General features: G+C 68.2%; 224 protein-coding genes, 1 tRNA gene and 1 pseudogene (2 of these 226 cut by a window edge). 86 read left to right on the top strand and 140 right to left on the bottom strand.

From position 1 onward, the window contains the following. Both DTPSY_RS01860 and DTPSY_RS01855 read right to left on the bottom strand, forming a co-directional pair. Positions 1-6, bottom strand: partial view of an ABC transporter ATP-binding protein gene (locus DTPSY_RS01860; protein ID WP_012655437.1) — the beginning only. The gene continues 1,065 nt to the left of window position 1, outside the view; the window shows 6 of its 1,071 coding nt (coding positions 1-6); the start codon lies at positions 4-6; the stop codon falls past the left edge of the window. 1 nt (position 7) lies between these two features. Continuing rightward, positions 8-1,102, bottom strand: coding sequence for an ABC transporter ATP-binding protein (locus DTPSY_RS01855; protein ID WP_012655436.1), 1,095 nt, complete (start codon positions 1,100-1,102; stop codon positions 8-10). A gap of 195 nt (positions 1,103-1,297) precedes the next feature. Between DTPSY_RS01855 and DTPSY_RS01850 the strand changes: the two genes are divergently transcribed. The 3 genes from DTPSY_RS01850 to proC all read left to right on the top strand — a co-directional run bounded on the left by DTPSY_RS01850 (position 1,298) and on the right by proC (position 4,607). After that, positions 1,298-2,065: a DeoR/GlpR family DNA-binding transcription regulator gene (locus DTPSY_RS01850; RefSeq protein WP_041838933.1), complete on the top strand. Its 768-nt coding sequence runs from the start codon at positions 1,298-1,300 to the stop codon at positions 2,063-2,065. A 49-nt stretch (positions 2,066-2,114) separates the two neighbouring features. Next, positions 2,115-3,611 carry a glycerol kinase GlpK gene (gene glpK, locus DTPSY_RS01845; RefSeq protein ID WP_012655434.1) on the top strand — a complete coding sequence of 499 codons (1,497 nt, stop codon included), beginning with the start codon at positions 2,115-2,117 and terminating at the stop codon, positions 3,609-3,611. Between the two features lie 165 nt (positions 3,612-3,776). Beyond that, entirely contained in the window at positions 3,777-4,607 is an 831-nt protein-coding gene (proC, locus tag DTPSY_RS01840; protein ID WP_041838932.1) for a pyrroline-5-carboxylate reductase, read from the top strand. A gap of 55 nt (positions 4,608-4,662) precedes the next feature. On the opposite strand, the gene ubiA is transcribed toward proC, so the two are convergent. The 5 genes from ubiA to recG all read right to left on the bottom strand — a co-directional run bounded on the left by ubiA (position 4,663) and on the right by recG (position 11,105). After that, positions 4,663-5,535 (bottom strand): 4-hydroxybenzoate octaprenyltransferase, encoded by an 873-nt coding sequence (gene ubiA / locus DTPSY_RS01835; protein WP_011803842.1) that lies wholly within the window; start codon positions 5,533-5,535, stop codon positions 4,663-4,665. A 203-nt stretch (positions 5,536-5,738) separates the two neighbouring features. Next, entirely contained in the window at positions 5,739-7,277 is a 1,539-nt protein-coding gene (locus DTPSY_RS01830; protein WP_012655432.1) for a CYTH and CHAD domain-containing protein, read from the bottom strand. 26 nt (positions 7,278-7,303) lie between these two features. Next, positions 7,304-7,822: a Dps family protein gene (locus DTPSY_RS01825; protein ID WP_011803840.1), complete on the bottom strand. Its 519-nt coding sequence runs from the start codon at positions 7,820-7,822 to the stop codon at positions 7,304-7,306. 77 nt (positions 7,823-7,899) lie between these two features. Further along, the gene (locus tag DTPSY_RS01820) at positions 7,900-8,865 is read right to left on the bottom strand and encodes a LysR substrate-binding domain-containing protein (protein WP_012655431.1); all 966 of its coding nucleotides are present in this window, start codon (positions 8,863-8,865) and stop codon (positions 7,900-7,902) included. A gap of 68 nt (positions 8,866-8,933) precedes the next feature. Further along, a complete protein-coding gene (gene recG / locus DTPSY_RS01815) occupies positions 8,934-11,105 on the bottom strand; it encodes an ATP-dependent DNA helicase RecG (RefSeq protein ID WP_012655430.1) in 2,172 nt (723 codons plus the stop codon). A gap of 58 nt (positions 11,106-11,163) precedes the next feature. Between recG and DTPSY_RS01810 the strand changes: the two genes are divergently transcribed. From DTPSY_RS01810 to DTPSY_RS01800, 3 genes are all read left to right on the top strand, one after another. Further along, entirely contained in the window at positions 11,164-12,423 is a 1,260-nt protein-coding gene (locus DTPSY_RS01810; protein WP_012655429.1) for an HD-GYP domain-containing protein, read from the top strand. 103 nt (positions 12,424-12,526) lie between these two features. Next, the gene (gene queA, locus DTPSY_RS01805; protein ID WP_012655428.1) at positions 12,527-13,627 is read left to right on the top strand and encodes a tRNA preQ1(34) S-adenosylmethionine ribosyltransferase-isomerase QueA; all 1,101 of its coding nucleotides are present in this window, start codon (positions 12,527-12,529) and stop codon (positions 13,625-13,627) included. Further along, the gene (locus tag DTPSY_RS01800) at positions 13,624-14,511 is read left to right on the top strand and encodes a DMT family transporter (protein ID WP_012655427.1); all 888 of its coding nucleotides are present in this window, start codon (positions 13,624-13,626) and stop codon (positions 14,509-14,511) included. The genes queA and DTPSY_RS01800 overlap by 4 nt, the downstream gene beginning before the upstream one ends. Here DTPSY_RS01800 and DTPSY_RS01795 read toward each other — a convergent pair whose 3' ends face one another. From DTPSY_RS01795 to trpE, 8 genes are all read right to left on the bottom strand, one after another. Then, the gene (locus DTPSY_RS01795; protein ID WP_012655426.1) at positions 14,512-15,225 is read right to left on the bottom strand and encodes a uracil-DNA glycosylase; all 714 of its coding nucleotides are present in this window, start codon (positions 15,223-15,225) and stop codon (positions 14,512-14,514) included. Between the two features lie 54 nt (positions 15,226-15,279). Beyond that, a complete protein-coding gene (locus DTPSY_RS01790; RefSeq protein WP_012655425.1) occupies positions 15,280-17,952 on the bottom strand; it encodes a diguanylate cyclase in 2,673 nt (890 codons plus the stop codon). A gap of 138 nt (positions 17,953-18,090) precedes the next feature. After that, positions 18,091-18,891 carry an indole-3-glycerol phosphate synthase TrpC gene (gene trpC / locus DTPSY_RS01785; RefSeq protein WP_012655424.1) on the bottom strand — a complete coding sequence of 267 codons (801 nt, stop codon included), beginning with the start codon at positions 18,889-18,891 and terminating at the stop codon, positions 18,091-18,093. Between the two features lie 70 nt (positions 18,892-18,961). Then, positions 18,962-19,135 carry a hypothetical protein gene (locus tag DTPSY_RS18505; protein WP_012655423.1) on the bottom strand — a complete coding sequence of 58 codons (174 nt, stop codon included), beginning with the start codon at positions 19,133-19,135 and terminating at the stop codon, positions 18,962-18,964. Between the two features lie 10 nt (positions 19,136-19,145). Further along, complete coding sequence (gene trpD / locus DTPSY_RS01780) at positions 19,146-20,180, bottom strand: anthranilate phosphoribosyltransferase (RefSeq protein WP_011803832.1); 1,035 nt, start codon at positions 20,178-20,180, stop codon at positions 19,146-19,148. Between the two features lie 97 nt (positions 20,181-20,277). Further along, entirely contained in the window at positions 20,278-20,850 is a 573-nt protein-coding gene (locus DTPSY_RS01775) for an aminodeoxychorismate/anthranilate synthase component II (RefSeq protein ID WP_012655422.1), read from the bottom strand. Continuing rightward, positions 20,847-21,191, bottom strand: coding sequence for a chorismate mutase (locus tag DTPSY_RS01770; RefSeq protein ID WP_011803830.1), 345 nt, complete (start codon positions 21,189-21,191; stop codon positions 20,847-20,849). The genes DTPSY_RS01775 and DTPSY_RS01770 overlap by 4 nt, the downstream gene beginning before the upstream one ends. Continuing rightward, positions 21,188-22,687, bottom strand: coding sequence for an anthranilate synthase component I (trpE, locus tag DTPSY_RS01765; protein ID WP_012655421.1), 1,500 nt, complete (start codon positions 22,685-22,687; stop codon positions 21,188-21,190). Before trpE ends, DTPSY_RS01770 begins: the two co-directional genes overlap by 4 nt. Positions 22,688-23,043: 356 nt before the next feature. Between trpE and DTPSY_RS01760 the strand changes: the two genes are divergently transcribed. The 3 genes from DTPSY_RS01760 (at position 23,044) to DTPSY_RS01750 (ending at position 27,234) form a co-directional block, all read left to right on the top strand. Further along, positions 23,044-23,646, top strand: coding sequence for a chalcone isomerase family protein (locus DTPSY_RS01760; RefSeq protein WP_011803828.1), 603 nt, complete (start codon positions 23,044-23,046; stop codon positions 23,644-23,646). Positions 23,647-23,767: 121 nt separating this feature from the next. Beyond that, a complete protein-coding gene (locus tag DTPSY_RS01755) occupies positions 23,768-25,504 on the top strand; it encodes a methyl-accepting chemotaxis protein (RefSeq protein WP_012655420.1) in 1,737 nt (578 codons plus the stop codon). Positions 25,505-25,539: 35 nt separating this feature from the next. Next, positions 25,540-27,234 (top strand): methyl-accepting chemotaxis protein, encoded by a 1,695-nt coding sequence (locus DTPSY_RS01750; protein WP_012655419.1) that lies wholly within the window; start codon positions 25,540-25,542, stop codon positions 27,232-27,234. Positions 27,235-27,285: 51 nt separating this feature from the next. On the opposite strand, the gene gph is transcribed toward DTPSY_RS01750, so the two are convergent. Next, positions 27,286-28,011, bottom strand: a complete 726-nt coding sequence (gene gph, locus DTPSY_RS01745; protein ID WP_012655418.1) for a phosphoglycolate phosphatase — start codon at positions 28,009-28,011, stop codon at positions 27,286-27,288. Between the two features lie 166 nt (positions 28,012-28,177). On the opposite strand from gph, the gene DTPSY_RS01740 reads away from it, so the two are divergent. Next, positions 28,178-28,543 (top strand): hypothetical protein, encoded by a 366-nt coding sequence (locus DTPSY_RS01740; RefSeq protein ID WP_012655417.1) that lies wholly within the window; start codon positions 28,178-28,180, stop codon positions 28,541-28,543. 39 nt (positions 28,544-28,582) lie between these two features. On the opposite strand, the gene rpe is transcribed toward DTPSY_RS01740, so the two are convergent. Beyond that, positions 28,583-29,263: a ribulose-phosphate 3-epimerase gene (gene rpe / locus DTPSY_RS01735; RefSeq protein WP_011803824.1), complete on the bottom strand. Its 681-nt coding sequence runs from the start codon at positions 29,261-29,263 to the stop codon at positions 28,583-28,585. A gap of 121 nt (positions 29,264-29,384) precedes the next feature. Here rpe and apaG point away from each other — a divergent pair, with 121 nt between their 5' ends. The 7 genes and pseudogenes from apaG to DTPSY_RS01700 all read left to right on the top strand — a co-directional run bounded on the left by apaG (position 29,385) and on the right by DTPSY_RS01700 (position 36,462). Then, a complete protein-coding gene (gene apaG / locus DTPSY_RS01730) occupies positions 29,385-29,792 on the top strand; it encodes a Co2+/Mg2+ efflux protein ApaG (RefSeq protein WP_012655416.1) in 408 nt (135 codons plus the stop codon). After that, positions 29,789-31,771, top strand: coding sequence for a site-specific recombinase (locus DTPSY_RS01725; RefSeq protein WP_012655415.1), 1,983 nt, complete (start codon positions 29,789-29,791; stop codon positions 31,769-31,771). The genes apaG and DTPSY_RS01725 overlap by 4 nt, the downstream gene beginning before the upstream one ends. Positions 31,772-31,952: 181 nt before the next feature. After that, positions 31,953-33,218, top strand: a complete 1,266-nt coding sequence (locus DTPSY_RS01720) for a cation:proton antiporter (protein ID WP_012655414.1) — start codon at positions 31,953-31,955, stop codon at positions 33,216-33,218. Beyond that, a complete protein-coding gene (locus tag DTPSY_RS01715; protein WP_012655413.1) occupies positions 33,208-34,332 on the top strand; it encodes a YbdK family carboxylate-amine ligase in 1,125 nt (374 codons plus the stop codon). The genes DTPSY_RS01720 and DTPSY_RS01715 overlap by 11 nt, the downstream gene beginning before the upstream one ends. 15 nt (positions 34,333-34,347) lie before the next feature. After that, complete coding sequence (gene thiL / locus DTPSY_RS01710; RefSeq protein ID WP_012655412.1) at positions 34,348-35,322, top strand: thiamine-phosphate kinase; 975 nt, start codon at positions 34,348-34,350, stop codon at positions 35,320-35,322. Positions 35,323-35,385: 63 nt separating this feature from the next. Then, positions 35,386-35,916, top strand: coding sequence for a phosphatidylglycerophosphatase A family protein (locus tag DTPSY_RS01705; RefSeq protein WP_011803818.1), 531 nt, complete (start codon positions 35,386-35,388; stop codon positions 35,914-35,916). A 5-nt stretch (positions 35,917-35,921) separates the two neighbouring features. Then, positions 35,922-36,462, top strand: a pseudogene (locus DTPSY_RS01700) (CinA family protein). Positions 36,463-36,677: 215 nt separating this feature from the next. On the opposite strand, the gene DTPSY_RS01695 reads toward DTPSY_RS01700, so the two are convergent. From DTPSY_RS01695 to argS, 11 genes are all read right to left on the bottom strand, one after another. Beyond that, positions 36,678-37,508: a YecA/YgfB family protein gene (locus tag DTPSY_RS01695; RefSeq protein WP_011803816.1), complete on the bottom strand. Its 831-nt coding sequence runs from the start codon at positions 37,506-37,508 to the stop codon at positions 36,678-36,680. 481 nt (positions 37,509-37,989) lie between these two features. After that, positions 37,990-39,291, bottom strand: coding sequence for a UDP-N-acetylglucosamine 1-carboxyvinyltransferase (locus DTPSY_RS01690; protein ID WP_011803815.1), 1,302 nt, complete (start codon positions 39,289-39,291; stop codon positions 37,990-37,992). Then, positions 39,279-39,764 (bottom strand): putative toxin-antitoxin system toxin component, PIN family, encoded by a 486-nt coding sequence (locus DTPSY_RS01685; protein ID WP_012655410.1) that lies wholly within the window; start codon positions 39,762-39,764, stop codon positions 39,279-39,281. Before DTPSY_RS01685 ends, DTPSY_RS01690 begins: the two co-directional genes overlap by 13 nt. After that, complete coding sequence (locus tag DTPSY_RS01680) at positions 39,754-41,067, bottom strand: THUMP domain-containing class I SAM-dependent RNA methyltransferase (protein WP_012655409.1); 1,314 nt, start codon at positions 41,065-41,067, stop codon at positions 39,754-39,756. Before DTPSY_RS01680 ends, DTPSY_RS01685 begins: the two co-directional genes overlap by 11 nt. Beyond that, a complete protein-coding gene (locus tag DTPSY_RS01675; protein ID WP_012655408.1) occupies positions 41,064-41,507 on the bottom strand; it encodes an acyl-CoA thioesterase in 444 nt (147 codons plus the stop codon). Before DTPSY_RS01675 ends, DTPSY_RS01680 begins: the two co-directional genes overlap by 4 nt. Before the next feature lie 3 nt (positions 41,508-41,510). Further along, positions 41,511-43,088 carry an RNA polymerase factor sigma-54 gene (locus DTPSY_RS01670; protein WP_012655407.1) on the bottom strand — a complete coding sequence of 526 codons (1,578 nt, stop codon included), beginning with the start codon at positions 43,086-43,088 and terminating at the stop codon, positions 41,511-41,513. A 52-nt stretch (positions 43,089-43,140) separates the two neighbouring features. Further along, the gene (gene lptB, locus DTPSY_RS01665) at positions 43,141-43,893 is read right to left on the bottom strand and encodes an LPS export ABC transporter ATP-binding protein (RefSeq protein WP_012655406.1); all 753 of its coding nucleotides are present in this window, start codon (positions 43,891-43,893) and stop codon (positions 43,141-43,143) included. Positions 43,894-43,916: 23 nt separating this feature from the next. Continuing rightward, positions 43,917-44,576, bottom strand: coding sequence for a lipopolysaccharide transport periplasmic protein LptA (lptA, locus tag DTPSY_RS01660; RefSeq protein WP_041838776.1), 660 nt, complete (start codon positions 44,574-44,576; stop codon positions 43,917-43,919). Between the two features lie 173 nt (positions 44,577-44,749). Next, the gene (locus tag DTPSY_RS01655; RefSeq protein WP_011803808.1) at positions 44,750-45,400 is read right to left on the bottom strand and encodes a thiol:disulfide interchange protein DsbA/DsbL; all 651 of its coding nucleotides are present in this window, start codon (positions 45,398-45,400) and stop codon (positions 44,750-44,752) included. Positions 45,401-45,458: 58 nt separating this feature from the next. Beyond that, positions 45,459-46,085: an SPOR domain-containing protein gene (locus DTPSY_RS01650; RefSeq protein WP_012655404.1), complete on the bottom strand. Its 627-nt coding sequence runs from the start codon at positions 46,083-46,085 to the stop codon at positions 45,459-45,461. A 12-nt stretch (positions 46,086-46,097) separates the two neighbouring features. Then, entirely contained in the window at positions 46,098-47,801 is a 1,704-nt protein-coding gene (gene argS, locus DTPSY_RS01645; RefSeq protein WP_012655403.1) for an arginine--tRNA ligase, read from the bottom strand. Between the two features lie 125 nt (positions 47,802-47,926). On the opposite strand from argS, the gene DTPSY_RS01640 reads away from it, so the two are divergent. Next, positions 47,927-48,259 carry a PsiF family protein gene (locus DTPSY_RS01640; RefSeq protein ID WP_012655402.1) on the top strand — a complete coding sequence of 111 codons (333 nt, stop codon included), beginning with the start codon at positions 47,927-47,929 and terminating at the stop codon, positions 48,257-48,259. A 100-nt stretch (positions 48,260-48,359) separates the two neighbouring features. Here the strand turns inward: DTPSY_RS01640 and DTPSY_RS01635 are convergent, their stop codons facing one another. From DTPSY_RS01635 to DTPSY_RS01625, 3 genes are all read right to left on the bottom strand, one after another. Continuing rightward, positions 48,360-48,815 carry a DUF2214 family protein gene (locus tag DTPSY_RS01635; protein WP_012655401.1) on the bottom strand — a complete coding sequence of 152 codons (456 nt, stop codon included), beginning with the start codon at positions 48,813-48,815 and terminating at the stop codon, positions 48,360-48,362. A 39-nt stretch (positions 48,816-48,854) separates the two neighbouring features. Next, on the bottom strand, positions 48,855-49,439 hold the full coding sequence (locus tag DTPSY_RS01630) for a DUF3016 domain-containing protein (protein WP_012655400.1): 585 nt from the start codon (positions 49,437-49,439) through the stop codon (positions 48,855-48,857). A gap of 91 nt (positions 49,440-49,530) precedes the next feature. After that, positions 49,531-50,469, bottom strand: a complete 939-nt coding sequence (locus DTPSY_RS01625) for a LysR family transcriptional regulator (protein ID WP_012655399.1) — start codon at positions 50,467-50,469, stop codon at positions 49,531-49,533. A gap of 226 nt (positions 50,470-50,695) precedes the next feature. Here DTPSY_RS01625 and DTPSY_RS01620 point away from each other — a divergent pair, with 226 nt between their 5' ends. From DTPSY_RS01620 to DTPSY_RS01600, 5 genes are all read left to right on the top strand, one after another. Next, complete coding sequence (locus DTPSY_RS01620) at positions 50,696-52,897, top strand: malate synthase G (protein WP_012655398.1); 2,202 nt, start codon at positions 50,696-50,698, stop codon at positions 52,895-52,897. Between the two features lie 107 nt (positions 52,898-53,004). Then, positions 53,005-53,241 carry a cysteine-rich CWC family protein gene (locus DTPSY_RS01615; protein WP_012655397.1) on the top strand — a complete coding sequence of 79 codons (237 nt, stop codon included), beginning with the start codon at positions 53,005-53,007 and terminating at the stop codon, positions 53,239-53,241. A 23-nt stretch (positions 53,242-53,264) separates the two neighbouring features. Beyond that, positions 53,265-53,453, top strand: a complete 189-nt coding sequence (locus tag DTPSY_RS01610; protein WP_011803799.1) for a 4-oxalocrotonate tautomerase — start codon at positions 53,265-53,267, stop codon at positions 53,451-53,453. Between the two features lie 33 nt (positions 53,454-53,486). Beyond that, positions 53,487-54,254, top strand: a complete 768-nt coding sequence (locus tag DTPSY_RS01605; protein ID WP_012655396.1) for a class II glutamine amidotransferase — start codon at positions 53,487-53,489, stop codon at positions 54,252-54,254. A gap of 126 nt (positions 54,255-54,380) precedes the next feature. After that, positions 54,381-54,890: a DUF4142 domain-containing protein gene (locus DTPSY_RS01600; protein ID WP_012655395.1), complete on the top strand. Its 510-nt coding sequence runs from the start codon at positions 54,381-54,383 to the stop codon at positions 54,888-54,890. A 132-nt stretch (positions 54,891-55,022) separates the two neighbouring features. Here DTPSY_RS01600 and DTPSY_RS01595 read toward each other — a convergent pair whose 3' ends face one another. The 5 genes from DTPSY_RS01595 to DTPSY_RS01575 form a co-directional block, all read right to left on the bottom strand. Continuing rightward, positions 55,023-56,186, bottom strand: a complete 1,164-nt coding sequence (locus DTPSY_RS01595; protein ID WP_012655394.1) for a zinc-dependent alcohol dehydrogenase — start codon at positions 56,184-56,186, stop codon at positions 55,023-55,025. Positions 56,187-56,249: 63 nt separating this feature from the next. Continuing rightward, complete coding sequence (locus tag DTPSY_RS01590) at positions 56,250-56,711, bottom strand: hypothetical protein (RefSeq protein WP_012655393.1); 462 nt, start codon at positions 56,709-56,711, stop codon at positions 56,250-56,252. Between the two features lie 212 nt (positions 56,712-56,923). Further along, positions 56,924-57,253: a KGG domain-containing protein gene (locus DTPSY_RS01585; RefSeq protein WP_012655392.1), complete on the bottom strand. Its 330-nt coding sequence runs from the start codon at positions 57,251-57,253 to the stop codon at positions 56,924-56,926. A 168-nt stretch (positions 57,254-57,421) separates the two neighbouring features. Then, a tRNA-Arg gene (locus DTPSY_RS01580) sits at positions 57,422-57,497 on the bottom strand. A 54-nt stretch (positions 57,498-57,551) separates the two neighbouring features. Beyond that, complete coding sequence (locus DTPSY_RS01575; protein ID WP_012655391.1) at positions 57,552-58,172, bottom strand: TetR family transcriptional regulator; 621 nt, start codon at positions 58,170-58,172, stop codon at positions 57,552-57,554. A 171-nt stretch (positions 58,173-58,343) separates the two neighbouring features. Here DTPSY_RS01575 and DTPSY_RS01570 point away from each other — a divergent pair, with 171 nt between their 5' ends. The 4 genes from DTPSY_RS01570 to DTPSY_RS01555 all read left to right on the top strand — a co-directional run bounded on the left by DTPSY_RS01570 (position 58,344) and on the right by DTPSY_RS01555 (position 64,949). After that, complete coding sequence (locus DTPSY_RS01570) at positions 58,344-59,654, top strand: efflux RND transporter periplasmic adaptor subunit (RefSeq protein ID WP_012655390.1); 1,311 nt, start codon at positions 58,344-58,346, stop codon at positions 59,652-59,654. Between the two features lie 18 nt (positions 59,655-59,672). Then, entirely contained in the window at positions 59,673-62,819 is a 3,147-nt protein-coding gene (locus tag DTPSY_RS01565; protein ID WP_012655389.1) for an efflux RND transporter permease subunit, read from the top strand. Between the two features lie 24 nt (positions 62,820-62,843). Next, positions 62,844-64,289, top strand: a complete 1,446-nt coding sequence (locus DTPSY_RS01560; RefSeq protein WP_012655388.1) for an efflux transporter outer membrane subunit — start codon at positions 62,844-62,846, stop codon at positions 64,287-64,289. A 120-nt stretch (positions 64,290-64,409) separates the two neighbouring features. Further along, a complete protein-coding gene (locus DTPSY_RS01555) occupies positions 64,410-64,949 on the top strand; it encodes a c-type cytochrome (RefSeq protein ID WP_012655387.1) in 540 nt (179 codons plus the stop codon). Between the two features lie 76 nt (positions 64,950-65,025). Here the strand turns inward: DTPSY_RS01555 and DTPSY_RS01550 are convergent, their stop codons facing one another. The 3 genes from DTPSY_RS01550 to DTPSY_RS01540 all read right to left on the bottom strand — a co-directional run bounded on the left by DTPSY_RS01550 (position 65,026) and on the right by DTPSY_RS01540 (position 67,132). Continuing rightward, the gene (locus tag DTPSY_RS01550; RefSeq protein WP_012655386.1) at positions 65,026-65,565 is read right to left on the bottom strand and encodes a DUF2946 family protein; all 540 of its coding nucleotides are present in this window, start codon (positions 65,563-65,565) and stop codon (positions 65,026-65,028) included. A gap of 40 nt (positions 65,566-65,605) precedes the next feature. Next, positions 65,606-66,610 (bottom strand): YheT family hydrolase, encoded by a 1,005-nt coding sequence (locus DTPSY_RS01545; RefSeq protein ID WP_012655385.1) that lies wholly within the window; start codon positions 66,608-66,610, stop codon positions 65,606-65,608. Between the two features lie 72 nt (positions 66,611-66,682). After that, on the bottom strand, positions 66,683-67,132 hold the full coding sequence (locus DTPSY_RS01540; RefSeq protein ID WP_011803781.1) for a YybH family protein: 450 nt from the start codon (positions 67,130-67,132) through the stop codon (positions 66,683-66,685). 144 nt (positions 67,133-67,276) lie between these two features. On the opposite strand from DTPSY_RS01540, the gene DTPSY_RS01535 reads away from it, so the two are divergent. From DTPSY_RS01535 to DTPSY_RS01525, 3 genes are read left to right on the top strand one after another with little or no spacing between them, the layout of a single operon-like run. After that, the gene (locus DTPSY_RS01535; RefSeq protein WP_012655384.1) at positions 67,277-67,882 is read left to right on the top strand and encodes a LemA family protein; all 606 of its coding nucleotides are present in this window, start codon (positions 67,277-67,279) and stop codon (positions 67,880-67,882) included. A gap of 21 nt (positions 67,883-67,903) precedes the next feature. Next, the gene (locus tag DTPSY_RS01530) at positions 67,904-68,812 is read left to right on the top strand and encodes a TPM domain-containing protein (RefSeq protein WP_012655383.1); all 909 of its coding nucleotides are present in this window, start codon (positions 67,904-67,906) and stop codon (positions 68,810-68,812) included. A 25-nt stretch (positions 68,813-68,837) separates the two neighbouring features. After that, positions 68,838-69,389 (top strand): TPM domain-containing protein, encoded by a 552-nt coding sequence (locus DTPSY_RS01525; protein ID WP_012655382.1) that lies wholly within the window; start codon positions 68,838-68,840, stop codon positions 69,387-69,389. Positions 69,390-69,437: 48 nt separating this feature from the next. Here the strand turns inward: DTPSY_RS01525 and pdeM are convergent, their stop codons facing one another. The 13 genes from pdeM to DTPSY_RS01460 form a co-directional block, all read right to left on the bottom strand. Further along, on the bottom strand, positions 69,438-70,112 hold the full coding sequence (gene pdeM, locus DTPSY_RS01520; RefSeq protein WP_012655381.1) for a ligase-associated DNA damage response endonuclease PdeM: 675 nt from the start codon (positions 70,110-70,112) through the stop codon (positions 69,438-69,440). Between the two features lie 3 nt (positions 70,113-70,115). Continuing rightward, positions 70,116-73,028: a ligase-associated DNA damage response DEXH box helicase gene (locus tag DTPSY_RS01515; RefSeq protein WP_012655380.1), complete on the bottom strand. Its 2,913-nt coding sequence runs from the start codon at positions 73,026-73,028 to the stop codon at positions 70,116-70,118. A 91-nt stretch (positions 73,029-73,119) separates the two neighbouring features. Beyond that, on the bottom strand, positions 73,120-74,799 hold the full coding sequence (locus tag DTPSY_RS01510) for an ATP-dependent DNA ligase (RefSeq protein WP_012655379.1): 1,680 nt from the start codon (positions 74,797-74,799) through the stop codon (positions 73,120-73,122). Next, the gene (locus DTPSY_RS01505; protein WP_012655378.1) at positions 74,799-75,899 is read right to left on the bottom strand and encodes a ligase-associated DNA damage response exonuclease; all 1,101 of its coding nucleotides are present in this window, start codon (positions 75,897-75,899) and stop codon (positions 74,799-74,801) included. The genes DTPSY_RS01510 and DTPSY_RS01505 overlap by 1 nt, the downstream gene beginning before the upstream one ends. 130 nt (positions 75,900-76,029) lie before the next feature. After that, positions 76,030-76,446 carry a F0F1 ATP synthase subunit epsilon gene (locus DTPSY_RS01500; protein WP_011803773.1) on the bottom strand — a complete coding sequence of 139 codons (417 nt, stop codon included), beginning with the start codon at positions 76,444-76,446 and terminating at the stop codon, positions 76,030-76,032. A gap of 75 nt (positions 76,447-76,521) precedes the next feature. Then, positions 76,522-77,928, bottom strand: a complete 1,407-nt coding sequence (atpD, locus tag DTPSY_RS01495) for a F0F1 ATP synthase subunit beta (protein WP_012655377.1) — start codon at positions 77,926-77,928, stop codon at positions 76,522-76,524. 42 nt (positions 77,929-77,970) lie between these two features. Further along, entirely contained in the window at positions 77,971-78,837 is an 867-nt protein-coding gene (atpG, locus tag DTPSY_RS01490; protein ID WP_011803771.1) for a F0F1 ATP synthase subunit gamma, read from the bottom strand. 18 nt (positions 78,838-78,855) lie between these two features. After that, positions 78,856-80,415, bottom strand: coding sequence for a F0F1 ATP synthase subunit alpha (gene atpA / locus DTPSY_RS01485; protein WP_011803770.1), 1,560 nt, complete (start codon positions 80,413-80,415; stop codon positions 78,856-78,858). 45 nt (positions 80,416-80,460) lie between these two features. Next, positions 80,461-81,003, bottom strand: a complete 543-nt coding sequence (locus DTPSY_RS01480) for a F0F1 ATP synthase subunit delta (protein ID WP_011803769.1) — start codon at positions 81,001-81,003, stop codon at positions 80,461-80,463. 11 nt (positions 81,004-81,014) lie between these two features. Continuing rightward, the gene (locus DTPSY_RS01475; protein ID WP_012655376.1) at positions 81,015-81,485 is read right to left on the bottom strand and encodes a F0F1 ATP synthase subunit B; all 471 of its coding nucleotides are present in this window, start codon (positions 81,483-81,485) and stop codon (positions 81,015-81,017) included. Between the two features lie 35 nt (positions 81,486-81,520). Beyond that, entirely contained in the window at positions 81,521-81,769 is a 249-nt protein-coding gene (gene atpE / locus DTPSY_RS01470) for a F0F1 ATP synthase subunit C (RefSeq protein ID WP_011803767.1), read from the bottom strand. A gap of 51 nt (positions 81,770-81,820) precedes the next feature. Next, positions 81,821-82,684, bottom strand: coding sequence for a F0F1 ATP synthase subunit A (gene atpB / locus DTPSY_RS01465; RefSeq protein ID WP_012655375.1), 864 nt, complete (start codon positions 82,682-82,684; stop codon positions 81,821-81,823). 22 nt (positions 82,685-82,706) lie between these two features. After that, positions 82,707-83,195: an ATP synthase subunit I gene (locus tag DTPSY_RS01460; RefSeq protein ID WP_011803765.1), complete on the bottom strand. Its 489-nt coding sequence runs from the start codon at positions 83,193-83,195 to the stop codon at positions 82,707-82,709. A gap of 240 nt (positions 83,196-83,435) precedes the next feature. On the opposite strand from DTPSY_RS01460, the gene DTPSY_RS01455 reads away from it, so the two are divergent. The 3 genes from DTPSY_RS01455 to lipA are packed head-to-tail and all read left to right on the top strand — an operon-like array spanning position 83,436 to position 85,434. Then, on the top strand, positions 83,436-83,732 hold the full coding sequence (locus DTPSY_RS01455) for a YbeD family protein (RefSeq protein WP_012655374.1): 297 nt from the start codon (positions 83,436-83,438) through the stop codon (positions 83,730-83,732). Positions 83,733-83,743: 11 nt separating this feature from the next. Beyond that, positions 83,744-84,436 carry a lipoyl(octanoyl) transferase LipB gene (gene lipB, locus DTPSY_RS01450; protein ID WP_041838775.1) on the top strand — a complete coding sequence of 231 codons (693 nt, stop codon included), beginning with the start codon at positions 83,744-83,746 and terminating at the stop codon, positions 84,434-84,436. A gap of 17 nt (positions 84,437-84,453) precedes the next feature. Further along, complete coding sequence (lipA, locus tag DTPSY_RS01445) at positions 84,454-85,434, top strand: lipoyl synthase (RefSeq protein ID WP_011803762.1); 981 nt, start codon at positions 84,454-84,456, stop codon at positions 85,432-85,434. 71 nt (positions 85,435-85,505) lie between these two features. Here the strand turns inward: lipA and ptsP are convergent, their stop codons facing one another. Genes ptsP through DTPSY_RS01420 form a run of 5 tightly spaced genes read right to left on the bottom strand, consistent with a single transcriptional unit; the run spans position 85,506 to position 89,776 of the window. Further along, complete coding sequence (gene ptsP / locus DTPSY_RS01440; RefSeq protein WP_012655372.1) at positions 85,506-87,275, bottom strand: phosphoenolpyruvate--protein phosphotransferase; 1,770 nt, start codon at positions 87,273-87,275, stop codon at positions 85,506-85,508. Between the two features lie 18 nt (positions 87,276-87,293). After that, positions 87,294-87,563, bottom strand: coding sequence for an HPr family phosphocarrier protein (locus DTPSY_RS01435; RefSeq protein ID WP_012655371.1), 270 nt, complete (start codon positions 87,561-87,563; stop codon positions 87,294-87,296). Continuing rightward, positions 87,532-87,981, bottom strand: coding sequence for a PTS sugar transporter subunit IIA (locus tag DTPSY_RS01430; RefSeq protein WP_012655370.1), 450 nt, complete (start codon positions 87,979-87,981; stop codon positions 87,532-87,534). The genes DTPSY_RS01435 and DTPSY_RS01430 overlap by 32 nt, the downstream gene beginning before the upstream one ends. Further along, on the bottom strand, positions 87,978-89,216 hold the full coding sequence (locus DTPSY_RS01425) for an MFS transporter (protein ID WP_012655369.1): 1,239 nt from the start codon (positions 89,214-89,216) through the stop codon (positions 87,978-87,980). The genes DTPSY_RS01430 and DTPSY_RS01425 overlap by 4 nt, the downstream gene beginning before the upstream one ends. Further along, positions 89,213-89,776: a hypothetical protein gene (locus tag DTPSY_RS01420; RefSeq protein WP_012655368.1), complete on the bottom strand. Its 564-nt coding sequence runs from the start codon at positions 89,774-89,776 to the stop codon at positions 89,213-89,215. The genes DTPSY_RS01425 and DTPSY_RS01420 overlap by 4 nt, the downstream gene beginning before the upstream one ends. Positions 89,777-90,029: 253 nt before the next feature. Here DTPSY_RS01420 and DTPSY_RS01415 point away from each other — a divergent pair, with 253 nt between their 5' ends. Further along, positions 90,030-90,533, top strand: coding sequence for a TlpA disulfide reductase family protein (locus DTPSY_RS01415; protein WP_011803756.1), 504 nt, complete (start codon positions 90,030-90,032; stop codon positions 90,531-90,533). A 95-nt stretch (positions 90,534-90,628) separates the two neighbouring features. On the opposite strand, the gene DTPSY_RS01410 is transcribed toward DTPSY_RS01415, so the two are convergent. Beyond that, positions 90,629-91,090, bottom strand: a complete 462-nt coding sequence (locus tag DTPSY_RS01410; protein ID WP_012655367.1) for a c-type cytochrome — start codon at positions 91,088-91,090, stop codon at positions 90,629-90,631. Positions 91,091-91,270: 180 nt separating this feature from the next. On the opposite strand from DTPSY_RS01410, the gene DTPSY_RS01405 reads away from it, so the two are divergent. Both DTPSY_RS01405 and DTPSY_RS01400 read left to right on the top strand, forming a co-directional pair. Continuing rightward, entirely contained in the window at positions 91,271-91,939 is a 669-nt protein-coding gene (locus tag DTPSY_RS01405; RefSeq protein WP_012655366.1) for a cytochrome b/b6 domain-containing protein, read from the top strand. A 41-nt stretch (positions 91,940-91,980) separates the two neighbouring features. Continuing rightward, positions 91,981-92,496 (top strand): GNAT family N-acetyltransferase, encoded by a 516-nt coding sequence (locus DTPSY_RS01400; protein ID WP_012655365.1) that lies wholly within the window; start codon positions 91,981-91,983, stop codon positions 92,494-92,496. A 143-nt stretch (positions 92,497-92,639) separates the two neighbouring features. Here the strand turns inward: DTPSY_RS01400 and DTPSY_RS01395 are convergent, their stop codons facing one another. The 22 genes from DTPSY_RS01395 to DTPSY_RS01290 all read right to left on the bottom strand — a co-directional run bounded on the left by DTPSY_RS01395 (position 92,640) and on the right by DTPSY_RS01290 (position 108,457). Next, positions 92,640-93,146 (bottom strand): peroxiredoxin, encoded by a 507-nt coding sequence (locus tag DTPSY_RS01395; RefSeq protein ID WP_012655364.1) that lies wholly within the window; start codon positions 93,144-93,146, stop codon positions 92,640-92,642. Between the two features lie 114 nt (positions 93,147-93,260). Beyond that, on the bottom strand, positions 93,261-93,530 hold the full coding sequence (gene rpsQ / locus DTPSY_RS01390; RefSeq protein WP_011803751.1) for a 30S ribosomal protein S17: 270 nt from the start codon (positions 93,528-93,530) through the stop codon (positions 93,261-93,263). A gap of 9 nt (positions 93,531-93,539) precedes the next feature. After that, positions 93,540-93,737, bottom strand: coding sequence for a 50S ribosomal protein L29 (gene rpmC / locus DTPSY_RS01385; RefSeq protein WP_011803750.1), 198 nt, complete (start codon positions 93,735-93,737; stop codon positions 93,540-93,542). 12 nt (positions 93,738-93,749) lie between these two features. Beyond that, positions 93,750-94,166, bottom strand: coding sequence for a 50S ribosomal protein L16 (rplP, locus tag DTPSY_RS01380; RefSeq protein WP_011803749.1), 417 nt, complete (start codon positions 94,164-94,166; stop codon positions 93,750-93,752). Between the two features lie 2 nt (positions 94,167-94,168). Further along, complete coding sequence (rpsC, locus tag DTPSY_RS01375) at positions 94,169-95,035, bottom strand: 30S ribosomal protein S3 (protein ID WP_012655363.1); 867 nt, start codon at positions 95,033-95,035, stop codon at positions 94,169-94,171. Between the two features lie 16 nt (positions 95,036-95,051). After that, positions 95,052-95,384, bottom strand: coding sequence for a 50S ribosomal protein L22 (rplV, locus tag DTPSY_RS01370; RefSeq protein WP_011803747.1), 333 nt, complete (start codon positions 95,382-95,384; stop codon positions 95,052-95,054). Between the two features lie 9 nt (positions 95,385-95,393). Beyond that, the gene (gene rpsS, locus DTPSY_RS01365) at positions 95,394-95,672 is read right to left on the bottom strand and encodes a 30S ribosomal protein S19 (protein ID WP_011803746.1); all 279 of its coding nucleotides are present in this window, start codon (positions 95,670-95,672) and stop codon (positions 95,394-95,396) included. A gap of 10 nt (positions 95,673-95,682) precedes the next feature. Further along, positions 95,683-96,507, bottom strand: coding sequence for a 50S ribosomal protein L2 (gene rplB / locus DTPSY_RS01360; RefSeq protein WP_012655362.1), 825 nt, complete (start codon positions 96,505-96,507; stop codon positions 95,683-95,685). Positions 96,508-96,510: 3 nt separating this feature from the next. After that, the gene (gene rplW, locus DTPSY_RS01355; RefSeq protein WP_011803744.1) at positions 96,511-96,825 is read right to left on the bottom strand and encodes a 50S ribosomal protein L23; all 315 of its coding nucleotides are present in this window, start codon (positions 96,823-96,825) and stop codon (positions 96,511-96,513) included. Beyond that, a complete protein-coding gene (gene rplD, locus DTPSY_RS01350) occupies positions 96,822-97,442 on the bottom strand; it encodes a 50S ribosomal protein L4 (RefSeq protein WP_011803743.1) in 621 nt (206 codons plus the stop codon). The genes rplW and rplD overlap by 4 nt, the downstream gene beginning before the upstream one ends. Then, positions 97,442-98,116, bottom strand: coding sequence for a 50S ribosomal protein L3 (rplC, locus tag DTPSY_RS01345; RefSeq protein ID WP_011803742.1), 675 nt, complete (start codon positions 98,114-98,116; stop codon positions 97,442-97,444). The genes rplD and rplC overlap by 1 nt, the downstream gene beginning before the upstream one ends. Before the next feature lie 251 nt (positions 98,117-98,367). Further along, positions 98,368-98,679 (bottom strand): 30S ribosomal protein S10, encoded by a 312-nt coding sequence (gene rpsJ / locus DTPSY_RS01340; protein WP_003059431.1) that lies wholly within the window; start codon positions 98,677-98,679, stop codon positions 98,368-98,370. 27 nt (positions 98,680-98,706) lie between these two features. After that, complete coding sequence (tuf, locus tag DTPSY_RS01335) at positions 98,707-99,897, bottom strand: elongation factor Tu (RefSeq protein WP_012655361.1); 1,191 nt, start codon at positions 99,895-99,897, stop codon at positions 98,707-98,709. A gap of 184 nt (positions 99,898-100,081) precedes the next feature. Beyond that, a complete protein-coding gene (gene fusA / locus DTPSY_RS01330; protein ID WP_012655360.1) occupies positions 100,082-102,190 on the bottom strand; it encodes an elongation factor G in 2,109 nt (702 codons plus the stop codon). A 157-nt stretch (positions 102,191-102,347) separates the two neighbouring features. Continuing rightward, positions 102,348-102,821 carry a 30S ribosomal protein S7 gene (rpsG, locus tag DTPSY_RS01325; protein WP_011803739.1) on the bottom strand — a complete coding sequence of 158 codons (474 nt, stop codon included), beginning with the start codon at positions 102,819-102,821 and terminating at the stop codon, positions 102,348-102,350. A 170-nt stretch (positions 102,822-102,991) separates the two neighbouring features. Continuing rightward, a complete protein-coding gene (rpsL, locus tag DTPSY_RS01320; RefSeq protein WP_003059441.1) occupies positions 102,992-103,369 on the bottom strand; it encodes a 30S ribosomal protein S12 in 378 nt (125 codons plus the stop codon). A gap of 150 nt (positions 103,370-103,519) precedes the next feature. Continuing rightward, positions 103,520-104,683 carry a D-alanyl-D-alanine carboxypeptidase family protein gene (locus tag DTPSY_RS01315; protein WP_012655359.1) on the bottom strand — a complete coding sequence of 388 codons (1,164 nt, stop codon included), beginning with the start codon at positions 104,681-104,683 and terminating at the stop codon, positions 103,520-103,522. Positions 104,684-104,761: 78 nt separating this feature from the next. Continuing rightward, positions 104,762-105,409 (bottom strand): alpha/beta hydrolase, encoded by a 648-nt coding sequence (locus tag DTPSY_RS01310; RefSeq protein WP_012655358.1) that lies wholly within the window; start codon positions 105,407-105,409, stop codon positions 104,762-104,764. An 84-nt stretch (positions 105,410-105,493) separates the two neighbouring features. Further along, positions 105,494-105,835, bottom strand: coding sequence for a (2Fe-2S) ferredoxin domain-containing protein (locus tag DTPSY_RS01305; RefSeq protein ID WP_011803736.1), 342 nt, complete (start codon positions 105,833-105,835; stop codon positions 105,494-105,496). Positions 105,836-105,844: 9 nt separating this feature from the next. Then, entirely contained in the window at positions 105,845-106,942 is a 1,098-nt protein-coding gene (locus DTPSY_RS01300) for a VanZ family protein (RefSeq protein ID WP_012655357.1), read from the bottom strand. A 97-nt stretch (positions 106,943-107,039) separates the two neighbouring features. Then, positions 107,040-107,468, bottom strand: coding sequence for a CopD family protein (locus DTPSY_RS01295; RefSeq protein ID WP_011803734.1), 429 nt, complete (start codon positions 107,466-107,468; stop codon positions 107,040-107,042). A gap of 209 nt (positions 107,469-107,677) precedes the next feature. Further along, complete coding sequence (locus tag DTPSY_RS01290; RefSeq protein ID WP_238526556.1) at positions 107,678-108,457, bottom strand: lipoate--protein ligase family protein; 780 nt, start codon at positions 108,455-108,457, stop codon at positions 107,678-107,680. A 94-nt stretch (positions 108,458-108,551) separates the two neighbouring features. Between DTPSY_RS01290 and hemB the strand changes: the two genes are divergently transcribed. The 6 genes from hemB (at position 108,552) to DTPSY_RS01260 (ending at position 115,862) form a co-directional block, all read left to right on the top strand. Next, positions 108,552-109,559 carry a porphobilinogen synthase gene (gene hemB / locus DTPSY_RS01285; RefSeq protein WP_012655355.1) on the top strand — a complete coding sequence of 336 codons (1,008 nt, stop codon included), beginning with the start codon at positions 108,552-108,554 and terminating at the stop codon, positions 109,557-109,559. Positions 109,560-109,598: 39 nt separating this feature from the next. Further along, a complete protein-coding gene (locus DTPSY_RS01280; RefSeq protein WP_012655354.1) occupies positions 109,599-110,804 on the top strand; it encodes a magnesium transporter CorA family protein in 1,206 nt (401 codons plus the stop codon). Positions 110,805-110,908: 104 nt separating this feature from the next. Further along, entirely contained in the window at positions 110,909-111,424 is a 516-nt protein-coding gene (locus DTPSY_RS01275; RefSeq protein WP_012655353.1) for a MarR family winged helix-turn-helix transcriptional regulator, read from the top strand. A 58-nt stretch (positions 111,425-111,482) separates the two neighbouring features. Continuing rightward, complete coding sequence (locus DTPSY_RS01270) at positions 111,483-113,036, top strand: efflux transporter outer membrane subunit (RefSeq protein ID WP_012655352.1); 1,554 nt, start codon at positions 111,483-111,485, stop codon at positions 113,034-113,036. Between the two features lie 38 nt (positions 113,037-113,074). After that, complete coding sequence (locus tag DTPSY_RS01265; protein ID WP_012655351.1) at positions 113,075-114,283, top strand: HlyD family secretion protein; 1,209 nt, start codon at positions 113,075-113,077, stop codon at positions 114,281-114,283. Between the two features lie 10 nt (positions 114,284-114,293). Continuing rightward, positions 114,294-115,862 carry a DHA2 family efflux MFS transporter permease subunit gene (locus DTPSY_RS01260; RefSeq protein WP_012655350.1) on the top strand — a complete coding sequence of 523 codons (1,569 nt, stop codon included), beginning with the start codon at positions 114,294-114,296 and terminating at the stop codon, positions 115,860-115,862. A gap of 87 nt (positions 115,863-115,949) precedes the next feature. Here the strand turns inward: DTPSY_RS01260 and DTPSY_RS01255 are convergent, their stop codons facing one another. Then, on the bottom strand, positions 115,950-116,639 hold the full coding sequence (locus tag DTPSY_RS01255; RefSeq protein WP_011803726.1) for a dienelactone hydrolase family protein: 690 nt from the start codon (positions 116,637-116,639) through the stop codon (positions 115,950-115,952). 107 nt (positions 116,640-116,746) lie between these two features. On the opposite strand from DTPSY_RS01255, the gene DTPSY_RS01250 reads away from it, so the two are divergent. Then, the gene (locus DTPSY_RS01250) at positions 116,747-117,493 is read left to right on the top strand and encodes an SDR family oxidoreductase (protein WP_012655349.1); all 747 of its coding nucleotides are present in this window, start codon (positions 116,747-116,749) and stop codon (positions 117,491-117,493) included. Beyond that, a complete protein-coding gene (locus DTPSY_RS01245) occupies positions 117,493-118,131 on the top strand; it encodes a MarC family protein (protein WP_011803724.1) in 639 nt (212 codons plus the stop codon). Before DTPSY_RS01250 ends, DTPSY_RS01245 begins: the two co-directional genes overlap by 1 nt. Positions 118,132-118,134: 3 nt before the next feature. Here the strand turns inward: DTPSY_RS01245 and DTPSY_RS01240 are convergent, their stop codons facing one another. The 8 genes from DTPSY_RS01240 to DTPSY_RS01205 form a co-directional block, all read right to left on the bottom strand. Continuing rightward, positions 118,135-119,067 (bottom strand): GGDEF domain-containing protein, encoded by a 933-nt coding sequence (locus DTPSY_RS01240; protein WP_012655348.1) that lies wholly within the window; start codon positions 119,065-119,067, stop codon positions 118,135-118,137. Between the two features lie 182 nt (positions 119,068-119,249). Further along, positions 119,250-119,756, bottom strand: coding sequence for a hemerythrin domain-containing protein (locus DTPSY_RS01235; RefSeq protein WP_012655347.1), 507 nt, complete (start codon positions 119,754-119,756; stop codon positions 119,250-119,252). A gap of 147 nt (positions 119,757-119,903) precedes the next feature. Continuing rightward, entirely contained in the window at positions 119,904-120,482 is a 579-nt protein-coding gene (locus tag DTPSY_RS01230; RefSeq protein WP_012655346.1) for a hypothetical protein, read from the bottom strand. A gap of 76 nt (positions 120,483-120,558) precedes the next feature. Then, positions 120,559-120,774 (bottom strand): CsbD family protein, encoded by a 216-nt coding sequence (locus DTPSY_RS01225; RefSeq protein WP_011803720.1) that lies wholly within the window; start codon positions 120,772-120,774, stop codon positions 120,559-120,561. Positions 120,775-121,019: 245 nt separating this feature from the next. After that, on the bottom strand, positions 121,020-121,697 hold the full coding sequence (locus tag DTPSY_RS01220; protein ID WP_041838773.1) for an ABC-type transport auxiliary lipoprotein family protein: 678 nt from the start codon (positions 121,695-121,697) through the stop codon (positions 121,020-121,022). Positions 121,698-121,714: 17 nt separating this feature from the next. Further along, positions 121,715-122,692, bottom strand: a complete 978-nt coding sequence (locus DTPSY_RS01215) for an MlaD family protein (protein WP_012655343.1) — start codon at positions 122,690-122,692, stop codon at positions 121,715-121,717. After that, a complete protein-coding gene (locus tag DTPSY_RS01210) occupies positions 122,692-123,534 on the bottom strand; it encodes an ABC transporter ATP-binding protein (protein WP_012655342.1) in 843 nt (280 codons plus the stop codon). The genes DTPSY_RS01215 and DTPSY_RS01210 overlap by 1 nt, the downstream gene beginning before the upstream one ends. A gap of 2 nt (positions 123,535-123,536) precedes the next feature. Beyond that, entirely contained in the window at positions 123,537-124,655 is a 1,119-nt protein-coding gene (locus DTPSY_RS01205; RefSeq protein WP_012655341.1) for an MlaE family ABC transporter permease, read from the bottom strand. Between the two features lie 335 nt (positions 124,656-124,990). On the opposite strand from DTPSY_RS01205, the gene DTPSY_RS01200 reads away from it, so the two are divergent. From DTPSY_RS01200 to DTPSY_RS01170, 7 genes are all read left to right on the top strand, one after another. Continuing rightward, positions 124,991-126,685 (top strand): GMC family oxidoreductase, encoded by a 1,695-nt coding sequence (locus tag DTPSY_RS01200; protein WP_012655340.1) that lies wholly within the window; start codon positions 124,991-124,993, stop codon positions 126,683-126,685. A gap of 299 nt (positions 126,686-126,984) precedes the next feature. Then, the gene (locus DTPSY_RS01195; RefSeq protein ID WP_012655339.1) at positions 126,985-127,743 is read left to right on the top strand and encodes a sulfite exporter TauE/SafE family protein; all 759 of its coding nucleotides are present in this window, start codon (positions 126,985-126,987) and stop codon (positions 127,741-127,743) included. Between the two features lie 37 nt (positions 127,744-127,780). Continuing rightward, complete coding sequence (gene rocF / locus DTPSY_RS01190) at positions 127,781-128,701, top strand: arginase (protein WP_012655338.1); 921 nt, start codon at positions 127,781-127,783, stop codon at positions 128,699-128,701. Between the two features lie 165 nt (positions 128,702-128,866). Continuing rightward, entirely contained in the window at positions 128,867-129,628 is a 762-nt protein-coding gene (locus tag DTPSY_RS01185; RefSeq protein WP_012655337.1) for an ABC transporter substrate-binding protein, read from the top strand. 39 nt (positions 129,629-129,667) lie between these two features. Further along, positions 129,668-130,450: an amino acid ABC transporter permease gene (locus tag DTPSY_RS01180; protein ID WP_011803711.1), complete on the top strand. Its 783-nt coding sequence runs from the start codon at positions 129,668-129,670 to the stop codon at positions 130,448-130,450. Continuing rightward, positions 130,447-131,199 (top strand): amino acid ABC transporter ATP-binding protein, encoded by a 753-nt coding sequence (locus tag DTPSY_RS01175; RefSeq protein WP_011803710.1) that lies wholly within the window; start codon positions 130,447-130,449, stop codon positions 131,197-131,199. Before DTPSY_RS01180 ends, DTPSY_RS01175 begins: the two co-directional genes overlap by 4 nt. Before the next feature lie 132 nt (positions 131,200-131,331). Beyond that, positions 131,332-132,231, top strand: a complete 900-nt coding sequence (locus DTPSY_RS01170) for a DMT family transporter (protein ID WP_012655336.1) — start codon at positions 131,332-131,334, stop codon at positions 132,229-132,231. 16 nt (positions 132,232-132,247) lie between these two features. Here the strand turns inward: DTPSY_RS01170 and mrdA are convergent, their stop codons facing one another. The 4 genes from mrdA to DTPSY_RS01150 are packed head-to-tail and all read right to left on the bottom strand — an operon-like array spanning position 132,248 to position 136,724. Further along, positions 132,248-134,188 (bottom strand): penicillin-binding protein 2, encoded by a 1,941-nt coding sequence (gene mrdA / locus DTPSY_RS01165; protein WP_012655335.1) that lies wholly within the window; start codon positions 134,186-134,188, stop codon positions 132,248-132,250. Between the two features lie 27 nt (positions 134,189-134,215). After that, on the bottom strand, positions 134,216-134,737 hold the full coding sequence (gene mreD, locus DTPSY_RS01160) for a rod shape-determining protein MreD (RefSeq protein ID WP_012655334.1): 522 nt from the start codon (positions 134,735-134,737) through the stop codon (positions 134,216-134,218). Beyond that, entirely contained in the window at positions 134,734-135,651 is a 918-nt protein-coding gene (gene mreC / locus DTPSY_RS01155) for a rod shape-determining protein MreC (protein WP_012655333.1), read from the bottom strand. Before mreC ends, mreD begins: the two co-directional genes overlap by 4 nt. 29 nt (positions 135,652-135,680) lie before the next feature. Continuing rightward, the gene (locus DTPSY_RS01150; RefSeq protein ID WP_012655332.1) at positions 135,681-136,724 is read right to left on the bottom strand and encodes a rod shape-determining protein; all 1,044 of its coding nucleotides are present in this window, start codon (positions 136,722-136,724) and stop codon (positions 135,681-135,683) included. A gap of 205 nt (positions 136,725-136,929) precedes the next feature. Here DTPSY_RS01150 and gatC point away from each other — a divergent pair, with 205 nt between their 5' ends. The 3 genes from gatC to gatB are packed head-to-tail and all read left to right on the top strand — an operon-like array spanning position 136,930 to position 140,202. Continuing rightward, positions 136,930-137,229: an Asp-tRNA(Asn)/Glu-tRNA(Gln) amidotransferase subunit GatC gene (gene gatC / locus DTPSY_RS01145; protein ID WP_012655331.1), complete on the top strand. Its 300-nt coding sequence runs from the start codon at positions 136,930-136,932 to the stop codon at positions 137,227-137,229. A 10-nt stretch (positions 137,230-137,239) separates the two neighbouring features. Beyond that, entirely contained in the window at positions 137,240-138,742 is a 1,503-nt protein-coding gene (gene gatA / locus DTPSY_RS01140; protein ID WP_012655330.1) for an Asp-tRNA(Asn)/Glu-tRNA(Gln) amidotransferase subunit GatA, read from the top strand. A gap of 2 nt (positions 138,743-138,744) precedes the next feature. Further along, positions 138,745-140,202: an Asp-tRNA(Asn)/Glu-tRNA(Gln) amidotransferase subunit GatB gene (gene gatB, locus DTPSY_RS01135; RefSeq protein ID WP_012655329.1), complete on the top strand. Its 1,458-nt coding sequence runs from the start codon at positions 138,745-138,747 to the stop codon at positions 140,200-140,202. Positions 140,203-140,273: 71 nt separating this feature from the next. Here the strand turns inward: gatB and DTPSY_RS01130 are convergent, their stop codons facing one another. Next, entirely contained in the window at positions 140,274-140,957 is a 684-nt protein-coding gene (locus tag DTPSY_RS01130) for a hypothetical protein (RefSeq protein ID WP_049756442.1), read from the bottom strand. Positions 140,958-141,022: 65 nt separating this feature from the next. Then, positions 141,023-141,733: an orotate phosphoribosyltransferase gene (pyrE, locus tag DTPSY_RS01125; RefSeq protein WP_012655328.1), complete on the bottom strand. Its 711-nt coding sequence runs from the start codon at positions 141,731-141,733 to the stop codon at positions 141,023-141,025. A 10-nt stretch (positions 141,734-141,743) separates the two neighbouring features. On the opposite strand from pyrE, the gene DTPSY_RS01120 reads away from it, so the two are divergent. Then, on the top strand, positions 141,744-142,547 hold the full coding sequence (locus tag DTPSY_RS01120; RefSeq protein ID WP_012655327.1) for an exodeoxyribonuclease III: 804 nt from the start codon (positions 141,744-141,746) through the stop codon (positions 142,545-142,547). 104 nt (positions 142,548-142,651) lie between these two features. On the opposite strand, the gene DTPSY_RS01115 is transcribed toward DTPSY_RS01120, so the two are convergent. From DTPSY_RS01115 to DTPSY_RS01105, 3 genes are read right to left on the bottom strand one after another with little or no spacing between them, the layout of a single operon-like run. Beyond that, complete coding sequence (locus tag DTPSY_RS01115; protein ID WP_012655326.1) at positions 142,652-143,692, bottom strand: phosphotransferase; 1,041 nt, start codon at positions 143,690-143,692, stop codon at positions 142,652-142,654. Continuing rightward, positions 143,689-144,462: an SDR family NAD(P)-dependent oxidoreductase gene (locus DTPSY_RS01110; protein ID WP_012655325.1), complete on the bottom strand. Its 774-nt coding sequence runs from the start codon at positions 144,460-144,462 to the stop codon at positions 143,689-143,691. Before DTPSY_RS01110 ends, DTPSY_RS01115 begins: the two co-directional genes overlap by 4 nt. Next, complete coding sequence (locus DTPSY_RS01105; RefSeq protein ID WP_012655324.1) at positions 144,459-145,649, bottom strand: acyl-CoA dehydrogenase family protein; 1,191 nt, start codon at positions 145,647-145,649, stop codon at positions 144,459-144,461. The genes DTPSY_RS01110 and DTPSY_RS01105 overlap by 4 nt, the downstream gene beginning before the upstream one ends. Positions 145,650-145,770: 121 nt before the next feature. On the opposite strand from DTPSY_RS01105, the gene DTPSY_RS01100 reads away from it, so the two are divergent. The 4 genes from DTPSY_RS01100 (at position 145,771) to DTPSY_RS01085 (ending at position 149,263) form a co-directional block, all read left to right on the top strand. After that, the gene (locus DTPSY_RS01100) at positions 145,771-146,472 is read left to right on the top strand and encodes a GntR family transcriptional regulator (RefSeq protein ID WP_012655323.1); all 702 of its coding nucleotides are present in this window, start codon (positions 145,771-145,773) and stop codon (positions 146,470-146,472) included. Between the two features lie 191 nt (positions 146,473-146,663). Beyond that, positions 146,664-147,752, top strand: a complete 1,089-nt coding sequence (locus DTPSY_RS01095; RefSeq protein ID WP_012655322.1) for an IS5-like element ISDisp1 family transposase — start codon at positions 146,664-146,666, stop codon at positions 147,750-147,752. Between the two features lie 247 nt (positions 147,753-147,999). Next, complete coding sequence (locus DTPSY_RS01090; RefSeq protein ID WP_012655321.1) at positions 148,000-148,638, top strand: MBL fold metallo-hydrolase; 639 nt, start codon at positions 148,000-148,002, stop codon at positions 148,636-148,638. An 82-nt stretch (positions 148,639-148,720) separates the two neighbouring features. Beyond that, positions 148,721-149,263, top strand: a complete 543-nt coding sequence (locus DTPSY_RS01085) for a hypothetical protein (RefSeq protein ID WP_012655320.1) — start codon at positions 148,721-148,723, stop codon at positions 149,261-149,263. Between the two features lie 20 nt (positions 149,264-149,283). Here DTPSY_RS01085 and DTPSY_RS01080 read toward each other — a convergent pair whose 3' ends face one another. The 4 genes from DTPSY_RS01080 to DTPSY_RS01065 form a co-directional block, all read right to left on the bottom strand. Next, positions 149,284-150,159, bottom strand: a complete 876-nt coding sequence (locus DTPSY_RS01080; protein WP_094766861.1) for a M48 family metallopeptidase — start codon at positions 150,157-150,159, stop codon at positions 149,284-149,286. A gap of 84 nt (positions 150,160-150,243) precedes the next feature. Then, positions 150,244-150,579: a hypothetical protein gene (locus DTPSY_RS01075; protein WP_012655318.1), complete on the bottom strand. Its 336-nt coding sequence runs from the start codon at positions 150,577-150,579 to the stop codon at positions 150,244-150,246. A gap of 114 nt (positions 150,580-150,693) precedes the next feature. After that, positions 150,694-151,599, bottom strand: a complete 906-nt coding sequence (locus DTPSY_RS01070; RefSeq protein ID WP_012655317.1) for a DMT family transporter — start codon at positions 151,597-151,599, stop codon at positions 150,694-150,696. A gap of 98 nt (positions 151,600-151,697) precedes the next feature. Next, positions 151,698-152,399 (bottom strand): helix-turn-helix transcriptional regulator, encoded by a 702-nt coding sequence (locus DTPSY_RS01065; RefSeq protein WP_012655316.1) that lies wholly within the window; start codon positions 152,397-152,399, stop codon positions 151,698-151,700. Positions 152,400-152,460: 61 nt separating this feature from the next. Between DTPSY_RS01065 and DTPSY_RS01060 the strand changes: the two genes are divergently transcribed. From DTPSY_RS01060 to DTPSY_RS01040, 5 genes are all read left to right on the top strand, one after another. Then, positions 152,461-153,795 carry an AmpG family muropeptide MFS transporter gene (locus tag DTPSY_RS01060; protein WP_012655315.1) on the top strand — a complete coding sequence of 445 codons (1,335 nt, stop codon included), beginning with the start codon at positions 152,461-152,463 and terminating at the stop codon, positions 153,793-153,795. A gap of 120 nt (positions 153,796-153,915) precedes the next feature. Further along, a complete protein-coding gene (locus DTPSY_RS01055) occupies positions 153,916-154,632 on the top strand; it encodes a response regulator transcription factor (RefSeq protein ID WP_012655314.1) in 717 nt (238 codons plus the stop codon). Between the two features lie 27 nt (positions 154,633-154,659). Continuing rightward, a complete protein-coding gene (locus DTPSY_RS01050; RefSeq protein ID WP_012655313.1) occupies positions 154,660-155,886 on the top strand; it encodes an ATP-binding protein in 1,227 nt (408 codons plus the stop codon). 84 nt (positions 155,887-155,970) lie between these two features. After that, positions 155,971-156,534 (top strand): redoxin domain-containing protein, encoded by a 564-nt coding sequence (locus DTPSY_RS01045; RefSeq protein ID WP_012655312.1) that lies wholly within the window; start codon positions 155,971-155,973, stop codon positions 156,532-156,534. Further along, entirely contained in the window at positions 156,531-157,259 is a 729-nt protein-coding gene (locus DTPSY_RS01040) for an MOSC domain-containing protein (RefSeq protein ID WP_012655311.1), read from the top strand. The genes DTPSY_RS01045 and DTPSY_RS01040 overlap by 4 nt, the downstream gene beginning before the upstream one ends. Before the next feature lie 7 nt (positions 157,260-157,266). On the opposite strand, the gene DTPSY_RS01035 is transcribed toward DTPSY_RS01040, so the two are convergent. Next, the gene (locus tag DTPSY_RS01035; protein WP_012655310.1) at positions 157,267-158,535 is read right to left on the bottom strand and encodes a YbfB/YjiJ family MFS transporter; all 1,269 of its coding nucleotides are present in this window, start codon (positions 158,533-158,535) and stop codon (positions 157,267-157,269) included. A gap of 79 nt (positions 158,536-158,614) precedes the next feature. Between DTPSY_RS01035 and DTPSY_RS01030 the strand changes: the two genes are divergently transcribed. Together DTPSY_RS01030 and DTPSY_RS01025 are read left to right on the top strand one after the other, a co-directional pair. After that, positions 158,615-159,511, top strand: a complete 897-nt coding sequence (locus tag DTPSY_RS01030; RefSeq protein ID WP_012655309.1) for a LysR family transcriptional regulator — start codon at positions 158,615-158,617, stop codon at positions 159,509-159,511. Beyond that, positions 159,508-160,578: an NAD(P)H-dependent flavin oxidoreductase gene (locus tag DTPSY_RS01025; protein ID WP_012655308.1), complete on the top strand. Its 1,071-nt coding sequence runs from the start codon at positions 159,508-159,510 to the stop codon at positions 160,576-160,578. Before DTPSY_RS01030 ends, DTPSY_RS01025 begins: the two co-directional genes overlap by 4 nt. Positions 160,579-160,967: 389 nt before the next feature. Here the strand turns inward: DTPSY_RS01025 and DTPSY_RS01020 are convergent, their stop codons facing one another. Then, positions 160,968-162,302, bottom strand: coding sequence for an O-antigen ligase family protein (locus tag DTPSY_RS01020; RefSeq protein ID WP_012655307.1), 1,335 nt, complete (start codon positions 162,300-162,302; stop codon positions 160,968-160,970). Positions 162,303-162,338: 36 nt separating this feature from the next. Between DTPSY_RS01020 and DTPSY_RS01015 the strand changes: the two genes are divergently transcribed. Beyond that, a complete protein-coding gene (locus DTPSY_RS01015) occupies positions 162,339-163,097 on the top strand; it encodes a glycosyltransferase family 25 protein (RefSeq protein ID WP_012655306.1) in 759 nt (252 codons plus the stop codon). A gap of 18 nt (positions 163,098-163,115) precedes the next feature. Here the strand turns inward: DTPSY_RS01015 and DTPSY_RS01010 are convergent, their stop codons facing one another. Beyond that, positions 163,116-164,249, bottom strand: a complete 1,134-nt coding sequence (locus DTPSY_RS01010) for a glycosyltransferase (RefSeq protein WP_012655305.1) — start codon at positions 164,247-164,249, stop codon at positions 163,116-163,118. A gap of 69 nt (positions 164,250-164,318) precedes the next feature. Here DTPSY_RS01010 and DTPSY_RS01005 point away from each other — a divergent pair, with 69 nt between their 5' ends. Beyond that, positions 164,319-165,254 (top strand): glycosyltransferase family 32 protein, encoded by a 936-nt coding sequence (locus tag DTPSY_RS01005; RefSeq protein ID WP_012655304.1) that lies wholly within the window; start codon positions 164,319-164,321, stop codon positions 165,252-165,254. A gap of 45 nt (positions 165,255-165,299) precedes the next feature. Here DTPSY_RS01005 and DTPSY_RS01000 read toward each other — a convergent pair whose 3' ends face one another. From DTPSY_RS01000 to radA, 4 genes are all read right to left on the bottom strand, one after another. Then, entirely contained in the window at positions 165,300-165,506 is a 207-nt protein-coding gene (locus DTPSY_RS01000; protein ID WP_012655303.1) for a zinc-finger domain-containing protein, read from the bottom strand. 6 nt (positions 165,507-165,512) lie between these two features. Beyond that, complete coding sequence (locus DTPSY_RS00995) at positions 165,513-166,451, bottom strand: branched-chain amino acid transaminase (protein WP_012655302.1); 939 nt, start codon at positions 166,449-166,451, stop codon at positions 165,513-165,515. Positions 166,452-166,497: 46 nt separating this feature from the next. After that, a complete protein-coding gene (locus DTPSY_RS00990; protein ID WP_012655301.1) occupies positions 166,498-166,938 on the bottom strand; it encodes a hypothetical protein in 441 nt (146 codons plus the stop codon). Positions 166,939-167,007: 69 nt separating this feature from the next. Then, positions 167,008-168,390 (bottom strand): DNA repair protein RadA, encoded by a 1,383-nt coding sequence (gene radA, locus DTPSY_RS00985; RefSeq protein ID WP_011803649.1) that lies wholly within the window; start codon positions 168,388-168,390, stop codon positions 167,008-167,010. A gap of 109 nt (positions 168,391-168,499) precedes the next feature. Here radA and DTPSY_RS00980 point away from each other — a divergent pair, with 109 nt between their 5' ends. Together DTPSY_RS00980 and DTPSY_RS00975 are read left to right on the top strand one after the other, a co-directional pair. Then, entirely contained in the window at positions 168,500-168,682 is a 183-nt protein-coding gene (locus DTPSY_RS00980; protein WP_012655300.1) for a hypothetical protein, read from the top strand. A gap of 148 nt (positions 168,683-168,830) precedes the next feature. Then, on the top strand, positions 168,831-169,445 hold the full coding sequence (locus DTPSY_RS00975; protein WP_012655299.1) for a glutathione S-transferase family protein: 615 nt from the start codon (positions 168,831-168,833) through the stop codon (positions 169,443-169,445). A gap of 93 nt (positions 169,446-169,538) precedes the next feature. On the opposite strand, the gene DTPSY_RS00970 is transcribed toward DTPSY_RS00975, so the two are convergent. The 3 genes from DTPSY_RS00970 to alr all read right to left on the bottom strand — a co-directional run bounded on the left by DTPSY_RS00970 (position 169,539) and on the right by alr (position 172,734). Continuing rightward, positions 169,539-170,558 (bottom strand): cytochrome-c peroxidase, encoded by a 1,020-nt coding sequence (locus DTPSY_RS00970; protein WP_012655298.1) that lies wholly within the window; start codon positions 170,556-170,558, stop codon positions 169,539-169,541. Between the two features lie 236 nt (positions 170,559-170,794). Beyond that, positions 170,795-171,628, bottom strand: coding sequence for a hypothetical protein (locus DTPSY_RS00965; protein WP_012655297.1), 834 nt, complete (start codon positions 171,626-171,628; stop codon positions 170,795-170,797). Positions 171,629-171,636: 8 nt separating this feature from the next. Then, on the bottom strand, positions 171,637-172,734 hold the full coding sequence (gene alr, locus DTPSY_RS00960) for an alanine racemase (protein ID WP_012655296.1): 1,098 nt from the start codon (positions 172,732-172,734) through the stop codon (positions 171,637-171,639). A gap of 140 nt (positions 172,735-172,874) precedes the next feature. Here alr and lplT point away from each other — a divergent pair, with 140 nt between their 5' ends. From lplT to DTPSY_RS00945, 3 genes are all read left to right on the top strand, one after another. Further along, positions 172,875-174,152: a lysophospholipid transporter LplT gene (gene lplT / locus DTPSY_RS00955; RefSeq protein WP_011803644.1), complete on the top strand. Its 1,278-nt coding sequence runs from the start codon at positions 172,875-172,877 to the stop codon at positions 174,150-174,152. Between the two features lie 151 nt (positions 174,153-174,303). Continuing rightward, positions 174,304-175,245 carry a DMT family transporter gene (locus DTPSY_RS00950; RefSeq protein WP_012655295.1) on the top strand — a complete coding sequence of 314 codons (942 nt, stop codon included), beginning with the start codon at positions 174,304-174,306 and terminating at the stop codon, positions 175,243-175,245. Further along, entirely contained in the window at positions 175,242-175,727 is a 486-nt protein-coding gene (locus tag DTPSY_RS00945; RefSeq protein ID WP_012655294.1) for a glutathione peroxidase, read from the top strand. The genes DTPSY_RS00950 and DTPSY_RS00945 overlap by 4 nt, the downstream gene beginning before the upstream one ends. Before the next feature lie 266 nt (positions 175,728-175,993). On the opposite strand, the gene DTPSY_RS00940 is transcribed toward DTPSY_RS00945, so the two are convergent. The 11 genes from DTPSY_RS00940 to DTPSY_RS00890 all read right to left on the bottom strand — a co-directional run bounded on the left by DTPSY_RS00940 (position 175,994) and on the right by DTPSY_RS00890 (position 185,708). Beyond that, positions 175,994-176,722, bottom strand: coding sequence for a helix-turn-helix transcriptional regulator (locus DTPSY_RS00940; RefSeq protein WP_012655293.1), 729 nt, complete (start codon positions 176,720-176,722; stop codon positions 175,994-175,996). A gap of 77 nt (positions 176,723-176,799) precedes the next feature. Then, positions 176,800-177,270, bottom strand: coding sequence for a GyrI-like domain-containing protein (locus DTPSY_RS00935; protein WP_012655292.1), 471 nt, complete (start codon positions 177,268-177,270; stop codon positions 176,800-176,802). A 92-nt stretch (positions 177,271-177,362) separates the two neighbouring features. After that, positions 177,363-177,752 carry a VOC family protein gene (locus tag DTPSY_RS00930; RefSeq protein WP_012655291.1) on the bottom strand — a complete coding sequence of 130 codons (390 nt, stop codon included), beginning with the start codon at positions 177,750-177,752 and terminating at the stop codon, positions 177,363-177,365. 99 nt (positions 177,753-177,851) lie between these two features. Beyond that, complete coding sequence (locus tag DTPSY_RS00925; RefSeq protein ID WP_012655290.1) at positions 177,852-178,721, bottom strand: ProQ/FINO family protein; 870 nt, start codon at positions 178,719-178,721, stop codon at positions 177,852-177,854. A gap of 61 nt (positions 178,722-178,782) precedes the next feature. Continuing rightward, positions 178,783-180,021, bottom strand: coding sequence for a glycolate oxidase subunit GlcF (glcF, locus tag DTPSY_RS00920; RefSeq protein WP_012655289.1), 1,239 nt, complete (start codon positions 180,019-180,021; stop codon positions 178,783-178,785). Positions 180,022-180,046: 25 nt separating this feature from the next. After that, positions 180,047-180,844, bottom strand: coding sequence for a YoaK family protein (locus DTPSY_RS00915; RefSeq protein WP_012655288.1), 798 nt, complete (start codon positions 180,842-180,844; stop codon positions 180,047-180,049). A 2-nt stretch (positions 180,845-180,846) separates the two neighbouring features. Further along, positions 180,847-181,956, bottom strand: a complete 1,110-nt coding sequence (gene glcE, locus DTPSY_RS00910; RefSeq protein ID WP_012655287.1) for a glycolate oxidase subunit GlcE — start codon at positions 181,954-181,956, stop codon at positions 180,847-180,849. A 103-nt stretch (positions 181,957-182,059) separates the two neighbouring features. Continuing rightward, complete coding sequence (locus DTPSY_RS00905; RefSeq protein ID WP_012655286.1) at positions 182,060-183,010, bottom strand: SMP-30/gluconolactonase/LRE family protein; 951 nt, start codon at positions 183,008-183,010, stop codon at positions 182,060-182,062. Positions 183,011-183,149: 139 nt separating this feature from the next. Beyond that, entirely contained in the window at positions 183,150-184,571 is a 1,422-nt protein-coding gene (locus DTPSY_RS00900; protein ID WP_012655285.1) for an ammonium transporter, read from the bottom strand. A gap of 46 nt (positions 184,572-184,617) precedes the next feature. Next, positions 184,618-184,956: a P-II family nitrogen regulator gene (glnK, locus tag DTPSY_RS00895; RefSeq protein WP_011803632.1), complete on the bottom strand. Its 339-nt coding sequence runs from the start codon at positions 184,954-184,956 to the stop codon at positions 184,618-184,620. Positions 184,957-184,976: 20 nt separating this feature from the next. Continuing rightward, positions 184,977-185,708, bottom strand: coding sequence for a TorF family putative porin (locus tag DTPSY_RS00890; RefSeq protein ID WP_012655284.1), 732 nt, complete (start codon positions 185,706-185,708; stop codon positions 184,977-184,979). Between the two features lie 218 nt (positions 185,709-185,926). On the opposite strand from DTPSY_RS00890, the gene DTPSY_RS00885 reads away from it, so the two are divergent. Continuing rightward, positions 185,927-187,465 carry a YifB family Mg chelatase-like AAA ATPase gene (locus DTPSY_RS00885; RefSeq protein WP_012655283.1) on the top strand — a complete coding sequence of 513 codons (1,539 nt, stop codon included), beginning with the start codon at positions 185,927-185,929 and terminating at the stop codon, positions 187,463-187,465. A gap of 45 nt (positions 187,466-187,510) precedes the next feature. Then, positions 187,511-189,256, top strand: coding sequence for a methyl-accepting chemotaxis protein (locus DTPSY_RS00880; RefSeq protein ID WP_012655282.1), 1,746 nt, complete (start codon positions 187,511-187,513; stop codon positions 189,254-189,256). Between the two features lie 128 nt (positions 189,257-189,384). Here DTPSY_RS00880 and DTPSY_RS00875 read toward each other — a convergent pair whose 3' ends face one another. Continuing rightward, on the bottom strand, positions 189,385-190,194 hold the full coding sequence (locus tag DTPSY_RS00875; protein WP_012655281.1) for an SDR family NAD(P)-dependent oxidoreductase: 810 nt from the start codon (positions 190,192-190,194) through the stop codon (positions 189,385-189,387). Positions 190,195-190,303: 109 nt separating this feature from the next. On the opposite strand from DTPSY_RS00875, the gene DTPSY_RS00870 reads away from it, so the two are divergent. Next, positions 190,304-191,221: a LysR family transcriptional regulator gene (locus DTPSY_RS00870; RefSeq protein WP_012655280.1), complete on the top strand. Its 918-nt coding sequence runs from the start codon at positions 190,304-190,306 to the stop codon at positions 191,219-191,221. Positions 191,222-191,251: 30 nt separating this feature from the next. Here the strand turns inward: DTPSY_RS00870 and DTPSY_RS00865 are convergent, their stop codons facing one another. From DTPSY_RS00865 to DTPSY_RS00850, 4 genes are all read right to left on the bottom strand, one after another. After that, on the bottom strand, positions 191,252-192,031 hold the full coding sequence (locus DTPSY_RS00865; protein ID WP_012655279.1) for an ABC transporter ATP-binding protein: 780 nt from the start codon (positions 192,029-192,031) through the stop codon (positions 191,252-191,254). Continuing rightward, positions 192,028-192,780, bottom strand: a complete 753-nt coding sequence (locus DTPSY_RS00860; protein WP_012655278.1) for an ABC transporter ATP-binding protein — start codon at positions 192,778-192,780, stop codon at positions 192,028-192,030. Before DTPSY_RS00860 ends, DTPSY_RS00865 begins: the two co-directional genes overlap by 4 nt. Further along, a complete protein-coding gene (locus DTPSY_RS00855) occupies positions 192,777-194,684 on the bottom strand; it encodes an ABC transporter permease (protein ID WP_012655277.1) in 1,908 nt (635 codons plus the stop codon). Before DTPSY_RS00855 ends, DTPSY_RS00860 begins: the two co-directional genes overlap by 4 nt. Positions 194,685-194,816: 132 nt before the next feature. Further along, the gene (locus DTPSY_RS00850; RefSeq protein WP_012655276.1) at positions 194,817-196,004 is read right to left on the bottom strand and encodes an ABC transporter substrate-binding protein; all 1,188 of its coding nucleotides are present in this window, start codon (positions 196,002-196,004) and stop codon (positions 194,817-194,819) included. A gap of 259 nt (positions 196,005-196,263) precedes the next feature. On the opposite strand from DTPSY_RS00850, the gene DTPSY_RS00845 reads away from it, so the two are divergent. After that, entirely contained in the window at positions 196,264-197,037 is a 774-nt protein-coding gene (locus DTPSY_RS00845) for a ferredoxin--NADP reductase (protein WP_012655275.1), read from the top strand. Positions 197,038-197,207: 170 nt separating this feature from the next. Here the strand turns inward: DTPSY_RS00845 and DTPSY_RS00840 are convergent, their stop codons facing one another. Together DTPSY_RS00840 and DTPSY_RS00835 are read right to left on the bottom strand one after the other, a co-directional pair. Then, on the bottom strand, positions 197,208-198,050 hold the full coding sequence (locus tag DTPSY_RS00840; protein WP_012655274.1) for an outer membrane lipoprotein: 843 nt from the start codon (positions 198,048-198,050) through the stop codon (positions 197,208-197,210). A gap of 125 nt (positions 198,051-198,175) precedes the next feature. Beyond that, a complete protein-coding gene (locus DTPSY_RS00835) occupies positions 198,176-199,093 on the bottom strand; it encodes a YihY/virulence factor BrkB family protein (protein ID WP_012655273.1) in 918 nt (305 codons plus the stop codon). Between the two features lie 131 nt (positions 199,094-199,224). Here DTPSY_RS00835 and DTPSY_RS00830 point away from each other — a divergent pair, with 131 nt between their 5' ends. Next, on the top strand, positions 199,225-199,761 hold the full coding sequence (locus tag DTPSY_RS00830; RefSeq protein ID WP_012655272.1) for a shikimate kinase: 537 nt from the start codon (positions 199,225-199,227) through the stop codon (positions 199,759-199,761). Between the two features lie 68 nt (positions 199,762-199,829). Here the strand turns inward: DTPSY_RS00830 and mepK are convergent, their stop codons facing one another. From mepK to DTPSY_RS00810, 4 genes are all read right to left on the bottom strand, one after another. Then, positions 199,830-200,402 (bottom strand): peptidoglycan L,D-endopeptidase MepK, encoded by a 573-nt coding sequence (gene mepK, locus DTPSY_RS00825; protein ID WP_012655271.1) that lies wholly within the window; start codon positions 200,400-200,402, stop codon positions 199,830-199,832. 33 nt (positions 200,403-200,435) lie between these two features. After that, entirely contained in the window at positions 200,436-202,037 is a 1,602-nt protein-coding gene (locus DTPSY_RS00820) for a L,D-transpeptidase family protein (protein WP_012655270.1), read from the bottom strand. A 35-nt stretch (positions 202,038-202,072) separates the two neighbouring features. After that, positions 202,073-204,862: a methionine synthase gene (gene metH, locus DTPSY_RS00815; protein ID WP_012655269.1), complete on the bottom strand. Its 2,790-nt coding sequence runs from the start codon at positions 204,860-204,862 to the stop codon at positions 202,073-202,075. 318 nt (positions 204,863-205,180) lie between these two features. After that, a complete protein-coding gene (locus tag DTPSY_RS00810; protein ID WP_012655268.1) occupies positions 205,181-206,533 on the bottom strand; it encodes a sigma-54 interaction domain-containing protein in 1,353 nt (450 codons plus the stop codon). 203 nt (positions 206,534-206,736) lie between these two features. Between DTPSY_RS00810 and petA the strand changes: the two genes are divergently transcribed. Both petA and ccoG read left to right on the top strand, forming a co-directional pair. Further along, a complete protein-coding gene (gene petA, locus DTPSY_RS00805; RefSeq protein WP_012655267.1) occupies positions 206,737-207,351 on the top strand; it encodes a ubiquinol-cytochrome c reductase iron-sulfur subunit in 615 nt (204 codons plus the stop codon). Positions 207,352-207,395: 44 nt separating this feature from the next. Next, complete coding sequence (ccoG, locus tag DTPSY_RS00800) at positions 207,396-208,808, top strand: cytochrome c oxidase accessory protein CcoG (RefSeq protein ID WP_012655266.1); 1,413 nt, start codon at positions 207,396-207,398, stop codon at positions 208,806-208,808. Positions 208,809-208,893: 85 nt separating this feature from the next. On the opposite strand, the gene DTPSY_RS00795 is transcribed toward ccoG, so the two are convergent. From DTPSY_RS00795 to DTPSY_RS00780, 4 genes are read right to left on the bottom strand one after another with little or no spacing between them, the layout of a single operon-like run. After that, on the bottom strand, positions 208,894-209,886 hold the full coding sequence (locus DTPSY_RS00795; protein WP_012655265.1) for a tripartite tricarboxylate transporter substrate binding protein: 993 nt from the start codon (positions 209,884-209,886) through the stop codon (positions 208,894-208,896). Positions 209,887-209,912: 26 nt separating this feature from the next. Then, positions 209,913-210,836 carry a dioxygenase family protein gene (locus DTPSY_RS00790; protein WP_012655264.1) on the bottom strand — a complete coding sequence of 308 codons (924 nt, stop codon included), beginning with the start codon at positions 210,834-210,836 and terminating at the stop codon, positions 209,913-209,915. 46 nt (positions 210,837-210,882) lie between these two features. After that, complete coding sequence (gene catC, locus DTPSY_RS00785) at positions 210,883-211,179, bottom strand: muconolactone Delta-isomerase (protein ID WP_012655263.1); 297 nt, start codon at positions 211,177-211,179, stop codon at positions 210,883-210,885. Positions 211,180-211,207: 28 nt separating this feature from the next. After that, positions 211,208-212,410: a muconate cycloisomerase family protein gene (locus tag DTPSY_RS00780; protein ID WP_012655262.1), complete on the bottom strand. Its 1,203-nt coding sequence runs from the start codon at positions 212,408-212,410 to the stop codon at positions 211,208-211,210. A gap of 148 nt (positions 212,411-212,558) precedes the next feature. On the opposite strand from DTPSY_RS00780, the gene cynR reads away from it, so the two are divergent. Next, entirely contained in the window at positions 212,559-213,485 is a 927-nt protein-coding gene (cynR, locus tag DTPSY_RS00775; protein ID WP_012655261.1) for a transcriptional regulator CynR, read from the top strand. Between the two features lie 44 nt (positions 213,486-213,529). Here cynR and DTPSY_RS00770 read toward each other — a convergent pair whose 3' ends face one another. Beyond that, positions 213,530-214,018 carry a PACE efflux transporter gene (locus DTPSY_RS00770; protein WP_012655260.1) on the bottom strand — a complete coding sequence of 163 codons (489 nt, stop codon included), beginning with the start codon at positions 214,016-214,018 and terminating at the stop codon, positions 213,530-213,532. Positions 214,019-214,089: 71 nt separating this feature from the next. Here DTPSY_RS00770 and DTPSY_RS00765 point away from each other — a divergent pair, with 71 nt between their 5' ends. The 4 genes from DTPSY_RS00765 to DTPSY_RS00750 all read left to right on the top strand — a co-directional run bounded on the left by DTPSY_RS00765 (position 214,090) and on the right by DTPSY_RS00750 (position 218,775). Further along, positions 214,090-215,013 (top strand): LysR family transcriptional regulator, encoded by a 924-nt coding sequence (locus tag DTPSY_RS00765; RefSeq protein ID WP_012655259.1) that lies wholly within the window; start codon positions 214,090-214,092, stop codon positions 215,011-215,013. 29 nt (positions 215,014-215,042) lie between these two features. Then, positions 215,043-215,960 (top strand): PPK2 family polyphosphate kinase, encoded by a 918-nt coding sequence (locus DTPSY_RS00760; RefSeq protein ID WP_012655258.1) that lies wholly within the window; start codon positions 215,043-215,045, stop codon positions 215,958-215,960. A gap of 180 nt (positions 215,961-216,140) precedes the next feature. Continuing rightward, positions 216,141-217,445, top strand: a complete 1,305-nt coding sequence (locus tag DTPSY_RS00755; RefSeq protein WP_012655257.1) for a Glu/Leu/Phe/Val family dehydrogenase — start codon at positions 216,141-216,143, stop codon at positions 217,443-217,445. A 349-nt stretch (positions 217,446-217,794) separates the two neighbouring features. After that, positions 217,795-218,775, top strand: a complete 981-nt coding sequence (locus DTPSY_RS00750; RefSeq protein ID WP_012655256.1) for a porin — start codon at positions 217,795-217,797, stop codon at positions 218,773-218,775. Positions 218,776-218,782: 7 nt separating this feature from the next. On the opposite strand, the gene DTPSY_RS00745 is transcribed toward DTPSY_RS00750, so the two are convergent. Beyond that, positions 218,783-220,069 carry a CaiB/BaiF CoA transferase family protein gene (locus tag DTPSY_RS00745; protein ID WP_041838924.1) on the bottom strand — a complete coding sequence of 429 codons (1,287 nt, stop codon included), beginning with the start codon at positions 220,067-220,069 and terminating at the stop codon, positions 218,783-218,785. A 128-nt stretch (positions 220,070-220,197) separates the two neighbouring features. Between DTPSY_RS00745 and DTPSY_RS00740 the strand changes: the two genes are divergently transcribed. Beyond that, positions 220,198-221,111, top strand: partial view of a LysR substrate-binding domain-containing protein gene (locus DTPSY_RS00740; protein ID WP_041838923.1) — the 5' portion only. It continues 1 nt past the right edge of the window; only the first 914 of its 915 coding nucleotides appear in the window; its start codon is at positions 220,198-220,200; only part of the stop codon is in view: it crosses the right edge, with 2 bases visible at positions 221,110-221,111.

Raw genomic sequence — 221,111 nt, 5'->3', positions numbered from 1 at the left:
CGCCATGTCAGTGCCCTCCCTGCGCGCGTTCCGAGGCGCGCACGGGCGCCAGGGCCAGCGCGCCATCGGCGCCGAACACATAGGCCTGCGCCGGATCAAGGTACAGCGTGACGGCGCTGCCCAGTTCCAGATAGTGCACGCCCGTGACCTGCGCCACCAGCGCGCCCCAGGGCGTGGCGGCGTGCACGAAGGTGTCGGAGCCAGAGATCTCCGCCAGCTCCACCACGCCCTGCACCGCCACGTCGCCCGCGCGCTGGGCCAGCCGCAGGGCACTGGCGCGCAGGCCCACCGTGAGCGTGCCGCCCGCAGGGGCCTGCAGCGGATGGCGCAGGGCCAGCACGCTGCCGCCCGCCAGCTGCACGCCGCCGGGCACGGGCTGCGCGGGCAGCAGGTTCATGGGCGGATCGCTGAAGGCGCGTGCCACGCGCAGCGAGCGCGGCGCGTGGAACACCTCGGCCGTGGGGCCGTACTGCAGCAGCTCGCCCTCGTGCAGCACAGCGGTGTAGCCGCCCAGCAGCAGCGCCTCGCCCGGTTCGGTGGTGGCGTAGACCACGGTGGAGCCTCCGGCGGCGAACAGTTGCGACAGTTCCTCGCGCAACTCCTCGCGCAGCTTGTAGTCCAGGTTGACCAGGGGCTCGTCCAGCAGCATCAGCGGGGCGCCCTTGGCCAGTGCGCGCGCCAGCGCCACGCGCTGCTGCTGCCCGCCCGACAGCTCGGACGGCAGCCGATCGAGGAAAGGCGTGATGTGCAGCCGCTCGGCCAGTTCGCGCACGCGCGCGGCCACGTTCTTGTCGCCGCGCAGCTTGAGCGGCGAGGCGATGTTGTCCGCCACCGTGAGCGACGGGTAGTTGATGAACTGCTGGTACACCATGGCCACGTTGCGCTCACGCACGGGCACGCCGGTGACGTCCACGCCGTCCACACGCACGCGGCCCTCGGTGGGCCGGTCCAGCCCGGCCATGATGCGCATCAGGCTGGTCTTGCCCGCCTGCGTGGCCCCCAGCAGCACGGTCACGGCGTCGCTGTGCAGCCGCAGGCCCATGCCATGCAGCCACACCTGCGGGCCGACCCGCTTGGTGATGCCGTCCAAAATCAGCTCCATGCGCGCTCCTCGCCTCCCCTGTGGCAGCGGGGGTGCCAGGCGTCCGCACGCCTGCCACTCCCGACAAAATCTTCGTATTCATTCATTTTTGTTCTTTTGTGATCGAAACGAATCAAGGTTTACCCTTGTTCGATTCCTTTTTGTTCGTTTTAAAGTGCATCCCGCCCCACTGACATGCCCGCCCCAGCGCCGCCCGTGAACACCAACCCCCGCCAACTCCAGTTGCTCGATGAAGTACGCCTGCGCAAGTCGCTGAGCGTGGAGCAGTTGGCCGACATCCTGGGCGTGACGCTGCAGACCGTGCGCCGCGACGTACAGCGCCTGGCCGAACTGGGCCTGGTCAGCCGCTTTCATGGCGGGGTGCGCATGCCCAGCTCCACCGTGGAGAACCTGGCCTACACCCAGCGCGAGGCGCTGAACTCCACGGGCAAGGCGCGCATCGCGCGCGCCGTGGCCGCGCAGGTGCCCGACAACTGCTCGCTGATCCTGAACATCGGCACCACCACCGAAGCCATTGCCAAGGCGCTGCTGCACCACAAGGGCCTGCGCGTGCTGACCAACAACCTGAACGTGGCCGCCATCCTGTGCGCCAACCCCGACTGCGAAGTGATCGTGGCCGGGGGCGTGGTGCGCAAGCGCGACCGCGCCATCGTGGGCGAGGCGGCGGTGGACTTCATCCGCCAGTTCCGCGTGGACATCGCGCTCATCGGCATCTCCGGCATCGAGCCCGACGGCTCGCTGCGCGACTACGACATGCGCGAGGTGAAGGTCGCGCAGACCATCATCGAACACGCGCGCGAGGTCTGGCTGGCCGCCGACCACACCAAGTTCAACCGTCCGGCCATGGTGCAGCTGGCGCAGCTCGCGCAGATCGACCGGCTGTTCACCGACGCGCCGCCGCCCGAGCCCTTCCCGGCCCTGCTGCACGAGGCCGGCGTGCAATGCACCGTGGCTGCCGCATGAGAGGCCCTCCCGGCGACTGAACAGCGCCCCAACACGTTACGCTCCGCCCATGACCTACCTGCTCGCACTCGACCAAGGCACCTCCAGCTCCCGCAGCATCGTGTTCGACGAACGTGGCCGCATCGTGGCCCAGGCGCAGCGCGAGCTGCCGCAGATCTATCCCCGCCCCGGCTGGGTGGAACATGACCCGCGCGAGATCTGGCGCACGCAGCTCGCCACCGCGCAGGACGCGCTGCGCGAGGCGCGCATCACCGCGCAGGACGTGCGCGCCCTGGGCATCACCAACCAGCGCGAGACCACCGTGCTGTGGAACCGCCGCACCGGCCAGCCCGTGCACCACGCCATCGTCTGGCAGGACCGGCGCGCCGAGCCCGCCTGCGCGCAACTGCGCGAACAGGGCCATGCCGCCGCCATCCAGGCCAAGACGGGCCTGCTGATCGACGCCTATTTCTCCGGCACCAAGCTGCAATGGCTGCTGGACCATGTGCCCGGCGCGCGCGACGCGGCCGAGGCCGGCGAGCTGGCCTTCGGCACCGTGGACAGCTGGCTCATCTGGCAGCTCACCGGCGGCACGCGCCATGTCACCGACGTGAGCAACGCCAGCCGCACCATGCTGTTCAACGTGCACACCAACCAGTGGGACGATGAGCTGCTGCAGCTTTTGCGCATCCCGCGCGCGCTGATGCCCGAAGTGCTGCCATCGGCCAGCGACTTCGGCGCCACCGACGCGGCGCTGCTGGGCGGCCCGATCGCCATCGGCGGCGTGGCAGGCGACCAGCAAAGCGCGCTCTTCGGCCAGGCGTGCTTCACCGCCGGCATGGCCAAGAACACCTACGGCACGGGCTGTTTCATGCTCATGCACACCGGCAGCCGCTTTCAGAAAAGCGAGAACGGCCTGCTTACCACCAGCGCGGCGCAAGCCAGCCGATCGCCCGAGTACGCCATGGAAGGCAGCGTGTTCGTGGGCGGCGCCGTGGTGCAGTGGCTGCGCGACGGGCTGCGCGCCATCTCGGCCAGCTCCGAGGTGCAGGCGCTGGCCGAAAGCGTGCCCGACTCGGGCGGCGTGATGATGGTGCCTGCCTTCACCGGCCTGGGCGCGCCCTACTGGAAGCCCGACGCGCGCGGCACCATCACCGGCCTCACGCGCGGCACCACCATCGCGCACATCGCGCGCGCCGCGCTCGAATCCATTGCCTACCAGAGCGCCGCGCTGCTGGCCGCCATGAGCCGCGACGCCGTGGCCGCAGGCGGCGCCCCGGTGAGCGAGCTGCGCGTGGACGGCGGCGCCTGCGTGAACGACCTGCTGATGCAGTTCCAGGCCGACCTGCTGGGCATTCCCGTGGTGCGCCCCGCCGTGGTGGAGACCACCGCCCTGGGCGCCGCCTACCTGGCGGGCCTGGCGAGCGGCGTGTATGCCAGCACCGACGAGCTGTCTGCCCTGTGGCAGGCCGAGCGGCGCTTCACCCCCACCCTGCCGCGCAGCCAGGCCGAGGCGTTGATGGCGCGTTGGGAACACGCCGTCGCGCAGGCCGTGCTACCCGGTTGACGTAAAAACCATAGCTGCTGGCGCTTGCTGCAACCCATTTTCAGACACAAAACCCTCTGAATCCACTGCGTAGCAAGCGCGAGCAGCTCCTGTTTTTGAATCACTCTGAATGATGCTGGACGGCGCACAATGCCGCCTGACCCCATCGCTTCCCCGCCCAATCCCATGACAGCCAGCGCATCCCCCCTTCCCCCCATTGCCTTCATCGGCGGCGGCAACATGGCCAGCGCCATCATCGGCGGCCTGCTGCAGCGCGGCCTGCCGGCCGGCCAGATCGAGGTGGTCGAACCCTTCGAGCCCGCGCGCGCCGCGCTGCAGGACAAATTCGGCATCACCGCGCAGCCCGCGGCTGGCGATGCGCTCGCGCGCGCCGCGCTGGTCGTCTGGGCCGTCAAGCCCCAGACCTTCAAGGAAGCCGCCGCCGCCACCCGCGCCCACACCGCCACCGCCCTGCACCTGAGCGTGGCCGCCGGCATTCCCACGGACAGCATCGCGCGCTGGCTGGACACGCAGCACATCGTGCGCGCCATGCCCAACACCCCCGCGCTGGTGGGCAAGGGCATCACCGGCCTGTTCGCCCGCCCGCAAGTGGACCCGCAGGGCAAGGCGCTGGTGGAACGCGTGATCGCCACCACCGGCCAGTTTGTCTGGGTGGAGGCCGAGGAGCAGCTCGACGCGGTCACCGCGCTGTCGGGCTCCGGCCCGGCCTATGTGTTTCTGTTCCTCGAAGCCATGACCCAGGCCGGCGTGGACATGGGCCTGCCGCCCGCGCAGGCCTACCAGCTGGCCGTGGCCACGTTCCAGGGCGCATCGGAGCTGGCCGCGCGCTCGCCCGAGAGCGCCGAGGTACTGCGCCAGCGCGTGACCAGCAAGGGCGGCACCACGCACGCCGCCATCACACACTTGCAGGCTGCACAGGTGCCCGCGCACTTCATCGCCGCCATGCGCGCGGCAGAGGCCCGTGCCAAGGAACTGGCGGCCGAGTTCGGCGCCTGATTCATGCGTCAAAAATAGCTGCCAGCGCTTGACAGTCAAGCGCTGGCAGCTATCACTAGCGCAGCAAATACCCTAGCGCCACGCCGGCAAAGATCGCCGCGCCGATCCAGTGGCTCTTGCTGAAGGCGGTAAAGCACCCCTCGCGCGTGCGGTCCTTGATCAGCGTGAAGTGCCATGCCACCTGCGCCGCCGCCACGCCCAGCCCCAGCCACAGCGGCCAGCCCAGGCCGTAGGGCGCGAGCACCCACGCCGTGAGCCCCAGGCACAGCACGAAGAAGCCCATGATGGCCGCCACGTCGAAGCGCCCCAGCGTGATGGCCGAGGTCTTCATGCCGATCTTCAGATCGTCGTCGCGGTCCACCATGGCGTACTCGGTGTCGTAGGCCAGCACCAGGAACAGGTTGGCCAGCCACAGCACCCAGGCCGTGGCAGGCACCCGGCCCTGCACGGCCGCAAAGGCGATCACGATGCCGAAGTTGAACGCAATGCCCAGGAACGCCTGCGGCATGGCGAAGAACCGCTTGGTGAACGGGTACAGGATGGTGAACAGCACCGCGGGCACCGACCAGGCCACCGCCTCCCAGCGCGTGGTGAGCACCAGCACGAAAGCCACCAGCGTGAGCACCACGCCCACCAGCGCGGCCTCCCTCACGCCCAGCTGGCCGCTGGTGATGGGGCGCTGCGTGGTGCGCTTCACATGGCGGTCGAAGTCGCGGTCGGCAATGTCGTTGATGGTGCAACCGGCGCTGCGCATGAGCACCGTGCCGGCCACGAACACCGCCAGCAGGTGCCAGCCTGGAAAGCCGTCCGCCGCCACCCACAGCGCCGCCAGCGTGGGCCACACCAGCACCAGCCAGCCCGCGGGGCGGTTCCAGCGGATCAGGTCGAGGTACAGGGACAGGCGGGAGCGCGGGGCGACAGCGGACATGGAGGCAAGGGAAAAGACAGGTTGCGCGGGGCGCCACGGGGCGGACACGGACACCGAGGGCACAAAGGACACAAGGCCCGCGGACGACGCAGCACACGGGGGCGGGTGCCCGCCAGCGTGCGCCAAAGCCCGCTTTTATACGCCATGGCGGCCGGCGCGCCCACATGGTCGCACGGCACTGTCCGTGACCGGAAGACTGCCGTTCAACGGCGCGCGGCGTCCCGCAGGGGATCCCAGCCGCGCCCCAGCGCGGCCCCGCGCAGGAAGGCAACCACGGCGGCATCGCCCCCGCAGCCAGCCACCAGAGCGGCGGCCTGCGCCCAGTCGCGCTGCGCGCCCAGGCGCTCCTGCCACTGCTCGGCCGCGCCCCGGTGGCGGCCCATGCGACCGGGCAGCAGCGGCGCCAGCGACGTGCTGCCGTAGCGCAACCGCTTGGCGAGAATGCGGGCATGGTGCAGGCCTTCGTCATCGCCCGCCGTTTTGAGCGCCGCGCCCAGGCGCCGTACCAGCCGCTGGACGCGCTTGCGCACCCAGTGCCGCGCCGGCGCACCGGCCAGGGCATCGCTGGCACAGGCTTCCACGCCACACTCCCCCTGCGCGGCCAGCGCCCAGCCATGCAACCAGTCCTGCCAGGCCAGCAGCGCGGCGCCCACGGCGGGCCGATGGAGTGCGGCGCGCGTTTGCGCGCGGGCCTGGTCCGCGGCGGCATCCAGCGCGGCCTGCGCTGCCGCCCAGGCGGCGGCCTGCCGCGCGCCGCCCTGCGCGTAGTGCGCGGCCAACGCAGGCAGCGTCTGGGTGCGCGCCACATCCAGGTCGCGTAAATGTCCCAGGGACTGCAGCAGCGGCGCCAGCGCCGCGGCGGCGGGGGCCGGCCGCGCGGCGCAGGCCGGGGCGAAGAGGCGCGCCAGGCTGCGCAGCCGGCGCCAGCCCACGCGGGCCTGGTGCACCACCTCGGGCGCATCGCTGCCCTGCTGCAGCGCAAACAGGTTGGCGCAGAACTGGTGGAAAGGCTCCTGCAGCACGCGTTCGGCGACCTGCGCAACCGTCATGCCGCGCTTCAGCGCGGGCGGCTGGGCCTCCACGGCCGGGCTGGCCGGCGGGTGCAGCAGCGCGTAGCCGCGTGCGGCCTTGCTCGCGGCCAGCGGCAGCACCGGCACGTGCCGCGCGATGCGCCGCGCCAGCGCCAGCAGTGCCTCTGGGGGCCCCTGCAGCAACTCCAGCTCCAGTTCGCACAGCGGCGTGGCATGCGCCGCGCCGTCCACCGTGGCGGTCACGGCGCCCACGTCCAGCGCCACCTCCACCACGGCGCCGCCGCGCACCCGCACACGCCAGCGGGTGCGCACGAAGTCGGTGGTAAAGCACGGCTGCAGCGCGCCGGCCAGCACGCCATCGGGGTCCATGGCGGGCCAGGGCGTGCCCTCCAACCGGTGCAGCTCCAGCGCCGGGCCGGCCACGGGCATTTCCCACTCGCCGCGCTGGCTCAGCGCGGACGTGGTGTCGCCCGCGGTCTTGAGGGTCTGCAGCCAGCGGGCACCCGCACCCTCAGGCCCCTCGCGGCGCAGGCGCAGGGCGACGCGCTGGCGCAGCAGGTCCTGCGCAGGCGTGTCGTGGTAGAGGCTGACCAGGTGCTCACGCACCGGCGTGGCGCGTGCCAGCGCCGGCACGCGCATGAGGCGCGCCGCCAGCGCCGCCGCATCGCGCGGGGGCAGCGCCAGCTTGAGCTCTGTCTCGGTGGCGGACATGGCCCGGCCCGCGTGCGCAGCTGCGCTCAGTCCTCCAGCAGCGAGCGCAGCATCCAGGCCGTTTGCTCGTGCACCGTGAGGCGCTGGGTCAGCAGGTCGGCCGTGGGCTCGTCGCTGGCCTTGTCGGCCAGGGGAAACAGCTCGCGCGCAGTGCGGGCCACGGCCTCATGGCCTTCCACCAGGATGCGGATCATCTCGGTGGCCTTGGGCGGCTGGGCCGGCACGTCGGGCAGGCTGGTGAGCTGGCCGAACTGCGCGTAGGAGCCCGGCGCCACATGGCCCAGCGAGCGGATGCGCTCGGCCACCGGGTCCACGGCGTTCCACAGCTCGGTGTACTGCGCCATGAACATGGTGTGCAGCGTGTTGAACATCGGGCCCGTCACGTTCCAGTGGAAGTTGTGGGTCGTGAGGTACAGCGTGTAGGTGTCGGCCAGCAGGCGCGACAGGCCCTGCGCGATGGCGGCCCGGTCCTTGTCGCTGATGCCGATGTTGATGCGCGGTGCGCCGCTCTTGGTGCTGACGGATTTGCTGCTGGGCTTGGCCATGGTGCGTCCTTTCTGGGTGGTTGGGATGACTCTGCCATGACTGTACCAACTGCCGCGCCGCGCAGCATCGCCCTGCGTCAAGACAAGCGCGTGACGCCGGGCAACTCGCAGGCGTAGACAGCGTTGCGCAGCGCGGCGATGGCCTCGTAGCGCGTGAAGCTGCGCCTCCAGGCCAGCACCACGCGGCGCATGGGCGGCGGGCTGCCGTCGCTCTCCTTGATGGGCAGGTAGCGGATGTGCGTGTCGTCGCTCTTGCGCCGGCGTGCACCCGTGTGCAGCGCATCCCGCGGCACCGACAGGCGCGGCACCAGCGTCACGCCCATGCCGGCGGAGACCATGTGCTTGATGGTCTCCAGCGACGAGCCTTCGAACGTGCGGCGAATGCCTTCGGCATTGCTCGCGTAGCGCGCGAACTCAGGGCACACCTCCAGCACGTGGTCGCGAAAGCAGTGGCCCGCACCCAGCAGCAGCATGGTTTCGTTCTTGAGTTCCGACGCCGAGACAGCATCGCGCTCGGCCAGCGGGTGGCTGCTGGGCACGGCCGCCAGGAAGGGTTCGTCATACAGCGGCGCGATGGCCAGGCCGGTGTCGGGGAAGGGCTCGGCCATGATGGCGCAGTCGATCTCCCCGGTGCGCAGCATCTCCAGCAGCTTCACGGTGAAGTTCTCCTGCAGCATCAGCGGCATCTGCGGCGTGCGCGCGATGGCATGGCGCACCAGCTCGGGCAGCAGGTAGGGGCCGATGGTGTAGATCACGCCCAGCGTGAGGGCGCCGGCCAGCGGGTCCTTGCCGCGCTTGGCGATCTCCTTGATGGCGGCAGCCTGCTCCAGCACGCTCTGCGCCTGTCGCACGATTTCCTCGCCCAGCGGCGTGACGGAGACATCGCCCGCGCTGCGCTCGAAGAGCTTGACCTCCAGCTCGTCCTCGAGCTTCTTCACCGCTACCGACAGCGTGGGCTGCGAGACATAGCAGGCTTCGGCGGCGCGGCCGAAGTGTTTTTCACGCGCAACGGCGACGATGTATTTGAGTTCGGTAAGAGTCATGGCGAATCCGGCCGGCAGAATCGGCCATTGTGCAACGCCCGCCGCGCTATGCGGCCACGGGCGGCCCATCAGGCTTTGAGATAGTCCGATTTTCCGCCAAGCCAGCGCTGGATGTGGCGCTCGGCCAGCAGCGGGTGGCGATCCAGCATCTGCGGCGCCGTCTCGCGCGCCCATTCCAGCAGCAGCGTATCGGTGGCCAGGTCGGCAAAGCGCAGCAGTGCGTCGCCCGACTGGCGAGCGCCCAGGAACTCGCCGGGCCCGCGGATCTCCAGGTCGCGCCGCGCGATCTCGAAACCGTCGGTGGTCTCGGCCATGGCCTTCAGGCGGTCGCGCGCGGTCTCGCCCAGGCGGCCCGAATCGCCCGTGGAGTACAGCAGCACGCAGGCCGAAGCCGCCGCGCCGCGCCCCACGCGCCCGCGCAACTGGTGCAGCTGCGACAGGCCGAAGCGCTCTGCATGCTCGATGACCATGAGCGAGGCGTTGGGCACGTCCACGCCCACTTCGATCACGGTGGTGGACACCAGCACGCCCATCTGCCCGCCCTTGAACAGGTCCATCACGGCTTTCTTCTCGGCGGCGGGCATGCGCGAGTGCAGCAGGCCCACCATCACGGGCGCGCGCCCGTGCGCCGCGTCGCCCTGCAACGCCTCGCTCAACTCGGCGTGCGTGGCGGTGGCGTTGGACAGGTCCAGCGCCTCGCTCTCCTCGATCAGCGGGCACACCCAGTACACCTGCCGGCCCGCCGCCACCTGCGCACCGATGCGCTCGACCACCTCATCCTTGCGGCTGTCCGCGATCAGCTTGGTGACGATGGGCGTGCGCCCGGGCGGCAGCTCGTCGATGGTGGACACGTCCAGATCGGCGTAGTAACTCATGGCCAGCGTGCGCGGGATGGGCGTGGCACTCATCATCAGCAGGTGCGGCTCCATGCCGGCGTGCTGCAGCTTTTTGCGCAGCGCCAGGCGTTGTGCCACGCCGAAGCGGTGCTGCTCATCGATCACCGCCAGCGCCAGGTTCTTGAAACGCACCTGCTCCTGGATGACGGCGTGCGTGCCCACGACCAGCGCGGCCTCGCCGCTTTCGATGCGCGCGAGCATCTCGGCGCGCTCTTTCTTCTTCTGTCCGCCCACCAGCCACGCCACCTGGCGCCCGCGCGCGGCCAGCAGCGGCTGCAGCCAGCCGATGAGCTTGGCGAAGTGCTGCTCGGCCAGGATCTCGGTGGGCGCCATCAGCGCGCACTGCCAGCCCGCGTCCATGCACACCGTGGCGGCCAGCGCGGCCACCACGGTCTTGCCCGAGCCCACGTCGCCCTGCAGCAAACGGTGCATGGGCACCGGCCGGGCCAGATCGCGCGCGATCTCCTCACCCACGCGGCGCTGCGCGGCCGTCAGGCTGAAGGGCAACACGCCCAGCAATTGCTCGTGCAGCGGCGTGCTTCCCGCCTGCGCCTGCGGGCGCAGGGCCGGGGCACGCAGGCGGGCGCGCTCGCGCTTGGCGGTGAGTTGCGACAGCTGCTGCGCCAGCAGTTCCTCGGCCTTCAGGCGCTGCCACGCCGGGTGACTGTGGTCCTGCAGCGTGGCCAGCGCCACATCGGGCGCGGGGTGATGCAAAAAAAGGAGCGCCTCGCGCAGGCTCCATGGGCGCAGTAGGCCATTTTGGCCATTCCCCCGCACCCATGAGGGAACCGCGGGGGGCTCGAGCCCCGGCGGCAGCGTCTCGGGCAATTCCACGCGCGTGAGGGCGCTCGCCACGGCGCGGCGCAGGTACGCCTGAGGCAGCTGCGCCACCGTGGGATAGACGGGGGTCAGAGCCGCGGGCAAGTCCCCTTCGGCCTTGCGGAACGCCGGGTGCAGCATCTGGCGGCCCCAGAAGCCTCCCTTGATTTCGCCGCGCACGCGCAGGCGCGCGCCCACGGCCATGGTCTTCTGGTGCGAAGGGTAGAAGCTGAAGAAGCGCAGCTCGCAGCTGCCGGTGCCGTCCTCCACGGTCACCACCAGTTGCCGGCGCGGGCGCATCTGCACCTCGCTGGCGGTCACCGTGGCCTCGATCTGCACCGTGTCGCCATCGCGTGCGCTGCGGATCGGCGTGATGCGCGTCTCGTCCTCGTAGCGCAGGGGCAGGTGCAGGGCCAGGTCGATGTCGCGCACCAGCCCCAGCTTGACGAGGGCCTGCTGTGCGGGGCTGGGGGCGGGCTTCGCGGAGGACGAGGCGGAGGTGGAGGAACGTGTGGGTCTGGGCACGGCAAAAAGGCTACCATGCCCGCAGTTACCGCACGTTACCGTCTCGTCGTCTCCCGTCATGCTCAAGCGCATCGAAGTCAAGCATCTCACCCTGGGCATGTACCTGCATGAGTTCTGCGGCTCCTGGATGGAGCACCCCTTCTGGCGCTCGCGCTTTCTGCTGCAGGACCCGCAAGACCTGGCGCGCATCCGCGCCACGGACATCCACGAGGTCTGGATCGACACATCCAAGGGCCTGGACATCGCGCCCGGCACGGCCAGCGTGTCCCGCGCCGAAGCCGACGCGCAGCTGGACAGCGACTTCCAGCACCTGGAGGACCTGCCTGCCCAGCCCGCGCCGGCCCCGGCCGTGACGCCCCAGCCGGCAGGCATGGACCAGGAGCTGCGCCGGGCGGCGGCCATCTGCTCGCAGGCCAAGCAGGCCGTGGTCACGATGTTCGGCCAGGCACGCCTGGGCCGCGCCATCGATACCGCCGTGGCGCAGGAGATGGTCGACGAGATCACCGACTCGGTCACGCGCAACCCGGACGCGCTCATCAGCCTGGCACGGCTCAAGACGGCCGACGAGTACACCTACATGCACTCGGTCGCCGTGTCCGCGCTGATGGTGGCGCTGGCCCGGCAGATCGGCATGGACGATGGCGCCACGCGCATGGCCGGGCTGGCCGGGCTGCTGCACGACATCGGCAAGGCGGCCGTGCCGCTGGAAGTGCTCAACAAGCCCGGCAAGCTGACCGACGACGAGTTCACCGTGGTGCGCAGCCACCCCGTGGCCGGCTACGACCTGCTGCAGGGCACCGACCTGCCCGAGCCCGTGCTGGACGCGTGCCTGCACCACCACGAGAAGATGGACGGCACGGGCTACCCCCACCGCCTCACGGGCGAGCAGATCAGCACGCTGGCGCGCATGACTGCCATCTGCGACGTGTACGACGCCATCACGTCGGACCGGCCCTACAAGCGCGGCTGGGACCCCTCAGAGTCGCTGCGCCGCATGGCGGAATGGACCCGCGACCACTTTGACAGCCGGCTGTTCCAGGCCTTCGTCAAGACCATCGGCATCTACCCCGTGGGGTCGCTGGTGCGCCTCGCCTCGGGCCGCCTGGGTGTGGTGACCGAGCAGTCGCCGGGCAAGCTGATTGCGCCGCGCGTGAGGGTCTTCTACTCCACCCGATCCGATCTGCGCATCCCCCCCGAGGTGGTGGACCTGTCCGAGCCCGACTGCCGCGACAAGATCATCGCGCGCGAGGACCCGGCGCGCTGGCAGTTCCCCGACCTCGCGCAACTCTGGTCCGACCTGCCCAACCCTCGCTGGTAGCGCCCGAGGTGCACCAACGCGCTGCACGGCGGCGGCATCTTTGCGAGAATCGCGGGCTTGTCTTTCTGCCTTGGAACGGGCCCGTCCGGCCCTCAAGCCCCGCATGTCCTCTGCCTCCACCGCACCCCGCACCTTCACCCTGAGCGACTTCGACTTCGAGCTGCCCGAGCTGCTCATCGCCCAGCACCCGGCCCCCCAGCGCAGCGGCTCGCGCCTGCTGGACGGGCGCACCGCCCCGCCCACCGACCGCATCTTCCGCGAACTGCCCGACCTGCTGCAGCCGGGCGACCTGCTGGTGTTCAACGACACGCGCGTGGTCAAGGCCCGCGTGTTCGGCGAGAAGGCCAGCGGCGGCAAGCTGGAACTGCTGATCGAGCGCGTGCTCACCGGCAACGAGGTCGTGGCGCACATGAAGGTCAGCAAGAAGCCGCTGCCCGGCGCCACGCTCCACTTGGCCGGCGGCGCGGCCGCGGGCGGGTTCGACGCCACGCTGCTCGGCCGCTACCCGGATGCGGACGGCCCGCTGTTTCGCCTGGCCCTGCGCGGGCCCGCGGGCGAGAGCCCCTGGGAGCTCATGGAGCGCCACGGCCACCTGCCGCTGCCGCCCTACATCGAGCGCCAGCAGGCCGGCGGCAACGACCCCCATGCCGGCGAGGACAGCGAGCGCTACCAGACCGTATTCGCGCGTGCGCCCGGCGCGGTGGCCGCGCCCACGGCCGCGCTGCACTTCGACGATGCCGTACTGGCCCGCCTGGCCGAGCGCGGCATCGAGCGCGCGAGCGTCACGCTGCACGTGGGTGCGGGCACCTTCCAGCCCGTGAAGACAGAGAACCTGGCCGAACACCGCATGCACAGCGAGTGGTACGAGGTGCCGCTGGCCACGCTGGCGGCGCTGGAGCGCTGCCGCCAGCGGGGCGGCCGCGTGGTGGCCGTGGGCACGACCACGGTGCGCACGCTGGAATCCTGGGCCGCGAGCGGCCAGGCCGCGGGCGACACCAGCATCTTCATTACGCCGGGCTTCCAGTTCCAGGTGGTCGACCTGCTGCTCACCAACTTCCACCTGCCCAAGAGCACGCTGATGATGCTGGTGAGCGCCTTTGCGGGCTACGAGCACATCATGCAGCTGTACCGCCACGCGGTCGCGCAGCGCTACCGCTTCTTCAGCTACGGCGACTGCATGCTGCTGGAGCGCCCCCGCGCATGAGCGCCGGACCGGCCGGGCACAGCCCCCGCACCGCCCTGGCCGGCATCGCGCTCACGGTGGGCGCCTGCGCCTCGTTCGCGCTGCTGGACACCGCCACCAAGCTGGTGAGCGCCACCACGCCGCTGCTGCTGGCGCTGTGGCTGCGCTATGTGTTCCAGTCGCTGGTCACCAGCGCCTATGTGCTGCCACGCAGCGACTGGCGCCCGCCCCGCACGGACCACCCGCGCTATCAACTGTTGCGCGCGGTGTTGTTCGCGGCCACCAGCCTGTTCGGCATCTTCAGCATCCGCGCCATGCCGCTGGCGGAGTTCACCGCCATCGTGGCCGCCACGCCGCTGTGCGTGACGCTCGTGGCCGCGTTGTGGCTGCGCCAGCCGGTCAGCGCACTGCGCTGGCTGCTGGTGGCCACGGGGCTGGCCAGCGTGCTGCTGATCCTGCGCCCGGGCGGCCAGTCCTTCAGCGGGGTATTGGTGCTGCCGCTGGGCATGCTGGCCTGCGGCACGGGGTACCAGATCTTGAGCAGCCGCATGGCCGGGCAGGAGGCCCCCACGACCACGCAGTTCTATACCAGCTGGATTGCCGCCGGGCTGATGACGCTGGCGGCGCCCTTCGTGTGGACCGCCATCACCAGCGCCTGGGTATGGCTGGGGCTGGTGGTCATGGGACTGTCGAGCGCGCTGGGCCATCTGTTGCTGCTGCGGGCCTACGCCTGCGCAGCGCCCGCCACGATCGCGCCGTTCCTCTACACCCAGATCGCGTTTGCCATGCTGGCCGGCTGGGCGGTGTACGGCCACATGCCGGACCGCTGGTCGCTGCTGGGCATCTGCCTGATCGCCGCCAGTGGCGCTGCGAGCGCCTGGCTGACGGTGCGCGAGCGGCGCTGATCAGTACCCGTGCTGCTGGCGGAACGCCCGCGCCTGGCCGAAGTGGCCGTTGCCGATGAACGGCACGGGCGGGCGCAGCGCCGACAACGGCGAGGGATGGTTGGAGGTAAGCACCAGGTGCCCCCGGTCCCGCGGGATGAAGGCGCGCTTGGACTGCGCATGGCTGCCCCAGAGCATGAACACCACGGGGCGCGGCCCTTCGGCCACCTCGCGGATGACGGCATCGGTCAGCTGCTCCCAGCCCTTGCCCGCGTGGCTCGCGGCCTGGCCCTCTTCCACCGTGAGGCAGGTGTTGAGCAGCAGCACACCGTTCTGTGCCCACTTCACCAGGCTGCCGCCCGGGTTGGGAAACGGTGGGAAGGGTACGCCCATGTCGCGCTGCATTTCCTTGAAGATGTTCTGCAGCGAGGGCGGCAGGCGCACGCCCGGCGCCACCGAGAACGCGAGCCCCTCGGCCTGGCCACGGCCGTGGTACGGGTCCTGCCCCAGGATGACCACGCGCGTGTCCTCGGGGGCCGTGAGCTGCAGCGCCCGCAGCGGCTGCGGCGGGAAGATGGCGGCGCCGGCCTCCAGCCGCGCCTGCAGGAAGGCCAGCAACTGCCGGCCGCGCGCGCTGGCAAAGAACGTGTCGACCAGCGGCTGCCAGCCCGGCGCGACAGGCCAGTCGGCGGGGTCGGCGCTTTGCAGTTGCGTGGCGGCGGGAGTATTTAGCATCAAATCATGCTCCAAGGCTTATCCATTCTGCGCTACAAGCTATATTTACGATAGCTAATCCATTCCATCATGCACCCGGTTGCGGCCTGCCGCCTTGGCGCGGTACAGGTTCGCATCCGCGCGCGCCAGCAACTGTTCGGGGGTGTCTTCGGCGCCGGGCACCACACAGGCCACCCCGGCACTCACCGTGACCACGGGCGCAATCGGCGAGCCGCGGTGTTCCATCTGCCGCGCATGCACGGCCCGGCACAGCGCCTGCGCCTTGGCGCGCGCGCCGTCCAGGTCGCACTCGGGCAGCAGGCAGACGAACTCTTCACCGCCGTAGCGGGCCACGAGGTCGTGCGACCGCCCCAGGCCGCCGCGCAGCGCGGCGGCCACGGCGCGCAGGCAATCGTCGCCCTGCTGGTGGCCATACAGGTCGTTGAACTGCTTGAAATGGTCGATGTCCACCATCACCACGGACAGGGGCTGGCCGCTGCGCCGGCAGCGCCGCCATTCGGCCTTGAGGGTGCGGTCCAACTGGCGGCGATTCGCCAGGCCCGTCAGCCCGTCCATGAAGGCGAGCTTGCGCAGCAGTTCATGTTGCGCGCGCTGCTCGGTCACGTCCACGAAGGTGGCCATGCAATGGTCGCCAAAAGCCAGCCCGCCGATGGTCATCGTATGCAGCCTGCCGTCGCGGTCGGTGACGCGGTATTCCCTGTCCGCGATCTCGCCCCCCTGCGCGCCTGCCTGCGCCAGGTCTGCGTTCCACGCGGCGATGACCTGTTCGCGGTAGTGCGGATCGGGATAGGCCCGCGGCCACCACTGCCCCAGCGTGGGCACCTCGGCCTCGGTGTAGCCGAACAGGTCCATGAAGCGCCGGTTGCGAAAGTAGATCACGCCCGCGGCATCGATCATGCACAGCCCGATGGGCATTTCCTGCATCAGATGCCTGAGCAGGCGCTCGGTCTCCTGCAGCTGCAGCGCCTGCTGCTTGGCCAGCGTCACGTCATGGATATAGCCATGCCACAGCACGGCACCCGAGGCCGTGCGCGCGGGCCGCGCCTGGTCGCTGACCCAGCGCTCGCGCTCGCCCGGCACGAGCACACGGTATTCGGTGCGCCACAGCTCCAGGGTCTGCGCGGATGCCAGCACGCTCTCGCGCAGCGCCTGCAGGTCGTCGGGGTGGATGCGCGCGAAGACCTGCTCCGCGTCCACGCACAGGGCCTGCGGGGGAAGCCCGTAGATGTCCTGCACCCCGGGGCTGGCGTACGGGAAGTGGCTGCGCCCGTCGGGTTCGCGCTGGTACTGGTACAGCGCGCCGGGCACGTTCTCGGCCAGGCGGTCCAGCGTCTCTTGGTGCTGGCGCTGCGCGGTCACGTCCGTGTGGGTGCCGATGAGGCGGGTGGGTCGGCCGCTGGCGTCGCGCGAGGTCACCTGGCCGCGGTCCTGCACCCATTTGTAGCTGCCGTCCTTGCAGCGCATGCGGTGCACGTTTTCATAGACCACCGTTTCACCCGCCAGGTGGCGCGCCACGTCGGCGTGCACGCGCGCCAGATCGTCGGGATGCACGCGGCTTTCCCATTCCTGCAGGCTGTCGCCGATGTCGCCTTCTGCGTAGCCGAGCATGGTCTTCCATACCGGCGAGAAATACACCGTGCCCGCGGCCATGTCCCAGTCCCACACGCCCTGCTGGGTGGCGTGCAGCACCGCCTGCCAGCGGGCCTGCAGCGCGGCCTCCTGGGCGGCCAGCGCCTGCTCGCGGCGCCACAGCTGGCGGCGCCGGCGCTGCATGAAGCCCAGGCCCAGCCCAATGGCAACCCCCGTCAGCAGCCATGCCACACCCAGCGTCCAGGCGCGCGCGCGCCAGGCGGCGAACACCTGGCTCCAGTCCCGCGCGACGGCCGCAACCAACGGCTTGTCCATGTGCAGGTGCGCCGGAAAGATGGTGCGCAGCGCCACCAGCCGCTCGGCCGGGTCCGGCTCCATCGCGCCGACGAAGAGGCTTTCCATCCGCCCGCTATCCAGGTGCGCCTGAAAGAGCGTGCCGGGCTGCGCCAGCGTGGCGCCCAGCAGCCCCGCCCGTTCGGGCACGCGCAGGAAGCGCACGCCGTCGCCGTGCACCAGGGTGCTCTCCACGTCGGGGGCGTAGCGCACGGAATCCAGCAAGGTCTTGAACTCGTCGGGGTCCAGCGTCGCCGTGACCACGCCGCCGGGCAGCCCATCCTCCGCTGGCACGGGGCGCGACAACGTGATGGCCCAGATACCCAACACCGTGCGCATGGGCGCGCTGACGATCAGCGAGGGCTGCTCGCGGCTTGCCAGCCGGCGCGCCGACTGAAAGTAATCGCGGTAGGCAAAGTTCTCCCCGAGCAGTTCGGCGCGGCTGGAGGCGACCACCGTACCCTCGGCATCCAGCACGGTCAGCGTGCGCACGCCGGTCATGGCGTCGCTGAAGGCCCGCAGCCGCTCGTTGAATGGCAAGGCGCCTTCAGGGCGCGCGCGCCACTGCGCCAGGTTCGCAACAATATCCCCCAGCGCCTGGTTCACGGCATGCAGTTGGCGCTCCAGGTTCTCATGGACGATATGCACCTGGTGCGCGACCTGCTGGCGCTCGCGTTCCTCGGTGTCGCGCCGCTCCAGGCTCAGCACGACCGCGATCAGCGCCCCCAGCGCCAGCCACAGGCCCGCCAGCAACCACCACTCCCTGCGAAAACGCTCGGCCTGCGTATCCGGTCTCTCGCGCAAGGCAACTCCTCCATGCGGGCACGATAAGAATGGCCGGGTAACCGCCTCAGGCAAGGCTCATCGACGCGGCCCGATGACTTTCATGGGCCCAGTATGCCGCCACCGCCCCAACCCTGGGGGACGCCCGGCCTACGGCCGTCAGGCGAACAGCTGGGCCAGCGCCCGCCCCGGGTCGGGCGCGCGCATGAAGGCCTCGCCCACCAGGAACGCATTCACGCCGGCATCGCGCAGCGTGTGCACATCCACCGGCGCAAGGATGCCGGACTCGGCCACCAGCAGGCGGTCGGCAGGCACTTCCTTCTTCAGGTCCAGCGTGGTCTGCAGGCTGACCTCGAAGGTGCGCAGGTTGCGGTTGTTGATGCCCACGAGCGGCGTCTGCAGGCGCAGCGCGCGCTCCAGCTCGGCGCCGTCGTGCACCTCCACCAGCACGGCCATGTCCAGGCTGCGGGCGAACTGCTCCATCTCGGCCATCAGGCCATCCTCGAGGCAGGCGGCGATCAGCAGCACACAGTCGGCGCCCATGGCGCGCGACTCGTAGATCTGGTACGGATCGATCATGAAGTCCTTGCGCAGCACCGGCAGCGGGCAACTGGCGCGTGCCTGCTTCAGGTAATCGGGCTGGCCTTGAAAGAACTGGCGGTCGGTCAGCACCGACAGGCAGGCCGCGCTGACCTTGCCGTCGCCCTCGGCGTAGCTTTGCGCAATGTCGGCCGGGATGAAATCCTCGCGGATCACGCCCTTGCTGGGGCTGGCCTTCTTGATTTCGGCGATCACGCCGGCCTGGCCCTGGTCGATCTTGGCGCGCAGCGCGCCCACGAAGTCGCGCGTGAGCACGCGGCTCTCGGCGTCGCGGCGCATGTCGGTGAAGGACACGCGCTTTTGCGCGGCGGCCACTTCCTCGACCTTCACGTCGCAGATTTTCTTCAGGATGTCGGACATGCTTGCTTCCTTGCTCCCCGCAGGGAGCGTCAATGGTGACGGCGCGCACTGGCGCCAGCGCCCGTCCCGCTCATTCGTGCGGAGGTACCGGGCCCTTGTGGCCTTGCGTGGGCGGTGCCGGGCCGCGCACTACCTTCATGATGATGCGGTGCATCACGATGCCCACGACGATGAACAGCAGCGACACGCCCAGCACGATCCACGTCGCGGGGTCGTTCCAGATGGGAGCGTCCAGCAAGCTCATCGCCGTGCGCTCAGGCCGCGAGCTTCTGGGTGTAGGCGACCAGCTGCTGCAGCTTGGCCAGGGCCGCGCCGCTGGCCAGGGCCTGCTGGGCGCGGCGCAGGCCGTCTTCCAGCGAGTCGGCCACGTTGGCAGCATACAAGGCGGCACCGGCATTCAGGCAGACGATGTCGCGCGCCGGGCCTTCGTCGCCCTGCAGCACGCCCATCAGCATGGCCTTGGATTCGGTCGGGTTCTCCACGCGCAGCGCCCGCGTGCCTGCCATGCGCAGGCCGAAGTCCTCGGGGTGGATCTCGTACTCGCGCACCGCGCCGTCTTTCAATTCGCCCACCAGCGTGCCCGCGCCCAGGCTGATTTCGTCCAGCCCGTCACGGCCGTAGACCACCAGCGCGTGCTCGGCGCCCAGGCGTTGCAGCGCACGCACCTGGATGCCCACCAGGTCTTCGTGGAACACGCCCATGAGGATGTTGGGCGCACCTGCCGGGTTGGTCAGCGGCCCCAGGATGTTGAAAATGGTCCGCACGCCCAGCTCCTTGCGCACCGGCGCCACGTTCTTCATGGCGGGGTGGTGGTTGGGCGCGAACATGAAGCCGATGCCCACGTCGCCAATGCACTGCGCGATCTGCGCAGGCTGCAGGTTGATGTGCACGCCCAGCGCCTCCATGGCGTCGGCGCTGCCGCTTTTGCTGCTGACGCTGCGCCCGCCATGCTTGCTGACCTTGGCGCCCGCGGCGGCGATCACGAAGGTGGCGCAGGTGGAGATGTTGAAGGTGTTGGCGCCGTCGCCGCCCGTGCCCACGATGTCCACGAGGTGCTTGGTGTCGTGCACCTGCACCTTGTGGGAGAACTCGCGCATCACCTGCGCGGCGGCGGTGATCTCGCCGATGGTTTCCTTCTTCACGCGCAGGCCGGTGGTGATGGCCGCGGTCATGACGGGCGAGAGTTCGCCGCTCATGATCATGCGCATGAGGTGCAGCATCTCGTCGTGGAAGATCTCGCGGTGCTCGATGGTGCGCTGCAGCGCTTCCTGGGGGGTGATGGGGGTCATGGAAGTACCTCTATTTTGATAGCTGCGTGCGCTTGCTGTATATGCATTTCAAGCATTTTTCACACTGAAATCGTTTATAGGCAAGCGCTGGCAGCTCTTATTTTTGATCCAGGAAGTTCTTGAGCATCGCGTGGCCGTGCTCGGTGAGGATGCTCTCGGGGTGGAACTGCACGCCCTCGATGGCCAGCTCGCGGTGGCGGATTCCCATGATCTCGCCGTCGTCCGTCCAGGCCGTCACCTCCAGCACTTCGGGGCAGCTCGCGCGCTCGATGGACAGCGAGTGGTAGCGGTTCACCGTGAACTGCTTGGGCAGGCCGGCGAACACGCCCGTCTGCGTGGTGGTGATGACGCTGGTCTTGCCATGCATGAGTTGCTGCGCCCGGATGATCTTGCCGCCGAAGGCCGCGCCAATGCTCTGGTGGCCCAGGCACACGCCCAAGATGGGGAGCTTGCCGGCGAAGTGCTGGATCGCCGCCACCGAGATACCCGCCTCGGCCGGCGAGCATGGCCCGGGCGAGATCACCAGCCGGTCGGGCGCACGCGCGGCAATGCCCTCCAGCGTGATCTCGTCGTTGCGAAACACCTCGACTTCGGCGCCCAGTTCGCCGAAGTACTGCACGATGTTGTAGGTGAAGCTGTCGTAGTTGTCGACCATCAGCACGCGCGTCATGGCGTCACCTCCTGGCCCTTGCGGCCCTCTGCGCACAGGCGCGCGAATTCACGGTGTTCGTAGGCGATGTAGGCCTCCATCATGCTGCGGTAGATGGCCTCGATCACGTCGGGCTCGCCGCCCTCGGCCGCCGCACGCGCACGCACGCGCTGCACGATGGCCTCGATGCGCGCTTCGTCGCGCACCTGGTCTTCGCGCGGCTTGTTGAGGGCAGCCTGGGTCATGTAGCCGCCGCGCTCCACGAGCAGCGGCACCAGGATGTCGTCCAGCGCGTCGATGCGCGCGCGCACCTCGGCCATGCTGGCGCAGGGCTGGGTCTTGTCGATTGCACGGGTGGTCATTCCAGCCCCTCCTCCACCAATTCGGCCGCACGCAGCAGGGCGCGCGCCTTGTGTTCCGTTTCCTTCCATTCGAGCTCGGGCACCGAGTCGGCCACCACGCCGGCCGCCGCCTGCACGTAGAGCGTGCCGTCCTTGACGATGCCGGTGCGGATGGCGATGGCCACATCCATGTCGCCCGCATAGCTCAGGTAGCCGCAGGCGCCTCCGTAAAGGCCCCGCTTGCTGGGCTCCAACTGGTCGATCAGTTCCATGGCGTGCACCTTGGGCGCGCCGGTGAGCGTGCCGGCCGGGAAGGTGGCCTTGAGCACGTCCATGCTGGTCATGCCGTCGTTGAGGATGCCCTCCACGTTGCTCACGATGTGCATCACGTGGCTGTAGCGCTCGACCGCGAAGGCCTCGGTCACCTTCACGGTGCCGGTCTTGGCGATGCGGCCGATGTCGTTGCGCGCCAGGTCGATCAGCATCACGTGCTCGGCGCGTTCCTTGGGGTCGTTCACCAGCTCCACTTCGGTGGCCTTGTCGGCCTCGGGCGTGGCGCCGCGCGGGCGCGTGCCGGCCAGCGGGCGGATGGTGACCTTCTGCCCCTCAGGCGTGCTCTCCTGGCGCACCAGGATCTCTGGGCTGGAGCCCACCACCTGGAAATCGCCGAAGTTGTAGTAATACATGTACGGCGACGGGTTCAGCGAGCGCAGCGCGCGGTACAGCGACAGCGGCGATTCGGTGTAGCGCTTGTGGATGCGCTGGCCCACCTGCACCTGCATGAAGTCGCCCGCGGCGATGAGCTCCTTGGCGCGCTCCACGGCCGCCAAGTAGTCGGCCTTGGCAAAGCTGCGCTGTGCGGTGTGGCTCTCGGTGGGCCGCACCACGGGCGCGCTCACGGAATACTTGAGCTGGTCCTTCAGCTCCCGCAGGCGCTTCTTGCCCTTGGCATAGGCCTCGGGCTGGGCCGGGTCGGCGTAGACGATGAGATACAGCTTGCCCGAGAGGTTGTCGATGACCGCCAGCTCCTCGCACTGCAGCAGCAGGATGTCGGGGCAGCCCAGGGTGTCGGGCGGGCAGGTGGCCTCTAGCTTCTTCTCGATATAGCGCACCGCGTCGTAGCCGAAGTAGCCCGCCAGCCCGCCACAAAAGCGCGGCAGCCCCGGGCGCAGCGCCACCTTGAAGCGCTTTTGGTAGGCGGCAATGAAGTCCAGCGGGTTGCCCGGGTGCGTCTCCACCACTTGGCCGTCGGTCACCACCTCGGTGCGCGCCGCATCGCCGAAGCCGCTGGACCGCAGCAAGGTGCGCGCAGGCAGGCCGATGAAGCTGTAGCGCCCGAAGCGCTCGCCGCCGACGACCGACTCCAGCAAAAAGCTGTGCTTGCCGTCGCCCTTGCCATGGGCCAGCTTGAGGTACAGGGAGAGAGGGGTTTCCAGGTCCGCAAAGGCTTCCGCCATCAGCGGGATGCGGTTGTAGCCTTCGCTGGCCAGGCTTTTGAATTCCAGTTCAGTGATCACAAGAAGATTCCCAGCTCGTGCGGCGCGGTCGCTGGCTGCGCCAGTGCGCCGCAGGATCATTCAGAGGAGTCGGCCCCGTGCAGGACAGCACGTGTGGGGCCACGGGCGCACGCTGGGGAGGCGCCCAGGTGCAGTCAGGGGTTCAACGACGCAGGCTTGCGCCAGGGCCAGGCTCCCCGGTCGCTGCAACCTGTGATGAACGTGTGGTGAATGAACATGGACCCGCAGTGTAGCAAAGCACTTTGTCACCTGCGCGGTGGATGCTGCAGCGCATCCACGCGAAAACCCTATTGCCGACCGCCCCTCGATGGCGCAACATTTAGAAACGAACGATCGTTCTTTTTTGGAGTTGCGCAATGCCCTTCACCCGTCGTCGCACCCTGCAGTGGGGTGCTCTGGCCCTTCCCCTGTGCCTGGCGCTTCCGGCTCCCGCATCGACGGAGCCGACGACCGCAGCCGGCGTCAAGTTCGAGCCCACCCTCGACCTGGGCGGCAGCAAGCTGCAACTCAATGGCGCCGGAGTGCGCTACAAGGCCGTGTTCAAGGTGTATGCCGCAGGCCTGTACCTGGAGAAGAAGGCATCCACGCCTGCCGAGGTCTACGCGCTGCGCGGCCCCAAGCGCATCAGCGTGACCATGCTGCGCGACATCGACTCCACGGAACTCGGCAAGCTGTTCTCGCGCGGTATGGAAGACAACATGGACAAGGCCGCCTTTTCCAAGCTGATTCCGGGCGTGCTGCGCATGAGCCAGATCTTTTCAGAGCACAAGAAGCTCATGGCGGGCGAACAGTTCGTCGTGGACTGGCTGCCCGGCACGGGCACGCAGGTGACGGTGAAGGGCGTCCCGCAGGGCGAACCGTTCAAGGAGCCCGAATTCTTCAACGCATTGCTGGGCATCTGGCTCGGCAGCCAGCCCGCCGACTGGAAGCTCAAGGACGCCCTGCTGGGCAAGGAATAAGCCCATCGACCCACGCAGTGACGATGCGCAGAGAAAGCATGCCATTGCCCCCTTGATGGCGTTTTCAGCCATCCCCCCTTGGCGATACACTTTATTGCAATTGCGCAGCAAGGGGGCCTCTATGCATCTCAGCAACCTCAAGGTCGGCACGCGCCTGGCCTTGTCTTTCGGCTTGGTTCTGCTCATCACCGTGGTCATCGCGGCGGTAGGCATATGGCGTTTGCAGGAGTTGGCAAGCGTCACCCATCAGCTCACCAGCACGGACAACGAACGGCTGCGCGCCGCCAGCACATGGCGGCAGGCGATTGACCTGAACTGGGTGCGCACGCGCGCCGCCATCCTGGATGCGGACACCTCCCATCTCTCGAGCTGGCAAAGCGAGATTGCCAAGACCTCCGAAGAAGCATCCAAGGCGCAGGAGGTGGTGGAGCGGCTGGTGACCACCGACGAAGGACGCCGCTTGCTCGCCGACATCGCGAAGACGCGCGAAGCCTATCGCGGCCCGCGGGCTGAATTGCTCAAGCGCAAGGCTGCCGGCGAGAGTGTGGGTGAGTTGCTCGACAGCCAACTTAAGCCGTTGGCCGACGCTTACCTACAGTCCATCGTCGCCATGGAACAGCGCCAGCGCGCGCTGTACGAAAGCACCCGCGACAACGCTGCCAAGCAGGCCACGCTCAGTCGCGCCATCCTGATGGTCGTGACCGCAGTGGCGCTGCTGGTGGGCGCGGGCGCCGCGATCTTGTTGAGCCGCTCCGTGACCGGGCCCCTGCAGTTGGCCGTGCGCGGCGCAGGCTTGATCGCCGAAGGCGACCTCACCCAGTCCATCCAAGCCCACGGCCGCGACGAAGCCGCGGCGCTGCTGAAGGCACTGGGCCACATGCAGGGCAACCTCGCTCGCGTAGTGGCCGGCGTGCGCGCCAATGCGGAGAGCGTCGCGTCGGCCAGCGCGGAGATCTCGCAGGGCAACCACGACCTGTCCGGCCGCACCGAGAGCCAGGCCAGCGCCCTGGAAGAAACGGCCGCCTCCATGGAGCAGTTGGGCGCCACCGTGCGCCAGAACGCCGACAACGCCCGCCAGGCCAACCAACTCGCCATGAATGCCAGCACCGTCGCCGTGCAGGGCGGCGAGGTGGTCTCCGAGGTGGTGGACACCATGCGCGGCATCAATGAGTCCAGCCGCAAGATCGCCGACATCATCGGGGTGATCGATGGCATTGCCTTCCAGACCAACATCCTGGCGCTGAATGCCGCCGTGGAGGCCGCGCGTGCCGGTGAGCAAGGCCGCGGGTTTGCCGTGGTGGCCGGCGAGGTGCGCGCGCTGGCGCAGCGCTCGGCCGAGGCCGCCAAGGAGATCAAGCAGCTCATCACCGCCAGCGTGGAGCGCGTGGAGCAGGGCTCGCAGCTGGTGGACAAGGCCGGTGCCACCATGACCGAGGTGGTCACCGCCATTCGCCGCGTGACCGACATCATGGGAGAGATCAGCGCCGCCAGCAGCGAGCAAAGCGCGGGCGTGGCCCAGGTGGGCGAGGCCATCACCCAGATGGACCAGGCCACGCAGCAGAACGCCGCGCTGGTCGAGGAGATGGCCGCCGCCGCCAGCAGCCTCAGCGGCCAGGCCCGCGAGCTCGTCGAGGCCGTCGCCGTGTTCAAGCTGGCGAGCCATGGCCACGCACTCGCAACGCCCGCCGCCATCAGGACGCCCCAGCCATCCGCACCCGCCGTGACGCGGGCCGCGCCCCCCGCACGCCCGGCGTCCGCGCCTGTACAACCGGCGGCACGCCAGGCCCGCCCCGTCTCCGCCTCGCCAAAGGCTGCGCCGGCACCTTCCGCCGACGACGGCGCCTGGGAAAGTTTCTAAACCACCTGCAGCCGCCAGCGGCGGGGAATACCACCATGCAAATGTTCTACCGATTGCCCGTTTCCCGCCGCCTCGGCGGCTTGGTGGCCCTGGCCATCCTGGCCATGCTGGCGCTGGTTGCCAGCATCATGTGGACCGAACGCTCCCTGATCATGGGTGAGCGCCAGGCCAGCGTGCGCCAGACCGTGGAGGCGGCACATGGAATCGTCGTGCACTTCCACGCGCAGGCCAGCAAGGGCACGATCACCGAGGAAGAGGCCAAGCAGCGCGCAATGGATGCGCTGCGGCCGCTGCGCTACAGCGGCTCGGAGTATTTCTGGATCAACGACATGCACCCGCGCATGGTCATGCATCCCATCCGCCCCGAGCTGCAGGGGCAGGACCTCAGCAGCAACAAGGACCCCACGGGCAAGCATCTGTTCGTGGAGTTCGTCAACACCGTGAAAAGGAGCGGCGCAGGCTTCGTGAGCTACCTGTGGCCCAAGCCGGGCAGCGACCAGCCCGTGGAGAAAGCCTCGTACGTGATGGGTTTCGAGCCCTGGGGCTGGGTGATCGGCTCCGGCGTGTACGTCGACAACGTGCAGGCCACGTTCGTGAGCCGGCTGGCCCGCTCGGGCGCGGTGACTGCCGTGCTCGCGCTGCTGCTGCTGGCCATTGGCTGGCTGGTGGCGCGCAGCATCCTGCGCCAGCTGGGCGCCGAGCCCAGCCAGCTCAACGCCATCACCCATGAGATGGCGCAAGGCAACCTGGCCGTCGAAATACCGCCCGCCCGCGACAGCGACAGCGTCATCCACGGCATCCAGACCATGCGCGACAACGTGGCCGAGATCGTGCAGGGCGTGCGCCGAAGCTCCGAGCACGTGGCCACGGCCAGCGCGGAGATCTCGCAGGGCAACCACGACCTGTCCGGCCGCACCGAGAGCCAGGCCAGCGCCCTGGAAGAAACGGCCGCCTCCATGGAGCAGTTGGGCGCCACCGTGCGCCAGAACGCCGACAACGCCCGCCAGGCCAACCAACTCGCCATGAATGCCAGCACCGTCGCCGTGCAGGGCGGCGAGGTGGTCTCCGAGGTGGTGGACACCATGCGCGGCATCAATGAGTCCAGCCGCAAGATCGCCGACATCATCGGGGTGATCGATGGCATTGCCTTCCAGACCAACATCCTGGCGCTGAATGCCGCCGTGGAGGCCGCCAAGGAGATCAAGCAGCTCATCACCGCCAGCGTGGAGCGCGTGGAGCAGGGCTCGCAGCTGGTGGACAAGGCCGGTGCCACCATGACCGAGGTGGTCACCGCCATTCGCCGCGTGACCGACATCATGGGGGAGATCAGCGCCGCCAGCAGCGAACAAAGCTCGGGCGTGGCCCAGGTGGGCGAGGCCATCACCCAGATGGACCAGGCCACGCAGCAGAACGCCGCGCTGGTCGAGGAGATGGCCGCCGCCGCCAGCAGCCTCAGCGGCCAGGCCCGCGAGCTCGTCGAGGCCGTCGCCGTGTTCAAGCTGGCGCAGAAGGTCTCCGCCCTGCCACGCATGGCGCCCGTGCATGCCCCGGCCGTGCCGGCTCCCGTACCCGCCACCTCCGCGACACCCGCCGCCCCTGCCCGGCCCGCCACGCCGCCGGCGTCCACCCGGGCGCCGGCCGCTGCCTTGGCACGTCCGGCAGCAGCGCGCCCTCAACCCGCGCAAGCGGCCCGCACGGCTGCCGATAACGACGAGTGGGAGAGCTTCTGAGGACCCGGGCGCCCCGCGCGGCGCCCATGGCGCGCATGCGGCCGGAGGAATTCAGCTAGCGATCAGCTCGGTGAGCGCATCCACGTAGCCGTCCGCGTCCACGCCGCGCACGGGCTGGCCGTGGTTGTAGCCGTACGTCACCAGCACCACGGGGCAGCCCGCCGCACGCGCGGCCTGGGCATCGTTGCTGGAGTCGCCGATCATCAGCGTGCGCGCCGGCGAGGTTCCCACCGCCTCGCAGGCCTTGAGCAGTGGCAGCGGGTCGGGCTTCTTGCGCGCGAACGCATCGCCGCCGAACACGTGGGTGAAGAAGCCGTCCAGCCCTTTGGCGCGCAGCAGAGGCCGGGCGAAGTCGGTGGGCTTGTTGGTCAGGCACACCAGCGGCCGACCGGTGCGGTGCAGCGCCGCAAGCCCTTCGGCCACGCCGGCGTACAGCGCCGCATACTGGCCGTTGATGGCCAGGTAATGGTGCTGGTAGCGCTCCCACGCCTGGGGATACAAGGCCTCGGCCTTTGCTTCCAATTGCATAGCTGTCAGCGCTTGCTGGTCGGGCGCTAGAACGTGTTTTAGTACTGAACGCAGGAGATGCTCCGACCCCTTGCCGACCATGCGTTCGATCGCCGCGGGCGCGATGGCGGGGAGCTGCAGGTCGCGCAGCATGCGATTGAGCGCCTCGGCAAAATCGCCCAACGTATCCACCATGGTGCCGTCGAGGTCCACGATCGCGGCGTCGGTGCGCGCGAGCAGCGCGGCGAGGTCTTGTTGCACCCGTTCCATCCCTTGTCCTTGTCAGTCATGCATTGAGCGCGGGCAGTGTATGCGCTGTCCGACCCGTCCGACACACCACGGCGCCGCATGCGGACAGACGCCTTCCGGGTGGCGTCCTACGCTGGACAGCCATTGTTGGAACCGTCAAAACCATCGCCCGTCAGGAGGTCATCCCATGGCATTGCATCGATTCACCGCCCTGCTTCCCGCCGCATTGCTGCTGTGCGCCGGCGCGGCGCAGGCTGCCAACGAAGTGCGCAGCCAGTACAGCAGCGACCGTGCCGCCTGCGCGTCCGTGCCCGCGGAAAGCCGCGCCGCCTGCGTACGCGAGGCAGGGGCGGCCGCCCAGGCCGCGCGCGCCGGCCAGCTGTCCAGCAGCGATACCAGTATCTATGAGCGCAACGCGCTGGCCCGCTGCGAGGCCTTCAAGACTCCACACGACCGGTCCGATTGCGAGGCGCGCGTGCGCAGCAGCGCCACGGTGTCAGGCTCGGTGGAAGGCGGTGGCGTGCTGCGCGAAGCCACCACGCCGGTGCAATAGGCTTTTCAGCGGATTGCGATCAAGCCGCGCGGCGGCGCCTCACGCCAGTTCGGCGCGCATGGCGTCGATCACCGCCTTGTAGTCGCTCTTGCCGAAGATGGCGCTGCCTGCAACGAACGTGTCCGCGCCCGCATCCGCCACCCGGCGGATGTTGTCGGCCTTGATGCCACCGTCCACCTCCAGGCGGATGTCCTTGCCCGAGGCCTCGATGCGCCTGCGGGCCGCTTCGATCTTGCGCAGCGTGCTGTCGATGAAGCTCTGTCCGCCAAAGCCGGGGTTCACGCTCATCAACAGGATCAGGTCGATGTCCTCGATCACCCAGTCCAGCACGTCAAGCGGCATGGCGGGGTTGAAGGTCAGGCCTGCCTTGCAGCCCTGCGCGCGGATGTTCTGAATGCTGCGGTGCACGTGCGCCGAGGCATCGGGGTGGAAGCTGATGAGGTCCGCCCCCGCCTTGGCAAACGCCGTGGCCAGTTCGTCCACGGGCTGCACCATCAAGTGCACGTCGATCGGTACGGCGTGCCCTGCGGGCGTCACGGCATGGGGCTTGAGGGCCTGGCACACCATCGGGCCGAAGGTGAGGTTGGGCACATAGTGGTTGTCCATCACGTCAAAGTGGATCCAGTCGGCGCCGGCGGCGATGACGTTGCGCACTTCCTCACCCAGGCGGGCAAAGTCGGCAGACAGGATGGAGGGGGCGATGCGGTAGGTGCGGCTCATGGCCGCGATTGTCGCAGTTGACGCCGCCGCGGCGCGACGTTCGCATGCCGGGCACAGCCGGAGCGGGGCCTTAGCAGGCCTTGTGCGACGCGGGCCGCACCATCGCCGCTACCATTACACGATGCCGAAATACCAGTTCCAGGTGGAGGTGCAGCCGCAGTACCTTCCCGACGAGTCCGCGCCCGACGAAGGCGTATACAGCTTTGCCTACACCATCACGATCACCAACACGGGCGACGTGACCGCGCAGCTGATTTCACGCCACTGGATCATCTCCGACGCCAATGGCCACACCGAGCAGGTCAAGGGCCTGGGCGTGGTGGGCCAGCAACCGCTGCTCAAGCCCGGTGAGGCATTTCAGTACACCAGCGGCTGCCGCCTGCGCACCGCCAGCGGCAGCATGCACGGCAGCTATTTCTGCGTGGCTGAGGATGGTGAGCCGTTCACCTGTCCGATCGAGCTGTTCGTGCTGGAGGCCTTCTCGCCCGGCCAACCGGGCCAGCCCATGGCGGCAAGGGTGCTGCATTGAGCCGCAGCGGCCCTGATCTGGCGCAGCTGCTCGCCGGTATCGACCCGACCGCACCGCTGGCACAGCGGCACCTGCAACTCATCGCCGTGCTGGATTGGGTGCGCGGCGACGGCCAGTCCACAGAGGGCGCCGCAGGCCGCGTGGCCCTGCTGGTCGACGCGGCGGAACGCTCGCCCGACATCCAGGTGCGGCTGCAGGCCTGGTGGGCAGCGCTTACGCAGCAGGTGGACATCACCACGCTGCTGGCGGACTTCGGTTTTGCCCAGCGCACCTCCATGGCCAGCGAGCTGGCCGAGCGCGTGCGCTACAAACTGCTGCCCTCCAGCCCCGAAACGCTGGATGCGTCGGAGTTGTTCATGCTGGCGCTGCCTGGCGATTTCGACGCGCGCTGGCTGGCGTCGCTGGACGAAACCCTGCTGGGCCGCCTGCTGGCCGTGCTGGTGCCGGCCTGCGAGCAGGGCGGCGCCAGCCATTGGCAGCGCGCGCTGCTGGACGCCATCACCTACTGCGCCGGGCAGATCCTGTCCACCGGCTTTGCGCCCGAGCTGCGTCTGCGCATGAGCGAAGAGGCGCGCGAGGCCCAGCCCTTTCATGCGCTGATCCGCGATGTGGAGAGCCTGCGCGTGGAGGTGGAGCACCCGCTGCGCACCGGCGATCGCCTGCAGGAAGCCGTGCAGCGCCTGCGCGAGCGCCTGGACGCCTGCCGCGCCGCCACCAACACGGTGTATGCACACTTCGAGGACAACGGCATCTCCGTGGGCCTGGTATTTCGCCTGCGCCAGCTGCGCGAGCGCATCCTGCGCGTGCGCGAGCTGCTGGAATGCCTGCTGTCGCCCCGCCCCGCCGTAGCGGCGGCCAAGTTCCTTGCGCGCCTGGTGACCGTGGGGCGCGAGCGGCGCAGCCTGCGTGCGCTGGTGGCGTCCAACTCGTCCATGCTGGCGGCCAAGGTCGCCGAGCGCAGCGCCGAGACAGGCGCGCACTACATCACCCGCACGGCGGGCGAATACCTGGCTATGGTGCGCAAGGCGGCGGGCGGCGGGCTGGTGATGGCCTTCACCACGCTGGCCAAGTTCGGGCTGTACGCGCTGGCGCTGTCCGCGTTCTGGGGCGGCTTCATGGCGGGCGTGAACTACGCCGTCAGCTTCGTGCTGATCCAGCTGCTGCACTTCACCGTGGCCACCAAGCAGCCCGCCATGACGGCACCCGCCATGGCCGCCAAGCTCAAGGACCTGGACGAGGCGCAGGGGCTGGAGTCCTTCGTGGACGAGGTCGCGCATCTCGTGCGCTCGCAGGTGGCCGCCGTGCTGGGCAACGTGCTGCTGGTGTTCCCCGGGGCGCTGGCCCTGGCGCTGCTTATCGCGCAGATGCTCGGGCAACCGGCCATCGGCACGGCCCAGGCGGAACACGTGCTGCAGTCGCTGCACCTGCTGGGCCCCTCGCTGCTGTTCGCGGCCTTCACCGGCGTGCTGCTGTTCGCGTCCAGCATTTTCGCGGGCTGGGTGGAGAACTGGTTCGTATTGCGCCGGCTGGACTCTGCCATCCAGTACAACCCGCGCATCACGGACATGCTGGGTGCTGCACGCGCCGCCCGCTGGGCGCGCTTTCTGCGGGGCAACATTTCAGGCTTTGCGGCCAACATTTCGCTCGGCTTCATGCTGGGGCTGACGCCGGCCTTTGCCGCGTTCTTCGGGCTGGGCCTGGATGTGCGCCACGTTACGCTGTCCACCGGGCAGATCGGCGTGGCCAGCGCCACATTGGGCATGGACGTGCTGCACCAGCCGGCTTTCTGGTGGGCCGTGGCCATGGTGCCCTTCAACGGTGCGCTCAACGTCCTCGTCAGCTTCTACCTGGCGTTCCGCCTGGCATTGCGTGCGCACAACGTTGGCAGCGTGGACCGCGCGCGCATCTACCGCGCGCTGCTGGCGCGCTGGCGCAGCGCGCCGCTGGGCTTTTTCCTGCCCCGGCGCCGCACCGTCTGATAAGGTGCGCGCACCGCAGGCTGCGCGCCGTCCTACAGAAGCAACGCGACCGCTGCAGATACATTCAGTTAACAGCCTGGGAACGTAGTCACGTTCCACGCAGCCGCAGCGCGCGCCCTTGGGGCAGGCTGCGCCCGGGCATCCAGCGGGCCTGCCCGCACGAGACAGAGGATCTACAACAATGAATGAGCTGATGAGCTTTTGGGCGCAGTGGCTGCGCCCATCGGCGGGGTTGCCCACGGTGCAGTGGTCGCTGCTGCTGGCCGTGGCCTCCATCACGGGCTATCTGGTGCAACGCTACAGCGGCCTGCCCAAGGTCGTGGGTTACACGCTCGTGGGAACCATCGTGGGCCTGCTGGGCTTTGGCGGCGCCGTGTGGCCGCTGCAGGGCATTGGCCTGTTCCTGGTGGAGCTGGGCGTAGCCGTGGTGCTGTTCGAGGCGGGCGGTCGCATTCCGCTGCGCTGGTTTCGCCATAACCCCATGGTGCTGGTGCAGAGCATCGCGGAGTCCGCCTTCACCTATTTCGCGGTGTACTGGACGATGCTGTGGTTCGACGTACCCGAGCGCGCCGCCGGCCCGCTGGCCCTGGTCGCGATGGCGGCATCACCGGCGGTTCTGACGCGCGTGGTGTCCGACACGCGCGCCGCCGGCCCCGTGACCGACCGTGCCGTGGTGCTCGCAACGCTGTCGTCCCTGTATGCGCTGGCGCTGGGCAGCGCGCAGGCCGAGCTCATCAACCGCCCCGGCGTGGGCCTGGTGGGCACGCTGTATCCCGCGCTGGTGGTGCTGGGCGTTTCTGTGGCCGTGGGTGCGCTGCTGTCACTCATCCTGCGCCTGGCGTTGCGCGTGATGAGCCCGACGAGCGAGAACACCTCCATGCTGCTGATGGCCCTGATCGCCGCCAGCACCGCCGTCACCGCGCACATGGGCGGCTCGGCCCCGCTGGCCGCGCTGCTGGGCGGCATGCTGCTCAAGCAGCTGCACCCGCGCCCCTGGGCCTGGCCGCGGCAGATGGGCACCGCCTCTTCGCTGCTGACGATGCTGATGTTCGTGCTCGTCTCCACCGTCGCCGCGCAGGCCGACTGGAGCGGCCCGGTGGTCGGCGCCGTGCTGGCGCTGATCTTCGTGCGCCTGCTGGCCAAGGCGCTGGGCGTGGGCGTGGGCAACGTGGGCAGTGGCGCCAGTTGGCGCCAGGCCATGTGGCTGAGCTGCGCCATGGCGCCGATGTCGGCCATCGCATTGCTGGTGGCCTCGCAGTTCGTGGTGGCCTCGGCCTCCACGGGCCACCTGATCGCTCGCATCGCCCTGCCGGCCATCCTGGTGATGGAAGTGCTGGGCGCAGTGATCGCCACCGTGGCCATCTACCGCGCGGGCGAAAGCTCCAAACCCTGGGCGCCCCTGAGCAGCCGCGGCAGCAACACCGGAGACACCCAACGTGAGTCTTGAAGCCTTTCACCATTCCGAGCCCCTGACGCTGGGCGTCGAGCTGGAACTGCAGCTCGTGAGCACCAACGACTACGACCTCGCGCCCTACGCCGAGGACATGCTGCGCCTCATGAAGAAGGTGCCGCTGCCCGGCAGCGTGGTGCCCGAGATGACCAACAGCATGATCGAGATCTCCACCGGCGTGTGCCACAGCAGCTCTGAGGTGCTGGGCCAGCTCACGCAGATCCGCGACGCGCTGGTCAAGAGCGCGGACAAGCTCAACATCGCCGTGGTCGGCGGCGGCACGCACCCCTTCCAGCAATGGCACGAGCGGCGCATCTACGACAAGCCGCGCTTTCAGGAGCTGTCGCAGCTGTACGGCTACCTGTCCAAGCAGTTCACCATCTTCGGGCAGCACGTGCACATCGGCTGCCCCGACGCCGACTCCGCCCTGCTCATGCTGCACCGCATGAGCCGCTACATCCCGCACTTCATCGCGCTGTCGGCCTCCAGCCCGTATGTGCAGGCGCAGGACACGCAGTTCGACTCCGCGCGCCTCAACTCGGTGTTCGCGTTCCCGCTGTCGGGCCGCGCGCCCTGCGTACTCACCTGGAGCGAGTTCGAGCAGTACTTCAACAAAATGACGCGCACCGGCGTGGTCAAGAGCATGAAGGACTTTTACTGGGACATCCGCCCCAAGCCCGAGTACGGCACCATCGAGATCCGCGTGTTCGACACGCCGCTCACCATCGAGCGCGCCGCGGCGCTGGCCGGCTACGTGCAGTCGCTGGCCGCGTGGTTCCTGGCCGAGCAGCCCTTCACCCCCACCGAGGACGACTACCTCGTCTACACCTACAACCGCTTCCAGGCCTGCCGCTTCGGGCTGGACGCGGTGTACGTGGACCCTGCCAGCGGCGACCACATGCCGCTGCGCGACCACATCCTGCAGACGCTGGACCACGTGGCGCGCTACGCCGGCACGCATGGCGCATCGGGCGCGCTGCACATGCTGCGCGGTGAGACCGCGCTGGGCCAGAACGACGCCCGCTGGCTGCGCGAGCGCCAGCGCGAAGAGCAGTTGCTGGCCGAGGTCAGCCGCCAGGCCGCGCTGCGCTTTCGCGGGCACGACATCTGAACGCGGCAGCCGCCCATGGGTGAGTTCGACCTGATTGCGCGCTACTTCACGCGCCCGGTGCGCCGTGCGGCGCTGGGCGTGGGCGACGACTGCGCGCTGCTGTCGGTCACGCCCGGCATGCAACTGGCCGTGTCCAGCGACATGCTGGTCGAGGGCCGCCATTTCTTTGCCGACGTGGACCCCGCGCACCTGGGCCACAAGGCGCTGGCGGTGAACCTGTCGGACCTGGCCGCCTGCGGCGCCAGGCCGCTGGCCTTCACGCTGGCGCTGGCGTTGCCGCGCGTGGATGCGCCCTGGCTGCAGGCGTTTGCGGACGGCCTGCTGCGGCTGGCCGACGCGCACCAGTGCGAGCTGGTCGGTGGCGACACCACGCAGGGGCCGCTGAACCTCTGCGTCACCGTGTTCGGCGAAGTGCCCACGGGCCAGGCCCTGCTGCGCAGCGGTGCGCGGGTGGGCGACGACATCTACGTGAGCGGCACGCCCGGCGAGGCGCGCCTGGCGCTGGATGCGCTGCGCGGCCGCCTGGCGCTGCCGCCCGCCGCCCTGCAGCAGTTGCGCCCACGGCTGGAGCAGCCCACACCGCGCGTGGCGCTGGGTCTGGCGCTGCGCGGCGTGGCCAGCAGCGCCATCGACGTGAGCGATGGCCTGCTGGGCGACCTGGGTCACATCCTGAAGGCCTCGGGCGTGGGCGCCTGCGTGGACGCCACCGTCGCTACCAATTTACTAGCTGCCAGCGCCCAGCAGGCGGTCGCTACAGCCGATTTTGGCGCACAAACGCTGATGCAATGCGCGCTGGCCGGCGGCGACGACTACGAACTGGTCTTCACCGCCCCTCCCGCACAGCAGGCCGCCGTGCAGGCCGCCGCGCAGGCCAGCGGTACGCGCGCCACGCGCATCGGCCGCGTCGAGCCCGCGCCCGGCCTGCGTGTGGTGGACGGCCAGGGGCAGCCCGTGGCGCAGCACTTCGCCTCGTTCGACCACTTCGCCTGACCGCTCCCGCTACCGGGCCGGCGCCGCTGGTAGCATCGGCCGGCCCTTGCATCCTTGCCGCCCATGCCCGATACGCCCCCCCCCACCCCGCTGCCGCCCCACGCCCTGCGCCGCTTTCTGTTCGTGCACCCCGCGCACTGCATCGCGCTGGGCTTTGGCAGCGGACTGTCGCGTGTGGCACCGGGCACGGTGGGCACGCTGTGGGGGTGGCTGGCGTTCCTGGTGCTGCAACTGTGGCTCACGCCGCGCGGCATGGGGCTGCTGATCGCGCTGTCGCTGCTGCTGGGCTGGTGGGCCTGCACCGTCACCGCACGCCACATGCGCGTGGCAGACCCCGGCCACATCGTGTGGGATGAGATCGTCGCGATCTGGATCGTGCTGTGGCTGGCCATGCCCATGGGCTTCTGGGGCCAGCTCGCCGCCTTTGCGCTGTTCCGTTATTTCGATGCCGCCAAACCCGGCCCTGTGGCCTGGGCCGACCGGTTGTTCAAGGGCTTCGGCTGGCGCGGCGGCCTGGGGATCATGCTGGACGACCTGGTGGCCGCGTTCTGCACGCTGCTGGTGATCGCGCTGTGGCGCCACTGGTTCGGGTGAATGCCATGGAACTATCAAAAATAGAGCTGCCAGCGCTTGATGGACAAGCGCTGGAGGCCGATTTGATTCATATCTCCACGGCCCTGCTCGCACGCGGCTGGATGCTGGCCACGGCCGAGAGCTGCACCGGCGGCCTGATCGCCGCCGCCTGCACCGACCTGTCGGGGTCGAGCCAATGGTTCGAGCGCGGCTTCGTCAGCTATTCCAACGCCGCCAAGACCGCGCTGCTGGGCGTGCCCGCCGATCTCATCACGGCCCACGGCGCCGTGAGCGAGCCCGTGGCCCGCGCCATGGCCGAGGGCGCCGTGCGCCACAGCGCCGCGCAGGTCAGCGTGGCCGTGACGGGCGTGGCCGGCCCCCACGGGCGGCAGCCCGGACAAGCCGGTGGGCACGGTGTGGTTCGGCTGGTGCGTGGCGGGCGCCACCCATTCGGAGCTGCGGCGCTTTGCCGGAGACCGCGCCGCCGTGCGCGCCGCCACGGTGCGCCACGCGCTGGGACGGCTGGCGCAGTTGCTGGCCCAGGTGCCCGCCCCTTCGCGCTCCTGACGGTCCCACTGGGCCTGGCGGCGCCGTAGCACCTGGGCAGGCCCAGAGCGCAATACCGGGCCACCGGCTGCGTGCCGCCCACTCAATGCCGGCGAGTCGAACCGGGCCGCGTCAGGCCGGGCCGCGTCAGGCCGGGCCGCGCCAGGCCGGGCCGCGCCAGGCCAGCTACACCAGGCAAGGCCGTGCCAGGCCAGCCATACCTGGCCACAGCCGCGTCAAGCCGCGCCGCAGCACTTCTTGTACTTCTTGCCGCTGCCGCAAGGGCAGGGGTCGTTGCGGCCGGGCTGCTCGCCCTTGACGATGGTTTCCTGGCGCGGACCCAGGCTGCGCCAGAGCTGGCGCAGGTCGTACACGCCCCAGATGGCCTCGCCAAAGACCTCCAGGCGCTCCTGGCTGGTACTGGGCGGGCCGTCTTCGGCGTACATGCAGATCTCGGGCTTGCCGGTGTCGTCCTCGGTGAGGGCGACGATGGATTCGAGCGCGCCGTCCAGCCACTGGGCGGCTTCCTTGTCGCGCGGGGTGGCCCAGTCCTCGGGCCAGTTCTCCACGGCGAACATGAAGCCCAGCGCCCAGACCTGGCCGAAGGAAGGAATCTCCTGCCCCGCCATCTCGGCGCGCTCCTCCTCGGGCAGGCTGGCGATGGCGCCGCGCATGTCGATCACCTCGGGCTGGAAGGCGTTGTCGGCGTCCAGCGATTCGGCCTGCTCGTCCAGTTGCGCCTGCACCTCGGCGCGGCGCAGCTCCCACAAGGCAAGGAAGCGCTCCTGCTGCGCCAGGTCCTTGAACGTGGGCACCAGCGGCAGGGGCTCGCCTTCGGCCACGTCCAGCTCCAGGCCGTCGCCCAGCAGCATGGGCAGCCATTCCGCCGCGGGCACGGGGCGGCGCGTGCAGACCAGCGCCGTCAGGAAGCCGTCGCAGAACTCCCACTGCGGCACATCTTCCTCACGCGTGCGCAGGTCGTCCAGCAGACTGTCGAGTTCGTCCAGTTCGTCCGGCCCCAGGGCGGGGGCGGCGGCGGATGCGGGGGTGTCGGAGGTGGCGTTCATGCGGAATCGGGCGGGGCTTGGACCCGCGGGCTAAGGAGGAGGAGAAACGGGCCCCAGGAGGCCTGAGGCGCGCAGTGTAACGCCGCAGGCCGCGCATCAGCTATTGTATTCATAGCTACTCGCGCTTATCACACAAGCGCTAGAGCGTGATTTGGCCTTAAAAACAGAAACGCCCCATGCCAAGGCAATGGGGCGCAGCGGTCGGTAACAAAGGGCCACCTGGGCGGCCCACCCAGCCTTATTGGCTGGCGATTTCCAGATGGGCCTCGCGGGCTTCTTGGATGAACTCGAGGATCAGACGGACGGCTTCGCGCATGGTGTGGTTTCCTGACTGAGATGCTCATCCGGTGCGGAACGGCGCGCATCTCATACGCCGACCAACACCGGGTTAACCACTAAGTGTTAACCCTTAGGCGTAAGTATAAACCACAATCCCCTTTTGTGCTGCAGCGCAGCGAAGGCTGGGGCGATCAGGGCGCGGCTACTCCTCTGCCGTCCACTCCACCCGGGCCCCCAGGCTGCGCAGGTTCTCCACAAAGTGCGGGTGCGCGCGGCGGATAGGCGTGGCGTTGCGGATCTCCGAGCGCCCCGGGATACTGGCCGCCACCATGAACAGCGCGATCGCCACGCGGATGATGTAGGGGCTCTCCACCACCGCCGGCGCGAGCGGCCCGCCACCGAAGGTGACGATGCGGTGCGGGTCGGACTGGTACACATGCGCGCCAAACTTGGACAGCTCGCCCGTCCAGCCTAAAGCGCCGTCGTACACCTTGTTCCAGAACATGGCGTTGCCCTGCGCGCGCACGCCCAGCGCGATGAAGATCGGCAGCAGATCCACCGGGAAATAGGGCCAGGGCGCGGCCTCCACCTTGGTCAGCACGTTGGGGGTGAAGGGCGTCTGCACCGTGAGCGGCCCGTCCACGAAGGCGCGCGACCAGCCGTCCCGGTGCTCCACGCGCACGCCAAACTTGGCAAACGTACGGTCGATCAGCGGGAAGTTCTCCGGTGCGCTGTTCTTCACCACCACGTCGCCGCCGGTGATGGCCCCCAGCGCCAGGAAGGTAGTGATCTCGTGAAAGTCCTCGGCAAAGCGGAATTCACCGCCCCCCAGGTCGCCGCCGCCGTGCACCGTAAGCCGCGAGGTGCCCACGCCCTCGATCTGCGCGCCCAGCATTTGCATGAAGCGGCAGAACTCCTGCACGTGCGGCTCGGACGCTGCGTTGGTCAGCGTGGAGGTGCCCTGCGCGGCCACGGCGCACAGCACGAAGTTCTCGGTGGTGGTCACCGAGGCATAGTCCAGCCAGTGGTGCACCGGCGTGAGCATGCCCACGCGGCGCACCAGCAGCGAGCCCTCGGCCCGCTCCACCTGGCCGCCGAAGCTGCGAAAGACCTCCACATGCGGGTCGATCTCGCGCACGCCCAGGGTGCAGCCCTTCACGTTGTCCTCCAGCCGCGCCACGCCGAAGCGCGCCAGCAGCGGCGGCACCAGCATGATGGACGAGCGCATCTCCTCGGGCAGGCGGTGCGTGGCGGCGTCGAAGTGCGTGGCCTGGTGGTGCAGTTCCAGCGTGGCGCTGGCATGGTCCCAGCGCACCTCGCTGCCCAGGGTGCGGAAGATCTCCAGGATCTTGCGCACGTCGGTGATGTCGGGCACGCCCACCAGGCGCAGCGGCGCGCGCGTGAGCAGCGTGGCGCACAGCACGGGCAATACCGCGTTCTTGTTGGCAGAGGGGGTGACGCGGCCACGCAGCGGCGTGCCGCCATGCACGATCAGGTTGGACATGGTTCGCAAACCTCTTCAAAAACAATAGCTGCCACCGCATGCGTGTCCTGCGTCAACAGCCGTTTTCGCATGCAAAGCACAGCCTTGTCCTTGGACACAATGATGGCGCGGTGCGCGACCGCCAGGTCGATGAACTTCTGGTCGTCCGCGTCCTTGCAGGCCCAGGGCGCGCGCGGCGCCACCTCGACCAGGCGCACGCCCGCGTCGAACGCCGTCAGTACGTCATCCGCACCCACGCCGTAATACGCCATGCGCGGCTGCAGGTGGGTGTACTGCAGCACGCGCTCCAGCTCGTCCCGCATGTGCTGCGTGGCAATCCAGTCCAGGCGCTGGGCCTGCAGCAGCGCACGCACGGCGGCCACGGCCGCGTCGGCGAAGATGAACAGGTCGAGCACGATGTTGGTGTCCAGCACCACGACACGCGCGCTCTCGCCCGCCGGCGCCACGGCAGGCAGGCGCAGCTCAGGACGCATCCGAGGCTCCGCCGGCCGGCGCACCGCTGGCCGCGCCGCCCTCCCCCGTGTGGCTCGCGCGCGGCCGATCCCGCACGGCGCCCGCCACGAGGTCGAAGCGGAACAGGCGGCATTCGATGGGGCCGTTCCACAGCGGCACGCGGCGCGACTCCTTCAGGCGCATCTTGCTGGGCAGCTTGAGGTCGGGCGTGAGCATCCAGGCCTGCCAGCCGGCGTAGTGCTTCTTCCAGTGCGCGGCCAACTGCGCGAAGAAGTCCACGCCGTCCTCAGTCTGCGCCGTCTCGCGGCCCATGCGCTCGACCGTGGACATGCGCTCACGCGCATTGCGCCCCGCCGTGCCGGCCGCGGCGATGCGCTCGCCATACGGCGGATTCAGCAGCATCACCCCGGGTTGTTCACTGGGCGGCATGCGCTGCAACGCGTCGCCACCGCGCAGCTGCACCGCGTCGGCCACGCCGGCGCGCACGGCATTGCGCTGGGCAAAGTCCACCATGCGGTGCGACACGTCGCTGCCAAAAATCGGCACCGAAGCCGCGGTAACGGCGCTGGCCGCTTCATCCTTGATAGCAGACCAGACATGCGCCTGGTGCGGCAATAGCTTCTCGAAGGCAAAGCGCCGCTGCAGGCCCGGCGCGATGCGGCAGGCGATCTGCGCGGCCTCGATGACCACGGTGCCGCTACCGCAGCAGGGGTCGTACAGCGGCAGCGGCTGCTCGCCATGCGGGTCCCAGCCGGTGGCGGCGATCATGGCGGCGGCCAGCGTTTCCTTGAGCGGCGCGTCGCCCTTGTCCTCGCGCCAGCCGCGTTTGAACAGCGGCTCTCCCGAGGTGTCGATGTAGATCTGGGCGCGGTCGCTGGTCAGGTGCAGGTGCACGCGCACGTCGGGCCACTGCGTCTGCACGTCGGGACGCACGCCGGCCTTGGCGCGGAAGCGGTCGGCCACGGCATCCTTCACGCGCAGCGCGGCGAAGTTCAGGCTCTTGAGCGGGCTGTGCTGGGCCGTCACTTCCACCTTGAAGCTCTGGCGCGGGGTGAACCAGATCTCCCAGGCCACGTCGGCCGCGGCGGCATAGATGTCGTCCTCGTTGCGGTAGGGCCGCTCGGCCAGTTGCACCAGCACGCGCTGCGCCAGGCGGCTGTGCAGGTTCAGGCGCAGCGCATCGCGCCACGAGGCGCGCAGCAGCACGCCCGCGCGGCCCACGAGCAGGTCCTGCCCGGCCAGCCCCGTGAGGCTGTGCACCTCGTCGGCCAGATAGCCCTCCACGCCAGCGGCGCAGGGCAAAAAGAGTTGAAGCTGGTTCATTGCGGCTGTGCTGCGCGCTGCAGCAATGGCTGGAGCACGGATTCAGGAATGGGTGCGGGCTTGCGGGCCGCCCGGTCGATGAAGACGATGCCGGTCTTGCCGCGCGCGATCTCGCGCCCCTGGCTCTTCTCGGTCAACCGGAAGACGAGGTCGAAGCCGTAGCGGTTGAAGTCCTGCGGCGTCATCTCCACGCGCAGCGTCTCGCCGTGGAACGCCTCGGACTTGTACTGCGCCACGATGTCGCCCACCACGGTGGACAGGCCCGCCACGTCGGCCTCGGGGTAGCCCAGCGACTTGAAGAAACGCACGCGCGCCTCGGACACGAGGCTGAGCAACTGCGCGTTGTCCAGGTGTCCGCCCTGGTTGACATGGCTGATGTAGATCTGCAGCTCGGTACTGAAGCCGAAGTGCGGGGGAAGGTCGAAGACGACGCGTGCCATGGTTCAAAGTGCCTTGCGGAGGTTGGCCGGGGCGATCTTGAGCGCCTCACGGTATTTGGCCACGGTGCGGCGCGCACATTCAATGCCCTGCTCCTTGAGCATCTCGGCGATCTGGCTGTCCGACAGCGGCTTGTGCGGGTTCTCGGCCGCGATGAACTGCTTGATGAGCGCGCGCACGGCCGTGCTGGAGGCGTTGCCGCCGGTTTCGGTGCCCAGCCCCGAGCCGAAGAAATACTTGAGTTCGTAGGTGCCTTGCGGCGTGGCCATGTACTTGGCGGTGGTCACGCGGCTGATGGTGGACTCGTGCAGGCCCAGTTCATCGGCAATGTCGCGCAGCACCAGCGGGCGCATGGCCAGTTCGCCATGCACGAAGAAGTTCTTCTGCCGCTCCACGATGGCGCGCGACACGCGCAGGATGGTGTCAAAACGCTGCTGGATGTTCTTGATGAACCAGCGCGCCTCCTGCAGCCGTGCCTGCAGCGCCTGGTGGCCTTCGCCACGGCCGCCGCGCAACGCGCCGGCGTAGATGTCGTGCACACGCAGACGCGGCATCACGTCCGGGTTGAGCTGCACGCTGAAGTTCTGCTGTCCGCCGCGGCCGGTTTTCTTGACGATCACGTCGGGCACGATGATGTTGCGGTCCACGTCGGCAAAGCGCCTGCCCGGGCGTGGCTCCAGCCGCGCGATCAAGGCCATCGCGGCGCGCGTGCGCTCTTCGCTGGTGCCGCAGGCCTGCGCCAGGCGGCGCACGTCGCGCTTGGCCAGCAGGTCCAGTGGCTGGCCGCAGATGGCCAGCGCGGCCTGGATCACGTCGGGGTCGCCCTCTTCGTCCTGGTCCATCGCGCGCAGCTGCAGCGTGAGGCATTCGGCCAGGCCGCGCGCGCCCACGCCCGCGGGTTCCAGGCTTTGCAGCAGGCGCAGCGCCACGGTGAAACGGTGCACCAGTTCATCGAGTTGCTCGGGGTCTTCGGTGCCCGCCAGGCTGGCGGCCAGGTCCTGCAGCGACTCGTCCAGGTAGCCGTCGTCGTTCAGCGATTCGATGAGGAAGCGCAGCGCGGCCATGTCCAGCTCGGACAGGCGCAGCGCCAGCGCCTGGCGGTGCAGGAAGGCCGTGAGCGACTCCTGGCTGCGGGCCAGCTCGGTGGCGTCCACCTCGTCGTCGCTCCCCGCGCCGGCACCGTTGCGTGCCGGGGCGTCGCCGCCCCACTCGCTGTCGTCGGGCGCCAGGTCTACCGAGCCGTCGCCTTCCCAGTCCGCGGGTTCGGCCGTGGATTCGGCGGAGGAGGTTTCTGCATCATTTTGGCTTGTAGCGCTTTCCTGTCCTGCGCTGACAGCTCCTGAATAAATAGCATCTTCGGCTTCGCGGTCTTGCTCGCTCACCGGTGCATCGGCCTGGGCCAGGCCGAACTCCTCGCGCGGGGCCTCTTCCAGCGTGCGCTCCAGGAAGGGGTTCTCGTCGAGCATTTGCTCGACCTCCTGGGCCAGCTCCAGCGTGGACAGCTGCAGCAGGCGGATCGACTGCTGCAACTGCGGTGTGAGCGCCAGGTGCTGCGAGACGCGCAGCGACAGGCCGGGCTTCATGGCCTGCAACCCACTGTCTGGTCCTGCATCGCGCCGTGGTCGCCCATCACTCTCACATGCGGAAGTGCTCGCCCAGGTACACCCGGCGCACTTCCGCGTTGTCGACGATGTCCGACGGCGTACCCTGAGCCAGCACCTGGCCGTCGCTGATGATGAAGGCGTGGTCGCAGATGCCCAGCGTCTCACGCACGTTGTGGTCGGTGATCAGCACGCCAATGCCGCGCGCCTTGAGAAAGCCAATGATGCGCTGGATCTCGATCACGGCGATCGGGTCGATGCCGGCAAAGGGCTCATCCAGCAGGATGAAGCGCGGCTGCGTGGCCAGCGCGCGCGCGATCTCCACGCGCCGGCGCTCGCCGCCCGACAGCGCCAGTGCAGGCGACTTGCGCAGGTGGTCCACGCGCAGCTCCTGCAGCAGCGCGGTCAGGCGCCGCTCCACCTCGGCGCGCGGCAGGGAGCGGCCGGCCTCGTCGGTCTGCAGCTCCAGCACCGCGCGCACGTTGTCTTCGACATTGAGCTTGCGAAAGATCGAGGCTTCCTGCGGCAGGTACGACAGGCCCAGCCGCGAGCGCCGGTGGATGGGCATGTCCGTCACGTCCTGCCCGTCGATGCTGATGCGGCCGCCGTCGCTGCGCACCAGGCCGACGATCATGTAGAACGACGTGGTCTTGCCGGCGCCGTTGGGGCCCAATAGGCCCACCACCTCGCCCTTTTGCACGACCACGGACACGTCCTTGACCACCTTGCGGCTGCCGTAGGACTTCTCCAGGTGCAGCGCCTCCAGGCGGCTGACGCCTTCGCTCATGCGCGCATCGTCCAAGGCCGCGCTCACTTCGCGCCGTCCAGGCTGGGGCTGGTACGCAGCGCGGGCGGCTCGGTGCGCACGGGCGGCGTGGCGCTGGTGCCCGAGGCAGGCTCCTTGGGCGCGAGCACCGCCCGCACCCGGCCGCCCGGCGTGCCGGCAGTGGCGCCGGCGGGCGCGGTCTTCTGCCCGTCCACGGTGAACACGTCCGTGAGGTTGTTGTAGACGATGAGGGCGCCGGCCAGCTCGTCGGTCAGTGTGGCCTCGCGGTAGCGGCGCAGCTCGGCGCGGCGGATGAGCTTCACCACGTCGGCGCGGCCATCGTATTCGATGACCTCGCCCTCGCCCTCGACGAACTCGTCGGGCGCGCCCGGCGCGGTGTCACGTTTTTGCCGGAAAAAAGCGCGCTTGCCCGGCTCGGCCGTCACCACACCGTACTGGAAGCCGTCGGCATCCTGGCGCACCTCCAGCTGCGCGCCGCGCAGCACGATGGTGCCCTTGGTCATGACGACACGGCCGGTGAAAACGCTGGTCTGCTTGAGCTCATCGTGGCGCAGGGCATCGGCCTCGATGTTCATGGGCTTGTTGCGGTCGGCTTTTTCGGCGTGCACCAGCGGCGATGCGGCCAGCGCCAGGGCCAGCGCTGCGGCGCGGGACAGGAGGAGGAAGGGCAATCGGGTTCTCATAGAGGGCACGAATCTTGCGATCATTGTACTGACGCAAGCGCGCCGCCGCCGCAGTGGATCGCATCAACCCGTACAGGCCTGCCACCGGCCGCCATGCCGCCGCGCCAACCGGTGCGCAGGCATGAAAAAAGCGCGCCCATAGGCGCGCTTGTCGCTGGTGGCGGCGGGGCGCTTCAGCCCTTGCGCGCTACGCCAACCAAGTGCTCCACCACCTGCAGCACGCTTTGCATGTTGCCCGCCATGGTGCCGTCGGTGTAGTAGCGGCCGGCCACTCCCATGGAGGGCACGCCCTCGACCTGGTAGCCGTCCTGCAGCTGCGACGCCTTGCGCACCTGGTTGGATACGGTGAAGGAGTTGTAGACCTCCTTGAACTTCGCCACGTCCACGCCCTGCTTGCCGATCCAGTCGAAGATCAGCTCGTCCTTGTTCAGCGGCAGGCGTTCCACGTGCACCGCACGGAACACCTTCGCATGCAGCTCGGGCAGCTTGCCCATGCCTTCCAGCGCGTAGTAGAGCTTTTGCTGCGGCACGAAGCTCGCATTGAACGCCACGGGCACGCGGCGGATATGCAGGTCCTTGGGCGCCGACTTGATCCAGGCCTCCAGCGAAGGCTCGAACGTATTGCAGTGCGGGCAGCTGTACCAGAAGAACTCGATAACTTCGATCTTCCCGGCAGGTGCCTCGGTTGCGACAGGCTTGCCCAGCTTGACGTAGTCCTTGCCTTCCTTGAACTGGCGGCCTTGCGCCAGTGCGGGCGCCGCCAGCGGCAGGCTCAGGGCGGTGGCCGCGGAGGCGACGGTCAGAGAAAACTCACGGCGTTTCATAGGTTGGGATCACTCCTGGACAGTATGGAGGGTTGTGAGCACCAGCGCGGGCAAAAGTTCAGCGCTGCACCCGGACCAGCGCGGACTCCACCCCCGCGCCATCGAGTTTTTCCTTCAGCGACTCGGCGTCGTCACGCTTGCCGAACGGGCCCACGCGCACGCGGAACACCGTGCGGCCGTTCTGCTCACGCTCGCTGACGCGCGCCTCCCAGCCCAGCATGGCCAGCTTGGCGCGCTGCGCATCGGCATCCTGCTGGGTGCGGAACGCGCCCGCCTGCACGAAGTATTCGAAAGGATCGGCACTGGTCGTGGGAGCGGGCGCCGCGTTGGCCTTGGCGCGGGCCAAGTCGCCCAGCGGGTCGGCCGACGTCGGTGCCGCGCCGGGCCGGCTGGCCGCCGCCCGCGGACCCGACGCAGGCTGGGCTGCGGCGGTCGCGGTGTCGGACGCGGGAGCGGCAGCCGGCGCAGCGGGGCGCACAGGGTTCTTGCCGTACAACGGCGCGTTGGGGTCCCAGTTCTTGTTCTTCGTGGCCTCGTCCTGCTCGGACGCACGCGGCGTGCTCTTGTTCAGGAAGGGCACGGGCACCTTGGTCACGTACACGGCCACGGCCAGCGCGGCTCCCAGGCCCACGATCACCCCGAGGATGAAGCCCACGATGGTGCCGCCGCGTTGCTGTTTCTTCATATCAGTGGTCACTTACATTCTGGCTGGCGCAGACACGCCCAGCACCGCCAATCCATTGTGCAATACCTGCGCTGTGGCCGCGACGAGCGCCAGCCGCGCCTGCTTGACGGCCTCGTCGTCCACCAGAATGCGTTCGGCGTCGTAATAGCTGTGGTAGGCGGCGGCCAGGTCGCGCAGGTAGAAGGTCACGTCGTGCGGCGCATTGCCGGCCGCGGCTGCGGTGAGCATCTCGGGATACTTGGCGAGCAGCAGCATCAGCGCCTGGGCCTGCGGGCCTTCCAGCGGCGACAGGTCCACATCGCGCAGCGCGGCCACGTCGTAGTCCTCGCGCCAGCCGCGCAGCACCGAGCAGATGCGCGCATGGGCGTACTGCACGTAATACACGGGGTTGTCGTTGTTCTGCGCCACGGCCAGGTCGACGTCGAAGGTGTATTCGGTGTCGGGCTTGCGCGACAGCAGGAAGAAACGCACCGCGTCCTTGCTGGTCCACTCGATCAGGTCGCGCAGCGTCACGTAGCTGCCGGCGCGCTTGCTGATCTTGACCTCCTCGCCATTGCGCACCACGCGCACCATGGTGTGCAGCACGTAGTCGGGGTAGCCCTGGGGGATGCCCACGTCCGCCGCCTGCAGGCCGGCGCGCACGCGCGCGATGGTGCCGTGGTGGTCCGTGCCCTGGATGTTCACCACCTTGGTGAAGCCGCGCTGGAACTTCTGGATGTGGTAGGCCACATCAGGCACGAAGTAGGTGTACGTGCCGTCCTGCTTGCGCATGACGCGGTCCTTGTCGTCCCCGTAGTCGGTGGATTTGAGCCACAGCGCGCCGTCCTGCTCGTAGGTTTTGCCGTTGGCGACGAGGCGCTGCACGGTAGCGTCCACATGGCCGTTGGCGTAGAGGCTGGACTCCAGGTAGTACTGGTCGAACTGGAGGTTGAAGGCCTGCAGATCCTTGTCCTGCTCGTTGCGCAGGTAGGCCACGGCGAACTGGCGGATGTTCTCGTAATCCTCGACATCGCCATTGGCCGTGAACGCGCGGTCATCGGCCTGGACGGTGGCCTTGGCGAGGAAGGCGTCGGCGATGTCCTGGATGTAATCGCCGTTGTAGAAATTCTTGGCCAGCGGGTTCTCGCTGTCCGTGGGCCAGCAGTCGTCGCCGGGCTTGAAGCCCTTGGCGCGCAGTTGCGTGCTCTTGGTGAGCGTGTCGATCTGCACGCCCGCGTCGTTGTAATAGAACTCGCGGTGCACGCTCCAGCCCTGGGTGGCGTACAGATGGCTGATGGCGTCGCCGATGGCGGCCTGGCGGCCGTGACCGACGTGCAGCGGGCCGGTGGGGTTGGCGGAGACGAACTCCACCAGGACTTTCTCGCCGCGCGCCGGCTGGTAGCCATATTGCGCGCCTTGCGCCAGCACCTCGCGCACCACCTGCTGCTTGGCGGCGGGCTTGAGGCGGATGTTCAGAAAACCGGGGCCGGCGATCTCGATGGCTTGCACCCATTTTTGGAACGCGGGCGTGGCCTCCAGCGCGGCCTGTAGCTGTTCGCCCAGTGCGCGGGGATTCTGCTTGAGGGGCTTGGCCAGCTGCATGGCGGCCGTGCACGCGAGGTCGCCATGGGCAGCGACCTTGGGAGATTCGAAGGCCGCGCGGCTGCCTGCGCCGGGCGACACCTTTTCCAGCTCGTCGGCCAGCGCCGCGAGCAATTCCTGTTTGACGGAGAGCATGGGGGCGGATTCTACGGGCCGACCCGTCATCCATTCGTGACCGCCCGGCGTTATGCTGGGTGGCCCGTGGGGCACTGCGTTGCCGACGGGCGCATTCACCTTTTCCTTTTTTGCAGGAGCATTACATGAAGAAACTGCTTCCCCTGTTGGCCGCTGCCGGCTTTGCCCTTTCGTTCGCCGCACACGCTGCGGACGCCCCCGCGGCCGGCGCCTCCGCCCCCGCCAAGGCGCCCACGGCGCAGCAGACGCGCATGAAGACCTGCAATGCCGACGCCGGCGCCAAGAACCTCAAGGGCGACGAACGCAAAGCTTTCATGAAGGAGTGCCTGAGCGGCAACAAGGCGTCCACCCAGCAGGACAAGATGAAGAGCTGTAACGCGGACGCCGGTGCGAAGAACCTCAAGGGCGACGCCCGCAAGGCCTTCATGAAAGAGTGCCTGAGCGGCGCGGCCAGCTAAAGGACCGACGCACCGCACGGGCCCGCCCATCGGGCCTGCACGAGCAAACCCCGCGCGCCTGCCGCCCGCGGGGTTTCTTTTTTTGCTCTTCCCTCGGCGCTCAGCGCGTGCCCACGCCGCGTGCCAGGAAGACGGCCAACAGCGGAATCAGCGCCAGCAGATGGGCCTCGATCATCACCAGACGGCGCGTGCTGCGCACCTGGTCATCCGAGGGCAGCGCGCCGCCGGCGCGCACCGCGCGGCGCCAGCGCAGGAAGCGCATGGTCGGGACGATGGACATCAGCCCGATCACCACGAACAACGTGACCTTGGCATGCAGCAGCGGCTGCGACCAGTACCACGCCCCGCCCTTTATGCCCCACCAGGTGCGCGCCAGCCCGGTGGCCAGCACCAGCAGCGCCGAGATACCGTACAGCATGTCCACCCGCGCCAGCCGCTCGACTGCGGCCGCGTTCATCCACTCCTTGCGGCACAGCGCGGTCTCGCTGGCAAGGAAGGTGGCGGCCATGAGGAAGGCCATGATGTGGGCATAGGCGAGCAGGGCTTCGGTGGTCACAGGTTTCCTTTCGGCGAAGGTACGCGCGGCGCGCACAGGTCATGGGCGGCGCGCGGAGAACTCCTGCGCCACCCAATCGTCGATCAGCGTCTTTTCGTGGCGCAGCTTGTCGCCAGGATAGCGGTCCCCGCGCATCTGGAATGCCAGGCCCGGCAGCGTGCGACTGCCTTCGGCCAAGGTACGGCCGTCAGGCGAGAGGCGCTTGAACTCCAGCGCGATGCGCGGCGGATGCACGTCGCGCACCACGCGCACCGCCTGGGCGGTGGCCCGCGCCACGGGCTCGAATGCACCGGCGCGGCGCACGTCGGTGATGTGCACCTCCGCGCGCTCGCCCTCCGGCAAGGCTGCGGCCACGCGCTCGGCCAGGTGCTCGCACAGCGCATCCATCCAGGCACGCCGGGCCGCGGCGGGCTCGTGCGGGGTTTGCTCGCGCGCCTCGGCAAAGCCGGCCGGATCCGCGTAGGTGACACTGACCATGCCGGCCGGCACCCCGTGGGCGCGCGGCGTGGTTTCTGCGTGCCGGGCGGGCAAGGCGCAGCCGGCGACCAGGGCCAGCGCCATAACGGCCAGCATCCAGCGAGCGGCGGGCAACGCGGGGAGAACAGAAAGAATGGGAATGCGCATGAAAGCTCCTGTACGGTGGGCCGTGCGTACGGCCCCGGCATGATGGCGGCCCGGTGGGAGGAATGCCGCGGCATTGTGCCCCGCGTTCATGTCAGACAGAGGCGGGCCGTGCCCAGAATTCGGGCTGCGCGTAATGGTGCTTCAGGTACTCGATCCACAGCCGCACGCGCAGCGGCAGGTGCTTGCGCTGGGGAAAGACGACATAGATGCCGTTGGGCGGCGCGGCGAACTCCTCCAGCACCGCCACCAGGCGGCCGGCCGCGATCTCGGACTCCACCTCCCAGGTGCTGCGCCAGGCGATGCCCCAGCCGCCCAGGCACCAGTCGTGCAGTACCTGGCCGTCAGAGCAATCGAGGGGCCCGCCCGGCTTGAAGTGCACGACCTCGGTGGCACCACCACCGCCGGCAACCGGCACGCGAAACGCCCAGCCGCGCGTTTGCGAGGCATCGCTGGAGAGGGTCAGGCAGTCGTGCTGCGCCAACTCGCCCGGGTGGGTGGGGGTGCCGCGCCGCTGCAGGTACTGGGGCGTGGCCACGCACAGGCGACGGTTGTCCGCCATGCGCACGCTGACCAGGGACGAGTCGGGCAGGTCGCCCACGCGCACGGCGCAGTCGTAGCCCTCGCCCGCCAGATCCACCACGCGGTCGCTCAGGTTCAGCGAGAGGGTCACCTCGGGGTGCAGGTCATGAAAGCGCGGCACCAGGGGTGCCACATGGCGCCGGCCAAAGCCCGCGGGTGCGGTGACGCGCAGATGCCCCGTGGCCTTCACGCCGCCAGCGGATACGCTGGCCTCGGCGTTGGCCACGTCGGACAGCAGGCGCTGGCAGTCCTCCAGGAAGGCGCTGCCCTCGTGCGTGAGGGTGATGCGCCGCGTGGTGCGCACCAGCAGCTTCACGCCCAGGTGCTCCTCCAGCGCGTCCAGGCGCCGCCCCATGATGGCCGGGGCCACGCCCTCGGCCTTGGCGGCGGCGGTGAGACTGCCCCGCGTGGCCACCGACACGAATGACTCGAACGCTTTGAGTTTGTCCATGAATACAAGCCAAATCAGGCTCCAAGCCTTATACAGCAAGCGCAAGCAGCTATCAATTTCATGAAAGCATGCACCGCATTCCCCATGCAGAGTGTGCCAATCTTTGCAAAAAAGTCATTGGTTAAGAGATATGTGCGCGATTTATTAATGGAAATATTTCCAATACAGTGGCATGCAAGGCTCCGCCATGGGCCACGGCTTTTCAATTACCGCTAGGGGGTTTCTCATGACCGCACGTACCCACGTCCACGGCCTGCAGGTGGCCAACGAACTGCACGCCTTCATCAACGAGCAGGTGCTGCCGGGCACCGGCGTCGAGCCGGCCGCCTTCTGGAAGGGCTTCGATGCCCTCGTGGCCGACCTGGCGCCCAAGAACGCGGCCCTGCTGGCCGAACGCGACCGCCTGCAAAAAGAACTGGACACCTGGCACAAGGCCAACCCGGGCCCCATCCAGGACATGGCAGGCTACCGCGCCTTCCTGAGCCAGATCGGCTACCTGGTCGAGCCCCCCAAGGGCGCGCAGGCCACCACCACTAACGTGGATGCCGAGCTGGCCATCCAGGCCGGCCCACAGCTGGTGGTGCCCATCCTGAACGCACGCTACGCCCTGAACGCCGCCAACGCGCGCTGGGGCTCGCTGTATGACGCGCTGTACGGCACCGACGTGATCGGCGAAGAAGGCGGCGCCGAGAAGGGCAAGGGCTACAACCCCGTGCGCGGCGCCAAGGTCATCGCATTCGCACGCGACTTTCTGGACCAGGCGGCCCCGCTGGCCAGCGGCTCGCACAAGGACGCCACGGCCTACAGGGTAGAGGGCGGCACGCTGGCCGTCACGCTCCAGGGCGGTGCCACCACCGGCCTGAAGAACGCGGCCCAGTTCGTGGGCTACCAGGGCAATGCGGCCGAGCCATCGTCCGTACTGCTGGTGAACAACGGCCTGCACATCGACATCCGCGTGGACCGCAACACCCCCATCGGCAAGGGCGACGCCGCCGGCGTGGCCGACGTGGTGGTGGAAGCTGCGCTGTCCACCATCCTGGACCTGGAAGACTCCGTGGCCGCCGTGGACGCCGAGGACAAGGTGCTGGGCTACAGCAACTGGCTGGGCATCCTCAAGGGCACGCTGACCGACACCTTCGACAAGGGCGGCAAGCAGGTCACGCGCGGCCTGAACCCCGACCGCGAATACAACGGCGCCGACGGCAAGCCCGTGAAGCTGCACGGCCGCTCGCTGATGTTCGTGCGCAACGTGGGCCATCTGATGACCAACCCCGCCATCCTGTGGGGTGCCGAGGGCAAGGAGATCCCCGAGGGCATCCTGGACGCCATGGTCACCACGGCCATCGCCATCCACGACCTCAAGGGCGGCGCGGGCGGCATCCGCAACAGCCGCACGGGCAGCGTCTACATCGTCAAGCCCAAGATGCACGGCCCTGCCGAAGTGGCGTTTGCCAACGAGCTGTTCGGCCGCGTGGAGCAGGTGCTGGGCCTGCCCGCCAACACCGTGAAGCTGGGCATCATGGACGAAGAGCGCCGCACCAGCGTGAACCTGAAGGCCTGCATTGCCGCCGCTCCGGCGCGCGTGGCCTTCATCAACACCGGCTTCCTGGACCGCACGGGCGACGAGATGCACACCGCCATGCAGGCCGGCCCCATGATCCGCAAGGGCGACATGAAGAGCAGCGCCTGGATCCAGGCCTACGAGCGCAACAACGTGCTGGTGGGCCTGTCCATGGGCCTGTCCGGCCGCGCGCAGATCGGCAAGGGCATGTGGGCCGCACCCGACCTGATGAAGGCCATGCTGGAGCAGAAGATCGCCCATCCCAAGGCCGGCGCCAACACCGCCTGGGTGCCCAACCCCACGGGCGCCACGCTGCACACGCTGCACTACCACCAGGTCAACGTGGCCGCCGTGCAGGCCGAGCTGCTGAAGGTGGACGCCGACGCCGAGCGCGACAACCTGCTGACCGGCCTGCTCACCGTGCCCGTGAGCAGCAACCCGCACTGGAGCGAGACCGAAAAGCAGCAGGAGCTGGACAACAACATCCAGGGCATCCTGGGCTACGTGGTGCGCTGGATCGACCAGGGCGTGGGCTGCTCCAAGGTGCCGGACATCAACGACATCGGCTTGATGGAAGACCGCGCCACGCTGCGCATCTCCAGCCAGCACGTGGCCAACTGGCTGCTGCACGGCGTGGTGACCGAAGGCCAGGTGCGCGCCACGTTCGAGCGCATGGCCGCCAAGGTGGACCAGCAAAACGGCGGCGACCCGCTGTACCAGCGCATGCACGGCCGCTTTGCCGAGTCCATGGCCTACCAGGCCGCCTGCGACCTGGTGTTCAAGGGCGTAGAGCAGCCCAGCGGCTACACCGAGCCGCTGCTGCACGCCTGGCGCCAGAAGGTGAAGGCCGCGCAGAAGAAGGCTTGATTGCTATTCAAACAATAGCTGCTAGCGCTTGATGGACGGGCGCCAGGGGCCATTTTGACCACAACGGCACCCGCGGGTGCCGTTGTGCTTTCGTACACTCTCTCCCCATGCCCACCGCCGCTCCTACCACCACGCACTGCCCGCTGTGCGGCCAATCCAACGGTTGCGCCGTGGCCGCCGGGCTGCCGGCGCAGCAATGCTGGTGCATGCACGAGAGCGTTTCGCGCGACGCACTGGCGCGCCTGCCCGCCGAGGCGCGCGGCCGCGCGTGCATCTGCCCGCTGTGTGCCCGCGAAGAGCCCGCTGCGCCGCAGGCCCCGGCACCCGTCGTTCCCAACCCCTGAACCCCAACCGGAATCCCAACACCATGCCCACGTACCACATCGAGATGATGGAAGGCCGCACCGTCGAGCAAAAGCGCAAGCTGGTCGAGGAGATCACGCGCGTGTCCGTCGAAATCCTGGGGGGCTCCCCCGAATCGGTGGACATCCTGATCACGGACGTGAAGCGCGAGAACTGGGCCACGGGCGGCAAGCTCTGGCTGGACCGGCAGTAAGCCGCCCTCCAACGCACCACAGGCCGATCGCCCATGTGCCAGCTCCTTGGCATGAATGCCAACACGCCCACCGACGTGACCTTCAGCTTCACGGGGTTTGCGCAACGCGCCGGCAACACGGCCGACCACACGGACGGCTGGGGCATCGCCTTCTTCGAGGGGCGCGGGCTGCGCCACTTCGTGGACCATGAGCGTGCCACCGATTCACCCGTGGCGGAGCTGATCCGCCGCTACCCCATCAAGAGCCGCAACGTCATCGCCCACATCCGCAAGGCGACCCAGGGCGTGGTGAGCCTGGAAAACTGCCACCCCTTCGTGCGCGAGCTGTGGGGGCGCTACTGGGTGTTTGCGCACAACGGCGACCTCAAGGACTTCCGTCCGCGCCTGCACGCGCATTTTCACCCGGTCGGCACCACCGACAGCGAGCATGTGTTCTGCTGGCTGATGCAAGAGCTGAGCAAGTCCCACGCCGGCATGCCGAGCATCGAGGAGCTGACGCTGACGCTGCGCGAGCTGGCGGCGCGCATTGCGCCCCACGGCACCTTCAACTTCCTGCTGTCCAACGGGCAGGCGCTGTGGGCGCACGCGTCCACCCACCTGTACTACATCGAACGCCGCCACCCGTTCTCGCAAGCCCAGCTGTGCGATGAAGACCTGCGCGTAGACTTCTCCGCGCACACCACGCCCCACGACAAGGTGGCCGTGGTCGTCACGGCGCCGCTGACCTCCAACGAGCAATGGACTGCCTTCCAGTCGGGGGAGATGCGGGTGTTCGTGGACGGCCAGTGCCAGGCCGCCTGAGCGCCCCGGCCGGCGGCGCCGCCCCGCAGTGGCGGTAGGAGACGGCTGACCCACCCCTCCTGCACGGGCCGACAGCCCCTTCGCAGGGCCGTTTCGATACTGGCCCTTTTTTCTAGGGGGACAGCCATGCCAAAGATCTGCACCGCCAGGCTGGTGACCGCAGCCTGCGGGCTGGTGCTCGCCGCAGCGGCCCATGCCGACGCCAGCACGAAAGACCGCGAATTCCTGACGCAGGCCGCTACCGGCGGGCTCTACGAGGTCCAAGCCGGCAAGCTTGCACAGAACCGCGCTACGGCCAACGAAGTGAAATCGTTTGGCGCCATGCTGGTGAAGGACCACACCGCCGCCAACGATGAACTCCGGGCCTTGGCAGCGCGCAAGGGCGTCGCGCTGCCAACCACCCTCCCTGGCGACAAGCAAAAGCAACTGGACCAGCTCGCCAAGGCCCAGAAATTCGACCAGGAATTCCTCTCGCAGGTGGGCCTTAACGACCACCGCCGCGATATCGCGCTGTTCGAGGCGGCCGGCAAAGACGCAGACGATCCGGAGATCCAGACCTTCGCCCTCAAGGCGCTGCCGAAACTCAAGGCACACAAGGACCACGCCGAAGACCTGGCGGTTTCCATCAAGCGATGAAGGCCCGGCCCATGGGTGGCCGCATCGCCACCCGCGTGAGGGAGGCGATGACTGACTCCGACGGCCGGTGGCCTGCCCAACCTGGCCCGACCTCACCGTACGCGGGCAGCAGCACGCGCGGGTAGCAGCGCGCTAGGGCGTCAACACCACCTTGCGGCACTCCTCTTCCTTCTTCTCGAAGATTTCATAGCCGCGCGCGGCATCGGCAAGCTTCATGCGGTGGGAAATGATGACCTCCGGCCGCATGCGGCCGTTGGCGATGTGTTCCAGCAACTGGGGCATGTACTTTTGCGCGTGCGTCTGCCCCATGCGGAAGGTCAACCCCTTCTCGAAGGCATCGCCGAAGAGGAAGCCGTGGATGAAGCCGGCATAGACCCCGGGCACGCTGAGGACTCCGCCGCGGCGCGTCGCGGCGATGCACTGGCGCAGCGCCTTGCCGCTGGAACCCTCCAGCCGCACGGCGGTGAGCGCCGTCTCCAGCGCGCTGCCCTTGGCCTCGAATCCTACGGCGTCGATCGTGGCGTCCACGCCGTGCCCACCCGTGGCCGAGAGAATGGTTTCGGCCGGGTCCTCGTCCTTGTCGAAGTTGATGGGCACCACGCCGTACGTGGCCTGGGCAAACTGCAGCCGGTACTCGTTGTGGTCCACCATGAAGACCTGCTCCGCGCCCAGGAAGCGCGCCGCCAGGGCGCTCATCAGCCCCACCGGTCCCGCGCCGAAGATCGCCACAGAAGAGCCTGCCCCGATCTGTGCATTGACCGCCGCCTGGTAGCCGGTGGGCAGGATGTCGGACAGGAAAAGCACCTGCTCGTCGCTCAGCACCTGGGGCACCTTCAGCGGCCCGACGTTGCCGTGCGGCACCCGCACGTATTCTGCCTGCCCGCCGGGGTAACCGCCGTAGAGGTGGCTGTAGCCGAACAGCCCTGCACCCGCGGTGGCGTTCTTTTTGTTGAGGATGGCGCCGCGTCCCGGATTGGTGTTCTCGCAGGCCGCGAACAGGGTCTTGTCGCAATAGAAGCAGGATCCGCAGGCGATGACGAACGGCACCACCACGCGATCACCAGGGCGCAGCGCCGTCACTGCAGGGCCCACCTCTTCCACGATACCCATGAATTCATGGCCGAGGATGTCGCCGTCCTTCATGCCAGGGATCTTTCCGCGGTAGATATGCAGATCCGAGCCGCAGATGGCCGTGGCGGTGACGCGCAGCAGCACATCGTCCTGTGCGAGCAGCACGGGGTCGGGCACGTTTTCCACGCGCACGTCCTTGGCGCCTTGGTAGGTGAGAGCTTTCATGCGATCACTCCGTCAATGGCCGGGGACACCGGGCGCACGGCGCGCCGGGCTGTGCGCCGGGGTTCAGATTTCCATGCCTTCGGGTTCGCCGGCTTCGATCAATGCGCTGTTCAACAGCGTGACGTCCGTTGCCAACGCGTTGCGGCGACCATCGCCGCCGATGCGGAAATGGGCCATGGGACTGTTGACGAACTGGAGCGCGGAGCCAAAGCAGGGGGAAGGCAGGATCAGCGTTCCCACCGCCGCGTTGTCGACCAGTTGGAACGTCGGCAGCATGACGCGGTTGGACTCGGAAAACCCGATCTTCAGAAACGTGCGGAAGGATCCGGCGCGCATCCCCGTCAGCTCGATGAAGCCGGTGGCCATGGGCACGGTGAAGCCCTCCGCGCTAAAGGTGTCGATGCCGGAAAGCAAGGCCGCCCGCACATGCTTGACCTTCGTGACGACGTAACTGTCCCAATCCGGTTGAAAGGTCTGGGCTTTTTGCAGATTCGTTCCCCAGGGATGGGGAGTTGATGTGGTCATGGGTAGTCCTATGGGTGCGGACCAGATGCGGTATCCACCAGAGTTCGATCACGTTTGAAACGTCTCATCCTGCGGACATGCCCTCGCACGGGATGTAGGAGCACGCTTATATGGCTGACAGCTTGGGGCTCAAGCGCGCGTGCCGACCCGCGCGGGACACCGGCTGGATCGAAGGCCCTGCCTACTGCGGGCCTCCGATCCCGTGCCAGACGTCAACGGTCGTTCTTGTGGCTCTGGCTGCCGGCGCGCGCCTGCTGCTCGCTGCTGCTGCCCCGGGTATTACCCGAGCCGGAAGAGGCGTTGTTGCCCCCACCGCCATGGCTCTTGGCTCCCGCAGCGCGGGCTTCCTGCGATGTGAACTCGTGGGCGTTGCCCGAAGCGTGCGCTGCACGCCCCCCCTCTGCGGCGATCTCGCGCTGGCGGTCGGGGTCCATCGAGGCAAATCCGCGCCCCGAGCCCGACTGCCCTTGGTTGTTGTCCCGGCTCCCCTGGCTCTGATTGCGGTTGCCTTGGTTCTGGTTGCCCTGATTGGTGTTTGCCATTTCCATCTCCGGTAAGTTGAACAAGTCACACGGAAACTGCCGTGTGAAGTTCACTGTCGGGGGACTGCAAAGGGCCAACCGTAGGCTAGGGACTACCCGTCCGTAGGCGCGGCTTGACGAATGGACGGTGGGAACAAAAAAGCCCTTGGGAACAAGGGTTGGGGAATGTGGCGCGGCTGGCGGGGATCGAACCCACGACCCTTGGCTTCGGAGGCCAATACTCTATCCACTGAGCTACAGCCGCTGGGAAAGTCCGCCCGATGGCGAACAAGCGGCGGATTATCGCACGTGGCTGTGGCTACAGACGAAAACCCAACCCCCGCAGATAAGCGTCAATGGCGCCTCGGCTGACGGTCACCAGATCGAAGCGTCCATGGGTCAGCAACCAGGACTGCAGCAGGCCATCGAACAGCGCCTGTACACCCATCGCGGCGGTGTGTGGCTCCATCGGCAATTGCAGGTTCTGGTCTTCTGCCGCCGAACGCAATTCACCCTCGATCAGCGCGCAAAAATCTGCACAGCCTTCGATATGGTTGTCGCGCACCGCCGCGAGGTCGTTGACGTATTCGACCCGGTACAACGCGATCTCGAACACCCGGCGCGTGCGCTCGTCCTGGACGATGGTGCGCTGGACGAAGTCCACCATGGAGCGCAGCCGCTCCAACGGGGGCAGAGTGGCCATGCTGGCGCTCTTGCTGCCCACCTGCTCCAGCGGGTGGGTCACCCGGTCCATCATGGCATTGAACAAGGCCACTTTGTCCTTGAAATGCCAGTAGATCGCGCCGCGCGTGGCGCCCGCAGCCTGGGCAATGTCGCTCAGCGAGGCGCGCGACACGCCTTTTTCGTAGAACACACGCTCGGCAGCATCCAAAAGGCTGTTGCGCGTAGCATCTGCATCTTCCTTGGTACGTCGTGCCATGGATGGGAACCTCCAAAACGTGGATACAGCAACGGCCGCGCTTTCCAAGTAATTATACATTCATGGATGTATGTATAATCATTCCCCTTTGCGCGTCTGTCATTTACCCGTGTCAGCATCACCCGCCGGTCTCAAACAACATCTAACGCATACCGCCGTCAAAGGATTTCCATGCCTCGCCTGAACAACGCAACAGCCCGTGCTATCCGCCCCTTCCAGCGTACCCCTGTCCCCGCAGCCCTCGCGGTTGCGCTGGCAGCGGCCCTCGCGCTCGGCGCCTGCGGTCAGAAAAGCGACGCCCCCGCCGCGGGCGCATCACCCCGCGCACCGGAGGTGGGCGTGGTCACCGTGCAGCCGGGGGACATCGGGCTGGTCACCGAATTGCCCGGCCGGCTGGAAGCCTCGCGCGTTGCCGAAGTGCGCGCTCGGGCCGCGGGCATTCTGCAAAAGCGCCTCTTCAGGGAAGGCAGCGATGTGAAGGCCGGCCAGCAACTGTTCCTGATCGACAGCGCGCCCTACCAGGCCAGTGTGGCCCAGGCCGAGGCCAGCGTGGCCCAGGCCGAGGCGAGCCTGGCGCAAAGCCGTGCGCTGGCCGAGCGCTATCGCCCGCTGGTGGCCGTCAACGCCATCAGCAAGCAGGAATACGACAATGCGGTCGCCGCGCAGAAGACCGCCGAAGCCAATGTTGCCGCCGCCAAGGCCGCGCTGACCACGTCGCGCATCAACCTGGGCTATGCGACGGTCACCGCTCCGATTTCCGGCCGCATTGGCCGCGCCCTCGTCACGGAAGGCGCGCTGGTGGGCCAGGGCACACCCACCGAGCTGGCGGTGATCCAGCAGATCGACCCCCTGTATATCAACTTCACGCAGTCCGCCTCGGAGGCCATCAAGCTGAAGGCCGCCATGGCCAGCGGCAAGTACAAGCAGTCCAGTGCCAATGCGGCCAACGTGCGCGTGGTGCTGGAAGACGGCAGCGTGTATCCGCAGGCGGGCCGGCTGCTGTTCACCGACCTCACGGTGGATGCCACCAGCGGCCAGGTGACCCTGCGTGCCGAGGTTCCCAACAGCGACCGCTCGCTGCTGCCCGGCCTGTATGTGCGGGTGCGCCTGGAGCAGGCGCAGGTGGACAACGGCATCTTGCTGCCCCAGCAGGCCGTCACCCGATCGGGCAAGGCCGACACAGTGCTGGTGGTGGGCGCGGACAACCATGTCACGCCGCGGGTGGTCAAGCTGGGGCCCGCCCAGGGCGCCCATTGGGTGGTGCTTGAGGGCCTGAAGTCGGGTGAGCAGGTGATGGTGGACGGATTCCAGAAGCTGCCACGCGGCAAGCCTGGCGACCCCATCGTTGTCAAGCCCGTCGCCTGGCAAGCTGCTGGCGCCGCCCAACAGCCCGCCGCGGCACCCGCATCCGCGCCGGCAGCGCCCGCCACCCCCGCTTCGGCGGCCTCCAGTCAGCCGGCCCCTGCGGCGGCAAAGCAATAAAAGACAGGAGCGCGGCACATGGCCAAGTTCTTCATCGAGCGCCCCATCTTCGCGTGGGTGATCGCAATTTTCATCATGGTGATCGGCGCTGTCTCGATCACCCAGCTGCCCGTGGCACAGTACCCCACCGTGGCTCCCCCCACCATCCAGGTGACCGTGGCCTACCCCGGCGCAACGGCGCAGACACTGGAAGACAACGTGCTGTCCGTCATCGAGCGCGAGATGAACGGCGCCACCGGCCTGGCCTACATGGAGACCACCAGCCAGGCCAACGGCACCGGCACCATCGTGCTGAGCTTCGAGCCCGGCACCAACGACGACCTGGCCCAGGTGGATGTGCAAAACCGCCTGTCGCGGGCCACGCCGCGCCTGCCGGCGGCCGTCACCCAGCAAGGCGTGCGCGTCGAGAAATCGCGATCCAACTTTCTGCTGTTTTCCATCCTCACGTCCGACAACCCGGACATAAACATCGACGCGCTCAACGACTACGCTGCCCGCAACGTGGTGCCCGAACTCCAGCGCCTGCCTGGCGTGGGCGGCGTGACGCAGTTCGGCTCCGAGCGCGCCATGCGCATCTGGATCGACCCGGCCAAGCTCAAGGGTTTCAACCTGTCGCTGGATCAGGTCAATGCCTCCATCCGCGCGCAAAACGTGCAGGTGTCCGCCGGCAACCTGGGCGAGCTGCCCAGCCCAGCGGGCCAGACCATATCGGCCACCATTGTCGTGAAGGGCCAGCTGTCCACACCCGAAGAGTTTGGCAACGTCATCCTGCGCGCCAACACCGACGGCTCCACCGTGCGCCTGAAAGACGTGGCGCGCATCGAACTGGGCGCGCAGACCTACAACTTCAGCGGCCGGCTCAATGGCTCGCCTTCGGTGGGCATGGGCGTGCAGCTCACCTCCAGCGCCAATGCGCTGGCCACGGCCGACGCCGTGAAGTCCAAGCTGGCCGAGCTGCAAAGGTACTTCCCGCAGGGCGTGGCCTACACCATCCCTTACGACACCTCCACCTTCATCTCGGTGTCCATCGAAAAAGTGGTCTATACCCTGCTTGAAGCGATCGGACTGGTGTTTCTGGTGATGTTCCTGTTCCTGCAGAACTTCCGTTACACCATCATCCCCACCATCGTGGTGCCGGTGGCCTTGCTGGGCACCTTTGGCGCACTGCTGGCCATGGGGTTCTCGATCAACGTGCTGACCATGTTCGGCATGGTGCTGGTGATCGGCATCGTGGTGGACGACGCCATCGTGGTCGTGGAAAACGTCGAGCGCATCATGGCTGAAGAAGGCCTGCCACCGCTGCAAGCCACGCGCAAGGCCATGGGCCAGATCTCCAGCGCCGTGATCGGGATGACCGTGGTGCTGGTGTCCGTGTTCGTGCCGCTGGCCTTCTTTGCAGGCTCGACGGGCAACATTTACCGCCAGTTCGCGGTCACCATGGCCACGTCCATCGCATTTTCGGCCTTCCTGGCGTTGTCGCTCACCCCCGCGCTGTGCGCCACCCTGCTCAAGCCCGTGACCGAGGGACACCACGACAAAACAGGCTTCTTTGGCTGGTTCAACCGGTCCTTCAAGCACGCCACGCACAGCTACGAGTCCTTTCTGGCCAGGCTCGTGCGCCGCAGCGGCCGCATGATGATCATCTACGCCGTGCTGCTGGGCGCGGTGGCGGTGGTGTACATGCGTCTGCCGACCTCGTTCCTGCCCAATGAAGACCAGGGCTTTCTGATCTCCAACGTGCAACTGCCCCCTGGCGCCTCGCAAGAGCGCACCCGTGCAGCATTGACCAAGGTGGAAGAGTTCATGCTCAAACAGCCTGAAGTGCGCGACATCGTCACCGTTTCGGGCTTTTCGTTCTCGGGTCAGGGGCAAAACGCCGGCCTGGCCTTCATCACCCTCAAGGACTGGAGCGAGCGCCCCGGTCCCGACCAGACCGCGCAGGCCGTGGCCGGTCGCGCCATGGGCGCGCTGGGCGGCTTTCGCGATGCGTTCATCTTCACGCTCAGCCCGCCACCCATCCCCGAACTGGGCTCGGCGTCCGGCTTCACCTTCCGCCTGCAAGACCGCGGCAGCAAGGGTCACGATGCGCTACTGGCGGCACGCAATCAGCTGCTGGGCATGGCCTCGCAAAGCAAGGTGCTCGCCGCCGTGCGCCCCGACGGCATGGAGGACGCGCCACAGATGCAGATTGACATCGACCGCGACAAGGCCAACGCCCTGGGCGTGTCCTACGACCGCATCGCCAGCGCGCTGGCGACGGCGCTGGGCTCCACATACGTGAACGACTTCCCCAACCAGGGCCGCCTGCAACGGGTAGTGGTGCAGGCCGACGGGTTTGCGCGCATGCAGCCCGAGTCGGTGCTCGACATCCCTATCCTCAACGACAAGGGCCAGGTGCTACCCCTGTCCACGTTTGCGTCCACGCGCTGGATCACCGGCGCCATGCAGACCGTGCGCTACAACGGCTATCCGTCGATGAAGATCGCCGGTGACGCCGCCCCGGGCTACAGCACGGGCGACGCCATGGCAGAGATGGAGCGCCTTGCCTCCCAGCTACCCGAAGGCTTTAGCTTTGAGTGGACCGGCCAGTCCCGCGAGGAAAAACTTGCCGGCTCGCAAGCCCTCGTGCTGTATGCGTTCGCGCTGCTGGCGGTGTTTTTGTGCCTGGCGGCGCTGTACGAGAGCTGGTCCATTCCGTTCTCGGTGATGCTGGTCGTACCGCTGGGCGTGCTGGGCGTGGTGCTGGGCGTGCTGCTGCGCGGCATGGCCAACGACGTGTACTTCCAGATCGGTCTGGTGACCATCATTGGTCTGTCGGCCAAGAACGCCATCCTGATCGTCGAATTTGCCAAGGACCTGCAGGCCCAGGGCAAGAACATCATCGAGGCCGCGCTGGAAGCCGCCCACCTGCGCTTTCGCCCCATCGTCATGACCTCGCTGGCGTTCACGCTGGGCGTCGTGCCGCTGTATCTGGCCTCCGGCGCGAGCTCGGCCAGCCAGCGCGCCATCGGCACCGGTGTGGTCGGCGGGATGATCACCGGCACGCTGCTGGCCGTGGTCTTCGTGCCCGTGTTCTTCGTGGTGGTGCGCAGCTTCTTCAAGGGCAGCCGCCGCCAGCAGGAGCATGACGCCCAGCAGGCACTCCAACACCGCGGCGAGGCCTGAGCCCCGCCGGCAGGAGAACAACCTATGCAATCGCACACCCTCAACCGCGCGCGCCCTGCGCGCGCCCTCTCCCCCCTGCTAGCCGCGGCGCTGGTGGCGGGCTGCAGCTTCATCCCGACCTACGAACGTCCTGCGGCCCCCGTGCCGCAGGCCTATCCGCTGGCGGGGGCCGAATCCACGACCTCCGCGCGGGCCGCGGCGGACATCGACTGGAAGGAATACTTCACCGACCCCCGCCTGCAGCGGCTGATCGGCATGGCCCTGGGCAACAACCGCGACCTGCGCGTGGCCATGCTCAATGTCGAGCAGGCGCGCGCGCAATTCCAGATCCAGCGCGCCAACCAGTTCCCCACGGTCAACGCCATCGCCAGCGGCACGCGCCAACCCAGCGCGACCACGGGCAGCTACGCCAATCAGTTCCAGGTGGGTTTGGGCATCTCGGCCTGGGAGATCGACTTCTTCGGGCGCGTGGCGGCCCTCAAGGAGCAGGCCCTGGCCCAGTACCTGGCCACGGACGAGGCGCGCAAGTCGGCGCAGATCAGCCTGGTGGCGGCCGTGGCCTCGGGCTGGCTCACACTGATGGCCGACGAGGAGCTGCTCGACATCTCGCGTCGCACGCTGGAAACGCGCGATGAGTCGGTCAAGCTCACACGCCTGCGCCTGGAGAACGGCGTGAGCTCCGAGCTCGACAACCGCCAGGCCGAGAGCCTGGCCCAGGCCGCACGCGCCACCTATGCGCAGCAGCAGCGCCAGCGCATGCTCGATGAAAACGCGCTGGTCCTGCTACTGGGCCAGCCGCTGCCCGACGACATCCGTGCCAGCCTGCCCTCCTCGCGCCTGGCCGACGCCACGCCCATGCAGGCGCTGCCCGCGGGCCTGCCTTCCGACCTGCTGGTGCGCCGCCCGGACGTGCGCATGGCCGAGCAGCAGTTGATCGGCGCCAACGCCAACATCGGCGCGGCGCGCGCGGCGTTTTTCCCGCGCATCTCGCTCACCGCCCAGTTCGGCACCGTGAGCGATGAGCTGTCGGGGCTGTTCAAGAGCGGCTCGTGGGCGTTCTCTCTGGCGCCGCAACTGGCCCTGCCGATCTTCGATGCCGGCCGCAACCAGGCGGGGTTGGAGTCCGCGCGCGCGGGCCGCGAAATCGCCGTGGCCCAGTACGAGAAGTCCATCCAGACCGCGTTCCGCGAGGTGTCCGACGCCCTGGCCGGCCAGGCCACGCTGCAGGAGCAGGTCGACGCCCAGCGTGCCCAGGCGCAGGCGGATGCCAAACGCTTCGAGCTGTCGGACCTGCGCTATCGCAACGGCGTGGCCAGCTACCTGGACCTGCTGGATGCGCAGCGCTCGCTGTTCGCCACCCAGCAGTCACTGGTGGTGACACGCCTGCAGCAACTGCAGAACCAGGTGACGCTCTACAAGGTGCTGGGCGGCGGCTGGACCGCTCCCGCCGAAGAGACCCCACGCTCCTGACATAGGTCACGACGCGCGCCTGCCCGTTTTTTCCCCAACGGGCGGGCGTGGAGCGCGCTCCTATAATCGAAAAGTCTTTTCCCTTCAGCCCCCAGTACAACAGAATCACCAGAGGATCCCATGAGCGACACCCACGACGAAGCGCATACCGGACCGATCAAGAACCCCAAGCAACTCCTGGTCACCGTCATTTTTGCGTTTGTGCTCCCGGTGTTCGCCATCATCGGCCTGGTGCTGTTCGTCACGGCCGACAAGAAGCCGGCGGCCGGCTCCGCCAACCCCGAACTGGCCGTGGCCCAGCGCATCCAGAAGATCGGCAACGTCGAGGTGCGCGACGCCAACCGCCCGCTGCGCACAGGCGAAGCCGTCTTCCAGGGGCAGTGTGCCGCCTGTCACGCCACCGGCGCCGCGGGCGCGCCCAAGCTGGGCGACGCCGCCGCCTGGGCGCCGCGCATTGCCACGGGCTTCGAAGCCCTGGTGCAATCGGCCCTCAAGGGCAAGGGCGCCATGGCACCGCAGGGTGGCGGCGACTTCGACGACACCGAGATCGCGCGCGGCGTGGCCTACATGGCCAATGCCGCCGGCGCCAAGTTCGAGGAGCCCAACCGTCCCGGCGCCGAAGGCGGCGCGGCCGCTGCGAGCGCACCTGCCTCCAACTAAGGCCCTTTTCGCCTCGTCACAAGCCGGCCGCGTGCCGGCTTGTTGGTTTCTGGCCGGGGGTTTTCTGCAGTGCGCGTTACGCCGGCAGTGGGCCCGCAACCGCCTGCGGGCTCGGCACAAAGCCGTAGGCACCGGGCAGGTCGGCCGCCAGCACCTCGCGTGGCGTCCAGCGGCCCTGATCGATCTGGCGTGCCAACGCCTCCACATCCAGGCTGTGCACCAGGCCCAGGCCGGCGGTGCAGGCCAGGTACACGCGGCCGGCCTCGTCCACCAGGCACTCATTCGCCCGACCGGCCGGCCGGCCGGTGTGCGCCACGGGCTCGCCGTCGGCGCCCAGACGCCAGATCAGCGGTGTGGCCTCCAGTTCCACATAGACGCGCTGCGGTCCGTTCTGGAAGAACCAGCGGCCTTCACCATCCGCCTCATAGTTGCGGTGGATGAATTCGATCAGCTTGGCATGCTCCAGCCGCGTTCCGCGCGCCACGGCGAAGCCGCCCTGTAACTGCACGGCGTCATCGCGCAGGTACCAGTGGCCGCGCGCATCCAGCCCCAGCCAGCCGTAGCAGGCCGGCACGTTGGGCCATTTGGCGATGGCCTGCTTGACGATGTCATCCATGACAGCGATTGTGCGCCCTCGTCCGCGCCCCCGCAGGTATTCACCCCAGCGCCGCGTGGTCGGCCAGCCAGGCAGCCACGGCTTCGGGCAGGGCGCGCACATGGCCGGGCCAGCCGCCCTGCGCAAAGCCGACGTGGCCGCCATGCGCCGGCTGCCAGAGCGTGACCACGGGCGCCACCTCACCGTCGCGCGGCAGGCTGGCGCCGGGCACGAAGGGATCGTTGCGCGCATTGACCAGCAGCGCCGGCACGCGCACCGCAGGCAGCAGCGGCTTGGCCGACGCGCGGCGCCAGTAGTCGTCCGCATCGCGAAAGCCGTGCAGCGGCGCGGTGAAGATGTCGTCAAAAGCGTGCAGATCGCGCGCGGCCAGCAGGGCCGCGCGGTCGAACAGGCCGGGGTACTGCGCCAGCTTGGCCAGCGCCTTGGGCACCATGGTGCGCAGGAACATGCGCGTGTACACCTGCCGGTTGAAGCCCCGCCCGATGGCGTGGCCGCCGGCCGCCAGGTCCAGCGGAGCGCACACGCTGGCGATGGCGTCCGCGCTGGCGAGCGCGCTGCCGCCCTGCTCGCCGGCCCAGCGCATCAGCGCATTGCCGCCCAGCGACACCCCCACGGCCAGCAGCGGCGCCCGCGCCCCACCGCCGGTCCGCTGCAACCCGGCCAGGCGCCGGAGGATCCAGTCGATCTCTTCATGGTCGCCCGAATGGTAGGCGCGCGGCGCGCGGTTGATCTCGCCGCTGCAGCCGCGAAAATGCGGCACGGCAAAACCCCAGCCGCGCTCGCGGGCCACGCCGGCGAAGGCCTGCGCATAGTGGCTGCGCGACGAGCCTTCCAGTCCATGGAACAGCACCAGCAGCGGCGCGGGGGCCGCGCCCGCCGCGGCACACGGCCGCAGGAAGTCCACGTCCACGAAGTCGCCGTCGGGCGCCAGCCAGCGCTCGCGCACATAGGCCGGCGGCGGCCCCAGCGTGCGCCGCGCCCACAGCGCGGGCCAGATGGTCTGTGCATGGCCGCCGGGCAGCCACCAAGGCGCTTCATATTTCATAGCTGGCAGCGCTTGCTGGTATTGTGCTAGAGGCCCATTTGACCCATAAACCAGCCCATCAAAGGCTTGGCATCAATGCAGCAGGTGCCCGGCGGGCGCAGCGCCCTCGGCCTCGTGCATGCCGGCGGCGCTGGCATGGTGCGCCACCAGGCGCCAGCCTTGCGGGGTCTTGTGGTAGACGTTGGTGGCCTGTACCACGGCCTCGCGCGGACCGTCGGGCAGCATCACACGCACATGTTCCAGCACGCTGTGCACGGCACTCGCCAGGGCCTGCACGCGCATCACCTGCGCGGGATGCACGTTGAGGCCGCCCTGCTGCAGCAAGGTGGCGAACGCCGCGCGGATGGCGGCGGGCCCCACGTGGCGCGCGGCGCCGGGGTGCACGCAGACGATGTCGTCCTCGTCGGCCCAGCAGGCCATCACGCGCTCCACGTCGCCGGCTTGCAGGGCGTCGTAGAACGCGGCTTCCAGATCGTCGGGGGAACCGGCCAGGGCGGCCGCGCGCAGCGGGGTTCGGGGCATGGCGAAGTGTCGGTGGTTGCAACCCAGCCGCGTATTGTGCCGTTCGATGGCCCTGTCATGCGCCTGGCCGATGCATGCACAATGATCGGCATGCGCGGCGCCGTGCCGCCCGTCTTTCTTCTGCATTGAAAAGGCCTCTTCACCATGAAACGACTCATCGCCATGCTTTCCGCCGTGCTGGCCCTCTCGGGCTGCGGCTACAACGACTTCCAGCGCCTGGACGAGCAGTCCAAGGCCGCGTGGAGCGAAGTGCTCAACCAGTACCAGCGCCGCGCCGACCTGGTGCCCAACATCGTGGCCACCGTCAAGGGCGAGGCGGCGTTCGAGCAGGAGACGCTGACCAAGGTGATCGAGGCGCGCGCCAAGGCCACCTCGATCCAGGTGACGCCCGAAACCCTCAACAACCCCGAGGCGTTCAACAAGTTCCAGCAGGCGCAGGGCGAGCTGTCCAGCGCGCTGTCGCGCCTGATGGTGGTGGCCGAGCGTTACCCGCAGCTGCAGGCCAACCAGGCCTTCCGCGACCTGCGCGTGACGCTGGAGGGCACCGAGAACCGCATCACCGTGGCACGCAACCGCTACATCCAGACCGTGCAGGAGTACAACGTGCTCGCACGCAGCTTCCCCACCAACCTCACGGCCATGGTGTTCGGCTATGAACCCAAGCCCAGCTTCACGGTGGCGAACGAGGCCGAGATCTCTGCGCCGCCCCAGGTTGATTTCTCCAGCCCCGCACCCGCCTCCAAGCCCTGACATCGGGGTTGTAAGCAAAATATGCCGCTAGCGCTTGCCCTTCAAGCGCTGATAGCTATATTTCTTGTAGCTATCGGAGCCCTCCCCGCCACCGCGCAGCCGCTGCGCGCGGTGCCTGCGCTGCAGGCGCGCGTGATCGACCAGACCGGCACGCTGAACGACGCGCAGCGCCAGAGGCTGGAGGCGCGGCTGGCCGCCATCGAGCAGCAGCACGGCTCGCAGGTGGTGGTGCTGATGGTGCCCACCACCGCGCCCGAGGACATCGCCGCCTTCGCCAACCGCGTGGGCAACGCCTGGAAGATCGGCCGCAAGGACGTGGGCGATGGCGTGCTGGTGGTCGTGGCCAAGGACGACCGGCGCATGCGCATCGAGGTGGCCAAGGCGCTGGAAGGCGCCATACCCGACATCGCCGCCGCGCGCATCATCGACGGCGCGATGAAGCCGCGCTTTCGCGAGGGCGACTTTGCCGGCGGGCTGGACGCCGCGGTGCAGCAAATCGGCGCGCGCATCGCGGGCGAAAACCTGCCCGCGCCGCAAAGCAGCCAGCAGGGCGACGGGCAGGGCCGCGGCGCGTCCGCGGGCTTTGACTGGACAGACCTGGCCGTCTTCCTCTTCTTCGGCGTGATGGTGGCGGGCCCCGTGGTGCGCCGGCTGTTCGGCCAGCGCCTGGGCGGCCTGGTGATGGGCGGCGGCGCTGGGTTCCTGGCCTTCATCGTCACCTCCAGCCTGCTGCTGGCGGGTGGCGCGGGGCTGCTGGCGCTGCTCTACACCTGGATCTTTGCGGGCCGCGGCGGCCCCGTGGTGTGGCACGGCGGCGGTGGCGGCTGGGGAGGCGGTCACGGCGGTGGCTGGGGCGGTGGAGGCGGTGGTGGATTCGGCTCGGGCGGCGGCGGAGATTTCGGCGGCGGCGGTGCATCGGGCGACTGGTAGGGCGGCAAGCACAGAGCGAAACACCATGGTCACACCCTCTTCATCCCCACCTTCCGGCGTGCTGGCGCGCCTGGCGCGGCTGCTGCGGCACCGTTGGTCCGACGGCGGCCTGCACCAGGCCCTGCCACCCGAGGTGCTGGAGCGCCTGGGCCAGCGCGTGGCCGCCAGCGAGCGCCGCCACACCGGCCAGATCCGCATCTGCGTGGAAGGCGGCCTGCCGCTGTCGTACCTGTGGCGCGGCGCCACGGCGCGCGAGCGCGCGGTCACGCAGTTCGGCAAGCTGCGTGTGTGGGACACCGAACACAACAACGGCGTGCTCATCTACCTGATGCTGGCCGAGCATGCCATCGAGATCGTGGCCGACCGCGCTCTGGCGCGCCGCGTGCCCCCGGCGACATGGCGCAGCATGGTGTCGCACATGGCCGAGGCCTTCCGCCAAGGCCGGCACGAGGACGGTCTGACCCAGGCGCTGAGCGAGGTCTCTGCGCTGCTCGTGGAGCACTTCCCGGCCACCGAGGGCGTGGACCGGCCGAACGAGCTGCCCGACGCCCCCGTCATCCCGGGCACGGTGGACTGAGTACCAGAGCACGCCTTGCGAGGCGGAACTCCCTTTTCGATCACTCCTTCAGGGCAGCGCCCAGACGCGCCCCGCCCCCACCGCGAAGCGCTGGCGCCCCGGCGCGGCGGGCACGGCATGGCCGCCGGTGAACTCGCCAAAGGCCGGCAACACCAGCAGGCCCGGCTCCGCCACGAAACAGGGCATGCGCAGCGCATCGCGCCCGCCGCCGTACAGCACGGCCGTGGGGTGCAGGTGCCCGGCCAGCACCCACTGCCCCGCGCGGTGCTGTGGATGGTGGCAGCAGGCGAAAGGTCCCAGAGACCAAGGCTCCTCCACGATGCGCGCGCGCAGCCACGCCGGTGGGTCGCCCGCGTGGCGGTCGTGGTTGCCGCGCACCAGCACCAGTTCCAGTGCCGCATGGTCCTCGCGCCAAGCGGCCAACGCGCGCAACAGCGCGGGCGCGTGGGCCTCGGCCGCATGCAGGAAGTCGCCCAGCACCACCAGGCGCTGCACGCCGGGGTGGCGCGCCAGCAACTGCGCCAGCCGATCCAGGTTGCCCTGCGTGGTGCCCGCGGGCACGGGCAGGCCGCGCGCGCGGAAGGTGGCGGCCTTGCCCAGGTGCAGGTCGGCCAGGCACAGCATGGCGCCCTCCGGCCACCACAGCGCGCGCTCGGGCAACAGCCACACGGTGGTGCCGGCCAGGTCCACGGCCAGGTCGGCGGGCAGATCAGGCGCGTGCATGGGTCACAGGCGCGGCAACGGGCGCGAAGGCTTGCGCGCGCGGCGTGGAGAACGGCCCCGCGCCGCGGCCGGCGCGGCGCCCGTGCCCTCGGAGGCATCGGCAAAGTCCAGCGTGCAGCGCAGTGCGTCGGTGACGGCGGACGATGCTTCCTGCCGCGGTGGCGCGGCCGGGGGGGCGGCGCGCCGGCGGCGCGGCGGGTCAGGAGGCACGACGTCCTGCACCGGCGGGGCCGGTACGGGTTTGCGCGCGCTGGCGGCGGCTTCCATGTCGCCCAGCATGCGCGCGATGCGGTCGGCCAGCGCCTCGTTGCTGAGCTGCTCGCGAAAGCGCTCCACCATCAGCGGAAAGGCCAGCGGCCCGGGTCGCACGAGGGGCCGCACCATGAGCTGCTGCGCCTGCATGCGTGTGAGCGCCGCCAGCAGCTGTGCCACGTCCAGCTCCTGGCTCAGCACTTCCTGATCGGCCTGGCGCAGCAGCAGGTTGCCCGCGTCATAACGCCGAAAGACCTCGAAGAACAACTGGGAAGACGCCTGCAGCTGGCGCGCGCTGCGCTGCTCGCCTGGGTGGCTTTGAAAGATGAGCCCCGCCACGCGCGCAATCTCGCGAAAGCGCCGGCGCGCCATTTCGGTGGCGTTGAGGCTGGCCAGCACCTCGTGCAGCAACGCTGCGCGCGCGTCACGCTCTTGCGGCACCCCCTCGGGCGCCGTGGCGTTGGCAGTGTTGCGAATGGCCAGCGCCTCGTCGGGCGCCAGGCCGTGCGCCTGCCGGGCGGCCTGCGGCGCGGCGGCGTCGGTGCGCAGCAGGTCGGGCAGCAAGGCCGGCCAGTCGCGTTCTGTGGCGGACAGCAGCTCCAATCCATAGTCGTTCACCGCGATCGAGAAGGTGCCCGGTACCCCCTGGGCCGCGCGCCAGGCGAACAGGCTGGCCAGCCCGATGTGCGCATGCCGGCCGGCAAACGGGTAGAGGAACAGGTGCCAGCCCTCGCGCGTGTGCAGCGTCTCGGCCAGCAGCGTGCCCGGCGTGGGCAGGGCGGACCAGCGGCGCTGCACCTCCAGCAGCGGGCGCACGGCGCGCAGCTCGGGGCTGGCGTAGCGGCCCCGCCCCGCCTGCGCGAGCTGTTGCACCACGTAGTCGGCCAGCACGGTGGACAGCGGCATGCGCGAGCCGTTCCAGCGCGGCACCGTGGGCTGCCGCCCCGGCGCGCGCCGCACGAAGGCGGTCATCTCGCGCGTGCGCACCAGTTCCAGCACCTGCCCTGCGAACACGAAGCAGTCGCCCGGCGACAGCCGCGCGATGAAGCCCTCTTCCACCGCGCCCAGGCGAGCGCCCTGCAGGATCTGCACCTGCATGCTGGCATCGCTCACGATGGTGCCGATGTTGGCGCGGTGGCGGCGCGCCAGGCGCGCGTCGGGCAGGCGCCACACACCGTTCTCGTCCGGCACGACACGGCGGTAGTCCGGGTAGGCCGCCAGGGCGCTGCCGCCACGCGCAACGAAGTCCAGGCACCACTGCCACACGCCGCGCGGCAGCGTGCGGTACGCGGTCGTGCGGCGCACTTCGGCATACAGTGCCTCGGGCTCGAAGCCCCCGCCCAGCGCCACCGTGGCCAGGTGCTGCACCAGCACGTCGACGGGCTGGTGTGGCGAGACGCGCTTTTCCACCCGTTCGGCATGCACCGCAGCGCGCGCGGCGGCGGCCTCCACCAACTCCAGGCTGTGCGTGGGCACCAGCGTGATGCGCGAGGGCCGCCCCGGTGCGTGGCCCGAGCGGCCGGCGCGCTGCAGCAGGCGCGCCACGCCCTTGGCCGAGCCGATCTGCAGCACGCGCTGCACCGGCAGAAAGTCCACACCCAGGTCCAGGCTGCTGGTGCAGACCACGGCGCGCAGGCTGCCGCTCTTGAGCCCCGCTTCCACCCATTCGCGCACACCGCGGTCCAGCGAGCCGTGGTGGATGGCGATCTGCCCCGCCCAGTCCGGCCGCGCGTCCAGCAGCGCCTGGTACCACTGCTCGGCCTGCGAGCGCACGTTGACGAACACCAGCGTGGTGCCGGGCGACTCCTCCAGCGCGCGCACCACCGCCGGCAGCATGGCCAGGCCCAGGTGGCCAGCCCAGGTGAAGCGCTCGGGCCGCTCGGGCAGCAGGGTGTCCACCACCAGGCGCTTTTCCACGCGGCCGCGCACCAGCGTGCCGCCTTCCCGGCCCAGCAGCGTCTGCATGGCCTCGGGCAGGTTGCCCAGCGTGGCCGACATGCCCCAGACCATGAGCTGCGGGTTCCAGCCCGCGAGCCGCGCCAGCGCCAACTGCACCTGCACGCCGCGTTTGTTGCCCAGCAGCTCGTGCCATTCATCCGCCACCACCAGACGCACGCGGGCCAGTTGCTCGCGCGCGTCCGCGCGCGCCAGCAGCAGCGACAGGCTTTCGGGGGTGGTCACGAGCACCGTCGGCAGACGCCGCGCCTGGGCGCTGCGTTCGGCGCTGCCGGTATCGCCCGTGCGTGCGCCCAGGCTCCAGCGCGCCAGGCCGGCATGCTGTGCGGCCAGGGCCTGCAGCGGCGCCGCCAGCGCACGCAGCGTGTCGGCGGCCAGCGCGCGCATGGGCGTGATCCACACCACGGTGAGTGGTGCGGTCCGCGGTGCTGCTTCGTTATTTATAGCGTGTACCGCCGGATGGACGGGCGCTACAGGCCGTTTTGACTCCCAGTCCGCAAAGGCCTGCAGCGCCCCGAGCCACACCGCATAAGTCTTGCCGGCGCCCGTGGTGGCGTGCAGCAGGCCCGAGCGTCCCTGCGCGATGGCGCGCCACACCTGGCGCTGGAAGGCAAACGGCGCCCAGCCGCGCGTGGCCAGCCAGCCGGTTGCGAGGGGGAAGCGCGGGGCGGTCACGGCACCCCCCGTTGCACCGCGCAGCCAAGGCATTGCCGCCGCACGGGCCATGGCGTTTCGAGGGAAAATCGCCTGCAGCGCCCATCCATCCAGCGCCAACAGCTCTTGTATTCATAGCGCCAGATCATGACGTAGCAGGCAACAGCGCCGCCAGCGTATCCAGCGAATCGGCTTCGTCCACCGGCTTGTCCTCACGCCAGCGCAGCATGCGCGGGAAGCGCACGGCGATGCCGCTCTTGTGCCGCGCGCTGCGCGCTATGCCCTCAAAGCCCAGCTCGAACACCAGCGTGGGCCGCACGCTGCGCACCGGGCCGAAGCTCTCCACCGTGGTCTTGCGGATGATGGCGTCCACCCTCGCCATCTCGGCATCGGTCAGGCCCGAATACGCCTTGGCAAACGGCACCAGCGTGCGCCCCTCGGTGCCCTGCGGCGCACTCCACACGGCGAACGTGTAGTCGCTGTACAGGCTGGCGCGGCGCCCGTGGCCGCGCTGCGCATAAATGAGCACGGCGTCCACGCTCATCGGGTCGATCTTCCACTTCCACCAGATGCCCACGTCCCGGGTGCGGCCCACACCATAGTGCGCCGTGCGCCTTTTGAGCATCATGCCCTCCACGCCCAGGGCACGCGCACTGTCCCGCAGGCGTGCCAGTTCGGCCCAGCTCTGTCCCTGCAGCACCGGGCTGGGCACCAGCGCCGGGTGGTCGGTGCGCGCCAGCAGCGCGTCCAGCCGCGCGCGCCGCGCCTGCAGCGGCAGGCCGCGCAGGTCCTGGCCGTGCTCCTCCAGCAGGTCGTAGGCCAACAGCACTACGGGCACCTCGCGCAGCAGCTTGGAGCCCAGCGACTTGCGGCCGATGCGCTTTTGCAGGTCGGCAAACGGGCGCGGCTGCGCCGGCGCATCCGCTCGCGCGGGCTGCCAGACGACGATCTCGCCGTCGAGCACCGTGCCGTCGGGCAGGGCTTCGTCGCCCAACGCCTGCAGCTCGGGGAAGCGATCGGTCACCAACTCCTCCCCGCGCGACCACAGCCAAGTGGCGCCAGCGCGCCGCACGAGCTGGGCGCGGATGCCGTCCCACTTCCATTCCACGATCCAGTCCGCCGGCGGGCCGAGCGCGGCGTCAAACTGCGCCACCGGCAGTTGCAGCGGGTGCGCCAGAAAGAAGGGATAGGGATGGCCCTGGGCCTCCGCAGCCTGCGCGCCCGCACTGTCTCCCTCGGGCGCCACGAGGCGCTGGTAGTCAGCCGCCCCGGGCTGCGCGCCCACGTGGGTGTAGCCCATGAGGCGCTGGGCGATGCGCTTGGCGTCCACGCCGCTCACGGCCGCGAGCGCCTGCGTGACCTGCAAGCGCGACACGCCCACGCGGAAGGCCCCCGTGATGAGCTTGAAGTACACCAGCCGCTCCTCGGGCGCCAGCCGCGCCCATTGCGCACCCAGTCGTTCAGCCTGGGTGTCGGGCGCCAGGCCGCGCAGCGGCAAGAGGTGTTCGCGCATCCATGCGGCCAGCCCCAGGGCGTGAGCCTGCGTGGGCGGGGGCAACAGCAGTGCGATGGTCTCGGCCAGATCGCCCACAGCCTCGTAGCTTTCGTCGAACAGCCATTCCGGCAACCCCGCCGCCTCGCGCGCCACCGCGCGCAGCAGCTTGGTGGGCACGAGTTGGCGTGGTTTGCCACCCGCGAGGAAGTAGACGGCCCAGGCGGCATCCTCGGGTGGCGCACCCCGCAGATAGTCGCGCAGCGCGGCCTGCTTGGCGAGGCTGGACGTGCTGGCATCCAACGCCTGGTAGAGCGCGGCAAAGGCCTGCATCAGGAGGTGCCTCCGGCCGCGTCGCCTGCGTCGCCTTCCGGTGCAGTGGGCGCTGCAGTTGGCGCGTCGGTCGGCGCGGCCTCGTCCTCGTCGCCGTATTCGGTGGCGAAAGCCTGGGCATCCAGCCCTTGCTCGCGCAGCCAGCGCACCATGACGGCCACGCTGCCGTGGGTGACGAACACGCGCTCGGCCCCCGTGGCGGCAATCGCCTGCTGCAGGCCCGGCCAGTCTGCGTGATCGGAGAGCACGAAACCACGATCTACCCCGCGGCGGCGACGCGTGCCGCGCAGCTGCATCCAGCCGCTGGCAAAGGCATCGGCGTGGCGTGGGAAGCGGCGCATCCATGGAGTGCCTTGCGCTGAGGGCGGCGCCAGCACCAGCGCGGTCTCGCGCGTCGCGGCATCCAGTGACGCGTCGGTGGCCCCCTGCGTGGGCGGCAGGCGCACGCCGGCGGCGCGGTAAGCGGCATTGAGGGGCTCCACCGCGCCATGCATGAGCAGCGGACCAATGCTGGCATCTACGCCATGCAGGATGCGCTGCGCCTTGCCGAACGCGTAGCAAAACAGCACCGAAGGGCGGCGCATGGCCGCGTTGGAACGCCACCAGTCGTTGATCTGGGCTTGCAGGACGGCCTGGGCGGGCCAACGGTAGATGGGCAGGCCGAAGGTGGATTCGGTGATGAACGTGTCGCAGCGCACGGGCTCGAACGGCGCGCAGGTGCCGTCGGCCTCCAGCTTGTAGTCACCCGAGGCCACCCACACGCGACCGCCGTGCTCCAGCCGCACCTGGGCCGAGCCCAGCACATGGCCCGCAGGGTGCAGTGAGATGCGCACGCCGTTGTGGTGCAGGGGTTCGCCGTAAGCCAGCGTCTGCAAAGCGATGTCCGCCCCCAGCCGACCGCGCAGGACACCCGCACTGTGCTCGTGCGCCAGGTAGTGTCCATGCCCGCGCCGCGCGTGGTCGCCATGGCCATGGGTGATGACGGCCCGGTCCACCGGCCGCCAGGGGTCGATGTAAAAGCCACCCGGTGGACAATACAGCCCTTCGGGGCGCGCTACCACCAGGGCGTCTGCCGCGGACTCTGCCAAAGGGTTGACCATGGCCCATGCTAGCGTCGCGTTGGGCCTGGCTGGCGTCAGACGGCGCCGATGGACGAGCGCCATAGCGGGCCCACCCATAACGACAAAAGCCGCCCGAAGGCGGCTTTTGCGATGGAAGGCGATCAGTCGATCAGCGCTTCTGGCGGAACTTGCGCAGCGCGGCAATCTGCGCTGCCATCACGGCCAGCTCGGACTGGGCGCGGGCCAGATCGATCTCGCTCTTGGCGTTCTTCAGGGCTTCCTCGGCCGCAGCCTTGGCTTCCTGCGCCTTCTGGTCGTCCAGGTCACGGCCACGGATGGCGGTGTCGGACAGCACGGTCACGCAGTCGGGCTGCACTTCCAGAATGCCACCGGCCACGAAAACGAACTCTTCATTGCCGTCAGGCAATTCGATGCGCACCGAACCCGGCTTGATGCGGGTGATGAGTGGCGTGTGGCGCGGATAGATGCCCAATTCGCCCGCTTCGCCGGGCAGCGCGACGAAGCGCGCCTCGCCGGAGAAGATGGACTCTTCGGCACTGACCACATCAACATGGATGGTGTTCATCTTTGCTCCTAGAAAAAGGGAATGGCAAGCCTGTGGGGCTCACGAGGGCCGGACGCGGGGCCGGCCTTCGGACCATCAGGCCACCTTCTTCGCCTTTTCGAAGGCTTCGTCGATGGTGCCAACCATGTAGAAGGCCTGCTCGGGCAGGTGGTCGCATTCGCCAGCCACGATCATCTTGAAGCCGCGGATGGTCTCGGACAGCGGCACGTACTTGCCAGGCGAGCCCGTGAACACCTCGGCCACGTGGAACGGCTGCGACAGGAAACGCTGGATCTTGCGGGCACGGGCCACGACAAGCTTGTCCTCGGGGGCCAGCTCGTCCATACCCAGAATGGCGATGATGTCGCGCAGTTCCTTGTAGCGCTGCAGGGTACCCTGCACTTGGCGGGCCACTTGGTAGTGCTCTTCACCCACGACCTGCGGGTCCAGCTGGCGGCTGGTGGAGTCCAGCGGGTCCACGGCAGGGTAGATACCCAGAGCGGCGATGTCACGCGACAGCACCACGGTGGAGTCCAGGTGGGCGAAGGTGGTGGCAGGCGACGGGTCGGTCAAGTCGTCAGCAGGCACGTACACGGCCTGAATGGACGTGATGGACCCGACCTTGGTCGAGGTAATACGCTCTTGCAGACGGCCCATTTCCTCGGCCAGCGTCGGCTGGTAGCCCACGGCGGAAGGCATCCGGCCCAGCAGGGCGGACACTTCGGTACCGGCCAGCGTGTAACGGTAGATGTTGTCCACGAAGAACAGCACGTCGCGGCCTTCGTCGCGGAAGGACTCGGCGATGGTCAGGCCGGTCAGGGCCACGCGCAGACGGTTGCCCGGGGGCTCGTTCATCTGGCCGTAGACCATGGCCACCTTGGACTCGCCCAGGTTCTCCAGATTCACGACGCCGGAGTCGGCCATCTCGTGGTAGAAGTCGTTGCCCTCACGGGTACGCTCACCCACGCCAGCGAACACGGACAGACCCGAGTGCGCCTTGGCGATGTTGTTGATGAGCTCCATCATGTTCACGGTCTTGCCCACGCCGGCACCACCGAACAGACCCACCTTGCCGCCCTTGGCGAACGGGCACACCAGGTCGATCACCTTGATGCCGGTCTCGAGCAGTTCCTGCGAAGGGCTCAGCTCGTCATAAGCGGGGGCCTTGCGGTGGATGGAAGCCGTCAGGCTCTGGTCCACGGGGCCGCGCTCGTCGATGGGGTTGCCCAGCACGTCCATGATGCGGCCCAGCGTGGCCTTGCCCACGGGCACGGTGATGGGGTTGCCGGTGTTCGTGACCATCAGGCCACGCTTGAGGCCGTCCGAAGAACCGAGCGCAATGGTACGCACCACGCCGTCGCCCAGCTGCTGCTGCACTTCCAGCGTCAGGGGCGAGCCCTCGAGCTTCAGGGCGTCATACACCTTGGGCATCTGGTCGCGCGGGAACTCCACGTCCACCACGGCGCCGATACATTGAACAATCTTGCCTTGCACTTGAGCCATTTGATTTGCTCCAAAAATTTAAACCGAGACCCGAAGGCGGCGTCAGACTGCCGCGGCACCTGCAACGATCTCCGAAAGTTCTTTCGTGATCGCCGCTTGGCGCGTCTTGTTGTAGACCAGCTTGAGCTCGTTGATGACGTTACCGGCGTTGTCGGTGGCGGCCTTCATGGCCACCATGCGCGCGGACTGCTCCGAGGCCATGTTCTCTGCCACTGCCTGGTAGATCAGCGACTCGACATAGCGCACCAGCAGTTCGTCGATCACGCTCTGCGCGTCAGGCTCGTAGATGTAATCCCAACCATGGCCGGTCTTCTGGGCCTGCATCTGCTCGGACGACAGGGGCAGCAACTGCTCCACCACCGATTCCTGCTTCATGGTGTTGATGAACTTGGTGTAGCTGAGGTACACCGCGTTGATCTTGCCTTCCGCGTAAGCATCCAGCAGCACCTTCACCGGTCCGATCAGCTTGTCCAGGTGCGGCGTATCGCCCAGCCCGGTGGCATGCGCCACGACCTTGGCACCCACGCGGTTGAGGAAGCCCAACCCCTTGTTGCCAATAGCCACCGACTGCACATCGACACCCGTAGACTGCAGTTCGCGCAGCTTGGTGGTGACGGCGCGCAGCACGTTGGTGTTCATACCTCCGCACAGGCCCTTGTCGGTCGTCACGACAATAATGCCAGCCGCCTTCGCATCGTTCGCCTTCATGAAAGGGTGCACGTACTCAGGGTTGGCCTCGCCGAGGTGGGCGGCAATGTTGCGCACCTTCTCGGCATAGGGTCGGGCGGCACGCATGCGGTCTTGCGCCTTGCGCATCTTGGACGCGGCCACCATTTCCATGGCCTTGGTGATCTTCTTGGTGTTTTCCACCGATTTGATCTTGCCGCGTATTTCCTTACCTGCTGCCATGATGGTTCCTCGTCCGATTTAAACGAACGACTTCTTGAACGCCGTGATGGCTTGCGTCAGTTCGGCCTCGTCCTTGCCTTCCTTGTCGAACGCGCGGTTCTGCTGCAGGCGGTCCAGCAGCGCACCGTGGCTCGTCTTCAGGTACTGGTGCAGGCCGGCTTCGAAGGCCAGCACCTTCTTCACGTCCACGTCGTCCAGGAAGCCCTTGTTCACCGTGAAGAGCGTCGCGCCCATCAGGGCCGTGCTCAGCGGGCTGTACTGGGGCTGCTTGAGCAGTTCCGTCACGCGAGCGCCGCGATCCAGCTGCTTGCGCGTGGCTTCGTCCAGGTCGGAGGCGAACTGCGCGAACGCCGCGAGTTCACGGTACTGGGCCAGGTCGGTACGGATACCGCCGGACAGGCCCTTGATCAGCTTGGTCTGGGCGGCACCACCCACGCGCGACACCGAGATACCGGCGTTGATGGCGGGGCGGATACCAGCGTTGAACAGGCTGGTTTCCAGGAAGATCTGGCCGTCGGTGATCGAGATCACGTTGGTTGGAACGAAGGCAGACACGTCGCCGGCCTGCGTTTCGATCACGGGCAGTGCGGTCAGCGAACCCGTCTTGCCCTTGACCTCGCCCTTGGTGAAGGCTTCCACATAGTCGGCATTCACACGGGCTGCACGCTCCAGCAGGCGGCTGTGGAGATAGAACACGTCGCCGGGGAAGGCTTCGCGGCCTGGCGGGCGGCGCAACAGCAGCGAAACCTGGCGGTAGGCCACAGCTTGCTTGGACAGGTCGTCGTACACGATCAGCGCGTCTTCGCCACGGTCGCGGAAGTACTCGCCCATCGTGCAGCCGGAGTAGGCCGACACGTACTGCATGGCGGCGGACTCGGAAGCCGAAGCCGCCACGACGATGGTGTATTCCATTGCGCCGGCTTGTTCCAGGGCGCGCACCACGTTCTTGATCGACGATGCCTTCTGGCCGATGGCGACGTAGATACACGTCACGCCCTGGCCCTTCTGGTTGATGATGGCGTCGATGGCCACTGCCGTCTTGCCAGTCTGGCGGTCGCCGATGATCAGCTCACGCTGGCCACGGCCGATTGGCACCATGGAGTCGATGGACTTCAGGCCGGTTTGCAGCGGCTGGTCCACGGACTGGCGCGCGATCACGCCGGGAGCGACCTTCTCGATCACGTCCGTCATCTTGGCGTTGATCGGACCCTTGCCGTCGATCGGCTGGCCGAGAGCGTTCACCACGCGGCCGATCAGTTCCGGGCCCACCGGCACTTCCAGAATGCGGCCCGTGCACTTCACGGTGTCGCCTTCAGAAATGTGTTCGTACTCGCCCAGAATCACGGCGCCGACGGAGTCGCGCTCGAGGTTCAGGGCCAGGCCGAAGGAGGGCTGACCGTCTGCCGCGGCAGGGAATTCGAGCATTTCGCCCTGCATCACGTCCGACAGGCCGTGGACGCGCACGATACCGTCGGTCACGGACACCACGGTGCCCTGGTTGCGGATGTCGCTGCTGGCTGCCAGACCTTCGATGCGGCTCTTGATCAGTTCAGAAATTTCTGCGGGATTGAGTTGCATGACTCTTTCCTTCTTTCTTGGGGTATAGCCGAGACCTCATGCCCATCAGGCGGTGAGGGCAGCTTTCATTTGTTCCAGACGGGCTTTGACGGAAGTGTCGAGCACCTCGTCGCCCACCACCACGCGCACGCCGCCGATCAGGGTCTCATCCAACTGCACGGAGAGATTGAGCTTGCGACCGAAGCGCTTTTCAAGCGTGGCACCCACATCGGTCAGAGCGCCCGCATCCAGCGGGAAGGCGCTGTACACCACGGCATCCGAAGTGCCGTGGCTGCGATTGACCAGCGTACGGAACTGGGCCGCGATTTCAGGCAGCGCCTGCACGCGCCCGTTGTCGATCACGGTACGCAGGAAGTTCTTGGCCAGGTCAGGCAACGCCGAGCGGGCCACGCCCACGATGACGTCGAACACCTGCTCGCCCGTCACCTTGGGGTTGTCCGCCAGTTGGCGCAATTGGGGATTGGCGGCAATCGCCGCCAGCTCGTCCACCCAGGCTGTGGCGCCATTCAGGTCCACACCCGCTTGGTCGGTGCAGGCCTTGTACAGCGCCTCGGCGTAAGGGCGGGCAATGGTGGCGAGTTCAGCCATTGAATGCTCCCTTACAGCTCGGTCTTCAGACGGTTCAGCAGATCGGCATGAACGCCGGCATTGACTTCCTTGCGGAGAATCTGCTCAGCCCCCTTGACGGCCAGGGCCGCCACCTGCTCGCGCAGGGCTTCACGTGCCTGGATCGCTTGCTGCTCGGCCTCGGCACGGGCAGCAGCGACGATCTTGTTGCCTTCGTCGTTGGCGCGCGCCTTGGCCTCTTCGATGATGGCCTGTGCGCGGCGCTCAGCGTCGGCCAAGCGTGTCGCGGTTTCGTTGCTGGCGGCAGCCAGTTCCTGCTTCACACGCTGGTCGGCAGCAGCAAGCTCGGTCTTGGCACGATCGGCAGCTGCGAGACCATCGGCGATTTTCTGGGCTCGCTCATCCAGCGCCTTCGCGATCGGGGGCCACACGAACTTCATCGTGAACAGCACCAGGATCAGGAAAACAATGGCCTGAACGAACAGGGTCGCGTTGATACTCACGGCAACACCTTTCTTTCTAGGGCGTTGACGGAGGCTTAGGCCAGAACGAAGGGGTTGGCGAAAGCGAACAGCAGAGCGATGGCCACGCCGATCAGGAAGGCGGCGTCGATCAGACCTGCCAAGATGAACATCTTGGTTTGCAGTTCGTTGATCAGCTCAGGCTGGCGTGCGGAGGATTCCAGGAACTTGCCACCCATCAGGGCAATACCGATCGAAGCGCCGATAGCGCCGAGGCCCACGATCAGACCACAAGCCAGAGCGACGAGACCGAGAATGTTTTCCATGATGACTCCTAGGATGAAAAGAAAGGAAGGTTGAGAAAGGAAACGAAAGGATCAGTGAGCTTCATGCGCCTGGCCGAGATAAATCAGCGTCAGCATCATGAAAATGAAGGCCTGCAGGGTGATGATCAGGATGTGGAAGATCGCCCAGATAGAGCCCGCAATGATGTGCCCCACGGGGAGCAACACACCAGAGAGCGACATAGCCGCTGCGCCACCCATCAGGGCAATCAGCATGAACACCAACTCACCAGCGTACATGTTGCCGAACAGTCGCATGCCATGCGACACGGTCTTGGCAACGTATTCAATGATCTGCATGAGCAGATTGACCACGCCCAGGATCAGGGCGAAAACGGGGTTCTTGCTGGTACCGAAGGGCGCGGTCACCAGTTCATGCGCCCAGCCGCCCATTCCCTTGATCTTGATGCTGTACACGAAGCACAGGATCAGCACAGCGCTGGACAGACCCAAGGTGGTGGACAGGTCGGCGGTGGGCACGACGCGCAGGTAGGCATGCGAGTCACCTGTGGCGCCCTGCCAGAGCACGGGCAGCAGGTCCACCGGCAGCAGGTCCATAGCGTTCATCAGGAAAATCCAGACGAACACGGTGAGCGCCAGAGGTGCAATGAACTTACGGCTTTGCGCGTTGTGGATGTTGGCCTTGGCCTGGTTGTCCACCATCTCGACCAGCATCTCGACAGCCGCCTGGAAGCGGCCTGGCACACCGGAAGTGGCCGTGCGGGCAGCGAGCCACATGACGAACAGACCCAAAACACCCAAGATCACGCTGACGGCAACGGAATCGAGGTTGACAACCGAGAAGTCGATGATGGACTTCTGCTTGATGTTCTGGAGATGCTGCAGGTGGTGAACGATGTATTCACTTGCAGTCGGGGCGTGCGCATCTGCGGCCATCGGACAACTCTTCTCTCAAATATCAATCGGTTCGTCGGACACCAGGCCGCGCCAGCAGCGCGATCCAGTACGTTTTCATCGTTACCACCATGCCGACCAGCAACGCCAGCCAGCTGAGCCCCGGCACTACCCGGGGCGCCGCCGCCAACATGGCGACGGTCAATGCAATCTTGACCAACTCCCAACCCAGAAGCCCGACCATCGCCGCACCAGCCGTGGAGCGCCTGCGCGCCATGCCACGGGCAAACAGCGCCGCCGGCACCACGACGGACAGAGCCCCGTACCCGGCGGACCATGCCACCGGCAGCCTGCCCGTCAGCCACCATGCCAGAAGGGCCACTACCGCCCCCACCGCCGCCTGGCCCCAGACAATGCGCCAGACCGACAGTGCCGGATGGCGTGACCGCCACTCCCGCGCCTCTTGTGCAGTCAGGGGCTTGAAGTCGGAATCCTCAACCTCAGATTCAGTCTCGGAGGCGATTTTTTTATCGTTGGAAGACGCCTGCGCCACAGACCAAAACTTTCACAAAGCCCTTGATTATAAGTAAAAACCCCGGCCGATCCACAATCGGTAACGGAGCGCGGGTGGATCACTGCACATAGCCGCACCATTGTGGCAACGCGCCAACGCCCATTGTGGTGCAGCGCGGCCACGGGGCCCGCCTAAAGCCACAGCGAACCGCGGGTATACCATCGCCACCCGCTTGGGGCACCCCCTTCCCTTCGGCCCCGCCGGCCTTGAAAGAGCCTAATGACGACGCCCAGCCAGCCCTCTTCCGCCGATCCTCGCAAGGACTCGTTGATCGAATATCCGTCCCGCTTTCCCATCAAGGTCATGGGAGCAAACGTGAACGGGTTCGTGCATGCCGTCACCGAGGTTGCGCGCCGCTTCGACCCCGACTTCGACGCTTCCACCATCGAGTTGCGCGACAGCCGCGCGGGCAACTACCTGGGCGTGACCATCACCGTGACTGCCACCAGCCGGGAGCAGCTCGATGATCTGTACCGGGCCCTGACCTCGCACCCGATGGTCAAGGTCGTGCTCTGAACGTCCGCACCATGGAGTTGCGCATGCTGGGCCGGGTGGACTACCCGGCCACGGTGGCCGCTATGCAGCGCTTCACGGAGGAGCGCACTGACGAGACGCCCGACGAGCTGTGGATTTGTGAGCACCCCGCGGTGTACACACAGGGCCTGGCCGGCAAGAGCGACCACGTCCTCTCGCCCGGCGGCATCCCCGTCGTTGCCACCAACCGCGGCGGGCAGGTGACGCACCATGGCCCCGGCCAGGTCGTGGCCTATCCGCTCATCGATCTGCGCCGTGCGGGCTACTACGTCAAGGAATACGTGTACCGCATAGAGGAAGCCGTGATCCGCACGCTGGGCCACTACGGCGTGACGGGCCACCGCGTGGCCGGCGCGCCCGGCATCTACGTGCGCCTGGACGATCCGCACGGCCACAGCATGCTGCCGCAGCGCCCGCAAAAACGTGCCCACGCCGACGGCCCACCCCAGCCGGACTTCACCGGCTTGGGCAAGATCGCCGCGCTGGGCATCAAGGTCGCGCGCCACTGCACCTACCACGGTGTGGCGCTGAACGTCGCCATGGACCTGGAACCCTTCTCCCGCATCAACCCTTGCGGTTACGCAGGTTTGCAAACGGTGGACCTTTCTACAATCGGCGTCCACATCCCCTGGGACGATGCCGCGGCCATGCTGGGCCAACAGCTCGCACGCCGCCTCGCGCCCTGACCTCTCCCTCAGCAGCCATGAGCACTCCCGACGTCGTGCGCGAAGCGCAGTCCACCGAAGCCTACAACCCGCTGGCCAAGCAGAAGGCCGCGGCCAAGCTGTCGCGCATCCCGATCAAGGTCGAGCAGGGCGAGGTGCTCAAGAAGCCCGAGTGGATCCGCGTGAAGGCAGGCAGTCCCACCACGCGCTTTTACGAGATCAAGAACATCCTGCGCGAGCACAAGCTGCACACGGTGTGCGAGGAAGCCAGCTGCCCCAACATCGGCGAATGCTTTGGCAGGGGCACGGCCACGTTCATGATCATGGGCGACAAGTGCACGCGCCGCTGCCCGTTCTGCGACGTGGGCCACGGCCGCCCCGACCCGCTGGACAAAGACGAGCCGCTGAACCTCGCCAAGACGATTGCCGCGCTGCGCCTGAAGTACGTGGTCATCACCAGCGTGGACCGCGACGATCTGCGCGACGGCGGCTCGGGCCACTTCGTGGAGTGCATCCAGCGTACCCGCGAACTCTCGCCCAGCACGCAGATCGAGATCCTCACGCCGGACTTCCGCGGCCGCGACGACCGTGCGCTCGAAATCCTCAAGGCCGCGCCCCCGGACGTGATGAACCACAACCTGGAAACCGTGCCGCGCCTGTACAAGGAAGCACGCCCCGGCTCCGACTACCAGTTCAGCCTCAACCTGCTCAAGAAGTTCAAGCAACTGCACCCCGGCGTGCCCACCAAGAGCGGCCTGATGGTAGGCCTGGGCGAGACGGACGAGGAGATCCTGGAAGTCATGCGCGACATGCGCGCCCATGGCATCGAGATGCTGACCATCGGCCAGTACCTCGCCCCCAGCAACAGCCACCTGCCGGTGCGCCGCTACGTGCACCCCGACACCTTCAAGATGTTCGAGGAAGAAGCCTACAAGATGGGCTTCAGCCACGCCGCCGTGGGTGCCATGGTGCGCTCCAGCTACCACGCCGACCAGCAGGCGCACGCCGCTGGCGTTTGACTCGGAATACAAGTCAAATCGGCCTCTAGGTCAATACTGACAAGCGCCAGCAGCTATTATTTAAATAGCGATCAAGGCGCCTGCAACGACGCAGCCGGATCGTCCGCATCCAACAGTTGCTGCGCCCACTCGCCCAGCTTGCGCGCGTCGGCGCGCAGCACCTCCTGCTTGACGGCCAGGATCTGCGCCGGCTGCATGGAGAAGCTGCGCAGGCCCAGGCCCAGCAGCAGCCGGGTCATGGCGACATCGCCCGCCATCTCGCCGCACACGCTCACGCTCTTGCCCTGGCGCGCGCCCTCCGCGATCACGTCGGCCACCAGCCGCAGCACGGCCGGGTGCAACGGGTCGTACAGGTGGGCCACGGCCTCGTCCGCGCGGTCGATGGCCAGCGCGTACTGGATCAGGTCGTTGGTGCCGATCGAGAGAAAGTCGAAGTAGCGCAGGAACTGGCGCACCATGAGCGCAGCGGCCGGCACCTCGATCATGGCGCCCAGCTGCACCGCACCGTAGGCAGCGCTGCGTGCGTCCAGCTCCGCGCGCGCCAGGTCCACCTGGGCCAGCGTCTGCCGGATCTCGCTCACATGCGCGAGCATGGGGAACAGCAGCCGCACCGGGCCGTGTGCCGCCGCGCGCAGCACCGCGCGCAGCTGGGTGCGGAACATGGCCGGATCGGCCAGGCTCCAGCGGATGGCGCGCAGGCCCAGCGCCGGGTTGAGCGAACTGTCCTTGTACCCCTTGTCCAGCGGCTTGTCGGCGCCCACATCGACGGTGCGGATGGTCACGGGCAGGCCCTGCATGCCCTCCACCGCCTCGCGGTAGGCGCGGTACTGCTCCTCCTCGTCCGGCAGGCGGCCGCTGCGGCCCATGAACAAAAATTCGCTGCGAAACAACCCCACGCCCGCCGCGCCCGCGCGCAGCGCGGCACCCGCATCACCGGGCTGCTCGATGTTGGCCAGCAGCTCAATGGCCTGTGCATCCAGCGTGACGGCCGGCGTGTGGCGCAGCCGCATGAGGCGCTCGCGCTCCAGCGTGATCTGGCGCTGGCGAAAGCCGTATTCCGCCAGGATGATCGGCGTGGGGTCGACGATGACCACGCCGGCATCGCCGTCGATGATGACCCAGTCGTCCTGTCGCACCAACTGGCTGGCGCTGCGCGCACCCACCACGGCGGGGATGTCCATGCTGCGCGCCACGATGGCCGTGTGGCTGGTCTTGCCCCCCACGTCGGTCACGAAGCCGGCGAACACGCTCTGCTTGAACTGCAGCATGTCGGCCGGCGACAAATCGTGCGCCACCAGCACCAGCGGCGCATCGGCCGCGCCGCCCAGCAGGAACTCCGCCTCCGCACCCGCCTCGGCCTGGCGACGGGGGGCGGAGGGCGGCGGCGCGACGGGGCTGGCCACGCCGCGCATGTGGCGCAGGATGCGCTCCACCACCTGCTCCAGGTCGGCCTTGCGCTCGCGCAGGTAGTCGTCCTCCATTTCGTCGAACTGGCGACTGATGATCTCCAGCTGCGTGGTCAGCGCCCACTCGGCGTTGTAGAGGCGGTCGGTGATCCAGTGCTTGACGCCGTTGACCAGCATCTCGTCCTGCAGCAGCATCAGGTGCACGTCCAGCAGCGCGGCCAGCTCGGGCGGCGCGTCGTGCGGCATGTCGGCCTGCAGGCGCTGCAGCTCCTCGGCCACCGCGTCCCGTCCGCGGCGCGCACGCAGAATCTCTGCCTCGACCTGGCCGGGCTCGATGAAGTAGTGCACCACCTCCATGCGGCTGGATACCGCGAGCACCGCCCGCCCGATGGCGATGCCGCGCGCGACAGCCAGACCGTGGATGGAGAAGGTCATGCGTGCCTCGCCTGCGGTTTATTCGCCCTCGCCGAACTTGCCATCGATGAGCGCGACAAGCGCATCCATGGCTTCCTGCTCCTGCGCGCCATCGGTCTCGATCTCGACCTCGGACCCCATGCCCGCCGCCAGCATCATCACCCCCATGATGCTCTTGGCATTGATGCGGCGCTCTCCCTTGCTCATCCAGACGTCGCAGGGAAAACTGCCCGCCATCTTGGTGAGCTTGGCGGAGGCGCGGGCATGCAGGCCCAGCTTATTGCTGATGGTGATGTTCTTCTTGATCATGAGACGGACGTCGGTTTTGATTCTGCGGCGCGGCCGCGCCCACCTGCATCACGCCCTGCGTGCCACCCACGAGGGCGCGTGCCACCAGCGCATCCAGCGGCTCGCTACGGTAGCTCACGGCGCGCAGCAGCATGGGCAGGTTCACGCCCGCCACCAGGCGGGACTGCAGGCCGTCCACCAGCCGCTGGGCCACGTTGCAGGGCGTGGCGCCGAACAGGTCGCTCAGCACCAGCACCGAGGCCTCGCCCTGCTGCTCCATCAGCGCGCGGGCGGCCAACAGCGTGGCCTCGGGGGCCTCATGGGGCGGCACGTCCAGCGCCAGCACCTCCTGCCAGCAGTCGGGGAACACGTGCAGCGCGCACTCACGCAGCGCATGGGCCAAAGGGGCGTGGGCGATGATGAGAAGGCGCGTATTCATGGGGTACTGCAGTGCAGTGCATTATCACCGTGCCCGCGCCGCGCCATGAACCATGCATAGGCCCCCGCCGTGCAGGCCAGGTGCAGCGCCATGGCGGCCCGGTAGGCGCGCGCCATGTCCAGCCCGGCGGCCACGAACGCGTCCACCGCCAGGCCAATACCCCATTGCACGGCAAACACCCCCGCAAAGATCACCAGGTTGTACGCCGACAGCGCGCGCCCCGCCAGCGCCTGCGGGAACGCCAATGCCACCGCGGGCTGCGACAGAGCCACGCTGGTGCATGACACGCAATACAGCGCCCAGGCCGCGGCGCCCGCACGTCCGCCCGCCAACACAATGCCCGCCAGCACCAGCAGCGACAGCGGCAAACTCGCGGCCATTACCGGGTCGGCCCCGCCCACGCGGCGCAGCAACCACGGGCTGGCCATGCCCCAGGTCCAGAAGGTGATCAGCATGCTCACATTGATCCAGAACAGCCCGGTGGCGGCCTGCAACGGCGTATAGCCGGCCACGTGCTGCATCCAGGGCGCGGCCCACAGCGTCTGCACCGCGACCATGCCGCCATAGCAGAAGAAGCCCAGCGGCGCCGTGCGCAGGAAGTACGGATGGCGCCACACCTGTGCATAGCCCGTTTCTACGCCTGCTCCCGACTCTGCCGGCGCCTGCGGCCAGCGCGGCACGCCCAGCGCCAGCAGCGCCATGGCCAGCACGATGAGCGCCGCCAGCCCCCAGAACAACGGGCGCCACCCTGCCAGTGGCAGCAGCCACTGCACCGGCAGAGTGGACGCCACCATGCCCAGCGAACCGGTCATCAGCATCCAGGAGTTGGCGCGCAGCTGCGCACCAGGCTCCAGCCAGCGCCGGAATCCCGTGAGCGGAGCCATCAGGCAGGCGCTGACGCCCGCGCCGCACAGCATGCGCCCCGCAAGCAGCCCCGAGAAGCCCGTGGCCCAGGAGAACACCAGGCACCCCGCCACCGCCACGCCCAGAAAGCCCAGCAGCACCACGCGCGGGCCGTGACGATCCAGCCACCGGCCCAGCGGCAGTTGCGTGAGCGAGAAACCCAGGAAGTAGCCACCCGCCAGCAGCCCCAGGTCGCGCGCGTGCAACTGGAACTCGGCCTCCAGTGTGGGCGCCAGAGTGGCGGTGATCGCGCGCAACAGCGCCGAGATGAAGTAGGTGAACGCAAAGGCCAGGAAGACGACCACGGCCGTGCGCCGCGTGAGCACGCTCATGGCTGCAGCGCCAGGCTGGCGAAGAAGGTGTCAGCCGCCGTGGCCGTCGTGCGACGCGGCGCATAGACCGCCGCGTGGTACAGACGTGCCTGGCCGCCCTCCAGGCGCGCGAACCACACGGCATCGACGGTGACGGCCGAGCCGCCGGGCGCCTGGCCCTGCGCCTGCAGCCGCACCGACTGCGGCACAGCCAGCGCGCGCGTGGGCACGAAGGCGACGGGCGCAGCCGGCTGCGAAGCGCGCATGCCGGCCTGTACGGCCGCCTGCCAGCGCGCCAGCATCGCCCCGGCCTGCGCCGCTTCGGCCAGCGGCATGTGGGATACGGCGAAGGTGGCGCCGTCGGCCTCGCAGCCGACCATGGCGAGCGGCACGGCGCCCGTGCCCAGGTCCACGGGCCGGCTCGCATACTCGGGCTTGCAGGGCAGCGTCAGCGCCAGGCCGGCGTCGGGCAAGGTGACGCTGCGCCAATTCAGCGCAGGGCTGCAGGCGGCCAGCGCCAGCATGCTGGCCGCGAAGGCCAGGGTCAGGAGACGGCGCGCGCCGGCAGGAGCAAGGGTCATGTGCCTGATTATTCCCAGCGCCGCCCTGGCTGGCTGCTGGCGGTTGCCCCTCTAGACGGCGCACGGTATGGACCCCAGGGCTTTGCGCTGGCGCAAACCGCGCGCTCGCGGCCGGCCGTCCGGTGAACTTACCGCCTTGCTGGCAATCCCATGGTGGCGAGTGCTGGAACGCCCCGCGCGGCACAATCCCGTACCTATCGCGTCAAACACACGAACGGCCACCCGAACGGTGGCCCACACGGAGTACCTGGTTATGCAGATCAAGAAATGGCTGGCGGCGGGCGCCCTGGTGGCGGGCGCTGCCGTGGGCGCCGTGGTGGTGCTGGGCTCTGGCACGTCCCAGGCACCGCAGTCCACGTTCGTTCTGCTCGACGGTTCGCAGCAGACCACCGCCGACCTCAAGGGCAAGGTGGCGCTGGTGAACTTCTGGGCCACCAGCTGCACCACTTGCGTGGCGGAGATGCCCGAGATCGTCGCGACCTACGACAAGTACAAAGGCCAGGGCTTCGAGACGCTGGCCGTGGCCATGAGCTACGACCCGCCGAGCTACGTGGTCAACTTCACCGAGACGCGCAAGCTGCCGTTCAAGGTGGCCATCGACAACACCGGCGCCGTGGCCAAGGCCTGGGGCGACGTGAAGCTCACCCCCACCACGTACATCGTCAACAAGCGCGGAGAGATCGTGAAGAGCTACATCGGCGCACCCGATTTCGAGGAGCTGCACAAGCTCATCGAACGCCTGCTGGCCGAAGCCTGAGGCACCTTTCTTCAGAAAAAAGGCCGATTTCCTGAACGAAATCGGCCTTTCGCGCTTATACAGCAAGCGCTAGCAGCTACTAGTTCAATAGCGCATCAACGTGCGCGGTAGGCGTCGTGGCACGCCTTGCAGGAATTGGCCGCCGGGCCGAACGCGGCCTTCAGGTTGTCCAGGCTGCCCGTCTTGGCGGCGGCGGCCAGCTTGGCGGCCTCGGCCTGGAATTTGTCGGCATGCTCCTGGAACTTGGCCTGTTCGGTCCACACGCCGGGCTTGGCCTTGGTGGGCGCGCCCTTGTCCGTGCCGGGGCCGAAGCCGGCCCACGGCAAAGCGGCCAGGGCGGCGACGGTATCGGCATTCTCTTGCGCAGCCTTCGCGTCGAACGGCACGCGGCCATTGGCCATAGCGCCGATGCGGCCGAAATGCTGTCCCATCACGAACAGCGCACCCTGGCGGTACTTGATGGCATCTTCTGGCTTGGCGAACTGGGCAGCGGCGGGCAGCGACACCAGCGTGGCGGCTGCTGCGGTGGCGGCAAGAGCGAGGGCTTTGATTGGCATGGAATGCACCTTGTCGTGGGGAAGGGAATGGCTGCGGCGACGGCTGGACGCCCTGCGCCGGCGCGCAGTATGGCGCGGCCGCGTGACACCGTGGCCGCAAGCGCCCGAAGGGCAGTCGGATATAGCCCGCCGGGGGCACGCTGGGCACAATAGCCGCGTCCTCCGCTCCCCCGCTTCACCATGCCGCACACCGTACGCATCTGGGATTTGCCGACCCGGCTGTTCCACTGGTCGCTCGCCGTGACCACCGTCGCCCTGGTCGTCACCGCCAAGCTGGGCGGCAACGCCATGCAGTGGCATCTGCGGCTGGGCTACGTGATGCTGGCGCTGCTGGCCTTTCGCCTGGCCTGGGGCCTGGTGGGCGGACGCTGGTCGCGTTTTGCGAGCTTCCTACCCACACCCGCGCGCCTGCGCAGCCACTTCGCCAACCAGGAAGGCAAGGTGACCAGCCCCGGCCATTCGCCGCTGGGCGCACTGTCGGTCTTTGCCCTGCTGGCGGTGCTGCTGGCCCAGGTAGGCACCGGCCTGCTGAGCGACGACGAGATCGCCTTCGCTGGTCCGCTCACGCGCTTCGTTTCTGGCGAGTGGGTATCGCAGGCCACTTGGTATCACAAGGACGTGGGCCAATTCCTGCTGTTGGGGCTCGTCGCGCTGCACCTGGCGGCGATTGTTTTCTACGCCCTGGTGCGCCGTCAGGCCCTGGTGGGCGCCATGGTGCACGGCGATCGTCAACTGCCCGGGGCCACACCCGCGTCGCGCGACGATGCGCTCAGCCGCGCAGGGGCGGCCCTTGTGGCGGCTCTGAGCGCGCTGCTGGCCTGGTGGGTCGCCAGCCTGGGGGCTTTTTGAGTGCCCACAGCGGTGCGGCTACACTGGCCCCTGCCTTTTTCATGCCGGATTCTTTCTGCACAGTGGACCATTCCCCTGACGTTACGCTGCTGAGCCCCGCCCTGCCCCACGAGATGCACGTGGTGCGCGACATCTTCCAGGAATATGCCGACAGCCTGGACGTGGACCTGTCGTTCCAGAACTTTGCGCAGGAACTCGCCACCCTGCCGGGCGAATACGCGCCGCCGCGCGGCCATATCCTGCTGGCCGAGGTGGAGGGCAGCATTGCCGGGTGCTGCGCCCTGCGGCCGCTGGACACCGCCGACTACCCCAACGCCTGCGAGATGAAGCGCCTGTACGTGCGCAAGGCGTTCCGCGGCTTCGGCCTGGGGCGGCAGTTGGCCGAGGCCATGCTGGACCAGGCACGGCAGGCCGGCTATGCCTGCGTGTTGCTGGACACGCTGGACGGCATGGAATCGGCGCGTGCGCTGTATTCCGAACTGGGCTTCGAGGAAATACCGCCGTACTACCACAACCCCCTGCCGGGTTCGCACTACCTGAAAGCGGAAATTTACTAGCCTTTTAGGCCTCTAGCGCTTATCTAGAAAGCGTTAACAGCTATCCAAATAATAGCAAAGCCGCCCACATCTCGCGACGGGGCGGCGTTTCGCCTGCGGCGTGGTGCCAGCACCGGAGCCCTCCGATACCAGCGCCAGCGGCGTCAGCCCTTGGCCTGGCCGAGCAGCGTAGCGGCGTCGCTCACCTCGAACTTGCCCGGCGCCTCGACGTTCAGGGCAACCACCTTGCCGTCCTTGACCAGCATGGAATAGCGGTTGCTGCGCAGGCCCAGGCCCTTGCCGTTCAAGTCCAGCGTCAGACCGGTGGCCTTGGCGAAGGCTGCGTCGCCGTCCGCCAGCATGCGCACCTTGCCATCGGTCTTCTGGTCGCGCGCCCACGCGCCCATCACGAAGGCATCGTTCACCGACAGGCACCAGATCTCATCCACGCCGGCAGCCTTCAGGTCGCCCGCCTGCTCCACGTAGCCGGGCACGTGCTTGGCCGAGCAGGTGGGCGTGAAGGCGCCCGGCACCGCGAACAGCGCAATCGTCTTGCCCGCGGCGGCCTTTTGCACATCCACCGGGTTCGGGCCGAGGCTGCAGCCATTGCCCTCGACTTCCGAGTACTCCATCAGTGTGATGGCGGGCAGCGTGTCGCCGACTTGGATCATGAGAATCTCCTTGCTGGGTTGGAGGGCCCCGGCAGGATCTGCGGGCCCCAAAAAGAAAAACGACCCACATTGTGGGTCGTTTCTCGGAGGCGCGCAGACGGCGTCTGCGAAGGCTTAGAGCAGCCCGGCCTTTTGCACCAGGCGCGTGGCCACCCAGTTCTTGGTCTTAGAGAGCGGACGGCTCTCCGTGATCTCGATGGTGTCGCCCATCTTGTACTCGCCATTCTCATCATGGGCGTGGTACTTGCTCGACTTGATCATGATCTTGTCATAGATGGGGTGCTTTACACGGCGCTCGACCAGCACGGTCACGGTCTTGGCGCGCTTGTCGCTGACCACCTTGCCAACCAAGGTGCGCTTGAGGGATTTTTTAGCTTCCGTCATGTCGGCTCCTTACTTGGCGGCTTGCTTTTCAGCAAGAATGGTCTTGGCGCGGGCGATGTCGCGGCGCGTGGCCTTCAGCGTGGCAGTGTTGCCCAGCTGTTGCGTGGCCTTTTGCATGCGCAGGCCGAAATGGGCCTTTTGCAGCGATTTGATTTCGGCTTCCAGGCCGGCCACGTCTTTTTGGCGGAGTTCAGCAGATTTCGTCATGTTGATTTCTCCTTAGGCGCCAATCTGACGGGCAACGAACGTGGTGCGCAGCGGCAGCTTGGCGGCAGCCAGGCGGAACGCTTCACGGGCCAGTTCTTCAGGCACGCCAACGATCTCGAACACCACCTTGCCGGGCTGAATCTCAGCCACGTAGTACTCGGGGTTGCCCTTACCGTTACCCATACGCACTTCAGCGGGCTTGGTAGAGATCGGCTTGTCGGGGAACACGCGGATCCAGATACGGCCACCACGCTTGACGTGGCGGGAGATCGCACGGCGTGCGGCCTCGATCTGGCGGGCCGTCAGACGGCCACGGTCCGTGCACTTCAGACCGAAGTCACCGAAAGCCACCGAATTGCCACGCGTGGCAACGCCGGTGTTGCGGCCTTTTTGCTCCTTACGGAACTTGCGGCGAGCAGGTTGCAGCATGTTTATTCTCCTTTACCGTCCGCCGCTGCGGCAGCGGGCGCGCTCTTGACGCGCTTAACGGAATCGCCACCAGCGCCGGCAGGCTTGTCGCTACCGTCGGCAGGGGCTGCATTGGTGCCCATCGGGCGGCGGCCGCCACGGCCAGCACCGGCGCGGTCGCCTGGGCGGCCATCGCGGCGTGGGCCACGGGGCCGGCGCTCTTCTTCAGGACGCGGCGTCTCGGCGGCGGGCAGGTCGTTGCGGCCCAGCGTGTCGCCCTTGTAGACCCACACCTTCACGCCGATCACACCATAGGTGGTCTTGGCTTCGGAGGTGCCGTAGTCGATGTCGGCGCGCAGGGTGTGCAGCGGCACACGGCCTTCGCGGTACCACTCGGTACGGGCGATTTCGATGCCGTTCAGACGGCCCGAGGACATGATCTTGATGCCCTGGGCGCCCAGGCGCATCGCGTTCTGCATGGCGCGCTTCATGGCGCGGCGGAACATGATGCGCTTTTCCAGCTGCTGGGTGATCGAGTCGGCGATCAGCTTGGCATCGATTTCGGGCTTGCGCACTTCTTCGATGTTCACGGCGACAGGCACGCCCAGGCGGGTTGCGAGTTCCTTCTTCAGGTTCTCGATGTCCTCGCCCTTCTTGCCGATCACCACGCCGGGACGTGCCGAGAAGATCGTGATACGGGCGTTCTTGGCAGGACGCTCGATCAGGATGCGCGACACGGCGGCGTTCTTCAGCTTGGCCTTCAGGTACTCGCGCACCTTGATGTCTTCGGCCAGCATGCCGGCGAAGTCACGGTTGCTGGCATACCAGCGGCTGGCCCAGTTGCGGCTTACAGCAAGGCGGAAGCCGGTAGGATGGATTTTCTGTCCCATATTCTTCCTTTAGGCCTCAGTTACCCACGGTCACGTAGATGTGGCACGTGGGCTTGCTGATGCGGTTGCCGCGACCCTTGGCGCGCGCGGTGAAGCGCTTGAGCGTGGTGCCTTGCTCGACGAAGATGGTCTTGACCTTCAGGTCGTCGATGTCGGCGCCGTCGTTGTGCTCGGCGTTGGCGATGGCGGACTCCAGCACCTTCTTGACGATCACGGCAGCTTTTTTCTGCGTGAAGGCCAGGATGTTCAGGGCTTGGTCCACTTTCTTGCCGCGGATCAGGTCAGCGACCAGGCGACCCTTGTCCACCGACAGACGGACGCCCCGGAGGACTGCACGTGTTTCAGACATGGTCGTTCCTTACTTCTTCTGGACTTTTTTGTCCGCGGGGTGACCCTTGAAGGTGCGCGTCAGGGCGAATTCGCCCAGCTTGTGGCCCACCATCTGGTCGGTGACATAAACCGGCACGTGCTGCTTGCCGTTGTGCACGGCAATGGTCAGACCGATGAACTCGGGCAGAACCATGGAGCGACGCGACCAGGTCTTGACTGGCTTCTTGTCCTTGGTAGCAATGGCCTTTTCGACCTTGGCGACCAGGTGATGGTCAACAAACGGACCCTTTTTGAGAGAACGAGTCATTTGCTACCCCTTACTTCTTGCGACGCGACACAATCATCACTTGTGTGCGCTTGTTGTTGCGGGTGCGGTAGCCCTTCGTCAGGTTGCCCCATGGGTCAACAGCATGACGGCCCTCGCCGGTACGGCCCTCACCACCACCGTGCGGGTGGTCGATCGGGTTCATGGCAACGCCACGCACCGTGGGACGGATACCCATCCAACGCTTCACACCGGCCTTGCCCAGTTGGCGCAGGCTGTGCTCTTCGTTGGCGACTTCGCCGATCGTGGCGCGGCACTCGATGTGGATCTTGCGCACTTCGCCGGAACGCATACGCACCTGGGCGTACACGCCTTCGCGGGCCAGCAGCGTGGCCGACGTACCAGCGGAGCGGGCGATCTGCGCACCGGCACCGGGCTTGAGCTCGATGCAGTGGATGGTCGAGCCCACGGGAATGTTGCGGATCGGCAGCGTGTTACCGACGCGGATCGGCGCCTCGGAGCCGCTGACGATCGTGGCGCCCACTTCCAGGTTGCGCGGAGCAATGATGTAGCGGCGCTCGCCGTCGGCGTAGCACACCAGGGCGATGTGGGCCGTGCGGTTCGGGTCGTACTCGATGCGCTCCACCTTGGCGGGGATGGCGTCCTTGTTGCGACGGAAGTCCACCACGCGGTAGTGGTGCTTGTGGCCACCGCCCTTGTGACGGGTGGTGATGTGACCGTTGTTGTTGCGGCCGGCCTTCTGGAACTGGGGTTCCAGCAGACCTGCAAACGCTTCACCCTTGTACAGGTGGTCACGCGAGATCTTCACCGTGCCGCGCTGGCCCGGGGAAGTCGGTTTGATCTTGATAACGGCCATGGTTTACGCAGCCTCCCCGGACAGGTTCAGCTCTTGACCTTCCTTCAGCAGCACATAGGCCTTGCGCACGTTATCGCGACGGCCCATGGTCTTGCCAAAGCGCTTGGTCTTGCCTTTGGTGTTCACCACAGAAACGCCCTTCACTTCCACCTTGAACATGAGTTCCACGGCGGCCTTGATCTCGGGCTTGGTTGCGTTCTGCAGCACCTTGAACGTCACAGCATTGGACTTCTCGGCAACCATGGTGGCCTTTTCGGACACGATGGGAGCGACCAACACTTGCATCAGACGACCTTCGTCAAACTTGAGCGTGCTCATGCGAACATCTCCTTGAGTTTGTCGATCGCGCCCTTGGTGACGAGCACTTTCTTGTAGTGCACCAGCGACACGGGATCTGCATAACGCGGCTCGGTCACGAACACGTTCTTCAGATTACGGGATGCCAGGTACAGGTTTTCGTCCACTTCATCGGCGATCACCATCACCGATTGCAGGTTCATGGCCTTGAACTTGTCGGCCAGGACCTTGGTCTTGGGCGTATCAAGCTTCAGGGAGTCCACCACAGCCAGACGGCCTTCACGGGCCAGCTGCGACAGGATGGAAGCCATGCCAGCGCGGTACATCTTCTTGTTGATCTTCTGCGAGAAGTTTTCTTCAGGCAGGTTCGGGAAGATGCGACCGCCCCCACGCCACAGAGGCGAGGAGGTCATACCGGCACGTGCATTGCCAGTACCCTTTTGCTTGAAAGGCTTCTTGGTCGAGTGCTTGACCTGCTCGCGGTCCTTCTGGGCGCGCGTGCCTTGACGGGCGTTAGCCTGGTAAGCGACGACGATCTGATGGATCAGGTCTTCGTTGTACTGACGGTCGAACACGGTCTCGGGCACGTCCACCTTGGACGCTGCCTGGCCCTGTTCATTCAGGAGTTCGAGCTGCATTAGTTCGCTCCTTTGGAAGCTTGCGCCTTGACAGCCGGACGCACCGTGACGAACCCACCCTTGGAGCCCGGAACAGCGCCCTTGATCAAGAGCAGTTGGCGTGCTTCGTCGATGCGAACCACGTCGAGGTTTTGCGTCGTGACGGTGACGTCACCGAGGTGACCCGTCATCTTCTTGCCAGGGAACACGCGACCCGGATCCTGCGCCATACCGATGGAGCCAGGAACGTTGTGCGAACGGCTGTTACCGTGCGAGGCGCGCTGCGAACCGAAGTTGTGGCGCTTGATCGTGCCGGCGAAGCCCTTACCGATCGAGGTGCCCTGCACGTCGACCTTTTGGCCCACGGCGAACACATCAGCCACGGGCACAGCAGCGCCAGCGGCGTACTTGCCTGCGACTTCGGGGGTCACGCGGAATTCACGGATGATTTCACCGGCTTCGACACCCGCCTTGGCGAGGTGGCCAGCTTCAGGCTTGGTCACGCGAGATGCCTTGCGCGAACCGAACGTGACCTGCAGGGACACGTAGCCATCGTTCTCTTGGGTTTTCACCTGGGTCACGCGGTTGTTGGACACATCCACCACCGTGACGGGCACTGCGTCCCCGTCATCGGTGAACAGACGCATCATGCCCACCTTGCGGCCCAGCAACCCGAGGGAGTTGCTCAGACTCATTGGTTGTTCTCCAAAACTTCCGCCGCCCCGACTTCAATTGGCCAGAACGTTTGCACGACGGGCGCTGGCCTCGACGGCTTGCACCTATGTGCGCGAAAGAAGGTTGATAAAACTCCGCATCACGCATCCAAAATTGGACGCAAAAACGCGAAGCCGCAAAGTATAACGCGGACTGCTTTTACAAGCAAGTCCGCGTTGGGGGGTGCCCGGTCCTCAGCGAGGACCGGGACGAAGCAAGCAACAGGAAGGGATTACTGGAGCTTGATTTCGACGTCCACGCCAGCCGGCAAGTCCAGCTTCATCAGGGCGTCCACCGTCTTGTCCGTGGGATCGACGATGTCCATAAGGCGCTGGTGCGTGCGGATTTCGAACTGGTCGCGGCTGGTCTTGTTGACGTGCGGCGAACGCAGGATGTCGAAGCGCTTCATACGCGTCGGCAGGGGCACGGGGCCCTTGACGATGGCGCCGGTACGCTTGGCGGTGTCAACGATCTCGGCTGCAGACTGATCGATCAGCTTGTAGTCGAATGCCTTCAGGCGGATGCGGATCTTTTGCTTGGACATTGTGTATTCCTTCAGTGCTTTGCTGGATTACGCAATGATCTTGGCAACGACGCCGGCGCCCACGGTACGGCCGCCTTCGCGGATAGCGAAGCGCAGGCCTTCTTCCATGGCGATGGGGTTGATCAGCTTCACAGTGATCGACACGTTGTCGCCGGGCATCACCATTTCCTTGTCGGCCGGCAGCTCGATGGAGCCGGTCACGTCGGTGGTGCGGAAGTAGAACTGGGGACGGTAGTTGTTGAAGAAGGGCGTGTGACGACCGCCTTCGTCCTTGCTCAGCACGTACACCTCAGCCGTGAAGTGGGTGTGGGGCTTGATGGAGCCGGGCTTGCACAGCACTTGGCCGCGCTCGACGTCTTCGCGCTTGGTGCCGCGCAGCAGCAGGCCCACGTTGTCGCCAGCCTGGCCCTGGTCCAGCAGCTTGCGGAACATTTCCACGCCGGTGACGGTGGTCTTTTGCGTGTCGCGGATACCGACGATTTCGATTTCTTCGCCGACCTTGATGATGCCGCGCTCGACGCGGCCGGTCACCACGGTGCCGCGGCCGGAGATGGAGAACACGTCTTCCACAGGCATCAGGAAGGCGCCGTCCACGGCGCGCTCAGGCGTGGGGATGTAGGTGTCCAGGGCTTCGGCCAGGCGCATGATGGCGGGTTCGCCCTTGTCGGACTGGTCACCTTCCAGGGCCAGCTTGGCGGAGCCGCGGATGATGGGGGTGTCGTCGCCGGGGAAGTCGTACTTGTCCAGCAGTTCACGCACTTCCATCTCGACCAGCTCGAGCAGTTCCTCGTCGTCGACCATGTCGCACTTGTTCAGGAACACGATGATGTAGGGCACGCCCACCTGACGGGCCAGCAGGATGTGCTCGCGCGTCTGGGGCATCGGGCCGTCAGCGGCCGAGCACACCAGGATGGCGCCGTCCATCTGAGCGGCGCCGGTGATCATGTTCTTGACGTAGTCGGCGTGGCCGGGGCAGTCGACGTGGGCGTAGTGGCGGGTGGCCGTTTCGTATTCCACGTGCGAGGTGTTGATCGTGATGCCGCGCGCCTTTTCTTCAGGGGCGTTGTCGATCTGGTCGTAGCCCTTGGCTTCGCCGCCGAACTTCTTGGACAGCACCGTGGCGATGGCCGCCGTCAGCGTCGTCTTGCCATGGTCCACGTGACCGATCGTGCCCACGTTCACGTGGGGCTTGGTACGTTCAAACTTACCTTTTGCCATTTTCGAACTCCAAAAGAGCAATGCCTGTGTGAGGGTTTAACGTCTGCATCCGGTTGCTGGTTCGGCCCGCACAGTGCAACAGGACGGCACCGGATCGCAGATTGCAAGAAACTTGCTAGAAAAACAGGAGCTGCTTGCGCTTGATGGACAAGCGTTAGCAGCTCTTTTTGCTTATATGCCCGGCTTACTTGGCGCGAGCCGCAACGATGGCTTCGGACACGTTGCGCGGTGCTTCGGCGTAGTGCTTGAACTCCATCGTGTACGTCGCGCGACCTTGCGTCATGGAGCGCAGCTGCGTGGCGTAGCCGAACATCTCGGACAGCGGGACTTCGGCCTTGATGGCCTTGCCGCCGCCGACCATGTCGTCCATGCCCTGCACCATGCCACGACGGCTGGACAGGTCACCCATCACGGTACCGGCGTAATCCTCGGGCGTCTCGACTTCCACGGCCATCATGGGCTCGAGGATGACGGGGTTGGCCTTGCGAGCCGCTTCCTTGAAGCCGAAGATGGCGGCCATCTTGAACGCCTGCTCGGACGAGTCCACGTCGTGGTACGAACCGAAGGTCAGGCGCACCTTGACGTCCACCACGGGGTAACCCGCCAGCACGCCGGAGGTCAGCGCTTCGATCACGCCCTTCTCCACCGCAGGGATGTATTCGCGAGGAACCACACCGCCCTTGATTTCGTCGACGAACTCGAAGCCCTTGCCGGCTTCTTGCGGCTCCAGCGTGAACACCACGTGGCCGTACTGACCCTTACCACCGGATTGGCGCACGAACTTGCCATCCACATCGGTGACGGTCTTGCGCACGGTTTCGCGGTAGGCCACCTGGGGCTTGCCCACGTTGGCTTCCACATTGAACTCGCGCTTCATGCGGTCCACGATGATTTCCAGGTGCAGCTCGCCCATGCCGGCGATGATGGTCTGGCCCGATTCTTCGTCGGTGCGCACGCGGAACGACGGGTCTTCGGAGGCCAGGCGCGACAGGGCGATGCCCATCTTTTCCTGGTCGGCCTTGGACTTGGGCTCCACGGCCTGTGCGATCACGGGCTCGGGGAACACCATGCGCTCCAGGATGATGGGGTTGTCCACGTCGGACAGCGTCTCACCCGTGGTCACGTCCTTCAGGCCCACGCAGGCAGCGATGTCGCCAGCGCGGATTTCGTCCACTTCGATACGCTCGTTGGCCATCATCTGCACGATACGGCCGATACGTTCCTTCTTGCCCTTGACCGAGTTGAACACGGTGTCGCCCTTGGAGAGGACGCCCGAGTACACACGCACGAAGGTCAGCTGACCCACGAACGGGTCGGTCATCAGCTTGAACGCCAGCGCGGAGAACTTCTCGCCGTCGTCGGCCTTGCGGGCCAGTTTCTTCTCTTCGTCGTCGGGGTCGGTGCCTTCGACGTCAGGAATGTCCACGGGCGAGGGCAGGTAGTCGATCACAGCGTCCAGCATGCGCTGCACGCCCTTGTTCTTGAACGCCGTGCCGCACAGCATAGGCTGGATTTCCACGGCCAGGGTACGGGCACGCAGACCGGCCTTGATGTCCTCTTCCGACAATGTACCTTCGTCCAGGTACTTGTTCATCAGCTCTTCACTGGCTTCCGCCGCAGCTTCCACCATGTTCTCGCGCCACTTCTCGGCCGTCTCCTTGACTTCCGCGGGAATGTCGGCGTATTCGAACTTCATACCCTGGGAAGCCTCGTCCCAGATGATGGCCTTCATCTTCAGCAGATCGACCACACCCTTGAAGTTGTCTTCGGCACCGATCGGCACCACCACGGGCACGGGGTTGCCCTTCAGGCGGGTCTTGATCTGGTCCACCACCTTGAAGAAGTTGGCGCCGGTACGGTCCATCTTGTTCACGAAGGCCAGGCGGGGCACCTTGTATTTGTTGGCCTGACGCCAAACGGTTTCCGACTGGGGCTGCACGCCACCCACAGCGCAGTACACCATGCAGGCACCATCGAGCACGCGCATGGAACGCTCCACCTCAATGGTGAAGTCCACGTGGCCGGGGGTGTCGATGATGTTGAAGCGATGCTCGGGGTAGGACATGTCCATGCCCTTCCAGAAGCAGGTCACGGCCGCCGAGGTGATCGTGATACCGCGCTCTTGCTCCTGCTCCATCCAGTCGGTCGTGGCGGCGCCATCGTGCACCTCGCCCAGCTTGTGGGTCACACCGGTATAGAACAGGATACGTTCGGTCGTGGTGGTCTTGCCCGCGTCGATGTGGGCGGAAATACCGATATTGCGATAACGCTCGATGGGGGTTTTGCGAGCCATGATGAATCCTTGGTTGATCGCTTTGGGGATCCGATCGCGCATCGATAACGCGCGACCTTTGATGACAGGGCCTCAATCAACACAGGCCGCCGCGTGCTTCAGCACGTCAGCGGCCTTTATCGTGTACCGAGGTGAACCCTTGATGACTTCCGTTTGATTAGAAACGGAAGTGGCTGAAGGCCTTGTTGGCTTCGGCCATGCGGTGCACTTCGTCACGACGCTTCATGGCGCCACCACGGCCTTCGGTGGCTTCCATCAGCTCGTTGGCCAGGCGTTGGGCCATGGACTTCTCGCCGCGCTTGCGGGCGGCTTCCTTGATCCAGCGCATCGACAGGGCCAGACGGCGCACGGGACGCACTTCCACGGGCACCTGGTAGTTCGCACCGCCCACACGGCGGGACTTCACTTCGACCATCGGCTTCACGTTGTTGATGGCCGTGACGAACACTTCCAGAGCATCCTTTTCAGGCTGCTTCTGGGAGATCAGATCCAGGGCGCCATAAATGATGCGCTCTGCAACTGCTTTCTTGCCGCCTTCCATGATCACGTTCATGAATTTGGACAGCTCGACATTGCCGAACTTGGGATCCGGCAGGATTTCACGTTTGGGGACTTCGCGACGACGTGGCATTTTTTACCTCTATCTTTGCTTCAGTTGGCACCGTTCCCGGCACCGCGAGAGCCATTCAGGACTCCCACTTACTCGACCCGCGCAGAACACCTGCGTTTAGGGTCACTACGCTGTGTCACCGCGCCACGCGGGAACAGCACCGAAAAATCTCAGACCGAAAGGTCCAGGGCTTACTTGGCCTTGGGCTTCTTCGCGCCGTACTTGGAGCGGGCCTGCTTGCGATCCTTGACGCCTTGCAGGTCAAGCGAACCGCGCACGATGTGGTAACGCACACCGGGCAAGTCCTTCACACGACCGCCGCGCACCAGCACCACGCTGTGCTCTTGCAGGTTGTGGCCTTCACCGCCGATGTAGGAGATCACCTCGAAACCGTTGGTCAGGCGCACCTTGGCGACCTTACGCAGAGCGGAGTTAGGCTTCTTCGGCGTCGTGGTGTACACACGGGTGCACACGCCACGGCGCTGGGGGCAGTTTTCCATAGCAGGGCTTTTGGATTTGACAACTTCGACCGTGCGGCCCTGACGCACGAGTTGGTTAATGGTTGGCATTAATACGTCCCTAAACGTGAATTGCTATAAAAAGCGAAAACGTGAAACCCTTCGGAAATTCCGAAAAGCCTTCTAATGTACCAGTTTGGAAGCGGACAGGCAATCCGGGGACGATGAACCCCCGGCTGAGCCGCCTCCAAAGCGTGGCGATTACTTGATCCAGAGGCGAATGGCGTCCCAGGCACGGCCGAAGATGCCGGCCTGTGCCACATCCTCCAGCGCCACCAGGGGCACCTCGGCCACCTGCTGCTCACCCAACTTCACCTTCAGCGTGCCGATGGCCTGTCCCTTGGTGAAGGGCGCGACCAGCGGGTCCTTGCGCACGATCTCGGTCGTGACCTTGCCCGCGCTGCCCGAAGGCACGGTGATCACGATGGCTTCAGGGCGGCCGATCTTGAGGGTGCTCTGCGTGCCCTTCCACACGGCGGGCGTGGCGGCAGCCTGGCCAGCGTCGAACAGCTTCACCGAATCGAACGCCGTGTAGCCCCAGTTCAGCAGCTTCTGGCTCTCGTTGGCGCGGGCGTTCTCGCTCGCGGCCCCCAGCACGATAGACAGCAGGCGGCGCTGCCCCACATTGGGAAACTCGCGCTTGGACGTGGCGACCAGGCAATAGCCCGCGGCGGCGGTGTGGCCGGTCTTCAGGCCGTCCACCGATGGATCGCGGAACAGCAGCATGTTGCGGTTGTTGCTGTTGGAGGCGGGTGTGCCCTCGTAGCGGTACTGCTTGGTCGAGTAGTAGTGCATGTACTCGGGGAAGTCCTGCATCAGCCGGGTGGCCAGCGTGGCCAGGTCGCGCGCGGTGGTGGTGTGGCCGGGCTCCGTCAACCCCTCGGGGTTCTTGTAGGCGGTGTTCGTCATGCCCAGCGCCTTGGCCTGCTCGTTCATCAGGCGCACGAAGTTTTCCACCGTACCGCCCACACCTTCGGCCAGGGCCACGGTGGCGTCGTTACCCGACTGCACGATCATGCCCTTGAGCAGGTCGTCCACCGGAACCTGCATCTTGGGATCGATGAACATGCGCGAACCCGGCATCTTCCAAGCGCGCTCGCTCACCGGCAGGCGCTGCTCCAGCGTGATCTTCTTGGCGCGCAGTGCGTCAAAGACCAGATAGCCCGTCATGAGCTTGGTCAGCGAAGCCTGCTCAACCGGCGCGTCGATGTCCTTGGTCGCCAGCACCTGGCCGGCCGTCACGTCCACCAGCATGTAATTGCGGGCGGCGATCTCCGGCGGTTGGGGCACCTGCGCCCAGAGGATGGCGGGGGCCATCAGGGCGGCGCAGGCAAAGGTTCGCAGGGAGGACAAAAGAGACTTCATGGTGGGAACAGGCACTCGGGAAACGGGAGAAGAAATGGGCCGACCGCATGGCCGGCACAAGAGAAAGGTGCCGCGCCGTCAGGGCGCGGATTGCAGGTGGCGCATGACCAGGCCCTTGAGCAGCGGCAATTGTCCGTGAAAGAAATGACCGCCCCCAGGCACAACCGTAACCGGCAGTGTCTGCGGGCGCGCCCAATCCATCACAGCGGACAGGGGCACGGTGTCATCGGCTTCGCCGTGCACGACCAGGGTGCGCAGATGGGCCTCGGCGGGTACGTCGGCCACCTTGAACCGGCTGGCCGCCGTGCCCACGAGCACGGCACGCTCCACCGCACGCTCACCCCACACGCGCGCCAGCGCGTGGCTGGTGACGAAGGCGCCGAAGGAGAAACCCGCGAGGGCAATCGGCACGGCGCCAGGCCCCTCGGGCGCCACCTGGCGGACGACGGCCAGCAGATCCTCCAGCTCACCGCGCCCTTCGTCATGCACGCCTGCGGTACCGCCGACGCCGCGGAAGTTGAAGCGCACGGCCGTCCAGCCGCAGGCCACAAAGGCGCGCGCCAGGGTTTGCACCACCTTGTTGTCCATGGTGCCGCCGAAGAGCGGGTGGGGATGGGCGATCACCGCCACGCCGCGCGGCGGTACGCCGTCGGCCGCGGCATCGCGCGCAGCCTCGATGGCACCCGCGGCGCCCGTGAGGGTCAGGCGTTCGGTCTGGGCATTCACGTTGCTATCCAATCAAGAGCTGCCCGCGCTGGATGGGAAAGCGCTGGAGCCCAAAAACACTACAAAGAGGGTAGTGAGCGCAAATCAGCGGCCAAGTTCCGGCGGCGTGAGCAAGCGCTCGACCACCACGCCGTTCTTGAGGTGCGACTCCACGATCTCGTCGATGTCGCTCTCATCCACGTAGGTGTACCAAGTCCCTTCGGGATAGACCACGGCGATGGGGCCACCGGCGCAGCGGTCCAGGCAGCCCGCCTTGTTCACGCGCACCTTGCCGGGGCCCATCAGGCCTTGCTGCTTGACCAGCATCTTGCAACGGTCAAACGCCTGCTGGGCGCCATGGTGGGCGCAGCAGTTCTCGCCGTTCGTGCGCTCGTTCAGGCAAAAGAAGATGTGGCGCTGGTAGTACTGGGGGGTGGTGTCGCTCATGGCACGATTCTAGGAGTCGCCATCGCGGCGCGACACCCGCAATACCACATAGACGAGTGCCCCATAGGGCCAGAGCCAGCCCAGCCACTGCCCCAGGCCGTAGAAGCGGATGAAGCGCCCCTGCTCCCAGGCCTGCAGCGTCTGTGCGAAGTAGGCGCTGGTGGGCGCCTGGTTGAGCAGGTTCAGGTGCAGCATCAGCGCCAGCAGCAGTAACGCCGCGCAGCCGCGCCGCGGCACGGCCGCCATCGCCAGGGCCGCCCCCAGGGCAACAAGCACGCCCATGCGGGCCGGCAGCGTGAGCCACTCCCAGGCGTGCGTGGGCCCGTAGCTCAACAGCGACGACAGCGCCGTCACGCCCACGCCCACGGCGGCCGTCGCCAGTGCGAAGGCCATGCGGCGCCCCGCATGGCGCATGACGCAGTAGCCCAGCAGGCAGGGGATCAGCAGCCCCAGCGCGACGGCCATGAGCTCCGCGCCCGGCGACAGTGGCTCCAGCGGCGCCTCGCGCACGGGCAGCCACTGCAGAAACGGCGTGTCCTGCAGCGCGTCGATGAGCGCGGCCTCCAGCCGCTCCCACATCTGCCCCAGGCCAAAGGGCAGCGCCGCCGGGAACAGCAGTGCCCAGGGCCACAGCGCCAGTAGCACCAGCGCGCCGCGCGCATGCGGAACGAACCAGCGCTCGCGAAAGCGGCTCCAGTGCGCAATGGCCCCGAAGCGCTCCAGCAGCGCGGCCGCCAACGCTCCCAGCAGCGCACCGGTCGCGTTGAGCGCGAAGTCCATGTTGGACGGCACCCGCCGCGGCAGGAAGATCTGCAGGTATTCCATGCTCAGCGACAGCAGCGCACCCGCCAGTGCCGCCAACGGCACGGCCGCGCGCGGCCAGCCAGAACGCAGGCCCGCCAGGGCCAGCAGGAACCCCAGCGGGGCATAGCCCGCGATGTTCATGTTGACGTCGAACCAGGTCCAGTACGGCGGCGGGATGCGCGCCGAGAAGAACACCCAGGGCGAGATTCCCTGCTCGCGCCACCCGTCGAACGGGAACAGGCTGGCGAAGACGATCAGCGCCGCGTAGATGAGCGCCAGAGGCCAGGCGGACGTCTTGTGCATGCCCTCTCAACCACCTCGTGCCGTGGCCGCTGCCGCCCGCCGCGCGCCGCCCCCATTGCGAGGGAACGAAGCCGGGCAACGCTGCAGCCGCTGCATCTCAGAACGGCTTGACGACCACCAACACCACGGCGACCAGCAGCAGCAGCACCGGCACCTCGTTGAACCAGCGGAACCAGCGGTGGCTGTGCTGGTCCGCGTTGGAAGCCAGCCTGCGCAGCAGTACGGCGCAGGCGTGGTGGTAGCCCACCACCAGCAGCACCACGGCCAGTTTGGCGTGCAGCCAGCCGTTGCCCGGCCCCTTGCCGATGCCGTAGCCCAGCCACAGCCACAGGCCCAGCGCGATGGCGGGGACCGACAGCAGCGTTGTGAAGCGCAGCAGCTTGCGCGCCATGAGCAGCAGGCGCTCCCGCTCGGCCACCGACCCGGGCGCCACCATGGCCAGGTTGACGAAGATGCGCGGCAGGTAAAACAGGCCAGCAAACCAGCTGGCGACGAAAACGATGTGAAAGGCTTTGACCCAGAGCATCGGCGCAGTGTACGTGGCGGTGCCGGCGCTGCATTACCCGGTCGGGACACGGAACCGCCATGAGGCAAAAAAATGCCCGGAAATCCGGGCGGAAAACCCCGCCGCGTCGCAGGCAGCGGGGCCCGCTCAGGGAGGTGAAGCGGGGGGCGGAGGGGCCGCCCAGGGCCAATCTAGCACCCACCGCCAGGGTGCGCAAGATGGAGCGTCCGCTAGGGACGGTTCGGCGCCGTTGCCTGGCGCGCGGAGTCGTCCGCCGCCTCGCCCGCGCCGTCGCCCGCTTCTTCACCCAGCGTCTGTGTCAGCGCCACGCGCAAGGCGCTGGCCATCTGCTGCGCATCCGGCGCACGGGCACTGAGTTCGGCGCACGAAACGGTGCGCGCGCGCAGTGCAGCTTCGTCGCCCTGCTGGTCCAGCGCCTGGCACAGCAACGCCCAGTCCGGGGGCGTGACCAGGGTGCCCGCCACCAGCAGCACGCCGGCGCGCTGGCGCCGCTGGGCCAGGCCGACCAGCTTGCGTCCGGCCGCGTCCACCACTTCCCACGGTGCAAGGCTGCTGTAGCAGGCCCAGGGCACCACCGGCCCACCGCGGGCGTTGGCAGCGGCAACCTGATCGGGCGGCAACGCCCGCGCCGCCACGCCCCACGGGGCCAGTACCTGCGCATGCAGTTGGCCCAGCCCCTGGTAGCTGTCGGGCAGGCGGCCCTGCACCCAGGGGTGCGATGGCGGCAGCACCACCGAACAACTCACCATCCACGGGCCGCACAGCACCGCACCGCCGCCCGAGGGGCGCTGCAACAACTCCATGCCGGGCGCCAGGCGCGCGCGTGCCCCGTCCAGATAGGCGCGCTGCGAGCAGCCCAGCACCACCGCGGGCGTTTCGTAGGTCCACACGCGCCAATAGGGCCGCGTCACTGCGGTTTGCATGTACCGCTGGTTCCAGCGGTGCTCCTGTGCTGCGGTGGTGATGGCGCACTCCTGGCGAGATGGCAAGTGGCACAGGCTACCACCAGCGGCCACGGGCAGGCCCGCGCAAGGATGAGCGCAGGGGTGGAGCCCGGCATGGGAGTGAAGGACAATCGACGCCATGCATCTGTCCAGCCCCACCCCCTTTCCCGCCAATCGCCCGCGCCGCCTGCGCCGCGATGCATTCACCCGCAACCTGGTGCGTGAGACCGTGCTCACGCCGCACGACTTCATCTACCCGGTGTTCGTGCACGAAGGCTCCAACCTGAGCGTACCCGTGGCCTCCATGCCCGGCGTGGAGCGCCTGAGCCTGGACCTGCTGTTGCCCGTGGCTGAAGAGTGCGTGAAGCTTGGCATCCCGGTGCTCGCGCTGTTTCCGTCGATCGATGCGGCGCTCAAGACGCCCGATGGCAAGGAGGCGCTCAACCCCGACGGCCTGATCCCGCGCGTGGTGCGCAAGCTCAAGGCCGAATTCCCCGACCTCGGCGTGATGACCGACGTGGCGCTGGACCCCTACACCAGCCACGGCCAGGACGGCCTGCTGGACGACACCGGCTACATCCTGAACGACGAGACCGTGGAACTGCTGGTAGGCCAGGCCCTGACCCATGCCCAGGCCGGCGTGGACATGGTCGCGCCCAGCGACATGATGGACGGGCGCATCGGCGCCATCCGCGAGGCGCTGGAGGCCCACGGCCAGATCTACACCCGCATCATGGCCTACAGCGCCAAGTACGCCAGCGCCTTCTACGGCCCGTTCCGCGACGCGGTGGGCTCGGCCGCCAACCTGGGGCGCAGCAACAAGAACGTCTACCAGATGGACCCGGCCAACACCGACGAGGCCCTGCGCGAGGTGGCGCTGGACCTGGCCGAGGGCGCCGACATGGTCATGGTCAAACCCGGCATGCCCTACCTGGACGTGGTGCGCCGCGTGAAGGACGAGTTCAAGGTGCCCACCTTCGCCTACCAGGTCAGCGGCGAGTACGCCATGCTCAAGGCCGCCGCCGCCAACGGCTGGCTGGACCATGACAAGGTGATGATGGAGTCGCTGCTGGCCTTCAAGCGCGCGGGTGCCGACGGCGTGCTGACCTACTTCGCGCTGGACGCCGCGCGTTTGCTCGCAAAATAATAGCTGCTTGCGCTTGCCCCATAAGCGCTGGAGGCCGATTTGACCCTAACCCCGCAGGCGATCCGCATCTTCCACCTGCAGCCCGGCGCCCAAGCGCGGGAACTGCCCGAGCTGCCCACCCAGCCGCCCGCGCGGGGCTTTTACTGGATCGCCTGCACACGTGCGGCGTTCAGCACCGAACTGCCGCGCCTGCAGGGCGTGCTGCAGGCGCTCACGGGCCAGCAGCTGGTGGACCTGCACGTGTCCGACCTGCTCAACGCCCAGCTGCCCTCGCATTACGACTACACCTCGCAGTACGACATGCTGGTGGTGCGCCGCCTGAGCGCATCGCTCGCCCCCGCGGCCGCCCCGCTCATGCCGGCGGCGGCGCGCGGCGGCCCGCCCGTACTGCGGCGCATCGACACCAGCCCCGTGGGCTTCGCGGTGTTCGACCAGGTGCTGCTGTCGGTGCACCCGGCCGACTGCTCCGTGCGCGATGCCTACGCGGCGCGCCTGATCACCCCACCGGCTCCGACGACGACGCCCCCGCCCGAGGCGCCCAAAGACAGCGCGCCGCCCACCACGCCCGCCGAAGCCGTGGTGCGCGAACTGCGCACCGGCCCTGTGGCCGGCACGCGCCTGCCCGCCAGCCCGGCCGACCTGATGCTGCGCATGGTCAACCAGATCGTGGACAACTACCTGGACCTGCGCCGCGAGCTGTCGCGCCAGCTCGACCACTGGCAGGCCGAGCTGCTGCAGCCACGCACACGCTTCAACAACTGGCGCGCCCTGATGGACGCGCGCCTGACCCTGCACCAGCTCGACGAGATCTGCGAAGACCAGCGCGCCGCCGTGCAGGCCTGGTGCGCGGTGCTGGAGACCTGGGCCCCCTCGTCGGACACGCCGGCGGCCCTGCGCGAGCTGGACCTGCTCAAGGTGCGCAGCCGCGACGTGCTGGAGCACATCGAGCGCGTGGTGCACCACGTGCGCCGGCTGGAGCAAAGCACCGAGGCCACGGTGCAGATGCACTTCTCGGCGCAGAGCAACCGCACCAACGACATCATGCGCACGCTCACGGCGCTCACCGCCGTGTTCCTGCCGCTGAACCTGATCGCCGGCATCTTCGGCATGAACTTCGAGTTCATCCCCTTGGTGCACAAGCAGGACGGCTTCTGGTGGGCCATGGGCAGCATGACCGCCACGGCCGTCGGCCTCACGCTGTTCTTCTGGCGCAAGCGCTACCTGGCGCGCACCGGCCAGGGCTGACCCCTTCGCCGCACGCGCGGCTGCACGGCCACGCCGCCCCAGCTTCCAGCAGGGTTTTGTTTTACTGCTTTGACAATGATTGATCAGTCAACTATTGTCACGGCATGAATTTACCTTCCGTTCCGCCCCCCCTGTCGGCGGATGCCGCCTGCCCGCTGTCCGACCCGGAGTTGCCGGTGCCGTTCGAGATCGAGCGCAGCATCGGCTTTCAGATGCGGCGCATCACCACCCTGCTGGGGTATGAGGTGGAGCGTCGCATGGAGCCCCTGGGCCTGACCGACGCGCAGTGGAAACCCCTGCTGCGCCTGCTGCTGGACCCGCCCGGCACCGCCGCGGCCCTGGCGCGCATGTGCCACCTGGACGCGGGCGGCCTCACGCGCCTGCTGGACCGGCTGGAGGCCAAGGGCCTGTGCCAGCGCGAGCGATCGCAGGAAGACCGCCGCGTGGTGCATGTCGCGCTCACGTCGGAGGGCCAGGCCGTCGCCGCCCAGCTGCCTGCCCTCCTGGGCGAGGTGCAGGACCAACTGCTGCAGGGTTTCTCCGCCGAGGAAGAGGCGCAGTTGCGCGACTTCCTGAAACGCATCTACGCCAACGTACGCCCTCCAGAAGGCGGGCCATAGGCACCAGCGCCTGGGCCTTGCAGCCCGCCCCGTTTGCCCTTTGCCGAGAGACCACAACATGAAAAACCACCTCTCACCCTCCAGCGCCCCGGCGCTTATTCCTGCGACCGCGCCCCGCGGCAGTGCGCTGCTGTATGGCGCCACGCTGGCCGTCGCGCTGCTGGCCCTGCCTCTGCTGTCGGGCTGCGCCGACATGGCGGGTATCGACTCCCACGCCCGGATGCGCGACCCTGCCTCCCTGGGCCTGGCCGCTGCGCCCTCATCCAGCGCAGATTCTGCTGTGCAGCCGCAGACTGCGGTCTCCGCCGACTGGTGGCGCAGCTTTGGCGATGCGCAGCTGGATGCGCTCATCACCCAGGCCCTGCAAGGCAACCCCGGGCTGCAGCAGGCCGCCGCCCGCATCGCGCGCGCCGAGGCCTTTGCCGACACCGCCCGCGCGGCCCAGAGCCCGCAGGTCAACGGCAGCCTGGACGCCACGCGCCAGCGCTACAGCGCCAACGGACCCTACCCCCCCGGCCAGGCCGGCGCCGTTCGTAGCGTGGAAACCGCCCGCCTGTCGGGCAGCTGGGAGCTGGACTTCTTCGGCAAACACCGTGCCGCCCTCGCCGCCGCACTGGGCGAGGCCCAGGCCGCGCGCGCCGACGCCGAGGCCGCGCGCCTGCTGCTCGCGAGCCGCGTGGCGCAGGGCTACTTTCAGCTGGCACGCTTGCAGGCCCAGCGCGCCGTGGCCGAGCGCACGCTGCAGCAGCGCACCGAAATGCTGCAACTGGTGCAGCGGCGCGTGCAGGCCGGGCTGGACACCCAGCTGGAGCTGCGCCAAAGCGAAGGCGCCCTGCCCGAAGCGCGCCAGCAGATCGAGGCGTTGCGCGAGCAGGAAGCCCTGGCACGCAACGCGCTGGGCGCGCTGATTGCAGACCCCCAGACGGCCCAGACGCTGACCCCACAAGCGCTGGCAGCTATCCATTTTTCAGAAACCCCCGCCGCCGTGCCCGCCGACCTGCTGGGCCGCCGCCCCGACGTGGCGGCCGCGCGCTGGCGCGTGGAAGCCGCCACCCAGGACATGGGCGTGGCGCGGGCGCAGTTCTATCCCAACGTGAGCCTGACCGCCTTCGTGGGCCTGGCCAGCGTGGGGCTGGACCGTTTCATCGAGGCCGGCAGCCGTGAATGGGGCGTGGGCCCTGCGCTGCGCCTGCCGATCTTCGATGCCGGCCGCCTGCGCGCCAACCTGCGCGGCAAGGCGGCCGACCGGGACGCCGCCGTCGAAAGCTACAACGCCGCCCTGCTGGAAGCGGTGCGCGACGCGGCCGACCAGCTGGCCAGCAGCAGCTCGATCGCACGGCAGATCGCGGAGCAGCACCAGGCCGGCGAATCCGCGCAGGCCGCCTATGGCATTGCGCGGCGCCGCTATGAGGCAGGCCTGGGCACCTACCTGCAAGTGCTGTCGGCCGAAAGCCAGGTGCTGGCCCAGCGCCGCCTGGCCGTGGACCTGGCCGCGCGGCGGCTGGACAACCAGGTGGGCGTGATGCGCGCCCTGGGCGGAGGCTATGCGGCCACGCCGCCGCCCACGGCGCAAGCCCCGCAAGCGGCCCCCACGGTGGCGGCCGCCCGCTGAATTCGCCCCCCATTCCCCCTTTTTCGCCCTTGTCCACCATGACCGCAACTCCCTCCACCCCTTCCACCGCGTCGAAGGCTTCCCGCCGCAAGGCGCTGTTCACCCTGGCTGGCGTCGTCGTGCTCGCCGGCTGCGCCTGGGGCCTGTACGACTGGCTGGTCGCCAGCCACTACGAGCACACCGACAACGCCTACGTGCAGGGCAACGTCATCCAGATCACGCCGCAGACCGGCGGCACGGTGATGTCCATCCTGGCCGACGACACCGACTTCGTGCGCGCTGGCGCTGCGCTGGTGCAGTTGGACCCGGCTGACGCGCGCGTGGCGCTGCAGCAGGCCGAGGCCAACCTGGCGCAGGCCGTGCGGCAGACACGCACGCTGTACGCCAACAACAGCGCCCTGGCCGCGCAGGTGCGCCTGCGCGAGGCCGAGGCCGCACGCGCCCAGGCCGAGATCGCGCGCGCCGAGGACGACCTGCGCCGCCGCCAGGCCCTGACCGGCGAGGGCGCCGTCTCGCAGGAGGAACTGCGCCACGCGCAGAGCCAGCTGCAGACCGCGCGCACGCAGTTGGCCGCTGCGCAGGCGGGCGTGGCCGCCGCGCGCGAGCAGCTCGTCAGCAACCAGTCGCTCACCCAGGGCGTCGCCGTGGCGCAGCACCCCAGCGTGCAGGCCGCAGCCGCCAAGGTGCGCGAGGCCTACCTGGCCGATCGCCGCACCGCCCTGCCAGCGCCCGTGGACGGCTACGTGGCGCGGCGCACGGTGCAACTGGGCCAGCGCGTGGCCGCGGGCACGCCGCTGATGACCATCGTGCCGCTGCGCGAGGTCTGGGTGGACGCCAATTTCAAGGAGAACCAGCTGCGCAACCTGCGCCTGGGCCAGCGCGCCACGCTCGTCGCCGACCTGTACGGCAAGAAAGTGGAATACACCGGCACCGTGGCCGGGCTGGGCGTGGGCACGGGCGCTGCCTTCGCGCTGCTGCCGGCGCAGAACGCCACCGGCAACTGGATCAAGGTGGTGCAGCGGGTGCCCGTGCGCATCGCGCTGGATGCCGGGCAGCTGGCCGAGCACCCGCTGCGCGTGGGCCTGTCGATGAACGTGAGCGTGGACACGCAGGACCGCAGCGGCCCGGCGCTGGCCGATGCGCCGCGCAAGGAAGCGGTGGCCAGCACGGCCGTGTACGACGCGCTGGACAAGGGCGCCGATGCCGACGTGGCGCGCATCATCCGCGCCAACCTGGGCACGCTCTGAGCCGACGCGCATGACCGCACCCGCACACACACCGCCGCTGCCGCCACCACCCCTCACGGGCAGCGCCCGGCTGTGGGGCACGCTGGCCCTGTCGGCGGCCACCTTCATGAACGTGCTGGACACGTCGATCGCCAACGTGTCCCTGCCCGCCATCGCGGGCGACCTGGGCGTGAGCCCCACCCAGGGCACCTGGGTGATCACCAGCTTTGCCGTGGCCAACGCCATCGCGGTGCCGCTCACGGGCTGGCTGTCGCAGCGCTTCGGGCAGGTGCGCCTGTTCGTGGCGAGCGTGGCGCTGTTCGTGATCGCGTCGCTGCTGTGCGGCCTGGCGCCGAACATGACGCTGCTGATCGCCGCGCGCGCGCTGCAGGGCTTCGTGGCCGGGCCGATGATCCCGTTGTCGCAGTCGCTGCTGCTGTCCAGCTACCCGCGCGCGCTGGCGGGGCTGGCCATGGCCATGTGGTCCATGACCACGCTGATCGCGCCGGTCATGGGGCCGCTGCTGGGCGGTTGGATCACCGACAACATGACCTGGCCGTGGATCTTCTACATCAACGTGCCCGTGGGCATCGCCGCCGTGATGGTCACCTGGGGCATCTTCCACCAGCGCGAGACCGAGCAGCGCGCGCTGCCCATCGACTCCATCGGCCTCGCGCTGCTCGTGATCTGGGTGGGTGCCATGCAGGTCATGCTGGACATCGGCAAGGAGCACGACTGGTTCGAGTCGCCCTGGGTGGTGGCCTGCGGCCTGGTCGCGCTGGTGGGCCTGGTGGCCTTCGTGGTCTGGGAGCGTGGCGAGGACCACCCCGTGGTGGACCTGGCGCTGTTTCGCATCCGCAATTTCTGGGCCGGTGCGCTGGCCACCTCCGTGGGCTACGGGCTGTTCTTCGGCAACGTGGTGCTGCTGCCGCTGTGGCTGCAGCAGTACATGGGCTACACCGCCACGCAGGCCGGCGAGGTGATGGCGCCCGTGGGGCTGCTGGCCATGGTGCTGTCGCCCCTGGTGGGCAAGAACATCGCCAAGGTGGACCCGCGCCGCTTTGCCACGCTGGCCTTCCTGGTGTTTGCGCTGGTGCTGTGGATGCGCTCCAATTTCAACACCCAGGCAGACCTCGCCACCATCATGGTGCCCACCATCATCCAGGGCGTGGCGATGGCGTTCTTCTTCATCCCGCTGGTCACGATCACGCTGTCGGGCATTGCGCCCGACCGCATCCCGGCGGCCTCGGGGCTGTCGAACTTCATGCGCATCACGGCCGGCGCGGTGGGTACGTCCGTCACCACCACGCTGTGGGAGCGGCGCGCCAGCCTGCACCATGCCCAGCTGACCGAAGGCCTGCACCAGGGCCACCTGCCGTTCACGCAGGCGCTGCAGGGCCTGCAGGCCGGGGGTCTCACGCCCGAGCAGGCACTGGCCCAGGTGGAGCGGCTGGTGAACCAGCAGGCCTTCATGCTTGCGGCCAACGACATCTTCTATGCCTCGGCCCTGCTGTTCCTGCTGCTGATCCCACTGGTGTGGCTGGCCCACCCCACGCGCGCTGCCAGCGGCAGCGCCGACGCCGCGGCGGGTGCGCATTGAGCGGCGATGTCGATGCGAAAACGCTATCAATAATCTAGCTGCTAGCGCTTACCAGGTTGGCGCTAGCAGTGATTTTCTCTATAAATTTCAGCCGACGTGCCGTGCCAGGAAGGCGAGCGTGCGGTCGCGCGCGGTCATGGCGGCGGCCTCGTCGTAGCTGGCGCGCTGGTCACAGTTGAAGCCGTGGTCCGCCGCGTACACATGCACCTGCGCCTCGGGGTGCGCGCGGGCAAAGGCCTGCACGCTGTCCAGCGGGATCCACTGGTCGCGCTCGCCAAAGTGCGCCAGCACCGGCACGCGCGGCTGGCGCGCCACCTCGGCGGGCGTGGTCATGCCGCCGCCGTAGTAGGGCACGGCCGCGGACAGCCCCTGCAGCATGCAAGCCGCGCGCCAGGTGAGCAGCCCGCCCCAGCAAAAGCCCACCACGCCGACCTTGCAGTCGCTGTGCCGCGCGGCATAGTCGATGGCGGCCTGGATGTCAGGCATCACGCCCGGCGCGGGCAACCCCTCCACGGCGGCCTTGAGTGCCCGGCCGGCCTTCATGTCGGCATCGCTGTAGCCCAGGTCCACGCCCTTTTGCACCCGCGCGAAGGTGGACGGCGCCACCGCCAGGTAGCCGCGCATGGCCAGCCGGTCGGTCACGGCGCGGATGTGGGCGTTGACGCCGAAGATCTCCTGCAGCACCACCACCGCGCCGCGCGGCGCGCCGTCGGTGCGCGCCACCCAGGCGGGGGCCGTGAATCCGTCGCTGGCGGTAAGGTCCACCCACTGTCCCATGTCGTGTCTCCTGAGGCGTTGAGCGAAGGGAATGCAGGCGCGGGGACGATACGCGTCAGCGCCGCAAACCTGTTCCAATGCGCCATTCTTGCAGGAGTCACCCGTACATGGACAAGATTGTTCTGATCACTGGCGGCAGCCGGGGCATCGGCGCTGCCGCCGCCTTATTGGCCGCGCAGCGCGGCTGGGCCGTGGCCATCAACTACCTGCGCCACGCCGAGGCCGCGAACGGCGTGGTGCGCCAGATCGAGGCCGCGGGCGGGCGCGCCATCGCCGTGCAGGCCGATGTGGCGGTGGAGGCCGACGTGGTGACTCTGTTCGAGACCGTGGACCACCGCCTGGGGCGCCTCACGGCACTGGTGAACAACGCGGGCGTGGTGGACCGCCCTGCCCGCGTGGACGAAATGCACGGCGAGCGCCTGCGGCGCATGTTCAGCATCAACGTGCTGGGCGCCTTCTACTGCGTGCGCGAGGCGGTGCTGCGCATGAGCACGCGCCATGGCGGCGCCGGCGGCAGCATCGTCAACGTGTCCAGCATCGCGGCCCGGCTGGGTGCACCCCATCAGTACGTGGACTATGCGGCGTCCAAGGGCGCGCTGGACACGCTCACCATAGGCCTGGCGCACGAGGTGGGCGGCGAGGGCATCCGCGTGAATGCCGTGCGCCCCGGCCTGATCGACACCGATATCCACGCCAGCGGCGGCCTGCCCCACCGCGTGCGCGACCTGGCAGGCCAGGTGCCCATGGGGCGCGGCGGCACGCCCGAGGAAGTGGCCGAAGCCATCGTGTGGCTGATGTCGGACGCGGCCAGCTACACCTCGGCCACGCTCATGGACATTGCCGGGGGCCGCTGATGGACTTGAAGCCGCTCATCACGCTGCTGGCCATCGTGAATCCATTGGCCATCGTGCCGTTCTTCATCCACTACACCAGCGGTTTCAACGCCGCGCAGCGCCGGCGCACCGTCCAGGTGGCGGCGTTTAGCGCGTTTTGCGTGATCGCGGCCTGCGCGCTCGTCGGCCTGCAGATCCTGGACTTCTTCAACATCTCGCTGCAGAGCTTTCAGGTGGGCGGGGGCATGCTGCTGCTGATCAGCGCCATGAACATGCTCAATGCGCAGCCAGCCGAGGCCAAGCCGCACACCCACGAGCTCGAGCAGGGCGCCGAAAAGGCGGCTGCGGGCAGCAGCATCGCCGTGGTGCCGCTGACCATCCCGCTGCTCACGGGGCCGGCGGCCATGTCCACCGTGGTGATCTACGCCGACCGCGCGCAGAGCATCTGGCAGCACCTGGCGCTGGTGGGCTACGGCGTGGTGGTGGGCGCGGCCACGGCGCTGTGCTTTGCACTGGCCGAGCCCATCGAGCGCGTGCTCGGCAAGACGGGCATCAACGTGATGACGCGGCTCATGGGGCTGATCCTCGCGGCGCTGGCCGTGGAGGTGATGGCCGACGGGCTGAGCAAGCTGTTCCCGGTGCTGGCCGCGCGTTCATAGCGGTCAGGCCGTGGCCTCGATGCGGTTGCGCCCCGCATGCTTGGCGCGGTAAAGGCAACGGTCCACCGTTTCCAGGAACCGCTTGGAGTCATCCTGCGTGCCGGGCAGGGCCGTGCCCATGCCCACGCTCACCGTGAGCTGCTGGCCCAAGGGCGAAGCCGCATGGACGATACCGGCGTGGGCCACCTCCTGCATGCAGCGCTGCGCCACCGCGCGCGCGGAAGATGCATCCGCGCCGGGCAGCAGCAGCACGAACTCCTCGCCCCCGTAGCGCGCCAGGCAGTCGCGCGGGCGGTGGGCGGCCTGCTGCAGCGCGCGGGCCACGCGCCGCAGGCACTCGTCGCCCTCCACGTGGCCGTACTGGTCGTTGTAGCTCTTGAAGAAATCCACGTCGAACATCAGCAGCGACAGCGGCTCGCCGGTGCGCTGCGCCTCCTGCCATTCGCGCTCGTACACCGCGTCGAACTTGCGGCGGTTGTTCACACCCGTGAGCCCGTCGCGGAATGACAACTCCTGCAGCTCCTGCTGCAGTTGCAGCAGCTGGTGTTCGTTCTGCTTGCGCTCGGTGATGTCGAACATGAAGCCCACGAGCGACACCACATTGCCCTGCAAGTCGCGCACCACATGCACCACGTCGCGGATCCACACGTAATCCCCGCCTGTGGTGAGCGCGCGGTAGTCCGCCTCGTGGTCCACGCCCGACTGGGATTGCGAAATGCAGAAGTTGACCACCCGGTCCCGGTCGTCGGGGTGCATGCGGTCGGCCCAATCCTGCACGGTGCGCCAGCTGGTGGGCGCCCAGCCCAGCAGGTCCTCGATCTGCGGGCCGATGTAGGCAAAGGTCGCCGTGGCCCAGTCGATCTTCCACGGAATGGCGCGCGTGGATTCGAGCAGGGTGCGATAGAGCGCGCTTTCGGGTGGTTCATGCGGCGTCATGGGGGCTCCGGCTGGCCGTGAAGACGCAGCAAGCTTAGCAGGGCGACGCGACAGCAACCGTGGCGGGCACGGGGGGACACCACGCCGCACCACTCCTGCACAACCCGTCGCCAAACGCCACCCGCACCCGGCGCGGCGCCGCACCGCCCTAGTTTTGCAATTCTGCTGAGCCGGCCGATCGTTCAGGCCACGGCGGCGGGCTGGGCGGATGTGTCGTCACCCGAAGAGCAGGCCCCACCGCAGCCGTGGATCAGATCGTCGGGCAGCGCGCCCGGCTTCTGCACGCTGCCCGTGGCGGGGTCGAAGCCCACGCGGCGCAGGTGCTGGGCGAGGGACGCGTCCATGGCGTCCGTATGCTGGGGGAACCATACGGCCAGCTCTGCAGCCATCTCGCGCAGGACATGCAGCTCGCCCTGGCGCGCGCGGTCGGTGCCCTCGCGCATGATCTTGAGCACCACTTGGTGCTGCGTGCTGTGGCAGTTGCCCGCGGCAAAGCGGGTGGCCTGCATCCAGCGGTCCTCCTGGGCGAAGTGGGCGTCGGTGTGCGCCACCAGGTCTTCCCAGGCACCGATAAGCGCCGCGTCATCGGCGCTCTCCACGGCCTGCAGCAGTGCCACGAATTCCTGGTGCGTGTGGTCCATCTGCGGCAGATCCAGTGCGAGTTCCTCGGACCATTGCAATGCGGCCATGGGCGGTCTTTCCTTCCTGTGCGGCGTTGTGAAGCGGCGCGAGCTTAAGAAAAACCGCCACCGGCGGTATTGACACATGTCATGTCGGTGCCGCTCGTGGGGACAAAAAAAGCCCCGCCAGAGGCGGGGCTGCACGTGTTTGCCGGTTTATTGGCCGTGGGTGCGCTTGGCATCGGCCACGCACTTGTCCTTGGCGTCACCGCTCATGGTGTCGCAGCGCTCCTTCGCAGCCTTGTAGTTGGCTTCGCGCTGGGCCTCTGCGGCGTCCTTCTTGGCCTCTGCGACATCGGCGCGCTTCTCGGCGGTGGAGTCGGCGGGCTTGGCCTGCGCGCGCTGCACCTTGGCATTTTCCTTGGCGGCCACATGGGCGGCCTTGGCGTCCTTCACGCAAATGTCCTTGGCGTCGCCCTTCTGGTCGTCGCATTTTTCCTTGGCCACTTCATAGTCAGCGTCGGCACGGGCCTCGTTCACGTTGTAGGTGGCCTTGTCGCTGGGCTTGTACTGGGCTTCCAACTCGGCCTTGGCCACCTTCTCGCGGCCCTTGGCCTCCTTCATGCAGACGTCCTTGGCGTTGCCCTGCAGGGTGTCGCACTGCGCCTTGGCGGCCTTGTAGTCAGCGCCGATGCGGTCCTTGCCGGCGTTGTATTCCTCCTTGGTCATGGCCATGCCCGAAGTGGCCATCAGGGCAGCGGCCGCCAGGGCCAGAAGATTGCGTGCGTTTTTCATGGAATGTCCTCCAGATGAATGTGATGGAAATTGGATCCCGCAGGGCGCGCGAGTCGTGCCCCTGCGGCGCGTTGCGTCAGTCGTAGCGGAAGTCGGGGTTGCGCTGTTCCCAGCCCTTGAGCTGTTCCTCGGCTGCCTCCCGGGCCAGCCCGTGGCGCTCCTGCAGCTTGCCCAGCAGCTGGTCGCGCTTGCCGGCGATGACGTCCAGGTCGTCGTCGGTCAGCTTGCCCCATTGCTCCTTCACTTTGCCCTTGAACTGCTTCCAGTTGCCTTCAATGCGGTCTTCGTTCATACGTCACTCTCCTGTGGCGGTTGTTGAGGGATCGCCTGCCTGGCCCCTGTACAGCGCCGGGCATTGCGAGGCGATGAATGGACTCTAGGCAGGTGCCCGGCGGCAGCGCGTCGGTGCGCGCACGCAAGCCGCGTCAGCCCAGGGCGACAGCGGCATGTAGGCCTCCGCCCCGTCGCCGGTGCGCGGTGGGCAAAAAAAAAGAGACATGCGCAGCATGTCTCTGGGGGTGGGAAAGGCGCAGGCGCTCAGCGGCCGGACTGCTCCACCCATGCGGCCAGCTCCTCGGCCACCTGGGCCGCCGCATCGGCCAGGGCCTTGGCGCCGCCGGCGGCATCGGGCGTGGCGGCATCGCGCCGCGCCACGAACACCCGCTGCGTGACCAGCGTCTCACCCGCGGTGCTCGCGTCGGCCAGCACGGCGCGCACACGCACCAGGCCGGCGCTCGCCTGGGGCGCGCCGAACACATGGCTGAACTCCTCCAGTTCCAGGCGCAGCACGCTGGGCATGCGGCCGCGCTCCAGCAACACGGCCATGCCGTCGTCGCCTGAGAGCACCGCGCGGCGCTGGCCCAGGCGCTCGCGCACCGCCTGGTGCAGCAGCACGGCGGGTGGCAGGCTCCAGCGCGCCTGGGTGTAGGGGCGCAGTTGCTGGGCGTTGGTATAGGCCAGCCGGTACAGCAGCGCGGTGCTGCCCTCGGGCAGGCCCGTGGCGGTCACCTCGGCCAGCGCGATCGGCGGCAGCGGCGCGCTGGCCGCGGGGCCCGGCGCCTGCAAGGGACCGGGGCCGAAGTCGTACACATCGGCGCGCACCGGCGGCTCGGGGAGGATGGAGCAGCCCGCCATCAGCGCCATAAATGTGAAGCCAAAAATGGCTTTAACGCTTATCTGGTGAGCGCCAACAGCTATCATTTTGATAGTCATCATAAGGTCCTTGCAATGCGTCAGGGCTGCGCTGCGGGAGCGGTGAAACCGGGCTCGCCGGGCCCCGCGGCCGAGCGGCCTGGTCCATAGATGAGCGACTGCGGGTTGTCGTTGATGCCCGAGGCCGTGCGGCCCAGGCGGCGCGCGGCGCGCGCGGTCTCGTCGGCCGCATGGTTGATGCGCGGCAGCGTGACGCGGCCGAAGCGGTCGGCCGCGCCGGCCAGCGACTTGGCGCCCGCGGCGATCTCGTCGAGCGCGCCGCCCTCGGCCTGCAGCGTGCGGATGGCCTGGCTGACGTCGTTGGCGGCCGTGGCCGCGCTGCTGCCCGCCTGGCGCAGCGCCTGCAGGGTCTGCTGCGTGTCCTGCACCAGCGGCGGCACGCCCGCCAGCGCGGGGTCCAGCCGGGTGGTCACGGTGTTGTCCAGGCGGCGCGCGAGCTGGTCGATGCTGCCCGCCGCGTCGCCCAACTGCTTCAGTGCTGTGGAAAAGCGCTGCTGGTTCTCGTCGCCCAGCAGGGTGTTGATGCGCTGCGTGGCCTCCTGCACCTGGCCCAGGATGGCCGGGCCCTGCTCGGCCAGTTGGCTGAACGAGGAGCTGTGCAGCGGCAGGCGCGGCAGCCCGCTGGCGCCCGGCGGCGGCGCGGGCAGCGGCGCCTCCGCGTCGTCCAGCTGCACATGAGCCAGGCCCGTCACGCCCTGGTAGCCCAGCGTGGCGAAGGTGGTGGGGCTGATGGGCGCGTCCGCATTCACGGCGATACGGATCAGCACGTTGCCCGCGACCTGCGGGTCAAAACCGATGTGCGTGACCTTGCCTACGGCCACGCCCTTGTAGCGCACGGCTGCCTGGGGCTGCAGGCCGCTCACGCTGTCCTTGCTGGACAGCTCGTAGAGCTGGTAATCGGTCTGGTCGCGCGTGAGCCACATGCCGAGGCCGGCCAGCAGCGCCGCCACGGCGATCACGAAAATGCCTGCGGCCAGGGCATGGGACTTGTTTTCCATCAGGCTTCCTTGGACGAAGAAGCGGCGGGCGGCTGGGCCATGGCACGGCGGCCGCGTTCTCCGAGAAAAAAGTGGTGAATGAAGGGATGGTCGAAGCGCGCGACCTCCTGCGGCGTGCCGGTGACGATGACGCGCCGGTCGGCCAGCACGGCCACGCGCGTGGACAGGGCGTACAGGGTATCCAGGTCGTGCGTGACCATGATCACCGTGAGGCCCAGCGCCGCATGCAGCTCGCGCAGCAGCGCGCAGAACTCGTCGGAACTGCTCGGGTCCAGCCCCGCCGTGGGCTCGTCCAGCAGCAGCAGCGGCGGGTCCATGATGAGCGCGCGCGCCAGGGCCACGCGCTTGATCATGCCGCCCGAGAGGTCCGCCGGCATGCGCGTGGCGTGCTCGGGCTTGAGCCCCGCCAGGCGCAGCTTGACCATGGCCGCGTCGTTGACCAGCGCGGGTGGCAGCGTGCCCAGCTCGCGCAGCGCGAAAGCAATGTTGTCCAGCACGTTGAAGGCCGAGAACAGCGCCCCGTGCTGGAACAGCATGCCCACGCGGCTGCTGGCGCGCTCGCCGCCGACCAGCTCAGCCGCCGAGCGGCCCAGCACCTCCACACTGCCGCGTGTGGGCCGCGTGAGCCCCAGGATGTGGCGCAGCAACACCGTCTTGCCGGTGCCCGAGCCTCCCACGAGCGAGAGGATCTCGCCGCGCTGCACGGTGAGCTGCAGGTCGTCGTGCACCGTGAACGCTTCGTCACCCCGGCCGAACACCGTGGCCAGGCCGCGGATGTCCACCACCGGCGGCTCAACCACGGCCCGGGTGTCGGCGTCTGCGGCGGGGCGGGTGGCATCCATGGCTAGAAACCCACGTTCTTGAAGGCGACGGCGAACAGCGCGTCCACGATGATCACCATGGTGATGGCGCTCACCACCGAGGCCGTGGTGCCCTCGCCCAGGCTCTGGGTGTTGGGCTTGACGCGCAGCCCCCAGTGGCAGCCGATGAGCGCGATGAACACGCCGAACACCACCGACTTGGACATCGCCAGCCACAGGTTGGACACATTCACGGCGGCAGGCAGGGCCTGCGCGAAGTAGGCCGACGAGATGCCCATGGTCAGGTCCGCAGCCAGCATGCCGCCCGCCAGCGCCGCCAGCGTGGTCCACAGGGCCACCAGGGGCATGGCCAGCGCCAGCGCCAGCGCACGCGGCATCACCAGGCGAAAACCGTGCGGTATGCCCATGACGCGCATGGCGTCCAGCTCCTCGGTGACGCGCATCACGCCGATCTGCGCGGTGATGGCCGAGCCCGATCGCCCCGCCACGAGGATGGCGCCCAGCATGGGCCCCAACTCGCGGATCAGCGAGATGCCCAGGATGTTCACGATAAACGCTTCGGCGCCGAACTGCCGCAACTGCAGCGACATGAGATAGGCGAGCACCACGCCGATCAGGAAGCCCACCAGTGCCGTGATGGGCAGCGCCGTGGCGCCCATGCGGTACAGGTGGCCCGAGATGTCGCGCCAGGGCCCGCGCCGCGGGTTGCGCAGCAGGCGCAGTACGTCCAGCACCAGCTGGCCCACCAATATCACCAGATGGCGCACATGGTCCAGCGCGTGCAGCACCAGCACGCCCAGGCGGTCCACCTGGTCGCCCAGGCGCCAAGGCGCGGGGGGCTCGCAGGGGGTGGTGTACTGCGCCACGCGCTCCAGCATCTCACGCTGGTTCTCGGTCAGTTCCAGCTGCTCGGGCCAGGCGCGGCCCCAGTGGTTCCACAGGATCTGCGCGCCCACGTGGTCCAGACGCTGCACGCCTTGCAGGCTCCAGGCAACGCCGGGACCGCAGTCCTTGAGCTGCGCCGCCACCCGCCGCCAGGCCCGGCGGTCAGCAAAAGCCGCGGCCACCCACTCGCCCTGCGGCTGGGCAAGGGGCCTGGCAGCGTGGTCCTGCACGACCGATGGAGGGTGGGTGACGGGCATGGTGGTCGGGAAAGAGGCCGGGCGACCGGCTGGCGCCGGCGCCACTGGCGGCACCCGCAGTTTTGCATATTCCGGCGGCCGCGCCGCGCACGGGGCTGACGCGGCGCATCATTCCACAGATTGGCGCGTGGCAAAAGCGAGGCCCGCCGGCGCTTGAAAAAACATCAAAAACCGGCCGTGACGCACCCGCAGCGCGCGCTGCCACTATCAAAAAACGTAGCGCAGCGGGGTTTCCCTCTCGACACCCGAATGCCGAATCGCACAATCGATTGCTGCACTGCGGCAGCCCCGGCGCTGGCGCGTTGCGCTCCTTCCCTGACGTGCGATCGGCATCCATGAGCGACACCACTTTCGACTACATCATCATCGGCGGCGGCACCGCCGGCGCCCTGCTGGCCAACCGGCTCAGCGCAGACCCCAAGAACCGTGTGCTGCTCGTGGAGGCCGGCCGCAGGGACGACTACCACTGGATCCACATTCCCGTGGGCTACCTGTATTGCATCGGCAACCCGCGCACCGACTGGCTCTATCACACCGAGGCCGACACCGGCCTGAACGGCCGCAGCCTGCGCTACCCGCGCGGCAAGGTACTGGGCGGCTGCAGCAGCATCAACGGCATGATCTACATGCGCGGCCAGGCGCGCGACTACGACCAGTGGGCGCAGATCACGGGCGACGACGCCTGGCGCTGGGACAGTGTGCTGCCGGCCTTTCGCCGCCACGAGGACCACTGGCGCCTGGACCAGCCCGAGGGCGTGAACGAGAACTTCAAGCGCCTGCACGGCAGCAAGTCCACGGGCAGCTCGGGCGAGTGGCGCGTGGAAAAGCAACGCCTGCGCTGGGACATCCTCGACGCCTTCGCCCAGGCCGCGCAGCAGGCCGGCATTCCCGCCACCGACGACTTCAACCGCGGCACCAACGAGGGCGTGGGCTATTTCGAGGTCAACCAGAAGAACGGCTGGCGCTGGAACACGGCCAAGGCCTTCCTGCGCCCCACCTGCTACGGGCGGCCCAATTTCGAGATGTGGACCTCGGCCCAGGTGACGCGCCTGATACTGGACCGTCAGCCGGACGGCAGCCTGCGCTGCACCGGCGTGCAGGTGTGGACCGGCGAGGAAATGGTCACGGCCCACGCGCAGCAGGAGGTGATCCTGAGCGCCGGCGCGGTGAACTCGCCACAGATTCTGCAGCTGTCGGGCATCGGCCCCGGCGCGTTGCTGCAGCGGCACGGTATCGACATACAGGCCGACCTGCCCGGCGTGGGCGCCAACCTGCAGGACCACCTGCAGATCCGCGCCGTGTACAAGGTGCAGGGCGTGCCCACACTGAACATGCTGGCGGGCAACCTGCTGGGCAAGGCCAGGATCGGACTGGAATACGCCTTCAAGCGCAGCGGTCCGATGAGCATGGCACCGTCGCAACTGGGCGCCTTCACACGCAGCCAGCCGGACCTGCCGCACCCCAACCTTGAGTACCACGTGCAGCCCCTGTCGCTGGAGGCCTTCGGCGAGCCGCTGCACCGTTTCCCGGCCTTCACGGCCAGCGTGTGCAACCTGAACCCCACCAGCCGCGGAACCATCCAGATCAAGAGCCCGGACTTCCGCACCGCGCCCGCCATCGCTCCCAACTACCTGTCCACGCCCGAGGACCGCCAGGTGGCCGCCGACAGCCTGCGCGTCACGCGCCGCATCGTGGCCCAGCCCGCACTGGCTCCCTACCAGCCCGAGGAATACAAGCCCGGCCCGCAGTACCAGAGCGACGAAGACCTCGCCCGGCTGGCGGGCGATATCGCCACCACCATCTTCCACCCCGTGGGCACTACGCGCATGGGCCGGCTGGACGATCCGCAGGCCGTGCTGGATGCGCGCCTGCGCGTGCGCGACGGCCGCGGCGGCGTGGTGGCCGGCCTGCGCGTGGTGGACGCGGGCGCCATGCCCACCATCACCAGCGGCAATACCAATGCACCCACGCTGATGATGGCCGAGATGGCCGCCCAATGGATTCGCAGCGAGGCGCGTGCCCCAGTTTGAACCAGTGGCAGCAGGTGCGGGAAACCACCAATGCACCAACGGGGTGCGTTTTATTACAGTCCATGCACTCGAAGCGCGCCTCGGCACGCCAACCGAGGGGACCGAGGAGACAACAGCCCTAACACAAGAACATCAACCATCCAATCAGGCATCCGCAACGAGATGCCCCTTCACAAGGCACCCGCAACCCGGGTGCCTTTTTATTTGTCGAGACTTTCAGCAAAAGTGGCCCCAGCGCCCGCAGGTTGGGCGCAAGCAGCTACTGATTCCGTAGCGGTAGCGGTGCGACAATCGCGCCCATGGAATGGATCATCGTCTCGCTGGCCTCGCTGCTGGCCGGCTTCGTGGACGCAATCGTCGGCGGGGGCGGCCTGATCCTGCTGCCCGCCCTGTTCGCCACGTTTCCCACCGCGCCGCCGGCCACGCTGATGGGCACCAACAAGAGTGCCGCCATCTGGGGCACGGGCATCGCCACCTGGCAGTACAGCCGCCGCGTGCAGATGCGCTGGCGTGCCATGCTGCCGGCGGCGCTCGCGGGATTCGTCGGCGCGTTCGCCGGCGCCTGGGTGGTGACGCTGATCTCCGCCGATTTCCTGCGCAAGCTGCTGCCGCTGGTGCTGGTGGCGCTGCTGATTTACACCCTGGCGCGCAAGGACCTGGGGCGCCACCACGCGCCGCGCCTGGCTGCAGGGCGTGAAACCCTGGCGGCCTGCGCCATCGGCGTGACCATCGGTTTCTACGACGGCTTCTTCGGCCCCGGCACGGGCAGTTTCTTCGTGTTTCTCTTCGTGCGCGTGCTGGGCTACGATTTCCTGAACGCGTCGGTGTCCGCCAAGCTGCTGAACCTCGCCACCAACGTGGCCGCGCTGATCCTGTTCACGGCCAAGGGCCATGTCTGGTGGCACTTCGCGCTGCCGCTAGCCGTGGCCAACGTGGTGGGCAGCCTGCTCGGCGCCCACCTGGCGCTGAAGCACGGCGCGGGCTTCGTGCGCGGCATCTTCATCCTGGTGGTGGGCATGCTGATCCTGAAGACCGGCTACGACGCGTTCCTGCGCTGACCCGATCCACCCGCATTCACTGGCAAGGAGAGACCCGATGACGACCCTGACCCTGATCGGCGCCCCCACCGACGTGGGCGCCAGCGTGCTGGGCGCCAGCATGGGCCCCGACGCGCTGCGCATCGCGGGCATCGCGCGGGCCATGCAGGCACGCGGCTTCGACGTGCGCGACCAGGGCAACCTGGCCGGCCCCGGCAACCCGCAGGCCGAGCCCGCCAGCGGCTTTCGCCACCTGGCCGAGGTCGCGGCCTGGAACCGGGCGGTGTACGAGGCCACGCACGCCGCGCTGCAGGCGGGCCAGTTGCCGCTGCTCATGGGCGGCGACCACTGCCTGGCCATCGGCTCCATCAGCGCCGTGGCGCAGCACTGCCGCGCGCGCGGGCGGCGGCTGAAGGTGCTGTGGTTCGACGCGCACGCGGACGCCAACACCCCCGAGTCCTCCCCCAGCGGCAACCTGCACGGCATGCCTGTGGCGTGCCTGCTGGGCCACGGCCCGGCGCAGCTCACGCGCCTGGCCGGCCCCGATGCGCCGCCGGCGCTGCAGTCCGGCCAGATCACGCTGATCGGCGTGCGCAGCGTGGACGCCACCGAGAAGCGCTTCGTCAACGAGCACGGCATCGAGGTGTACGACATGCGCACCATCGACGAGCTGGGCATGCGCGCGGTGATGCAGGCCGCGCTGGCCGACGTGGACCAGGACACGCACCTGCACGTGAGCTTCGACATGGATTGCCTGGACCCATCGGTGGCCCCGGGCGTGGGCACCGGCGTGCGCGGCGGCCCGACCTACCGCGAGACCCAGCTGTGCATGGAGATGCTGGCCGACTGCGGCGCGCTCGGCTCGGCGGACCTGGTGGAGCTGAACCCCGCGCTGGACGTGCGCAACCAGACGGCCGAGCTGGCCGTGGACCTGCTGGAGAGCCTGTTCGGCAAGTCCACGCTGATGCGCCCGCAATGACCCTGGCCCCCGGGTTTGCGTCAATGCGGCGCACCAGGGGCCGCTCTCTATAATGTGACCGCCTCGTGACGCCGCCCTTACCCGGGCTTCTTGCGCAGGCGTTGGTTTCCGGCTTGTGATCCGCAATGCCGGATTTTTTGTACCTGAAGCAAGCAGGAACTCCCTATGAAGATGTTCAAGACCCTGGCCACTGCTGTGGCGCTGTGCGCCGCCGTTGTCGTGCAGGCGCGTCCCCTGGAAGAAATCCAGAAGAGCGGCACCATCATCCTCGGCTCCGAGGGGCAGTACGCGCCGTTCAACTTCTTCAAGGGCAAGCAGCTCACGGGCTACGAGATCGAAGTGGCCGAGGCCGTGGTCAAGAAGATGGGCCTGAAGTACGAGTGGAAGACCGTCGGCTTCGACGCGCTGCTGACCGGCCTGGCCCAGGACCGGTGGGACCTGGTGATCGCCTCGCACGCCATCACCGACGAGCGCTCCAAGGCCGTGACCTTCACGCTGCCGCACTACTGCTCGGGCGGCATCATCGTGTCGATGAAGCCCGAGGTGGCCAAGGCCGCCGACCTGAATGGCAAGGTGGTGGCCGTGCAGACCGGCACCACCTATCTGGACGCCGTGAAGAAGGTGCCCGGCGTGAAGGACGTGAAGAACTTCCCCACCGACGAAGCCGCGCGCAACGCCCTGGCGTCCAAGCGCGTGGACGCCTGGGTGACCGACCGCTTCGTGGCCAAGGAAATGCTGGCCAAGGCGCCCAAGGCGGGCTTCCGCACGGGCGACATGCTGTTCGTGGAGCAGGTGGCCTCCGCCGTCTCCAAGGGCAACCAGGGCCTGGCCGACGCCTGGAACAAGGCGCTGAAGGAAGCGATCGCCGACGGCACTGTGGGCAAGATCTCCCAGAAGTACTTCCAAGAAGACGTCACCTGCAAGTAACCGACTGCGCCGGGCCTGCGGGTCCGGCCCGCTTTGCCCATGCTTCTCGCTCTCTGGCCCGCACACTGGAGCCGCACCCAGCGCAGCAATGCAACGCTGGTGGCGGCTTTGGTGTTGATGGCGCTGGTCCTCGCCCTGCTCGGCCAGTTCCTCTCCTTCTTTCCTGAGCCCATCGGCTCCAACGCGGAGCTCTTCTCCGAAGGCGCGCTCACCACGCTGTACCTGACGCTGGTCAGCGGCACCGTGGGCCTGCTGCTGGGCACGGCCGCGGCGCTGGCGCGCACCTCGCGCCTGGCCTGGCTGCGCTGGGTGGCCAGCTTCTACATCTGGGCCATCCGCGGCACGCCGCTGCTGGTGCAGATCCTGTTCGTGTACTTCGCGCTGCCCGTGCTGGTGCCGGGCCTGAACCTGCCCGACTTCGCCGCCGCCGTGGTGGCGCTGGGCCTGAACGTGGGCGCCTACAACGCCGAGGCGATCCGCGCCGGCCTGCTGGCCGTGCCGCGCGGTCAGACGGAGGCGGCGCGTGCATTGGGCCTGTCGCGCACGCACGTGTTCTTTGACGTCGTGTTCCCCCAGGCCTTCAAGATCGCGCTGCCGCCGCTGGTGAGCAACTTCGTAGCGCTGCTCAAGGACTCGTCGCTCGCCTACGCCATCGGCGTGGTGGAGCTGACCAACGTGGGCAACCGCATCCAGTCCGCCACCTTCCAGCCCGTGGCCACGCTGACCACGGTGGCCATCACCTACCTGATCCTGACCACGCTGGTGACGCAGGTCACGCATGCCATCGAGTACCGCTTTGACGTCGAAGGGCGTGTGAAATGAGCCACGCCGCTTCCGCCAATCCCTACATCGTGTGCAAGGACGTGCGCAAGGCCTTCGGCAGCCACGAGGTGCTCAAGGGCGTGTCCACCGTGTTCCGCACGGGCGAGGTCACCGTGATCATCGGCGCCTCGGGCTCGGGCAAGTCCACGCTGCTGCGCGCCATCAACCGCCTGGAGCCGCACGACAGCGGCAGCATCACCATCGACGGCGTGGAGGTCACCGACGACCCGCGCACGCTGCAGCTGCAGCGCAGCGAGGTGGGCATGGTGTTCCAGCAGTTCAACCTGTTCGGCCACATGACGGTGCTGGACAACGTGACGCTGGCGCCGCGCCGCATCCGCCACACGTCGCGCCGCGAGGCCAACGACAAGGCCATGGCCCTGCTCAAGCGCGTGGGCATGCAGGACCATGCGCACAAGTACCCCTGGCAGTTGTCGGGCGGCCAGCAGCAGCGCGTGGCGATTGCGCGCGCGCTGGCCATGGCACCGAAGGTGATGCTGTTCGACGAGCCCACCAGCGCCCTCGATCCCGAGATGGTGCAGGAGGTGCTGGACGTGATGCGCGAGCTGGCGCGCGGCGGCATGACGATGATCGTGGTCACGCACGAGATGGGCTTCGCGCGCGAGGTGGCCGACCGCGTGATGTTCTTCGACCAGGGCTGCATTGCCCACGATGCGCCGCCGGCCGAGTTCTTCTCCAACCCGGCCAACGACCGCATCCGCTCCTTCATCGGGCGCATGAGCCACTGACCCGCCGGGCGGCACGGTGCGGCCGCTTATAAAACCATAGCTGCCAGCGCTTGATGTACTTGGGTTTCGATATGAAAACATATCGAAATCCTTTTGAGACTAGCGCCACCAGCTCTCATTTTTGAAGAAGCCATGCGTTCCGAACGCCAGGGCCTGCTGGCCCTCCTGCTGGTGGTCGCCGTCTGGGGCACCACCTTTCCCGCGATGAAGATGATGTCCGCGCACCTGGATGCGCTGCAGATCATCTGGGCCCGCTTCGCGATTGCGCTGCTGGTCCTGGCGCCGCTGTGGCGCGGTCTGCGGCGCACGGAACTGCGCTGGGGTCTGCTGCTGGGCGCCCTGCTGTTCCTCGCGTTCTGGCTGCAAATCGAGGGGCTGGCGCGCACCAGCAGCAACCGCAATGCGTTCGTCACCGGGCTGAACGTGCTGGTGGTGCCGCTGTTGGCCATGGCCGTGCTGGGCCGGCGCTATGGCGCCGCGCTGTGGGCGGCCTGCGCCATGGCGTTGGCCGGCATGGTGCTGATGTTCCACGAGAACGAGCCGTGGAACCTGGGCGACACGCTGACGCTCGCCAGCACGCTGTTCTATGCCATCTACATCCTTACGCTGGAGGAATGCGCGCGCCGCACGGCGGCCCGGCCGCTGCGCGCCACACGCATGGCGGCGGTGCAGGCGCTGGTGATGTTCGCCGCGGCCAGCGTGCTGCTGCTCGCGCGCCATGGCGAGGTCGCCACGACGCTGCAGGCCCTGGCGGACCTGCCGGCGCACGCGCTGACGGCGCTGGCCTACCTGGGCGTGGTGGCCAGCGTGCTGGTGGTGACGCTGCAGGCCTGGGGCCAGCAGCGCGTGGATGCCATGCGCAGCGCCATCGTCTTCGGGCTGGAGCCGGTGTTTGCCGCCGCCACGGCCTGGCTGCTGATTGGCGAGCGCCTGGGCGCGGCCGGCCTGGCGGGCGCGGCGCTGATTGTCTGTGCACTGGTGGTGAGCCAGTTGCCGCCGCCGCGCGCACTGGCGCGTCCTTCCGCGCCCTGATCGGGCGCAAGAGCCCTCAGGGCATCGCGAGCGGCACGTCCGCCACGTTGCGCGGCGTGCCCATGGGAGCACCGGCCTGCCCCTTGGAGACGGCCGCCAGGTCTTGCTCGCTCGGGTACTGGCCCAGCAGCCAGTAGTCGAACACGCGGCGCACGATGGGCGCCGCCGCCGCCGCGCCAAAGCCCGCGTTCTCCACGATCACGGCCACGGCGATGCGGGGCTCCTCCACGGGTGCGAACGCGGCAAAAAGGGAGTGGTCGCGCTGGTGCTCCTCCAGCAGCTTGGCGTTGTACCGCACGTTCTGCCCCAGGCTCACCGCCTGCGCCGTACCGGTTTTGCCCGCCGAGGTGTAGGGCGCGCCCGCGAACACACGCCGCCCCGTGCCCGCCTGGTTCACGGCCATCAGCGCGTTGTTCACGATCGCCACATGCTTGGGGTTGTAGCCCAGGCGCTCGCCGGGGGGCTGCTGCACCTCGGTCACCTGCCCGCCCACCTGGTCTTTCACGGCCTTGATCAGGTGCGGACGGTGGCGGGTGCCGCCGTTGGCCAGCGTGGCCTCGGCCACGGCCAGCTGCAGCATGGTGAAGTTGTTGTAGCCCTGGCCGATGCCCAGCGACACTGTCTCGCCCGAGTACCAGCGCTTGGCCTCCGGGCGCTTGTAGGTGTTGCGCTTCCACTCGGTGCTGGGCAGCACGCCGCGCACTTCGCCCCCGAGGTCGATGCCGGTGATCTGCCCGAAGCCCAGCGGCTTCATGAAGTCGTGGATGGCGTCCACACCCATCTCCACGGCCAGCGAATAGAAATAGGTGTTGCTCGAATACTGGATGGCGCGGTGCATGTCCACGCCGCCCAGGCCGCCTTCATGGCTGCGGAAGGTGCGCCCGCCATAGTTGTAATAGCCCGGGTCGTTGAACACCTGCCCCGCCGTGCGCTTGCCCAGCTCCAGCGCGGCCAGCGCCATGAAGGGCTTGTAGGTGGAGCCGGGAGGGTAGGTGCCGCGCAGCGCGCGGTTGAGCAGCGGCTTGTTGATGGACTCGTTGAGCGCCTGCCAGTTTTCCTGGTCGATGCCCTCGACGAACAGGTTGGGGTCGAACGTGGGTTTGGACACCAGCGCCAGCACCTCGCCGTTGCGCGGGTCCAGCGCTACCAGAGCGCCGCGGCGCTCGCCGAACATGTCCTCGATCAGCTTTTGCAGCTTGATGTCCAGCGACAGCATCACCGTGTTGCCCGGCGTCGCCGGATGGCTGTTCAGGCGCCGCACGGCATGCCCGCCGGCCGAGGTCTCCATGCGCTCGAACCCCGTCTGGCCGTGGAGCGTGGATTCGAAGCTCTGCTCCACCCCCAGCTTGCCGATGTAGTCCGTGCCGCGGTAGTTGGCCGCATCGTCCGAGTCCTCGATGCGCTCCTTTTCGCGCTGGTTGATGCGGCCGATGTAGCCGATGGCGTGGCTCGCCACCTCGCCCAGCGGGTAGTTGCGAAACAGCCGCGCCTTGATGTCCACGCCGGGGAAGCGGTAGCGCTGCGCCGCAAAGCGCGCCACCTCTTCGTCCGACAGCCGTGTGCGAATGGGCAGGGAGTCGAAGCTGCGCGACTCCTCGCGCAGACGCTTGAAGCGGCGCCGGTCGCGCGGCTGGATGTCCACGACCTCGGCCAGCGCGTCGATCGTCGCCTCCAGGTCCATGGTCCGCGAGGGCGTGATCTCCAGCGTGTATGCCGAGTAGTTGGTGGCCAGCACCACGCCGTTGCGGTCCAGGATGAGGCCGCGGTTGGGCACGATGGGCACGACCGCCGTGCGGTTGCTCTCGGCCTGGTCCGCGAGGTCCTCGTGACGCACCACCTGCAGCACCACCAGGCGCGCAACGATCAGCAGGAATGCCAGCAGCACCACCACGCCCACGACGAACACGCGCAGGCGAAAGTGCCAGACATCGGCCTCGGCATTGCGCAGTTCGGTCATCCGCGGCGGCCCTTCACCCCTGCGCGCTCACAGCGGCCGGTTTTCATCGCGGTCGGGCGGGCGGCGCTGGGGCGCCAGCAGCACCCAGCTGGCCAGCGGCCAGAGGGTGGCCTCCAGCAGCGGTGCCACCAGGCCTTCGAAACCCGGCAGGATGCCCCCGCCGATGGCTACGCGCAGCAGCAGTTCAAGCGCATGGGCCGCAAAGAACAACGGCAGCAGTTGCAACGCCTGCAGCAGCGGGCCGAACCACAGCAGCCGGCGGTGCGTGTATTGCGCGCCGAACATCAGCAGGCAGTACACCAGCGCATGCTGGCCCAGCAGGGCAGACTGGTACACATCCAGGCACAGCCCCATGAGGAAAGCCACCCCCAGCCCCACGCGCTGCGGCTGGTGCATGCCCCAAAACACGAGCAGCACCATGACCCAGTCGGGCGTCCAGACCACGCGGCCCAGTGGCAGCATGTTCAGCGCCAGCGCGGCCACCAGGCTGGCAGCGATGAAGACCGGGTTCACGGGCAGCAGCAGCTGCTGGCCCTTGGGCATGATCATTTGCGGCCCCCGCGCTTGGGCGCCGCCGGCGCAGGTTCGGGGCGCGGTGGCAGGTCGGCCACCACCGGCTTGAGCACCATCACATGGCGCGCTCCGTACATCTGCGCCACGGGAGCGCAGTAGATGCGCGCAAAGGCGGAGTCGGCACGCCGCTCCACGCGCAGCACGCGCGCAACCGGCAGGCCCGCGGGGTACAGGCCGTCCACGCCGCTGGTGGTGAGCAGGTCGCCTTCCTGCACATCCGCATTGCCCGGCGTGAAGCGCAGCTCCATGCCTCCGCCATGCCCGGCCACCGGGTCGCCGTAGGCCACGCTGCGTGCACCGGTGCGCAGGTTGAGCACAGGAATGGCCTGGTCGCGGTCGATGAGCAGTGTGACTTCGCTGAGCATGGGGAACACGCGTGTGACCTGCCCCAGCACCCCCGAGGCATCCATCACCGGCGAGCCCGGCTCCACGCCTGCCAGCTGCCCACGGTCCACCATCACACGCCGCGTATAGGGGTCTGCCGTGTCATAAATCACTTGCGCGGCCGTGGCCTCGGTGGTCAGGCGCTCGCGCAGTGCCAGCAACTGGCGCAGCTCGGCGTTCTCGCGCAGCAGCTGCTCGGCCTCGCCGGCGCGCACCGACATTTGCGCCATGGTGCGCTGCGCGTCGTCCATGCCCTGCTGTGCGGCCTGCAGCGACTGGAAATATCCAGCCCCCTTGTCCGCGAACTCCACCGGCTGCAGCATCAGCCACTGCAGCGGGTACAGCGCCGTGGACACGGCCTTGCGCAGCGGCTCTGTCAGGTGAAAGCGTGCGTCCGCCACCATCAAAAACAGCGCCAGGGCGCTGTAGAGGGTGAGGCGGGAGAGCGGCGATGGCCCCTGCTTGAACAGCGTCGGCGCCGAACGGTCCAGGGTTCCCAGTGGCATGCGGACAGCTCGTCAGGCGCGGTTCGGACTCAGTCGCTGGTGAAGATGCTGCCCTGGCGGTCCATGCGCTCCAGCGCGATGCCGCAGCCGCGCACCACGCAGGTCAGGGGCTCCTCGGCCACCAATACGGGCAGGCCGGTTTCCTCGGCCAGCAAACGGTCCAGGTCGCGCAGCAGCGCGCCGCCGCCGGTGAGCATCATGCCGCGCTCGGCAATGTCGGCGCCCAGCTCCGGCGGGGTCTGCTCCAGCGCGTTCTTGACGGCGGAGACGATCTGGTTGAGCGGCTCGGTCAGGGCCTCCAGCACCTCGTTGGACGAGATGGTGAAGCTGCGCGGCACGCCCTCGGAGAGGTTGCGGCCCTTGACCTCCATCTCCTTGACCTCGGAGCCAGGGAAGGCAGAGCCGATGTTCTTCTTGATGGCCTCGGCCGTCGGCTCGCCGATCAGCATGCCGTAGTTGCGGCGGATGTAATTGATGATGGATTCGTCGAACTTGTCGCCACCCACGCGCACGCTGCCCTTGTAGACCATGCCGCCCAGCGAAATCACGCCGACCTCGGTGGTGCCGCCGCCGATGTCCACCACCATGGAGCCAGAGGCCTCGGACACCGGCAGGCCCGCGCCGATACCGGCGGCCATGGGCTCTTCGATCAGGTACACGGCGGTGGCGCCGGCCGCTTCGGCCGCGTCCTTGATGGCGCGGCGCTCCACCTGGGTGGAGCCGCAGGGCACGCAGATGATGATGCGCGGGCTGGGCGTGAGCACCGAGCGGGGATGCACCATCTTGATGAACTGCTTGATCATCTGCTCGGTGATCACGAAATCGGCAATCACGCCGTCCTTCATCGGGCGGATGGCCTCGATGTTGCCAGGCACTTTGCCCAGCATGGCCTTGGCCTCGTGGCCCACGGCCTGGATCACTTTCTTGCCGTGCGGGCCGCCCTCGTGGCGGATGGCGACGACGGAGGGCTCGTCGAGCACGATGCCCTTGTCGCGGGCGAAGATCAGGGTGTTGGCTGTGCCAAGGTCAATGGCCAGGTCGGTGGAGAAGTACCGACGGAAAGCTCCGAACATGCAGGGGTCCTCTCAGGCACGGCATGCACGTCGGCCTGCCGTCGCCGGATATTACGGGGTGTTTGTTGGCTTTTTTCGCACTATGACCGGCAATATGGAGGTCTAGCGGCAAAGCCGGGATAATAACGCATCCCCTGTGAATAACTCCCCCTGGCGGAGCCCGGAAAGCCGCTTTACATCTGGTTTCCGCCCGTCCCTCTTCCCTATGGCACTGACACCCCAGGATATCGGCCGCATCGCCAATCTGGCCCGGCTCGAACTGAGCCCCGGCGAAAGTGAGCGCATGCTCACGCAACTCAACGGTTTTTTCGGCATCGTCGAGAAGATGCAGGCTGTGGATACCCATGGCATCGCCCCCCTGTCGCACCCGGTGGCGGTGGTGCGGGATGTGCAGCTGCGCCTGCGCGAGGACGTGGCCAGCGAGCCCGACCAGCGCGAGGCCAACCAGCGCAGCGCGCCGGCCGTCGAGCGCGGCCTGTTCCTGGTGCCCAAGGTCATCGAGTGAGGACGACAGCATGAGCAACACCCCCTCCTCCGAACTCCACGACCTGGGCATCGCACAGCTGACCAGCGCACTGCGCAGCAAACAGGTCTCGGCCGTCGAGGCTGCGCAGCATTTCCTGGCCCGCGCACGCCAGCACCTGAACCTGGGCGCCTACGTCGCCATGAACGAGGACGCCACCCTGGCGCAGGCCCGCGCGCAGGACGCGGCCCTCGCCGCCGGCACGGCTGCCCCGCTGGCCGGCGTGCCGATCGCGCACAAGGACATCTTCGTCACCCGCGACTTCCCCAGCACCGCCGGCTCGAAGATGCTGGCTGGTTACCAGTCGCCGTTCGACGCCACCGTGGTCACTCGCCTGGCCGATGCCGGCTGCGTGACCCTGGGCAAGCTCAACTGCGACGAGTTCGCCATGGGCTCGGCCAACGAAAACTCCGCCGTGGCGCCCGTGGGCTACGACGCCCCCGCACCGGTGCGCAACCCCTGGGACACCAGCCGCATCCCCGGCGGCTCCTCGGGCGGCAGCGCCGTGGCCGTGTCCGCGCGCCTAGCGCCGGCCGTCACCGGCACGGACACCGGCGGTTCCATCCGCCAGCCGGCATCGTTTTGCGGCGTCACCGGCATCAAGCCCACCTACGGCCGCGCCAGCCGCTACGGCATGATCGCCTTCGCCTCCAGCCTGGACCAGGCCGGCCCGATGGCCCGCTCGGCCGAGGACTGCGCGCTGCTGCTGTCGGCCATGTGCGGCCCCGACCCCGACCGCGACTCCACCAGCCTGGACGTGCCGGCCGAGGATTTCAGCGCCAAGCTGAATGACTCCATCGACGGCCTGCGCATCGGTATCCCGGCCGAGTTCTTCGGCGACGGCCTGGCGGGCGACGTGCGCGCCGCTGTCGATGCGGCACTCAAGGAGTACGAGAAGCTGGGCGCAAAGCTGGTGCCCATCAGCCTGCCGCGCACGGAGCTGTCGATCCCCGTGTACTACATCATTGCGCCGGCCGAGGCGTCGTCCAACCTCTCGCGCTTTGACGGCGTGAAGTTCGGCCACCGCGCCAAGGACTACGCCGACCTCGTGGACATGTACAAGAAGACCCGCGCCGAAGGCTTCGGCGACGAGGTCAAGCGCCGCATCATGATCGGCACCTACGTGCTCTCGCACGGCTACTACGATGCCTACTACCTGCAGGCGCAGAAGATCCGCCGCATGATCGCGGACGACTTCCAGAACGCCTTCAAGGATTGCGACCTGATCGCCGGCCCCGTGGCGCCCAGCGTGGCCTGGAAGCTCGGCGAGCACGGCAACGACCCGCTGGCCGACTACCTGGCCGACATCTTCACCCTGCCCGCATCGCTGGCCGGCCTGCCCGGCATGAGCGTGCCCGCCGGCTTTGGCGCGGGCGGCATGCCCGTGGGCCTGCAGCTCATCGGCAACTACTTCCAGGAGGGCCGCCTGCTGAACGCCGCGCACCGCCTGCAGCAGGCGACCGACTTCCACCTCCGTGCGCCGGAGGGCATCTGACCATGACCGCGAAACTCATCCAGGGCTACGAAGTCGTCATCGGCTTTGAGACCCACACCCAGCTCGCCACCCGCAGCAAGATCTTCAGCCGCGCCAGCACCGCCTTTGGCGCCGAGCCCAACACCCAGGCCTGCGCCGTGGACCTGGCGCTGCCCGGCACCCTGCCGGTGATGAACCGCGAGGCCGTCGCCTGCGCTATTAAATTGGGACTGGCCCTTGGCTCCCACATTGCGCCAGAGAGCATTTTTGCGCGCAAAAATTACTTCTACCCGGATCTGCCCAAGGGCTACCAGATCAGCCAGTTCGAGATCCCGGTGGTGCAAGGCGGCGAAGTCTCCTTCTATCTGGGCGATGAGAAGAAGACCGTGCGCCTGGTGCGCGCCCACCTGGAGGAAGACGCGGGCAAGTCGCTGCACGAGGACTCCTCATTGGGTGGAGGGGGCCAGTCGGGCATCGACCTGAACCGCGCCGGCACGCCGCTGCTGGAGATCGTGACCGAGCCCGACATCCGCAGCAGCGAAGAAGCCGTGGCCTACGCCAAGGAACTGCACAAGATCGTGACCTGGATCGGCATCTGCGACGGCAACATGCAGGAAGGCAGCTTCCGCTGCGACGCCAACGTCTCGGTGCGCAAGCCCGGCCAGCCCCTGGGCACGCGCCGTGAAATCAAGAACCTCAACAGCTTCAAGAGCATGCAGCAGGCGATCGACTACGAGATCCGCTGGCAGATCGAGGAGATCGAGGATGGCCGCGCGATCCAGCAGGCCACCGTGCTGTTCGACCCCGACACGGGCGAGACGCGCGCCATGCGCACCAAGGAAGACGCGGCCGACTACCGCTACTTTCCCGACCCCGATCTGCCGCCGCTGCGCATCGCCGCGCCCTGGATCGACGACATCAAGGCCCAGATGCCCGAGCTGCCGCGCGCGATGGCCGCGCGTTTCGTGCAGCAGTACGGCCTGCCCGAGTACGACGCCACCACGCTCACGCAGAGCCAGGCCATGGCGGCCTATTTCGAGGACGCCGCCAAGGGCTGCGGCCAGCCCAAGCTCGCCTCCAACTGGGTGATGGGCGAGATCTCGCGCCGCCTGAATGCCGAGGAGATCGGTGTGGAGCAGGCCAAGGTGGACAGCGCCCAACTGGCGGCGCTCATCGGCCGCATCAACGACGGCACCATCAGCAACAACGCTGCTCGCCAGGTATTCGAAGCCTTGTGGAGCGGCGAAGGCCATGACGTGGACGCCGTGATCGAGGCCAAGGGCCTCAAGCAGATGAACGATACGGGCGCACTGGAGAAGATCATCGACGAGGTGATTGCCGCCAACGCCGCCAACGTGGAACAGTACAAGGCTGGCAAGGACAAGGCCTTCAACGCCCTCGTAGGCCAGGTGATGAAGGCCAGCAAGGGCAAGGCGAACCCCCAGCAGGTCAACGACTTGCTGAAGGCCAAACTGGTCTAAAACGCTGGCCAGTCAGGCGCTGGCAGCTATAAAAAAGAAGGCTCCCGTTGGAGCCTTTTTTGTGTGCCGTCTCAGCGCGAGGCGCCGGGCGATACGAGCGTGGACTGCGGCGGCACCAGTTGCGACGCCGCCGCGCGCTGGGCCGCCCATAACTGGCGCAGTTGGGCCAGTTCGGCGTCGAAGCGCTGGTGGATGCGGCGCTTTTCCTGGTCCTGCGCGGTCAAGAAGCGCTGCTGCTCGGCCACGGCCTCATCGTTCTCGGCGATCTGGCGCTGCAGCTTCATCGGCGCCTTGAGCGGGTCGCGGCGGTAGAACTCCATCTCGCCGTCAATGCGCTTGCGCTCGACCTGCAATTCCTGGATGCGCTTGCGCGCCACCGCCATGACCTCGTCCACCTGCACGAGGGCGGCCTCGCGCTCAACCTGGTGGGCCGCCTCGTCGGGGTAGCGCGCCATCAGCACGCGCTCGCGGCGGCGCTCTTCGGCAATGCGCGCGCGCTCCTGCGCCTCCTTGCGGCGCTGCACTTCCAACGCGGCACGCTCGTGTTCGGTCAGCGTGGGGCCGATGCGGCGCCGCTCGGCACCGGTGTGGTCCAGGATGCGCTGCTCACGGTCCACGCAGTCGGCGATGGGGCGGTCGGCGGTGATGCGCCTGCCGGTTTTGTCGATACAGGTGTACACCTCTTGCGGCGGCTTCGGCTGCGCCCAGGCGACCGGGGACAACAGGCCCAGCGCTGCGGCGGTTGCTCCTGCCATGAACCAGCCCGCGTGTCGTGTGCCTGCTTTCAAAACCCCTGCCCTCCTGGCTGCTGCCGTTGTTTTCAGTCGTTCACGCCGTAGCGCTGGCGATAGGCCAGCACCCGCTCGTGGTGCTCGCGCATCTGCGTATCGCCGCCACCCGCCGATAGGTATTGCAATAAGTCTGCCAGCTTGGCGATAGCGCAAACCTGCATGCCCAGTTCACGGCGCACGTACTGCACGGCGCTGTGGTCCACGTCCTGCCCGTTCTCGGTGGCCTTCTCCTGGCGGTCGAGGGCGATCGCAATGGCGTGCGGCGTGGCACCCGCGGCGCGGATCAGCGCGATGGACTCGCGCGCGGCGGTGCCGGCGCTCATCACGTCGTCGATGATGAGCACCTTGCCCTGGAGCGGCGCGCCCACCAGCGTGCCGCCCTCGCCGTGGTCCTTGGCCTCTTTGCGGTTGTAGGCAAAGGGCACGTTCTTGCCCAGGCGCGCCAGCTCCACGGCCACCGTGGCGGCCAGCGGAATGCCTTTGTAGGCGGGGCCGAAGACCATGTCGAACTCCACGCCGCTGGCCAGCAGGGCTTGTGCATAGAATTGCGCCAGCCGCCCGAGCTTGGCGCCGTCGTCGAACAGACCGGCGTTGAAGAAATACGGGCTCATGCGGCCTGCCTTGGTCTTGAATTCACCAAAGCGCAGCACCCCCGAATCCACAGCAAACCGCACGAAATCCTGCGCCAGGCGGGCTTGGCTCGCCCCTTGTTCCACCGTCTGCGCGCTGTCTGTCACCATGGATGCATCCTTGTTCAAATTAACCAGTCTCAACCTCAACGGCATCCGCTCGGCCACGTCCAAAGGGGTCGAGGCATGGATTGCCCAAAGCCGGCCGGATTGTATTTGCGTACAGGAAATCAAGGCCCAGTCTGCGGACATGCAGGGGCGTTTCGAGGAACTGGCCGGCCTGAAGGGCTACTTCCATTTTGCGGTGAAGAAGGGCTACTCCGGCGTGGGCATCTATGCGCGCCACGAGCCCAGCGACGTGGTCATCGGCTACGGCTCCAGCGAGTTCGACACCGAGGGGCGCTATGTGGAACTGCGCTTTGACACGCCCGCGCGGCGCCTGTCCATCATCAGCGCCTACTTCCCCAGCGGGTCCTCGGGGGAGGAGCGCCAGTTGGCCAAGTTCCGCTTCCTGGAGGAATTCCATCCGCACCTCATGCGGCTGAAGGCCGAGCGGGAATTCATCCTGTGCGGCGACATCAACATTGCCCACCAGCAGATCGACCTGAAGAACTGGCGCAGCAACCAGAAGAACAGCGGCTTTTTGCCCGAGGAGCGTGCTTGGATGACAAAGTTGTTGCACATCTCTGACCCGACGGGCGGGCTGGTGGACGTTTACCGTCAGTTACAACCGGAGGCCACGGACGCTTGCTACACGTGGTGGAGCAACCGCGGCCAAGCCTATGCCAACAACGTGGGGTGGCGCCTGGACTACCACCTGGCGACGCCCGCCATCGCGGCGCTTGCGCGTACCGAGGAAATCTACAAGGCGCAAAAGTTCAGCGACCACGCGCCCATCACCGTGGGGTACGAGTTGTCGCTCTGAATTCAGGAGCTGCTCGCGCTTGGTGTTCGGCGTTTTCCGCGCACTTTCGCATGGTAACGCTTACGTATCCAGCGCGAACAGCTTCTATTTTCATAGCAGCTTGCTTACTTGCGCCCGGCCATGTAACGCTGCGCCGCCTCCCAGCCCAGTTCGGCCAGCGGTCCGGCCTTGGCGCCTGTCTCCACCGCATCGGCGGCCGCGGCATTGCCGTCCTGCGCACGCTGGGCGATTCCGTGCAGGATCGCCGCCATGCGGAACAGGTTGTAGGCCAGGTAGAAATCCCAGTGCTCCGCCGCCTGGCGCCCGGTGGCCTGCTCGTACCAGCCCACGTACTCGCTTTCCGGGGGGATGCCCAGCGCCGCGAGATCGAGCCCGCCAATGCCGCGCCACAGGCTGGGCGGGATGCGCCAGGCCATGCACTGGTAGGCCAGGTCGGCCAGCGGGTGGCCCAGCGTGGACAGTTCCCAGTCCAGCACGCCGATCACGCGCGGCTCATTGGGGTGGAACACCAGGTTGTCCAGGCGGTAGTCGCCATGCACCAGCGTGGTTTCGTCGTCCTGCGGCAGGTGCTGGGGCAACCAGTCCATAAGCCGCTCCATCGCCGGCGTGACGGGCACCGTGGCCTCGCGGCACTGGCGCGACCAGCGCGCGACCTGGCGGCCCACGTAGTTGCCAGGTTTGCCGTAGTCGGCCAGGCCCACGGCGGCGTAGTCCACGGCGTGCAGCGCGGCGATCACGCGGTTCATCTCGCGGTAGATGGCGGTGCGCTCGGCCGGTTCCACGCCGGGCAGCGACTGGTCCATGAACACTCGGCCCTGCAGAAACTCCATCACGTAGAACGGCGTGCCCAGCAGCGCCGCATCGTCGCAATAGGCCAGCATGCGCGGCACGGGCACGGCCGTGTCCTGCAGCGCGCGCATCACGCGGTACTCGCGGTCGATGGCGTGGGCCGATGCGATCAGCGCCCCCGGGGGCTTCTTGCGCAGCACGTAATTGCGGCCTTCCGCCGTGGTGATGCGAAAGGTGGGGTTGGACTGCCCGCCCGCCAGTACCGTGGCCGCGAGCGGCCCCGTGCCCGCCAGGCCCTGCGCGCGCAGGTAGTCGCCCAGCGCGTCCAGCGGCAAAGAAGTGGATGCCCCGCTCATAGCGAACTCACCAGGTGCGCGCCGTCGACCGCCACCGTGGCGCCCGACATGGCGGCGCCGGCGTCGGACGCCAGCAACAGCAGCGGCCCGTCCAGGTCCGTCAGCTCGCCAAAGCGCCGGCTGGGGATGCGGCTGCGCAGCTTGTCGCCCGCCTCGCTGGTGAGGAAGTCGCGGTTCAGGTCGGTCACCACGTAGCCGGGCAGCAGCGCGTTCACGCGGATGCGGTGGCGCGCCAGCTCCAGCGCCATGGCCTTGGTGGCCTGGACCACGCCGGCCTTGGAGATTGCATACGGCGCCACGCCGCCCGCCACGCGCTCGCCCAGGATGGAAGCCACATTGACGATCGCGCCGCCCTTGTCCGCGGCCACCATGCGGCGCGCCGCCTCGGTGGCGACAAGCCAGCAGCCCTTGAGGTTGGTGTCCAGCACCTGGTCGAAGTCTTCTTCGCTCTGCTCCAGCAGCGGGCGCGTCACCGTGACGCCCGCGTTGTTGATGACCACATCGGGCACGCCCCAGGCGCCCACGGCGTCCAGGCACGCGCGCACGCTGGCGGCGTCCGTCACGTCCAGCGTGAACGCCCGCGCCTCGCCGCCCGCGGCGGCGATGTCATCCACCACGCCCTGCAGCTTGTCGGCCCGGCGCGCGGCGACGGCTATGCGAGCGCCCACCGAAGCCAGCAGCCGCGCGAAATGCTGGCCCAGGCCACTCGATGCGCCGGTGACCAGCACCACGCGGCCGTCCAGGCGAAAGGGCGTCAATGCATCGCTCATGCCACCTCCTTGGCTGCGGCGGCGTTCTCGGCCATGTGCACCAGCTTGCGCGCCATGCTCCAGCGGTGCACCTCGCTCGGGCCGTCGTAGATGCGAAAGGCCCGCATGTCGGTGAAGATGCGCATCACCGGCGTCTCGCCCGTCACGCCCTGCCCGCCCAGGATCTGCACGCTGCGGTCCACCACCCGCCACTCGGCCTCGGAACACACCACCTTGGCGCGGCTCGATTCGAAGTTGCACTTCTCGCCCTGATCCAGCAGCCACGCCGTGTGCCAGATGTGCAGCCGCGCGGTGTGCAGGTCCATGTCGTTGTCGGCCAGCATGTAGCCCACGCCTTCATGCTCGGCCAGCGGCTTGCCGAAGGCCTGGCGTTTGCGCGCGTATTCCAGCGCCGTATCGTGCGCGCGGCGCGCCTGGCCCAGCCAGCGCATGCAGTGCGTCAGGCGCGCCGGCGCCAGGCGCACCTGCGCGTAGCGAAAGCCCTTGCCGATTTCGCCCAGCACATCGCTGGCCGGCACGCGCAGGTTGTCAAAGCGCAGCACGCCGTGGCCGCCGGTGAAACAACTGTCCATGGCGTCCATGTTGCGCTCCAGCACGATGCCGGGCCGGCCCATGTCGGTCAGGAACATGGTGGCTGATCCGTCCTCCATGCGCGCCATGACGATGGCGTAGTGCGCGCCTTCTGCGCCGGTGATGAACCACTTGCGGCCGTTGATCACGTAATCGTCGCCATCCCGCACGGCCGTGGTGTCCAGCATGGACGGGTCCGCCCCCGCGCCGGGCGCGGGCTCGGTCATGGCGAAGCACGAGCGCCAGTCGCCGGCCACCTGGCCGCGCAGCCAGCGCTCCTTCTGCGCGGGCGTGGCCACCTCTTCCATCAGGTGGATGTTGCCCTCGTCCGGCGCGTGAATGTTGAGTGCCGTGGGGCCCAGCCAGGAGTAGCCGGCCTCCTCGAACACCACGGCCTTTTCCACATGCGTGAGGCCCATACCGCCCATGGCGCGGGAAGCATGGGGCGTGAGCAGCCCTGCCGCCTTGCCGCGCGCCACCAGCTCGTCACGCAACGCCTCGCTCGGGCCGTGGTGGGACTGGCGCTCGTCGTTTTCCAGGGGGATCACCTGTTCGGCGATGAATTGCCGCACCTTGTCGCGCAATGCGCGCAGTTCAGGGGAGAGAGAAAAGTCCATGCGGGCCTCGTAGAAGGTCAACCAGAACACCTGGCATATTGCGGATGATATTGTTGAACAATTTTGAAAACAATACCCCTGCCGTTGTGCTAACGTTTGCGCGCAATCTCCTCGCCCGCTCATGACCTCCATCGCCCCGCCCTTACCCGATTCGCCCGATACCGGGGCCGACGCCCCGCAGAGCGCCGCCGACGCGGTGTTCCACGGCATCGTGCAGGGGCTGGCGCAGCAGCGCTTCGTGCCCGGCCAGCGGCTGGTGGAGGTGGACCTGGCCGCGCAGTTCGGCGTGAGCCGCAACTCGGTGCGCGAGGCGCTCCAGCGCCTGGCGGCCCAGGGACTGGTGGACCTGTTTCGCAACAAGGGGGCGGCCATACGCACCCTCTCGCCCCAGGAAACGCTGGAGGTGCTCGACGTCGCCGAGCGCATGACCGGCCTGCTCGCGCGCAGCGCGGCGCGCGGCATCGCCCACGGTGCACCCACAGCGCCCATCCAGGCAGCCCTGGCGCAGCTGCATGAGGCCGACCGCAGCCAGGACGCCGACGCCTTCGCCAGCGCGCGCCGCGGCATGTACCGCGCGCTGCTGGCCGCCAGCGGCAGCCGCGAACTGCGCCGCCTGCTGCCCTCCATCCACATGCCGATCGTGTACGCACAGCACCGCCCCGCCACGCTGCAGCAGGTGCGCATGCGCGACTACCAGGCGATGTGCGACGCCGTCCTGGCGGGCGACGCCGCCGCGGCCGACGCAGCCGGCATGCAGCACGTGCGCAACGTGCGCGAGGCCATTGCGCGCCGCCTGGGCGCGGTGGGACTGGCCGCCGACTGAAGCGGCCACCTCCCGCTCCCACCATCAAGCGGGCCGGTAGCAGGCAGCGGCAGCCCGCGCCCCAACAGAGATGCGCGCCACGCGCGGGACTTGTTCATCGGTGCTTTAACAGGCCGTTGAAAAATCCCCCTCCGACGCCCGCGTTCGCCGCTACGATCTGAAGCCATAGGTGAACGACCCAGACGAGGACGATGAGAGGCAACCAAGACTTCCAGGGGGCGATGTTCAGCTACATCAGCCTTGAAGAGCGCGTGCCGCAGGCACACCCGCTGCGCAAGTTGCGCGCGGTGGTTGATGCGCTGCTGGCAACCATGAACCGCGAATTCGAAGCGGTGTACGCCCGCCGTGGCCGCCCATCGGTGCCACCGGAGATGCTGCTCAAGGCCTTGCTGCTGCAGATCCTGTTCTCCATCCGCAGCGAGCGCCAGTTGGTCGAAGCGATCAACTACAACCTGCTGTACCGCTGGTTCGTAGGCCTGAACATCGAAGACAAGGTCTGGGACCACTCCACTTTCAGCGCCAACCGCGAACGTCTGTTCAACGAAGACCTCGCCCGCACCTTCTTCGAGCGCGTCAAGCTCAGTGCCCAGTGGGGCAAGCTCGCCAGCGACGAGCACTTCAGCGTGGACGGCACGCTCATTGACGCCTGGGCCTCGCACAAGAGCTTCAAGCGCAAAGATGACGACAGCGGCACGCCGCCTGGGCGCAACCCCGAGGTGGACTTCAAGGGGCAGGAGCGCTGCAACGACACCCACAAGAGCACCACGGACGCCGATGCCCGGCTGTTCAAGAAGAGCCGGGGCGACAAATCCCGCCTGTGCCACATGGGACACATCCTCATGGAGAACCGCAACGGGCTGATCGTGGATGTCGAGATCACCCATGCCAGCGGCACGGCCGAGCGCGAGGCGGCACTGGCCATGTTGGAGCGTCGGGGCAACAGGAACAAACGGGCCACGGTCGGTGCCGACAAGGGCTACGACAGCAAGGCCTTCATCAAAGGCTGTCGCAAGCTCAAAGTCACGCCCCACGTGGCGGCCAAGGACAAACACTCGGCGGTGGATGCGCGAGTGACACGGCACGAGGGCTACAAGACCAGCCTGAAGGTGCGCAAGCGCATCGAAGAGGCCTTTGGCTGGATCAAGACCGTCGGTGGTCTGGCAAAGACCAAGCTGATCGGTCAGGCCAAGCTCACGGGCCAGGCGCTGCTGTGCTTTGCCACCTACAACCTTGTGCGAATGGGCAGCATCGGCGGCTGGTGGAACGCGCATCATGCGTGAGCCCAGGGATACGTGCGCCCGAAATGGGCGGGAGGGCCTGCAAACCGGCCAGATTGGCCGTTGCAATCGCTGCGCAGACGCGTCTGGGCAGCTCATGTCTTCGAACTCAGCGTCCCTGATGCGTTCGAAAAGCACTTTTTCAACGGCCTGTTAAGCACCGCGCGCCGTCCCAACCACAAGCAAGTGTGCCCCGCTTTGTGCGGGGCACTTTTTGTTGACCCCAGCGGCATGCCGCGACAATGGACGGATGCTTCACTACCGCACCCTCCCCGTCACCGCGTTCCAGCAAAACAGCTCCATCGTCTGGTGCGATGAAACGATGGACGCCGCGGTCATCGACCCCGGAGGCGACCTGGATGCCCTGGTGGCAGAAGTGCAGCGCCTGGGCCTGCAACTGAAGGCCATCTGGCTCACGCACGCGCACATCGACCACGCCGGTGGTACGGGCGAGCTGGCCGAGCGGCTGTCCCTGCCCATCATCGGACCGCATACGGGCGACCAGTACTGGATCGACGCGTTGCCGCAGCAAAGCGCCATGTTCGGCTTTCCGCCCGCGCGGCAGTTCGCGCCCACGCGCTGGCTGCACGACGGCGACACGGTCACCATCGGCCATGAGACCTTGAACGTGCGCCATTGCCCGGGCCACACGCCGGGCCACGTGGTGTTCCACGCGCCGCAGATCGGCCGCGCCTTCGTGGGCGACGTGCTGTTCGCCGGCAGCATCGGCCGCACGGACTTCCCGCAGGGCAACCACCAGCAGCTCATAGCCAGCATCACCCAGCGCCTGTGGCCCATGGGCGACCAGACGGTGTTCATCCCTGGGCACGGGCCGGAGAGCACCTTCGGGCGCGAGCGCCGCAGCAATCCTTATGTGGGCAATACGTGATTTTGCTATTTATTTTGTAGCTTATAGCGCTTTTCCCATAAGCGTTACAAGCACTCTTGACTCATAGCTAGCCTGCGCCTTGGTGTCGAGCGGCCCGCCGGACCTACCGACGCTCGCCGGCGGCGTGGGCACCAGCGGCGCCCTGCCCGTGCAGCGCGACACGGCCCTGATGGCCGCCGCCACGGTGGGCGTGTGCATCGGCTGCGTGGCCGGCCTGTCGCTGACCCTGGCCGCGGCCAAGTGGCTGCCGGGGCGCGTGCAGGACATGGCCGCCTGGCACGTGGGCATTTATTACGCGGTGTTTTTCGCCAGCGTGGTCTGGGCCTTCTTTCGTGGCGCGGCGCGCGCGGCCGCGCCGCTGCTGTGGCTGGCAGTGGCCTGCACGCTGGCCATCCCCGCCTCCAGCCTGCTGGGCTGGTTGGCACCAGGCGCCGGTGCCTGGGCGGATGGCGCGCTGCTGGGCGTGGACCTCACTGCGCTCGCGGGGGCACTGGCGCTGGCGTGGATGGCGCGCGCCACGGCGCGGCGCGTGCGCAGCGGGCCACGGGACAGCGTCTGGTCCGCGCCCAGGCGCAGGAAAGAATCCGAATCAAAAAAGCTCCAGCGCTTATTCCATAAGCGCTAACAGCTATATTTTTAATAGCATTAACCGCGCCGCGATGCCTGGTACAGCCCCTGCACCTTGGGCACGTTCTGCTCCAGCTCGCGGATGCGGTCGGGCCCCGACGGGTGGGTGGACAGGAACGCGATGCCGCCGTTGCCCGTGGCCTCGCCCATCTTGCGCCACAGGCTCACGGCGGCCTGGGGGTTGTAGCCCGCGCGGGCGGCCAGCTCCAGGCCGACCAGGTCCGCGTCGGTCTCGTCGGAGCGGCTGAACTTGAGCGTGAGCAGCTGCGTCCCCAGGTTGGCGGCTGCATTGCCCAGATCGCCCAGGCCCAGCAGCTGCGCGCCCAGCGACAGGCCGATGCTGGTGGCCTGGCTCTTGGCCACGCGCGAGCGCGCATGCTCGCGCAGCGCGTGGGCCATCTCATGGCCCATGACCATGGCGATCTCGTCGTCGGTCAGCTTGAGCTGGTCCAGGATGCCCGTGTAGAACGCGATCTTGCCGCCGGGCATGCAGAAGGCGTTGATCTGCTTGCTGCCGATCAGGTTGACCTCCCAGCGCCACTGCGCGGCGCGGCTGTTCCACTGCGCGGCGTACGGAATGATCTGCCGCGCGATCGCGCGCAGCTTGAGCAACTGGGGGTGGTTGTCCGGCGCCAGTGCGCGCTTGGCCTTGGCCTGCGCCAGTAGCTGGCTGTACTGCTGGACAGCGGAGTCCTCCAGCGTCTCGGCCGGCACCAGCCGGCGCATGCCCGAGGCCGACCCCACCTCCACCTGCGCCGCGGCCGGCAGCACGAGCGTACCAGCCGCCGCCAGCACGAAGGCGCGGCGCGCCTGCCAGGTGCCGCCCCGCGCGGCGCAGCAACGGCAGCCCGCATCCACGGGCAACGGGGGCACAGAGACGGTGGGGCTGTTCATGGGCAGCAGTCTAGCGGCGCGCGTCACCGCCTGCATGTAGGCGGGCAGGCACAGCGCCACGATGGCAGCCGGAACATGCCCGGGTCAATCGTCGTTGTCTTCCCATTCGCGGCGCCAGCGCTTGTATGCCTTCTTCTGTTCCTTGTGATGGCGCTTGCGCCACTTCTTCCATTCGTCGTGGTCATCGTCGTCGTCGCGCCAGTGGGGCGCGTACACGGGCTGCGGCACGACCATCACGGGGCGCGGCGCATAGACGGGGCGGGGCACGACGTAGGCGGGCGGCGGCGCCACATACACCGGGGCCGGCTCGGCATAGATGGGGCCAGGAAGGCCGATGCCCACGCTCACGTTCACTTCGGCTTGGGCACAGGCGGCCGCCAGGCCCAGGAGGGCCGCGACCGCGCGCTGGCGATGGTTCATGGGTTGTCCTTTGCGCACTGGCCGGCGCGGATGCGCCGGCCCTGGCCTTTCAGCAACGGCAGCCCGCCCGGCCAGGTTGACCGCCGGCTGTAACAAACGCCAGCAAGTGCAAGCTCAGGCAGCGGCGGCGCCCGCAGCAGGCCGGGTTGTGCGCAGTTCCGCCCAGATCACCAGCAACAGGCCCGCCAACACCGCCGCCAGCCCGCCGTAGGCCATGGCGGAAGGTGACTCGCCCACCACCGCCACGGCCAGCGCAAAGGCGGTCACCGGCTCGGCCAGCGCCAGCGTCACGCCGGTGGCGCCGCTGATGTGGCGCAGCGCCGTGCTGAACAGCAGGTAGGCCACACCCGTGGCCACCAGGCCCAGGTACAGCACGATGCCCAGCGCGCCCGGCGCCACCGTGGGCGCGCCGCCCAGCAGCAACGCCACGGGCAGCGATAGCAGGCCCGCCGTGCCGAACACGGCCAGGTTCACGACGGCCGCGCCGGCCTGCGCCACCAGGCGTTTGTTGGTCAGCGCATACATGGCGTACGCCAGCCCCGCCAGCAGGCACAGGGCGATGCCGGTCCAGGGGGCGCGCACCGTGCTGCCGCCGTCCAGCGCCATGGCCGCGCCGCCCGCCACGCCCAGCAGCGTGCCCAGCCACCATACGGGGGCCGGCAGCCGCCGCTGCGCCACGGTCTGCAGCAGGCCCGCCCAGATCGGGCCGCTGCCGATGGCCAGGGCCGTGCCCAGGGCCACGCCGGCAGACTTCACGCCCGCGAAGAAGCTCAGGTTGTACGTGGCCACGCAGGCGCCCGCCAGCAGCACCGGCCCCCAGCGCAGGCCGCCGCCGCGGCGCGCGCGCCAGGCGGGCCAGGCCAGCAGGGCGAAGAAGGCGCTGGCGATCACCAGGCGCAAAGCGCCCACCCAGTAGGGCGACAGCCCCGCGGGCGCCAGGCTTTGCGCCGTGCCGGTGGTGCCCCAGAGCATGGCGGCCAGCAGCACCATGGCAATGCTGCGAATCGATGCGGTGTTCATGCCCGCGATGGTGCCCGCACGCCGCAGGGCAACTATCGAGCAACGCGCGTGGTGCCGCGCGCTCTACTTCATTATTGATAGCTGTTTGCGCTGATCCATCAAGCGCTGGAGGCTGTTTTGGCTTGTATTCTCAGCGCCCGCGCTCCCAGGCCCCGCTCGCGCCGCAGCGCATAGGCCAGGGCGCTGGCGCTGGCATAGCCGCAGCGCAGGGCCGTGGCCTCCAGCGACTGGCCGCGGGCCAGGGCGCGCTCGGCCAGGTCCAGCCGCCGCGCGCGCAGCCACTGCTGGGGCGTGTCGCCCGTCAGCTCCAGCAGCCGCGCGTGAAAGCGCGCCGCGCTCAGGTGGAACAGCCGCGCCATGCGGGCGGTGGGCCAGTCCTCGTGCAGGGCCGCGTCCACGGCGGCACACAGGGCGGCCAGGTCCAGCCCGCGGCGCGCCAGCACGCGCGGGGCCTGCAGCAGCAGCGCCAGGCGCGCGGCCGCGCCACCGGGCTCGGGCACGGTGCGCGCCGCCGCGGGCACGGCGAAGCGGCGCACGCGGTCCACGGCGGCCTGCGCCGGCACGTCGATCACCAAGATGCGCGTGTCCGGGCGGGCCAGGTAGCCATGCTCGGTGCCCGCGGGCACCACCATGCCGCAGGCCGTGTCCACGAAGGCGGCGCGGCCGGCCACCTCCAGCTCCATGCGCCCCTGCAGCGCGTACAGCACCTGCGCATGTGCGTGGGCATGGGCCTGGTGCTCGCCACCATAGTGGCGCACCGAAGCGACGGGGTGCAGCAACGCGGATGCGGAACGGGCCATGCTCAAATACTAGGGCAATGCCGCTCTGGCTTTTTCACGACCGCGCCTCTTTTCCGCATCCATGCCGCCTGACGCCCCCGCATCCGCCGCCGCCCGCCGCTCCTGGCGCCAGGCCTGGCTCGTCTACCTGGAGCCCGCGAGCCTGCGCATGCTGGCCCTGGGCTTTTCAGCCGGGCTGCCGCTGCTGCTGGTACTGGGCACGCTGAGCTTTCGGCTGCGCGAGGCGGGCATCGACCGCACGACCATCGGCTACCTCTCGTGGGTGGGGCTGGCCTATGCGTTCAAGTGGGTCTGGTCGCCGCTGGTGGACCGCCTGCCGCTGCCGCTGCTCACGCGCTGGCTGGGGCGGCGGCGCAGTTGGCTGCTGCTGGCGCAAGGTGTGGTGGCCGCGGGCCTCGTCGGTATGGCGCTGGCCGACCCGCGCCAGGGGCTGGACGCCATGGTGTGGTGCGCACTGCTGGTGGCCATTGGCTCGGCCACGCAGGACATTGCGCTGGATGCGTTCCGCATCGAGTCCGCCGACACCGACCACCAGGCCGCGCTGGCCGCCACTTACCAGACGGGCTACCGCCTGGCCATGATCTGGGCCGGCGCGGGCGTCCTGTGGGTGGCTGCCCGCGCGGAGGACGCCAGCCTGAGCGGCTACCAGGCCGGCGCCTGGACCACGGCCTACCTCGTCATGGCCGCATCCATGCTGGTGGGGGTGGTGACGGTGCTGCTGTCGCCCGAGCCCACGCCGCGCCCACTGCCGCCCGCGCGCAACCTGGGCGAGTGGCTGCATGGCGCGGTGGTGGCGCCGTTTGCCGACTTCATCCGGCGTTACCGCTGGCAGGCGGCGCTGATCCTCGCGCTGATCGCCGTGTACCGCATCAGCGACGTGGTCATGGGCATCATGGCCAACCCGTTCTACGTGGACATGGGCTACACCAAGGACGAGGTGGCCGCCGTGACCAAGGTTTTCGGCGTGGTGATGACGCTGGCCGGCGCCTTCGTGGGCGGCGTGCTGTCCATGCGCCTGGGGGTAATGCGCGTGCTGATGCTGGGCGCGGTGCTATCGGCCCTGTCCAACCTGCTGTTCGCCTGGCTGGGACAGCGCGGGCACGACCTCACGGGCCTGGTGCTGGTGGTCTCGGCCGACAACCTCGCGGGCGGCATCGCCTCGGCCGCGTTCATCGCCTATCTTTCCAGCCTGACCAACGTGCAGTATTCGGCCACGCAGTACGCGCTGTTCAGCTCCATGATGCTGTTGCTGCCCAAATGGCTCGCGGGCTTCTCGGGCCAGTTCGTGGACGCGCAGGGCTACAGCGCGTTCTTCACAGGCACGGCCCTGCTGGGCCTGCCGGTGCTGCTGCTGGTGGCGCTGGCGTCCAGAGCCCAATCAGCCTCCAGCGCTTGATGGACAAGCGCTGGCAGCTATCAAAACGATACCCACAACGGTTTACCTAACTTTACCCGGCCGACAACCCTGCGAGATGCCGCGCGGGGAACATGGCAGTCCAGAAAGGCCCACCCACCCATGAGTTCGCAACTGCTGATGATCGAAGACGACCACCGCCTCGCGCAGATGGTGGGCGAGTACCTCGGCCAGTCCGGGCTGCAGGTCACGCACATGGCCGACGGCGCCAGCGGCCTGGCGCGGCTGCAGGCGCCCGAGGGCGGACAGCTGCCCGCCCTGGTGATCCTGGACCTGATGCTGCCCGACATCGACGGCCTGGAGGTGTGCCGGCGCATCCGCGCGCTGCCGGGCGCCGCCGCCCAGGTGCCGGTGCTGATGCTCACGGCCAAGGGCGACCCCATGGACCGCGTGATCGGACTGGAGATCGGCGCCGACGACTACCTGCCCAAACCCTTCGAGCCGCGCGAGCTGCTGGCGCGCATCCGCGCCATCCTGCGCCGGCGCGAGAGCGGCGCGCAGCCGGCCACGCAAGTGCTGCGCTTCGGCTCGCTGGAGATCGACCGCGACGCGCGCACCGTCAGCGTGCACGGCCAGCCGGCGGAGCTGACCTCCTACCAGTTCGACCTGCTGGTGACCATGGCCGAGCGCGCGGGCCGCGTGCTCACGCGCGACCAGATCATGGAGGCCGTGCGCGGGCGCGAGCTGGAGGCGTTCGACCGCTCCATCGACGTGCACATGGGCCGCATCCGCGCGGCCATCGAGGCCGACCCCAAGAACCCGCGCCGCATCCTCACCGTGCGCGGCGTGGGCTATGTCTTCGCCAAGCAGCAGGACTGACCTGCCTCTTTTGAAAAGCCCGCACGCATGTCCCTCATCAGCCCCTTCTCCCGCCGCCTGTACCTGCGCATCTGGCTGGCCGTGGTCGGCGGCGTGCTGGTGTTCGCGTTTGCCGTGGGCATGGCCTGGCGCTGGGCGGCCGAGCAGAACCAGCAGCAGCCGCCCTCGCGCGAGATCCGCATCACGGACGCCGCGGGCCGCACGCTGGTGGATGGCGTGGGCCTGCGCCAGCGGCGCGACCCCAGCGAAGGCGTGCTCTACCGCATCGAGAGCGCCACGGGCGAGGTGTTCGAGATGCACCTGTCCCCGCGCCCGCCCCGCCCGCGCCCCGACGAGCGCGGTCCCGCCGCGTGGTTCCGCCCGCCCTTCGGCTTTCTGTGGATGCTCGCGCTGGTGGGCATTGCCGTCACCGTGGGCGTGTTCCCCATCATCCGGCGGCTGCTGCAGCGGCTGGAGCAGCTGCAGCGCAGCGTGCAACGCTTTGGCGAGGGCGACCTGTCGGTGCGCGTGGCCGAGCAGGGCCATGACGAGGTGGCGGCGCTGGCGCGCCAGTTCAACGCCGCCGCCGCGCGCATCGAGACGCTGGTGCAGTCGCACAAATCGCTGCTGGCGAATGCCTCGCACGAGTTGCGCTCGCCGCTCACGCGCATCCGCATGGGGCTGGAGCTGATGCAGGGCGGCACGCCCTCGCCCGCATTCCGCGCCGAGATTGAACGCAACATCGCCGAACTGGACCAGTTGGTGGACGAGATCCTGCTGGCCAGCCGCCTGGATTCCGGCGCCGCCGATGTGGGCACGGTCGAGCCCGTGGACCTGGTGGGCCTGGCCGTGGAGGAATGCGTGCGCGTGGACGCCGAACTGCACGTGGGGTCCGGCGATGACGCAGACGCCATGGCCGCCCCCGTCGAAGTGCCGGGCGTGTCCAAGCTGCTGCGCCGCGCCGTGCGCAACCTGCTGGAGAACGCGCGGCGCTACAGCCAGGGCGAGATCACCCTCACCCTCACGCGCGAAGGGCACGACGCCGTGCTGCGCGTGTGCGACCACGGTCCGGGCGTGCCGCCCGCGCAGCGCGAACGCATCTTCGAGCCCTTCTACCGCCTGCCGGGCGCCAGCGAACGCTCGGGCGGCGTGGGCCTGGGCCTGGCGCTGGTGCGCTCCATCGCGGCGCGCCATGGGGGCAGCGTGGTGTGCGAGGACCGGCCCGATGGCGCGGCAGGCGCCTGCTTCACGCTGCGCCTGCCGGTCACGCGCTGAGCGTCGGCGCACACGCCCTTGCCTCAGCAGGCACATTCGCCCATGTTGTAGGGTGGCGCTATTCCCGTTCCGCAAGGCCTGCCCATGACCGCCGCCGCGCCCTTCTTTGCACCTGCGCCGCCGCTGCAGGTGGCGCACTGGTTCAACACCCCCGAGCCGCTCACGCTGGACAGCCTGCGCGGGCGCGTGGTGGTGCTGCACGCTTTTCAGATGCTGTGCCCTGGCTGCGTGGAGCACGGCATCCCGCAGGCGCGGCGCGTGCATGAGGCGTTTGCGCAGGATCAACTCGTCGTGATCGGCCTGCACACGGTGTTCGAGCACCACGCCGTGCAGGGCACGCCAGAGGCGCTGCAGGCCTTCATCCACGAATACCGGCTGCGCTTTCCCATCGGTCTGGACCAGCCCGATACGCCGCGCAGCATTCCACGGACCATGCAGAGCCTGTCGCTCAGCGGAACGCCCAGCCTGGTGGTGCTGGACCCGCAGGGCCGCGTGCGCCTGCACCACTTCGGCCATCTGGACGATCTGCGGCTGGGCGCGCTGCTGGGCCGGCTGCTGGCGGAACCCACGCCAGCCGCCCCGGCGACCGTGCCCGCCACGGGCTGCGACGATGGCGGCTGCCCACTGCCCGATCAGCCCCGCCCATGAACATGACCCCCTTGCCTTCCCAACCCACGGCCCTGGGCACGCTGCGCGCCGTGCTCACCGGCCGCGCGCAACCCTACACCCGCCCCGGCAGCCGCAGCGCCATTGCCAAGCAGCAGCGCAGCGGGCCGGTGGCCGTGGGCGCCCAGGGCCTGGAGGACGACGAGCAGGGCGACCTGCGCGTGCACGGCGGCCCCGACAAGGCCGTGCACTGCTATGCATGGCCGCAGTACACGCCCTGGCGCGAGGAGCTGGCGGGCCACGCCGCGGCGCAGGCGCTGCTCGCGCAGCCCGGTGCCTTTGGCGAGAACTTCAGCCTGGACGGCGTGCAGGAGGCCCAGGTGTGCATTGCGGACCAGTGGCGCATCGGCAGCGCCGTTTTCGAGGTCAGCCAGGGCCGCCAGCCCTGCTGGAAGCTGAACGACCGCTTCCAGGTGCCCGACATGGCGCTGCGCGTGCAACGCAGCCTGCGCGCGGGTTGGTATCTGCGTGTTCTGCAACCCGGGACGGTGCAGGCGGGCGATACCGTCTGGCTGCTCGCGCGCCCGCAGCCTGCGTGGCCCATCGCACGGCTGCTGGAGGTGATCGACCGGCGCGATTGCACGCCCGCCACGCTGCGCGAAATCCTCGCTCTGCCGCTGCCGCCGTCATGGCAGCGGCTGTTCCAGCGGCGCCTGGACAGCGGACAGAGCGAGGCCTGGGACGCGCGCCTGCAGGGGCAGCACTGACGGCCTGTCAGGCGCGCTGCGGCCAGCGCCAGGCCGACCAGCCGTACATCGCCGCGCCGGCCACCAGTGCCCCCGCCGCCAGCGCCAGCCCGCGGGCAAAGCCCTGGCCGGCATCGGCGTGCGCGAGCAGCCACGCCACCAGCGGCGGACCCGCGATCTGGCCCAGGCCGTAGACGGCCGTGACCAGGCTCGCAAAGCTGTCGGCAGACTGCGGCCACAGGCGCCGCGCCTCCTGCAGGCCGTAGAAGGTGATGGCCGTGAACGGCAGGCCCACCAGCGCGCTGCTGAGTGCAAAGCCCGCCGGCGTGGGCCAGACCAGCCCCAGCACGATGCCAAGCGCCTGCAGCGCATACGCCGCCAGCAGCAGCCAGCGCCGGTCCCAGGCGCTGGGCGCGCGCGTGCTGAGCGCCGCGCCTACGGCCACGCCCGCGCCGAACATCGGCCAGAAAAGGTCGGGCCAGGGTGAACCGGAGGGCAGCGCGGCACGCGCAATCACGGGCAGGAAGGTGGCGGTCACGATGTAGCCCAGCCCCGCCAGGCCGTACGCCACGGCGTGCACGCCGCGCGCCGCCAGGGTGCCGGCGTTTCCCCCCTGCGCGGCCGCGCGGGGCTGGGCACCGGGGTCGGCCTTGACCGCGCGGCCACGCACCACGGGCCACACGCCCACGCACAGCAGCACCGAGAGCATCCCGAAGACCACCCAGCCCGAGGCCGCACGCCACTGCGCTGCCACCATCGCGCTGGCGGCCAGCCCCGTGAGCACGATGCCCACGCCCGGCCCGCAGAAGATCAGCCCGCCCATGGCCGGGCGGCCCAGCACCGCCAAGCGCACCATGCACCAGGCCGCCACGTTCAGCAGCACGAAGGCGCTGGCGGCCCCGGCCGCAAAGCGCAGCGCCGGCCACGCGGCGGCCACGGGCAGCGCCATCGCCAGCGTGAGCAGCACCGTGGCCACCAGCCCGGCACGCGCCAGCCGCGCCGGATGCCAGCGCGCATAGAAGCCCGGTGCCACCCAGGGCAGTGCCATGCAGGCCAGCGCGCCCAGCAGGTAGCCCACGTAGTTGGCCGTGGCCAGCCAGCTGCCCTCGGTGAGGGTCAGCACCCCGTCGTGCAGCATCATGGGCAGCAGCGGGGTGAACGCGAACCGCCCCACGCCCATGGCCACCGCCAGCGCCAGCATGCCGGCCAGGGCCACGGCATGGGGCCGCTCGCTCCAGTGCAGGGCGGGCCCGCGGGGCGCGGGCACATCAATCGACGGGGTGGCTTGTGGTTCCATGGCGCGGTCTCCGGCGGTATGATCGCCATCAATCTTTTTTTAAGATGATTTTTTTATAAATCATCTCACAAACGAATCCATGGACCTGGTCGCACTGGAGATTTTTCGCACGGTGGCCCATGAGGGCAGCGTGACGCGGGCGGCCGAGCGGCTGGGCCGCGCCCAGTCCAACGTGACCACGCGCGTGCAGCAGCTGGAGGAGCAACTGGGCGCCGCCCTGTTCCTGCGCGAGGGGCGGCGCATGGTGCTCACGCCCGCAGGCGCCACGCTGCAAGGTTATGCCGAGCGCCTGCTGGCGCTGGCCGAGGAGGCCCGCCAGGCCCTGCACCCGGGCACCCCCGCCGGCCACCTGCGCATCGGCGCCATGGAAAGCACGGCCGCCGCGCGCCTGCCCGCGCCCCTGGCGCAACTGCATGCGCGCTGGCCCGCGCTGGTGCTGGAGCTGCGCACCGCTCCCTCACGCCAACTCGTGGAGCAGGTGCTGGCCCACGAACTCGACTGCGCCCTGGTGGCCTGGCCGCCGCCGGGCCTGGACGAGGAGGCCCCGGTGCAGCGCACGCCCGTCTGGACGGAATCGCTGCTGCTGGCCCTGCCGGCCAGCCACCCGCCCGTCGAAACACCTGCCGACCTGCGCGTGCACACCCTGGCCGCGTTTGCGCACGGCTGCACCTACCGCCGCATCGGCGAAGACTGGATGCGCCAGGCCACGGGCCAGGCGCCGCAGGTGCTGGAGCTCGCGTCCTACCCGGCCATCCTGGCCTGCGTGGCCGGGGGCCGTTGCGCCGGCGTGGTGCCTGAGGCGGTGGTCGATCTGCTGCACACGCCGCCCGCGCTGCGCTGGGTGCCGCTGGGCCCCTGCGACACGGTGCTGGTGCACCGCACGGGCTATGCCACGCCCGCGCTGGGCCGCGCTGCAAGCAGCGCTGCACGGCGCCCAGGCCCCCCCCGATTCTTCTTTGCGGAGCTGACCCCATGAATGCCTTGCTGCAACGCCTGCAGATCGACCTGCCCCTCTTCCAGGGGCCCATGACGGGCTCGGACACGCCCCAGTTGGCCGCCGCCGTCTCCCAGGCCGGCGGCCTGGGCTTTCTGGGCTGCGGCATGCGGTCGCCCCAGGCCATGCGCGAGGCCGCGGCCGCCGTGCGCGCGGCCACCGCCAAGCCCTTCGGCATGAACCTGTTCGTGCTGGAGCAGCCCACGCCCGATGCAGCCACGGTGCAGGCGGCCATCGACCGCCTGGCGCCGCTGTACGCCGACCTGGGCCTGCCGCCACCCGAGGCTCCGGCGCGCTGGTGCGAAGACTTCCACGCCCAGTTCGAGGCGCTGCTGGACGCCCGCCCCGCCGTGGCCAGCTTCACCTTCGGCATCCTGAGCGCGGCCCAGGTGCGGCGCCTCAAGGACGAGGCCGACAGCTACGTGATCGGCACTGCCACCACGCTGGCCGAGGCGCAGGCATGGGCCGAAGTGGGCGCTGATGCCGTCGTCGCCAGCGGCATGGAGGCCGGCGGCCACCGCGGCACCTTCCTGGAGGACTTCGAGGCCAGCATGGTCGGCACCCTGGCCCTGGTGCCGCAGTGCGTGGATGCGCTCTCCATCCCGGTGATTGCCGCCGGCGGCATCATGGACGGGCGCGGCATTGCGGCTGCCCAGGCGCTGGGCGCGCAGGGGGTGCAGTTAGGTACGGCCTTCCTCGCCTGCCCCGAGTCCGCCATCGGCCCCGCGCAACGCACCGCCATGGCCGGCGCGCAGGCCACGGACACACGCGTCACCCGCATCTACTCGGGCCGCCCGGCGCGCGGCCTCGTCAACGCCATGATGGAGCGGCTGGCCATGCATGAAGCCGCCGTGCCCGCCTACCCGGTGCAGAACGCACTGACCGGCGCCCTGCGCCGTGCCGCCGCAGCGCAGGGCCGGGCCGACTATCTGTCGCTATGGGCCGGCCAGGGCGTGGGCGCGGCGCGGCCGCTGCCCGCGGCGCAGCTGGTTGCGCTGCTGGCACAGGAATGGCGCGATGTCTCAAAAAGCACAGCCGCTCGTCATTGACACACTTGAGCTTGAAACCGCCAAGAATCCCGAGCCCTTTTTTGCAGCTTGGGCGCTGCGCGAGCATGTTTCCGCCGCAATGCCCTAATTGGGCATATTGCGTGCCATCTCGAGGGCGATGGTTGCTTGTGAACGCCAGGGCATGGGCAATTACCCGTATGCTCCAATCCTGCTGACTGCCCACGGCAATGGCCACTCGCTCCCCACGATTGGGCTAGCGGTAACGTTTGGATTGCTGTCATGGCAATACGCTTCAATCACTCAGCAGTGGGTGTCGCGCTTCAGGCTTCAGATTTGCGCCACCGGGAGACGGGAGCACAGCAGCTTTGAGAACTTCCACATCCGCCCGACGTCAGCGAAGGTTTGGGCGACATGTGCCCGGTGCCGTGTTAGTTGAGCGGGCAGCGAAGTCCGTTTGGATAAACAGGCCGAGCTTTGTGTTGAACTTCTCCGTGGCCTGAAACGACCCAGGTGTTGGCCTCCGTTTTTTCCAGATAGCAAATGGCACCCCAGAAGATCGCCAGCGAGAAGATGTAAAACATTTGGCCACTGTTGTGTGCGAAGAAAACCTGGGTCCACCCAAAACCGAAATAGGCCAGCGGCAGCAATGCAGCAGCGGCCCTGAGAGCCAACAGCCGAGGCTGCAGCGTGGTATCAACCCGTGCCAGACGCCGTGGCGTAGGCCAAAACACATACAGCGGCGCTGCATAGAAGAAGAGCAGGATCAGGAGTCCAATCAGGCCGCGCTTGACCCACATGTCCAGAATTTCGTTGTGGGCATGGCCGTACTGCATGACGGAAGGGTGGGCAGCGCCCTTGTCGACCATGGCCTGCTTGGCTTTAGGGTAGCCGTCAAGCCCCCAGCCTGCCACAGGACGTTCCTCGATCAGATCGACGGCTAGCCGCCATTGTTCCAGACGCTGGCCGATGGAGGTTTCTGCGTACTTCTGGGGCTCCGCCAGATAATGCCGTGCTTCCTGGACGGCAAGATCCGCGCGCTGCTCGAACTTCTTGTATGCGGGCAGCACCAATGCCGCGCCGCCGATCAGCATCGCCGCAATGGCGGCAGAGGCGATGCGCCGGTAGCCATTGCGCCAAGCCATGAGCCAAATGGCAGCCAGCAGCAGCGGAACCGTCACCCACGAGCCCCGCGACTCCGACAACAGCGAGGCCAGGACGCCGCAGGCACCACATATGCCCAGGGCCGCGATCTGGTGCCAGCGCCAGCGCCCCAGCATGGCCATGGCCCACGCCGCAATACCCATATACATGGCGATGCCGCCGTACTCGATGGCGTTGGTGAATCCCTGGGCCTTGACCCAATGCAAAACCAGGTACTGGTACGCTGCAATGCCCAGAGCGCCCACCGCGCCCGCGGCCACACCCCAAACCACGGCATGGGGAGACAGCACTCTTTGGCTCAAGGCCCAGAGTGTGAGCGCGGCAAATGCATATTTGGCGCCAATGCCCAGCCCGGAAATGGACCAGGCTCGATCAAAGGGTGCCGTCCATAGCATGCCTGTGAGGCACAGACTTGCGAGTAAGATTTTCGTATCCAGGGAGGCCACCCCATGCGAACCCTTTTGCAAACAGCCAGCGAGGGCCAGCAACGCGAGCGCTGCAGCCCCATAGGAGTAGCCCGACGGTACGATCAGGCTCAGGGAAAAAAACAAAAATGCCGAGAGACTCCCCCCCCAGTTCTCGAAATTCTTATACGGGCTCATACCATTTTCCTATCCAAATGTCCGCTGGATCTACGAATGTCCAACATTCCCATTGTTTACATCAACCTTGCCAAGGATACCGAGCGCCAGCAACGCATGCAGGCGCAATTTTCCCGGCTGGGGCTGGAGACCTTCCGTCTTCCCGCCGTGCGGTGGAGCGAGCTTTCGGCTGAAGCCCAGGCGCATCACTTCAGCGCAGAGCTCAATTCCCACCAATATTTCAAACCTATGGGCAGCGGCGAAAAAGGCTGCTACTGCAGCCACATAACCGCATGGCGCCAGCTGCTAGACAGCGCCGCCGCCGCCATGGCGGTGTTTGAGGACGATGTCCGCCTGCTGCCCGCAATGCCCGAGGCGCTACGGGCGATCTCCACCCTTCCGGCTGACTGCTGGGATATGGTCAAGCTGTTCGGGCGCGAACGCGAAAAGATTGCCAGCAGGCGGCCTTTGGTGGGATCTTTGGAACTGATTACCTACCGCCGCGTGCCCAGCTTTGCGGCAGGCTATGTCATCAGCCGCTCGGGAGCGCGCAAGATGCTGGAAAGCCGCCAGCCTTTTGGACGCCCCGTAGACGTGGACATGCGTTTCTGGTTCGAGAACGGTATGCGCGTTTTTGGCGTTCACCCCTCGGTCGTCGCCCTGGACGATACCAGCAAGGTCAGCAGCATTTGGCCGGACCGGGAACCGCGCGCCTTGATCATGCAGCGATTGCGCAAGCTCAAGATGAAGATGGAGTTGATCTGGGGCAATGCCAGACATGAGAGCGACGCCCCTCATGTGTCCGAAACCTTGTAATCCTGCCCTTGCGATCTATTAACCCGGCTTCACCAGCAGCGCACGATAGTGCTCCCACATATGTTCCCGACCATGGGCGATCAATGCCTGCCTCCGAGCCGCCTCGCCCAACTGCCGCGCCAGCGCGGGGTTTTGTAGCAGCCGCTGTAGTGCAGCCGCCATGGCAGAGGCATCGGATTGCGGCACTAGCAGGCCGTTGATTTCATGGGCGATAACCTCGCGTACGCCCAGCACATCCGAGCCTATGCAGGCGCAAGCGGCCGCCATTCCCTCCACCAAGGCCAGGGGCATGCCTTCCCAATGCGTTGACAGTACAAAAATCTGCGTATGGGCTAGCCGCTGGGGCAAGTTGGAGACATTGCCCAGAAAGTGAACCTGATCCTGCAGGCCGAGCTGCCGAACAAGCCGCTCGGCTTGCTGGCGCTGGAGTTTGCTGCCCGCCCCGGCCAGATACAGCCGAGGAGCCAGGCCTTGCTGACGCAGCAATCCCAGCGCCTGAATCAGGGTAACGTGGTCTTTTTGCCGGGCAAAGCGTGAGGCCATAAGTATGGCGGCTTCGCGGTCTTCCCAGCGGGCCGGCAACATGTCTTGTGGGAAGCGTGCGAGATCGATGCCGTTGCAAATGGCTACGCAACGGTCCGAGGGAAAGCCGCGCTGGATCAGACTGGTGCGCACGCCCTCCGAAACGCCTATGCTGGCCTGCGTGAAGGGCGCCAATGCCAGCGCCTGCTTCAGGCGGCGGCGCGTGTAACGTTCGCGCGAGTTGTGCTCTACATGAAAGATCTGGGGAACGCCTTCGGCGACCGCAGCCCGGCGGCCCCATATGTGGTCGCTGAACCCATGGGCGAAGACCACATCGGGCTTCCAAGCTCGAATGAGCTTGCGCAGTTCCCATATGGTTAATACATGCAGCCAATTGGAGACCACATGCACCTGCAAACCCTGGTCGCGCAAAGCCTGAACCTTGGCCTCGGAAGTGCTGCGTTTGCGGCGCAGCACCAGCATGACCTCCATGTCCGGGCATTTCTGGGCCGCAAGGCACAGATCGATGGCGACTTGGGTTGCGCCTGAGAAACCGCCAGTCACGAAATGTAATACTCGTGTAGGGCATTGTGCGACGGGTTTATGCGCTGCCGTCAAATTGTTTTCCATGGGTTCTCACGGACAATCCGCCTGCCACAAAATTGCGTATTCAACCCTGCACCTTTTCAAACAGTCACCATGACGCGGATTCCAGCCAGCCTTTTTAAGGGTGTCCTGCAGCTTGTACAGCCCTCCAATCTCAAAGGCTCTGCCGGCTATGAAACGCCGGCTCCCGTCATGCTCTCCGGCCAGGAGGACGCACCAGAAGAGTCCCAAAGCATTCCCAGGATTCTGTGGACCTATTGGAACCAAGCCCAACCCGACGAATTCGTGTGCGAGTGTATCCAGAGCTGGCGTTTGCAATGCCCGGATTATGAAGTGCGATTAACCCACCCGGGCAATCTGGACACGTACGTTGCCGCTGGCGATCTGCCGGCACAGTTTGCACAGATGCATCCCACCAAACAGGCGGACTGGTTGCGCCTGTACCTTGTGGCACATCATGGTGGCTTCTGGTTGGACGCGAGCACACTGCTGACGCGCTCGCTGGACTGGCTGGAATCGCCATTTGATGCGGCGGCCGAGTTCGTAGGCTTCTACCTTGAAAAATTCACGCGCGAGGCGCGTTTTCCGGTAATAGAGAGCTGGGCGTTCGGCGCACGTCGCGACTCGGCCTTCATCACAGCGTGGCAGCGGGAATTCCACCAGGCGCTGGTGGTGGAGGGAACGCAGGACTATCTGAAGCGTCAGCAGGATCTGTCAGCCCTGCGGCAGGGCATCGAGGATCCGCACTATCTGCTGATCCACATCACGGCGCAGAAGGTTCTGCGCAGCCAGGAATTCACCCGCCTAGCCCTGTACAAGGCCGAGGATACCGCCTACTACTATCACCAGTCGCTGCGCTGGAAGTGGTATTTGCTATACCCGCAGCTCTGCCGTGTCGATGCGCCGAAGATTTCAGCGCCCATCGTGAAGCTGCGAGGAGGGGAGCGCAGGCACTTCACGGAAATGTTTGGCTCGCATGGTGGTGCGGTGCCTGGAAGCATCTGGCACCGCGCTTTTCAGCGGCCTTGAGTTATTCGCCGCCAGGCCCCTCTAGAAGAGGCCTTGGACTTCCTTTCAGTGGCCGCCCGCAAACACCTCACCCGCCTTGAGCCGGTAGACGGTCCCGCAGTACGGGCACTTGGCCTCCCCTGTGTGCGCCACATCCAGGTACACCTTGGGATGGCCGTTCCAGAGCTTCATGTCCGCCTTGGGCGAAGGGCAGTACACGCCGCCCTGGGGATTGAGGTCCTGGGCCAGCAGTTCGACGATTGCTTGCGACATGGGCGATCAGACCTTGGTGAGCCAGTGGGCGTACTTGGGATTGCGGCCGTTCACGATGTCGAAGAAGGCCGATTGGATCTTCTCGGTCAGCGGGCCGCGGCTGCCGCTGCCGATCTGCACGCGGTCCAGTTCGCGGATCGGGGTGATCTCGGCGGCCGTGCCGCTGAAGAAGGCCTCGTCGGCGATGTACACCTCGTCGCGCGTGATGCGCTTTTGCACCACCTCCAGCCCCAGGTCCTTGCAGATATGCAGCACGGTGTTGCGCGTGATGCCGTTCAGTGCGCCGGCCGACAGGTCGGGCGTGTAGACCACGCCGTCCTTGATGATGAACACGTTCTCGCCCGAGCCCTCGGAGACGAAGCCGGCGTTGTCCAGCAACAATGCCTCGTCGTAGCCGTCGTCGGTGGCCTCCGTGTTGGCCAGGATGGAGTTGGTGTAGTTGCTCGAGGCCTTGGCCTGCGTCATCGTGATGTTGACGTGGTGGCGCGTGAAGCTTGATGTCTTGACGCGGATGCCGCGCTGCATGCCTTCCTCGCCCAGGTACGCGCCCCAGGCCCAGGCGGCGACGATCAGGTGAATCTTGTTGCCCTTGGGCGAGACGCCCAGTTTTTCCGAGCCGATCCACGTCAGCGGACGCAGGTAGCAGGATTCGAGCTGGTTTTCGCGCACCACGGCCTTCTGTGCCTCATTCACCTCGTCCTTGGTGAAGGGGATCGTCATGCGCAGGATCTTGGCGCTGTTGAACAGGCGGTTGGTGTGCTCTTCCAGGCGGAAGATGGCCGTGCCCTGCTCCGTCTTGTAGGCGCGCACGCCTTCGAAGGCGCCGCAGCCGTAGTGCAGCGAATGGGTCAGCACGTGGATCTTGGCGTCGCGCCAATCCACCATCTGGCCATCCATCCAGATCTTGCCGTCACGGTCGGCCATGGAGGGAACAACGGGGCTCATGGAGATCCTTTTCGAGAGAACTGCGTGGGTCGCAAAGCAGGCAATTCTACGATTCGTCCGCCGGGTTGGCGGCGGCAGGCGGGCCGGCGTCCTCCTGCGAGGCGGGTCGCACCAACTCCCAGCGCACCAGGCGACCGTTGACGAACTCGCAGGTCACGTGCGACTGCGTACCGTCGGTCCAGCGGTAGAGCTCGGGCTGCTGGCCGTCCGCCGACAGCTGCTGGCCCAGGGCGCGCGTCATGGCGACCACGTGCAGCAGGTTCACACCGGCTTTCAGCTTGGCATTGAGCATTACCGCGCTGCCCACGTAGCCGATCGGGTGGTTACGCGCCTTCTGCATCACGTTCATGAGCCGCGTGTAATGCAGCAGCCCCCACATGACCAGCCCTCCGCTCACGGTGAGGATGCCCTGCGGGCCATATGCGCGGTAGGCGGCGATGACCAGGACGACGATGCCCGCTGGGATCAATATCTTGCGCAGATTCATGGCCGCATTGTCCTACGCAGCACCACCAGCGCCGCTGTGGAAGCTGCGTAGCCCCTGCGACACGACGCGTCAGTCCAGCCCGCGCACGGCAGTCATGGCCTCGTCCACGCGCTCCACTGCGTGGATCTCCAACCCGGCGATCGGCTTCTTGGGCGCATTGGCTTTGGGCACCACGGCCACCGTGAAGCCCAGCTTGGCGGCTTCCTTCAGGCGCTCCTGGCCACGCGGCGCAGGGCGCACCTCGCCAGCCAGGCCCACCTCGCCAAACGCGATGAAGCCCTTGGGCAACGCCTTGCCGCGCAGGCTGCTGGTGATGGCCAGCATCACGGCCAGGTCGGCCGCGGGTTCGCTGATGCGCACACCCCCGACGGCATTGACGAACACATCCTGGTCGGCGCAGGCCACGCCCGCGTGGCGGTGCAGCACGGCCAGCAGCATGGCCAGGCGGTCGCGCTCCAGCCCCACCGACAGGCGCCGCGGGCTGGGCCCCCCGCCGTCCACCAGCGCCTGGATCTCCACCAGCATCGGCCGCGTGCCCTCCAGCGTGACCAGCACGCAGCTGCCGGGCACCGGCTCGCTGTGCTGGCTCAAGAAAATGGCACTAGGGTTCGCCACGCCCTTGAGGCCCTTCTCGGTCATGGCGAACACGCCGATCTCGTTCACGGCGCCAAAGCGGTTCTTGATGGCGCGCACCAGACGGAAGCTGCTGTGCGTGTCGCCCTCGAAGTACAGCACCGTGTCCACCATGTGCTCCAGCACGCGCGGGCCGGCCAGCGCACCTTCCTTGGTCACGTGGCCCACCAGGATGACGGCGATGCCCGTGGCCTTGGCCATGCGCGTGAGGTGGGCTGCGCACTCGCGCACCTGGGCCACCGAGCCCGGTGCGCTGGTGAGCTGGTCGGAATAGACGGTCTGGATGGAGTCGATCACGCACACCGCGGGCTGCGTGGCCTCCACGGTGGCGAGGATTTTTTCGAGTTGGATCTCGGCCAACACGTTCACCTGGCTCGCATCCAGCCCCAGCCGGCGCGAACGCAACGCCACCTGGGCGCCGCTCTCCTCGCCCGTCACGTACAGCGTGGGCAGGCCCGCGCGCTGCAGCGCGTCCATCGCCTGCAAGAGCAGCGTGGACTTGCCGATGCCCGGGTCGCCGCCGATGAGCACCACTCCGCCCTCGACCACGCCACCGCCCAGCACGCGGTCCAGTTCCTCGATGCCGCTCGCAGTGCGCGCCACCTCGGTCGCCTCGATGGCGGCCAGCGGCATCACCGCCTGCGCCTGGGCCAGGCCCGCGTACTGGCCGGCCCCGCTCAGGCGGTTCTTGCCCGGTCCAGCGTCGGGCACGGATTCGATCAGGGTGTTCCACGCACCGCAGGAAGGGCATTTGCCCAGCCAGCGCGGACTGGTGCCACCGCATTCGGTGCAGGAGAAGATGGTTTTTTCTTTGGCCATGGTGGCAGGACGCAACGTAGGCCGGCGGTGGGCCGGCGCGGGGGATCTGTCCTATCCTAACGGGCAGTGCCGCCCCGCCGGGCGAACACCGACTCCGGAAGGACCCGCCATGCCCCTGCCGACACTTCGCCCCCTGGCCGCGCCGCTGCTGACCGCCTGCGCACTGGCGCTGGCCGCTTGCGACAAGAAGCCCGCCGATCCGCCGCACCTGCCCTCGGTACCCGCCGTGCCCAAGCCCTCGGCGCCCGCCGCGCCCCTGCCCGGCGCGCAGCCGGCCAGCGTGGGCTCCTGAGTTTCCTGGCGCATCAAATAAAGGAGCTGTCAGCGCTTGCCACAAGCCACACTCAGGTACTTATTGCATCGAAATGGCCTGGGATTGAGCGCAAGCCGCTCCTCTTTTTATAGATACGATCATCCATCCTCCATCACGCCCGCCGTCCATGACCTCTCTCACCCTCTACTTCACCCCCGGTACCTGCGCACAGGCCGTGCGTATTGCGCTGGAGGAAGCGCAAGCACCCTATACCCTGGTCCGCGTGGACTTCGCCAGCCAACAGCAGCGCTCGCCCGAGTACCTCGCGGTCAATCCCAAGGGCCGCGTGCCCGCACTGGTGACCGAGCACGGAACGCTCACCGAGACCCCCGCCCTGCTGGCCTACGTGGCGCAGCGCTTCGCGGATGCGCGCCTGGCGCCCGCAGACCCCTTCGGCTTCGCGCGCATGCAGGAATTCCACAGCTACCTGGCCTCCACCGTGCACATCGCCCACGCCCACCGCCCGCGCGCCAGCCGCTGGGCCGACGAGCCCGAGGCCCAGGCCGCCATGCAGCGCAAGGTGCCCGCCAACATGACCGAGTGCTTCACGCTGATCGAGCGCCACTACCTGGGCGACGGCCCGTGGGTGCTGGGCGAGCAGTACTCGGTGGCCGACGGCTACCTCTTCACCGTTGCGAGCTGGCTCAAGAGCGACGGCGTGGACATCGCGCAGTTTCCCAAGGTGCACGCGCACTCCCAGCGCATGGCGCAGCGCCCCGCGGTGCAGCGCGCCCTGGCCTGACGCCCAGGCCCCCCCAAAAAAGGCCGGCGCCCCTTGCGAGGCCCCGGCCTGTAAAGGCCCGCAAGCGGGCCGGCTTTCATCCGTGACGGCGCATCAGTCGAAGGGCTGAGGGCGCTTGGTCGCATCGCTGGAGGGCGGCAGGATCGGCAGGGAGATCCGCGGCTGATCGCCCGTGAGCGTCTTGAGGAAGGCCACGATGTCGGCGTTCTCCTGCGCGGTGAACTTCTTGCCCAACTGGATGCGGCCCATGGTGTCCACGGCTTCGGCCAGCGTGTCGGCAGCGCCGTCGTGGAAGTAAGGGTAGGTCAGTTCCACGTTGCGCAGCGTGGGCACCTTGAAGTTGAAGCGCTCGGCGTCGTTGCCCGTGACGGCGGAGCGGCCCTCGGCCGGGTTGTCCGTCTTGTATGCCTCGACCAGGCCCATCTTCTGGAAGGAGTTGCCGCCCAGGTTGGGGCCGTTGTGGCAGGCCACGCAGCCGCTGGTCTTGAAGAGCTGGTAGCCGCGCAGTTCCTGCGCCGTGATGGCCTTCTTGTCGCCTTTGAGCCATTGGTCGAAGCGCGCGTTGGGAGTCACCAGCGTTTCCTCGAACGCGGCAATGGCGGCCGTCACCTCATCGATGGTGAGCTTGTCATGCCCGAAGACCCGCTTGAACTCCGCCACGTACTGGGGAATGGAGCGCAGCATGTCTACCGCGAGGTCATGCGAGAAGGCCATCTCGCCCGGGTTGGCGATGGGACCGCCCGCCTGCTCTTTCAGGTCCTTCGCGCGGCCGTCCCAGAACTGGGCCAGGTTGAGACTGGAGTTCAACACCGTGGGCGAGTTGATCGGGCCTTTCTGCCACTTGTCGCCGATGGAGGTCTTGAGGTTGTCCGAGCCGCCCATGCTCAGGTTGTGGCACGAGTTGCACGAGATGAAGCCCGAGCGCGACAGGCGCGGATCGAACCACAGCTTCTTGCCCAGCGTGACCTGGGCGGGGTTGGTCACCTTGTGGGGCACGATGGGCTGCACGGGCTCCTGTGCGCCGGCGCTGCCCATGGACAGCAGGGCCGCAGCCGAGACGATGCCCAGGAAGAACCGCGCGGCGGGACGGGAGGAGGGGGACTGGCTTTGCATAGGGGACTCCACTTCTTGTTCAGCGAACGTTCAAAGCGCTGCACGCCCGAGCACCCGGGGCGCCCTGCGGGCCGCACAGCAGGTGTTCGCTGTGAGAGTCATTCTTCGGGAAGACCCTGGGCAATGGCTTGATGCAAAACAAAGCCAAAAACATTTTCAGCAAAATGGTCTTTCAGCAACCCAGCGCCATCACCAAGGCAAGCCGCGTGGGCCGCAGGGCCCCGCCAGAGGCAAGGTCAACGGCCCCGCAGCAGTTGCACCGCGTGTGGCAGCGAGCGCGCCTGCGGCAGCCAATGGTCCAGCGCCGCGCCCAGGGCCACCGCGCACAGCAGGGCGCCAAGCAAGGGCTTGCCCGTCATACGCCAGGCCGCGCCCAACCAGCCCGCGCGCTCCGCGCCCATCAGCGCCCGTGCCGAGGCCACGGAGAACGCCAGTTCGACGGCCACGGCCAGCAGCACCTCGCTGCCAAAGTACAGCCACGCCAGCGCACCCGCACCCCCCAGCAGCGCCACGCCCACCACGAATATCGCCACCACCGGCACGACCACCACGGCGGCTTCGTCGGCGCTTCCCGCGGCCTCCAGCGCGCCCGAGGCCGCGTCGCCCAGATCACCGCCCCATCCGGTGCCGCCAGCGCCATCTGCGGCCGGCGCGTCCCACTGCCCAGTCGCTCCCGCCCCGCCAAAGTCGCCGCCACCGCCGTGCAAGGGTGGCGCGGGGCCCTGCGGCCCCGGGCCGGCGGGCCAGCCGGCATCGGGTAGCAGGTCCAGCCCGTCGGGCGCATCGCCCGCATCGCTGCGCCGACGCAGCAACCATGCGGCCCACAGGCGCAGCACCAACAGATAGACCCCATATCCCACGCCCAGCGTGACCAGGTAGCGCAGCGCCAGCGACGGCATGCCCAGCGCCATCTGCGCATGGGACACCGCCCACATCACACCCAGGATCAGACTGCCGATGCACCAGCCGTGCAGCCGCAGGGCATGGCGCTGGCGCAGGCCCTCCTGCAGCCGCTGCGGCAGGCGCATGCCGCGCCACGAGGCGCCCGTGCGGCCGCGCACCCGGACCATGGAGGGAATCAGTCCTGCACCACCACGGGCACGCGCGGTGCCAGCGCGCACATCAGCTCGTAGCCGATGGTGCCGCCCGCTTGCGCTACCTCGTCGATGGGCAGCACGGCGCCGTTGGCGGCGCGGCCCCAGAGCGTGACCTCGGCCCCCAGCCCCGCGCCGGGCACGGGCGTGAGGTCCACGGCCAGCATGTCCATGCTCACGCGCCCGATGGTGCGCGTGCGCACCCCGTTTACCAGCACGGGCGTGCCGGTATCGCAGTGGCGTGGATAACCGTCGGCATAGCCGCAGGCCACGACACCGATGCCCAGCGGCCCCTGCGCCGTGAAGCGCGAGCCGTAGCCCACGGTGTCGCCCGCCTGCAGCTGCTGCACGCCGATGATGCGCGAAGCCAGCGTCATGGTGGGCTGCAGGTCCCAGTCGGCCGCGCGGCGCTCGGGATGGTCGGGCGCGCTGCCGTACAGCACGATGCCCGCGCGCACCCAGTCCAGCCGCACCTGCGCATCACCGCCGTGGCGCAGCAGCGCGGCGCTGTTGGCGATGCAACGCTCGCCCGGCAGGTCCCGCGTGGCGGTCTGGAACGCCTGCACCTGGTGCGCGATGCCGCGCGGGCCGTCGGCGTCGCTGAAGTGGGTCATGCACGAGATCTCGTCCACCTGGGGCAGCGCGTTCAGGCGCGCCCAGGCGCTGCGGTAGCGCTCGGGCGTGAAGCCCAGGCGGTTCATGCCGGAGTTCATCTTGAGGAACACGCGGTGCGGCACCTGCGTCTTGTGCGCGGCCAGCCAGTCGATCTGCGCATCGCAGTGCACGGCATGCCACAGACCCAGGCGCGAGCATAGCTCCAGGTCGCGCGGCTCGAACACGCCCTCCAGCAGCAGGATCGGGCCGCGCCAGCCGAGAGCGCGCACGCGCTCGGCCTCGGCCAGGTCCAGCAAAGCGAAACCGTCGGCGGCGCGCAGGCCTTCGAACACGCGCTCGATGCCGTGGCCGTAGGCGTTGGCCTTGACCACCGCCCACACGCGCGCATCGGGCGCGGCACGGCGCGCGCGTTCCAGGTTGTGGTGCACGGCTGCGGGGTGGATGGTCGCAAGAATGGGGCGCGGCATGGGGGTGTTTCTACGGACTGGACGGGGGCCATTCTGGCACTGGGCGCGCAGGGTCGCGTGATATAACCGCCCGTCGCTCCTCGGAGTGTTTCGAATTTTCACAGGCCATCATTCCCGCTGATGGAGCCACCAGCCACCCGATGAAGCGCGGTTTCTACACCATCATGTCGGCGCAGTTTTTCAGCTCGCTGGCCGACAACGCATTGTTCGTGACCGCGGTGGAACTGCTGCGTACGAGCGGCGCGCCGGAGTGGCAGCGCGCGGCGCTGGTGCCCATGTTCGCGCTGTTCTACGTGGTGCTGGCGCCGTGGGTGGGCGCATTCGCCGACTCCATGCCCAAGGGGCGGGTGATGTTCATCAGCAATGCCATCAAGGTGGTGGGCTGCCTGATGATGCTGTTCGGCCACCACCCGCTGCTGGCCTACGCCGTGGTGGGCCTGGGCGCGGCGGCGTATTCGCCGGCCAAGTACGGCATCCTCACCGAGCTACTGCCCGCATCCCAACTCGTGAAAGCCAACGGCTGGATCGAGGGGCTGACCATCGCCTCCATCATCCTGGGCGTGCTCGTGGGCGGCCAATTGGTCGCACCCCACATCGCCAGCCATCTGCTGGCGTTGGACATGCCGGGCATCGATCTGGGCATCGACCTCGCGGCCGAGGCCGCCATCCTGGCGCTGGTGCCGGTGTACATGCTGGCAGCGTGGTTCAACCTGCGCATCCCGCACACCGGCGTGGAGATGCGCCCCCTGCCGCCCAACCCGCTGGCACTGTTGCCCGACTTCTGGACCTGCAACGGGCGCCTGTGGCGCGACAAGCTCGGGCAGATCTCGCTGTCCACCACCACGCTGTTCTGGGGGGTGTCGGGCAACCTGCGCTACATCGTGCTGGCCTGGAGCGCCGCGGCCCTGGGCTACAGCACCACGCAGGCCTCGGCCCTCGTGGGCGTGGTAGCCATCGGCACGGCCGCGGGCGCGGTGGCGGCGTCCCTGCACATGCGCCTGGACATGGCCACGCGCGTGATCCCGATGGGCATCGCCATGGGCCTGCTGGTGATCCTGATGAATGTCATCAGCAACATCTGGCTGGCCATTCCGTTCCTGATCCTGCTGGGCGGGCTGGGGGGCTTCCTGGTCGTGCCCATGAACGCGCTGCTGCAGCACCGCGGCCATAACCTGATGGGCGCGGGCCGCTCCATTGCCGTGCAGAACTTCAACGAGCAGGCCGCCATCCTGGGCATGGGGGCGTTCTACAGCCTGTCCACCAAGTTCGGGCTGTCGGCCTTCGGTGCCATCACGGCCTTCGGCATGCTGGTGGCGGGCGTGATGTGGCTGATCGGCCGCTGGCACGCGCACAACGTGCGCAGCCATCCCGAGGAAGTGGAGCACCTGCTCTCCATCGCCCGGCACGACCACCACTGAACCGGTGCGTGGGGCTACCCCCGCGCAGCCCCGCGCGCCCGCCGTCGCGCCGGCACAATGCGCCGCGAAGGCTGGGCGTCTTCGCGCCTTCACAACTCTGTTTTTGATAGCTACTTGCGCTTAACAGTTAAGCGCTACGGCCACTTTTTGCATGCAATCTCCGCTTCCCGCCCTGGCCTTGCTGTTCAACGCCTTCATCTGGGGACTGTCCTGGTGGCCGTTCCGGCAGATGCACGGCGCCGGACTGCACCCGCTGTGGGCCACGGCGCTCATGTATGGGGCCATCCTCCTTGTGCTGCTGGCGCTGCGGCCGGGCATCTCCGCGCAGCTGCGGCAGCACCGGTCCCTGTGGTTGCTGGCGCTGTGCTCGGGCCTGAACAACGTGGCCTTCAACTGGGCCATCACCATTGGCGACGTGGTCCGCGTGATCCTGCTGTTCTATCTGATGCCAGCCTGGAGCGTGCTGCTGGCCTGGCGCTTCCTGGGCGAGCGGCCCACGCCGCAGGCGCTGGCGCGGCTGCTGCTGGCCTTCAGCGGCGTGCTGCTGGTGCTGTGGCCCGCCGAGGGCGGCCTGCCGCGCCTGCTCGCCGCCCTGACGCTGGCCGATCTGCTCGCGATCCTCGGCGGCTTCACGTTTGCCGTGACCAACGTCACCCTGCGCCGCCTGCACGCCGTCCCGGGCCAGGCGCGCATGGTCGCCATGTTCGGCGGCTGCATGCTCATGGCGCTGCTGGCGGCCCAGTTGGGCCGATCCATGGGCCTGGTGCCGCCCTTTCCACCGCTGAGCGCCACCTGGGCCTGGGTGGCGGCGCTTCTGGCGGTCGTGCTGCTGATCGGCAACTGGGCGCTGCAGTTTGGCGCCGCGCGCCTGGCGGCGGGAACGACGGCGATCATCATGCTGTCGGAGGTGGTGTTCGCCAGCGGCTCCTCGACGCTGCTGGGCGCGGCACAGTTGACGGGCGGGACCCTCGCCGGCGGCGCGTTGATCCTGCTGGCGGCCGGCTGGTCGGTCTGGCGGCCGCGGGTGCATGCAGCAGGCACACCCCATGCCCCCAGTGATAAGGTGACGGACACACGACCGGAGGCCCCATGACCACTGCGTATGACTTCGACGCGACACGCATCGACGGCGCACCCCAGCCACTGAGCGACTTCCGCGGTCAGGTGCTGCTCATCGTCAACACCGCCAGCGCCTGCGGCTTCACGCCGCAGTTCACCGGGCTGCAGGCGCTGCATGAACGCTACGGGCCGCGCGGGCTGGTAGTGCTCGGCTTTCCGTGCAACCAGTTCGGCCACCAGGACCCGGGCAGCAACGACGCCATCGCGGGCTTTTGCCAGCGCAACTATGGCGTGCAGTTTCCCATGATGTCCAAGATCGACGTCAACGGCAGCGACGCGCACCCGCTGTACCGCTGGCTCACCGGCGAAGCGCCCGGCGTGCTGGGCACCAAGGCGATCAAGTGGAACTTCACCAAGTTCCTGGTCGGCCGGGACGGCCAGGTGATCCGCCGCTACGCGCCGCAGGAGGCTCCCGAGAAGCTCACGGTCGACATCGAGGCAGCGCTGGCGGCCTGAGGCCAAGCGGTTTTCACAAGCGGTCCGGCGCGACATACACGCTCCACAAAGGCCGCGGCAAGTACAGCCCCGATACCGGCCTCCGGGCCTGCCAAGACCAGCCAAGGCAGCAAGCGGGCCACGGCCCGCGGTTCTCACCGTGCCATGCTGCGTGGGTACGCCGTGGGGCAGGTTTGCAGCGCGTGCAGGCCCGGCGCTGGACTGCAGTCGACAGCAAGACAGCGCCATGGCCAACATTCCATCCACGCAGCGGAGGAGCAAAAAGGTCAGGAGGAGAACGCGGCGCCGTCCAGCCCCTCGGCCGGGCAGTCACGCATCCGGGCCTCGACCTGGCGCAGCAGGTCGGCCAGGGTCTTGCCGGGCTCCTGGCGAAAGCGCTCGTCCAGCACCTCGAAGGCCGCGATGCGGTCGATGCGAAAGCCCCGGAAGTCATCGCGCAGCTCGCACCAGGCCGACAGCGTCCACACCTTGCCCCAATAGAAGCAGCCCAGCGGCCGCACGCGCCGCAGGCTGGGCCGGCCCTGCACGTCGGCGTAGTCAAGCCGCACCACATGGCAGGACTGCACGGCCTCGCGCAGCGCCTGCAGCGCGGCCTGGGCGCGCGTATCCAGCCCAGAGCCCGGCGCGTAGAGCGCTTGCGCCTCGGCCGCCGCGCGCGCGGCGGGCGGCAGCACCGAGAGGATCTTGCCAAGCGCACCCTCGATCTCGCGCGCCATGCCGCCATCGACCCAGGTCTGCGCAAGCCGCGCGGCGGCCACGAGGGCGTTGGCCTCGCCCTGGCTGAACATCAGCGGCGGCAGCTCGAAGCCCGCGCCCAGGCGGTAGCCCACGCCGGCCTCGCCTTCAATGGGTATGCCCTGGTGCTGCAGGTCGGCCACGTCGCGGTAAATGGTGCGCAGCGACACTTCCAGCCGCCCGGCGAGAAAGGCGGCCGTGGACAGGCGCCGGCCCCGGATGAGCTGGACGATCTGGAACAGGCGGTCGGCACGGCGCATGGAATCTCAGGCCACGGAAGGAATGGTCCGCATAGTACGGTGCCGGGTGCCAGGCAGGACAGCGCCTGGGCCTGCACTCAGAGCAGCACGCCGATGTGCAGGGCGACGCACTCCGGCCCCTCGTAGCATTCGAAGTCGGTGTCGAAGCGGCGCCGCACCTCGGGATGTTCCTCGAAGTAGCGCCACGCGGCGGCCCAGGCGTCGAGCACCATCTGCGGCATGGGTCCCTCGCAGTGGAACACCAGATAGCTGCCCGGCTGCACCTCGATGCGGGCCGCGCCCACCGGCGGATCGGCCTGCACGGCGGCCGACACGCCGGCCGTCACGTCGAAGGCGCCATGCTGATCGGACTCATAGGCACTGTAGACGCCGTAGAGGCGCCCGTCGGCCCCGGGGCCGGGCAACTGGCGCGCCCAGCTTTCGGTGAAGAACTGGTCCCACAGTGCGCCTATGCGCGCCCGTTCGGGCTGGGCCTCGTCTCGGTTGCAGGTGCGCACGGCAACGCCCGCCACGCTGAACGCCGGCACCTGGACGGTGATTGGGGTCATGGAAATCTCTCCTGAACGGAATCCAAGAACGCGCCGATGCTGCCGCCACCCTGCTGACAACGGGGTGTCAGCAGACTGTGCGAGCCGGCGCCTCAGCGCGCCATGGCGTGCAGGCAGATGGTGTTGCCCTCGGTATCGCGCACGTGGGCGATGTAGCCCATGCCCTGGGGCAGCTGCGTGCAGGCATCCACGACCTGGCCACCGGCAGGCACTACACGGGCCAAAGCCGCCTCCACGCTGGGCTCGCAGTCCAGGTAGATGCGCACGCCCGCGTCAGGCGCCGCGCGGCGCTGCGGGCCCGCCACCAGGCAGCCGCCCGTCGCGGGATCGTCCTTGGAGAACAGGGCCATGGGTTCGCTGCCGAAGTCTTCGCGGCGCATGGGGCGGTCCAGCATGCGCTCGTAAAAGGACTGCGCACGGCCGAGATCGGCGCACGGAATCTCGAACCAGTTGATGGCCTGGCTGGATGAGGGGGTGGTCATGGAGGGGCTCCTTGAAAGCATGTTGCGAAGGACTCCATGCTGCGGGGAAGCTGCTGACAGCGTCGTGTCAGCAGCCTGTCACCACCCCTCGCGCCGCGCTCAGGCGCCCGGTGCGCGGCGCTGCCGTGCCCGCTCGAGCATCTGCGCAGCCTGCCGAGCGGGCAGGCCATACATGTCGGCAAAGGCCTCGGGGGTCTGGCCGCTGGCCTCGAAGGCACGCAGCAGCGCCTCGGCCTTGGCATCGCGCTCGGCCACCTCGGCAAAGGCTTCATCGAGCAGGGCGTTGGCCTTCTCGTCGCGGCCGCGCACCAGCGCGTCATAGGCCTCGCGCGTGAGGCCGCTGGCCTCGAACGCCTGGGCAATGCGCCGGCGCAGCTTGGCCGTCAGATCCTCGCCGTCCTGCGGCTTGCGCCGGCGGAACACCTCCAGCAGCGCGTGGTGCACATGCTCGGGCGCCATGTCCTCCACGGGCTGGCCCTGCAGGTCGTGGCGCTTCATGCCCTGGGCCACCGCATTCAGATAGCGCGTGGACCGCGTGTGGATGGAGAGGGCGAGCTTGAGTGCGTCCTTGTCGATGGCTTCGCCATGCGCGGCCAGCAGGTCCTGGAAGATGCCGCGCTTGAGCGGCAGGAACTGCGCACCGAACAAGTGCGGATACCAGCCCGCCAACTGCTCCAGCAGCGGGTGCGTACGGCGGGGTGCACCCGCCGCGGGGCCGCCCTTGGCGCCGGCCTGGGGCGCATCGCCTGTGGCCTGCGCTCCCGACTCACGCCGCCCCCCCGCGCGGCCACGGCCGCCGCGGCGATTGGCCCTGGGCGCGCGTGCGGCGCCGCTGTCAGCGGCAGGTGCCGGGCTGGCCGACGCGGGGCTCTCCGGTGTCGCATGGCCTTCGGCCGCGGGGACCGCAGCGGCGATGGGTGGCACGCCTTCTTCGTGGATCGGAGCGGGTGCGTTCACGGTGTCGTTCATGGCTCGAAAGCGCGCGGCCGGGCCCCGAAAGCCCGCCCCGCGCGGCGGTCAAAACCCGCCATCATGCCAGCAATGCAGCGTCCAGCACCTCCACCCAGTGCTTCACGGGAATGCCCGTGCCGCTTTGCAGGTGGGTGATGCAGCCCATGTTGGCCGAGAGGATGGCCGCAGGCGGCTGCTCGGTGAAGGCCTCGCCCAGCGCGCCCAGCTTGCGGTCGCGCAGCTGGTACGACAGTTCCGGGTTGAGCACCGAGTAGGTGCCGGCCGAGCCGCAGCACAGGTGCGACTCGGTGCGCGCCACGCGCAGCTCGAAGCCCAGCGCCGCCAGGTGCCGCTCCACGCCGCCGCGCAGCTTCTGCCCGTGCTGCAGGGTGCAGGGCGGGTGGTAGGCCAGCGGCGCCGCGGGAGGCTGGATGCGCCCGCGAAGGCGCTCCACCAGATCGGGCAGCAGTTCCGACAGATCGCGCGTAAGGGCGCTCACCCGCGCCGCCTTCTCGGCGTACTGCGCGTCGTTGCGCAGCAGGTGGCCGTATTCCTTCACGGTGACGCCGCAGCCCGAGGCATTCATGACGATGGCCTCCACCTCGCCGCGTTCCACATAGGGCCACCAGGCGTCGATGTTGGCGCGCATCTGGGCGAGGCCCCCTTCCTGATCGTTCAGGTGGAACTTGACCGCGCCGCAGCAGCCCGCCTCGCGCGCCACCACGGTCTGTATGCCTGCAGCATCCAGCACGCGCGCCGTGGCATTGTTGATGTTGGGCGCCATGGACGGCTGCACGCAGCCCTCCAGCATCAGCACCTTGCGCGCATGGCTGCGCGTGGGCCAGGCGCCGGCATCCTGGCGCGGCGGCACCTTGGCGCGCAGGCGCTCGGGCAGCAGGCCGCGCACCGCCTGGCCCACCTTCATTGCCGGGGCAAAGAGCGGCGATGGCAAGCCTTCCTTGAGCATCCAGCGGGCCGCCGCCTCGCCGCGCGGGCGCGGCACCTTTTCCTCGACGATGCGCCGGCCGATGTCCACCAGATGCCCGTACTGCACGCCGCTCGGGCAGGTGCTCTCGCAGTTGCGGCAGGTCAGGCACCGGTCCAGGTGCAACTGCGTCTTGCGCGTGGGCTCGGCCCCTTCCAGCACCTGCTTGATGAGGTAGATGCGCCCGCGCGGCCCGTCCAGCTCATCGCCCAGCAACTGGTAGGTGGGGCAGGTGGCAGTGCAAAAGCCGCAATGCACGCATTTGCGCAGGATGGCCTCGGCCTCCTGCCCTTCGGGCGTGCCCTGGTACTGGGGTGCGAGCTGGGTCTGCATGGTGTGTCGTGGAGATCGTGGAGGGTTAGCGGCGCGCGGGGGCGTCTTCGGCGGGTGCGGGGGCGCGGCGCGCGCGCCACAGCTGGGCCAGGCGCTGGCGATCGGCGGCGAGGGGGGGCAGCGACAGCGCCAGCAGGATGGACGCCAGCGGCACCACCCAGATGAAGCCCACGTACTTGAAGCCCGCCGCGCCGACCACGCCGCCGGCGGTGAACATGCCCAGCAGGCTGGCGAACATGCGCAGGCGCGTCTGGTTGGCATGCACCTGCGACTCGCGCGGCGTCCCGCTGCGGTTCCAGTACAGGGCCTTGCCCATCTCGATGCCGAGGTCGGTGACGATGCCCGTCATGTGCGTGGTGCGGATCTGGGCCGAAGACATCTTGGTCACCACCGCGTTCTGCAGCCCCATGATGTAGGCCAGCAGCAGCACCGTGAGCGGCACGGCAAACGGCGTGCGCCAGCCCAGCGTGATGGCCCCCATCAGGCCGAACAGCAGCATCAGCACCGCCTCCAGCAAGAGCGGCAGCGCAAAGCCGCTGCGCAGGTGCTGGTGGCGCGCCCAATTGACGAGGATCGCCGTGGAGCCCGCGCCCGACATGAACGCCCACAGCGTGCCAATGGCGCTGAGCACCAGCGTCATGTTGCCCAGCACCAAGTTGTCGGCCACCAGCGAAAGGAAGCCCGTCATGTGCGAGGTGTACATGTGCACGACCAGAAAGCCCCCCGCGTTGATCGCCCCCGCGTTGAACGCCAGCAGCAGGCCCAGCGTGCGGTTGGTGACCGTGGTGCGGTGCCGCCCGGTCAGGTGGCGCAGCAGGCGCATGGCTAGACGAGGCGCCCGGGGTTGAAGATGCCGGCCGGGTCGAACGCCTGCTTGAGCCGCTGGTGGATCGCAGCGAGCGCCGCAGAATTTGCATCAAAAATGGCTCTAGCGCTTATCCCATCTGCGCTAGCAGCTATGAATAGAGAAGCACTGCCCCCCACCTCGGCGGCCAGTGCGTGCAGCGCATCGCCGTGCTGCGGCAGCGCCTGCACCCAGCGCAGACCGCCGTGCCACTCCACCAGCGGCGGCGCCACGCCCGCGGGTAATGCCAGCACGGGCGCGGTCTGGGGAACCGACAGGCGCCACAGCGCATGGTCCGCCGCGCGCGCGGCGAACCAGGGCAGGCGCTGGTCGCGGCAAGCCTGCCAGTCGTCCGGCACGGTGGGAGCGTCTTGCAACTCACCTCCCATGCTGCGGCAGGCGGCCTGCACCGCCGCCTGCGCGCCACGCAGGCGCACGTAGAGCTGGCCGCGGCCCGCATCCTCGACCCAGCAGCTGGCGTTGAGCGGCAGCGGCTGGCCGCCCCAGGCGTTGAGGCGGCGCAGCGCCTCGGCCTGGTCGCAGTCAAAGCGCAGCGTGGCCTCCGCCGGCGGCACCGGCAGCACCTTCAGGCTGACCTCGGTGATCACGCCGAGCTGCCCCCAGGCCCCGGCCATGAGGCGCGAGACGTCATAGCCCGCCACGTTCTTCATCACCTGCCCGCCAAAGCGCAGCAGCTCGCCGCGCCCGTTGATGATCTCCACGCCCAGCACGTAGTCGCGCACCGCGCCCACGCTGGCGCGCGCCGGCCCCGACAGGCCGGCCGCCACCATGCCCCCCACGGTGCCGCCTTCGGCAAAGCGTGGCGGCTCGAACGGCAGGCTCTGGCCATGGCGCGCGAGCAGCGCCTCCAGCTCTGCCAGCGGCGTGCCGGCGAGCGCGGTCACCACCAGTTCGCTGGGCTCGTAGCTCACGATGCCGGCCAGGGGCCGCATGTCCAGCGGCTCACCGGCATGCTGCGGCGCGCCCGGGCCATGGAAGTCTTTGGTGCCTCCGCCGCAGATGCGCACGGCGCTGCGGCGGTCTGCGCTGTCGCGCACGCGGTCGATGATCTGGCGAAGGGCTGCGTCCATCCGGCGATGGTACTGCCCTGCCCTTTCGGGCGGCCGTGGCGCAGGTTTGATTTTTTTGAACGCGCGGCGTGAATGGCGCTGGCAGCCATGCGCGCCGCAGGGGTCAGCGCTGGCCGATCTCGCACCAGGCCACGGGCAACCCCGCCACGGCCACGCGGGTGGACAGCACCTGCCCCGACTGGGGCCAGCGCGCCAGCTCATCGGCACTGCGGCCCTTGCGTGCAGAGGTGACGAACAGCGTGTGCCCGTCCGGCCCACCGACGCAGGGCATGGTGGGGCAGGACAGCGGCGTGGGCAGCTCGGCCAGCACCTCGCCGCGCGGCGACAAGCGCAGCACGCGCGCGCCCTCGTACAGCGCGCACCAGTAGGCGCCTTCGGCATCCACGGCGGCACCGTCCGGGCGGCCGCCATAGGGGACTGCCTCATCGCGCGTCGCAAAGCGGTGCAACACACGCGGCGCCCCGATGGGCTCCAACTGGGCGTTGCAGTCCCACGCGCGGATGGTGTGCGAGGGCGTGTCGCTCCAATACAGCGTGCGCCCGTCCGGCGACCAGGCCAGGCCGTTGGCGGTGGCCACGCCGTCCAGCATGCGGCGCACCGTGGGAGCATCGGGGCCGCCCTGGTCCCGGCCACGCAGGTCGATGCAGTACAGCGCAGCGACGGGCTGGCGCGGGCCCTGGGCGGGCTCATGCACCGTGCCCACCCACAGGCGCCCGAGCGCGTCGCACTTGCCGTCGTTGGCACGCTCGGTCGCCGGGTCGATGGGCAAGTGCGCCATCGTGAGGAGCGGCCCGCCCCAGCGCGGCGCGTGGCAGATGCGGTCGCGCAGCGCCACCACGAGACCTGCGGGTGTGCCCCCTTGGCGCGCCGGCGCGATGCAGCCGGGCTCGGCCGGCAGGGGCCAGCATTGCGCATCGCTTCCGTGCGCGCCGCTGCGCCACAGCGCGCGGCCGGCGATGTCCACCCAGTACAGACGGGACTCCAGGGGGTGCCAGAAGGGAGATTCGCCGAGTTGCGCGGGCGCGGCGGCCAGGGGCGTCCAGGCAGTGTTCATGCAGGCATTATTGGCCCCGGGCCTGCGCGCCGCCCAAAGAAAAGGCCCGCCAAGGGCGGGCCCAAAAAAGGGACAGGGAGTTGCTCGCTTGTCATCGGGGGCGCCGCGCCACCACGCGGCGCCCGCCGTTCAACGCCGCTCAGCGGTGGTAGGCCGTCTCGCCGTGGGAGGTGATGTCCAGGCCCTCGCGCTCGGCTTCCTCGCTCACGCGCAGGCCCACCAGCAGGTCGGCGACCTTGTAGGCGATGAAGGACACCACGCCCGACCACACGATGGTGAACAGCACGCTCTTGACCTGCACCCACACCTGCGCGCCCATGCTGAAGGTGTCGGGCGTCAGGCCGCCGGTGCCGCCCAGGCCCTGGGCCGCGAACACGCCGGTGAGGATGGCGCCCACGATGCCGCCCACGCCATGCACGCCGAACACGTCGAAGGCGTCGTCCACGTTCAGCATCTTCTTCAGGCCGCCCACACCCCACAGGCAGACCAGGCCGGCGATCAGGCCGATCGCGATGGAGCCCATGGGGCCCACGAAGCCCGCGGCGGGCGTGACCGCCACCAGGCCGGCCACCGCGCCCGACGCCGCGCCCAGCATGGAGGCCTTGCCCTTGTGCAGCGCTTCGCCGGCGATCCACGACAGCGTGGCGGCCGAGGTGGCCAGCACCGTGTTCACGAAGGCCAGGCCCGCAAGGGCGTTGGCGGCACCTGCAGAGCCGGCGTTGAAGCCGAACCAGCCCACCCACAGCAGCGAGGCGCCCACCATGGTCAGCGTCAGGCTGTGCGGGGTGAAGGCCTCTTTGCCGAAGCCGATGCGCTTGCCCACCATGTAGGCACCCACCAGGCCCGCGATACCGGCATTGATGTGCACCACGGTGCCGCCCGCAAAATCGAGCGCGCCGTCGGCCGCCAGCAGGCCGCCACCCCACACGATGTGGGCCATGGGCACGTAGCTGAAGGTGAACCACAGCAGCGCGAAGATGAGCACGGCCGCAAAACGCATGCGTTCCGCAAAGGAGCCCACGATCAGCGCCACGGTGATGGCCGCGAACGTGCCCTGGAAGGCGATGAACACGTATTCGGGAATGGTCGCCAGCGCACCAAAGGTTTCCTGGCTCACGCCCTTCAGGAAAAGCTTGGACAGGTTGCCCACGAATTGGCCCTCGCCGGAGAACGCGAGGCTGTAGCCATAGATGGACCACAGCAGCGACACCAGGGCAAAGATCACGAACACCTGCATCAGCACGGACAGCATGTTCTTGGTGCGGCCCAGCCCCCCGTAGAACAGGGCCAGGCCCGGGATGATCATCAGGATCACGAGCAGCGTGGAGGTCAGCATCCAGGCGGTGTCGCCCGAGTCCACCTTGGGCGCGGCGGGCGCCGCTGCCGCGGGGGCGGGTGCGGGTGCCGCAGCAGGTGCTGCGACGGGCTCGGCAGCGGGCGCGGGGGCGACGGCCACGGGCTCCGAAGCCGCCGCGGCCGCGTCGGGTGTCTGGGCCAGCGCGCCGGCGCCACCGGCCAGCAGGCTTGCACCGATCAGTAGGGAAGCAAATAGTTTTTTCATGGCAGATCTCTGGGTCGGGAGGGACGAATGCCTGTGCGGCGCGCGCTCACAGGGCTTCCTGGCCGGTCTCGCCGGTGCGGATGCGCACCACCTGCTCCAGGTGCGCCACGAAGATCTTGCCGTCGCCGATCTTGCCGGTGCGGGCCGCGCCTTCGATGGCCTCGATGACGCGTTCCACCAGCTCGTCGGCCACGGCAGCCTCGATCTTCACCTTGGGCAGGAAGTCCACGACGTACTCGGCGCCGCGGTACAGCTCGGTATGGCCCTTCTGGCGGCCGAAGCCCTTCACCTCGGTCACGGTGATGCCCTGCACGCCGATGTCCGACAGGGACTCGCGCACCTCGTCGAGCTTGAAGGGTTTGATGATGGCGGTGACCATTTTCATGATCGGTTCCTTGTCGAGAGTTAAAGGGTCTTGGTGAGGGAGACGATCAGGCGGGCCTTGTTGGCATCGCCGAAGAAGCCCTTCTTGTTGGCTCCGGCAATCGCCGCGGACAATGACAGGCCGGCGCCGAAGTCGTAGGCGCCGCCCACGCTGTAGTCCACGTAGTTGGGCACGCCCAGGTCCTTGATGTCGCTGGCAAAGCGCGTGTAGCCCACGGACGCCTTCAGCGTGACGCTGGGCGCAACCTCCTGCGCAAACGCCAGGTTCAGGTAGCCCGTGTTGCGCCCGCGGTTGCTGGAGGTCTTGGCGCCCGCCCAGCCGAAGTAATCCTTGGACACGGTGTGCGAGTACTTGGCCGTGAACGGGCCGTACGTGGCCGCGCCGTACAGCTCGGTGGTGTTGCCGCTGGTGTTGCCTGGGTACACATACGTGAGCGCGCCCACATCCAGGTCCACCTCGCCGGCCTTGAATTTGTAGCCGCCGTAGAAGTCGGCCTCGATGGAGTTGCCGGACAGCCAGTCCACGCTGGAGTTCCAGTTGCCCACATAGAAGCCGCTGTCGCCAAAGCTGTAGTCGAACCCACCCTGGATGGCCGGGTTCACGGCCTTGATGCGGTTCACGTCCTGGTCCTGGCCGCGGAACTTGTAGTTGCTGGTCAGCGACACATTGGCAGTGAGCTGGGCGCTGGCAAGGCCCGGTACGGCGACGGCCGCAAAAGCGAGGGCCAGGGTCTTGAGGGAAAAGCGGTGCATGGTTCCTCCAGTGTTGGGCGACGGTTGACACCCCCTCAATGCATGGACCGTGCCACCCCGAAATCCGCCCCGCGACGGCCTGCCGGGTACCATCCTGAGGCATACGTGCAGTCACAGGGGTTGCAGCCCGGCGCATTTCGCACCAGCCTGGTGCAGGGCGGCCCCCTTGCGCATCCGTCGCCATGGTTGCACGCACATGCCTGGGGAGATCCGTTGCGATGAGTCTTGCTTTGGTGCAAAGCCGCGCCCTGCTGGGCCTGCACGCGCCCGCCGTTACTGTGGAAGTACACCTGGCCAACGGGTTGCCCAGCTTCGCGCTGGTGGGCCTGGCCGATGTCGAGGTCAAGGAGGCGCGCGAGCGCGTGCGCTCCGCGCTGCAGAACGCCGGGCTGGAATTCCCGGCCAACAAGAAGATCACCGTGAACCTGGCGCCGGCCGATCTGCCCAAAGACTCCGGCCGCTTCGACCTGCCGATCGCGCTGGGCATCCTGGCCGCGAGCGGGCAGATCGACGCGGCCCGGTTGGACGGCTGGGAGTTCGCCGGCGAGCTATCGCTGTCGGGCCTGCTGCGCCCGGTGCGCGGCGCCCTGGCGACCAGCTTGGCGCTGCGCGCGCTAGCGCAGCCCGTACGCACGGTGCTTCCCCCCGGCAGCGCCGAAGAAGCTGCGCTGGTGCCGGGCACCGAGATCTACCGCGCGCACCACCTGTTGGACGTGGTACGCCAGTTCGTGCCCGTGCCCCCGCCGAACGATGATGGCGCGGACGACGGCGGTTGGCAGCGGCTGCAACCCGCGCCGCCGGCCCCGGCCACCGATGGCCCGGACCTGGCCGACGTGAAGGGGCAGGCCGCGGCCAAGCGCGCACTGGAGATCGCTGCCGCAGGCGGGCACGGGCTGCTGCTCGTGGGGCCCCCGGGCTCGGGCAAGTCCATGCTGGCCCAGCGTTTTGCCGGGCTGCTGCCCCCGATGGGGGTGGAGCAAGCGCTGGAGAGCGCGGCCATTGCCAGCCTGGCCGGGCGCTTCAGCCCCGCGCAGTGGATGCAGCGCACCACAGCCAGCCCGCACCACAGCTGCAGCGCGATCGCGCTGGTGGGTGGGGGCTCGCCGCCGCGCCCGGGCGAGATCTCGCTCGCGCACGAAGGCGTGCTCTTCCTCGATGAATTCCCCGAATTCGCCCGCAGCGCCCTGGAGGCGCTGCGCGAGCCGCTGGAGAGCGGGCGCATCACCATTGCCCGGGCGGCGCAGCGCGCCGAGTTCCCGGCGCGCTTTCAGCTCGTGGCGGCCATGAACCCCTGCCCCTGTGGTTTTGCGGGCTCGCACCAGCGCGCCTGCCGCTGCACACCCGACCAGATCGCGCGCTACCAGGGCAAGCTCAGCGGCCCGCTGCTGGACCGCATCGACCTGCATGTGGAGGTGCCCGCGCTGCCGCCCGAGGAACTGCTGGGCGCCCCGCCCGGCGAACCCAGCGGCGCCGTGCGCGAACGCGTGGCCCGCGCGCACGAACGAGCGCTCCAGCGCCAGGGCAAGGCCAACCAGGCATTGCAGGGTCAGGAGCTGGAACAGATGGCGGCGCTGGACGCGCCGGCCGCGCGGTTCCTGCAGGCCGCGGCGGCGCGCCTGGCGTGGTCGGCGCGCAGCACGCACCGGGCCCTCAAGGTTGCACGTACTATTGCCGATCTATCGGGCTGCGAGACCGTGGGCGCCGCCCATGTGGCCGAAGCCGTGCAATACCGGCGCGCCCTGCGCGCACCGGCGTGACGCGCCACCGCTGCCCTTCCTTGTTTGAATCCTCCTGAAGATCCTATGAAAAACCTCAGCATCGGCACCCGCCTGGGAGGCGGCTTCGCCCTTGTCCTGCTGCTGATGGCCCTGATGACGGCCTTTGGCGTATGGCGCCTGCAGACCGTGGCACAAGCCACCAACGAGATGACGCAGCAACCCCTGGCGGTGGAGCGCATGATCAGCGACTGGTACCGCTACGTGTACAGCGCGGCACGCCGTACCTCGGCCATCGTCAAGAGCACGGACCCCTCGCTCGGCCAGTTCTTCGCGGCGGACACCGCCACCTCCACGCGCGAATCGGCCGAGCTGCAAAAGCGTATCGAGACGCTGCTCACCAGCGAGGAGGAAAAGGCCCTATGGGCCGACATCCAGAAGGCGCGCGTGACCTACCTGTCCTCGCGCGACCAGGCCGTGAAGGCCAAGGCCGAGGGCCAGCTGGAGGAGGCCGAACGCCTGCTCACCCAGGTGTACCTGCCCGCCACTGACCAGTACGTGGCGCTGATCCAGCGCCTGCTGGACATGCAACGCTCCCGCATCGACGCCACGGCGCAGGGGATCAATGTCACCTATGGGCAAAGCCGGCTGTGGCTGATCGTGCTGGGCGTGCTCGGCCTGGGCGCAGGCGCCCTGTGCGCATGGTGGCTCACACGCGGCATCACGCGGCCGCTGGCGCAGGCCGTGCAGGTGGCGCGCGCCGTGGCGGCCAACGACCTCACCAGCCGCGTGCAGGTCGATTCGCGCGACGAGACCGGCCAGCTGCTGCAGGCGCTGCAGGAGATGAACGCCAGCCTGTCGCAGGTGGTGGCGCGCGTGCGCTCGGGCACCGACGGCATCGCCACGGCGTCCAGCCAGCTCGACGCAGGCAACCAGGACCTGTCCTCGCGCACCGAGGAGCAGGCCAGCTCGCTGCAGGAAACCGCCGCCTCGATGGAGCAGCTGACCAGCACCGTGCGCCAGAACGCCGACAACGCGCGCCAGGCCAACCAGTTGGCCTCCTCCGCCGCGCAGACGGCCACGCAGGGCGGCCAGGTGGTGGCCGGCGTGGTGCAGACCATGGGCGCCATCAACGCCAGCAGCCGCAAGATCAGCGACATCATCGGCGTGATCGACTCGATCGCCTTCCAGACCAACATCCTGGCGCTGAACGCCGCGGTGGAGGCCGCGCGCGCCGGCGAGCAGGGTCGCGGCTTTGCCGTGGTGGCCGGCGAGGTGCGCGCACTGGCACAGCGCAGCGCGGCTGCCGCCAAGGACATCAAGGGCCTGATCGGCGACTCGGTCGCCAAGGTGGAGGAAGGCTCCCACCAGGTCGAGGAAGCCGGCCGCACCATGGACGCCATCGTGCAGAGCGTGCAGCGCGTGAGCGACCTGGTGGCCGAGATCACCGCCGCCAGCCAGGAGCAGAGCGCGGGCATCGAGCAGGTGCACCAGGCCATCACGCAGATGGACCAGGTCACGCAGCAGAACGCCGCACTGGTGGAGGAAGCCACCGCCGCCACGGGCTCGCTCAAGGCCCAGGCTGGCCAGTTGGCCCAGGCAGTGAGCGTGTTCCGCGTGGAAGGCCTGCAGGCCGCCCAGACGGCAACGGCAACGGCAACGGCAGCGGCAGCGCCCGCCCCCCTCCGCCGGCCCGCACCGGCCACAACGACCACAACGACCAAGCCCCCCGCAGCAGCGCGCACGCTGGCGGCGCCCGCCCGCCCGCCGGCAGCGGCCAAGGCGGCCCCGGCCACCGCGCGCCACAGCGACGACGATTGGGAAGCCTTCTGAGCGCCCCGGGCGGGGATGCCCCACCCGCCCCGTTTTGCTACGTTATTTATAGCTGTTAGCGCTGATTTAACAAGCGCTACAGCCCAAAAATGCAGTAAAGCAACCAGGCGCAGCCCCGCTGCCGGGCGTCAAACGAACATGCCGCCCGATGCCTCGATGCGCTGCGCGTTCACCCAGCCCGTGCCGGGCTGCAGCAGCGCAGCGATCACGCCACCGATGTCGTCCGGCAGGCCCACGCGGCCCAGCGCGGTCTGGCCGGCGATGAAGGCGTTGAGCTGCGCGTTGTCGCGCACGGCGCCGCCGCCAAAATCCGTCTCGATCGCACCAGGCGCCACCACGTTCACGGCAATGCCGCGGGCGCCCAGTTCCTTGGCCAGGTAGCGCGTCAGCACCTCCACCCCGCCCTTCATCGCCGCATAGGCCGCGTAGCCCGGTAGCGCGAACCGCGCCAGGCCCGACGACACGTTCAGGATGCGCCCGCCGTCGTTCATCAGCGGCAGCAGCTTCTGTGTGAGGAAAAACACGCCCTTGAGGTGAATGTTGACCATGTCGTCGAACTGCGCCTCGGTGGTCTCCATGAAGCTGGCATACACGCCCACGCCCGCGTTGTTCACGAGGAAGTCGAAGCGCTCGCGCTGCCAGTGCCGCGCCAGCACGTCGCGCACCTGGCCTGCGAAAGCGGTGAAGGTGGCGCTGGCCGCCACGTCCAGGGGCAGCGCCACGGCGCGGCGGCCGAGGGCCTCGATCTCTGCGACGACGGCCTGCGCCTCGGCGGCCTGGCTGCGGTAGGTCAGGATCACATCGGTGCCGGACCGCGCCACGTGCAGCGCGGCATTGCGGCCCAGCCCCCGGCTGCCGCCGGTGATGAGGGCGATGACCGGGCGGGTGGCGATGCCTGCGGTCACTGTCGAAGAGGAAGAAGATGCGGCGTGGGCCATGGCGGGAACCTTTCAGTGAGGAGTGAGAGAGCAGTGAGCGAACTCTATTGATCCGCTCCACATTCATAAATCACTGAAAATTGATCGCATCGTTCTTTTGATACGAACAATGAGCCCGTTTGACCGCATGCACATCTTTGCCCGCGTGGCCGAGCTGGCCAGCTTCACGCAGGCCGCCGAAGCGCTGGGCATCCCCAAAGCCAGCGCCTCCACCGCCGTGCAGCAGCTCGAAACCCAGCTTGGCACGCGCCTGCTGCACCGCACCACCCGGCGCGTCCAGCTCACGCAGGACGGGCAGGCCTATTACGAGCGGTGCAAGGATCTGCTGGCGGACGTGGACGAGCTGCAGTCCATGTTCCAGCACCCCGACGGCGCCGGCCTGAAAGGACGCGTGCGCATCGACATGTCCACGGGCATGGCGCGCAACGTGGTGGTGCCCCGCCTGCCCGAACTGCTGGCGCGCCACCCGGGGCTGAAGGTGGAGCTGAGCAGCACCGAGCGCCGCGTGGACGTGGTGCGCGAGGGCTTCGACTGCGTGCTGCGCACGGGCGCCGTGGTGGACAGCAGCCTGGTCGCGCGCCCGCTGGGGCTGGTGCGGCTGGTCAACTGCGCCAGCCCGGCCTATCTGCGCGCGCATGGCACGCCACGCTCGCTCGCCGACCTGCCGGGCCACCGGCTGGTGCATTTCGTGAACACGCTGGGCGCCCGCTCTGCAGGCTTCGAGGCCGTGGTGGATGGCGCACTGGTGCTCACCCCCATGCAGGGCGCCCTCACGGTGAACAATGCCGAGGCCTACATGGCCGGCTGCCTGGCGGGGCTGGGCCTGATCCAGGTGCCGCACCTGGGCGTGGTGGACCTGCTGGCGCGCGGCGATCTGGTCGAAGTGCTGCCGCAACTGGCCGCCCCGCCGATGCCGCTCACGCTGATGTACGCCAACCGCCGCAACCTGCCGCGGCGTGTGCGCACGGTGATGGACTGGCTGGCGCAGGTGGTGGCGGAGCATCTGGCGCAGGTGGCCGCCGCCTGAACGGCCTGGCCCCCACGTGTCCCTGGGCCGCTAGACGCCCAGGTACTGCCGCCGCGCCGCGGCGTCGCCCGCCAGCTGCGCCATCCCCGCGCTGTACACGATGCGGCCCTGCTCCAGCACGCAGGCGCGGTCGGCCACGGCCTCGGCGAAGGGCAGGTTCTGCTCGCTCAGCAGGATGCCGATGCCCTGGGCCTTCAGCGCGCGGATGGTGCGCGCCATCTGCTGCACGATGACCGGCGCCACGCCCTCCGAGGGCTCGTCCAGCAGCACCAGCAGCGGCTGGCCCATGAGGGTGCGCGCCACGGTCAGCATCTGCTGCTCGCCGCCGCTCATGCGCCCGCCGGGGCGGTCGGGCATTTCGCCCAGGTTGGGGAACAGCGTGAACAGCCGCTCGGGCGTCCACAGCGGCGCGGGCGTGCCGTCCGGCCAGTGGCGGGGCCTTTGGCGGCCCACCTCCAGGTTCTCCAGCACCGTGAGGTCGGTGAAGATGCGCCGGTCCTCCGGCACGTAGCCCAGGCCGCGCCGCGCGATGGCGTGCGGCGGCTGGCGGTCGATGCGCTGGCCCAGGAACTCGATGCGCCCGCTGCGCCGCTCCATCAGGCCGGCAATGCCCTTGAGCGTGGTGGACTTGCCCGCGCCGTTGCGCCCCATCAGGGCCACCACCTCGCCGTGCCCCACGCTCAGCGATACGCCGTGCAGGATGTGGGCGGCGCCATACCAGGCGTGCAGGTCCGCCACCTCCAGCAAAGGTGTTTTTGCCACCAAAGCCTTGTCTGGCAAGCGCGAGGCGCTATCGTTTTGATTGTTCATGCCGACTCCAGCTCCGTGCCCAGGTAGGCGGCCTGCACCCGCGCGTCGTCCTGGATCTGCTGCGGCGTGCCCTCGGCCAGCAGCTGGCCGCGCACCAGCACGGCCACGCGGTCGGCCAGGCCGAAGACCACGTCCATGCTGTGCTCGGTGAACAGCACGCCCATGTGCCGTTCGCGCGCGATGCGCTGCACCAGCTGCATGAGCGCCAGGCGCTCGGCCGGTGCCATGCCGGCGGTGGGCTCGTCCATGAGCAGCAGCGCCGGGGCGTGCGCCAGCGCCATGGCCAGCTCCACGCGCTTGACGTCGCCGTAGGCCAGCGCGCTGCACGGGCGCTGCGCCTGGGCAGCCATGCCCACCTGCTCCAGCAGCGCCAGGGCATCGTGCGGGCGGTGCGCGTCGGCGCGGCGCCACCAGCGCCAGGCCTGCCGGTCGTGCGACAGCAGCGCCATCTGCACGTTCTGCAGCACGGTAAAGCTGGCGAAGGTCTGCGCGATCTGGAAGGTGCGGCCCACGCCACGCCGCCAGACGGCGCGTGGCGCCAGGCCGGTGATGTCCTGCCCCTGCAGCAGCACGCGCCCCGCATCGGGCAAGAGCTGCCCGCCCACCAGGTTGAAGGTGGTGCTCTTGCCCGCGCCGTTGGGGCCGATCAGCGCCAGCAACTCGCCGGCCTGCAGTGCGAACGACACGCCCTGCACGGCCTGCACTCCGCCGAAGGACTTGCGCAGCTCCTGGACCTGCAGCAGGCTCACGGCGCGCCCTCCTGTGCTTTGTTTTTGATAGCTGCCAGCGCTTTCCACACCTGCGCAAACCCCGAAATTCCTTGAGGAAACAGCAGCACCAGCAGCAGCATGATGCCGCCCAGCAGCGCGCGCCAGTAGTCGGTACTGCGCGCCACGGTGTCGTGCAGCCAGGTGAACACGCCCGCGCCCACCACCGGCCCGGCCAGCTGCTGCATGCCGCCCAGCAGCACCATCACCAGCCCGTCCACCGAGCGCGACACGCCCAGCGCATCGGGCGCCACGCTGCCTTTGGAAAACACGTACAGCGCCCCCGCCAGACCGGCCAGCAGCCCTGCCACCACAAAGGCGGCCCACTGCACGCCGCGCACGTCGATGCCAATGGCGTCGGCCCGCAGCGCCGAGTCGCGCGCCGCGCGCAGCGCCCAGCCCAGCGGTGCAAACAGCATGCGCCGCAGCAGGTAGATGCCCGCCACGGCCAGCGCCAGCACCAGCCAATAGAAGCCCGCGCCCTGCGCGGCCCACTGCGGCGGCCACACGCCGGTGATGCCGTTGCTGCCGCCGGTGAACCCGTCCCACTGGTAGGCGATGGCCCAGGTGATCTGTGCGAACGCCAGCGTCAGCATGGTGAGCGACACGCCCGACAGGCGCACGCAGAACCAGCCGTACACCAGCGCGCCGGCCGCCGCCACCAGCGGCCCCAGCAGCAGCGCCATGCCCATGGGCCAGTCCAGCCAGCGCACCAGCAGCGCCGCGCCGTAGGCGCCCAGGCCGAAGTACGCCGCATGGCCGAACGAATGCAGCCCGCCCGGCCCCAGGATGCAATGCAGGCTGGCGGCGAACAGCGCGGCAATCGCGATGTCGGTCAGCAACACGGTGGCGTAGCTGCCCGGCTCCACCGCCAGCGGCAGCAGCGCCAGGGCCAGCACCAACGCGCACCAGGCGGCCGTGGCGCCCTGCCCCGCCTGGCGCAGCGGCGCCTCGGGCGTGCCCACGCCACGCGCCACGGCCTGCGGGCGGCCCATGAAGCCCCAGGGCCGCCAGATGAGCACGGCCGCCATCACCAGGAACTCCACCACCAGCGTGAGCCGGGGAAAGGCCACCTCCACCCCCGCGACCTCGACCACGCCCAGCCAGATGCACACGGCCTTGAGCTCGGCAATCACCAACGCCGCCACGAAGGCGCCGGGCAGCGAGCCCATGCCGCCCACCACCACTACCACGAAGGCGGCGCCGATGGTGAGCATGTCCAGCTCCAGGCTGGCGGGCTCGCGCGGCAGCTGCAGCGCGCCGCCCAGGCCTGCCAGCAGGGCCCCCAGCGCGAACACGCTGGTGAACAGCCAGGCCTGGTTCACACCCAGCGCACCGACCATCTCACGGTCCTGCGTGGCGGCGCGCACCAGCGTGCCCCAGCGCGTGCGCGTGAGCAGCAGCGTGAGCAGCACCAGCACCAGCGGCCCCACGGCAATGAGGAACAGGTCGTAGGCTGGGAAGCGCCGGCCCAGCAGGTCCACCGCGCCCTCCAGGCCCGGCGCACGCGGGCCGAACAGCTCCTCCGGCCCCCAGAGCCACAGCGCCGCGTCCTTGATCACCAGCACCAAGGCGAAGGTGGCCAGCAGCTGCAGCAGTTCGGGTGCGCGGTAGATGCGGCGCAGCAGCAGCACCTCCACCGCCGCGCCCAGCAGGCCCACGGCCAGCGGAGCCAGCAGCAGCGCAGGCCAGAAGCCGAGGGCATCGCCCAGACGCTCCACCAGGGCATAGGCCAGGTACAGGCCCAGCATGTAAAACGAGCCGTGCGCGAAGTTGACGATGCGCATCACCCCAAAGATCAGCGACAGCCCCGCCGCCACGAGGAACAACGTGGAAGCGCCCGCCAGGCCATTGAGCAGTTGGGCCAGCAGCCCCGAAACATCCATGTCAGTCGTCCAATGCCGCACAGGGCCACCGCAGCCCGCGCGGTTGAAGCCCGCAGCCATAGCGCCCGGGTCGCCCCGCGGTAGCGGCCGCGCGTTCCCCCACGGGAAGGGCGCCGGCGCAGAGTCCGGCGGTCACTCGTCCTTGCGCAGCCGCTTCACCTCGGCGTCGCTGGGCTGGTACTTGGCGCCGTCGCGGTAGGTGAAGTCCACCATCACACCCTTGCCCATGCGCAGCGCGGTCTTGCCCACGTAGGCACCCATGGTGGACTGGTGGTCCTGCGTGCGGTAGGTGATGGGACCGAACGGCGTGGCCACCTGCAGGCCGCGGAAGGCGGTGATGAGTTTCTCGGTGTCGGCCGATCCGGCCTTGGCCAGCCCCGCCGCAACCGACTGGACGGCGTTGTAGCCCACCACCGAGCCCGCGCGCGGGTAGTCCTTGAAACGCTTCATGTAGGCGTCCAGAAAGGCCTTGTGCTCGGGGGTCTGGATGGCATACCAGGGGTAGCCGGTGACGATCCAGCCCTCGGGCGTCTCGCTCTTGAGCGTGTCCAGGTATTCCGGCTCGCCCGACAGCAGGCTCACCACGCTGCGGCCCGCGAACAGCCCGCGGGTGTTGCCCTCGCGCACGAATTTGGCGAGGTCGGCGGCGAACAGCACGTTGAAGATCGCATCGGGCTTGGCGTCTTCCAGCGCCTGCGCCACGCTGCCGGCGTCCACCTTGCCCAGCGGCGTGGCCTGCTCGGCAACGAACTCCACGTCCGGCTGCGCGGCCTTGAGCAGCTGCTTGAAGGTGGCCACGGCCGACTGGCCGTACTCGTAGTTGGGGTAGACGATGGCCCAGCGCTTTTTTTTCAGCGCCACGGCTTCGGGCACCAGCATGGCCACCTGCATGTAGGTGGAGGGGCGCAGGCGGAAGGTGTAGCGGTTGCCGTGCTCCCACACGATCTTGTCGGTGAGCGGTTCGGCCGCCAGGAAGAAGCGCTTCTTCTGCTGCGCGAAGTCGGTCAGCGCCAGGCCCACGTGCGACAGAAAGCTGCCCATGAGCACATCCACCTTCTCGCGCGCGATCAGTTCCTCGGCCGCGCGCACCGCGTCGCCGGGGGTGGCGTTGTCGTCGCGCGTGACCAGCCGCAGCTGCTTGCCCTGGATGCCGCCGGCCGCATTGATCTGCTCGACCGCCAGTTCCATGCCCTTCTTGTAGGGCTCCAGGAAGGCGGGCTGGGCCTTGTAGCTGTTGATCTCCCCGATCGTGTAGGCCCCCTGCGCATAGGCGCCACCCGCAAACAGCAGGGCGAGCAGGGGGGTGAAGGGCTTGTGCATGGTCGAATCCTTTGCCACAGGTCAGCTTCCGGGCAACGCAACTGTACCGCTGCCACGAGTTTGCCCGACAATGTGCGGGTTTGCCCGCATGGCAGGGGGCAGCCAACGCCCGCACGCGATGCTTGACGGGTGCCGTGGACACAGCGCAAATGTCGGCTTATGCCGAGAGCGCATATCAAAGCCGCGACACTAACGCCACCGGCCCTGCCCCCACGGCTCCCGTTCGCCCTGTTTTCGTTCATTTTTCTGGCACCCATCCATGAGCGCATTTCACGAAGAGCGTGTACTGACCGTACACCACTGGACCGACCGCCTGTTCTCCTTCACCACCACGCGCGACCCGGCGCTGCGGTTCTCCAACGGCCACTTCACCATGATCGGCCTGAAGGTGGACGGCAAGCCGCTGCTGCGCGCCTACAGCATCGTCAGCGCCAACTACGAGGAGCACCTGGAGTTCCTCTCCATCAAGGTGCCGGACGGCCCGCTGACCTCGCGCCTGCAGCACATCCAGGTGGGCGACTCCATCATCGTGGGCAAGAAGCCCACGGGCACGCTGCTCATCGACTACCTGCTGCCCGCCAAGCGGCTGTACCTGATGTCCACGGGCACGGGCCTGGCGCCGTTCCTGAGCGTGATCCGCGACCCCGAGACGTACGAGAAGTTCGAGCAGGTGATCCTGCTCCACGGCGTGCGCCAGGTGGCCGAGCTGGCCTACCACGACTACATCACCAAGGAACTGCCCCAGCATGAGTTCCTGGGCGAGCTGATCACCAAGCAGCTCAAGTACTACCCCACGGTCACGCGCGAGCCCTTCCGCAACCAGGGCCGCATCCCCGACCTGATCGACAGCGGCAAGCTGGCCGCCGACCTGGGCCTGCCCGAACTCAACCCGCTGGAAGACCGCGTGATGCTCTGCGGCAGCCCGGAGATGCTGGCCTCGCTCAAGGAACTGCTGGAAAAGCGCGACTTCGAGGAAGGCAACACCACGCGCCCCGGCGACTTCGTGATCGAGCGCGCCTTCGTCGAGAAGTGACGCACGCGGCCCTCGCCGCGTCGATTTGCTAGCAAAATAGGAGCTATTGGCGCTTGCTCACAGGCGATCCAACGCCAATCCCCCTTCAAAACGGCCTGCCCGCAAGCGCAGGCCGCTTTTATTTTTGTAGCGCCTGCGTGGCCGCGCTCGTCAAGCGCAGGCCCCTGCGCTCAATAGCCCCGGTCCACTACGCGCACCGGCTCCACGCCCGCACGGTCGGCATCGGCCCCCGGGTCCACGCGCAGGCTCTTGCCCTGCACGCGTACGGCCGTGCCCTCGGCCAGCGGCTGGGCGCGCGTGAAGTTGCGCACCGAACCGTCATCCATGCGCACGCGCATCTGGTAGACCGTGGTGGTACGGGCGCGCTGCTCCACCTTGTGGCCCACGTAGCCGCCGCCCACGGCGCCCAGCACCGTGGCCGCGGTGCGGCCCGACCCCTTGCCGATCTGGTTGCCCAGCACGCCCCCCAGCACACCGCCGGCCACCGCGCCCACGCCCGTGGCCGGCGCGGCCTGCTCGACAGCGCGCACCGACTCCACCCGCCCGCAGGTGCCACACACCGGCGCCGCACTGCGCTGCGCCACGGCCCGCTGCAGCGGTTCGCCGCGCTGGGTTGGCACTGGCGAGGGCGATGCCCCCGGCTGTGGATAGCCCTGTGCATACGTCTGTGGGTCGTCCTGTGGATACGCCTGTGGAGAAGGCGGCGCTGCTGCGCGCCGGGCTGTGGGATTTGCTCCTGAATCGAGAGCTGCCATCGCTTGCTGCGACTGGGCTGGAGGCGCTTTTTCATTCAACACTTCCGCCTCGGGCGTGCGCGGCGCGGTGGCTGCCAGCGTGGCGGCCGGTCCGCCGGCCGCGGAGTCGCCAGCAGGCGGACCGCCGCGCAAGTTCTGCGCCAGCAGCGTGCCGCCCAGGGCCAGCACACTCACGCCCAGCACGCCCACGGCGGCCCACAGCCATTTGAGCGAAGCCGCGGACGGGGCCGCGGCAGGGGAAGCAGAGGTGGAATGCATGTGCTCGTCCGGTTGCCAGAGGAAAAGCCGCGGGCTGCGCATGCAGCCGCCACGGCACCGGCGCCAAGGCTAACGCCGGCCCTGCTTCACAAAACCGCGCGCGGCGTAACGGACGTAATCAGCGGTCAACTGCCCGCCGGCACAGAGGCGGCGGTACGCGTTTCGTGCAGCGCCCGCGCGCTGGCGGCCGAGAACAGCAGCACCGCGGACGAAAAGTAGATCCACATCAGCAGCACCACCAGCGAGCCCGCGGCACCATAGGCCGACACCACCGCCGCGGTGGACAGGTACAGCGCCAGCAACTGCTTGCCCACCGTGAACAGCGTGGCGCCCACCACCGCGCCGAATACCAGGCAATGCGTGGGCGGCTTGGGGCCGCTGCCGATGCGCATCAGCCCCAAGAACAGCGCCACCGCCACGGCGAAGGCCACGGCCTCATTGACGATCTGCAGCAGCGTGCCCGAGCCGAACGGCAGCCGCGCGCTGGCCCAGGTGGCCAGCACGTTGATGGCCGTGGACAACACCAGCGACACCAGCAGCAGAAAACCGATGGCCAGCACATAGGCCAGGCCCCGCAGGCGCAGCGAGGCCATGCGCCACCACGCCTTGCGCTCGGGCGCGGGCTGGCCGTGTGCCCACAGCCGCTCCAGCGCGCTCTGCAGCTCCACGAACACCCCCGTCGCGCCCGACAGCAGCAGCACGAAGCCAGCCATCGACGCGAGGCGCCCCTCGGCCGGCTCCTGCGCGCTGGCCAGCGCCAGGCGCACCACCTCGGCGCCGCGCTCGCCCATCACCCCGCGCACCTGGGCGATGAGGTTGCTCTCCAGGTAGGCCTGGTCGATCCACCACCCGAGCACCCCCACCAGCAGCAGCAACAGCGGCGCCAGGCTCAGCATGCCGTAGAACGACATCGCCGCGCTCATGCGCAGGCCGTCGGCGTCCAGCCACATCTGCACGGCGCGCACCAGCGGCGCAATGGGCTGCAACACCCGCTGCAGCAGTGGCTGGGCAAAAGATTTGAGGCTCTGCAGGGACAGTGGCATGGCCCGATTGTGAACAGTGCGGGCCCGGCCCCCTGTCGGCGCAAGCCGATAGCCGGCCGCGCACCGGCTGCCGCACGGACCAGGTGGACGCTCTTACACTCCCCAGTCTTCACTCACCACGACAGACAAGCATGCAAACGCGTTGCGCCCTGGTCGGTATGCCGGGCTCGGGCAAATCCACGGTGGGCCGCCAGCTCGCCCGCCGTCTGGGGCTTCCCTTCGTGGACCTGGACCAGCGGCTGGAGCAGCGGCTGGGCACCAGCATCCGCGACTATTTCGACCAGCATGGCGAAGCGGCCTTTCGCGACCACGAGGCTGCGCTGCTGGCCGAGCTGGCCGCCCAACCCGGCGGCATGGTGCTGTCCACCGGCGGCGGCGCCGTGCTGCGCGAGGACAACCGCGCCACGCTGCGCCGCGGCTTTCCCCATGTGATGTACCTGCGCGCTTCGCCCGACGAGATCTTCAAGCGCATCAAGCACGACCGCACGCGGCCCCTGCTGCAGGTGGACGACCCCCTGGCCCGCCTGCGCGACCTCTACCGCGCGCGGGACCCGCTGTACCGCGAGGCCGCGCACTACGTCATCGAGACCGGCCGGCCCACGGTGCACACGCTGGTCAACATGATCATGATGCAGCTGGAGATGGCGGCGCCGGGCGACCCGGTATAGCAAGCGCCCCTCCTCAGACATGAAAAAGGCCCGCATGCGGGGCCTTGGTTCTCTTGCGGCGCAGAGGCTTACCAGCTGCGCACACGTCCGGTGTCGATGTGCACGAACTGCTCCCGGGCGTAGTAGCCCACGCCGCCCGCCCGCAGGGAGATGGCGGCGTCGCGCAGGTCGCTCAGGGACACGCCGGGCAGGCGCACGTCGATGGCCTTGCCGTCCATGTGCAGGCTGCGCCGCGCCACACCGCCGCCGCGCGTGGTGCGCAGCGTCTCGTTGGTATGGGGGCTGCGATAGCCGGAGATCACCTCGAACGGCTGCTGCGTCTGCAGCGTCTGCCGCACGCGGTGCAGCAGGTGGAACAGGTCCGGGTCCATCACGCCGACGTCGCCGCTGTAGTGGTCGCGCAGGAAGTGGTTGAGCGTGGGCAGCGCCGCAGGAATGAATTGTTCGCCCTGGGCGTAGACCAGTGCCAGCCGCTCATGGGTGTGCAGGTGGTTGAAGGCCAGGCGCCGCGCAAGGTCCTGCTCTTCGCTGAGCGACGCCAACGCCGCCTTGGGCAGCAGCACCGCGGCCGCAGCGGCGTGCGCGACGGCGGCGCCGCGCCCCAGGAATAGACGGCGGTGGGGGTTGTGCGGTGGAGCCATGCGCGAAAAACCTCGAAAAAGCGAAAAAACGCGCTATTTTGGACCGATCACCCCGGCAGCACTACCCGCGCGGACCGCATCGTAGGGTTTTGCCGAATGCTGGCGCAGCAGGCTGGCGAGCTTGCGGTCATGGCCGTACAGGTCGCCATAGAAGTGCGGACGGCCGTCCTGCACCACCACGGTGATGTGCGTGATGATGACCGGCACCGGATGCGGCAGCCGTACGAACACGGGCTTGGGCTGCGCCATGGCCGCACGGATGCGCTCCACGGTCCAGGTGGGATCGTCCTGCAACACGAACTGGGCGAGCGCCACCGGCTCCCCGACACGCACGCAGCCGTGGCTCAGGTCGCGCCGGCTGCGGCCGAACAACGTGGGCGCCGAGGTGTGGTGCAGGTAGATGTTGTCGTTGTTGGGCAGCACGAACTTGATATCGCCCAGCGCGTTCAGCGGCCCCGGACGCTGGCGTATGCGCGCCTGGCCTGCCACCACGGCACCCAGCATCTCGGGCGTGGTGTCGGTGCTCACGCCCGCCGCGCTGACGAACTCCATGCCCTGCCGGGCCAGGTAGCCCGGGTCGCGGCGCAAGCGCGGCACGGTTTCACCGCGGGCGATGGACGGTGGGATGTTCCAGTACGGGCTGAATTCGATGGACTGCATGTCCTCATCGAACAGCGGCGTGCGCGTATCCAGCGCCTTGCCGACGATGACCGCCATCGACAGGCGCAGCGTGATCCTGCCGCCCGCGTACTCATAGGCGCGCAGGCGGTATTCGGGCACGTTCACGGCGATCATGCGCGGGCCCTGCAGCACGGGCGTCCAGCGCAGACGCTCCATCTGCAGCGCGATCTGCTCGGCGCGTGCGGCCGGGGGCACATTCAGCGCCGCCAGCGTGGTCGCGCCCAGCACCCCGTCCGCCTCCAGCCCGTGGCGGCGCTGGAAGGCCGTGGCGGCCTCGACCAACACGGGGGTGTATTGCGCTGGCGCGGACGCTGCGGGCGGCTCGCCCGTGGGCTGCGGCGGCAGGTCGCCCAGCGCCACCAGCCGCTCGGCCAGCACGCCCAGGCCCTCCCAGGGCTGGCCCGGCGTGAGCTTGCGGCCCGGCAGCGCGGGCAGCGGCTGCGCCCAGGCAGGGTGAGCGCCCAGCGCGCGGTAATGCGCCAGCAGTGCGCGCAGCGCCGGGTACATGGGCACGCGGGGGATGGCCGCGTCCCGCGCCTGCTGGATCTGGCCGTCGGCCAGCGCGGTCTGCAGCGCGGCGCGCAGGTCGGGCTGGGGGCGGCGGGAGTGATCGTAGCGCTCGTTGAGCCGTGCCGGATCGATGCGCCCGCCGTGCAGCTCATACAGGTAGCGCTCCACGGCCTGCGTCAGCTCCTGGTCGAGCGCCACGGCGGAGGCGGCATCCAGGCCGCGGGCGGCTGCGGCCGCCAGCGCATCACTCAGGTGCTGCGCGCCATAGTCGGCCGGCTCCAGCCCATCGGCTGCGGCTTCGTTGAGCCAGCGCACCGCTTCATGCGCAGCCGGCAGGGGGCGCCCGTCAGCCGTCAGCCAGGACGGGTTCGCCCAGGCAGCCAGCGGCATCCAGGCCGCCAGCAGCAGGGGTGCAGTGTGGTGTGTCAGCAGGCGCAGGTTCATGGGTCGATCTTGGCATGGCCTGCGCCAACCAGGCGCTAAAGCCCCAGATTCGGAGCGAGCGCGCGCTCCACCTCGGCCAGGGGCACTCCGCTGCGCTGGGCCATGTCCTGCACCTGCGCATCGTCGATCTTGCCGACGCTGAAGTAGGTGCTCTCGGGGTGGCTGAAGTAAAAGCCGCTCACACTGGCCGCGGGCGTCATGGCGTAGCTGTCGGTAATGTCCATGTCCACGTCGGCCGTGCCCAGCAATGCAAACAGCGGCTTCTTCACCCGGTGATCAGGGCATGCGGGGTAGCCCGGCGCGGGGCGGATGCCTACGTACTTCTCAGCGATCAGTTCGTCGTTGGACAGCTGCTCGCCCGCCTGGTAGCCCCACCAGTCGGTGCGCACGCGGTGGTGCAGCCATTCGGCACCGGCCTCGGCCAGGCGATCGGCCAGGGCCTTGAGGGTGATGGCGTTGTAGTCGTCGTGGTCGGCCATGAACTCTGCCACCTTGGCATCCACGCCGATGCCGGCAGTGACGGCAAACGCGCCAATGTGGTCGGCCTGCGTGGGTGCGCCACCCTCCGGGCGAGGCGCGATGAAGTCGGCCAGGCAGCGGCTGGGGCGCATGCGGCCCTCGGCGTCGGGCTGCTTCTCGGCCTGCTGGCGCAGGCCGTACCAGGTGAGCACGACCTTGTCGCGCGCGGCATCGGCGTACAGCTCGATGTCGTCATCGCGCACGGTGTTGGCGGGCCAGAAGCCCACCACGGCGTGGGCCGTGAGCCAGCGGCCCTCCACGATCTTCTTGAGCATGGCCTGTGCGTCGCGGAAGACGCGCGTGGCTTCCTCGCCCACCACCTCGTCCTGCAGGATGTCGGGGTACTTGCCGGCCAGGTCCCAGGTCTGGAAGTACGGCGCCCAGTCGATGAAGGGCACCAGCTCGGCCAGGTCGATGTTCTTGATCACGCGCCGGCCGATGAACTTGGGCGCCGGCGGCTGGTAATGCGCCCAGTCGATGCGCGTCTTGTTGGCGCGGCACTGCGCCAGCGGCCACACCGGTGTCTTCTTCTTGTTGGCATGCAGGTGGCGCACATGGTCGTAGTCGGCCTGCACCTCCGCCAGGTAGCTGTCCTTTTGCTCGCCCAGCAGGCTCTGCGCCACGCTCACGCTGCGCGAGGCATCGGGCACGTAGACCACGGGGCCCTGGTACTGCGGCGCGATCTTGACCGCCGTGTGCACGCGCGAGCAGGTGGCGCCGCCGATCAGCAATGGAATCTTCTTGATGCGGAAGTACTCGTCCTTGTCCATCTCGCCGGCCACGTACTGCATCTCTTCCAGGCTGGGCGTGATGAGGCCCGACAGGCCGATGATGTCCGCGCCTTCGGCCTTGGCGCGCGCCAGGATTTCATGGCAGGGCACCATCACGCCCATGTTGATGACCTCGAAGTTGTTGCACTGCAGGACGACGGTCACGATGTTCTTGCCGATGTCATGCACGTCGCCCTTCACGGTGGCGATGACGATCTTGCCCTTGCTGGACACGTCCAGGCCGGCGGCTTCCTGCTGGCGCTTTTCTTCCTCGATGTAAGGGATCAGGTGGGCCACGGCCTGCTTCATCACGCGGGCGCTCTTGACCACCTGCGGCAGGAACATCTTGCCCGCTCCGAACAGGTCGCCCACGATGTTCATGCCGTCCATCAGCGGGCCTTCGATCACGTGCAGCGGGCGGCCGCCGCCTTGCACCACGATCTGCTGGTAGGCCTCCTCGGTGTCTTCGACGATGAAGTCGGTGATGCCGTGTACCAGCGCGTGCGACAGGCGCTCGCCCACGGTTTTCGGGTGCTCGGGCGTGCCGCGCCACTCCAGCTTCTTGCTGTCGTCCTTGGCGGCGCCCTTGGCGGCCTCGGCGATCTCCAGCAGGCGTTCGGCCGCGTCGGGGCGGCGGTTCAACACCACGTCTTCCACACGCTCGCGCAGCTCGGGGTCAAGATCGTCGTAAACGCCGACCATGCCCGCGTTGACGATGCCCATGTCCATGCCGGCCTTGATGGCGTGGTACAGGAACACGGTGTGGATCGCCTCGCGCACCGGCTCGTTGCCGCGGAAGCTGAACGACACGTTGGACACGCCGCCCGACACCTTGGCACCCGGCAGATGCTGCTTGATCCAGCGCACGGCCTCGATGAAGTCCACGGCGTAGTTGGCGTGCTCTTCGATGCCCGTGGCGATGGCGAAGATGTTGGGATCGAAGATGATGTCCTCGGGCGCCATGCCCACCTCGTCCACCAGGATGCGGTAGGCGCGCTCGCAGATCTCGGTCTTGCGTGCGAAGGTGTCGGCCTGGCCCTTCTCGTCGAAGGCCATGACCACGGCAGCCGCGCCGTAGCGGCGGATCAGCTTGGCCTGGCGCTTGAACTCTTCCACGCCCTCCTTCATGCTGATGGAGTTGACGATGCCCTTGCCCTGCAGGCAGCGCAGGCCGGCCTCGATGACCTCCCACTTGGAGCTGTCCACCATCACCGGCACCCGGGCGATGTCGGGCTCGGAGGCAATGAGGTTCAGGAAGCGCACCATCGCGGCCTTGCTGTCCAGCATGGCCTCGTCCATGTTCACGTCGATGATCTGCGCGCCGTTTTCCACCTGCTGGCGCGCCACCGACAGTGCCTGCTCGTACTGGTCATTCAGGATCATGCGCGCGAACGCCTTGGAGCCGGTGACGTTGGTGCGCTCGCCCACGTTGACGAACAAGCTCCCCTCGCCGATGAACACGGGCTCCAGCCCCGACAGGCGCATGGGCGGCACGGCGTGCGAAGGGACGGAAGATGCGGGGGCGGACGACGGCATGGGGCTCACCTGGATAACAAGAACAGACACATCAGGTGAGCGCCGTTGGTACACGCACGGCTGCATGCCGCGGTGGGCCCGAGCCTGACGCCGCCACGCGCGGGCCGCCTGTGCGGCCCCGGCCGGCGGGCGCTGCAGCGCTCCTCGGGAAAGCGTCGAATTCTACGCGGCCCACCTTTGGGGGGCAGGCATATGGATATACCCCCGCGTGCACTGTGCGCCCAGAACATGGCCCCTACACGGGCCGGTGGTTGGTTCAAGCAAAAACAGACCGCAAGCCAATCACAACAAGCGCTGACAGCTATCAAACAAGGAGCATCAGCCCTGCTCCCGTAACAGTCGCAGCTTGCGGTACAGCGTGCGCGTGCTGACCCCCAGGGCGCGCGCCAATTCGCGACGCGACGCGGCCCCACCCGCCAGCGCCGCGCGCAGGGCCTCGGATTCGATGTCACGCAGGGTGGCATGGTCGGGCTGCTGCGCAGCGCGGGCCGGCGCCGCCGCGGGCGCATCGAACGAGAGCGCGCGCTCGATCGTATGGGCGGTCACCGCCGCGCCGTCGGTCAGCAGCGCGGCACGTTCCAGCACGTTGCGCAGCTCGCGTACGTTGCCGGGGAAGGGGTGCTGCGCCAGCCGGCGCAGCGCCGCGGGCGCAAGCACCAGGCCCCGCCCCCCGGCCACGCGCTGCAGGAGCGATTCCGCCAGCAGCGGAATGTCCTGCGGGCGTTCGCGCAGCGCGGGCAGCTGGATGGGAAAGGTGCTCAGGCGGTAGTACAGGTCCTGGCGAAACCGCCCCTCGCGCACCATGGCGCGCAGGTCGCGGTGGGTGGCCGCCACCAAGCGGATGTCCGCGCGGCGCAGCTCGGTGTGGCCCACGCGGCGGTAGGTGCCGCTTTCCAGCAAACGCAGCAGCTTGACCTGCATGGTGAGCGGGATGTCGCCCACCTCGTCCAGGAACAGCGTGCCGCCGTGCGCCGCCTCCACCAGGCCGGCGCGTGCGGCATGGGCGCCGGTGAAGGCCCCACGCTCGTGGCCGAACAGTTCGCTCTCGAACAGCGTCTCGGGCAGGCTGGCGCAGTCCACCACCACCAGCGGCCGCCCCGCGCGGGGGCTGGCCTCGTGCACGGCGCGCGCGGCCAGCTCCTTGCCCGTGCCCGACTCGCCCAGCAGCAGCACGCTGGCCTGCGACGGGCCCACGCGCGCGATCAGCTCCAGCACGGCCTGGAACGCGGGCGCGCGCCCGATCATGCCCGGCGCGCCCGGCTGCCCCTGGGCAATGCGCAGCGGCTCCATCTTCTCCAGAAAGTACTGGGGCTGGCCCGCCTCGTCGCGCAGCGGCACCAGTTCGATCTGCACGTATTCCTCGCCCGCCGGGGTGTGGTGCAGGTGCAGCACGCGCTCGCGCTGGCCGCTGAAGAGCGAGCGCGCCAGCGGGCAGGTCTCGCCCGCCTGGTCGCACGGCACGGGCGAATGGTGCGACACCGCATGGCAGGTGCGCCCCACCACCGGCGCGCCCTGGCCGAACTGGCGACGGTAGGCGCCGTTGGCGGCCACGATGCGGTAGCCGCGGTCGAACAGGATGTGCGGCTCGGGCAGCCCCTCCAGCCAGGAGGCAAGCAGCGCGGTCTGCGCCACCTGCGCCGGGGTGGGGGAAAGATCTTGGGTGTCGGCCATGGTGACATATGGTGTCACAAATGGCATGCATTGGCAGTGTTTCTACCGTCCACCATGGCAGCGCTGACTCCTTGGGTGGATGTAAGCCTTTGTTCCACATAGGGATTTCGCACGCAGTGCCGCGCGGCCAGGCTGGCACGGCTCTTGAGTCAGGACAAGCAAGTGCGCGGTCCTTTGGCCGCGCCCATCGTGAAGGAACCGCCATGACCGCCCTGCCCGCCTCGTGCACCTGCGCTGCGCCCGACGCAGAACGCCGCACCCTGATCCACGCCACGGCCGCCGCCGGGGGCCTGGCCGCCGTCGGCGCGGCCGTGCCCCTGGTCAGCAGCCTGGCGCCCAGCGAGCGCGCACGCTCCCTGGGCGCGGCCGTGGAGGTGGACATCGCCGGCCTGCCGCCGGGCGGCATGCTCACGGTGGAGTGGCGCGGCAAACCCGTCTGGGTCGTGCGGCGCACGCCGGAGATGCTGCAGTCGCTGCAGGGGCTGGAGGCACAGTTGGCCGACCCCGCATCGGCCAAGGACCAGCAGCCCGACTACGCGCGCAATACCCACCGCTCCATCCAGCCGGAGGTCTTCGTGGCCATCGGCATCTGCACGCACCTGGGTTGCTCGCCCACGGCCGTGGCCCCGGGCGCGCCGCAGTCCGGCCTGGGCGCGGGCTGGCCCGGGGGCTTCTTCTGCCCCTGCCATGGCTCCACGTTCGACAACGCGGGTCGCGTGTACCGCAACAAGCCCGCCCCGACGAACCTGGAGGTGCCGCCGCACCGCTTCCTGAGCGCCACGCGGCTGCTGATCGGCGAGGACAGCGCCAGCGCCTGATCGACCGCCCTTCGACCAAGACCATCACAACCACGCCCCCTTCCATGCCCGCCCCACAGACCCAGCCCCCCGCTGCCGAACGCGACGTCTACGTCGACCTGTACGAAGCCAAGAAGAAGATCTACCCGCGCGCCATCGGCGGCGTGTTCACGCGCTGGCGCTGGGCGCTGGTGCTGCTCACCCAGGGGGTGTTCTACGGCCTGCCCTGGTGGCAGTGGGGCGAGCGGCAGATGGTGCTGTTCGACCTGGGCGCGCGGCGCTTTTACCTGTTCGGCCTGGTGCTGTACCCGCAGGACTTCATCTACCTCACCGGCCTGCTCATCATGTCGGCGCTGTCGCTGTTCCTGTTCACGGCGGTGGCGGGGCGGCTGTGGTGCGGCTTTGCCTGCCCGCAGACGGTGTACACCGAGCTGTTCCTGTGGCTGGAGCGCCTGACCGAAGGCGACCGCAGCGCGCGCATGCGGCTGGACAAGGGCCCGTGGACCTTCGAGAAGCTGTGGCGCAAGACGCTCAAGCAGCTCGCCTGGATGTCGGTGGCGCTATGGACCGGATTCACGTTCGTGGGCTACTTCGTGCCCATCCGCCAGCTGGGCGGCGAGCTGCTGGCGCTGCACGGCACCTGGCAGATCTTCTGGGTGGGGTTCTACAGCTTCGCCACCTATGGCTTTGCGGGCTACATGCGCGAGCAGGTGTGCAAGTACATGTGTCCGTATGCACGCTTTCAGAGCGCGATGTTCGACAAGGACACGCTGATCGTCACTTACGACACCCAGCGCGGCGAGCCGCGCGCCGCGCGCAGCAAGAAGGTAGACGCCAAGGCCGCCGGCCTGGGCGACTGCATCGACTGCTCGCTGTGCGTGCAGGTGTGCCCCACGGGCATCGACATCCGCAAGGGCCTGCAGTACGAGTGCATTGGCTGCGGCATGTGCGTGGACGCCTGCAACACCGTGATGGACAAGGTGCAGTACCCGCGCGGGTTGATCCGCTACGCCACGCAAAACGGCATGCAAAACCGCTGGAGCAGCGCACAGATGCTGCGCCGCGTGCTGCGCCCGCGCGTGCTGTTCTACAGCGCCGTGCTGCTGGCGCTGTGCACGGCCATGCTGGCCAGCCTGGTCACGCGCACGCCGCTGAAGGTAGATGTGGTGCGCGACCGCGCCGCGCTCTCGCGCGTGGTGGCGGGTGGGCAACTGGAGAACATCTACCGCGTGCAGGTCATGAATGCCACCGAGCAGCCCCAGCGCTACCGCATCACGGCCAGCGGCCTGCAGGGGCTGCAGGTGGCCTCGGAGCCCGAAGTGGAGATCGGCCCCGCCGAGTCGCGCTGGGTGGCGGTGCGGCTGCAGGTCCCCTATGGCGCCGCGCCTGCGGGCTCGCACACCGTGCACCTGGACGTACAGGCGCTGGGCGACCGGGCGCAGGTGTCGGAAAAGACCGTGTTCCTGGTGCCGCGCTAGGCGCGGCCGCAGATTACAAGCCAAAAGAGCTTCCAGCGCCCTTCTATCAAGCGCTGGCAGTTCCTTATTTCATAGCAACCCGCTATCAATCCATGCGGATGTTGCGCTCCTTGATCAGCGCACCCCAGCGGGCCAACTCCTTGTCCAGGTGCGTGGCCAGCTGCTGCGGCGTGGTGCCGATGGGCTCGGCGCCGATGGTCTCGAACTTGGCCACGGTATCGGGCTGCTTCATGGCGTCGATCAGCGCGGCGTTGATCTTGTTCACGATGGCCGCCGGCGTGCCCGCGGGCGCGAACACGGCGAACCAGGGCGAGACCTCGTAGCCCGGCACGCCGGCCTCGGCGATGGTGGGGACGCCCGGCAGCGTGGCCGATCGCTTGGCGCTGGTCACGCCCAGCGCGCGCAGCTTGCCCGACAGGATGTGCGGGCGCGCCGAGGTGATGCTGTCGAACATCAGGTCCACCTGGCCGCCCAGCATGTCGGTCACGGCCGGGCCGCTGCCCTTGTAAGGCACGTGCAGCAGGTTCAGCCCGGCCATGGAGGCGAACACCTCGCCCGCCAGGTGAATGGAGGTGCCGTTGCCGGCCGAGGCATAGGTGAGCTTGCCGGGGTCGCGCTTGGCATGGGCGATCACGTCGGCCACGGACTTGTCGGTCGTCTTGGCGGTGTTCACCACCAGCACGTTGGGCACGATGGCCAGCAGGCTGATGGGCGCGAAGTCCTTCACCGGGTCGTAGCTCAGGCGCGGGTACAGCGCCTTGTTGGTGGCCATGCCGATGGACGTGATCATGATGGTGTAGCCATCGGCCGGCGACTTGGCCACGGCGTCGGCGCCGATGTTGCCGCCCGCGCCGGGGCGGTTCTCGATCACGAAGGGCTGGCCCAGCGTGCGGCCGGCCTTCTCGCCCAGCGTGCGGGCAATCACGTCCATGGCGCCGCCCGGAGGGAAGGGCACGACCCACTTGATGGGCTTGGAAGGCCAGTTGGCGTCGGGCTGGGCCACGGCGGCGGCGGGCAGCAGGCCTGCGGCGGCCAGGGTGCAGGCGCCCAGCAGGGCAATGCGGCGGGAGAAAGTCATGGTGTGTCTACCTCAGGTCCAGGATGTCAGGCGGCGGCCACGCGGTCCATGCGTGCCTCGGGGCGCTGCTCGTCGGCCGACAGGGCCTTTTGCAGCACGAAGTCAAAGCGCACGCGAGTGAACGGCGCGCTGATGCCCAGCGATTCATAGCCGGCGGCGGGCGTGCCCGGCTCCAGCGTGACCACCAGGCCGTCGCGCGTGGCGAAGGCGAAGTCGTCGTCCAGGAAGCTGTCGCCCGGAATGTTGACCTGCGTGGTCAGCGTGCGCAGCCCCTCGGCTACCACCAGGAAGTGGATGTGCGCGGGTCGGTTGCCATGGCGGCCCAGGGCGTCGAACAGTTCGGCCGTGGGGCTGCCCGGCGGGATGGCGTAGCCCGGCGGGATGAAGCTGCGAAAGCGATAGCTGCCGTCCGCCCCCGTGCGGATCTTGCGGCGCAAGTGGTAGGGCGCTTGGTCGGGGTCGAAGTGCGAGTAGCGGCCCAGTTCGTTGGCGTGCCACACGTCCACCAGCGCGCCGGCCACGGGCTGGCCGTCGGTGTCGAGCACGCGGCCTTCCATCACCACCACCTCGCCGCGCGGCGGCTCCTCGCCCTCGTCCAGGCGCACCTCACGCTCGGACAGCGGCGCACCGGCCACGAACAGCGGGCCCTCGATGGCGCGCGGCGTGCCCGCGGCACGCTGGGCGCGCTCGTCGGCCTCGTCCATGCGGATGTCGATCAAGCGGTCAAAGCCCAGGCCGGCGGTGATCAGGCCCGTCTGGCCGCTGGCGCCCAGGCGCGTGAGCCAGCCCACGCCGGCCCAGAACTCGTCGGGCGTCACGTCCAGCTCTTCGATGGTGCGGAACAGGTCCGTGACGATGCGCTGCGTGATCTGGCGCACGCGGGCATTGCCCTCGGCCACGTGCACGGTGTTGACGATGTCCAGCAACTGCTGGGCGGTGTATTCGGCCATGTCTCTCTCCTGTGGGATGGAATGTGGGGGTATCGGGGGCCGTGCGTCAGCCGGGGGCGCCTTCCTGCACGATGGCTGACGGGTGGTTGGCCAGCGGCGTCACGTGGATGTCCATGTAGGGAAACAGCGGCAGTTGCGACAGCAGCTGGTGCAGCTCGTCGTTGGACTGCACGTCGAACACGCTGTAGTTGGCGTACTCGCCCACCACGCGCCAGATGTGGCGCCAGCGGCCGTCACGCTGCAGGTCCTGCGAGTACTTCTTCTCGCGGGCCTTGATTTCGTCGGCCTGCGCGGCGGGCAGGTCGTGGGGAATCTTCACATCCATGCGAACGAGGAACAGCATCTGGGTTTCTCCTGGCAAAAAAAAGGGTTCAGGCGGGCTGCGCGCTGGCGCGGCCCAGGTCCACGTGCACGGGCGTGAGGCCCTGGCGTGCACGGTCGAAGCGGTCGAGCCGCTCGGGCACCACGGTGAGGCCGAAGCCCGGCCCGTCGGGCAACTGCAGCGCGAAGTCGGAAAGGACCATCTGCTGCTCCACGATGTCGTCTACCAGCAGCTGCGGGCCGAACAGCTCGCAGTTGTGGTGCGTGCCGCCCAGCGTGGCAAACACATGGGCCGAGGCGGCGCTGCCGACGGAGGTCTCCAGCATCGTGCCGCCGTACCAGCCGATGTCGGCGGCGCGCGCCACGTCGGCCACGGCGCGCGTGCGCAGCAGGCCGCCGTGCTTGGCGATCTTGAGCGAGAACACATGGCAGGCGTTATGGCGCGCCAGGCGCATCGCGTCCTGCGGCGTGCAGACGGTCTCGTCGGCCATCACCAGCGCGGTGTGGGGCAGCGTGGCGGTGAGCTGGCGCAGCGCCTCCTCGTTCCACTGGGCCACGGGCTGCTCGATCAGACCCACACCGGCGTCGATCATCTCGGGCAGGTAGCGGCGCGCGGTGGCGCCGTCCCAGGCCTGGTTCACGTCCACCGTCATGCTGGCGCGGCCGTCCAGCGCGCGGGCGATGCGTGCCACGTGCGCCACGTCCTCCTGTGGCGCGCGTGCGCCGATCTTCAGCTTGAAGATGCGGTGGCGGCGCGCGGCCAGCATCTTCTCGGCCTCCTCGATGTCCTTGGCGGAGTCGCCGCTGGCCAGCGTCCAGGCCAGGGGCAGGCTCTCGCGCTGCTTGCCGCCCAGCAGTTGCCACACGGGCAGGCCCAGGCTGCGCGCCACGGCGTCGATGGCGGCCTGCTCCACGGCGCTCTTGGCAAAGCGGTTGCCCTTGCAGGCCAGGTCCATGCGCTGCAGCAACTGCTCGAAGCGGCCCGCGTCCTGGCCGATCACGGCAGGCGCGAGGTAGCTGTCGATGGCATGCCGGATGCTCTCGGGCGATTCCTCGTTCCACGAGGGGCCGCCGATGGTCGCGGCCTCGCCGAAGCCGCTGGCGCCATCGCTCAGCCACAGCTGCACGATCACGGGGCTCTGGCGCTGGATGGCGCCGAACGAGAGCTTGTGCGGGCGGATCGTGGGGATGTCCAGGATGCGTGCCTGGATGCGTTCGATGCGCAGCACGGAAGCGGAAGGAGAAGTCGTCATGGAAAGCGGGCCGTGGCGAAAAAAGCGTTACGGGCCATGACCTTAGCGCTGGCATCGGGGCGAATCCAATGAGATATATTGCAGTTTTTGTTCGACGCCATCGAACAGTCACAGGTTTTAGGGTTAACCCTTAGAACGGATTGCACCCATGGAACTGCGCCAGTTGCGGTACTTCTTGAGCGTGGCCGAGACCGAGCACCTCACCCGCTCGGCGGATGCGCTGTTCGTCACGCAGTCCACGCTCTCGCACGGCCTGCGCCAGCTGGAGGCCGAGCTGGGCGTGCCGCTCTTTGACCGCCTGGGGCGCGGGCTGCGCCTGTCCCAGGCGGGCCACGCCTTTCGCGACCACGCGGCGCGCGCGCTGCAGGAGCTGGAAGCCGGGCGGCAGGCCGTGGCCGACATGAGCGCGCTTCAGACCGGCACGCTCCAGGTGGGCGTGATCCCCACCTTTCTTACGCGCTTCGTGCCCGACGCGGTGGCCGCCTTCAGCGCGCGCTACCCGGGCGTGCAGCTCACCGTGCGCGACCTGCGCAGCGGCCAGATCGAGGAACTGCTGATCGCCGGTCGGCTGGACCTGGGGATCGCCTTCCATCCGGCCAGCCGCGAGGAGATCGAGGCCGAGCCGCTGTTCGAGGAACGCATGCATCTGGTGGTGCACCAGGGCCACCCGCTGGCGCGCAGGCAGCGCCTGCGGCTGGCCGAGCTGGCGGGCGTGCCGCTGGCGCTGCTGCCGGCCAGCTTCGCCACGCGCAGGTTGATCGACGCGGCCTTCGCCCAGGCGGGCGTGACGCCGCTGGTGCGCGTGGAGATGGAGTCCGTGGATGCGCTGCTGCAGGCCTGCCGCAGCGGGCCGCTGGCCACCATCGCCGCGGAGCACGCGGCCCTGCACGCGGGCCCCGACATGCGCGCCGCCGTGCTCACCGAGCCGCGCACCGTGCGCCGCGCCGGCCTGCTGTGGCGCCGCGGCGCCTCGCGCAGCGCCGCGGCGCGCGAGTTCGTGGCGCTACTACGGCCCGCCATCGCACGCACCGCTGCTCCGCCTTCCCTGCAGGGCGGTGTTGCACAACAAGAGTAAAAAATGGCTCTAGCGCTTACCAGTCAAGCGCAAGCAGCTATGAACTAAGGAGCGCCTACCACAGCCCCCGCGGGCGCGGCAGCAGGCATGGCCTGGGCCGATGCCGGCAGGCCGTAGACGCGGTCGAACGCCCAATTGAAGGCGTAGGTGTAGACAAGGAAAAACAGCAGCAGGCCGGCCTCCATCACCGTGGCCTGCCACAGGCTCACGCCGAACCACCAGGCCATCAGCGGGATGAGGACCAGCGCCAGACCGCCCTCGAAGCCCACGGCGTGCACCACGCGCCGCAGTACGGAGCGGCCCTTGACGCGCTGGCGCGCCTCCCAGCGCTCGAACAGGGCGTTGAAGGTCACGTTCCAGGCGATGGCCAGCGCGGACGCGACGACGGCCATCACCCCCGAAGCGCCCGCGCCCTGGCCAATGGCCATGAAGAGCAGGCTGGAGACGATGATCGCGATGATTTCGTAAAGGGTGACAAAGACCACCCGGCGCTTCGGCCCCTGCAGGCCGACCGCATGTGTTGTTGCACTCATGCGGCGCAGTATAGGGAGTGAAATCTGAAGGAAAAAGTCATCTTCTTTCAGAAATATTGATAGATTGGCGCATGGCCTTCACTTCCGACAACGTCCTCGTGTTCCTGGCCGTGCTGGACCGCGGCTCGTTCTCCGCAGCGGCGCGGGCGCTGTCGCGCGTGCCCTCGGCCGTGAGCATGGCCATCGCCCAGCTGGAAGCCGAGCTGGACATGCCGCTGTTCGACCGCAGCGGCCGCGAGCCGCGCCCCACGGCGGCCGCGCGTGCGCTGGAGCCGCAGGCACGCGCGCTGGCGGCGCAGCTGCAGCAGCTCAACACCCAGGCGCTGGCGCTGACCCAGGGGCTGGAGGAACGCCTGACCCTGGCCATTGCACCCGAGCTGCTGGCCGCGCGCTGGCACGGCCCGCTGGCCACGCTGGCGCAGGACTACCCGCTGCTGCAGGTGGAGGTGCTGGCCGCGCCCCAGGCCGATGCGCTGGCCCTGCTGCATGCCGGGCGCGCCCAGCTCGCGCTGGTGTTCGAGCGCCCCAGCCTGGACGGGCGGGAAGACTTCCAGGAGGTGGGCAGCGAAACCCTGGTGGCCGTCATCGCGCCGCAACATCCGCTGCTGGCGCCGCGCGCGGCGGGTGCGGGCCCTGCAGGCCTGCGCGAGGAACACCTGGCCGGCACGCGCCAGATCGTCGTGGCCGGGCGCGACCTGGGGCAGACCGATGCGCGCTTCGTCTACGCGCGCCACCATTGGCGCACCGACAGCCACTTGGCCGCGCTGGGCTTGATCGAGGCCGGCCTGGGCTGGGGCTGGCAGCCGCGCGCGCTGGTGGCGCCGCGCATCGCCGCCGGCACGCTGGTGGAACTGCCCTTGGAGAACCTGAGCAACGGCGCCCAGTTGTGGGTGGACGTGGTCTGGTCGCGCGAGCGCCCGCTGGGCCTGGGCGCACGCCGCTTCGTAGAGTTGATGGCGCGCCAGCGCCCCGGCAGCAGCCCGGCGCCACAATAGCCAGGCACTGACCATCTTGAGGAGCGTTCATGCCCACCTACCTGCCACCCTTTGACATCGCCGACGACGCGCTGGCCAAGCAATGGCGCCAGTGGCAGCCCAAGGACTTCGCCCCGAACGGCGGCAACGGCAAGAACGGCAAGAACGGCAAGCACGCCGACAAGGACAACGGCGCGCTGCACCTGAAGGACTACGACCCTGGCGCCAAGCCTTTTTCCTGCGGCGACAAGGCACTGGACAAGGCCCGCGTGGAGGAGCTGGCGCTGGAGCTGGACGCGCTGCAGGACCTGCTGTACGCCGACCGCCGCTACAAGCTGCTGGTGGTGCTGCAGGGCATGGACACCGCCGGCAAGGACGGCACCGTGCGCGGCGTGTTCGGCCGCATGAGCGCCCTGGGCGTGCATGCCGTGGGCTGGAAGGCGCCCACCGAGCTGGAGCGCGCGCACGACTACCTGTGGCGCATCCACCGCCAGGTGCCCGGTGCGGGCGAACTCACCGTGTTCAACCGCAGCCATTACGAAGACGTGCTGGTGCCCGTGGTGAACGGATGGATCACGCCCGAGCAGCAGCGCCAGCGCTATGCGCACATCAACGACTTCGAGCGGCTGCTGGCCGAAACGGGCACGGTGGTCATGAAGTTCATGCTGCACATCAGCAAGGACGAGCAGCGCCAGCGCCTGCAGGAGCGCCTGGACGACCCCACCAAACACTGGAAGTTCGACATGGGCGACATCCAGGTGCGCGAGCAGTGGGACGCCTACCAGCGCGCCTATGAGGCCTTCCTGCCCGCCACGCACACCCCGTGGGCGCCGTGGACCATCGTGCCCGCCGACTCCAAGACGCACCGCAATCTGATGATCGCCAGCGTGCTACGCGGCGTGCTGCAGCGGTTGGAACTGCGCTACCCACCGGGCGACCCCGCGCTGGAAAAGTTCACAGTCAAATAGGGCTCTAGCGCTTGCATGGCAAGCGCCAACAGCTCCTTTTAAAGGAGCAAATTTCACCATGGCGCGGGCATGGCAAGGTTATGCATCGAATGCATTAGATGGAAACATGGCGGCGTTGGACAGCCCTGGGCGACAGGCATAAAGTGCTTCGCTTGGTAGACATTCCCCAAGGAATTCCGCATGTCCAACACCCCCAACCCACCCCTTCCCACCCACGCGCTGCCGTCCTATCTGGACCCCAACCACCTCGGCCCCTGGGGGGTGTATCTGCAGCAAATCGACCGCGTCACCCCTTACCTGGGCAGCCTGGCGCGCTGGGTGGAGACGCTGAAGCGCCCCAAGCGTGCGCTGATCGTGGATGTGCCCATTGAGCTGGACAACGGCACCATCGCCCACTTCGAGGGCTACCGCGTGCAGCACAACGTCAGCCGAGGCCCGGGCAAGGGCGGTGTGCGCTTTCACCAGGACGTGACCCTGTCCGAAGTCATGGCCCTGTCGGCCTGGATGAGCATCAAGAACGCGGCCGTGAACGTGCCCTACGGTGGCGCCAAGGGCGGCATCCGCGTCGACCCCAAGACCCTGTCGAAGGCCGAGCTGGAGCGCCTGACGCGCCGCTACACCAGCGAAATCGGCATCATCATCGGCCCCTCCAAGGACATTCCCGCGCCGGACGTGAACACCAACGCCCAGGTCATGGCCTGGATGATGGACACCTATTCCATGAACGTGGGCACCACCGCCACCGGCGTGGTCACGGGCAAGCCCGTGGACCTGGGTGGCTCGCTGGGCCGCGTGGAGGCCACAGGCCGCGGCGTGTTCACCGTGGGCGTGGAGGCCGCGCGCCTGACCGGCATGGCCATCGAGGGTGCGCGCGTGGCCGTGCAGGGCTTTGGCAACGTGGGTGGCACGGCCGGCAAGCTGTTTGCCGAGGCCGGCGCCAAGGTGGTGGCGGTGCAGGACCACACCGGCAGCATCCACAACGACAAGGGTCTGGACGTGCCGGCGCTGCTGGCGCACGTGCAGCAAACCGGCGGCGTGGGCGGATTCGCCGGTGCCGAGCCCATGGCCAACGACGCCTTCTGGGGCGTGGCCTGCGACATCCTGATCCCCGCAGCGCTGGAGAGCCAGATCACCAAGGACAACGCGGGACGGATCCAGGCCAAGATGGTGATCGAGGGCGCCAACGGCCCCACCACCCCCGAGGCCGACGACATCCTCAACGACAAGGGCGTACTGGTGCTGCCCGACGTGATCTCCAACGCCGGCGGCGTGACGGTCAGCTACTTCGAGTGGGTGCAGGACTTCTCCAGCTTCTTCTGGACCGAGGACGAGATCAACGCCCGCCTGGTGCGCATCATGAAAGAGGCCTTCGCGGGCGTGTGGCAGGTGGCGCAGGAGAACAAAGTCACGCTGCGCACGGCGACCTTCATCGTGGCCTGCAAGCGCATCCTGCATGCACGCGAGATGCGCGGCCTGTACCCCTGACACGGCACACCCCGTGCGAGGCGGCCTGCGGGCCGCCTTTTTCTTTGCCTGCCCTTCCGGCCCCGGCGCACGCGCATACGGGACATCGCGGATGGCGCGCGCGCACCCCATTTTTATAATCGGCCGTGCAGACTGCCCTTGGCGGCCTGTATGCGCCCTTTTGTTCGGGCAGGCCGCAGTCCCTGTCGCCACCTGGAATCCCGAACCGTCTGCCGGGCGCGTCATCGCGCTGGCCATTCCTACGATGGCCAGTTTCATTGCTCTCCCTGCTGCCTGCGGCAGCGCCACGCCCATGCCTTCCCCGCGAGGGAGCGGCAGGGCGTTTCATCACACAAGGAGTCTCCCCAGGATGCGCATGTCCCAATGCCTGCCTCTCAGTTTTGCCACCCTCGCCGCCCTCGCCCTGCCGGCCACCGCGCAGTCGCAAGTGACCATCAGCGGCTATCTGGACACCGGCGTCTTTCGTGACTACGACAAGACCCGCAAGCTGGGGACGATCCAGCGCAGCCATCTGGCGGTGGCCGGCACGGAAGACCTGGGCGGTGGCCTCAAGGCCAACTTCCGCCTGAGCACACGCTTCGAGCTGGACACGGGGCAATCCGAAGGGGCGGGCAGCAAGCCCTTCTGGCATGACGAATCCACCGTGGGCCTGCAAGGCGGCTGGGGCCAGTTGCGCCTGGGCCGCGCCCTCAGCGCGATGTGGAGCCAGGAATGGAAGTTCGACGCCTTCTCCAACTTCAACCGCATTGCCTCCACCGCCTGGCACATGGCCCACTACTACACGCCCACCGACCGCGCCAGCAACAACGGGGCCGCGGAGTACGGGCGCATGACCAACGGCATCTACTACGACTCGCCCACCTGGGACGGCTTCTCGTTCAATGCCAGCGCCTCGACCGAGCGCACCCAGACACCCGGCCGCGACGGGCGCGGCGGCTCGGTGGCACTGAACTACGACCAGGGCCCGGTGGCCGCCATGGTGGGCTACGAGCGCAACGGCAGCGGTGACAAGGACCTGTTCCTGGGCGGTCTCTACCGCCTGGGCGCCGCCACGCTGATGATGGCCTACGACCACAGCCGCGCGGGGAGCAGCCCCGATACGTCGCGCATGGTATCGGTGGGCGGCAGCTACGCCCTGGGTGTCACCACGCTGCGCGCCAGCTATGGCCGCCAGCGGCTGAACGACGGGGTGACCCACCACATGGCTTCACTGGGGGCGGAGTACAACCTGTCCAAGCGCACCATGCTCTACGCGAGCCTGGGGCACCAGCGCTACGAACACAACCCCTCGCGTACGGCGTTCGGCGTGGGCGTGGCCCACGCCTTCTGACGCTGCCTCAGAGCACGCGCTGCGCGCGCAGCGCCTGCAGTTGCGCGGCATCCAGCCCCAGCCGCTCGCGCAGCACCTCGTCGGTGTGCTGACCCAGTGGGGGCGGGGCATAGCGCAGGGTGACGGGCGTATCGGACAAGCGCAGCGGGCTGGCGGTGGTCACCACGCGGTTGACCACCTCGCCGGCCGGCGGCTGGGCGCCGGGGTAGCGCTGCTGCTCCACGCGCAGTCCGCGTGCGCGCACCTGCGCATCGTCGAACGCCTGGCCGACATGGTTGATCGGGCCGCAGGGCACGGCCTTGTCCTCCAACAGCGCGATCCAGGCGGCCGTGGGCCGCGTGCGCGTGAGGGCGGCCATCAGGGGGATCAGCGTCTCACGGTGGGTCACCCGGCCGGCGTTGGTGGCAAAGCGTTCGTCGCCGGCCCAGTCGGTACCCGCCGCTTCGCAAAAGCGTGCGAACTGCCCGTCGTTGCCGATGGCCAGCAGCATGTTGCCGTCCTGCGTGGGAAAGTCCTGGTAGGGCACGACGCTGGGGTGGGTGTTGCCCTGGCGCTTCGGAATGTTGCCGGCGTTGAGGAAGCCCGCACCCTGGTTGGCCAGCACCGCCATGGCCACGTCCAGCAACGCCATGTCGATGTGCTGGCCGCGTCCCGTGCGGTGGCGCGCCTCCAGCGCGCCCAGGATGGCGGTGGTGGCATACATGCCGGTGAACAGGTCGATCACGGCCACGCCCACGCGCATCGGGCCGCCGCCAGGCTCGCCATCGGCATGGCCGGTGACGCTCATCAGGCCGCTCATGGCCTGGATCAGCAGGTCGTAGCCGGCCCGCGGCGCATACGGCCCGGTGTGGCCGAAGCCGGTGACCGAGCAGTAGATCAGGCGCGGGTTCAGGGCCGACAGGCTTTCGTAGTCCAGCCCGTAGCGCTTGAGGCCGCCGGTCTTGAAGTTCTCCACCACCACATCGCTTTGCTGGGCCAGCTCGCGGATCAGCCGCTGCCCCTCGGGCGTGGCCATGTCCACGGTGACGGAGCGCTTGTTGCGGTTGCAGGCGGCGAAGTAGCAGGCGTGTTCGCTCGGCTGGCCGTCGGCATCGGGAAAGAACGGCGGGCCCCAGTGGCGCGTGTCGTCGCCGTCGCCGGGCTTCTCGATCTTGATCACGTCGGCGCCCATGTCGGCCAGGTTCTGGGTGCACCACGGGCCGGCCAGCACGCGCGATAGGTCGAGCACGCGCAGATGGCCGAGCGCGCCGGCGCGGCCTGCGCCTGGGGAAGAGGAGGAATCAGGGGTGGTCATGGACAGGCGGTGTTTGCCGAGCGGAAGGCGCATGGTACGGCCCGCCCCGGCGCCGCGGCTTTGCATTTGTGAAAGCTGGCGTTCACGCAGGGCCGCCAGGGTATCCAGCGCTTTCTACAATGCCGGCCATGGCCATGCATTTCGATCTTGTGGATCTGCGCCTGATGGTGCACATCGCCGACGCCAACAGCATGACGCGCGGCGCGGAACTCTCCTTCATCTCCCTGCCGGCGGCCAGCACGCGCATCAAGAACCTGGAAGAAAGCATCGGCACCAAGCTGCTGTACCGCACCAGCCAGGGCGTGACGCTCACGCCGCCGGGCCAGGCCTTCGTGTCCCACGCGCGCATGGTGCTCGGGCAGATCGAACACCTGCGCGGCGACATGCAGGAATACGTGCGCGGCATCAAGGGCCATGTGCGCGTGTTCGCCAACACCACCTCTCTGGGCGAATTCCTGCCGCCCGTGCTGCGGCACTTCCTGCGCCGCAACCCCGACGTGAACATCGACCTGCGCGAGCGCCTGTCGCACGACATCGTGCGCGCCGTGACCGAGGGGCAGACCGACATCGGCATCGTCGCCGGCCTGGTGCGCACCGAGAACCTGGAGACCCTGCCCTACCGCCGCGACCGGCTGGTGTTGGTGGTCCCCAAGGGCCATGCCCTCGACGGCGAGATGCAGATCGACTTTGCCGACACGCTGGAGCTGGACTACGTGGGGCTGCACGAATCCAGCGCCATCCATGCCTTCCTGCGCCACGCCAGCGACCAGCTGCACCGCCCGATCAAGCTGCGCATCCAGGTCGGCAACTTCGAGACAGCCTGCCGCATGATTGAGGCCGGCGTGGGCGTGGGCGTGCTGCCCGAGTCCGCCGCCAGCCGCCATGCGCAGGCCATGGACATCGCCATCGTGCCGCTGTCGGACGCCTGGTCGGTGCGCGAGATGCAGATCTGCGTGCGCAGCATGGAGGCCCTGCCCAGCTTTGCGCAGGAACTGGTGGACCTGCTGGTGGCCGATGCGCAGGGGCGGCTGCAGCTGGAGTG

Origin of the sequence: [Acidovorax] ebreus TPSY, assembly GCF_000022305.1 — a bacterium.
GTDB lineage: Bacteria > Pseudomonadota > Gammaproteobacteria > Burkholderiales > Burkholderiaceae_C > Diaphorobacter > Diaphorobacter nitroreducens.
The sequence above is the reverse complement of the archived record's forward strand: the minus strand, read 5'-3'. Positions and strand labels throughout refer to the sequence as shown.

Coding starts and splice junctions, on each gene's coding strand:
- DTPSY_RS01855 (WP_012655436.1), bottom strand. CDS start 1,102: ATGGAGCTGATTTTGGACGGCATCACCAAGCGGGTCGGCCCGCAGGTG.
- glpK (WP_012655434.1), top strand. CDS start 2,115: ATGACCTACCTGCTCGCACTCGACCAAGGCACCTCCAGCTCCCGCAGC.
- proC (WP_041838932.1), top strand. CDS start 3,777: ATGACAGCCAGCGCATCCCCCCTTCCCCCCATTGCCTTCATCGGCGGC.
- ubiA (WP_011803842.1), bottom strand. CDS start 5,535: ATGTCCGCTGTCGCCCCGCGCTCCCGCCTGTCCCTGTACCTCGACCTG.
- DTPSY_RS01830 (WP_012655432.1), bottom strand. CDS start 7,277: ATGTCCGCCACCGAGACAGAGCTCAAGCTGGCGCTGCCCCCGCGCGAT.
- DTPSY_RS01825 (WP_011803840.1), bottom strand. CDS start 7,822: ATGGCCAAGCCCAGCAGCAAATCCGTCAGCACCAAGAGCGGCGCACCG.
- DTPSY_RS01820 (WP_012655431.1), bottom strand. CDS start 8,865: ATGACTCTTACCGAACTCAAATACATCGTCGCCGTTGCGCGTGAAAAA.
- DTPSY_RS01810 (WP_012655429.1), top strand. CDS start 11,164: ATGCTCAAGCGCATCGAAGTCAAGCATCTCACCCTGGGCATGTACCTG.
- queA (WP_012655428.1), top strand. CDS start 12,527: ATGTCCTCTGCCTCCACCGCACCCCGCACCTTCACCCTGAGCGACTTC.
- DTPSY_RS01800 (WP_012655427.1), top strand. CDS start 13,624: ATGAGCGCCGGACCGGCCGGGCACAGCCCCCGCACCGCCCTGGCCGGC.
- DTPSY_RS01795 (WP_012655426.1), bottom strand. CDS start 15,225: ATGCTAAATACTCCCGCCGCCACGCAACTGCAAAGCGCCGACCCCGCC.
- trpC (WP_012655424.1), bottom strand. CDS start 18,891: ATGTCCGACATCCTGAAGAAAATCTGCGACGTGAAGGTCGAGGAAGTG.
- DTPSY_RS18505 (WP_012655423.1), bottom strand. CDS start 19,135: ATGAGCTTGCTGGACGCTCCCATCTGGAACGACCCCGCGACGTGGATC.
- trpD (WP_011803832.1), bottom strand. CDS start 20,180: ATGACCCCCATCACCCCCCAGGAAGCGCTGCAGCGCACCATCGAGCAC.
- DTPSY_RS01775 (WP_012655422.1), bottom strand. CDS start 20,850: ATGACGCGCGTGCTGATGGTCGACAACTACGACAGCTTCACCTACAAC.
- DTPSY_RS01770 (WP_011803830.1), bottom strand. CDS start 21,191: ATGACCACCCGTGCAATCGACAAGACCCAGCCCTGCGCCAGCATGGCC.
- DTPSY_RS01760 (WP_011803828.1), top strand. CDS start 23,044: ATGCCCTTCACCCGTCGTCGCACCCTGCAGTGGGGTGCTCTGGCCCTT.
- DTPSY_RS01755 (WP_012655420.1), top strand. CDS start 23,768: ATGCATCTCAGCAACCTCAAGGTCGGCACGCGCCTGGCCTTGTCTTTC.
- DTPSY_RS01750 (WP_012655419.1), top strand. CDS start 25,540: ATGCAAATGTTCTACCGATTGCCCGTTTCCCGCCGCCTCGGCGGCTTG.
- gph (WP_012655418.1), bottom strand. CDS start 28,011: ATGGAACGGGTGCAACAAGACCTCGCCGCGCTGCTCGCGCGCACCGAC.
- DTPSY_RS01740 (WP_012655417.1), top strand. CDS start 28,178: ATGGCATTGCATCGATTCACCGCCCTGCTTCCCGCCGCATTGCTGCTG.
- rpe (WP_011803824.1), bottom strand. CDS start 29,263: ATGAGCCGCACCTACCGCATCGCCCCCTCCATCCTGTCTGCCGACTTT.
- apaG (WP_012655416.1), top strand. CDS start 29,385: ATGCCGAAATACCAGTTCCAGGTGGAGGTGCAGCCGCAGTACCTTCCC.
- DTPSY_RS01720 (WP_012655414.1), top strand. CDS start 31,953: ATGAATGAGCTGATGAGCTTTTGGGCGCAGTGGCTGCGCCCATCGGCG.
- thiL (WP_012655412.1), top strand. CDS start 34,348: ATGGGTGAGTTCGACCTGATTGCGCGCTACTTCACGCGCCCGGTGCGC.
- DTPSY_RS01705 (WP_011803818.1), top strand. CDS start 35,386: ATGCCCGATACGCCCCCCCCCACCCCGCTGCCGCCCCACGCCCTGCGC.
- DTPSY_RS01695 (WP_011803816.1), bottom strand. CDS start 37,508: ATGAACGCCACCTCCGACACCCCCGCATCCGCCGCCGCCCCCGCCCTG.
- DTPSY_RS01690 (WP_011803815.1), bottom strand. CDS start 39,291: ATGTCCAACCTGATCGTGCATGGCGGCACGCCGCTGCGTGGCCGCGTC.
- DTPSY_RS01685 (WP_012655410.1), bottom strand. CDS start 39,764: ATGCGTCCTGAGCTGCGCCTGCCTGCCGTGGCGCCGGCGGGCGAGAGC.
- DTPSY_RS01680 (WP_012655409.1), bottom strand. CDS start 41,067: ATGAACCAGCTTCAACTCTTTTTGCCCTGCGCCGCTGGCGTGGAGGGC.
- DTPSY_RS01675 (WP_012655408.1), bottom strand. CDS start 41,507: ATGGCACGCGTCGTCTTCGACCTTCCCCCGCACTTCGGCTTCAGTACC.
- DTPSY_RS01670 (WP_012655407.1), bottom strand. CDS start 43,088: ATGAAGCCCGGCCTGTCGCTGCGCGTCTCGCAGCACCTGGCGCTCACA.
- lptB (WP_012655406.1), bottom strand. CDS start 43,893: ATGAGCGAAGGCGTCAGCCGCCTGGAGGCGCTGCACCTGGAGAAGTCC.
- lptA (WP_041838776.1), bottom strand. CDS start 44,576: ATGAGAACCCGATTGCCCTTCCTCCTCCTGTCCCGCGCCGCAGCGCTG.
- DTPSY_RS01655 (WP_011803808.1), bottom strand. CDS start 45,400: ATGAAACGCCGTGAGTTTTCTCTGACCGTCGCCTCCGCGGCCACCGCC.
- DTPSY_RS01650 (WP_012655404.1), bottom strand. CDS start 46,085: ATGAAGAAACAGCAACGCGGCGGCACCATCGTGGGCTTCATCCTCGGG.
- argS (WP_012655403.1), bottom strand. CDS start 47,801: ATGCTCTCCGTCAAACAGGAATTGCTCGCGGCGCTGGCCGACGAGCTG.
- DTPSY_RS01640 (WP_012655402.1), top strand. CDS start 47,927: ATGAAGAAACTGCTTCCCCTGTTGGCCGCTGCCGGCTTTGCCCTTTCG.
- DTPSY_RS01630 (WP_012655400.1), bottom strand. CDS start 49,439: ATGCGCATTCCCATTCTTTCTGTTCTCCCCGCGTTGCCCGCCGCTCGC.
- DTPSY_RS01625 (WP_012655399.1), bottom strand. CDS start 50,469: ATGGACAAACTCAAAGCGTTCGAGTCATTCGTGTCGGTGGCCACGCGG.
- DTPSY_RS01620 (WP_012655398.1), top strand. CDS start 50,696: ATGACCGCACGTACCCACGTCCACGGCCTGCAGGTGGCCAACGAACTG.
- DTPSY_RS01615 (WP_012655397.1), top strand. CDS start 53,005: ATGCCCACCGCCGCTCCTACCACCACGCACTGCCCGCTGTGCGGCCAA.
- DTPSY_RS01610 (WP_011803799.1), top strand. CDS start 53,265: ATGCCCACGTACCACATCGAGATGATGGAAGGCCGCACCGTCGAGCAA.
- DTPSY_RS01605 (WP_012655396.1), top strand. CDS start 53,487: ATGTGCCAGCTCCTTGGCATGAATGCCAACACGCCCACCGACGTGACC.
- DTPSY_RS01600 (WP_012655395.1), top strand. CDS start 54,381: ATGCCAAAGATCTGCACCGCCAGGCTGGTGACCGCAGCCTGCGGGCTG.
- DTPSY_RS01595 (WP_012655394.1), bottom strand. CDS start 56,186: ATGAAAGCTCTCACCTACCAAGGCGCCAAGGACGTGCGCGTGGAAAAC.
- DTPSY_RS01590 (WP_012655393.1), bottom strand. CDS start 56,711: ATGACCACATCAACTCCCCATCCCTGGGGAACGAATCTGCAAAAAGCC.
- DTPSY_RS01585 (WP_012655392.1), bottom strand. CDS start 57,253: ATGGCAAACACCAATCAGGGCAACCAGAACCAAGGCAACCGCAATCAG.
- DTPSY_RS01575 (WP_012655391.1), bottom strand. CDS start 58,172: ATGGCACGACGTACCAAGGAAGATGCAGATGCTACGCGCAACAGCCTT.
- DTPSY_RS01570 (WP_012655390.1), top strand. CDS start 58,344: ATGCCTCGCCTGAACAACGCAACAGCCCGTGCTATCCGCCCCTTCCAG.
- DTPSY_RS01565 (WP_012655389.1), top strand. CDS start 59,673: ATGGCCAAGTTCTTCATCGAGCGCCCCATCTTCGCGTGGGTGATCGCA.
- DTPSY_RS01560 (WP_012655388.1), top strand. CDS start 62,844: ATGCAATCGCACACCCTCAACCGCGCGCGCCCTGCGCGCGCCCTCTCC.
- DTPSY_RS01555 (WP_012655387.1), top strand. CDS start 64,410: ATGAGCGACACCCACGACGAAGCGCATACCGGACCGATCAAGAACCCC.
- DTPSY_RS01550 (WP_012655386.1), bottom strand. CDS start 65,565: ATGGATGACATCGTCAAGCAGGCCATCGCCAAATGGCCCAACGTGCCG.
- DTPSY_RS01545 (WP_012655385.1), bottom strand. CDS start 66,610: ATGAAATATGAAGCGCCTTGGTGGCTGCCCGGCGGCCATGCACAGACC.
- DTPSY_RS01540 (WP_011803781.1), bottom strand. CDS start 67,132: ATGCCCCGAACCCCGCTGCGCGCGGCCGCCCTGGCCGGTTCCCCCGAC.
- DTPSY_RS01535 (WP_012655384.1), top strand. CDS start 67,277: ATGAAACGACTCATCGCCATGCTTTCCGCCGTGCTGGCCCTCTCGGGC.
- DTPSY_RS01530 (WP_012655383.1), top strand. CDS start 67,904: ATGCCGCTAGCGCTTGCCCTTCAAGCGCTGATAGCTATATTTCTTGTA.
- DTPSY_RS01525 (WP_012655382.1), top strand. CDS start 68,838: ATGGTCACACCCTCTTCATCCCCACCTTCCGGCGTGCTGGCGCGCCTG.
- pdeM (WP_012655381.1), bottom strand. CDS start 70,112: ATGCACGCGCCTGATCTGCCCGCCGACCTGGCCGTGGACCTGGCCGGC.
- DTPSY_RS01515 (WP_012655380.1), bottom strand. CDS start 73,028: ATGCCTTGGCTGCGCGGTGCAACGGGGGGTGCCGTGACCGCCCCGCGC.
- DTPSY_RS01510 (WP_012655379.1), bottom strand. CDS start 74,799: ATGCAGGCCTTTGCCGCGCTCTACCAGGCGTTGGATGCCAGCACGTCC.
- DTPSY_RS01505 (WP_012655378.1), bottom strand. CDS start 75,899: ATGGTCAACCCTTTGGCAGAGTCCGCGGCAGACGCCCTGGTGGTAGCG.
- DTPSY_RS01500 (WP_011803773.1), bottom strand. CDS start 76,446: ATGAACACCATCCATGTTGATGTGGTCAGTGCCGAAGAGTCCATCTTC.
- atpD (WP_012655377.1), bottom strand. CDS start 77,928: ATGGCTCAAGTGCAAGGCAAGATTGTTCAATGTATCGGCGCCGTGGTG.
- atpG (WP_011803771.1), bottom strand. CDS start 78,837: ATGGCAGCAGGTAAGGAAATACGCGGCAAGATCAAATCGGTGGAAAAC.
- atpA (WP_011803770.1), bottom strand. CDS start 80,415: ATGCAACTCAATCCCGCAGAAATTTCTGAACTGATCAAGAGCCGCATC.
- DTPSY_RS01480 (WP_011803769.1), bottom strand. CDS start 81,003: ATGGCTGAACTCGCCACCATTGCCCGCCCTTACGCCGAGGCGCTGTAC.
- atpE (WP_011803767.1), bottom strand. CDS start 81,769: ATGGAAAACATTCTCGGTCTCGTCGCTCTGGCTTGTGGTCTGATCGTG.
- atpB (WP_012655375.1), bottom strand. CDS start 82,684: ATGGCCGCAGATGCGCACGCCCCGACTGCAAGTGAATACATCGTTCAC.
- DTPSY_RS01455 (WP_012655374.1), top strand. CDS start 83,436: ATGACGACGCCCAGCCAGCCCTCTTCCGCCGATCCTCGCAAGGACTCG.
- lipB (WP_041838775.1), top strand. CDS start 83,744: ATGGAGTTGCGCATGCTGGGCCGGGTGGACTACCCGGCCACGGTGGCC.
- lipA (WP_011803762.1), top strand. CDS start 84,454: ATGAGCACTCCCGACGTCGTGCGCGAAGCGCAGTCCACCGAAGCCTAC.
- ptsP (WP_012655372.1), bottom strand. CDS start 87,275: ATGACCTTCTCCATCCACGGTCTGGCTGTCGCGCGCGGCATCGCCATC.
- DTPSY_RS01435 (WP_012655371.1), bottom strand. CDS start 87,563: ATGATCAAGAAGAACATCACCATCAGCAATAAGCTGGGCCTGCATGCC.
- DTPSY_RS01430 (WP_012655370.1), bottom strand. CDS start 87,981: ATGAATACGCGCCTTCTCATCATCGCCCACGCCCCTTTGGCCCATGCG.
- DTPSY_RS01425 (WP_012655369.1), bottom strand. CDS start 89,216: ATGAGCGTGCTCACGCGGCGCACGGCCGTGGTCGTCTTCCTGGCCTTT.
- DTPSY_RS01420 (WP_012655368.1), bottom strand. CDS start 89,776: ATGACCCTTGCTCCTGCCGGCGCGCGCCGTCTCCTGACCCTGGCCTTC.
- DTPSY_RS01415 (WP_011803756.1), top strand. CDS start 90,030: ATGCAGATCAAGAAATGGCTGGCGGCGGGCGCCCTGGTGGCGGGCGCT.
- DTPSY_RS01410 (WP_012655367.1), bottom strand. CDS start 91,090: ATGCCAATCAAAGCCCTCGCTCTTGCCGCCACCGCAGCAGCCGCCACG.
- DTPSY_RS01405 (WP_012655366.1), top strand. CDS start 91,271: ATGCCGCACACCGTACGCATCTGGGATTTGCCGACCCGGCTGTTCCAC.
- DTPSY_RS01400 (WP_012655365.1), top strand. CDS start 91,981: ATGCCGGATTCTTTCTGCACAGTGGACCATTCCCCTGACGTTACGCTG.
- DTPSY_RS01395 (WP_012655364.1), bottom strand. CDS start 93,146: ATGATCCAAGTCGGCGACACGCTGCCCGCCATCACACTGATGGAGTAC.
- rpsQ (WP_011803751.1), bottom strand. CDS start 93,530: ATGACGGAAGCTAAAAAATCCCTCAAGCGCACCTTGGTTGGCAAGGTG.
- rpmC (WP_011803750.1), bottom strand. CDS start 93,737: ATGACGAAATCTGCTGAACTCCGCCAAAAAGACGTGGCCGGCCTGGAA.
- rplP (WP_011803749.1), bottom strand. CDS start 94,166: ATGCTGCAACCTGCTCGCCGCAAGTTCCGTAAGGAGCAAAAAGGCCGC.
- rpsC (WP_012655363.1), bottom strand. CDS start 95,035: ATGGGACAGAAAATCCATCCTACCGGCTTCCGCCTTGCTGTAAGCCGC.
- rplV (WP_011803747.1), bottom strand. CDS start 95,384: ATGTCTGAAACACGTGCAGTCCTCCGGGGCGTCCGTCTGTCGGTGGAC.
- rpsS (WP_011803746.1), bottom strand. CDS start 95,672: ATGACTCGTTCTCTCAAAAAGGGTCCGTTTGTTGACCATCACCTGGTC.
- rplB (WP_012655362.1), bottom strand. CDS start 96,507: ATGGCCGTTATCAAGATCAAACCGACTTCCCCGGGCCAGCGCGGCACG.
- rplW (WP_011803744.1), bottom strand. CDS start 96,825: ATGAGCACGCTCAAGTTTGACGAAGGTCGTCTGATGCAAGTGTTGGTC.
- rplD (WP_011803743.1), bottom strand. CDS start 97,442: ATGCAGCTCGAACTCCTGAATGAACAGGGCCAGGCAGCGTCCAAGGTG.
- rplC (WP_011803742.1), bottom strand. CDS start 98,116: ATGAGTCTGAGCAACTCCCTCGGGTTGCTGGGCCGCAAGGTGGGCATG.
- rpsJ (WP_003059431.1), bottom strand. CDS start 98,679: ATGTCCAAGCAAAAGATCCGCATCCGCCTGAAGGCATTCGACTACAAG.
- tuf (WP_012655361.1), bottom strand. CDS start 99,897: ATGGCAAAAGGTAAGTTTGAACGTACCAAGCCCCACGTGAACGTGGGC.
- fusA (WP_012655360.1), bottom strand. CDS start 102,190: ATGGCTCGCAAAACCCCCATCGAGCGTTATCGCAATATCGGTATTTCC.
- rpsG (WP_011803739.1), bottom strand. CDS start 102,821: ATGCCACGTCGTCGCGAAGTCCCCAAACGTGAAATCCTGCCGGATCCC.
- rpsL (WP_003059441.1), bottom strand. CDS start 103,369: ATGCCAACCATTAACCAACTCGTGCGTCAGGGCCGCACGGTCGAAGTT.
- DTPSY_RS01315 (WP_012655359.1), bottom strand. CDS start 104,683: ATGAAGTCTCTTTTGTCCTCCCTGCGAACCTTTGCCTGCGCCGCCCTG.
- DTPSY_RS01305 (WP_011803736.1), bottom strand. CDS start 105,835: ATGAGCGACACCACCCCCCAGTACTACCAGCGCCACATCTTCTTTTGC.
- DTPSY_RS01300 (WP_012655357.1), bottom strand. CDS start 106,942: ATGCACAAGACGTCCGCCTGGCCTCTGGCGCTCATCTACGCGGCGCTG.
- DTPSY_RS01295 (WP_011803734.1), bottom strand. CDS start 107,468: ATGCTCTGGGTCAAAGCCTTTCACATCGTTTTCGTCGCCAGCTGGTTT.
- hemB (WP_012655355.1), top strand. CDS start 108,552: ATGCATCTGTCCAGCCCCACCCCCTTTCCCGCCAATCGCCCGCGCCGC.
- DTPSY_RS01275 (WP_012655353.1), top strand. CDS start 110,909: ATGAATTTACCTTCCGTTCCGCCCCCCCTGTCGGCGGATGCCGCCTGC.
- DTPSY_RS01270 (WP_012655352.1), top strand. CDS start 111,483: ATGAAAAACCACCTCTCACCCTCCAGCGCCCCGGCGCTTATTCCTGCG.
- DTPSY_RS01265 (WP_012655351.1), top strand. CDS start 113,075: ATGACCGCAACTCCCTCCACCCCTTCCACCGCGTCGAAGGCTTCCCGC.
- DTPSY_RS01260 (WP_012655350.1), top strand. CDS start 114,294: ATGACCGCACCCGCACACACACCGCCGCTGCCGCCACCACCCCTCACG.
- DTPSY_RS01255 (WP_011803726.1), bottom strand. CDS start 116,639: ATGGGACAGTGGGTGGACCTTACCGCCAGCGACGGATTCACGGCCCCC.
- DTPSY_RS01250 (WP_012655349.1), top strand. CDS start 116,747: ATGGACAAGATTGTTCTGATCACTGGCGGCAGCCGGGGCATCGGCGCT.
- DTPSY_RS01245 (WP_011803724.1), top strand. CDS start 117,493: ATGGACTTGAAGCCGCTCATCACGCTGCTGGCCATCGTGAATCCATTG.
- DTPSY_RS01240 (WP_012655348.1), bottom strand. CDS start 119,067: ATGACGCCGCATGAACCACCCGAAAGCGCGCTCTATCGCACCCTGCTC.
- DTPSY_RS01235 (WP_012655347.1), bottom strand. CDS start 119,756: ATGGCCGCATTGCAATGGTCCGAGGAACTCGCACTGGATCTGCCGCAG.
- DTPSY_RS01230 (WP_012655346.1), bottom strand. CDS start 120,482: ATGAAAAACGCACGCAATCTTCTGGCCCTGGCGGCCGCTGCCCTGATG.
- DTPSY_RS01225 (WP_011803720.1), bottom strand. CDS start 120,774: ATGAACGAAGACCGCATTGAAGGCAACTGGAAGCAGTTCAAGGGCAAA.
- DTPSY_RS01220 (WP_041838773.1), bottom strand. CDS start 121,697: ATGATGACTATCAAAATGATAGCTGTTGGCGCTCACCAGATAAGCGTT.
- DTPSY_RS01215 (WP_012655343.1), bottom strand. CDS start 122,692: ATGGAAAACAAGTCCCATGCCCTGGCCGCAGGCATTTTCGTGATCGCC.
- DTPSY_RS01210 (WP_012655342.1), bottom strand. CDS start 123,534: ATGGATGCCACCCGCCCCGCCGCAGACGCCGACACCCGGGCCGTGGTT.
- DTPSY_RS01205 (WP_012655341.1), bottom strand. CDS start 124,655: ATGCCCGTCACCCACCCTCCATCGGTCGTGCAGGACCACGCTGCCAGG.
- DTPSY_RS01200 (WP_012655340.1), top strand. CDS start 124,991: ATGAGCGACACCACTTTCGACTACATCATCATCGGCGGCGGCACCGCC.
- DTPSY_RS01195 (WP_012655339.1), top strand. CDS start 126,985: ATGGAATGGATCATCGTCTCGCTGGCCTCGCTGCTGGCCGGCTTCGTG.
- rocF (WP_012655338.1), top strand. CDS start 127,781: ATGACGACCCTGACCCTGATCGGCGCCCCCACCGACGTGGGCGCCAGC.
- DTPSY_RS01185 (WP_012655337.1), top strand. CDS start 128,867: ATGAAGATGTTCAAGACCCTGGCCACTGCTGTGGCGCTGTGCGCCGCC.
- DTPSY_RS01180 (WP_011803711.1), top strand. CDS start 129,668: ATGCTTCTCGCTCTCTGGCCCGCACACTGGAGCCGCACCCAGCGCAGC.
- DTPSY_RS01175 (WP_011803710.1), top strand. CDS start 130,447: ATGAGCCACGCCGCTTCCGCCAATCCCTACATCGTGTGCAAGGACGTG.
- DTPSY_RS01170 (WP_012655336.1), top strand. CDS start 131,332: ATGCGTTCCGAACGCCAGGGCCTGCTGGCCCTCCTGCTGGTGGTCGCC.
- mrdA (WP_012655335.1), bottom strand. CDS start 134,188: ATGACCGAACTGCGCAATGCCGAGGCCGATGTCTGGCACTTTCGCCTG.
- mreD (WP_012655334.1), bottom strand. CDS start 134,737: ATGATCATGCCCAAGGGCCAGCAGCTGCTGCTGCCCGTGAACCCGGTC.
- mreC (WP_012655333.1), bottom strand. CDS start 135,651: ATGCCACTGGGAACCCTGGACCGTTCGGCGCCGACGCTGTTCAAGCAG.
- DTPSY_RS01150 (WP_012655332.1), bottom strand. CDS start 136,724: ATGTTCGGAGCTTTCCGTCGGTACTTCTCCACCGACCTGGCCATTGAC.
- gatC (WP_012655331.1), top strand. CDS start 136,930: ATGGCACTGACACCCCAGGATATCGGCCGCATCGCCAATCTGGCCCGG.
- gatA (WP_012655330.1), top strand. CDS start 137,240: ATGAGCAACACCCCCTCCTCCGAACTCCACGACCTGGGCATCGCACAG.
- gatB (WP_012655329.1), top strand. CDS start 138,745: ATGACCGCGAAACTCATCCAGGGCTACGAAGTCGTCATCGGCTTTGAG.
- DTPSY_RS01130 (WP_049756442.1), bottom strand. CDS start 140,957: ATGGCAGGAGCAACCGCCGCAGCGCTGGGCCTGTTGTCCCCGGTCGCC.
- pyrE (WP_012655328.1), bottom strand. CDS start 141,733: ATGGTGACAGACAGCGCGCAGACGGTGGAACAAGGGGCGAGCCAAGCC.
- DTPSY_RS01115 (WP_012655326.1), bottom strand. CDS start 143,692: ATGAGCGGGGCATCCACTTCTTTGCCGCTGGACGCGCTGGGCGACTAC.
- DTPSY_RS01110 (WP_012655325.1), bottom strand. CDS start 144,462: ATGAGCGATGCATTGACGCCCTTTCGCCTGGACGGCCGCGTGGTGCTG.
- DTPSY_RS01105 (WP_012655324.1), bottom strand. CDS start 145,649: ATGGACTTTTCTCTCTCCCCTGAACTGCGCGCATTGCGCGACAAGGTG.
- DTPSY_RS01100 (WP_012655323.1), top strand. CDS start 145,771: ATGACCTCCATCGCCCCGCCCTTACCCGATTCGCCCGATACCGGGGCC.
- DTPSY_RS01095 (WP_012655322.1), top strand. CDS start 146,664: ATGAGAGGCAACCAAGACTTCCAGGGGGCGATGTTCAGCTACATCAGC.
- DTPSY_RS01090 (WP_012655321.1), top strand. CDS start 148,000: ATGCTTCACTACCGCACCCTCCCCGTCACCGCGTTCCAGCAAAACAGC.
- DTPSY_RS01080 (WP_094766861.1), bottom strand. CDS start 150,159: ATGAACAGCCCCACCGTCTCTGTGCCCCCGTTGCCCGTGGATGCGGGC.
- DTPSY_RS01075 (WP_012655318.1), bottom strand. CDS start 150,579: ATGAACCATCGCCAGCGCGCGGTCGCGGCCCTCCTGGGCCTGGCGGCC.
- DTPSY_RS01070 (WP_012655317.1), bottom strand. CDS start 151,599: ATGAACACCGCATCGATTCGCAGCATTGCCATGGTGCTGCTGGCCGCC.
- DTPSY_RS01065 (WP_012655316.1), bottom strand. CDS start 152,399: ATGGCCCGTTCCGCATCCGCGTTGCTGCACCCCGTCGCTTCGGTGCGC.
- DTPSY_RS01060 (WP_012655315.1), top strand. CDS start 152,461: ATGCCGCCTGACGCCCCCGCATCCGCCGCCGCCCGCCGCTCCTGGCGC.
- DTPSY_RS01055 (WP_012655314.1), top strand. CDS start 153,916: ATGAGTTCGCAACTGCTGATGATCGAAGACGACCACCGCCTCGCGCAG.
- DTPSY_RS01050 (WP_012655313.1), top strand. CDS start 154,660: ATGTCCCTCATCAGCCCCTTCTCCCGCCGCCTGTACCTGCGCATCTGG.
- DTPSY_RS01045 (WP_012655312.1), top strand. CDS start 155,971: ATGACCGCCGCCGCGCCCTTCTTTGCACCTGCGCCGCCGCTGCAGGTG.
- DTPSY_RS01040 (WP_012655311.1), top strand. CDS start 156,531: ATGAACATGACCCCCTTGCCTTCCCAACCCACGGCCCTGGGCACGCTG.
- DTPSY_RS01035 (WP_012655310.1), bottom strand. CDS start 158,535: ATGGAACCACAAGCCACCCCGTCGATTGATGTGCCCGCGCCCCGCGGG.
- DTPSY_RS01030 (WP_012655309.1), top strand. CDS start 158,615: ATGGACCTGGTCGCACTGGAGATTTTTCGCACGGTGGCCCATGAGGGC.
- DTPSY_RS01025 (WP_012655308.1), top strand. CDS start 159,508: ATGAATGCCTTGCTGCAACGCCTGCAGATCGACCTGCCCCTCTTCCAG.
- DTPSY_RS01020 (WP_012655307.1), bottom strand. CDS start 162,302: ATGAGCCCGTATAAGAATTTCGAGAACTGGGGGGGGAGTCTCTCGGCA.
- DTPSY_RS01015 (WP_012655306.1), top strand. CDS start 162,339: ATGTCCAACATTCCCATTGTTTACATCAACCTTGCCAAGGATACCGAG.
- DTPSY_RS01010 (WP_012655305.1), bottom strand. CDS start 164,249: ATGGAAAACAATTTGACGGCAGCGCATAAACCCGTCGCACAATGCCCT.
- DTPSY_RS01005 (WP_012655304.1), top strand. CDS start 164,319: ATGACGCGGATTCCAGCCAGCCTTTTTAAGGGTGTCCTGCAGCTTGTA.
- DTPSY_RS01000 (WP_012655303.1), bottom strand. CDS start 165,506: ATGTCGCAAGCAATCGTCGAACTGCTGGCCCAGGACCTCAATCCCCAG.
- DTPSY_RS00995 (WP_012655302.1), bottom strand. CDS start 166,451: ATGAGCCCCGTTGTTCCCTCCATGGCCGACCGTGACGGCAAGATCTGG.
- DTPSY_RS00990 (WP_012655301.1), bottom strand. CDS start 166,938: ATGAATCTGCGCAAGATATTGATCCCAGCGGGCATCGTCGTCCTGGTC.
- radA (WP_011803649.1), bottom strand. CDS start 168,390: ATGGCCAAAGAAAAAACCATCTTCTCCTGCACCGAATGCGGTGGCACC.
- DTPSY_RS00980 (WP_012655300.1), top strand. CDS start 168,500: ATGCCCCTGCCGACACTTCGCCCCCTGGCCGCGCCGCTGCTGACCGCC.
- DTPSY_RS00975 (WP_012655299.1), top strand. CDS start 168,831: ATGACCTCTCTCACCCTCTACTTCACCCCCGGTACCTGCGCACAGGCC.
- DTPSY_RS00970 (WP_012655298.1), bottom strand. CDS start 170,558: ATGCAAAGCCAGTCCCCCTCCTCCCGTCCCGCCGCGCGGTTCTTCCTG.
- DTPSY_RS00965 (WP_012655297.1), bottom strand. CDS start 171,628: ATGGTCCGGGTGCGCGGCCGCACGGGCGCCTCGTGGCGCGGCATGCGC.
- alr (WP_012655296.1), bottom strand. CDS start 172,734: ATGCCGCGCCCCATTCTTGCGACCATCCACCCCGCAGCCGTGCACCAC.
- lplT (WP_011803644.1), top strand. CDS start 172,875: ATGAAGCGCGGTTTCTACACCATCATGTCGGCGCAGTTTTTCAGCTCG.
- DTPSY_RS00950 (WP_012655295.1), top strand. CDS start 174,304: ATGCAATCTCCGCTTCCCGCCCTGGCCTTGCTGTTCAACGCCTTCATC.
- DTPSY_RS00945 (WP_012655294.1), top strand. CDS start 175,242: ATGACCACTGCGTATGACTTCGACGCGACACGCATCGACGGCGCACCC.
- DTPSY_RS00940 (WP_012655293.1), bottom strand. CDS start 176,722: ATGCGCCGTGCCGACCGCCTGTTCCAGATCGTCCAGCTCATCCGGGGC.
- DTPSY_RS00935 (WP_012655292.1), bottom strand. CDS start 177,270: ATGACCCCAATCACCGTCCAGGTGCCGGCGTTCAGCGTGGCGGGCGTT.
- DTPSY_RS00930 (WP_012655291.1), bottom strand. CDS start 177,752: ATGACCACCCCCTCATCCAGCCAGGCCATCAACTGGTTCGAGATTCCG.
- DTPSY_RS00925 (WP_012655290.1), bottom strand. CDS start 178,721: ATGAACGACACCGTGAACGCACCCGCTCCGATCCACGAAGAAGGCGTG.
- glcF (WP_012655289.1), bottom strand. CDS start 180,021: ATGCAGACCCAGCTCGCACCCCAGTACCAGGGCACGCCCGAAGGGCAG.
- DTPSY_RS00915 (WP_012655288.1), bottom strand. CDS start 180,844: ATGCGCCTGCTGCGCCACCTGACCGGGCGGCACCGCACCACGGTCACC.
- glcE (WP_012655287.1), bottom strand. CDS start 181,956: ATGGACGCAGCCCTTCGCCAGATCATCGACCGCGTGCGCGACAGCGCA.
- DTPSY_RS00905 (WP_012655286.1), bottom strand. CDS start 183,010: ATGAACACTGCCTGGACGCCCCTGGCCGCCGCGCCCGCGCAACTCGGC.
- DTPSY_RS00900 (WP_012655285.1), bottom strand. CDS start 184,571: ATGAAAAAACTATTTGCTTCCCTACTGATCGGTGCAAGCCTGCTGGCC.
- glnK (WP_011803632.1), bottom strand. CDS start 184,956: ATGAAAATGGTCACCGCCATCATCAAACCCTTCAAGCTCGACGAGGTG.
- DTPSY_RS00890 (WP_012655284.1), bottom strand. CDS start 185,708: ATGCACCGCTTTTCCCTCAAGACCCTGGCCCTCGCTTTTGCGGCCGTC.
- DTPSY_RS00885 (WP_012655283.1), top strand. CDS start 185,927: ATGAGTCTTGCTTTGGTGCAAAGCCGCGCCCTGCTGGGCCTGCACGCG.
- DTPSY_RS00880 (WP_012655282.1), top strand. CDS start 187,511: ATGAAAAACCTCAGCATCGGCACCCGCCTGGGAGGCGGCTTCGCCCTT.
- DTPSY_RS00875 (WP_012655281.1), bottom strand. CDS start 190,194: ATGGCCCACGCCGCATCTTCTTCCTCTTCGACAGTGACCGCAGGCATC.
- DTPSY_RS00870 (WP_012655280.1), top strand. CDS start 190,304: ATGAGCCCGTTTGACCGCATGCACATCTTTGCCCGCGTGGCCGAGCTG.
- DTPSY_RS00865 (WP_012655279.1), bottom strand. CDS start 192,031: ATGAACAATCAAAACGATAGCGCCTCGCGCTTGCCAGACAAGGCTTTG.
- DTPSY_RS00855 (WP_012655277.1), bottom strand. CDS start 194,684: ATGGATGTTTCGGGGCTGCTGGCCCAACTGCTCAATGGCCTGGCGGGC.
- DTPSY_RS00850 (WP_012655276.1), bottom strand. CDS start 196,004: ATGCACAAGCCCTTCACCCCCCTGCTCGCCCTGCTGTTTGCGGGTGGC.
- DTPSY_RS00845 (WP_012655275.1), top strand. CDS start 196,264: ATGAGCGCATTTCACGAAGAGCGTGTACTGACCGTACACCACTGGACC.
- DTPSY_RS00840 (WP_012655274.1), bottom strand. CDS start 198,050: ATGCATTCCACCTCTGCTTCCCCTGCCGCGGCCCCGTCCGCGGCTTCG.
- DTPSY_RS00835 (WP_012655273.1), bottom strand. CDS start 199,093: ATGCCACTGTCCCTGCAGAGCCTCAAATCTTTTGCCCAGCCACTGCTG.
- DTPSY_RS00830 (WP_012655272.1), top strand. CDS start 199,225: ATGCAAACGCGTTGCGCCCTGGTCGGTATGCCGGGCTCGGGCAAATCC.
- mepK (WP_012655271.1), bottom strand. CDS start 200,402: ATGGCTCCACCGCACAACCCCCACCGCCGTCTATTCCTGGGGCGCGGC.
- DTPSY_RS00820 (WP_012655270.1), bottom strand. CDS start 202,037: ATGAACCTGCGCCTGCTGACACACCACACTGCACCCCTGCTGCTGGCG.
- metH (WP_012655269.1), bottom strand. CDS start 204,862: ATGCCGTCGTCCGCCCCCGCATCTTCCGTCCCTTCGCACGCCGTGCCG.
- DTPSY_RS00810 (WP_012655268.1), bottom strand. CDS start 206,533: ATGGCCGACACCCAAGATCTTTCCCCCACCCCGGCGCAGGTGGCGCAG.
- petA (WP_012655267.1), top strand. CDS start 206,737: ATGACCGCCCTGCCCGCCTCGTGCACCTGCGCTGCGCCCGACGCAGAA.
- ccoG (WP_012655266.1), top strand. CDS start 207,396: ATGCCCGCCCCACAGACCCAGCCCCCCGCTGCCGAACGCGACGTCTAC.
- DTPSY_RS00795 (WP_012655265.1), bottom strand. CDS start 209,886: ATGACTTTCTCCCGCCGCATTGCCCTGCTGGGCGCCTGCACCCTGGCC.
- DTPSY_RS00790 (WP_012655264.1), bottom strand. CDS start 210,836: ATGGCCGAATACACCGCCCAGCAGTTGCTGGACATCGTCAACACCGTG.
- catC (WP_012655263.1), bottom strand. CDS start 211,179: ATGCTGTTCCTCGTTCGCATGGATGTGAAGATTCCCCACGACCTGCCC.
- DTPSY_RS00780 (WP_012655262.1), bottom strand. CDS start 212,410: ATGACGACTTCTCCTTCCGCTTCCGTGCTGCGCATCGAACGCATCCAG.
- cynR (WP_012655261.1), top strand. CDS start 212,559: ATGGAACTGCGCCAGTTGCGGTACTTCTTGAGCGTGGCCGAGACCGAG.
- DTPSY_RS00770 (WP_012655260.1), bottom strand. CDS start 214,018: ATGAGTGCAACAACACATGCGGTCGGCCTGCAGGGGCCGAAGCGCCGG.
- DTPSY_RS00765 (WP_012655259.1), top strand. CDS start 214,090: ATGGCCTTCACTTCCGACAACGTCCTCGTGTTCCTGGCCGTGCTGGAC.
- DTPSY_RS00760 (WP_012655258.1), top strand. CDS start 215,043: ATGCCCACCTACCTGCCACCCTTTGACATCGCCGACGACGCGCTGGCC.
- DTPSY_RS00755 (WP_012655257.1), top strand. CDS start 216,141: ATGTCCAACACCCCCAACCCACCCCTTCCCACCCACGCGCTGCCGTCC.
- DTPSY_RS00750 (WP_012655256.1), top strand. CDS start 217,795: ATGCGCATGTCCCAATGCCTGCCTCTCAGTTTTGCCACCCTCGCCGCC.
- DTPSY_RS00745 (WP_041838924.1), bottom strand. CDS start 220,069: ATGACCACCCCTGATTCCTCCTCTTCCCCAGGCGCAGGCCGCGCCGGC.